Origin of the sequence: Stutzerimonas stutzeri RCH2, from assembly GCF_000327065.1 — a bacterium.
Taxonomy (GTDB): Bacteria; Pseudomonadota; Gammaproteobacteria; order Pseudomonadales; family Pseudomonadaceae; genus Stutzerimonas; species Stutzerimonas stutzeri_AE.
Genome location: NC_019936.1, coordinates 3326093 through 3554372 on the forward strand (window position 1 = coordinate 3326093; position 228280 = coordinate 3554372).

Below are 228280 nucleotides of genomic sequence, written 5' to 3' on the forward strand. Positions count from 1 at the left end.
TAAGGCAGCAGAAGCGCTTGGAGTCGGTATCAGCACTGTCCAGCGAGTGAAGGCCACAGCCTGACCACCTTCGATCCTCTCCCTTCAGCCCTGCCGTTCTGGTGGGGCTTGTTTGTTACTTGTACAAACACCCCTGAAACGTCGATCAAACATGCCCTAAGCGGCCTCTATAGCAGCTCTAAACGAGCGTTCTCTACCAAACCAGTACGCCTACATAGGCTGACGCTTAGCGCTGCTCTGAGTGCTGGATATTTGGGAAAAAGAGCTGTTTCTGGATTCTGAGCTTCGGCGGGCAGTTAAGCCAATCAGCCCCCGAGCGGGATATTTCCAAGAAGAGAACACCCCTCACCAGATGAATGAAGGGTGCCTGTGTCTGACAGGGGTTATTTGGACAAGAACGCATCGGCGGTGTAGGCCGTTTTCCCACTTGGTAGCTGGATAAGTGCGCCGCCGCCGGCCGCTGGATCGAGATAGCTAACGCGCATCGATTGATTGACCAAACGACATGCTCCACTTGAAATGAGCCGTTGCATTCCTGCTTCGTCTTGATCGATAGCAGCCGCCTTCATGTCCCTCCAGTCGCCACCACTGAAGCAAATGATAGAGTCGCTTTTCAGCGTCATCTGAGGGTAGCTAGCTCCAAACACAGGCGACGCTGACACAGCGAGCAGAGATAGCGCGAAAGCAAAACGTCTCATTTGAATATCCTTTTCTTAGGTAGATTTGCCACCTCCGGAGTGATGGCATATCGACATCCTAACGCCGATTCAGTGAGAAACACTACTGCCCTCCGACGTGTGTATATACGCAAAGAAAAGGGGCGGTCGCCCGCCCCTCTGAAGGTTAGAACAAGGTCAGTTGCCCTGGATGGCTTCTCCAGTGGGCGCATACGTCCTCCCACTGACCAAAGCGAAACCTCCGGTATGCCCTAACGTGAACACTACGGAACTGCCGCCCATACAGCCTACGTCTACGAGGAGGTCTCATTTTCGATCCCCCTTCTTGCGACGTACTGGCAAGCGCCACACCTTCAGCCCGTAGGCACGGGCGTCCAGCACTTTGTTCCCACACCGGCGATACCGGCAGTATGTGTATTCCTGTCCATCGTCATCGGATGGAGGTAACTCATTGTGGCTCATAGAAATTCCTCAGAAGGAACCGCCACGAACCGAACGGAACGCAAGAAATTGTCGACTCGCCCTTGACCGCTTTGTCATTTAGCGCGATAAAACGGTTGAGTGCGTAAGGGTGTATGCCTACAATGCGTGCCTCGCTCAATTCGTGATCGGGTTGGGTATTGCTTCCTCAGGGTCAGTTTTCCAGGCCGGTCCCTTTGGTAAGCGTTCAGTGTTGCTCTAGGCTCCAGTCGCTTCGCAGCTCCTGGGGCTTTCTTATGCCCACAACAATTGTGTGGCACGCTTAATGCTACTCGGGCCGACTGGATAGATCAACAGTCTTTTCAACCAAAACACAACATGTAGTGGCATGGCACCGGGAGCCAGCACAGGATATCGCCACGACATCCGATTGCAACTTGTGTGTTCTGGGATAAGCTGTGGATAAGTTGTGGGGCACCTGTGCTCAGGTTATGTACAGATTGCTGTAGCCGGCGTGGTGCTTGGCTTGCCGTAAAAGCCGATCAAATGTACGTCGCATGCTCGATTTGGACTCCCTCAGCCCTCCTTCGGCTTCATATCGTGGTGCCCATAGTGAAACGGGTACGCAGTACTGTTCTGAAGCTGCACAAGCTCAACGTAGCTTCGGTTGGCCTCTCGCTGTGCCGTCTTAGCCTTCTCGTTCGCAGCGCTTAGCTCCTGCTGGCATTTCGCATAGAGCTGCACCAGCTTCCGCCGCTCAGCCTTTAGCGCCCTCACCTCGTCCCGTAACTCATGGCACTCCTCTCCAAGCAGGCGAGCATGTTGTTGCCACATCTCAGCCGGAGTGGGCACACCTAAGAGAAATTCGAAATCATCTGGGCACGACATGACAGCCCCTCAATACTGTTTATCTATACAGTATATCGAGAGAGAGAAGTGTAAGGCAGGGATTTAGATGAGAAGCAGGAGCGTAGATTGTTTGGGTAGAAATGTTGGGTAGAAGTCGAGCACGAGCAGCGTCTTAACCAACTGAAATACAAGCATTTTTCGTATTACAGCTAGAAGCACAGCTTGTACATCGACCTCTCCGTGCAGATGAAACCGGCCTCGTTCGGCAGGCGAAGTGGCATTCTGCCATCGATGTTCGCGCCAAATGGTGCGGCGCGTCATAGCTCAGACGACACTTAACGCTGGCGGTTCATAGACCATCGTCACAAATGAAAAAGCCCGCCGATATGCTATCGGCGGGCTTCTGGAGTGGGCTCGGTTGACCAGATCGATCAGTCCACCCAGACCCGCGCATTGCGGAACATGCGCATCCAGCCGCCGTCTTCCTGCCACTCGTCAGGGCGCCAGGAGTTGGTCACGGCGCGGAACACCCGCTCCGGGTGCGGCATCATGATGGTCACACGGCCGTCGCGGCTGCTGAGACCGGTGATACCGCGTGGCGAGCCGTTCGGGTTGGCCGGGTAGCGTTCGGTGACCTTGCCGTGATTATCCACGAAGCGCAGCGCCACGGTGCCGGAGAGATCCGCCTGCAGCATGGCCTCTTCGCTCTCGAATTCCGCATGGCCTTCGCCGTGGGCGATGGCGATAGGCAGGCGGGAGCCGGCCATGCCCTGCAGGAAGATCGATGGCGAATCCTGCACCTGGACCATCGCCACCCGAGCTTCGAACTGCTCCGAGCGGTTGCGTACGAAGTGCGGCCAGTTCTCCGTGCCCGGGATCAGTTCGTGCAGGTTGCTCATCATCTGGCAGCCGTTGCACACGCCGAGGGCGAAGCTGTCCTTGCGCTCAAAGAAGGCCTGGAAGCCATCCCGTGCACGCGCATTGAACAGAACGGACTTGGCCCAGCCTTCACCGGCGCCGAGCACGTCGCCGTAGGAGAAGCCACCGCAGGCGACCAGGCCCTTGAACTCCTCGAGGCTGACGCGTCCGGAAAGGATGTCACTCATGTGCACGTCGACCGCAGCGAAACCGGCACGATCGAACGCCGCCGCCATTTCCACCTGGCCATTGACACCCTGCTCGCGCAGCACCGCAATCTGCGGACGAACGCCACGCTTGATGTAGGGCGCCGAAATGTCTTCGTTCACGTCGAAGCTGAGCTTGGCGCTCAGACCCGGGTTGTCCTCTTCGAGCAGCGCGTCGAACTCCTGATCGGCACACTCGGCGTTATCTCGCAGGCGCTGGATCTGGTAGCTGGTTTCTGCCCACTGACGCTGCAGCAGACGGCGCTCGCCGGCGAACACTTCGTTTTCGCCGTGCTTGATCGATACATGGCCGTTGTTGACCGGCTGACCGATGACAGCGACGCAGTCACCCAGCCCGGCAGCGCTGAACTGCGCCAGCACGATCTCGGTGTCGCCCTGACGCACCTGAATCACCGCGCCAAGCTCTTCGTTGAAGAGCATCGGGGCGACATCCACGGCGCTTTCCAGAAGACCATCGAGATTCAGACTCAGGCCGCAGTGACCGGCAAAAGCCATTTCCAGCACGGTGGTCAGCAGCCCCCCGTCGGAACGGTCGTGGTACGCCAGCAACAGACCATCGGCATTCAGCCCCTGGACCACGGCAAAGAATGCCTGCAGGTCTTCGGCATCATCGACGTCGGGTGCCTGGCGACCAAGCTGACCGTATACCTGCGCGAGAATCGAAGCGCCCATGCGGTTCTGCCCGCGCCCCAGATCGATCAGGATCAGGTCGGTGGCGCCCTTGTCCAGCCGCAGCTGCGGGGTCAGGGTCTGGCGAACATCAGTTACCGGAGCGAAGCCGGAAACGATCAGCGACATTGGCGAGGTCACGCTTTTCTCTGCGCCCTCCTCGCTCCAACGGGTTTTCATCGACATCGAGTCCTTGCCCACCGGAATGGTCAGGCCCAGCTGCGGGCACAGCTCCATGCCGACGGCGCGAACGGTCTCGTACAAGCGTGCGTCTTCACCCGGATGGCCGGCAGCGGCCATCCAGTTGGCGGACAATTTGATGTCGGAAATCTTCTCGATGCGCGCTGCTGCCAAGTTGGTCAGCGTTTCGCCAATGGCCATGCGGCCCGACGCCGGGGCATCCAGCAGTGCCAGCGGCGTGCGCTCGCCCATCGCCATGGCTTCGCCGGTGTAAACGTCGTAGCTGGTAGCCGTAACGGCGCAGTCGGCGACCGGCACCTGCCAAGGGCCGACCATCTGATCGCGAGCCACCTGGCCGGTAATGCTGCGGTCACCGATGGTGATCAGGAAGCTCTTGCTGGCGACAGCCGGGTGACGCAGCACGCGGGTGACGGCTTCGCTCAGATCGACCGCAGCCGCATCGAAGTCATCACCGAGCTCAGCTTCACGGCTGGCGCTGCGGTGCATGCGCGGCGGCTTGCCGAGCAGCACTTCCAGCGGCATGTCCACCGGAGTGTTGCCGAAATGGCTGTCGGTGACAGTCAGCTGTGGCTCTTCGGTCGCCTCGCCGACGACCGCGAACGGGCAGCGCTCACGTTCGCAGATGGCTTGGAAACGCTCGAAATCGACGGTGCTGACGGCCAGTACGTAACGCTCCTGGGACTCGTTGCTCCAGATCTCGTGCGGGGCCATGCCCGGCTCGTCGTTGGGCACGTTGCGCAGTTCGAAACGGCCACCGCGACCACCGTCGTTGACCAGTTCCGGGAAGGCGTTGGAGATGCCGCCAGCACCGACGTCATGGATGAAAGCAATGGGGTTCTGGTCGCCCAGCTGCCAGCAGCGATCGATGACCTCCTGGCAACGGCGCTCCATTTCCGGGTTCTCGCGCTGCACCGAGGCGAAATCCAGATCGGCAGAGCTGGCACCGGTCGCGACCGAGGATGCGGCGCCGCCGCCCAGACCGATCAGCATGGCCGGGCCGCCGAGCACGATCAGCTTGGCGCCAACGGTGATTTCGGCTTTCTGCACATGATCTTCACGGATATTGCCCAGGCCACCGGCGAGCATGATCGGCTTGTGATAACCACGCACCTCGTCGCCGCGCGGCGTGCTGATCGACTGCTCGAAGGTACGGAAGTAACCGGTCAGCGCCGGGCGACCGAATTCGTTGTTGAACGCGGCGCCACCCAGCGGGCCTTCAATCATGATGTCCAACGGCGTGACGATGCGTTCCGGCTTGCCATAGGCCTGTTCCCACGGCTGTTCGAAGCCGGGGATGTTCAGGTTGGAGACGGTGAAGCCGGTCAGGCCCGCTTTCGGCTTGGCACCACGACCGGTGGCGCCCTCGTCGCGAATCTCACCACCGGAACCGGTGGAAGCACCCGAGAACGGCGAAATTGCGGTCGGGTGGTTATGCGTTTCCACCTTCATCAGGATATGCACCGGCTCCTGCACCGCGCCGTACTGGCGGGTTTCAGGATTGGGGAAGAAACGTCCTGCGGTGTGGCCGACGATGACCGACGCGTTGTCCTTGTAAGCGGATAGCACGTTCTCACTGTGCATCTGGTAGGTGTTCTTGATCATGCCGAACAGCGACTTGTCCTGGCTTTCGCCGTCGATGTCCCAGCTGGCATTGAAGATCTTGTGGCGACAGTGCTCGGAGTTGGCCTGCGCGAACATCATCAGTTCGATGTCGTGCGGGTTGCGCTTGAGGCCCTGGAAGGCGCTGACCAGATAATCGATTTCATCTTCGGCCAGGGCCAGGCCGAGTTCGGTGTTGGCCTTTTCCAGTGCGGCGCGGCCGCCACCGAGGATGTCCACCGCAGTCAGCGGTTTGGGCTCGGCGTGGCTGAACAGGTTGGCGGCTTCTTCGAAGCGATTCAGCACCAGCTGCGTCATGCGATCGTGCAGCGCAGCGGCAATCAGCTGTGCATCACCATCGGAAAACTCGCCCTGCACGTAGTAGGCGATGCCCCGCTCCAGCCGCTGGATCTTCTCCAGACCACAGTTGTGGGCGATATCGCTGGCCTTGCTTGACCACGGCGAGATGGTGCCGAAGCGAGGCACCACCAGGAACAGCCGACCAGCAGGTTCCTGCACCGGCACACTGGGGCCGTACTTCAGCAGGCGGGTCAGTACGTTCTGCTCATCCGCGCCAAGCGTGCCGGAAACCTCGGCGAAATGGGCGAACTCGGCATACAGTCCGCTGACAGCGGGGACCTTATCGGTCAGTTGTGCCAGGAGCTTGCCATGACGGAAGGCGGAAAGAGCGGGAGCGCCGCGCAGGATCAACATCGTCGGAACAGCCTCGGAGGGGGGAGCAGTCGGGGCACGTATTCTAGCCCATGACGGCGGCCGAGGCTAAGGCTGAACACAGCCAGGCACCGCGTGCTCCGACGGCGCGCCTGACCTGGCCTGAATCAGTGCAGGATCTGGCTGAGGAACAGCTTGGTCCTGTCGTTGACCGGGTTGGTGAAGAACATCTCTGGCTCGGCCTGTTCGACGATCTCGCCTTTGTCCATGAAGATCACCCGATCTGCCACGGTGCGGGCGAAGCCCATCTCATGGGTCACACAGAGCATGGTCATGCCGCTTTCGGCGAGACTGACCATGGTATCCAGCACCTCCTTCACCATCTCCGGATCGAGCGCCGAGGTCGGCTCGTCGAACAGCATGATCTTCGGCTTCATGCACAGCGCGCGGGCGATCGCCACGCGCTGCTGCTGACCGCCGGAGAGCTGGCCGGGAAACTTGTTGGCCTGCTCCGGGATGCGCACGCGTTCCAGATAATGCATGGCGATTTCCTCGGCCTGGCGTCGCGGCAACTTGCGCACCCACATCGGCGCGAGGGTGCAGTTCTGCAGCACAGTCAGGTGCGGGAACAGGTTGAAGTGCTGGAAGACCATGCCGACTTCGCTGCGGATCGCCTCGATCTGCTTGAGGTCGCTGGTCAGCTCCACGCCGTTGATGACGATCCGCCCCTGCTGGTGTTCCTCCAGACGGTTGAGGCAGCGAATGGTCGTGGACTTGCCGGACCCGGAAGGCCCGCACAAGACGATGCGCTCGCCCTGTCGCACGCTGAGATTGATGTCCTTGAGCACATGGAACTGGCCGAACCACTTGTGCACGCCCTGCATCTGGATGACCGGGCCGCTCGCCTGTTCGACCTGCGCGTTTGAATCACTCATATGTCACTCCTAATGCTTGTGGCCGGTGTCCAGCTTGCGCTCCAGGCGCATGGAATAGCGGGACATGCCGAAACAGAACATCCAGTACACCAGCGCAGCGAACACGTAACCCTCGGTGGACATACCCAGCCAGGCCGGGTCCGCGGTGGCGCGCTTGATGCTGTTGAGGAAGTCGAACAGGCCGATGATGATCACCAGGCTGGTGTCCTTGAACAGGGCGATGAAGGTGTTGACGATGCCCGGAATCACCAGTTTCAGCGCCTGCGGCAGGATCACCAGTAGCGTGCTGCGCCAGTAACCCAGCCCCATTGCAGCCGCCGCCTCGTATTGCCCCTTGGGGATCGCCTGCAGGCCACCACGCACCACTTCAGCGATATAGGCAGCCTCGAAGAACACCACCATCAGCATCGCGCGCAGCAGTTTGTCCAGATTCATGCCTTCGGGCAGGAACAACGGCAGCATCACCGAAGACATGAACAACACGGTGATCAGCGGCACGCCACGCCAGAACTCGATGAAGGTTACGCAGAGCACGCGGATCGCTGGCATGTCGGAGCGTCGCCCCAGCGCCAGCAGGATGCCCAAGGGCAAGGCGCCGGCAATGCCCACCGCGGCGATCACCACCGTCAGCATCAAACCGCCCCACTGACTGGTCGGCACCGTCTGCAACCCGAGGAATCCGCCATGCAGCAGCCAGTAGGCCAGCAGCGGATAGACCAGCAGATAACCGATGCCGTAGCGCAGCTTGTGCGGCATCTGCCGCAGAAACAGTGGCGCCGCGCCGATGATCGCCAGCCAGGCTGCGGCATCGACGCGCCAGCGCAGCTCCGTGGGGTAGAAGCCGTACATGAACTGGCCGAACCGGGTCTGAATGAATACCCAGCAGGCGCCTTCGCGGCTGCAATCGGCGCGCGTCTCGCCGGTCCAGTCGGCCTTGAAGATGGCCCATTCGAGTACCGGCGGTACGATCAGCCAGAGCAGGTACAGCCCCACCAGGGTCAGCAGCGTGTTGATCCAGCTGGAAAACAGATTCGCCCGTAGCCAGCCAAGTGCACCGATGCTGATCGTCGGTGGCGGCAGGTCGGGCTTGAAGGTATGGATAGTCATGCGCTCACCGCTCGATCAGCGCAATGCGCTTGTTGTACCAGTTCATCAACAGCGAAATGCTGATGCTGATGGCCAGGTAGACGCTCATGGTGATGGCCATGGTTTCGATGGCCTGCCCGGTCTGATTGAGCACCGTACCGGCGAACAGCGACACCATGTCCGGATAGCCGATGGCAGCCGCAAGGGACGAGTTCTTCGCTAGGTTCAGATATTGGCTGGTCAACGGCGGCACGATCACCCGCAGTGCTTGCGGCACGATCACCAGTCGCAACACCTGGCCCGGACGCAACCCGAGTGAAGCGGCAGCCTCGGTCTGGCCGTGACTGACCGACTGGATGCCCGAGCGCACGGTCTCGCCGATAAACGCCGCGGTATAGACCGACAGCGCCACCACGATCGAAACAAGCTCCGGGATCACCACCCAACCACCGCGAATGTTGAAGCGCTGCAACTCCGGCACTTCCCAGGTGAAAGGTGCGCCTGCAATGAAAGTCATCAACCAGGGGATGGCGAGAAACAGCCCGGGGCTGGTCCAGAACACCGGAAACATCCGCCCGGTCGCATGTCGGCGGGCGCGAGCCCAGCGGTTGAGCACCACCACCGCAACCAGCGCGACGAGCAGCGCCAGCCAGAACGCCCAGAAACCATCGCCTGCGCTGGGTGCCGGCATCTGCACGCCGCGGTTGTTGACGAATACCACGTCCCACAGGCTCAGACTGTTGCGCGGCCCTGGCAGCGGGCTGATGACTGCGAAGTAGACGAAGAAGATCAGCAGCAACGGCGGGATGTTGCGGAAGATCTCGATATAGAGCGTCGCCAGCTGACGAATCAGCCAGTTGCTCGAGAGGCGCCCCACACCGAGGATGAAACCCATGACGGTCGCGAGAAATATCCCGATCACGCTGACCAGCAGTGTGTTGAGCAAGCCGACCCAGAAGACGCGACCGTAAGTGTCACTCTCGCTGTAGTCGATCAGATGCTGGGAAATGCCGAAGCCGGCGGCATTGTTAAGAAAGCCGAATCCGGACGTGATGCCGCGGTGGGCAAGATTGGTCTGTGTGTTATGGAACAGGTACCAGCCGAACGCCACCACTGCCAACACCGCAAGCACCTGAAACACCCAGGCGCGTATTCGTGGATCGGTGAAGGGCGAACGTCGGGGCACAGCGCCTCTGGCGATCGAACGCATCGAAAATCCTCATGCCGCATGGCTGGTCACCTGGACCGGCCATGCTCATCCGTGAAACGGGCCGGCACGAGGCCGGCCACGCGGGCTCAGCGCACCGGCGGTGCGTATTGCAGGCCACCGTTGTTCCACAAGGCATTCAGGCCGCGCTCGATCTTCAGCTCACTGCCGGCGCCTACGTTGCGATCGAAGATCTCACCGTAGTTACCCACCTGTTTGACGATCTGCACCGCCCAGTCCTTCGGCAGCTTGAGATCCTTGCCGTATTCGCCTTCGGCACCCAGCAGACGCGCCACGTCAGGATTTTTTGTGCTCTTGGCCATTTCTTCGACATTGGCCGAGGTCACGCCGAGCTCTTCGGCATTGAGCATGGCGAACAGCGTCCAGCGCACGATATCGAACCACTCCTCGTCACCCTGGCGAACGGCCGGGCCGAGCGGCTCCTTGGAAATCACTTCAGGCAAGACGACGTAATCGGCAGGCTTGGCCAGCTTGATGCGCTGTGCGTAGAGCTGGGACTGGTCGGATGTCAGCACGTCGCAACGCCCGGACTCCAGCGACTTTGCGCTTTCATCGGAGGTGTCGTAGGTGATCGGGGTGTACTTGTGGCCATTGGCGCGGAAATAGTCGGAGAGGTTCAGCTCGGTGGTAGTGCCGGCCTGGATACAAACCGTGGCACCGTCCAGTTCCTTGGCCGAGGAAACCCCAAGCTCCTTATTCACCAGAAAGCCCTGGCCATCGTAGTAGGTCACGCCGGTAAAGTTCAGCCCCATCGCGGCGTCCCGCGAACTGGTCCAGGTTGTATTTCGCGAGAGCACGTCGACTTCGCCCGACTGCAGCGCAGTGAAACGCTCCTTGGCGGTGAGCGGGCTGTACTTGACCTTGCTGGCGTCACCGAAGACCGCCGCAGCTACCGCGCGGCAGATGTCGACATCGATCCCCTGGTATTTCCCCTTGGCATCGGCAAAAGAAAAGCCCGGAAGGCCATCACTGATGCCGCACTGCACGAATCCTTTCTTCTGCACTGCATCGAGGGTCGCCCCCGCCTGCGCCAGCCCGCTGATGCCCAGCAGTGACGCGGCACCCAGCACAGCCAGTGTGGATTTCACCCTAATCATCGAAACCTCCAGTTTGCTTTCTTATTCTCGGGTTCGGGCGTTCGGCCCCTTCGACGCCTGTGGCAGCAGCGAAGCGGCGGCAGCCTGACCTGAGTCTAGTCGCCCATAGGTGATCGGCAATGTTGATCGCTCGCAATGCCGCGCCCCGTAGCAAGAGGCCGTTCCGGCCAGAGCCGGACAGCACAAAGCAAGCCGCATACCAGTTCGCTGGCACGCCCTGGACCGGACGCGATTGCGGGTTCTATCGTCGTGCCGGAGCAGGTAACCTCGCGCCACTGCCTCATGAGCAGCAATTTCGCTGCCCCAACACGAGGCGACCTGCCCCCAACTGGAGCCGATTCATGAGCGAACCGTTGATCCTGGAACCCTCTCGCGCCGCCGACGCCTGTGTCATCTGGCTGCACGGCCTGGGGGCCGATCGCTATGACTTCCAGCCCGTCGCCGACGCTCTGCAGCAGCGCCTGCAGAGCACGCGCTTCGTGCTGCCCCAGGCACCGACACGCCCGGTAACCATCAACGGTGGCTGGAGCATGCCCAGCTGGTACGACATCCTTGCCATGAGCCCGGCGCGCGCAATCAATCGCGAGCAGCTGGAAGCCTCTGCGCAGCAGCTCATCACGCTGATCGAGGCACAACGCGATTCCGGTATCGATCCGGCGCGGATATTCCTCGCTGGGTTTTCCCAGGGTGGCGCGGTGGTCCTGCACACCGCCTTCCTTCGCTGGCGCGGCCCGCTGGGAGGCGTCATTGCCCTGTCGACGTATGCGCCGACCTTCGGCGAGTCACCGACTTTCGCTCCGGAGGCGCTGCGTTATCCGGCGCTGTGCCTGCATGGCAGCCGCGACGACGTGGTACCACCGGCGATGGGCCGTGCGGCTTACCAATGCCTACACGATGCGGGGGTCAAGGTCACCTGGCGCGATTACCCCATGGGTCACGAGGTCTTGGGAGAGGAAATTCAGGACATCGGCGATTGGCTCTCCAGGCATCTGGACTGAGCGGCCAGCGTCCAGGCCAAAAGACTTAATCCTTATAGGGATATCAGGACTACGCTTGTGCGTGGAGGACCGGAGCGTTGCCCGTCCTGCCAACGATAAGCGGGAGGTCGTCATGAATGGCGCGAGGGAGGCAGACTCGTCCGGCCAGTCGCTGCCATGAAGCGCATAGCCGGTACGCCGACCGTGGAACAGCTGCGAAGCATCCGACTGTTTCGCGGCGTGGAGCGATCTGTGCTCACGGCGCTGGCGGAAAAACTGGAAACCTGCGAAGTCGATGCAGAGGAACTTCTTCTCTCTCCACATACGCTGAACCGCCATCTATACATGCTCGTGCGAGGCCAGCTAAGCGTCCAGTTGGCATCGCGAGATAATCCGCCCGTGCGTTACGTTGAGGTCAACGACTGCGTTGGCGAAGTCAGTTTCTGCGATCATCGCCCACCTTCCGCCTATGTCATCGCCAGCGAGCCGAGCCGGGTCGTCAGGCTGCACAGCCGGGAGCTGCCTTTGCTCACGCAATCGCCCCAGCTGATGCTGAACCTGATCGAACTGCTATGTGATCGGGTGCGCCTGACCGATCAACTGATCATCAACAGCGAGCACAACGCCAACATCGACATGCTCACCGGCGTGTTCAACCGACGCTGGCTGGAACATATCTTCGAACGCGAAAGTGCCCGCTGTGCCTTCAGCGGACAGCCACTGTGCATGCTGATGATCGATGTCGATGAGTTCAAGCCATACAACGACCGGCATGGGCATATCGCAGGCGATCATGCGCTCTGCCAGGTCGCGCGGCTGCTGGGGACGCAACTGCGACCGAAGGACAGCCTGGTGCGTTTCGGTGGCGAAGAATTCGTCACCCTGCTTCCCGAGCTGGACTTGCCCGCGGCACGCCTTATTGCCGAGCGCTTGCGTCAGCGTGTCGCACAGAACGACACCATCGCCACGCCGATCGGATCTTTGCCAGGCGTTACGATCTCGGTAGGCCTGGCCCGCATGCGCCCATCTGACACACTGGAGGATCTCATAGGCCGCGCGGACAAGGCGCTGTACCTGGCCAAGGCACAGGGACGAAACCGTGTCTGCGACTGAACGCCCGTGGCCCCGAAGCGCGAGGCTTCGCCACACCTGCGTCTTGCATTACACTGGCGCGCGACACTTTCCTAATTCGACGACGAGAAGACCGTGCTCAAAGCACTCAAGAAAATATTTGGCAAGGCCCCCGATGAGCGGGCCGGCACAACCGACAGCAGCCCCGCTGCAGTCAACGAGGGACCGCAGCAAAGCGCCCCCGCAGCGCAGCAAATTGCGACACCTGATGCTCCGTCCAAGCCGCCAGCTACCGAGCGTACAGCCGAGAAACCACGTCGCCAGCGCAGCAAACCAGCCAAGCCCGCAGCTCCGACCTGGAAGCTGGAAGACTTCACGGTAGAGCCGGCCGAAGGCAAAACCCGCTTCCACGACTTCAAGCTCGCCCCCGAGCTGATGCATGCGATTCACGACCTGGGCTTTCCCTACTGCACGCCGATTCAGGCGCAGGTGCTGGGTTACACCCTCGCTGGCCGAGATGCCATTGGCCGCGCCCAGACCGGCACCGGCAAGACTGCCGCCTTCCTTATTTCCACCATCACACAACTGCTCGACACGCCGCCGCCGAAGGACCGCTATATGGGCGAGCCGCGTGCGCTGATCATCGCGCCGACCCGGGAACTGGTGGTGCAGATCGCCAACGACGCACTGGATCTGACCAAGTACACCAACCTGAACGTGATGAGCTTTGTGGGCGGCATGGATTTCGACAAGCAGCTCAAGCAGCTGGAATCCCGCTACTGCGACATCCTGGTTGCTACCCCGGGGCGCCTGCTGGACTTCAACCAGCGCGGCGAAGTGCATCTGGACATGGTCGAGGTGATGGTGCTGGACGAAGCCGACCGCATGCTCGACATGGGCTTCATTCCGCAGGTGCGCCAGATCATTCGGCAGACGCCACCCAAGAGCGAGCGTCAGACGCTGCTGTTCTCCGCCACCTTCACCGACGATGTGATGAACCTGGCACAACAGTGGACAACCACCCCCGCCGTGGTCGAGATCGAGCCGGAAAACGTGGCCAGCGATACCGTCGAACAGCACGTCTTCGCGGTGGCCGGCAGCGACAAGTACAAGCTGCTGTACAACCTGATCACTCAGAACGACTGGACCCGGGTAATGGTCTTCGCCAATCGCAAGGATGAAGTGCGACGAATCGAGGAGCGCCTAACCCGCGACGGCATCAGCGCCGCGCAGATGTCCGGCGACGTGCCGCAACACAAGCGCATTCGCACGCTGGAAGGCTTTCGTGAAGGCAAGATCCGCGTGTTGGTGGCGACCGATGTCGCTGGCCGCGGCATTCATGTCGATGGCATCAGCCACGTGATCAACTTCACCCTGCCGGAAGACCCGGACGACTACGTGCACCGCATCGGTCGTACCGGACGTGCCGGCACCAGTGGCACTTCGATCAGTTTCGCCGGGGAGGATGATGCCTTCGCGCTGCCGCCCATCGAGGCGCTGATCGGCCGCAAGATCCAGTGCGAGATGCCGCCAGCTGAATTGCTGGCGCCAGTTCCGCACTCACGCTGAGCCTCTAGGACGCGGGATTCGCCGCGTCCTTTGCATGATCCGTCTGCCCCATCAATGACCTGAATCAGGCCGCAAACAAGGCAACGCGGCTAGAGTTGTGGTTAGATTCCGAACGCAAGGAAAAACTAATGGATAGCATGAACTGGCTACTGTCGCTGATCGTCATTGGCTTCGTTCTGCTCTGCGTAGGGTTCAACTACCGGGACAGTAACTGGGGTGTAGGACTGCTGGCCGTGGGTGTACTGACCATGTTCTCGACGCTGGCCTTCAAGATGTACATCACCTTCTATTGACGGCTCAGCGCTTCCCGTCCCAACGCTCGGCCGCAAGCTGATCGCTTGCGCGGCCCTCGACCCAGCGCGGGCCGGACGGGGTGGATTCCTTTTTCCAGAACGGCGCCCGCGTTTTCAGATAATCCATCACGAACCGACAGGCATCGAAGGCTGCATCACGGTGGGCACTGGCCGCACCGACAAAAACGATGGGCTCGCCCGGTTCCAGCGGCCCAACCCGGTGCAGCACATCGAGCCGTAGCAACGGCCAGCGCTGCTCGGCCTCAACGACGATCTTCTCCAGCGCCTTCTCGGTCATCCCCGGGGCATGCTCGAGGAGCATGCCGGCAACATCCTCGCCGTCATTGAAATCGCGCACATACCCGACGAAGCCGGCCACCGCACCGATACCAAGATTGGCTGCGTGCAGCGCATTGAGTTCGGCGCCCGGGTCGAACGCGGCCGTCTGTACACGTACAGTCATGCTCAACCTCCGGTCACGGTTGGAAAGAAGGCCACTTCGTCGCCGTCTGACACCGGCTCGTCGAGCCCACAAAGTTCCTGATTGCGCGCGCACATCAGATTCTGTTCAGCCAGCACCTCCCAGGCGCCCCCACGGGCCAGAAGATGCTGGCGCACGTCGTTCACGCTGGCGAGCGATGCATCCCACTGCAGTCGCTCGCCATCGCTGCCGAGCGTTTCTCGATAACGGGCAAAAAACTGGATGCTGATCATGCCTGCACCTGCCAGTGACCGCTCTTGCCACCCAGCTTTTCCAGCAGACGCACGCCTTCGATAACCATGCCGCGATCCACTGCCTTGCACATGTCGTAGATGGTCAGCGCCGCGACGCTGGCAGCGGTCAGCGCTTCCATCTCGACACCGGTCTGCCCGGCCAGCTTGCAGGTGGCGCGGATCAGCACGCAGTCTTCGCCATCCGCCTGGAGCTCGACCTTGATGCTGGTGAGCAGCAGCGGATGACACAGCGGGATCAGCTCGTAGGTCTTCTTCGCCGCCTGGATGCCGGCGATGCGTGCTACAGCGAAGACATCGCCCTTGGGATGGCCGCCTTGCTGAATCATCTGCAGGGTCTGCGGCAGCATGCGCACGCGCGCCTCGGCCACGGCTTCACGTGCGGTGACAGCTTTGTCGGTGACGTCGACCATGCTGGCCCGGCCTTGGGAATCGAGATGGGTGAGCATTCGGCGCTCCTGATCGGAAAATCAAGAGTCTACCGCAGCCACCGGCGATGAACCCGCCCTCGTAAGAGGTACTACCGGGCATCGCCGCGCGCGTCTCCGCTACATGTGCGCTTCGGCGTATTCGGCCAGCACTGAACGCGGTACGCCCTGCAAGGTGATATGCACGCCGTGGGAAAAGTCCTTGAAGCGCTCGGTAAGGTAGGTCAGACCCGAACTGGTTGCCGACAGATAGGGCGTATCGATCTGCGCCAGGTTACCCAGACAGACAACCTTCGAGCCGTTCCCCGCACGGGTGATGATGGTCTTCATCTGGTGCGGCGTGAGGTTCTGGCATTCGTCGATCAGGATCAGGCTCTGCTGGAAGCTGCGACCGCGGATGTAGTTCAGCGATTTGAACTGCAATGGCACCTTCTGCAGGATGTAATCGATGCTGCCGTGGGTATTTTCGTCCTCCATGTGCAGCGCTTCGAGGTTGTCGGTGATTGCGCCCAGCCAGGGTTCCATCTTTTCCGCCTCGGTGCCCGGCAGGAAACCGATGTCTTCGTCGAGCCCCTGGACGCTACGCGTGGCGATGATGCGCCGATAGCGCTTGCTTACCACGGTCTGCTCAATGGCAGCAGCCAGGGCAAGAATGGTCTTGCCCGATCCGGCGGCGCCGGACAGGTTGACCAGATGAATGTCCGGATCGAGCAAGGCGAACAGCGCCAACGCTTGGTGGATATCCCGCGGGCGCAGGCCCCAGGCTTCCTGATGCAGCAGCGGCTCCTGGTGCAGGTCGAGCAACAGCAACTCATCGGCCTTGATGCCCTTGATCCAACCAACGAAGCCCTGCTCATCAATGATGAACTCATTGATGTGCACGGCTGGCAGGTTGTCGGTCAGCTGCACACGATGCCAGGTGCGCCCATGACCCTGATGGGTCTCGACCTTGCTCACGCGATCCCAGAAAGAGCCGGTGACGCTGTGATAGCCAGGAGAAAGCTGGCCGACATCATCGATCAGCTGATCGGTATGGTAGTCCTCCGCCGCTACGCCACAGGCACGCGCCTTCAGACGCATGTTGATGTCCTTCGTGACCAGCACTACAGGCACACCGGGACGCTGTTTGCTCAGCTCAACCACCTGGTTGATGATCTTGTTGTCGTTCAGGTCCTCCGGCAACGCGTTGGGCTCGCCACGCTTGCTCATGAGGATCGACAGGCTGCCGGACGGCCCGCTCTTGCCTCGCTGGATCGGCACGCCGAGTTCGACCTCTTCCGGCGTTGCATCACCGAGCAGCTTGTCGATCAGTCGAATCGCCTGACGGCACTCGGCCGCCACGCTGTGCTTGCCGGTCTTGAGCTGGTCTAGCTCTTCGAGCACGGTCATGGGAATCGCGACCTGGTGTTCCTGAAAGTTCAGCAAGGCGTTGGGATCGTGGATCAGTACATTCGTGTCGAGAACGTAGAGTGTGGGCTGGGTCGCGCGGGGTCTGCCGTAGTCATCCATACCGATCACCTTCTTTTGAGGCCAGAAACGAAGGGGCTAAAAGCCCTTCGCTGCAGAGTGACCGCCATGCGATTCAGGTGAGCGGACGAGGGTAGCCAGGGGATTCGGGGCTGCCCAGGAGCCGCCACCTGTGTCGCAGGGTTCGGCGGTCTGAATTCGGTAATACCGTAAAAGTTATGACAGGCAAAAGTCTTTTCAGTTGAATGCGGCTTTTTTTCACGAATCGACCAAACGGCCTTGGCCCGCGCCTTTTGCGCGCGTTATTGTCGGAGATCAAGGTGTGCGCTTTCGTCGCAGCGGTTTACCTCCGCGGTTACATGCACCAGCTGGGGAAACGCCTGCAACGCAGCTTTGTACTGGTCCGCCGTATGCGCCTGGTGGGTCACAACGCTCAGGATGCAGCTGTATTGCGCACGCCCCACTCGCCATAGGTGCAGATCGGTCACCTCGGTATCGGGCACCTGCTGCAACGTCTCCCGAATCTTGTGCACCAGCGGGTCGTCCATCTCCCGATCAAGCAATGCCTTGCCCGTGTCGCGCAACAGGCCACGCGCCCAGACCAGAATGACCAGCGCACCGACGATCCCCATTGCCGGGTCCAGCCAGCCCCAGCCAAAGAACTTGCCACCCAGCAGCGCGATGATCGCGGCCACGGAAGTCAGCGCATCGGTCAGCACATGGATGAAGGCCGCGTGTCGATTCAGGTCCTTGCCACCGGAGGCATGGTCATGTGCGTGCTCACCGTGGTCGTGACCGTGACCGTGGTCATGCTCATCCCGGAGTAGCCAGGCGGACAGCAGATTCACCAGCAAGCCAATCACGGCGACCATCAACGCCGCATCGAAACCGATCTCTGCGGGCGACCAGAATCGAATCAGTGACTCGCCAATCATGAACAACGCCACCACGACCAGCAGCAGTGCGCTGGTAAAACCCGCCAGCACTTCGATCTTCCATGTTCCGAACGCGAATCGCTGGTCCGCCGCATAGCGCCGCGCCAGCAGATACGCCAGCGCCGCCAGGCCAATGGCGACCATATGCGACGCCATATGCCAGCCATCGGCTAGCAACGCCATGGAGTTGAACCAGTAGCCGGCGACAATCTCCGCGATCATGGTCAGCCCGGTCAGAGCAACCACAGCCCAGGTCCGGCGCTCCGAGCTGTGCTCCAGCGGCCGATAGTCATGCGGCGGTTGCCATTGCACGTGATTGCATTCAGCCATACGAACTCCTTGCTTCAACTCTCGTTAGCTTGTGCCTTGCCGTGTGGGGAAGGTCAACACCATTGCCTATGGCGCCCATAGCTGGAGCCATGCCAGCAGTACCCCTACAATCGCGCCACCAGACAGGAGACCTGTACATGCTGATGGTGATTTCCCCAGCCAAGACGCTCGACTACGAAACCCCCCCGATTACCGAACGCTTCACCCAGCCCCAATACCTGGAGCATTCGCAACTGCTGATTGAGCAGCTGCGCGACTATTCGCCTGCACAGATCAGCGAGCTCATGCACCTGTCCGACAAACTGGCAGCCCTCAACGTCGCACGCTATGGAAGCTGGAGCGACAAGTTCACCCCGGATAACGCCAGGCAGGCACTGCTTGCATTCAAAGGCGATGTGTACACCGGGCTGAGCGTCGAGGACTTTACCGACAGTGATCTGCTGTTCGCGCAGCAGCACCTGCGCATGCTCTCGGGGCTCTACGGCCTGCTGCGACCACTCGACCTGATGCAGCCGTATCGGCTGGAAATGGGTACCAAGCTGGCGAATCCACGCGGCAAGGATCTGTATGCGTTCTGGGGTGAGCGAATCAGCGAATGGCTCAACGAAGCACTCGCTGAACAAGGCGATGACGTTCTTCTCAATCTGGCCTCGAATGAGTACTTCACCGCCGTTAAGCGCAAGGCGCTGAATGCACGGGTCATCAACGTCGACTTCAAGGACATGAAGAACGGTCAGTACAAGATCATCTCCTTCTACGCAAAGAAGGCACGTGGCCTGATGGCGCGCTGGGTGATCAAAGAGCGCGTCAGTGATCCGGCCCAGCTGAGCGCATTCGACTACGAAGGCTATCGCTACAGCCCGGACGCCTCGTCCGCCGACCATCTGGTCTTTCTGCGCGACACGACTCACCAATAACCGTTCAGCCCCTCGGCGGCGGCGATCCGCTTCCGCCGCCTCCCCTTGATCCCGCCATTGCCGCCCGGCTTGACCGAAGCGGCACCTGCCCATCTTCGCTCAGCCCCTCCCGGATTTGCCGCCGAGTCGTGAAAACTCACCGATCAACGGTTGCTGACTTGGGAACTATCGACCATGGCTGACAATCATAAGCGCGTACCGACAATTCCAGGTGGAAAGGGACGTCGCACATGAACGTGCATTGGGTCATCAATCTTGTAAACCGCTCCGCCCCGAGTCGCAAAGCGGCTTCGGCGGTAGCGCAATCTCAGCCAGCGATACGGCTGAACATCCGGCCGATGGCCGAGACGTCGACCACTGCCAGCGCGGCATCCGGTACGACCAACGCCGAGCAAGGCACGAACAGAGGGTTACGGCCATGCAAACGCACCACCCCATTTCGACACAGCGCGAATGTCGCACTCCATGCGCGACGACGGCGCTCCTCATCGCATCACAGATCAGCCGCAGGCATTCGATGCCCCGCGCGCGGATCGGCGCCACGCAATAGGCACCTCCACCCCTTGCCATGACGCTGCGATAACGACTTCAAAACCGAATTTCAATCCCGAGGCAACGCTTCGGGCGGGACGTTTTCGTTCCAGCTGGCGGACTCGCTGGCGAACAGATTAACGCGAACACGCAGGCGCCACGACTGGCGCCACGGACAAGTAGAACGACCTTCGAAACGATTCAGGAGAAGCAATATGATCCCGGTTATTCTTTCAGGTGGTAGCGGCTCGCGACTGTGGCCCCTTTCCCGCAAGTCGTTCCCCAAGCAATTCCTTGCGCTGACCGGCGAACAGACACTGTTCCAGCAGACGGTCGAGCGGCTCGCCTTCGACGGCTTGCAGCAGCCACTGCTGGTGTGCAACCAGGAGCACCGTTTCATCGTCAAGGAGCAGCTGGCCGCTCGCAAACTCGGCGTCCAAGGTCTGCTGCTCGAGCCATTCGGCCGCAACACCGCACCGGCCATCGGTATCGCGGCGATGAAACTGATCGAAGAAGGCCGCGACGAGTTGCTGCTGGTGCTGCCGGCTGACCACGTGATCGAAGATCAGAAAGCGTTCCAGCGCTCTCTGGCGCTGGCGACCAATGCTGCCGAGAACGGCGAGATGGTTCTTTTCGGAGTTCCGCCAACCCGCCCCGAAACCGGTTTCGGCTATATCAAAGCCAGCCAGGATGCCAACGCCGGTTTGCCGGATGGCATCAAGCGGGTCGCACAATTCGTCGAGAAACCAGACGAGGCGCGCGCCCAGAGCTACGTCGAGTCAGGCGACTACTTCTGGAACAGCGGCATGTTCCTGTTCCGTGCCAGCGTGTTCCTGGATGAACTGAAGAAGCACGACCCGGACATCTACGACACCTGCTGGGTCGCGCTCGAGCGCAGCATCAAGAACGGCGATGAAGTGCTGATCGACCCGGCCACCTTCGCTTGCTGCCCGGACAATTCCATCGACTACGCGGTGATGGAAAAGACTCAGCTGGCCTGCGTGGTTCCGATGTCCGCCGGCTGGAACGACGTCGGCTCCTGGTCATCGATCTGGGACGTGCATCAGAAAGACGAGAACGGCAACGTTCTCAAGGGTGACGTGATCGCCGAGGATTCGCGCAACTGCCTGGTTCACGGCAACGGCAAGCTGGTAACCGTACTGGGGCTGGACGATATCGTTGTCGTTGAAACCAAAGACGCCATGATGGTCGCGCACAAGGACAAGGTGCAGGACGTCAAGAAGCTCGTCAGCAAGCTCGACGCCCTGGAGCGCAGCGAGACTAAGAACCACTGCGCCGTGTACCGTCCCTGGGGCTGGTACGACTCGGTGGATATGGGTGGTCGCTTCCAGGTCAAGCGCATCTGCGTAAATCCGGGCGCCAGCCTCTCGCTGCAGATGCACCATCACCGTGCCGAGCACTGGATTGTCGTTTCGGGAACCGCGCAGGTCACCTGCAACGAGAAGACATTCCTGCTCACCGAGAATCAGTCGACCTACATCCCGATTACCTCGGTGCACCGCCTGGCCAACCCGGGGAAGATCCCGCTGGAAATCATCGAGGTTCAGTCCGGCAGCTATCTGGGTGAAGACGACATCGAGCGCTTCGATGACGTTTATGGCCGCGCCGAACAGAGCAACGAAGCCAAAGTGGCTCGCTAACCGCTAAATAGCGAAATAGAAAAACCCGCCGCGGCGGGTTTTTCTCATTCTGAGCCTGGCCCAATACCGGCATGCAAAGGCATACTTCAGCACCGCGAGCCGCTGCGTCGAACTGGACACGCACTAGCACTCGGATTTTTTGAACTACCCCTCGCTTTTCAACCTTGCTCGTAATCGGAAAAAACCTTTTCAATTGCTTCTCGTCTAACAGACGTGAGCAAGTGCCACATCGCATTGGCAAATTTCCGGTTACAACTGCAGACGCATCTTTCTCAAGTCAGTTGCGTCTTATAAGAACTTCCCAAGAAGGGTTCCTTACGTGACGAAAGATCAACTGCGCGCCGAACTTGAGCGCCAGGCCCAGCGCTTCACCAATGTGTACGGTGGTGAAATCACGACTTATGCCGCTGAACGCGAACCCGAGCGCAAACCATGGCGAAAAAAACCCACTGTGCTCGACCAGGTTTTTAAGCAGGAACTGCAGAAGCTCGAGCAGGAAAAGCAATCCAATTGCGAAAGTGCAGTTACTGAACAGGCGTAACTCCTCGCCCGTTCAGATGGTTCTGTCGAGTTTTTTCAAGAGTCGCATTGGCGTGGGGCGGTCAGTCTCGCCAAAGATCAGCGCTTGCCGCCCAATAACGAGCCGAGCAAGCCTCTGGCCAGCTGACGACCCAACTGGCTGGCTGCCTGGCTCAAGGCACTTTTCACGACACGTCCGGCCAGATCGCCCAAGTCTCCACTTGCAGTGCTCTGCCCTCGCCGAGTTTTTTCGGCCACAGCTTTAGGCTGCTCGACAGTTTGCGCAGCACGCGCGGCCAGAATTTCATAGGCGGACTCCCGATCGACAGGCTTGTCATAGCGGCCACGTAGTCCAGACCGCGCGACGATCACCGCACGCTCGGCTTCGCTCAGTGGCCCTACACGAGACTGCGGCGGAGCGATCGCCACGCGCTGCACCATTGCCGGCGTACCCTTTTCCTCAAGACCACCGACCAGGGCCTCACCGATGCCCAACTGGGTCAGCACATCCAGCGTCGCAAACGCGGGATTGGAACGAAAACCGTCAGCCACGGACCGCAGCGCCTTCTGCTCCTTCACGGTATAGGCGCGCAAGCCATGCTGAATACGCAGGCCAAGCTGTGCCAACACTTGGTCCGGCAGGTCCGCGGGAGACTGGGTCACGAAATAGACGCCCACTCCCTTGGAGCGGATCAGTCTCACCACCTGGACCAACCGCTCCTGCAACGCTTTGGGCGTATCGCCAAACAGCAGATGCGCCTCATCGAAGAACAGGGCCAGCACGGGCTTGTCGGCGTCCCCACGCTCCGGAAGCTGTTCGAACAACTCAGCGAGCAGCCACAGCAAAAAGGTGGCATAGACCTTCGGTGCCTCATGCACCAAGACACTGGCGTCCAGCAAATGGATAGCCCCGCGGCCATCCGCCGCCGGGCGAAGCAGGTCTTCGAGCTGCAGCGAGGGCTCTCCGAACAGCGCTTCGATACCTTGCTGCTCGAGGGTCGCCAGCCGCCGCAGAAGCGCCTGAGACGATGCGCCGGTAAACAGCGCGCTGTCCTCGCCCAGCAGCTGCGGTTCGGCCTTGAGGTGCGCCAGCAGCGCCTTGAGATCTTTCAGATCAAGCAGCAACAGGCCTTCACGATCCGCCACTTTGAACGCGGCATACAGTGCGGCCTGCTGACTGTCGGTCAGCTGCAGCAGATTGCCGAGCAGCAGTGGCCCCATCTCGCTCAGAGTGGTACGTAACGGATGGCCGCTGCGGCCATGCACATCCCAGAGGGTCACCGGATAGGCCTGCGGCTGATGATTCAGCCAGGGCATGCTGGCGATCCGTTCGGCAATCTTGCCCTGTGGTAAACCGGCAGCACCCAGGCCGCAAAGGTCACCCTTGATGTCGGCGGCGAAGACCGCAACGCCCGCATCACTGAACTGCTCAGCCAAACGCTGCAGGGTCACGGTCTTGCCGGTGCCTGTAGCCCCGGCAATCAGCCCGTGTCGATTGGCCAGCCGTAGAGACTGGGTGCTAGGCTCGCCAGTGGAGTCCGCGCCGAGCATCAAACGATCCACCACTGCGGTCATCAGTCAGCCTCCTTGACGTGCCCGCTGAGCGCGTGCGCATGCTGCAGTTCAGCTTGATCCTGCTCGGCCTGCAGACGGGCCCAGAGCGCCGCGGCATCCGCGAACTCAGCGCCCTGATCCGGCGACAATGCCTGTGGATCGTATCGCTGAGTACAACCGCTACCGATGATCGGTGGCGCTTTGGCTACGGCACGCTCGAGAGGATCGGTCACGGCGACTCCGGATTGTCAGTTGAACACCATTGTCTTGTTGCTATGCACCAGCACACGGTCTTCCAAGTGATAGCGCAGGCCACGCGAAAGCACCATCTTCTCTACGTCCTTTCCGAGACGAACCATGTCTTCGATGCTGTCGCGATGACTGACGCGGACCACGTCCTGCTCGATGATCGGACCGGCATCGAGCTCCTCGGTAACGTAGTGACAGGTCGCCCCGATCAACTTCACGCCACGCAGCGAGGCCTGATGATAGGGCTTGGCACCGACGAAAGAAGGCAGGAAGCTGTGATGGATATTGATCACGCGCTGAGCAAACTCGTCGCACAACTCCGACGGCAGAATCTGCATGTAACGCGCCAGCACAATCACATCGGCGCGTTGTTCGCGAACCAGGCGGGTGACTTCAGCGAAGGCCTCCTGTTTATTCGCAGGATCGACCGGCACGTGAATGTACGGAATGCCATGCCATTCGACCATGCTGCGCAGGTCGTCATGGTTGGAAATCACGCACGGAATGTCGCAATCCAGCTCACCGCTATGCCAGCGATGCAGCAGATCGGCGAGACAATGCGATTCACGACTGGCCATCAGCACCACGCGCTTGCGCTGCTCGGAGTCGGTGATGCGCCACTCCATGGAAAACTCGCGCGCGATCGGCGCGAACGCCTGACGAAAACCTTCAAGATCAAAAGGAAGCGAGTCTGCGCGGATTTCATGGCGCATGAAGAACCAGCCACTCTGGTGATCGGAGTGGTGGTTGGCTTCAGTGATCCAGCCGTTGTAGGTGGCAAGAAAATTACTGACCTTGGCGACAATGCCAACGCCATCGGGACAGGCAATGACCAGCCTGAAAGTGCGCATTAAAGGTTACTCCGGCTCAAAGGAAACGCGGCATTCTAGCCCAGCAGTCAAATGCGCAGCCATCGTGTTTGACGGCAAACCAGCGAAGGGAAACTAATCGACACGGAGTATCGGGCCATGCCCCGGTCGCGCGCTTTAGGAAACTTCATAAACCCATCGAAAAAACTTGTCCAATAAAACAAGGATTGCGTTTGTTTTACGCCCTGCGCTCGCGCATTAGCAGCGCCTGCCGCGCATGAAATATCCCTTCAAAAAATGGTCCGTCTTTTAACAAACTCTATATTTACTTGCTCATTACGCAGGACTATGATTGCTGCCACTTGCGTTCAAAACCTATCCCAAGGAAGTCATATGTCACTTATCAACGAGTATCGCGCCACTGAAGAGGCCATCAAGGAACTTCAGGAGCGACTGAAGTCCCTTTCCGAAGATGACAAACTGAAGAAGGAACTGGAGTTCGAAGGCAAGCTGCGCGAACTCATGGGCGAGTATCAGAAGTCGCTGCGCGACATCATCGCACTGCTCGACCCAGAAGCTTCCCGCAACAGCAAGAGCCCGCGCACTGCCAAAGCACCGGCGACCAGCAAGCGTGCTCGCCGCGTAAAGCAGTACAAGAACCCGCACAGCGGCGAAGTGATTGAAACCAAAGGCGGCAATCACAAGACATTGAAAGAATGGAAAGCCCAGTGGGGCTCCGAAACCGTGGAAAGCTGGGCCACCCTGCTCGGCTAAGCGATAACGGTTTAAACCGAACGCCATTTCTCGACATTAATCAGCGATGTCGAGAAATGGCGTTTTTTATTTGCCCTGCCTTTGCCTAAGTTCAGCTCAGCGAACCGCCATCTCCCCCACGCACAGCCAAAGTCTTCCGGCGAACTAGTTCGCCAGCCCGTAGCGCTCGCGCAGCCCTAGGCCGTAGTCGCGCCATTGCTGTAACAGTTGTTGCTGCGCCGGCGTGGCAGTAACCATGGATTGCTCAATACCCGCCTCGAACTGTGCAAGCGTATTGGGTGCTCCGCAGGCATCATCGCTCAATCGTTGCTGGCAGAACCGACGCCACTGCGCTTGCTCCGCAGCGGATAACGCTTCGGGGAAATTTCGTGCGCGGTAGCGGAACAACAGTTCCTCGAGGCGGACATCGTCGAACCGGGACGGATGCCTGGCCAGTTCGGCAGGCGCAAGCCCACGAATCTCGTCACACAAGCGCCGGTCACGTTCACCAAGAAAGCCGTCATAGAGCTGCTGTTCTGGATCGTCGCTACCGGCAAAACCCTCCTCACGGTAAATCTCGTCCAGTTTGTGACTCCAGAGCTGGCGCTGCTCACGCAAGGCGGCGGCACGTGCCTGGCAGAGCGGCATATCCAGGCCCAACCGCTGTATATCCGCCTCGCGCAGCACCTTGAGCGGCGTCAGCACCGGGCATTTGTTGACATGTACCAATTTCAAAGGCACCGGCAGCTCGCCCTCTGCCAGTTGATCCCGACGGGTATATAGACGCTGCCGCAGTGTTTCGGCGCGCTCCTGCAAGAGTGGCTGAGGTTCCGCCTGCAGGTCGCAGACGATCAGCGCGTTGCGGTTGCGCGGGTGCCAGCCCAGCGGCAGTACCACCGACAGAAAATGCCGTGCCGCCGAAAAACGACCAGACACATGCACCAACGGCTCAAGCAGCGTGATCTGTTCGAGCACTGCCTGTTTACGCCGCAGGTTATAGAGGTAGTCATACAGCCGTGGCTGGCGATCACGGATGAGCCTGGCCAAGCCGATGGTGGCACGCACATCGGAAAGCGCGTCGTGAGCATTCAGGTGCTCCAGTCCGTTGGCCACGCTCAGGCGTTCGAGCTTGAGCGTCACCCGGCCATCCTCCTCTGGCCAGACGATCCCTTCTGGACGCAGCGCATACGCGGTTCGCACCAGATCGATCAGATCCCAACGACTGTTGCCCCCCTGCCATTCCCGCGCGTACGGATCGTAGAAATTGCGATACAGGCTGTAGCGAGTGACCTCATCGTCGAAACGCAGGCTGTTGTAGCCTGCGCCACAGGTCCCCGGAGCGGACAGCTGCTGATGCAAGCGCTGAATGAACTCTGCCTCGCACAGTCCTTTCTGTTGCAGGATCGCCGGCGTGATGCCCGTAACCAGGCATGCCGCGGGATGCGGAAGGATATCGTCGGAGGGGCGACAGTAGATGTTCAGCGGCTCGCCAATTTCCTCGAGCGCCTCGTTGGTGCGGATGCCCGCCACCTGCAGCGGACGATCGCGGCTGGGCGAAATACCAGTGGTTTCGAAGTCGTACCAAAAGATGCTTGGAGTCACGGGAGAGTCCTTCTCGATCAGCATGGCAGTCTATCAGCCGGGCCGGCACCTCGCCGAACCGGCCCGGTTCCAGCGTGCCGGTTGCAGCTGCGTTGTAGCGACGCGCCGCTCTGCGAACGGCATCCTGCAAACGAGCAGGCATTTCGCCATAATCGCGGTCCATCGGCGCGCCAGGCTCAAGTACCAGCCTCAGGCGCATTGCCGCAGCGGCGGTTGCCGCATAGCATCGCCCTTTGCCTGATGTCAGACGAACTTGCCTTTGTATTCCACACTCGACCGACAAGACCTGCTCGACACCAACCTGCGCGTCGAGACGCCGGAGGGCATTGATCTGCTCCTGCACCCGGCTGGACTGGTACCGCGCGCCCTCGCCTTCGCCATCGACCTGGTGATTCGCGCTGCCATCCTGCTGGCTCTGTTTCTCACTCTCGGCCTGCTGGGCAAATTCGGCATGGGACTGGGAACGCTACTGCTGTTCCTCGTGCAGTGGTGGTACATGGTGCTCTTCGAAGTGCTGAATCAAGGCCGCACGCCCGGAAAATACTGGCTGGGGCTGCGCGTCGTGCATGACGACGGCACACCGGTCGGCTGGTCTTCCTCGCTCACCCGTAACTTGCTGCGATTCGTCGACATGCTGCCGTTCGGCTATTTCCTTGGCGCCCTGAGCTGCCTGGGTCACCCGGCCTTCAAGCGTCTCGGCGACCTGGCGGCTGGCACACTGGTGATTTATCAGGAGAAGCCGCAGCCGCGTCCAACGCTACCCGACGCCGAACCGGTGGCCGCTCCGATCGCGCTGACTCTGGATGAACAGCGCGCGCTGATCGGCTTTGCCGAACGCCAAGGGGCCCTTTCTGCCGAACGCCGCCTGGAGCTGGCCTCGATTCTCGCCGAACCGCTGGGAACGACCGATGAAAATGCTGAGGCCACAATCCACGGCATTGCCCGCACGATGGTGGGCTCGTCATGAAGCAGGCAGTATTCGAACGGCAGCATCAGGCCGACTGGCAGGAATTCGCCACTCGGCTGGACGCGCTCGAGAGCGGCAAACCGCGCAGCGAGCAGACCGGAACATTTCCCGCCGCCTACCGCCGGCTCTGTCAGCAGCTGACCCTGGCGGAGTCGCGCGGTTACAGCAGTCAACTGATCGAGCAGTTGCGGCAGCTTGCCCTGCGGGGCCATCAACAACTCTATCGCCATCGCAGTCCGCTGCTCGGTCGATTGCTGGGTTTCATCAGCGGCGGTTTCGCCCGCACGGTGCGTGCACAATGGCGCTATGTTCTGGCCGCCAGTCTGCTGTTCTACGGCAGCCTAATCGGCATGGCCACGCTGGTTTATCTGTTTCCCGAACTGGTCTACAGCGTCCTGCCAGCCGATCAGGTCGCCCAGATGGAGCAGATGTACGACCCGGACGCCAGTCGATTGGGGCGATTCGCCGAGCGAGGCGCTGGCGACGACTGGCTGATGTTCGGCTACTACATCATGAACAATATCGGCATTGCGTTTCAGACGTTCGCCAGCGGCTTGCTGTTCGGCGTCGGCACATTGTTCTTCCTGCTGTTCAATGGCCTGACCATCGGCGCCGTTGCCGGCCACCTGAGCGGCATTGGCTATCACCAGCCGTTCTGGTCGTTCGTCATCGGTCACGGCGCCTTCGAGCTGACGGCCATCACCTTTGCCGGTGCTGCTGGGCTGCAGCTCGGCGTCGCGCTGCTGGCGCCAGGCCGACTGACACGGGGCAACGCGCTCCGTCAGGCGGCCAAACAGGGCATACAGCTGGTGGGCGGTGCCACGCTTTTCCTTCTGATAGCCGCGTTCGTCGAAGCCTACTGGTCTTCCATGACCCTCGCCACGCCCGCGATCAAATACATCGTAGGTGCACTGCTGTGGTTGATCGTGGCCGTTTATTTCTGCCTGGCCGGGCGAGGTCAGCATGCAGCTGAGTGATGCCAGCGTCTCGATCCGTCCACGCAGCCCATGGCAGGCGCTGGATCTTGGCACCCTGCTGGCCAGGCGTCACGGGGCGTTGCTGATGGCGACCTGGGCGGCCGTCACGCTGCCGGTTTTCGCCCTGATCAGCCTGCTGCTGTGGCAGCACCCAAGCGTGGCGCTACTGCTGTTCTGGTGGTTGAAGCCGCTTTATGAGCGGCTGCCGCTGCATATCCTGTCCAGAGCGTTGTTCGGCGAAACCCCAAATTTCAGAGAAAGCCTGAAAGCCTTCCCCGGCCTGTTGCGATCGCAGTGGTTCGCCAGCCTGACCTGGCGCCGCCTGAGCATGACACGCAGCTTCGATCTACCCGTGCAACAACTCGAAGGGCTCAACGGCAAAGCGCGAGCCCAGCGTCTGGTCACGCTCAACCTGCGCAATGGGCGTGCCGCAAGCTGGCTGACCGTGGTCGGCGTCCATCTGGAAGGTGCGCTCTGGCTCGGCCTGCTGGGGATGCTGTATTTTTTCCTGCCGGCACCGCTGGTGCAGCGCTGGAACTGGGAAGACCTGCTAGGGCTTAGCGGGGAATGGCTCTGGCTCGAGCATCTATCCAATCTGCTCTACGTTCTGGTGCTGATTGTCTGGGAGCCGATCTACGTTGCCTGCGGCTTCAGCCTCTATCTCAATCGGCGTACTCATCTGGAAGCCTGGGATATCGAACTGGCCTTCCGCCGGCTGCGCCAGCGCCTGCTCACTGTTCTGCCGGCGTTATTGCTCGCCTGCGGCCTGCTGCTCTGGCCCGCGCAACACCAGGCTTGGGCTGCGGCCGCTGCCCAGACCGAAGAAGTCCAGCCTGGCCCCAAGAGCAAGCGCCTGCTCAATCAGCCATTGACCAGCGAAGCAGCCCGCGAACGAATTGATGCCTTGCTTGACCAGCCCCCCTTCCAGCACCGCGAAACAGTGACGCGCTGGCGACTGGGCGACGGCGATGACCCACAGCAGCCCGGAGCGCTGGCACGCCTGATTGAACGCCTGCTTCAGGGCGGCTCGTTCTGGCATGGCCTGGAGCGTCTGGCACAGATCCTCGAGGTCCTGCTCTGGACAGCCCTGGCGCTGCTCGTTGCGCTTGTGTTGTGGCGCTACCGCGAATGGTTGCAGACCTTTGGCGGCCGTGTACGGCTGCCGAGCCGGCGCCGTATCGAGCCGCCGACGCAACTGTTCGGCCTGGATGTTGCCCCGCAAAGCCTGCCGGATGATATCGCCGCCGAGGCCGAACGACTCTGGCAGCTCGATCCACGCGCGGCGCTGGCACTGCTGTATCGCGGCTTGCTGTGCCGTCTGCTGCACGACTTCCAGTTGCCCTTGAAGGCGGCGCATACCGAAGGTGAGGTTCTGCAACAGGTCCGTGATCTGCAGCTGGAGCCCCTCGCCCGATTCGCTGAGCAGCTCACCGTTCACTGGCAGCGTCAGGCTTACGGGCACTACCCAGCCAACGAACAGGTGCGCGATGCGCTGTGTGCCGAGTGGCGTGTGCTGTTCGCCGCGGGGCAGTCGTCATGAATCGCCTGCGCATTCGTCTTCTCGTCGCTGCGGCGATCCTGCTGCTCAGCCTGCTGACCATCTGGTTGGGTAGCCAGCTGCAGCGCTATGAAGATGTCGTCGAACACGGTCCTGCTCCGCAGGCCCGCAGCAATGACTATCTGGCCGCCGAGCTATTCCTGCGCGATCTCGGCTTGCAGGTCGCCCGCCACGACGGCAGCGCCGGCCTGGAGGCGCTGCCCACCAGTGGCCAGACGCTGCTTTTGCTCGGTGACCGCCGCAACATGACGCCGCGGCAGACCGAACGCCTGCTCGACTGGGCTGCTGCCGGCGGGCATCTGGTGGTGGTCGCGGAGCGCCTGTGGGATGAGAAAACCGGCAAGAGCGGTGACCTGCTGCTCGATCGGCTCAACTTGCAGCAGTACTCGACCAGGGATCTGGATGAAGAGGCCCAGTCGCCTCAGTCATCCACTGCAGAACAGCATCCGCAATTGACCAAGCTGTATCTGGAGAATGAAAGCGCGCCGGCCTATCTCGCCTTCGATACGGATTTCCATCTCTACGACGCCGACAACCGCGCCCACGCTTGGGCCAACAGCGCGGGCGCGACGCACATGCTGCAACTGCAGCACGGTGACGGGTTGGTCACCGCGCTGACCGACAGCTGGATCTGGCAGAACCGCAATATCGACGAATACGACCATGCCTGGCTGCTCTGGTATCTGACTCAGGACAGCGAAGTCACCCTGGTGCACCGCAGCGAGCACGATGGCCTGCTGGCGCAGCTGCGCCAGTATTTTCCGGAAACGCTCACAGCTCTGGGCCTGCTCATACTGTTCGCGCTTTGGCATGTCGGGCAGCGCTTCGGCCCGCTACTGCCCCCCGCCAACCCGGCACGTCGCCAGCTCCAGGAGCATCTACGCGGTTCGGCCGAGTTCCTGCTTCGCCATGGGCGTGAGCAAAGTCTCTTGCAGCGACTCCAGCAGGACGTTCAGCGCAGGGCCAACGTTCGCCATCCCGGCTTCGAGCAACTTCCGCTCAGCGGACAGCTGACACTGCTCGCACAGCTCTCCAGCCTGCCGCCCACCAGCATCGAGCAGGCCATGCGCCCCACGCCGCAGCAACGCCTGTCGGCCATCGAATTCACCCGGCAGGTCGCCTACCTGCAAACCCTCAGGAATGCCTTATGAGCGAACAATCCTCCGATTCGAACAGCGCTGCTTCGAGCGCCAATCCAGTGAGCCAGCGCTTGCGCGCCAGCCAGTTGGCCCAGGCCCTGCGCGACGAACTGCACAAGGCAGTAATTGGCCAGGACGAGGTCATCGACGGTGTCCTCACCGCGCTCATCGCCGGCGGCCATGTGCTGATCGAGGGAGTGCCCGGACTGGGCAAGACGTTGCTGGTTCGGGCCCTGGCGCGCTGCTTCGGCGGCGAATTCTCGCGAATCCAGTTCACCCCGGATCTGATGCCCAGCGACGTCACCGGCCACGCGGTCTACGACATGCAGACCGAGCAGTTCAAGCTGCGCAAGGGCCCGGTCTTCACCAACCTGCTGCTGGCCGATGAAATCAATCGGGCCCCAGCCAAGACCCAAGCCGCGCTGCTCGAGGTAATGCAGGAGCGGCAGGTCACCCTCGAAGGCAAGGCCCTGGCCGTGCCACAACCGTTTCTGGTCATGGCGACGCAAAACCCCATCGAGCAGGAGGGCACCTATCCGCTGCCCGAAGCCGAGCTCGACCGCTTCATGCTGATGCTGCGCATGGATTACCCGCAAGCCGAAGAGGAACTGGAGCTGGTACGCCAGGTGACCCGTTCGGCACGGGCTGACATGCTCGATGTCAGCGCCTTGCGCCAACTGGTACAACCCCGCGATGTGCTGGCGCTGCAGAAGATCGCCAGCGAGCTGCCGCTGGACGAGCAGGTGCTGGACTATGCCGTGCGCCTGACCCGCAGCACACGCAGCTGGCCGGGCCTGGCACTGGGTGCCGGTCCGCGCGCATCGATCGCACTGGTTCGCGGCGGGCGCGCCCGGGCACTGTTGCGCGGCGCTGAGTTCGTCACGCCGGACGACATCAAGGGCTGCGCATTGGCCGTACTGCGCCACCGCGTGCGACTCTCGGCGGAGCTGGATATCGAGGGGCTGTCGGTGGACCAGGTCCTGCTGCAGGTGCTCGACCAGGTGGCGGCGCCGCGCGCATGACGCCATCCCGTCGCCTGCTCGTTGCGCTGGCAGCGCTGGTGTTGCTGGCCGTCCCGCTCGGCACGCTCGCTGCCCTGGGAATCGAAGCCGAAGGCTGGCGCTCGGCCTGGTGGGGGCTTTTGCTGGCGTTGGGGATGATCGCTGCGCTCGATGCCCGCAACCTGAAGCGGTTGCCTACGCCAGCATTGCAACGCAACCTGCCGGGCAATCTGCCGCTGGGGCACTGGAGCCAGGTACAGCTGCTGGCTCGCAACGACGATAGCCATCCGGTCGAACTGGAGCTGTTCGACCACGTGCCGGACGGCATGCTCTTCGAGCAGTTGCCGCAACGCATACGCCTGCAACCCGGAGAGCATTGCCAGCTCAGCTACCGCATGCGCCCGGTTCGCCGTGGACGCTTTTCCTTTCAGCGCTGCGACATACAGCTTTTCAGCCCCTTGGCGCTGTGGCGCAGCAAACGTCAGTTGCAACTGGCCGACGACACGCGGGTTTACCCCGACTTTGCCCAGCTGCACGGCGCTGGCCTGCAGGCGATCGACGTCTGGCTGAACCGTCTGGGCGTGCGCCAGCAGCCAAGACGCGGGCTGGGATTGGAGTTTCATCAGCTGCGCGAATTTCGCGAGGGCGATACGCTGCGCCAGATCGACTGGAAAGCCACAGCGCGCTCGCGAGCACCGATTGCCCGCGAGTACCAGGACGAGCAAGACCAGCAGATCGTGCTGATGTTCGATTGCGGGCGTCGTATGCGTAGCCAGGATGCGCAACTCACCCACTTCGATCACGCGCTCAACGCAGGTCTGCTGCTCGCCTACGCCGCGCTACGCCAGGGCGATGCGGTCGGCGCCTGCACCTTTGCCGGTGAACAGCCGCGGCACGTCACGCCAGCCAAGGGCCAACAGCAGCTGCGCGTGCTGCTGAACGGCCTGTACGACCTGCAGCCCACCCAGCAGCCAGCTGATTACGGCGCAGCGGTCGATCAGCTACTGGCGCGGCAGCAGCGGCGGGCACTGGTGATCGTAATGAGCAATCTGCGCGACGAGGACGATGCCGAACTGCATGCCGCGCTGCGCCGACTTTCGCGCCGGCACCGGGTGCTGCTGGTGAGCCTTCGCGAAGAGGTGCTGGACCAGCTGCGCTTGCGACCGGTGCAAAGCCTGGACGACGCGCTCGATTACTGCGGTACACAGGACTACCTGAGTGCACGCCAGCAACTGCATAAACGCCTTACCGCCAATGGCCTGCCGGTGCTTGACGTCCAACCCTGCGATCTCGGACCGGCGCTGGTCGGGCGCTACCTGGCGTGGAAGAAAACCGGAACGCTGTAGCTGCCTCAAAGGCCGTGGCAGCAATCCTTGTCGGTGAAGCGATCCGACGCCGCACTGGCATGATGCGCCAATGGAATGTGCAGCATCGGCTGAAAGCTGAAGTAGTGATGCAACGCGGTGATCATCTCGCGGATCTCGCCGGGCGGCTCGATCAGGGAGAAACCGGTGTCGTAACTGCCCGGTGTAACGTCCTCGCTGGACCACAGACTGAACGCGCTGAAGTCCACATGGCGCAGCTGGCCGGTCTGGCCAGGAATCTTCAGGCGCATCTCGAAGCGGACGCCGAGCATCATCGGATAGGGGCTGATCAGCATCAGTCCGCCTTCGGAGAGATTGCCGATAAAACCCAGCGGCTTTTCGGTAAACCGGTTGAATACATTGAGGTAGTACGGCAGCTGATGCCGCTGGATACGACGCTGGTTCGCCATGTTCATGTCGTCGGAGCCTTCAACCTTGCCCTGCAATTCGAATCCCTCGGCTCAGTTGCATTCCTGGCCAATACGAGCTGCCAGGCGCTGTCGAGCCGCCTCTACTTCACTGTCACTGTAGTAGACGCGCTCTCCTGCCGCATCGTTACGAAAAAAACGTCCGCCAAGCTGCAGCCGTGACAACTGCCTGCGCAACCCTTGGCATTCCTGCTCCCGAGCCACCTGCGCCTGGTTGGCTTGCTCGCGCGCGGCCTGCTGTTCCTGCCGACGCGCATCGAAGAATCGTTCACTGCGTGCCTCGCGTGCTCGTGTCTGCTCGTCTCGTTCGACCACTTGCGGCCGCACTTCGACCTGCTCGGCACCGGCCGGTGGGCGCTGACCGAAATGCACGCGACCGTCGGCGTCGGTCCAACGGTAGATCTGCGCGCATGCCAGTGTCGGCAGCAGCATGACGATCAGAAGCAACGCTCGCATGTTCCCTCACATGATTTTCACGACATCAGCGCTTGGCCGGCTGAGCCACCGCAGGCGGCTCGACATGATAGTGGCCAAGCTGCCTCAGCGTCTCCAGGCGCGCCCGTGCGCGATAAGCATATTCGCTGGCCGGGTAGCGCTCGACGATGAAGCGGTAGGTTTCGCCAGCGTCGACGAACAGCCCCTGCCGTTCCAGGCATTGCCCGCGCAACAGGGAAATCTCCGGCTGCACCTGGCTCCGCGGCTTGCTGCGGCGCTCCGCCTGCGACAGAGACTGCATCACTCGATCGCAGTTGTCGGCCTCGTAATGCTGGTAAGCCGCATCCAGGTGGCGATCGGAAGCATGACGGCTGCTGCAACCGACGGTCAGAAGACTCAGAAAAATGATGATCAGGGTGCGCATGGGTTCCTCCGTATGCCTCCTTGTATCGACCGTATCGAAAAAACCTGCAGACAGCCCGTCAGACGGGCCGAAAGAGTAGTGCCCGCCGGGCGATGACTACAACCGGCGAGCATAGTAGCCTCGGGGCCAGCCAGAAGAAGGAGCTATTGAATGATTCCGCGTCGCACCAAGATCGTCGCCACCCTCGGCCCAGCGAGCAGTTCGCCGGAGGTACTGGAAAAGATGATCGTCGCCGGGCTGGATGTCGCCCGCCTGAACTTCTCCCACGGCAGCCCCGACGAACACCGTGCCCGGGCCGAACTGGTGCGTGAAATAGCCGCCCGCCACGGCCGCTTCGTCGCGCTGCTCGGCGACCTGCAAGGCCCGAAGATCCGCATCGCCAAGTTCACCGACAAGCGCATCGAGCTGAAGGAAGGCGACCGCTTCCGCTTCTCCGTGACCCACCCGCGTGATGCCGGTAACCAGGAAGTGGTCGGCATCGACTACCCGGACCTGGTCAAGGATTGCGGCGTCGGCGATGAGCTCTTGCTCGACGACGGTCGTGTGGTGATGCGCGTCGACAACGCCACCGCGGACGAGCTGCATTGCACCGTGCTGATCGGCGGCCCGCTGTCGGACAACAAGGGCATCAACCGCCGCGGTGGCGGCCTGACCGCACCGGCGCTGACCAACAAGGACAAGGCCGACATCAAATTGGCCGCGGACCTGGAGCTGGACTACCTGGCCGTCTCCTTCCCGCGCGATGCGGCTGACATGGACCTGGCCCGCCGTCTGCGCGACGAAGCCGGTTCGGATGCCTGGCTGATCGCCAAGATCGAGCGGGCCGAGGCGGTTGCGGACGACGCGGCACTGGACGGCCTGATTCAGGCCAGCGACGGCGTGATGGTGGCGCGCGGTGACCTGGGCGTCGAAATCGGCGATGCCGAGCTGGTCGGTATCCAGAAGAAGATCATTCTGCACGCCCGCCGCCACAACAAGGTGGTGATCACCGCGACGCAGATGATGGAGTCGATGATCCACAGTCCGATGCCGACCCGCGCCGAGGTATCCGATGTAGCCAACGCGGTGCTCGACTACACCGACGCGGTGATGCTCTCGGCCGAGAGCGCCGCTGGCGAATATCCGATCGAAGCGATCAAGGCGATGGCGCGAGTCTGCTGCGGCGCGGAGAAGCATCCGACCAGCACCAAGTCCGGTCACCGCCTCGGCCAGCAGTTCGAGCGCTGCGACGAGAGCGCAGCGCTGGCCGCGATGTACACCGCCAACCACTTCCCGGGCGTCAAGGCGATCATCGCCCTGACCGAGAGTGGTTACACGCCGCTGATCATGTCGCGCATCCGTTCTGCGGTTCCAATCTTCGCCTTCTCGCCGCACCGCGAGACCCAGGCGCGCGTTGCGCTGTTCCGTGGAGTCCAGACCGTACCTTTCGATCCGGCCGCGATGCCGGCAGACAAGGTCAGCCAGATGGCGGTCGAGGAGCTGCTCAAGCGCAACATCGTGCAGCCGGGCGACTGGGTGATCCTGACCAAGGGCGACAGCTACCACGACAGCACGGGCGGCACCAACACCATGAAGATCCTGCGCGTCGGCGATCAGTAAGCTCGACGGGTTCGACACGAGGCCGGCTTATGCCGGCTTCGTGCTTTCCATGATCAGCAATTGATCCGCTGACGGCGGAGGACTTGCGCCAACGAAGACATCGCTGAAAATCTGCCCGCGCGGCAAGCCGGCCAGAAACAGCTGGCGCGCACACGCTTCGACAAACGCCGAACCACCGCACAGCAAGGCGATCTCCTGACGCGCTACGGGTCGCAACGCCCCTAACGCGCGGTCACGCTCACCGGCGTCAATCCACTCCAGTTGCAGGTTCGCATGCCTGCTCGCCAGCTCTTGCAGTGGCTCGCGCAGGTAGTGGCCATCATTACCGACATGCAACAGCCTGATAGGCCCGCTATGGCCGTGCCGCAGACTCTCGCGCAACAGCCCCCACAAAGGCGCCAACCCGGTTCCGGCCGCCAGTAGCAACAGAGGCCGCTCGGACCAGTCCGGCTCGTAGTGCAATGCTCCGCCATGCAGATCACCCAGCTGCAACGCATCGTCTGGACGCAGCTGCCGAGCGATATCGCAGAAAGCGCCCGGGCGGCTGCAATCGAGGTGGAACTCCAGCCATGGATCATCACCGGGCAGGCTGGCCAGTGAATAAGGTCGAGCGATACCGGTTGCCGTCCATAACAGCAGATGCTGCCCTGCGCGATAGCGCAGCGGGCGCTCCGGTACCAGCCGCAGGCGCAGCACGTTGCTACTCAACCATTGCACGCTCTCGACCCGCGCGGCCTGTCCATCGCGGCAAGGATCGAAGACTTGCACGCCAAGGTCGCCGGCGATGCGGCACTGGCAGGCCAGTCGCCAGCCTGCCGCGCGCTGTTCGGGCGACAGCAGGTCCGGCTGGAGATCGTTCGGCTCCCCGTCGACACAGCGCACCAGACAGGCATGGCAGCTCCCGGCACGGCAGCTGTACGGCACCGGCACACCCGCGTCGATCAGTGCATCGAGCAGAATCGTACCCGGCGCAACCGTCCAGCCTCGTCCGGCATGACGCAGCTCAGGCATCGCTGGTAATCCATGCCGGCTCGCAGCGATTGCGCCCGGCACGCTTGGCGCGATAGAGCGCTTCGTCGGCACGTTGCAACGCTGCATCCAGATCGTCCCCAGCATTCACCAGGGTAAGGCCGATGGACAGGCTGAGATGCCCGGCAGCAATATCGACCTCCTCCGGCTCGGCCTTGGAAAAGGCTTCACGCAGGCGCTCGCAACAGGCGCTGAACTGCTCGGCATCGGTGTCCGGCAACAGCAGCACGAACTCCTCGCCACCGTAACGGGCCAGCACGTCAGCATCACGCAGACAGGAACGCGCCACACTGGCGAAAGTCTGCAGCACTCGATCTCCAGCGGCGTGGCCATGAATGTCGTTGACGCGCTTGAAATGGTCCAGATCGATCAGCGCGAGCCCGAACTGGTGGCCCTTGCGCAGCCGGCTCAACTCCCCCTCTGCGATGCGCAGGAAGCGCCGACGGTTGTACAGGCCGGTCAGCTCGTCGGTAGAGGCCAGATCCTCGAGCTGGCGCATCATGCCGCGCAGGGTGTCCTGGTGCGCCTGCAGGGCAAAGCGCCGCTGACGCATGCGCTGGCGCAGACGATAGACGTGCCCGGCAAACAGGCACATCCAGATCAGTGTCACCAGCAGGACGCTGGCCTGAAGCAGGAACACCGTGGAGTCCACCGCGCGCTGCAGGTAGTAGTCCAGCGCGGCCAATCCGACGAAGCTGAGAAAGGCCAGGGCGGCGTAGCGGATAAACACCTTTGGCTGCAGGAAAACGGCAAACATCAACACGAGCAGATAGAGCACCAGCAGCGAACCACGCGCGCTGCCGAGGTTGAACAGGAAATAGGTCAGCCACAGCAACGCCACCAGCACCTGTGGCTCAGTCAGGCTGGGGTCCTTGAAACGCAGATTGATGCCGCGGTGAAAAAGCCAGAAAAACAGCAGCTGGCTCACCACGATCAACGCTGAATGAGTGATTGCACTGGCTGTGGACGCCTCGTAAAAGCCACTCGCCACCACTACCCAAGTCAGCATCAGAGCGAGGCCATAGGTCACCGAAGCCATTGCGAATCGCCGGGTGACTAGCTGCTGAATGGCCAGCTCCCCGGTCTCTTCCCGCATCGCGCTCATAGGGATCCGTCCCGCTGTGGCAATTTGCCGCACTTTACGCTTACCGAAAACAAAAACCTAGCTGGCATTCCCATCGCTCCTGGTCCATCCGTGTACCGCGCAGCTCGACGCGTTATACTGCCGCGCATTTTTTCGCGGCGCGTCGACTGCCACTCCCGATGCGCCTCCTACCGCCCCGCCATGAGGACGCGCTGCATGACCGTGATCAAGCAAGACGACCTGATTCAAAGCGTCGCTGACGCTTTGCAGTTCATTTCGTACTACCACCCCGTGGATTTCATTCAGGCGATGCACGAGGCCTACCTGCGTGAAGAATCCCCGGCCGCGCGCGACTCCATGGCGCAGATCCTGATCAACTCGCGCATGTGCGCCACCGGCCACCGCCCGATCTGCCAGGACACCGGCATCGTTACCGTCTTCGTTCGCGTCGGCATGGACGTGCGCTGGGACGGCGCGACCATGAGCCTGGACGACATGATCAACGAGGGCGTCCGCCGCGCCTACAACCTGCCGGAAAACGTCCTGCGTGCTTCGATCCTGGCCGACCCAGCAGGTTCCCGCAAGAACACCAAGGACAATACGCCAGCCGTCATCCATTACTCCATCGTCCCCGGCGACAAAGTGGAAGTGGACGTCGCAGCCAAAGGCGGCGGTTCCGAGAACAAGTCGAAGATGGCCATGCTCAACCCGTCCGACTCCATCGTCGACTGGGTGTTGAAGACCGTGCCGACCATGGGCGCTGGCTGGTGCCCGCCGGGCATGCTCGGTATCGGCATCGGTGGTACCGCCGAAAAGGCCGCGGTCATGGCGAAAGAAGTGTTGATGGATCCGATCGACATCCACGAGCTCAAGGCTCGCGGCCCGCAGAACCGCATCGAAGAAATGCGTCTGGAGCTGTTCGACAAGGTCAACCAGCTCGGCATCGGCGCTCAGGGCCTGGGCGGTCTGACCACCGTGCTCGACGTCAAGATCATGGACTACCCGACCCACGCGGCCTCGCTGCCGGTGTGCATGATCCCCAACTGCGCGGCCACCCGCCACGCGCACTTCGTGCTCGATGGTTCCGGCCCAGCCGAACTGACCCCGCCGCCGCTGGACGCCTATCCGGAAATCGTCTGGGAAGCCGGTCCGAGCGCCCGTCGCGTCAACCTCGATACCATCACGCCGGAAGAAGTGCAGAGCTGGAAGCCGGGCGAAACCATCCTGCTCAACGGCAAGATGCTCACCGGCCGCGACGCTGCGCACAAGCGCATGGTCGACATGCTGAACAAGGGCGAAGAGCTGCCGGTGGACCTCAAGGGTCGCTTCATCTATTACGTCGGCCCGGTCGATCCGGTTGGCGATGAAGTGGTTGGCCCGGCAGGCCCGACCACCGCAACGCGCATGGACAAGTTCACCCGCCAGATCCTGGAAAGCACAGGCCTGTTGGGCATGATCGGCAAGTCCGAGCGTGGCCCGATCGCCATCGAAGCAATCAAGGACAACAAGGCTGTGTACCTGATGGCTGTTGGCGGCGCCGCCTACCTGGTCGCCCAAGCGATCAAGAAGTCCAAGGTGCTGGCCTTCGCCGAACTGGGCATGGAAGCGATCTACGAGTTCGAAGTGCAGGACATGCCGGTCACTGTTGCCGTCGACACCAACGGCGAGTCGGTGCACATCACCGGCCCGGCGATCTGGCAGAAGAAGATCGCCGACAGCCTGGCGGTCGAAGTGCAGTAATCGCATCAGCGGAAAAACGGAAAGCCCGGCCTAGTGCCGGGCTTTTTGCTTTCACGGCGCGCTGACTGATCAGCCGCGGCGACGCAGCTGCACGAACAGCGCTTCCACTTTCTGCCGCGCCCAGGGTGTGCGGCGCAGGAAGGTCAGACTCGACTTGATGCTCGGCTCGCTCTTGAAGCAGCGGATATCGACGCGCTGGGCCAGACCGTCCCAGCCGTAGTGAGCCTGCAGCTCGGTGAGCATCGTTTCAAGGGTGACGCCGTGCAACGGATCGTGGGGAGTAGCGGACACAGACAGCGCTCTTGCTGGGGCGGCCAAAGCCGCAGATGTTGATTGGCGGGCCGCCCCGCGACTTGCGGGGCGACGCGACGCACATCCTACAGTTTAATTTCGGTGCCGAGCAGCTTGAGAAAGCCCGCCAGCCAGGCCGGATGCGCGGGCCACGCCGGCGCGCTGACCAGATTGCCTTCGGTGTGCGCCTGGTCCACGGGAATATCCACATAGTCGCCACCGGCCAACTTCACTTCCGGCGCGCAGGCGGGATAAGCACTGCAGGCGCGGCCCTTGAGTACGCCGGCAGCAGCGAGTAGCTGGGCGCCGTGACAAACGGCGGCGATTGGCTTATTGGCTTCGTCGAATGCACGCACCAGTGCAAGTACCTGCTCGTTCAGGCGCAAGTATTCCGGTGCGCGACCACCGGGGATCACCAGCGCGTCATAGTCCTCGGCGCGCACGGCGGCGAAATCGAAGTTCAGCGCAAAATTGTGGCCCGGCTTTTCGCTGTAGGTCTGGTCGCCCTCGAAATCGTGAATCGCCGTGCGCACGCTGTCGCCGGCCTTCTTGTCGGGGCACACGGCATGCACGCGGTGACCGACCATCTGCAGCGCCTGGAACGGCACCATGGTCTCGTAGTCTTCGGCGTAGTCGCCGACCAGCATCAGAATGTTCTTTGCCGCCATTGGATCGTCCTCCTTACGCGGTTTTGGAGCTTCGCTCCGATACGCGACAGCTTCAGCCGCCGCGATTGAAAATGTTCACCAGCAACCGGTCCAGCAAGCCCCACATCCGCTGATACAGCCGCAGATGCAACGGCCGGGCGTACCAGCTGGCCAAGTCGATTTCGATGCTGTCCTGAAAGTCGCGCTCGAAACACGCCTGCACCTGTGCGCTCAGCGAAGCGTCGATCGCCTCGAGATTGGCCTCCAGATTCCAGCGCAGGTTCCAGTGATCGAAATTGCACGACCCGACGCTGATCCAGTCATCGACCAGCACCATTTTCAGGTGCGAGAAGTGTGGCTGATATTCGTGGATTCGCACGCCGGCACGCAGCAGGCGCGGATAGAAGCGCTGCCCGGCGTAACGCACCGGTGGATGATCGGTATTACGGCTGGTCAGCAGCAGGCGCACATCAACTCCGCGACGTGCTGCGCGGATCAGCGCCCGCCGCACTTTGCCGGTAGGCAGGAAATATGGCGTCGCCAGCCAGATGCGTGTCTGCGCGCGGCGCAGGTTGCGCAGCAGGCTGAGGAGGATGTCACGGTGTTGACGGGCCGCTGCATAGGCGACGCGCCCCAGCCCCGAGCCATCAGGCAGCAGCGGTATGCGCGGCGCCCTGCTGGGCAGAGGCAACTGCCAGATTCGCCGCTTCAGGCAATGCACCCACTGGCTGTCGAACAGCTCCTGCCAGTCCTGCAGCAACGGACCGGTCATCTCGACCATCACCTCGTGCCAATGCACGGCCGGCTTGCGTGGATTCCAGAACTCGTCGGTGACGCCGGTCCCGCCGACATAACCAATGCAACCATCTACCAGCAACAACTTGCGGTGGTCACGATGCAGATTGCGCAGTTTCAGGCGCAGCGAAAGCGGGTTGTACAAACGCAGCTCCACGCCGGCCGCGGTAAGGCGATCGCGATTGGCCTGACTCATCTTCAGGCAACCGAAGCCGTCGAACAGGCAACGCACCCGCACGCCCCGCGCCGCCGCACGCAGCAGAGGCTCCAGCAATCGATCGAGGCAATGCCCGTCTTCCACCAGATAGAGTTCCAGGTCGATACGGCGCTCCGCGCGCTCGATCGCCTCGAACATGGCCGGGAAGAATTGTGGCCCATCGACCAACAGCCGGAAGCGATTGTCGCTGCGCCAAGGGAAAACCGATCCGGCCAACATCACAAGGATTTACCCAGTACGGAGCCGGTCGCAGACCAAAGAAGTGTCGAGCAAGACAAGCAGCGAAATGACATGAAGTCCCTTTTTCCAGTCGGCACGCAAGGCGCAACGGAGTGATGCCACGCTCACGCATGCAAACAAAGCAAACCGCGCGGTAGCTTACCCAGTCCCTTCAGCAAGACAAGGCCGTCGCCGCTGTTGGCCTTGCGCGGCGACTCGGCCGTGGCGAGCGCCCTTATAAGGCCAGGCGCGATGGCGCAGAGTTCCCGAGACCGTTGCCGCCGAATCAGCCCGCCTCGCTGAGCCCGAGCGCCACGACAGCTTGCTGCAAACGCCGCGCCTGGGCTTCACGCGCAAGGCCGAGCACCGCCCTATCGCGCTGCCACAGCACAGCGCAGGCTCCCTCGCTAGCCGACATCACAGCGTCCAGTTCCGGCTGCAACATCGCGAACTGCTCGAGCACAGCCGCCAGCAACAGGTGACTCGCCGGTTCGCTGGCCGGCTGTCGCGCCACCTCGGCAGCGCCGCCGAGAATGTTCAATAGACGCAGCATCAAGCTGCGCGGCCAGCATTCCTGCAGCGCCACGCCGTAGAGCCAGGCGCTAAGCGCGGCTAGCACGTGGATATCTTCGTACGTACGGAAGGGTTTGACGTAATCTCGCCAGCCATCGCCGGGCAAGCGTGTGCCAACGGCCCGTTCCAGATGCAAGCGCCCATGGGCGATGTCCGGCACGATAGGCAGTTGCGGACCGGATATCAGCGATACGCCCGCAGCGGCCGGTTCGACCGCGAACAGCCCGAGCCGCGGTGACTCCTCGGCACCCTCCTCCCTGGCCGATACCAACAACCATTGCACCGCATCGCCAGCGGTGACGAAATCCTTGCTGCCACTCAGATGACCGTCATCCCAGCGCGTTGCCATGTCGGCCGGTCGCAATTTGCGCCGTTCGGTCGTACAGAGCGCACCGAGCCCTGGCGGGGCGTCGGGCCAGAGCGCGCGCAGCGCAGCCTGATAGCCACCGAGAAAAGCCAATCCCGGCGTGGCCGCCAGCCGGCCACCATAGACCGCCAGGCTAAAGGGGTCGGTTGTGCCGGCGCCCTCGCATACACCCGCAAACCAGGTCGCCAGGCCAGCGTTCGCTGCAACCGGCTGCAACGGGCCGATCAGTCGTTTCCACGGCATGTTCATCTCCAAAGTCTCACGCACCCAGGCGGCTGGCCCACCGTCATCCAACCATCATCCGATCGTAACAGCGCCGACATGCCCCGCTCCTAGCCTGATCGAGCCAAACACTCGAGCCCAACGATAACAACCAGACGCTCGCGTTGCATCGCCAACCCGCCACAACCACGGCGGCCAAGGAGACACAGCATGAATGCCATCGTCGATCCCCGCAGCACGCGTCAACTTCGAGCCGAACGCCTGGAAGGCGGTGCGGCCCTGCGCGAAGCCCAGGCTTTGCGCTATCGGGTCTTCAGCAGCGAGTTCGATGCCCAGCTGCAGGGCGCGGAGCTCGGACTGGACATGGATGACTTCGACGTTCACTGCCGGCACATCGGTGTACGTGATCTGGCAAGCGGAGAGCTGGTCGCCACCACCCGCCTGCTCGACCACCTCACCGCCAAGCAACTCGGGCGCTTCTACAGCGAAGGAGAGTTTGCCCTGCACGGCCTGGCAGACATCAACGAACCCGTGCTGGAAATCGGCCGTACCTGCGTAGCCCCGGCCTATCGCAATGGCGCGACCATCGCCGTGCTCTGGAGCGAGCTGGCAGAAGTGCTCAACGAGGGCCGTTATCGTTACCTGATGGGCTGCGCCAGCATCCCAATGCGCGACGGTGGCATCCAGGCCCGCGCGATCATGCAGCGGTTGCGCGACAGTCACCTGTGTACCGAGCTGCTGCATGCGGAGCCGCGAACGCCACTTCCTGAGCTGGAGCTGCCGGACAACGTCACTGCCCAGCTGCCGCCGCTGCTCAAGGCCTATATGCGCCTCGGCGCGAAGATCTGTGGCGAACCCTGCTGGGACCCGGACTTCCAGGTCGCCGACGTCTTCATCCTGCTCAAACGCGAGGAGCTTTGCCCGCGCTACGCCCGCCACTTCAAGGCTGCGGTATAGATGACGCGGGCGCGCCTGTACTGGCGCCTGCTGCGGGTGAGCGCCGTGATCCTGCTGGGACTACTGTTGGCGGCCGTACTGGCGCTCGGCGAGCGCCTCGCGCTACGAGCCTCTGTGCAAGGCAGACAACGGCTGACCCGCTGGTTCATGGTTCACCTGGCCACCGCGCTACCGTTCCGTGTGCAGGTGATTGGCGAGCTGCCGTCCAAGCCGATGCTGTGGGTCGCCAACCATGTGTCCTGGTGTGATATCCCGCTGCTCGGAATGCTGCGGCCGCTGTCGTTCCTGGCCAAGGCCGAAGTCGCACGCTGGCCCGTGCTTGGCTGGCTGGCGCGCCAGGCTGGCACGCTGTTCATCCGCCGAGGCGCCGGCGATGCCGCGCAGATCAATCAGCAACTGGCCAACCATCTCCACCAGGGTCGTCATCTGCTGATCTTCCCCGAGGGCACCTCGACCGATGGCAGCAGCGTACGCACTTTCCACCCTCGGCTGTTTGCCTGCGCCATACAAGCCGGCTGCGCCGTTCAACCCGTTGCGATTCGCTATCTGCGCAATGGCAAGCCCGACACCGTGGCCCCCTTCATAGGCGATGACGAACTGCCTGCGCACTTGCGCAGACTGCTCGCCAGCGACGTGGCAGTAGTGGAAATCCATCTGCTGCTTCCCATTGCCGTCACCACACTCAGCCGCAGAGCAATTGCCGAGCGGGCGCAACTGGCGATCGAGCGGGCACTGGCTGGGCAGGCGCAGAAGGACGTGAGAGAGGCCGCATAGCGACCTCCTATCGAGGCTGCGCTAAGCTTGACCCATGAATTATCTTGCTCACCTTCATCTCGGCGGTCCTGGCCCAGAGGACATGCTCGGCAGCCTGTATGGCGACTTCGTCAAAGGCTCGCTGCAGGGTCGCTGGCCAGCGCGGATCGAGGCCGGCATTCGCCTGCATCGGCAGATCGATGCCTACACCGACAGCCATCCGCTGGTGCTGGAGGCGAAAGCGCGCTTTCCCAGTGAGCGCCGCCGCTACGCAGGAATCCTGCTGGATCTGTTCTTCGATCATTGCCTGGCGGCGAACTGGTCGGACTATTCCAGCGAACCGCTGGAGCTCTTTACCCAGCGGGCCTACCGGGCGCTGACCGAAGAGCCCCAGCTGCCGGGCAAGCTCGCCGTCATCGCACCGCACATGGCCGCGCACGACTGGCTGGGCAGTTATCGCGAGTTCGATGTACTGGAACGGGTGCTGGCCAACATGAGCCGCCGGCTCAGCCGGCCGGATGGCCTGGCCGGCGGGCTGGAAGAGCTGGAGCAGCTGTACGATCCGCTGCTTGAGGATTTTCGTCTTTTCTATCCGCAGCTGCAGCAGTTCGCCAAGGCGGCGATGTAGCGCAGCCGCGTCGTGTCACGCAGCATAGCCGGGACTCTGCGCATCCAGCTTGCGCAATAGACCCGGCCAGGCCAACGCGCCGCCCATGCCTGAGCGGGTACGGGTTACACCGGCAGCCATGGCCTTGGCACCCGCGAGGATCTGTTCGGGAATGGCGATCAGCTCGCTGCCGCCAGCCTGCGCCATGACCTGGATTTCGCAGGCGCGCTGGAAGATGAACATCATCAGAAAGGTATCGGCGATGCTGCCACCGCAGGTCAGCAGGCCATGGTTGTGCAGCAGCATATAGCCGGTATCACCCAGATCGGCCTGCAGGCGCGCCTTCTCATCATGATTCAGCGCCACGCCCTCATAGCCGTGGGTGGAAAGACTGGCCAGCACGAACAGCGACTGCTGGCTGATCGGCAACACGCCCTGGCGCTGCGCCGAGACGGCTACCCCTGCCGCGGTATGGGTGTGCATGACGCAGGCGACGTCGTGCCGCACTTCATGCACGGCACTGTGGATGGTGTACCCAGCGGGATTGATCTCGTACGGGCTATCCATCACCTTGCTTCCGGCCAGATCGACCTTGACCAGGCTGGACGCGGTGATTTCGTGAAACATCAGCCCGTACGGATTGATCAGGAAGTGATCGGTTTCGGGAATCTTGGCCGAGATGTGCGTGAAGATCAGGTCATCCCAGCCATGCAGCGCGACCAGCCGGTAACAGGCCGCCAGATCGACCCGCGCCTGCCATTCGGCAGGGCTCACTTGAGATTCCAGGGAAGGCAAAGCGTGCAGCGCGGTCATCGAGGGCACCTCTTCTTATTGTCGTGGCGTTGCCCTGGATTCTAGCCAGAGCCGCTCACGCCGACAGTTGCCCTTGCAGCCAGGCCGCTGGCCTGGCGAGCCACACTCAGGCGCGCAAGGCCGCCGCGAAGGCTTCCAGCCACGGTTCGGCGTCGCTTTCCGGGGTGACTGTCTCGCTGGCGTCGAGGCGTAGCATCTCCACCACTTCCCGCACGCCCAGCTCGGCATAGAGCTCGCGAATCAGCTCTCCGCCGCCGCAGAAGGTGTCGCCATAGCTGGCATCGCCAAGCGCGATGACGCCACCGGGCAGGCCGCTCCATGCGGGAAACTGATCGCGGATGGTCGAGTACAGCGGGATGAAGCTGTCCGGCAGCTCACCCATGCCGGTGGTCGAGGTCACGACCAGCAGCGCTTCGGGTGCGAACTCTAGAATCTGCGGCAGCTGCGCGCGGGGATCGTGCCAGGTTTCGAAACCGGCAGCTTTCAGCTGGTGTTCGGCGTGACGGGCGACATCTTCGGCGGTGCCGTAGACGCTCCCGGAGAGAATGGCGACTTTCATATGCGCTCCAGGGCAATCAAAGCCGCGCATTATGCCGCATCTGGCCGTGCCGGGTTCTGCGTGGCGGAGCAACCGTACCGTATATCCAGCAAAACCGCAGAGACGGAACCAAACTGCAACTAGACTGTCCTAGGGGCGATTGCCCCACCGCGCCCGACCGGCGCAGGCGCAACGTGGCCCACGCCACGACGCCAGAACCATGGAGGCAGCATCCTCCGAGGGTATCCGCATGGCGGAAGATACGATTCTCAGCAAAGACGAACTGACCTTCATCCGCAAGTTGATGCAGCGCAACGGCGGAACCACCGCGGAGCGCGCTACAGGTTTCCGGATCGATGGCGGCGCGCCATCCAACGAACTGCTGATGCAGCTGGCCGCAAGGGCCAACCTGTCATTACAGGCTGAGTTCGAAGACTTTCGCATGTCGTTCCCGATCCAGCTTCGTGAAGATGAGCTGCACAGCCTCGATCTGCAACTGGCGCCACCGGTGATCTACGAGCGCGGGGCGACCACACGCGCCTGGCGTCTGCACCTGGATGAGCCACTTGCGCTACTGAAGAACGACGGCGGCGAAAGCTCGCTCAGCGTCCATGAGCTGTCTCCGCACGGCCTCCTGGTAGATGCCGGCAAGGATCGCAAACCGCCCAAGCACTTCCACTTGCGTCTGGCGCTTCCGGATGACACTCCGCTGGAGATCGACGCCCATCGTGTTCGTGAACTCAAGGGCGGGATGGCAGCCTACGAAGTGGAGTTCCCCCAGGAAAAGGACGCCGAACGCATCCGCTCCTTCCTCTATCGTCAGCACCAACGTTTGCACCCCGATTTGCAGCCTGAGGTGCCCGCCGATCTGGTGTAAGCTGCCACGCCTGTTAGTGACCGCCTCGCAGCTAGGCGGCCCACCCATTTCCGGCAGTGGATATACATGCACCAGGCTCCGATTCTCATCACCGGTGCCAGCCAGCGGATCGGACTGCATTGCGCCGAACGGCTGCTGGAGGACGGCTTCACGGTTATCGTCACCTACCGCCGCGAACGCGACAGTATCGACCGACTGCGCACGCTCGGCGCTTCCACGCTGAAGGCGGATTTCAGCGATGAAGCAGGTATTACGGGCTTTATCGCCGCACTCCGAGAGCAGACCGCAAGCCTGAGAGCGATCGTCCACAACGCATCCGAATGGCGCCCCGATACTCCCGGCCAGGAAGCCGAGGCGTTTCGCCAGCTGTTCCAGGTGCATATGCTCGCGCCCTACCTGATCAATCTGCACTGCGCCGACCTGCTGCGCCACGGCGGGCCGGCGGACATCGTGCACATCGGCGACGACGTCACCCGCAAGGGCAGCAAGAAACATATCGCCTATGCGGCAAGCAAGGCGGGGCTGGACAACCTCACGCTGTCCTTTGCCGCCAGCCTGGCCCCGGCGATCAAGGTCAACGGCATTGCCCCGGCGCTGATCCAGTTCAATCCGGACGACGATGAGGAATACCGGCGCAAGGCACTGGCGAAATCTGCGCTGGGCATCGAACCCGGTGCCGAGGTGATCTACCAGAGCCTGCGCTACCTGCTCGACAATCCGTATGTCACCGGCACCACACTGACCGTGAACGGCGGCCGTCATCTGATCTGAAGACTGCAAGGAGATCCCATGCCCAGACTGGAACCTGCTATGGCACGCATCCGCGTCAAGGACCTGCGGCTGCGCACCTATATCGGCATCAAGGAAGAGGAAATCCTCAACCGCCAGGACGTGCTGATTAACCTGACCATGCTCTACCCTGCCGCCGAGGCGGTGCGCGAGAACGACATCGAACAGGCGCTGAACTACCGCACCATCACCAAGGCGATCATCCAGCACGTTGAAGACAACCGCTTCGCCCTGCTCGAACGCCTGACGCAGGAAATTCTCGACCTGGTCATGCGTTACCCACAGGTACGCTACGCCGAAGTGGAGGTCGACAAACCCCACGCGCTGCGCTTTGCCGAGTCGGTATCGATCACGCTGGCAGCCCACCGGGATTGACCCTGCGCAAGGCTGGCCGGCTCAACGACGCAAGGTTATGATCCGGCCGACCTCAGCCAACGCCGAGACCCACGAGATGAACGAGCAAGAACGCACCGAACTGGAAGCCGCTGCCTTCCGCCGCCTGGTCCAGCACCTGCGCACCCGCCCCGATGCCCAGAACATCGATCTGATGAACCTGGCTGGCTTCTGCCGCAACTGCCTGTCGAAATGGTACAAGGCGGCCGCAGACGATCTGGAAATCGAAGTCAGCATCGACCAGGCCCGCGAAGAGGTGTACGGCATGCCGTACAGCGAATGGAAGAAACGCTATCAGAAGGAAGCGACCGCCGAGCAGCAGGCAGCTTTCGACAAGGCACAGAAAGAATGAATGACCTGAAAGACTTCCGCGCAAGCCTGCGCAATCGCAACCACGCGTTCAGCGACACCCTCGCCTTTATCGCGAGCACCTATGACTATCAGCCGAGTCGCTTCGTCAACGGCACCCTGGAAAATGCCGCCGGCGAGAACGAAGGTTCCTGCAAGACGCTAGGCATGGCTCTGCTGGAGGGGTTCAGCACGGAAGAAGCGCTGCTCGCGTTTGGCGAACATTATCAGGCGGTACTGGCCAACCCGAACGGCAGTGATCACCGCAACATCCGCGCATTGATGGAAACCGGCCTGCCCGGCGTGCGGTTCGACGGCCAGCCGCTCAAGCGCAAGTAACGCGTACCATTCTGCGAGCCGGCATGTCCGGCTCAATGGGAATAAAAAGGGTCATCCCAAGCACTTGGGGAAGGCTGAGAAAGCGGATGACCCGAAAACCGTTGAGCGCACCTTAGCTATCCGCCGCCGCGGCGGACAATTCAGCGTCTGCATACGTCCCATAGTCATCGACTATCCCTCGCGCCACCTTCCCTCGAATCCGCTGCTTACAGGAGACGCCAATGCCCGTATCCGCCCTCTCCGGCCCGCAATACCTGCGCGAAGGCCTGCGACTGGTGCTCAGCCCGGGGCTGCGTCTGTTCGTGATCCTGCCGCTGACGGTCAACGTATTGCTGTTCTTCGGCCTGATCTGGTTTGCGGTCGGCCAGTTCAGCGGCTGGGTCGATACCTTCATGCCCAACCTGCCGACCTGGCTCGCGTTTCTCGAGTACATCCTCTGGCCGTTGTTCGTCGCGCTGGTGGTGTTGATGGTGTTCTTCAGCTTCACCATGTTGGCCAACATCATCGCGGCGCCATTCAACGGCTTTCTGGCAGAGAAGGTCGAAGTGGTGGTACGTGGCGAAGATGCCGCGCCACCATTCAGCTGGGCCGAGCTGCTCGCCATGCTGCCGCGCACCATTGGTCGCGAGCTGCGCAAGCTGGCCTATTTCGCGCCGCGCGCCCTGGCGCTGCTGGTGCTCTCGTTCATCCCGGTACTGAATCTGGCTGCCGCGCCCCTATGGCTGCTGTTCGGCGTGTGGATGATGGCGGTGCAGTACATCGACTACCCGGCGGACAACAACAAGCTGAGCTGGGCGGACATGATGGGCTGGTTGCGCCAGCGTCGCTGGCAGAGCCTGAGCTTTGGCGCGGTGACCTATGCGGCGCTGCTGGTGCCGGTGCTGAACCTGCTGATCATGCCGGCGGCGGTGGCGGGAGCGACGTTGTTCTGGGTAAGGGAAGGCGGGCCGAATCGGCAGTTGGACCGACCGGCATAGACGTTTGGCGTCGCGTTCGGCGGTCAAGGTTCTGGCGCTGCAAGGTGTGAGAGTTCGAGTCTCTCCGTCCGCACCATGTAACATGCTGACAGCTCTGCGCGAAGGCCTGGCGAGATTGGATGCTGCCGGGCGAGGGGAAATCGGCAGCCAGATCACCCTGGCTGCCGCCGTCACTCAAGCCAGCGTCTTCAACGCCTCACGACTGAACGGCAGAATATCTTCCATCCGCCCCTCACGTACCTTAACGGCCCAATCCGGATCGCAGATCAGCGCACGCCCCACCGCGACCAGGTCGAACTCCTGCTTGTTCAGACGCTCCAGCAATCCTTCGATATTCGCCGGCTGCGCCACCTTGTCGGTCTTGACCATGAACTGCAGGAACTCGCCATCGAGGCCAACGCTGCCGACAGTGATGGTTGGCTTGCCGATCAGCTGGCGGGTCCAGCCGGCAAGGTTGAGGTCCGAGCCTTCGAACTCCGGCTCCCAGAAGCGGCGCGTCGAGCAATGGAAGATATCCACCCCGGCTTGCGACAACGGCGCCAGGAACTCGCCAAGCTCTTCGGGCGACTGCACCAGCCGTGCGGTGTAGTCCTGCTGCTTCCACTGTGAGAAGCGGAAGATGATCGGAAAGTCGGGACCGACTGCCGCACGCACGGCCTGCACCAGCTCGATGGCGAAGCGCGAGCGGTTGGCCAGGCTGCCGCCATACTCGTCGGTACGCTGGTTGCTGCCCTCCCAGAAGAACTGATCGATCAGGTAACCGTGGGCACCGTGGATTTCCACGCCGTCCATGCCGATCGCCTGGGCATCGCGCGCAGCCTGGGCGAAAGCCTCGATCACATCCTGGATATCCTGCTTGGTCATGCCGTGGACGACGACCTGGCCGTCCTTCTGCTTTTCCATCGGGCCGTAGCCAACCACCTCCGGCTCGGGCTCGGTGCCTTTGCGGCGAACATTCCCGACGTGCCAGAGCTGCGGAACGATCTTGCCACCAGCGGCATGCACCGCGTCGACCACCGCCTGCCAGCCTGCCAGTGCATCCTCACCATAGAAACGCGGCACATGCGGATAGCCATTGGCAGCCGCATGGCCGACCGTGGTGCCTTCGGTGATGATCAGCCCGACCCCGGAAGCGGCACGGCGACGGTAGTACTCGACCACATCAGCGGTGGGCACGCCGTTGGGGGAGAACGAACGGGTCATCGGCGCCATGACCACGCGGGTCGGCAAACGGAGGGCACCCAGCTCGAAGGGCTGGAACAAGGCTTGTACGCTGGCAGTCATTGATCGACTCCTATGGCATTGGTCAAGGCAGCCGGACACTCACGGCCCGGCAGATTTGTTGCAGCCGGCGCCAACAGGCGTTCGAGCTGCTGGAGAAAAACCTGTAGCGGGGCGACGCTGCCGCAGACTTTCATGCGCAGCAGTGCGCCTTCCCAGGCATTGCTGATGAATTCGGCCAGCGCCGGGCAATTGCAGCCGGACTCGATCTCGCCAGCGCGCTGGGCCTGCTCCAGGCAGCGAGCAAGCTGCTCGACGGATTGCGCGAGTATTTCACTCAAGCGCTTTGCAATAGGCGGACACAGCTCGGCCATCTCGAAACTCAGACTGCCAATGAAGCAGTGGTATTCGGGCTTTTCCTTGCGCGCGAAGTGCGCAACGAGATCGGCGTAGTAGTCGAGGACGCGTTGCCGCGGCGCGATAGGGGCGTTGCACAATGCAGCCCGATAGCGCTCCAGCCGTGGCGCATAGATGTAGTCCAGCGCCTGCAGGGCGAAGTCTTCCTTGCTGGCGAAGTAATGATAGAAGGACCCCTTGGGGATACCCGCGGCCTGGACAATTTCCTGGACCCCGGTGCCGTGATAGCCACGACGGGTCATCACCCGGGCGCCCTTGGAGAGGATCAGATCGCGCTTGTCGTTGCGTGCTGTATGGCTCATGCGCCGAGAATATGACCGGTCGTCTCGCCGGCACAGCATCATCCACGGCGCTTATCCAGCGCCAACACGGCAACGGTGTTTCAGAGGGTCGCAACGGGAAAGAACGCGGCCGCAGAAATGCGGCCGCGAAATGCAGATCAGGCCAGTGCGCTTTCGATGGCGTGAATCAAGGCAGGATCGTCGGGTGCGGTGCGCGGCGAGAAACGCGCAAGTACACGCCCGTCCTTGCCGACCAGGAATTTCTCGAAATTCCAGGTGATGTCGCCTGGAAAGTCAGCGCCTTCGCCAGCCAGCAACCGATACAGCGGATGGCGCTGCGGACCGTTCACCTCGAGCTTGCCACTCAAGGGAAAGGTGACGCCGTAGTTGAGGCTGCAGAACGAGCGGATCTCCTCGTCGCTGCCCGGTTCCTGCGCAGCGAACTGGTTGCATGGCACGCCAAGCACGCTGAACCCACGGGACGCGTACTGCTGCTGCAGCCGTTCGAGGCCAGCGTATTGCGGCGTCAGCCCGCACTGCGAGGCGACATTGACCACCAGCGTGATCTGATCGCCGAACTGCGCCATAGGCAGTTCCTCACCGCCCAGGCCTGGCAACACCAATTGGTGGAATGCGCTCATGTCATCTCTCCTAACGAAAAAAACGCCCCGGCAAACGACCGGAGCGCTCTTCTTTCGATCGACACAGCAGCCGTTCCTGCCGCTGTGCGTGCGGACGCCTGAACGGCGGCCGGATCAGTGGTGGTGACCACCTTCGCCATGCACATGGCCGTGAGCCACTTCTTCTTCGCTGGCGTCGCGCACGTTGACGACCTTGACGTCGAAGTTCAGACGCTGGCCCGCCAGCGGATGATTGCCGTCGACGATCACGTCATCGCCTTCTACGTCGCGGATGGTAACGATCTGCATGCCGCCGTCAGGACCGGAAGCGTGGAACTGCATGCCCACTTCCAGTTCGTCGACGCCTTCGAACATGGCGCGATTGAGGGTAGCAACCAGCTCCGGGCTGTATTCGCCATAGGCGTCCTGAGGTTCGATGGCAACCTGGATCTGGTCACCGCCCTGCTTGCCCTCGAGGGCCTTCTCCAGACCCGGAATGATGTTGCCTGCGCCGTGCAGGTAGACCAGCGGCGCGCCGCCAGCCGAGCTGTCGATCACCTCACCGGCGTCGTTGGTGAGTGTGTAGTCGATGGAGACAGCCTTGTTAGCGGCAATCAGCATGGGGCAGAACCTTTGCTTTAGAGAATGGATGTCGAAGTTTAACCATCCACCGCGCCGAATGCGAACCGGACGTGGATGAACGGACCGTTGCCGTTTGTCGCCCGAAGCGGAATGTAGTGCCATGGAATATGTGACTACAACCTTTGGATGGCATCGCTTTCACGGCCGATGTGCAAGAATCGGCGAAAAGTATCTTTGGCACCCATTTCAATAACATTAGAGAACCAAGGAGCACCGATGTCGGCTCGTAACATCCTGGTGATTAACTGTGGCAGCTCGTCGATCAAGTTCGCCCTGGTCAACGAAGCGCAAGCGACCTTCCCACTACAAGGCCTGGCCGAATGCATCGGCAGCCCGGAAGCCGTGATCCACTTCGAGAGCGCCGCTGGCAAGGAAAGCGTCAAGGTGCCCAACGCCGATCATCAGGCTGCCCTCGCCCAGATCCTGCCGCGCGTGGAAGAAGCCGCTGGCGGCCACCTCGACGGCATCGGTCACCGCGTCGTGCACGGCGGTGAGAAATTCTTCGCTTCCTCGCTGCTCAACGACGAAACCCTGGCTGGCATCGAAGCCAACATCCAGCTGGCTCCGCTGCACAACCCGGCGAACCTCAGCGGCATCCATGCTGCCATCAACCTGTTCCCCGAGCTGCCGCAGGTAGGCGTGTTCGATACCGCCTTCCACCAGACCATGCCGGAACACGCTTACCGCTACGCCGTGCCGGATGTGCTCTACAAGGAGCATGGCGTACGCCGCTATGGCTTCCATGGCACCAGCCATCGCTTCGTCAGTAAGCGCGCCGCCGAGATGGCCGGTGTTCCGGTCGAAAATAGCAGCTGGCTGGTCGCTCACCTGGGCAACGGCTGCTCCACCTGTGCGGTGGTCAATGGTGAAAGCCGCGACACCAGCATGGGCCTGACCCCGCTCGAAGGCCTGGTCATGGGCACCCGCAGCGGTGACGTCGACCCGAGCCTGCACAATTTCCTGAACAAGACGCTGGGCTGGGATCTGGCCAAGATCGACAACATGCTCAACAAGGAAAGCGGCCTGAAAGGCCTCTCCGGACTGTCGAACGACATGCGCACCCTGGCCGATGCCCGCAACGCCGGTCATCCGGGCGCCGTGCTGGCCTTCGACGTATTCTGCTACCGCCTGGCCAAGTCGCTGGCCGCCATGTCCTGTGCGCTGCCGCAGCTGGACGGCCTGGTGTTCACCGGTGGTATCGGTGAAAACTCCTCGGCTGTGCGCGAGCGCACCCTGGAACACCTCAAGCTGTTCGGCTTCAAGCTCGACGCCGAAGCCAATGCCCGTTGCACCCGTGGTGTCGCTGGCGAAATCCAGGCCGCAGGCAGCCCGCGCATCATGGTGGTTCCGACCAACGAGGAGCGTCAGATCGCCCTCGATACGCTGGCCCTGCTGGACGCCTGAGAGCGAACGCAGGCAGCGATTCAGAGACCCGACAGCCCCCGGCCGTCGGGTCTTTGCACATGAGCGCCGCGGCAATCAGGCAGTTTCCGCCCCGGCACAAGTGCCCTAGCCTAGCCGGCGCCCAGCACCGTTATCCCGAGCACCCTGTCCTCAAGGAGATGCCATGCACACAATCTTCCTCGCCCCTACCGGTTTCGGCGGCGGCCTCAATTCCATCAGCCTCGGCCTGATCCGTGCGCTGGAAAACGCTGGGCTGAAGGTCGGCTTCTTCAAGCCGATCGCGCAACCCTTCCCCGTCGACCAGGGCCGTGAGCGCTCCTGCATTCTGGTCGAGCGCACGCTGAAACTGACCTCCCCCGAGCCACTGCCACTGGAACAGGTAGAGCGCCAGCTCGCCGATGGCGAGATCGATCTGCTGCTCGAGGACGTGGTCAGCCGCTACCAGCAGGTAGCCGCCGGCAAGGACGTGGTCATCGTCGAAGGCATGGTGCCGACTCGCGAGTCGAACTACACCCAGCGCATCAACACACAACTGGCGAAGAGTCTCGACGCCGAAGTGATCCTGATCGCCGCTCAGGGCAATGACAGCCTCAAGCGTCTGGCCGAACGCATCGAGATCCAGGCGCAGCTGTATGGCGGCGCCAAGGATCCCAAGGTGCTCGGCGTCATCCTCAACAAGGTGAAGACAGAGGAAGGCCTGCCGGCATTCATCGACAGCCTGAAGCAGCACCTGCCGCTGCTGGGCAGTGCCGACTTCCAGCTGCTTGGCGCAATTCCGTTCTCGGAAGAACTCAACGCACTGCGCACCCGTGACATCGCCGAACTGCTCGGCGCGCAGGTGCTCAACGCCGGCGAAGCCGACCAGCGCCGCGTCAACAAGATCGTGCTGTGCGCACGTGCCGTCCCCAACACCGTGCAGCTGCTGCAATCCGGCGTTCTGGTGGTCACGCCTGGCGATCGCGACGACATCATCCTCGCCGCCAGCCTGGCCTCTTTGAATGGTGAGAAGCTCGCAGGCCTGCTGCTGTGCAGCGACTTCGCACCGGACCCGCGCATCCTCGAGCTGTGCAAGGCCGCCTTGGACGGCGGCCTGCCGGTGATGACCGTGGAGACCAACTCCTACGACACGGCGAACAACCTGTTCGGCCTGAACAAGGAAACCCCGGCGGACGATATCGAGCGCGCCACGCGCGTGACCGACTTCATCGCCAAGCACCTGCACCCCGAGTTCCTGCATACCCGCTGCAGCGTGCCGCGCGGTGAGCTGCGCATGTCGCCGGCAGCATTCCGCTATCAGCTGGTCAAGCGCGCCCAGGACGCCAACAAGCGCATCGTGCTGCCGGAAGGCAACGAGCCGCGCACCATCCGTGCCGCCGCCATCTGCCAGGAGCGTGGCATCGCTCGCTGCGTGCTGCTGGCCAAGCCGGAAGAAGTCCAGCAGGTCGCCCGCGAGCAAGGCATCAGCCTGCCGGCCAGCCTGGAGATCCTCGACCCGGACAGCATTGCCAACCGCTACGTCGAGCCGATGTGCGAGATGCGCAAGGCCAAGGGCCTGACCCCGGAAGATGCCCGCGAGCAGCTGAAGGACACCGTCGTCCTCGGCACCATGATGCTGGCGCTGGACGAAGTGGACGGCCTGGTTTCCGGTGCGGTGCACACCACCGCCAACACCATCCGCCCCGCGCTGCAGCTGATCAAGACAGCACCGGGCTACAGCCTCGTGTCCTCGGTATTCTTCATGCTGCTGCCGGACCAGGTACTGGTCTATGGCGACTGCGCCGTGAACCCGAATCCGAGCGCTACCGAGCTGGCCGAAATCGCACTGCAAAGTGCCGAATCCGCTGTAGCCCTGGGCGTCAACCCGCGCGTGGCGATGATCAGCTACTCCACCGGCAGCTCCGGCAGCGGTGCGGAAGTCGAGAAGGTCGCCGAAGCCACCCGTATCGCCCAGGAGCGCGCTCCTGCCCTGCCGATCGATGGCCCGCTGCAGTACGACGCCGCCTCGGTGCTGAGTGTCGGCAAGCAGAAGGCGCCGAACAGCAAGGTGGCCGGCCAGGCCACGGTGTTCATCTTCCCCGACCTGAATACCGGCAATACCACCTACAAGGCGGTACAGCGCAACGCCAACTGCCTCAGCGTCGGCCCGATGCTGCAAGGTCTGGCCAAGCCGGTTAACGATCTGTCGCGTGGCGCACTGGTGGACGACATCGTTTTCACCATCGCTCTGACCGCTCTGCAGGCCGCCAACCAGAAGGGCTGATCGACCCTCGATAACTGAAGCCGTCGCGCCTTAGAACCGACGGCTTCAGCCTTCCACACTCTCTCGATAGTTGCAGTTCAGCGCATAATCGCTACTCTTGGCGCCTCGAATCAGCCGTATCGACGAGAAATCCATGCTGAGCTTCCTCCCCGCTTCACTGCGCGGCATCCTCGCTGCCTTGCTTCTGGCTCTCAATACCCTGTTCTGGTGTTGGCCGCTGTTTGCCCTCTCGCTGCTGAAACTGGTGTTTCCGCTGCCCGCCGTGCAGCGCAGCCTGCGCTTCGGCATGCACTGGATCGCCGAGTCCTGGATCGCGGTCAACAGCTTCTGGATGGATCTGGTTCGCCCGATCCGCTGGGACGTGCAGGGGCTGGATCAGGTCGATATGCATCACTCGTATCTGGTGACCAGCAACCACCAGAGCTGGGCGGATATCCTCGTGCTGCAGTACCAGCTCAACCGGCGCATGCCGTTTCTCAAGTTCTTCCTCAAGCAGGAGCTGATCTGGGTTCCGGTGATCGGCCTGTGCTGGTGGGCGCTGGAGTTTCCCTTCATGAAGCGCTTCAGCAAGGAATACCTGGCCAAGTACCCGGAGAAACGCGGTGAGGACCTGGCAACGACGCGCAAGGCCTGCGAGCGCTATCGGACCAATCCGGTGTCGGTGTTCAACTTCCTCGAAGGCACGCGGTTCACCGAGAACAAGCACAGCGAGCAGGCTTCGCCCTACCGCTATCTGCTAAAGCCCCGAGCCGGCGGTATCGCCTTCGTCATCGACGCCATGGGGGAACAGCTGACAGCGCTGATCAATATCACCATTCACTATCCCGACGGCCGCCCCAGCTTCTGGGATCTGCTTGCCGGCAACATTCATCAGGTGGTGGTGCGGGTCACGGCGCAGCAGTTACCGGCCGAGTTTCTCGGCAGGAACTACGATCAGGACGAAGCGTACCGGCTGGCGTTTCAACAGTGGGTGAACGAACTCTGGAGCGAAAAGGATCTGCAGCTGGCGCAGCTGCATGAGGAGTTTCCGGTCCGGCGCTGAGCGGCGTCATACCGCTCCGCAGGAACCTACCAGTTGAGCTGTGAGGGAAACGCGCGGGCCTGCTCGGCCGGTACCGCAGGCGATACCAGAAAGCCCTGCATGACATCGCAACCATTCGCTATCAGCCAGTCGCGTTGAGCGACGGTTTCGACGCCCTCGGCCACCACTTCCAGCTCAAGGTTGCGACCGAGGTCGATGATGGTACTGACGACGGCTGCATCGCGTGGGGAATCCATCATGTTGGCGATGAACAGACGATCAATCTTCAGCGTATCCAGCTCGAAATGTCGAAGATAAGCCAGCGATGAATATCCGGTGCCGAAGTCGTCGATAGCCACCCGCACGCCGAGCTTGCGCAACTGGCGGAGCTTGTCGCAACTCTGCTCGAGGTCCTGCATCAGCGTACCTTCGGTCACTTCCAGCTCCAGCTGCGCCGGGTCGAGCTGATATTCATCGAGCAATCGACGAAGCGAGTCGAACAGCCCGGCGCGACTGAACTGCACCGGGCTGACATTGAGGCTGAGGATCAGGTCGCTACCGAACGACGGCAGCCATTGGCCGTACTGGTTCATGCCTTCACGCAGCACCCAGTCGCCGACACGTTCGATGAGGCGCGTCTCCTCCAGCAATGGAATGAACACGCCGGGTTCGTTTTCGCCAACATCGCCCTGCGGCCAGCGCAGCAAACCCTCGAATCCCCGGAGCTTGCCACTGGCGAGCATGACCTGCGGCTGATAGAGCAGCTCGAAATCGTTGCGCTCGGTGGCGCTGCGCAGGTTCTCCTCCATCATCAGGCGGGCATGAGCGCGCTCGTTCATGTCGCTGGAGAAGAAACGGTACTGGCGGCGACCAGCGCGCTTGGCCTCGTACATGGCCATGTCAGCCGAGCGCAACAGCTGGTCGACGCTGACGCCGCAATCGGGGAAATGCGCGATACCGATACTGGCACCCAGCGTCACCTCGGTGCCGTCGACCTTGTGCCGCACCGAAATCAGCTCGATCAGTTTTTCCGCCACCCGCGCCGCATCTTCGGGGTGATCCAGCGAATCCAGCAGCGCGGTGAACTCATCCCCGCCCATGCGCGCGATGATGTCGTAGGGGCGCATGCAGGTTTCCAGCAGGCGCGCCACCTTGCAGAGGATCTCATCGCCAGCATCGTGGCCGAGAGAATCGTTGATGCGCTTGAAGCCATCCAGATCGATATAGAGGATGGCCATGCGCTTGCCATTGCGGTCCACCCGCGCCAGCGAGGACTCCAGCGCCTGGTGGAAGCCACGCCGGTTCAGCAGGCCGGTCAGCGAATCGGTGACCGCCTGGGTCTCGAGCTGTACATGCAGATTGCGCACCACCGACATATCCAGCGCGATCACCACCATGGAGCGTTGCTGGCGCGGCAGCGGCGAGCTCGACAGCGCCACCGGCAGCGGCGTGCCATTGGCGGTATGCAGCTGCGCCTCGTGCAGGCGATAGGTGGAGCCGCTGCGCCAGTAGCGATAGAAGTCCGACTCGTGCCAGCTAGCCGGCATATCCGGCGCCGCCAGATGGGACAGCAGCGGCGTGCCCTGCAGATCCTCGACGCGACGGTGCAGCATCCCGGCGATGGCTGGATTGGCAAAGCTGATGTAACCGTCCTCGCCGACCACGAGGATCCCCTCAGCTGCATTGCTCAGCACCGAGGCGTTGAAGGCGCGAGCGCTATCGAGCTGCTGGGTGAGCAGTTGCAGATCACGGCGATTGTGCTCATGGGCGAGCAAGGTATTGATCTTGTGCTTGAGCACCTGCGGATCGAATGGCTTGAGGATGAAGTCCACTGCCCCGGTGGCGTAGCCGCGCAGCACGGAATCACGGGTATGGGCAATCGCCGACACGAAGATGATCGGCGTATAGCGGGTATGCGGGCTGCCGCGCATCAACCGGGCAACCTCGAAACCGTCCATGCCCGGCATCTGCACATCCAGCAGCACCAGCTCGACGTCCAGATCCAGCAGCGCCTTGAGCGCCGCCTCGCCGGAATTGACGGTGTGCACCTGCCAGTCACCGTCGCCCAGCAGCGCTTCCATCGCGACCAGATTCGCTTCACGGTCGTCCACCACCAGCAGCGTACGGCTGCGTGACCTGGGCTTAAGCTGCGTTTGCATTATTCGCCGATCTCCAAGCCATCCAAGTCGAAATGCCGGCAACGCGCGCCGCTCGAAGCGAGCACGCCTCGAACGCTGGATAGACGGACCACCGCCTTGGCACTGTCATGTTCAGCCTGCACCAATCGCTACTCCTTTTCCGCTTCGTCCGTACCCGATTCCAGGTCCAGCCGGCGCCGTAACAGCTCACGCAGGGCCGTCGCTTCGACCGGCTTGATCAGCACCTCATCGGCACCGGAAGCGCTACACCGTTCACGCGCGCCTTCATCGTTCGCCCCCACCAGCGCAACGATCGGCGCCTGGCAGTCGTGATCCTGCTTAAGCCGCCGCGCCAACTCCGGACCTTCCGCGCCGGGCCGGCTCATGTCCAGCACTACCAGATCGAAGGCATCCTCGTCGAAACGCTCCAACGCCTCCGCAGCACTGGTGGCAGGCACCACCTGGATGCCCAGCTCGTCCAGTTGGGCAGTCAGCGAATAGATCAGCCGCACATCCTCGTCGACCAGCAGCACTCGCTGGCCGGGCGCGGCAAGATGCAGCGAAACAGCGGCACTTGGCGCTGGCGCGGCAGGCTCCGGTCGCACCAGTGCCCCCAGGCGCTCGACCGCTTCCTCCTTGGACAGCACCGTGGCCGCGTAGCGATGCAAACGTTGCAGATCCTTTTCCGAGAGCGGCTCGCGACTGTTCACCAGCACAGTGACGCCCTCTAGCGAGCGCAGCCGCTCGAAGGCATCCAGCAGGTCCAACCCGCTGCCGTCAGCCAGCTCGCTGTCCACCACCACGACCGAGAACGTCTGCTCGGCATAGGCCAGTCGGGCGCTATCGCTGCTGCCGGCGAGCGTGACGCTGTAACCGAGCCGCTCGAAGTAGTCACGGATCAATACGCGACGCCGCGGCTCGGCCTCTACCAGCAGCAAGCGCAGCGGGTTGTGTTCGTGCCGCGCCAGTTCGATGAAAATGCGCTCCAGCTCCGATTGCGCGACCGGCTTGACCAGATAGCGCGAACCATCGTCGTGCCAGTCATGCGGCTGCGGCACACAGGAGATGATGATCACCGGCATACCCTGGTGACGCTCATCGCCACGTAGCTCGCGGTGGATCTGCCAGCCGCTGATATCCGGCAACAGGATGTCGAGGATCACCGCAGCGAAGTGCTCGCGTCTCAGTGCCTCCAGCCCTTGCTCCCCGGTATTGCAGATCAGGCTGGTGAAACCATGGCTCTGTCCGACCTCGGCGACCACGGAGGCAAAGTCCGTATCGTCCTCGATGATCAGCAGGCCGGGACCCCGACCGCGCCGCTGCGGCTGGGGTGGTAGCAATGCCTGCGTCGATGCACCCGACACCGTTGCGATAGGCAACACGACGGTGAACGTGGCGCCCTGGCCCAGCTCGCTTTCGACAGTCACCTGGCCGCCCAGCACCTCAACCAGCTGCCGGGTGATCGCGAGCCCCAGCCCGGTACCACCGTAGTGCCGGCTGATCGAGCCATCGATCTGCTGAAAGGCCTGGAAGATCCGCTCGTGCTGGTCCTTGGCAATGCCGATGCCGCTATCGCGCACCTGCAACTGCAGCGTCTGGCCTGAACCATCTTCGGCGCTGCGGCAGCTCGCCAGCAGTTCCACCTCACCCTGCTCGGTAAACTTCAGCGCGTTGGTGAGCAGGTTGCGCAGGATCTGCTGCAGCCGTGCGCGATCGGAGTTCAGCGTGACCGGCACGTCGGCATCGACTTCAATCTTGAGCAGCAAGCCTTTCTGCTCGGCCATCGGCCCGAGCGAAGTCTGCTGTTCGGTAAGCATTTCCCGCAGGTTCAGCGGCTCCAGCTTGAGCTGCATGTGGCCGGACTCGATCTTGGCAAGATCCAGCACGTCGTTGATCAATTGCAGTAGTTCATGGCCGGCGCGGTGGATGATATCGGCATGCCGAACCTGCTTCTCGTTCAGATTGCCAGCCCCGTTCTGCCGCAACTGATCGCTGAGAATCAGGATGCTGTTGAGCGGCGTACGCAGCTCATGAGACATGTTGGCGAGGAATTCCGATTTGTAGCGGTTGGCAACGGCAAGTTGATCGGCCTGCTCGCGCAAGCGGCGCTCGGCGGCCTTGCGGTGGCTGATATCGATGATCACTGCCTGCACCAGTTGCTCGTCGCCACTGCGCAAGGGCGACAGACCGATCTCCACCGGCAGCGCGCTGCCATCGCGATGAAGGCCGAACAGCTCGCGATTGCTGCCCATGCGCCGTGGTTCGGGATGCTCGGTGTAGCCCTGGCGCAGGCCTCGATGGGCTTCACGCAGCGCTTCGGGCAACAGTTGCTCCACTGGCTGGCCGAGCAGTTCCTGGCGCGTGTAGCCGAACAGCACCTCGGTCTGACGGTTGACCATGACGATGTCGCCGTGAACATCCACCAGCACAAACGCGTTGGGGGAAGCCTCGACCACGTTGCGGAAGCGTTCCTCGTCGCGCTTGCGCGCCTGCAGATCGAGCAGGTTCAACACGTAGTACAACGCATCGTCATGGTTGAAGCTGGTCAGGCTGACCGCAACCGGTATGGGCCTGCCATCTTCGCGCTGGGCCTGCAGTTCGAGCTGACTGGTCTCACGCAGCTGTCGCAGTATCTGCTCGCCGAGTACGCCAGGCACGTAACGGCTCACCCGCTCGCCCGCAAGTAGCTCCGCCGTACTGCCAAACAGCTGTGCCGCACTCTGATTGGCCAGCTCGATACGACCGCCAGCGTTGCACAACAATGTCGCTACCGGCAGTTGCTCGATCAACTGGCGGAAACGTGCTTCGCGCTCCTGCAGTTGCAGGCTCAACGCCTGGCTGTTGCGCAGCGCGCGTTCGCGCAGATACAGGTAACCACCCACGAGCAGTGAAAACAGTGCCGCCGCGGTGAGCGCAGCCGCAAGACTGAAGGCCCGGTTGTTGTCCCGCAGCACCGCCTCGTACTCCGGCGTGCTCGCAACCTGCAGCTGCCAGCTACGGCCATACATGTAGATATTGCGGATCCGCTGGAATTTGGCATCGGCGCTGACCGGTGCACGCCCGGCCAGCAACGGAGAGTCTGGATTGGCAGCATCGAACAGCTGCAGCTGCAACATCCGGCTCCGCGAGCCGAGGATGCCCTCCATCAGGTCGGTGAGGCGAAACGCGCCGTGCAACGTGCCGACGAAGGCGCGCTGACGCTCTTCCTCGGTGGTTACCGGTGCAGTTGCGGCATAGAGGGGGAAGAACAGCAGAACGCCAACCTGGACGTTCTGCTCGGTTTCCTGCTTGAGGCGCAGCGGCCCGGTGAGCACCGGATTGCCGCTGTTACGGGTGTTGACGATCGCCTCACGACGGGTCGCCTCGCTGAACAGATCGAAGCCGAGCACCCTCCGGTTACGCCAATCGGTCGGGTGGATGTAATCGGTCACGACATACTCGTCGCGCACGCCCGACGGATACATGCGAAAGCGCTCGCGCCCCGAGCTGCGAATCTGCTCGATAATGCCGTCAAGGGTTTCTGGAGTCGCATGGCGTGCCAGTGCCACAGCCTGGATACCGGGGTAGAAGTCCTGCAGCTGCAACTGGTCTGCGGCGCGCGCCCAGTCGTCCACCTTCACTTCGTCGCTACCCGCCACCACACCAGCGAGGCCGCGCAACACCATCTCGTAGGCACGCATTCGCTCGCGAAGGGTGTGCTCGATATCATCGACGGCGAAGGTAAAGCGCTGCTCCTGCTCAACCTTGCTGCGCTGCTCCTGGACGTGCCATTGCCAGCCAATCCATCCACCCAGCCCCGCCATCAGGGCCAGTGCGACCAGTAATGGCAACCAGGACCTGCGGGAATGGAGAGCGGGACGATCATCCATTCGACCTCCTCTGTGCCACTACTGGCGTGCTATCGAATGTCAGATTCGAATAGTGCAGAGAGGTTCAATGGCGAGAACGATTAACGGATTAGTGGCGTCTGTTTTTCGTCGACAACGGGGCCGTTGCAGCCCCGTAGCCTATTAGCACTTACAGCGGACGCAGATTGATCTCGACGCGACGGTTCTGCGCGCGGCCGGCCGCAGTGTCGTTGCTGGCGATCGGCTGGCTAGGGCCGGCACCGTAGGACGAGATACGCGCGGGCGCCACACCATTGGAGACCAAGTACGACGCGACACTCTGGGCACGGCGGTTGGACAGGTCCTGGTTCAGCTGCAGCGAACCAGTACTGTCGGTATGACCGACGATATCGACGCCGTTCTTGTTGAACTCCTTGAAGACCTGCACCAGGGAATTGAGGGTCGGGTAGAAGCTGCTGGAAATGTCAGCCGAGTTGCTGGCAAAGGTAATGTTGCCGGGCATGATCAGCGTCAGGTTGTCGCCATTGCGCTGAACCTGAACACCGGTGCCTTGCAGGGTCTGGCGCAGCTTGGCTTCCTGGGTGTCGACATAGTAGCCGTAGCCACCGCCGGCAGCGCCGCCAACCGCAGCACCGATCAGTGCACCCTTGGTGCGATCCTTCTTGCTCGAAGTCGCAGCACCGATGACCGCCCCGCTGACGGCACCGATACCGCCATATACGCCCGCCTTACCAGCCTGCTGCTCGCCGGTGTAAGGGTTGGTGGTACAACCGACCAGCAGCGCAACGCCCGCTGCGAGAGCGGTCATGTTCAGCATTTTCATAGGTACTTCCTTCTCTCGTCAGTTACCAGGGCATCGCGCTTCGTAGCCACGAACCCTGAATGCAGCGCTAGATTACCACTGCCCACCAGCAGGCATAGGAACCGTGCAGCAGAACCGGTCCAACGGCCGATCAGGCGCCGGCGCGCACGAAGGGATTGTCACGCATCTCATCGCCCAGACGGGTGTCCGGGCCGTGGCCGGTGACCACCGTGGCCTCCTCGTCGAGCGTATAGAGGCGCTGCTTGATGGACCGCTCGATACTCGCATAATCGCCGCCCCACAGATCCGTGCGCCCGATACCGCGGCGAAACAGCGTATCGCCGGCAATCAGCAGCTTGGCATCGGCAAACCAGAAACTCATCGAGCCAGGTGTATGCCCCGGTGTGTGCAGCGCCACGCCGCAGCCACAGGCCAGTTCCTCATCATCGGCCAGCCACTGGTCCGGCGCAGGCACCGGCGTGTAAGGCACACCGAACATGCGGCATTGCATCTCCAGGTTATCCCAGAGGAACTGGTCAGCCTTGTGCAGATGCAGCGTGGCGCCGGTCTGCTCCTTCATCCGACCGGACGCCAGAAAATGGTCCAGATGCGCATGGGTATGGATGATGCTCACCACTTTCAGGCCGTGAACATCCAGCCGCGCCATGATCTTCTCCGGGTCGCCGCCCGGATCGACGACGATGGCCTTCTTGCTCACAGGATCGCCAATGATCGTGCAGTTGCACTGCAACGGGCCGACAGGGAAGGTTTCGCGAATCAACAGCGGTTGGGTGGCAGCCATGTGGCATCCTCAGGTTTGCAATATCCACTGCGCCGGAGCGCCGGCCAGCAGGATGCCGACTGCCCGCGCTGCAGGCAATGGCGCCATCGGCACCGAAGTCGCGGCTGCTCGCCTGAGCATGTCCCCAATCTGCTGATTACCGATATCAGTCTGCCGGGCGGCAGATACGGCCATCAAGTTGCCGAACAAGCGCGCCAGCTGCGGCCAGAGCTGAAGATCCTGCTCATCAGCGGCTATGCCGAGCAAGCATTGCAGGCCGGCAGCGGTGCCCAACCCGAGCACCTGCTGCGCGGCAAACCCTTCACTCTGGATGCTCTCCAGAGCCGAGTACAAACCCTACTCGATGCCGACTGAAGCCGTCGGCTCAGCTCGGCGAGGGCTGCGCCACCGCGGCGTCCTCCTGCCAACGCGCGATCTCGCTGCGGATGCGCTTCTTGTCCAGCTTGCCAACGCTGGTCTTGGGGATTTCCGAGACCACGGCGACCTGCTGCGGGATCGCCCACTTGTTGATATGCCCTTCGGCCACCGCCGGCTCGAGGAACGTCTGTAACTGGTCGGCGTTCAGCTCGCGGCCCTCGGCCAGCACCACCAGGGCGAACGGTCGCTCGCCCCAACGCTCATCCGGCACGCCGACAACCGCTACGTCGCGCACCGCCTCGTGACGGCTGATCAATCCTTCCAGGGTCAATGACGACAGCCACTCGCCGCCGGTCTTGATCACATCCTTGATGCGGTCGCGGATCTCGATATTGGCCATCTCGTCGATCACCGCCACGTCGCCAGTGTGCAGCCAGCCGTCAGCCCACAGCTCTTCGCTTTTCTCCGGTTCGTTGTAATAGCCCTGCGTAAGCCAGGGCGCACGCAGTACCAGTTCGCCCTGTGAGGTACCGTCTGCCGGCAGGAAACTGCCGTCGGCAGCCTGAATCGCCGCATCGACCAGCACCACCGGCACGCCGGCCTTGAGGTGGAAGGTGCTGCGGGTGTCCTCATCGGCTTCCAGCAACTCATCGTTGATATGTGCGCCGGAGATCAGCGGGCAGGTCTCAGACATGCCGTAGGCGGCGATCAGGTTCATGCCACGGGCCTTGGCCTGGTCATACAGGCCGCGGGTCAGCGCACTGCCGCCGATGGTGATCTTCCAGCCCTTGAAATCGGTGCCCTGCGCCGCCTTGGCGTTGAGCAGCATCTGCACGATGGTCGGCACGCAATGGGAGAAAGTCACCTGCTCACGGCGCCACAGGTCGATCAGGTACTCGGGATCGTAACGCCCGGGATAGACCTGCTTGAGGCCGAGCATGGTGGCGACGTAGGGCAAACCCCAGGCATGCACATGGAACATCGGCGTGATCGGCATGTAGACGTCGTCCGAGCCCATCAACCGCGGGTTTTCCCGACAGCCAACAGTGACTGCCGCAGCCAGGGTGTGCAGCACCAGCTGGCGATGGGTGAAGTACACGCCCTTGGGGTTGCCGGTGGTGCCGGTGGTGTAGAAGGTCGTGGCGACCGAGTCCTCGTCGAAATCCGGGAAATCGTAGCTAGGTGCAGCAGCGGCGAGCAGGCTCTCGTATTCGCCGACGCAATCCGGCAGACCGGCGTCGTGCACGTCGCCATCGGTGAGCAACAGCGTCTTCTGCACGGTGGTCAGCTGCCCGGCAATCGCCTGGTACAGCGGCACGAACTCGCTGTTGACCAGCACAAAGCGGTCATCGGCGTGGTTCATGGTGTAGAGGATCTGGTCCGGCGAGAGGCGCACGTTGATGGTATGCACCACGGCGCCGATCATCGGGATGGCGAACATGCATTCCAGATAGCGGTGGCTGTCCCAGTCCATCACCGCCACGGTGTCACCTGCCTTGACGCCTGCTGCAGTCAGCACGTTGGCCAACCGCGCGACACGTTGATTCAGGGTGCGGTAGTCGTAACGCAGCTGGTCACGGTAGACGATCTCGCGGGTGCGCTCGTAGCGGACGCCGGATAACAGCAGGCGCTTGATGAGCAGAGGGTACTGGTAAGCGTTCGCCGCGGGCTTGATGACACGGGTCTGCAGCATGAGGGGCATCCTGTTCTTGTTGGAGTTGTAAGCAGCACTCTAGAGCGTCCGCCCCCAGGCAAAATCAGTCCAAAGGATTATTTTCCGCGCACCTCGTTTCAGCGTGTTAACCGATCTCGCTTACCGCCAGACGCACGCCAAGGCCGATCAGCACCGCGCCGGTCAACCGATCAAACCAATGGCCCATCCGCGCAAAGCCAGCCCGCACGCGGCCTCGGCTGAACAACCAGGCCACCAGCAGGAACCACAGCGCGGTGGCCCCGGCGAGATAGACGCCGTAGCCGGCCTGCACCAGCAGCGGTGTATCGGGGCTGATCACGACGGTGAATAGCGAAAGGAAGAACAGCGTGGCCTTGGGATTCAGGCCGTTGGTGACGAAACCGACAACGAATGCCTGCCAGGCCGAACGACCCGCACGCGCATTCGTTTCATCGGTCACATCCAGGCTCATCGGTCGCGCGCGCAGCGCGCGCCAGCCCAGATAGAGCAGATACCCGGCCGCCAGCCACTTGAAGAGGTTGAACAGCACAATCGACTGCGAGACGATCAGGCCAATGCCGAGCAGGGAATAGGCGACATGGACGAATATCCCGCAGCCGACACCCAAGGCAGTCCAGCTTCCGACACGTCGGCCCTGGGTCACGCTTTCGCGCACCACCACCGCAAAATCCGGTCCGGGGCTCGCCACTGCGAGTAGATGCACCAGCGCCACGGTCATAAATTCCATCCAGTACACAGTCAATCTCCACGCCATGCCGGGCCACATTGTCGGCCAGCCCCGGTTTCTTCGAAAAGGTACAGTTGATGTCCAATCGCGCCGTTTTTCTCGATCTCTCTCCCCTCGAACAAGGCGATCTCGACCTCGACCCGTTGCGGAACGCTTTCAGCGAACTCGTCTGTCATGAGCAAAGCACAACCGACCAGATCGTCGAGCGCTTGCAGGGCGCCCAGGTCGCAATCGTCAACAAGGTCTCCCTCACGGCCGAAACCCTGGCCGCCTGCCCCGAGCTGAAGCTCATCCTGGTCTCGGCCACCGGCGTCAACAACATCGACCTGCAGGCCGCTCGCGAGCGCGGCATCGTGGTCAGCAACTGCCAGGCCTACGGCACACCCACCGTCGCCCAGCACACATTGATGCTGCTGCTGGCGCTGGCTACGCGGTTACCCGATTACCAGGCCGCCGTCGCCCGTGGGCGCTGGCAGGAAAGCGGACAGTTCTGCCTGCTGGACTTTCCCATCGTCGAACTGGAGGGCAAGACCCTCGGTCTGCTCGGCCACGGCGAACTCGGCAGCGCCGTAGCCAGGCTGGCGGAAGCATTCGGCATGCGCGTGCTGGTCGGCAATCTGCCGGGCCGGCCGAAGCGCCCGGAGCGTCTGGACCTGGACGAGCTGCTCCCGCAGGTGGACGCGCTCACGCTGCACTGTCCACTGACGGAGCAGACGCGCAACCTCATCGGTGCGCGCGAGCTGCAGCTGATGAAACCAACCGCCTTTCTGATCAACGCCGCGCGGGGCGGCCTGGTCGACGAGCAGGCACTGGCTGATGCCCTGCGCCGCGGTCATCTGGGGGGCGCGGCCACCGACGTACTGACCAGCGAGCCGCCACGGGACGATAACCCCCTGCTGGCGCCGGATCTGCCGCGACTGATCATCACCCCGCACAGCGCCTGGGGCAGCCGTGAAGCGCGTCAGCGCATCGTCGCCCAGCTGGCCGAGAACGCGACTGCCTTCTTTGCCGGCGCCCCGCTGCGCCAGGTCAACTGAGCGAAGCGACTCAGGGCGGCCATGCCGCTGCCCTGAGCTTGCGAGCAACGACCCATAGCACCTAAGCTCGCCGACTTTTTCAGGGAGACGCTCATGGACCCTCGAAGCGAAGTACTGCTGCGTCAGGCCGAGCTGTTTCAAGGACGGCTATTGCTGGCCGGACTGCCCGCCGACGATCTGCTGGGCCAGTTGCCCGGCGCCGTCGGCTGGAGTTGGCATGCCGGCGAACAGCACCTGCTGAACAAGCGCTTCAGTGGGCGCTGCAGCTTTGGCGTCACCCCCCCGCCCGGCGAATATGACGCCGCCGTGCTGTTCCTGCCAAAGTCACGCGAGTTGACTGACTACGTACTGCAGGCGCTGGCAGCACAGTTGGCAGGCCGCCCGCTTTATCTGGTCGGGGAAAAGCGCGCGGGCGTCGAACGTGCCGCAAAACAACTGGCCAATCTCGGCCGCGCCCGCAAACTCGACAGCGCGCGCCACTGCCAGCTCTGGCAGGGCGAGATCGAACAGGCACCGGCCGTTCCGGAACTCGATGCACTGGCTCACCACTTCACGCTGGAGCTGGAAGACGGACCGCTGCAGGTGATCAGCCTGCCCGGGGTATTCAGTCACGGACGACTCGACGTCGGCAGCGCCCTGCTACTTGAACACCTCGACAATCTACCCAGTGGGCGAGTGCTCGATTTCGGCTGCGGCGCCGGCATTCTCGGCGCCACGCTCAAACGCCGTTATCCGCAAAGCGAGCTGGTGCTGCTGGACGTCGACGCCTTTGCCGTCGAGAGCAGTCGCCGGACGCTCGCCGCCAACGGGCTCGAAGCTGAAGTGATCGCCGGCGATGGCATCGACACCGCACCTCGGCAACTGGCGGCCATCGTCAGCAACCCACCGTTCCACCAGGGCGTGCACACCAGCTATCAGGCCAGCGAAACGCTGATCGAACGGGCCGCCGAGCATCTGTCGAGCGGCGGCGAGCTACGCTTGGTAGCCAACGCATTTCTCCGCTATCCGCCACTGATCGAGCAGCATCTCGGTGCCTGCCAGACCATCGTCGAGCGCAACGGCTTTCGCATCTACCGCGCAAAACGCTCCTGACGCCGGCGACAGGCGGTTGCACCGGCCAGCCGGTTGCGGCAAACTCGCCGCCGTCCTTGGGGGAGTAGTCTCCGACGAGCGCCCTGCTCGTCCGGCATGCGTCAACATACTTGGTCCGCAGACCATGGCGCATGCGACCGGCCAGCGCGTAACGATACGCCAGGCCAGGTTTGACAAGACCCATGACATGTACACCTGACCCGGGCGGGCAGGCTGCGCATGTCATGGTGAATCTGTCGACCCGCCCTAAAGGAATGCCGCTTGGAATCGTTTTTCGTTCCCACTCTAATCGTTGCCCTGGCCGAAATCGGCGACAAGACCCAGTTGCTTGCGCTGCTGCTGGCGGCGCGCTATCGCCGTCCCTGGCCGATCATCTGGGGTATTGTCGTTGCCACCCTGGCCAACCATGCCGCCGCCGGCGCGGTCGGTAGCTGGGTATCGAGCTTGCTCTCGCCGGTTGCGCTGAGCTGGATACTCGCCGCCAGCTTCGCCGCCGTCGCGCTGTGGACGCTGGTACCGGACAAACTGGACGACGACGATGCCAGACTCGGTCGCCCCTACGGCCCGTTCGTCGCGACCACGATCGCCTTCTTCATCGCCGAGATGGGTGACAAAACCCAGGTCGCCACGGTGATGCTCGCCGCCCAGTACCCGGAGTTCGTGCTGGTCATTCTCGGCACCACGGTTGGCATGCTGCTGGCCAACGTCCCGGTGGTGCTGGTCAGTCATTTCGCGGCGGACCGACTACCGCTGACGCTGATCCGCCGAGTCGCAGCGGCCGGCTTCGCGGCTCTGGCGCTCTACGCCGGGTATCAGGCGCTCACCATGAGCACGATTGTCTCAGGCTGATACGCAGCGCAAATCTGCACATTCGGGGAGCTGATAGAGTGCGCTACCGCAGCGCACCATCAGCGCCCCGAGGAGATCAGGCTGCATGTCAGCGGATGGACGCAAGAAACGAGTCTGCAACCATATCGATCTGAGCTGGAACAAGGGCCGGCTGGCCCTCTCCGAACAGATGCAGAGCAAGTATTTCGCCTACAAGGGCTCACTCATCGGCCAGCCGCTGAACAGCGCGGGCTTCGCCGAGCTCGTGCGCAACGTGCGTAACGCCATGCCCGATCTGGAAGTGGTAGTGGACGAGTGCATTTGCGAGGGCCACAAGGTGGTTACTTCGTGCACCGTGATGGGCACGTTGGCCACCCCGCTGTTCGGCCCCTCGGTAACCGACAAGATTCTCGCCATTGCCGTCATGAGCGTCTGGACGCTCAATCCGGCCGGCGACATCGAAGAAATCAACACCCTCATCGACCTGGAGGGTGTGCACCAGCAACTGGGGATCGAAACGCCGCTGGCGGCGCTGCTGTCGCCGACCTGAAAGGCCGGCGACGGGCCAAGGGTCAACGACCGCCGCGGGCCTGCTCGTAAAGCGGCATGACTTTCGGAATGTTCGCTTTCAGCGCCGCGGTGCGGGTTGTCGACGACGGGTGCGTGCTCATGAACTCGGGCGGCGCCGACCCTCCGGCGGAGCCCATCTTCTCCCACAGCGTGATTGCAGCGTTCGGGTTGTAACCGGCGCGAGCGGCCAGTTCCAGACCAATCAGATCCGCCTCGTTTTCGTTGCCACGACTATTCGGCAGGGTCATCAGGTACTCGACACCCATGTTCGCCAGCTGCAGGCCACCGGTGCCGACGCCCATGGCCGAGCCCAGCTGAGTCGCCATCTGCACACCATAAGCCTTGGACATGGCTTCACGCCCATGCTCACGCAGTGCATGGGCAATCTCATGGCCCATCACCGCGGCGATTTCGTCGTCAGTGAGCTTCAGCTTCTCGATCAGGCCGGTGTAGAAGATGATCTTGCCACCAGGGCCGCAGTTCGCATTGAGCTCTGGGCTGTCGATGACATTGACTTCCCAGGCCCATTGCGCCGCATCCGGACGGAACACCGGCACCTTGGCGATCAGCCGCTGGGCGATGCCATTGACGCGCTTGGCAACCGCGGTGTCCTTCTTCAGCACGCCCTGGCTCGAAGCCTTGCTGAGCGTCTCCTGGTAGGACTGGGCATACATCTGGTTGACCTGGTCGGTCGACAGCATGCTGAACATGTACTGCTTGCGTTCGACACCCACGGCACCGCCGCTGGTGGTGTTGACGGCCTGACAGCCTGCCAGCACGGCGGCGGCGATCAGCATGGACAATCTGTGCGGCTTGAACATCGAATCTCTCCGGAGAACCTCGGCCGTATCCTAGAGCGGGCCCAACGGTCAGGCAACCGGCGGCCCCGCTGTAGTTGTCGCAAATGCTGCCGATAGCCTGATTATCCGCTGCGCAACTGGAGTACGCACATGTTCAGATCCATCCAGACCGCTTTCGCGGCATTGGCCGGCGCCTGCACGCTAGCCATCATTGCGGCGCTTCTGCTGTACGCGATGGTTTCCGGCATGCGCAGCCAGGCACTGGTCGAGGAGCGGACCCGCACGCTGATCGACGGCATGGTCGAACAGCGCGTCACCGCACTGGCACAATCCCAGGTCAGTCGCATCCAGGCACAGCTGCAGGCACCCTTGCAGATCGCCACCGGTCTCGCCCGCGTACACACCCTCACCGGTCTCAGCGACGACGAGGGTATGCCGATGGCCAACCTGACCCGCGAAGAGCTGATCAACCTGGCGCGTCAGACGCTGATCGAGAACCCTAGCCTGACCAGCACCTATATCGCCTGGGAACCCAACGGGGTGGACGCCAATGACGTGATGTACCGCGGCGATGTGCCGGGCATGCTCGAAGGCCGCTTCGCCAGCTGGATATACCGCGACGCCAGCGGCAAGCTGCTGACCGAGCGACTCACCGATATCGAGGACACAACCCTGCTGGAAACGGGCGTCCGTGCCGGCGAGTACTACCTGTGCCCGCGTGAACAGCTCAAACCCTGCGTCGGCGACCCCGCACCGTACGAGATGAACGGGCAGACGCAGCTGCTTTCCTCCTTCAATGCGCCGATCATCATCGATGGCAAGTTTCACGGCATCGTTGGTGCGGACATCGGTGTCGACTTCATGCAGCAATTGCTGAGCAGCGCCAATAGCCAGCTGTACGGCGGAGCCGGGCAGATCGCGCTGATCTCCAACAACGGCCGTCTTGCCGCCTACAGTCGCGACCGGAACCTGCTCGGCAAACCCGCAGCACAACTTCTGGACGCCGACGAGCAGGCCTTGGTCAAGCAGCTGCCTGCCGGCCAGACCCACTACCGGATCGATCATGCCCGCGGCCGCGTCGCACTGTTCCTGCCGTTTTCATTCCCCGGCACTGACGCACGCTGGGTGCTGATGCTGGAGCTGCCAACCGCAGAAGTGATGAAGGAGCTGGACCAGCTGATGGTCGCGCTCGGCGAGGAAAGCCGCAGCAACCTTGCCGCCATGCTCGTCATCGGCATGCTCATCGCCTTCGCCGGGCTGCTTGCGATATGGCTGATCAGCCGCCGTATCACCCGGCCGCTGCGCGACATGGTGGTCATGCTCGACAACATCAGCCAGGGCGAAGGCGACCTCACCCAGCGACTGAATATCGACAGCCGTAACGAGCTCGGCCAGATCGCAGCCGGGTTCAACGCATTCCTGGCGCGGCTGCAGGGCATGATCAGCGAAGTGGTCAGCTCGGTGCAGAAGGTCAGCGACGCATCCGAACACACCGCGGACATCGCCATTCGAACCGACAAGGGCGTGCAGACGCAGTTGGCGGAGATCGAACTGGTCGCCACCGCCGTGCACGAGATGACCGCGACTGCCCAGGACGTGGCACGCAATGCGACCCAGGCTGCCGAAGCCGCCAACAATGCCGATCGCGCCGCCAATCAGGGCCGGCACATCGTGCAGGACACCGGCGCGACCATCGCCGAGCTGGCCAGCGAGATCGGCCGCGCCGTGGATGTGGTGCAGACGCTAGCCCGCGACAGCGAAAACATCGACGCGATACTGGTCACCATCCGCAGCATCGCCGAGCAGACCAACCTGCTCGCCTTGAATGCCGCCATCGAGGCGGCCCGAGCCGGCGAGCAAGGCCGTGGTTTCGCCGTCGTGGCCGATGAGGTCCGCAATCTGGCGCAGAAGACACAACAGGCGACCGGCGAGATTCAGCAGATGATCCAGCAGCTGCAGGGCGGCACACGCGACGTCGTACAGGTGATGGAACAGAGCCAGAACCGCACGCGCCGCAGTGTCGAACAGGCCGATGCCGCCGCAGAAGCGCTACAGGCGATCACCCAGGCGGTCTCGCTGATCAATGACATGAACAATCAGATCGCCAGCGCCGCCGAGGAACAGAGCGCGGTGGCCGAAGATATCAACCGCAACGTCACCAATATCGGTCAGGTCGCCCAGCAGGTCGCAGCCGGTGCCGACGAGGCCAGCCAGGCCAGCGCCGGACTGACACGCCTGGCCGAGCAGCAGCGCCGCCTGATCAACCAGTTCAGGGTCTGAGACGACCGGCCCGCACGCCCTCGACGTGGCCGATCAGGCCGGAGTAAGGCACTCCGGCCCATCGAGGCGCGGGTCGTTCACCAAGGTCGCCAACGGTCGTTCACGCAACGCCGGCTGGGGCTGAGCCATCAGCGCCTGCAGCGTTTCCAGCGGCGTGTCAGGGTCGAGCCAGGCGGCCTGCCCGGCCTCATCGAGCATCAACGGCCGGCGCAACGTCGCTGCCGGCAGGGTTACCACCGCGGTGCTCAGGTAGGTATGCCCCTGCACCGGGTAGGCTTCCCAGAGCGCGGCCATGTACATCAGTGAGCCTTCACTGGTCATCCAGTACGGGCGCTTGCGCGCCGTACCGCGCCATTCGTAGAACCCGTTGGCTGGCAACAGGCCGCGACGCAGGCGAAAGGCTTCGCGAAACATGGGCTGCTCGGCAATGGTTTCCGCACGCGCCTGGGCAGGCGTTCGGGTCAGGTCGGTCATCCAGGCCGGGGTCAGCCCCCAGCGCACCCGACTGAGCTGCAACTGCTGATCGATCTGGCGCAGCAACAGCACCGAAGCGCCTGGGGCGACACTCCAATGCGGCTGCTGGTCGGACGGGAAACCGGGCAAGGCGGCGAAGTCCTGGCTCCAACGGAAAAGGGCGTAGCGACCGCACATAAAAAAGACTCGTCAGCAGATCAGTTCGCCGGGGTAACTCTCCGGTTCATCGCCCGGCAACGGCTCGGCGCCATTGTACGCAGCGATCAGCTGACGCGCCCGCTCGGCATCCTCGTCCGGCACCATGAGCCCGAGCAAGCCCGCCGCCGGCAGCTCACCCATGGCACCGATCAGGTGACTCCCCGCAAGGAAAGCCTCGATTCCCTCGGCAATCAGCATGCCGCTGAGCATCTCGGCTTCAAGCAGGTCGCGCGGCTCATAGACACGCCGCATCAGTCGTCCTCCCGCAACGTTTCCAGTTGCCACTGCTCGCCGTCCGTGCGCAGATCGAACACCACTGGCCGGCAGCACACAGAGCAATCCTCGATGTACTGTTGGTCCCCTGCGCTGAGATCGAGCACAGCCTCAACCGGCTCGCCGCAGTACGGGCAATTGAAGACCTGTGTTTCGAGCATCAAACCTCCACGTGACTTGTCGCTATAATCGCCGTCTTTAAAGGTCGTCGATTCGGACCTTTATCGAAAAGACCGACTCGGCGTGCCCCATTACGGGCACCCTGGGCCGCATGCAGGCTTCACTGGCGATCAGCCGAACCAGCCGTTTACTCGATGAGTATGAGCCAGCCGGCTCCGGTCCGTTCCGTGAATCGCCGTGCCTTCCGCACTGCAGGCCCGTTCCTCGTTTCCTTTACAGAGAGCATGATGGACGAATTCGAAGCCATCCGACCCTACGCCGACGCCGAAGTACCGACGGTCATGGCACGCCTGTTCGCCGATCGCGAGTTTCTCGACATTCTGGCGCACTTCCGCTTCCCCCGTCTGGCCGACAGCCTGGGCTGGCTGATCAAGCCGGTCATCTCGCGCCGGTTGCGCAAACAGTTCGCCAGTATCCACACCGTGGATGCCCTGCAGCATACGATCGAAGCCTATATCGACCGGACCATCGAGCGCGCCACCGACGGCGTGACCTTTTCCGGCCTGGAACGACTGCAGCAGGGTCGGGCCTATCTCTTTCTGGCCAATCACCGCGACATTGTCATGGACCCGGCATTCGTCAATTACGCCGTGTACCAGGCCGGCATCCGCACCCCACGCATCGCCATCGGCGACAACCTGTTGCAGCGGCCCTTCGTCAGCGACCTGATGCGCTTGAACAAGAGCTTCATCGTGCGACGGTCGATTACCGGCCGACGCGAGAAGCTGGCGGCCTACCAGGTGCTGTCGGCCTACATCAACCACTCGATTCGCAATGACGGCGAATCGGTGTGGATTGCGCAGGCCGAGGGTCGGGCCAAGGACGGCGATGACCGCACCGATTCGGCGATCCTCAAGATGCTGCACATGAGCCGCAAGGACGAAGCCTTCGCCGAGACGCTCGAGGCGCTGCGGCCAGTGCCGGTGGCAATCAGCTACGAATACGACCCCTGCGATCAGGCCAAGGCCCGCGAGCTGTATATCCGCGCCACCACGGGTAGCTACAGCAAGGCCCCCGGTGAGGATGACGCCAGCATCGCTCTGGGTATCACCGGCTACAAAGGGCGCGTGCACATTGCCTTTGGCACGCCGATGGACAGCGTTCCCGAGGACGCGAAGCAGATGGCGGTGGTGGTGGATCGGCAGATTCTTGGCAGCTACCAGTTGTTTCCGGTGCACTACCTTGCCTATCGCTTGTGGGATGACCAGGACCCGGAAATCCAGGTGCCCAGCGCAGCCGAGCTGTTCAGTCGTGAAGAAGTGGAGCGTGCCGAAGCGGAGTGGAGCAAGCGTCTGGCTGCCTGCCCGAGCGTACAGCAGCCCTATCTGATTCAGCAGTACGCAACCCCGGTGCGTAACCAGTACCGTCTGAACGCAGGTCTCGAGCCCTGAAATGCAGAAGGCCCGCAGTGCATCGTGCAGCGGGCCCTGCCTTCGAACCAGCGGCGCTGGCTCAGAGCAACCTTGAAGCCGCCGACAGGCCCAGACCGAGCAGAAGGCCCGCCCAGCCGAATCGATAGAACACCTGATTGACTCGCTGTGTCGCGGCAGTGCCTGCGGTGCTACGCGATGTAGCCGGAACCTGGGCGATGACAGCCCGACGCGAAGCGCATACCTGACGCCATTGGGTAGCCACCAGCAGCCAGCTACCGCAAAGCGCACAAATCAGCGCCAATCCGTTGAGAACCAATGCAGGGTCAGGACGATCCCCAACTGCGCATGTAACACCATTCCACCTTCCACTTCTCGAGCCGCTGGGCAGCCGCGCAGTTTACCCGTAAGCACGCAGCGCGTGAGATCTGCCCGATCAAACGCCGCTGACCCTGCACCATCATCAGCTCAACTTATGACGTAGTGTTCACCACTCGGCCTTGACTAATGACCGGGCTCACCCGCACCCTCGACATACCTCGAAACGGCGTACTAGAGCGTGTGCGGGGACGGCAGCGAACTACGTGTGGCCTCGCTCGCGCCAAGCCTGCTTGGCCGGCGGACAGATGTCTTCATGACCAACATCGCTGCTGGCACAGATCGCTATGCCGTATCACTTGGCGCCGGTTGCCATCGGCGCCACGGGGAATCAGCTATTCAGAACGACAGGACGAGATAATGAAAATAACAATGTTCACCACCGGAGCGCTCACGCTTTCACTGCTTGCCAGCAATGTCATGGCGGCGGTTTCAGAATCGGAAGCAGCGCGCCTGGGCAATGAGCTGACGCCCATCGGTGCGGAGAAAGCCGGCAACGCAGCAGGCACCATTCCGGCATGGACCGGCGGGCTGGCGCAGGACGCCGCAGCGGTATCGGCCGACGGTTTCGTTGGCGATCCCTATCCGAACGACAAGCCAAAGTTCACCATCACGGCGAAGAACTTCGAGCAGTACAAGGACAACCTGACGCCTGGCCAGATCGCCATGTTCAAGCGTTACCCGGAGAGCTATCGCCTGCCGGTCTACGAGACCCGGCGCAGCGCAGCCATGCCGCAGCACGTGTATGACGCGGCAGCACGCAACGCCACGCAGACCAACATGGTCCGCGGTGGCAACGGCCTGGAAAACTTCGACAAGGCCATCGCGTTCCCGATCCCGAAAGACGGCATGGAAGTCATCTGGAACCACATCACCCGCTACCGCGGCGGCTCCGCGCGCCGCGTGATCGCCCAGGCTACGCCTCAGGTGAACGGTAATTTCAGCCTGGTCAAGTTCGTCGACGAAGTGGTCTACACCGACACCCTGACGGACTACAAAGCCGAGAAGCATGGCAACGTGCTGTTCTACTTCAAGCAGCAGGTCACCGAGCCGTCGCGCCTGGCCGGCAACGTGCTGCTGGTACACGAGACGCTGGATCAGGTGAAGGAGCCGCGCATGGCGTGGATCTACAACGCCGGCCAGCGCCGTGTGCGCCGCGCTCCGCAGGTCGCCTATGACGGCCCGGGCACAGCAGCCGACGGCCTGCGCACCTCCGACAACCTGGACATGTTCAACGGTGCGCCGGACCGCTACGACTGGAAACTAATCGGCAAGAAAGAGCTGTACATCCCCTACAACGCCTATCGCCTGGATTCGCCGCAGCTCAAGTACAGCGACATCATCAAGGCCGGTCACATCAATCAGGATCTGACCCGCTACGAACTGCACCGCGTATGGGAAGTGGAGGCGACCCTGAAAACAGGCGAGCGCCATATCTATGCCAAGCGCCACTTCTTCATCGACGAGGACACCTGGCAGGCCGCAATCGTCGATCATTACGACGGTCGCAATCAGCTGTGGCGCGTAGCCGAAGCCCACGGTCTGCATTTCTATAACGTGCAGGTTCCGCTGTATTCGATGGAAACCCTCTACGACCTCATCTCCGGCCGCTATCTGGTCATGGGGATGAAGAACGAAGAGAAGAACCCCTACACCTACAACTACAAGGCCAACTCCAACCAGTACACCCCGGCCGCCCTGCGCAACTCCGGCGTCCGCTGACAATCGACTGGCTGCACCGACGCCCCGCTAATCGCGGGGCGTCTTCATTTCTGCGCCATGAAAAATGAAAAACCCTGCCAGGCTGAGCCATGGCAGGGTTTTCGGAACGGCAGTCTCGGTGCGGCTTGCGTTACTGCGCCAGCAAGCGACCGATGTTGTCGTCGCGGAATACGCGGGTCAGTGCATCACTCAGCACATCGGTGACCAGCTTGGTGTTGGTCTGCTCGTTCGGCGCCATACCGAACCGCTGGTTCAGCGAAGCACCATAGCGGCCGTTGTAGCGCTTGCCAGCGTTCTGGACTTCGATTTTCAACGTTGCGCCGATATTGGCTTCAGTCACGTAGAGCCCTTCTTTCGGCGACTGATACTTCAGCTCTGCCAGGGTCAAGGTCAGTTGCGGGGCGTTGTACGCATTGGGCGACGGCGTGAAGCCAAGCAGGCGTACGGCGGCTTCAGCCTGAGCCTGCAGCTTGGGTATGACCTTGGCACTCGGCACGATCACCGCGCTGGTTTCCGGGTAAAGCCCGCCACGCGTGCCCAGAGTCGGCGAGGGGCGCGCGTCGACCACGCGCACGACCACGGGCTGGCCCTGGCCGACAGGATTGATGGTGCCATTGAGTTTGGGGTTCGGATCGAGCTGCTGCGGGCTATGGGCACAGCCTACGAGGCTCATTCCAAGAACGGTGACAAGACCGAACAACAGGCGTTGCAGCATGCTGCTTTCTCCAGGTTAGGGACGACGAATGCCGCGCAGTATACCCAGCGGCACGAAGCGCCGACAGTGATGAGCTTCTGACCGACGGCGATGCCGCCCCGTTCAGTTCATCGGGCTGTCACAGGCATCTGCGATAAAGGATCCAGCCCGTCACCACGAGTGAACACCCATGCGCCAGATCCTTTCACTGCTGCGCCGCCGCAAGCCCCGTCACTTCGCCCTGCTCGACGAGTACGGCCGCTGCCGCATGCTGCTCAGCAGCACCCACAGGCCCGCCGGTGCAGAATGGATCGAAGTCGAGGAGGCTCGCCTGAGCTGGATTGGCCACGAGCTCCCCGCAAACTCCCGGCACGCCGCCTGAGCGCAGCCTGGCGGTAACCATCCGCGCACAAAAAAGCCCCGCTCATTCGAGCGGGGCTTTCTCGTTCAGCGCGGAACTGGCCGTGTGGCTCAGTACTCCAGGCCCAGGCGCTTGTCGGCCATCTGGCTGATCTCACGATAGGCTGCGGCGTCGTTCTGCAGCGTGGTTTCGCGCGCTGGGAATATCTCCTGCAGCTTGCTCGACCACGCCTGGGAACGGTACTGCTCGGGGAAGCAGCGCTCGAGCAGGTCAAGCATGATCGAGACGGTGACCGACGCACCCGGCGAGGCACCGAGCAGCGCGGCGATGGTGCCGTCATTTGCTGCGACCAGCTCGGTACCGAACTGCAGGATGCCGCCTTTCTTCGGATCCTTCTTGATGATCTGCACGCGCTGGCCTGCGATCTCCAGGCGCCAGTCCTCGGCCTTGGCCTCAGGGTAGAAGCCACGCAGCGTCTCCAGGCGATCCCCCATGGACTGCATCACTTCCTTGATCAGATAGCGAGTCAGGTCCATGTTGTCGCGCGCGACCGCCATCATCGGGCCGATGTTGCTCGGGCGGATCGACAGCGGCAGGTCCATGAACGAACCGCGCTTGAGGAACTTGGTGGTGAAGCCTGCATAAGGTCCGAACAGCAGGGACTTCTTGCCGTCGACAACGCGAGTATCCAGGTGCGGCACCGACATCGGCGGCGCGCCGACCGCAGCCAGGCTGTAGACCTTGGCCTGATGCTGTTTGACGATCTCCGGGTTGTCGCAGCGCAGCCACTGGCCGCTGACCGGGAAGCCGCCGAAGCCCTTGCCCTCTTCGATACCGGACATCTGCAGCAGCGGCAATGCCGCGCCACCAGCGCCAAGGAAAACGAAGCCGGCCTGCACCTGGCGCGAATCGCCGGTGCGAGTGTTCTTGATATCGACCTTCCAGCCACTGGCCGTCCGATCGAGACCGGTGACCTTCTGGTTGTAGGAGACCTTGACGCCACCGCTACGCGCCAGATAGCCGAGCAGCTGGCTGGTCACCGCACCGAAGTTGACGTCGGTGCCGTTCATGGCGCGGGTCGCGGCGATCGGCTCGTCGGCGGCGCGGCCCGGCATCATCAGCGGCATCCACTCGCCCAGCGTCGCACGATCCTCGCTGTACTCCATGTCAGCGAAGGCGTGGTGGGTCTTCAGCGCATCGAAGCGGCGCTTGAGGTAGTCGATGTTCTTGCTGCCACGCACGAAGCTCAGATGCGGCACAGCATTGATGAAATCGCGGGGAGAGCCGAAGCCTTCGCGGTCGGCGAGATAGGCCCAGAACTGCTTGGAAACCTCGAACTGGGTGTTGATCAGCACGGCCTTCTTGATGTCGATCGCGCCGTCTTTGCTGTCGGGGGTGTAGTTCAGCTCGCAAAGACCCGCGTGACCAGTACCGGCATTGTTCCACGGGTTGGAGCTTTCGATGGCTCCGGATTCCTGCAGCTCGACGATTTCCAGCTTGATATTGGGATCGAGTTCCTTGAGCAGTACCGCCAGGGTCGCACTCATGATGCCGGCTCCCACCAGCACCATATCCACTGCTTCGCTATCGTGTTGCGTCATCAACGCGTTCTCCAGAATCACAGCATTAAACTGTCGAGACCGCAGTACGCGGCCCCGTAAAACCCACCAGCCAGACGATCAGGAACGGAGCATGTGCCTGGACCGCTGCTCGGGAACATGTGCCCGAGAACAGGCCACCAGAGGCAGCCTGCCAGCTGTCGGAAGGGCGGCTTTTGGCCTCCTTCCTCTCGCTACGATCCATCCGGAGCGGGCCTGGCCCAAAGCTCGACGGTGGACGCTGCGAGGAAAACGATTGCGAATCATGTTGCCGGCCCTGACCTCCGTGGCGCCGACTCGTAGCACCGAGCCGCAACGATACCCGCTGCGTTCGATACGAAACGGCGCCGCTCGGTTCAGCCGCGCATGGCCTCGATCAGTTCGATATAGGGTCTGGCATGACGCTGGTCGGCAACCAGATCAATAAAGTCCTGCCCCATGCTGTTCCTGGCTTCGAGGTCGTAGCCAGCAGCCACGAAAAAACCGAGAAACCGCTCGAAATCATCGATGCGAAGGCCTCGATAGGCCTTGATCAGCTTGTGCAGCGAAGGGGGAGTATCGTCAGCCGGTTCAGGCTGCAGAAACAGCTTGATCGACTCGTCTGCGATCTCGTCGCCAATCACCTGCTTCTTGTCTTTACGCATGCCGCCTCCGGTCCACGGGGTCTCACGGGGGCGGCAGTTTACTCCTCGCAGGCGGCTCACTCAACGCGCCAGGGCGGCTTGCGACCAAGGTCGTACATCGCTATTCGGCCATACCGGGCGATTGTTCGGCACAAATAACAAAAGTGCTCGCGCCTGTAATGGCGCCTTCGTGTACAAGGAGCGTCCCGGCATGCAGCTTCCCCCTTTGTTTTCCGCATGGCGTCAGGCCTTGCGTCTGGGGTACGGAACCCGTGCATTGCGCGGTGACATCAGTGCCGGGCTGACGGTCGGCATCATCGCCATCCCGCTGGCGATGGCGCTGGCCATTGCCGTCGGCGTGGCGCCGCAACACGGCCTCTACACCGTACTGGTGGCTGCACCGCTGATCGCGCTGACCGGAGGTTCGCGCTTCAACGTTTCCGGACCGACTGCGGCCTTCGTGGTGATCTTGCTGCCAATTACCCAGCAGTTCGGCCTTGGCGGCCTGCTGCTGTGCACCATGCTCGCCGGCCTGATCCTGATCACACTCGGGTTGCTACGCGCCGGCCGCCTGATCGCCTTCATTCCCTACCCTGTCACCCTCGGCTTCACTGCGGGCATCGGCATCGTCATCGCCACCCTGCAGATCAAGGACCTGTTCGGCCTGACCCTGACCGAGCAACCGCAGCACTACGTCGAGCAGGTCAGCCTCTTGCTGCGCTCGTTGCCGGGCGCGCAGCTTGGTGACGCCGTGGTGGCTGCGATCTGCCTGGCGGTGTTGATCATCTGGCCGCGCTGGGTACCGAAAGTACCTGGCCACCTCGTGGCGCTGACCGTCGGCGCCCTGGCAGGCTTGCTGCTGGAATCGGTGGGACTGTCCGTCGCCACCCTGGGTGAACGCTTCAGCTACACGCTGGACGGCGTGACGCACCCGGGTATTCCACCGTTTCTGCCGGACTTCGCCTGGCCTTGGCTGTTGCCCGGTCCGGACGGCCAGCCGCTACAGCTGAGCTACGAGCTGTTCCGCCAGCTGCTCGCTCCGGCGTTTGCCATCGCCATGCTCGGCGCCATCGAATCGCTGCTCTGCGCCGTGGTCGCCGACGGCATGACCGGCAGCAACCATGAACCCAATGGCGAGCTGATCGGCCAGGGCCTGGGCAACCTGGTCGCGCCACTGTTCGGCGGCATCACCGCGACCGCGGCCATCGCCCGCAGCGCCACCAACGTCCGCGCCGGTGCCTTTTCGCCGCTGGCCTCGATGATCCATGCCGGCGTGGTGCTGGTCGCGATTCTCTGGCTGGCACCGCTGTTCAGCTATCTGCCGATGGCAGCCCTTGCAGCCTTGCTGGTGATGGTGGCGTGGAACATGAGCGAAGCGCCGCATGTCGTGCACGTCCTGCGCATTGCGCCGCGCAGCGACGTACTGGTGCTGCTGACCTGCCTGATTCTCACCGTGCTGTTCGACATGGTGCTGGCGGTGGGCGTCGGGCTGCTACTGGCGGCGGGGCTGTTCATCAAACGCATGAGCGAGCTGACCGACACCACAGCGCTATCGCGCGATCAACGACGGCTGCTGCAGGACATGCCCGAGCATGTCGCAACCTACGCGATCCGCGGACCACTGTTCTTCGGTGCGGCGGAAAAGGCACTGGGTGCACTGCGGCGCTTCAATCCAGAGGTCAAGGTGGTGATCGTCGACATCAGCGCGGTGCCGATGCTGGACATGACGGCACTGGCGGCGCTGGAGAACGTCCTGGTGGATTACCGGCGACTGGGCGTGACGCTGATCCTGAGCGGCAGTAATGCCCGCGTGCGCTTGAAGCTGCGCCGCGCGGGCATCCATCGACTGCAAGGGCATCTGCTCTATGTGCGCGACCTGAGCCAGGCCCGCGAAAAGGCGCTGCGCCTGCTACGCCCGGAGCCTGGGGCGGCTACCGGCTGAGCGACGCAGGATCAAGCGGCAGCGCAAATCGAGCCAGAGACGGTCAACCAGCATGCTTCTGCAGGTTGGCCATCATTTCCTTCAAGGCTTCCATGTTGTCGGCCGGGTGCGCCGCGTTCTCGAAATTACAGATCTGCTGCCACTGCGCGGCGACGTCCTCGGCATCGAAACCGGCCTTCGGGTCGAAACCGGCACCGAGACTGCGCTCCCAGCGCACCTTGCCCATCCAGCCGCCGCCCACTTCGAACAGGCCTGAGGTCTCCTGGCACTGCTCGCTGGCCAGATAGACCACCAGCGGGCTGACCAACTCCGGCTTGAGCTGCTCGAATACCTGCGGCGGAATCAGCCCCTCGGTCATCCGCGTGCCGCCGGTGGGCGCAATGGCGTTGACCAGCACATTGTTCTTGCGCCCTTCCAGCGCCAGCGTGCGAGTCAGTCCGTACAGCCCGAGCTTGGCCATGCCGTAATTGGACTGGCCGAAGTTGCCGTAGATACCGGAGGTCGACGCGGTGAAGATTACCCGTCCGTAGTTCTGCTCGCGCATATGCGGCCAGGCGGCACGGGTAACCTTGTAGGCACCTTCGACATGCACGCGATAAACCAGATCCCAGTCGGCGTCTTCCATCTTGTGGAAGGTCTTGTCGCGCAGGATGCCGGCGTTGTTGACCACCACATCGATGCGGCCGTAGGTGTCCAGAGCCTGCTGCACGATTCGGTCGCCATCGGTGACCGAATCATGATTGGCGATGGCCGTGCCGCCTGCCTGACGAATCTCTTCGACCACCCGATCGGCTGCCGAACTGTTGGCGCCCTCACCCTGGGTGCTGCCGCCCAGATCGTTGACCACAACCTTCGCACCGTGACGAGCGAACAACAGGGCATGCGCCCGGCCGAGCCCACCGCCGGCCCCGGTAACGATCACTACCTTGTCTTCGAAGCGGATGGCATCAGTCATGCGGAATTCCCTCGTTCTTGTTGGAATGAAAAAGTGCAGCGAGTTTCGATCAGGTGCCAGCGCGTCACAACCAACCGACCAGAAATGAATGCCTGGGCATAAGGGGCGGGGATGCGCCCCGGCGGAGGTACGCCCCCGCTGATCGAATTTCGATCATCTGAAGCGCGGCCGCGCCATCACGAGCCTGCAATGGCATGTACCCAAACAACTCACAGAGTTTTCCACAGCACCGGTGGATAAAGGAGCACGTGAAGCAACTGGCTGTGCCGCCCTACCTCAGCGACAAAAGTTTTGCAAAGCCTTCTACCATGCGGCCTGGAGTCGCATCCAAGATATTGAGTAAAAAATGAGCACTCTGCGCAAAGGCACGTGCCGCTTCGCTTGCAGACGTTGCTCCCAAGGTTATCCACAAAGGCGCACACAGCTCCCGGGGATAACAAAGCCCCCTTGCACATAGCCGAGTGCTATTGCGGCAATGCCAAGAATCTAAGGGAACTGAATCTATGCTCCCTTTAGCATTGAGCCATCGCTTCTCACGGAGAGTGCCCATGTCCAGCCTTAACCTGATCGAACGCCTGTTCGCCAATTACGCCTGTGCCGCCAGTGGCGCATTGGCCGAGCGCTAGCCGCACGGAACCCGCTTGGCCACTGGCGCGGCCCGGCGTACCCTTCCGCGAGCCCAACGAGCGGAGTAAACGATGACCTTGCGTTCCATTTGCGTTTTTTGCGGCGCCAGCCGCGGCACCAATCCGATCTATGAACAAGCTGCCCAGGACCTCGGCCGCACGCTGGCCGCCAATGGCATCCGTCTAATCTACGGCGGCGGAGCTGTCGGGCTGATGGGCGTGGTGGCAGACGCCACCATGGCTGCAGGCGGTGAGGTGATTGGAATAATCCCACAGAGCCTGAAAGATGCCGAGGTCGGCCATACCGGCCTCACTCGCCTTGAGGTGGTAGATGGGATGCACGCGCGCAAGGCGCGTATGGCAGAACTGGCGGATGCCTTTATCGCCCTGCCCGGCGGGCTGGGTACGCTGGAGGAGCTGTTCGAGGTCTGGACATGGGGTCAGCTCGGCTACCACCCCAAGCCGCTCGGGTTGCTGGATATCAATCATTTCTATAGCAAGCTCAGCCACTTCCTCGACCACCTCGTCGATGAGGGCTTCGTGCGGCCTCAACATAGGCAGATGCTGCAGCGTAGCGACCAGCCGCAGGCGCTCATCAAGTTGCTCGATGCCTGGCAGCCGCCGGCGCATAGTCGTTGGGATAAAACGGCGCCGCAGTAAATCCTGAAGACACCGATCAAAAAGCATCCAACTCGCCGCAGGCCGTACGTGATCAGGCCTGCAGCGTTGCGCCCCCATGTTATCCACATAGGAATGCACAGCTGGCGTGGATAAAGCTCTAGAGCGCTGGCAAAGCCGTCGCGAAAGTCGATTTTTTAGCCCTTTCGTGTCGCAGGAGAGCAAAAGCACAAATTTTGATCAACTGCTCGAAACTCTAGTGCCGCGGCGCCTATAGAAACTGTTACAGCCGTTATCCACAGGACGACACACAACTATCGTGGATAAGCACTCAAACGAACGAATCAATCGGCTCACACTCACAACCTTTAGGTTCGATGATGCGGGAGGCTTATACATGCACCAGTTGAGATGTCTTCGCCATGTGCCGTTACGCCAGGGAACTGACTCATGAGCTGGCTCGCCCTGACGCTGGTGGCATTCGTCTGCTTCGTGCTGGTTTTCTTCATCAAGAATCGCCAGCTGAACCATCCCGCCCTGCAGTACCCCTACAGCCTGAAGGTCCCGTTGTTCTCTCCAGCAGAGCGCGAGCTGCTGGACATGCTGGAACGGACATTCGCTGAGCGCTACCTCATCCTGGCGAAGGTAAGCGTCGCCGATGTCGTCGAGATCACGGCGGTGCCTCGGCGCGCCTACTGGTACCAAGCCCACAACCGCATCGCTGCGACGCGCTTTGACTTCCTGCTATGCGAGAAGAACGATCTGACACCGGTTTGCGTGATCAATCTGGACGATCCGGAAGCCGAGCAGGATTTCGTCGATCGCCTCTGTGAAACCGTCCGCTTGCCTCAGGTGCGCCTGACGGCACAGGCAGCCCGATCCTATACGGATGTCCGCGAGGCCATCGAGTCCGCCCTTCGCCATTGATCGACCACTGGTGGGAATGACCGCGGTAGCGGGTGGTCACAAGGCTGCATGACGTATCCACGATATGCAGTACCGCTGCGGTATCAGACCGCAAATCGACCACCGGCTACGAGTGACAGCATGAAATACGCCCTCCCCCTACTTCTCTCCCTCACCCCGCTCGCCGCACTGGCGGATGACCAAGTCTGCCAGAAGACCGACGAAGCCCAGATCAGCGCCTTGTTCGACCGCTGGAATGCCGATGTGCAATCGGGCGAACCGCAACGGGTCGTGGAAAACTATGCGCCTGATTCAATGCTGTTGCCGACGGTGTCCAACACCCCAAGGCAGACGCCGGAAGCCAAGCTGGATTACTTCGAGCATTTCCTGGCGCTGAAACCGAAAGGTGAGATTGTCGAACGGATGATCATGATCGATTGCAACAGCGCGCTCGACACCGGGCTCTACAGCTTCAAGCTGGGCGATGGCAACACAGTCCCAGCGCGCTATACCTTCACCTACAAGTGGTTCGATGACGCCGGCCAGTGGCTTATCACCAGCCATCACTCATCGGCGATGCCGCAACCGGCGCCGTCGCAAAAGCTGCCTTGAGTGGAAGTCTGAACGCTCTCCACCACGGCGCTGCCGGCAGCCGCAGCGGCCGTCCAAACCTGACAGCGAATGCACCGACGCCGGCCCTGCGAGCAAATCTTCATCACAACAAGCTTGCGCCCGGTCTGGCGTGCTCGATACTGCAAACTGGCACGCCGTACTCGGACTGGACCCATATGTCTCTCAAACCGCTGCTGTCGCGCCTGTTCGAGCTGGTAAGCCGGCTGATTCGCCGTTACCCGGGCACTGTGGCGCTGTTCGGGTTCGCATCCGGCGTCGCCAGCTTCGTTCTGGTGGAACGCCATGCCGGTCTGGCCAAGGTCGTTGCCCTGGTGATGCTCGTCAGTTGGCTCTGGCTGGTCCTCGAATCCAGCCTGCGCCGCGCCCTGCAGCGCTGGTTCGGCTGGCAGATACCGCCACCGCTGCTGCGCTACGCGACGCAGATGGTGCATCAGGAAAGCCTGTTCTTCATCATTCCGTTCTTCGCCATCACCACCACCTGGAACAGCGGCCAGGCCCTTTTCACCGGGCTGCTTGGCGTGGCGGCACTCGTTTCGCTGATTGATCCGCTGTATTACCGATGGCTGGCGCCGCGACGCTGGGTCTATCTCGGTTTTCATGCGCTGACGCTGTTCGCCGTGCTGCTGACCGCGCTGCCGATCATCTTTCATCTGTCTACCCCGCAGAGTTATCAGCTGGCGCTGGTAATCGCCGTGGTTCTGGCGCTGCCAAGCCTCAGTGGCTTGTTCCCGCGCGGGAACTGGCGCACGGTGCCCGGCATCGCGCTCCTGGCTATCGCGCTTGCCGGTGCAGGCTGGCTTGGCCGAACCTGGGTGCCGCCGGCCACGCTTTGGCTTACCGACGTCGCGGTGACCATGAGTCTCGACGATCGCCAGCGCAAACCCGGCAAGGGCCTGCGCGAACTCAGTAGTGCGGAGCTGCAGGCCAATGGCCTTTACGCCTACACCGCGATCAATGCACCCCGCGGCCTGAAAGAGCGGATCTACCATGAGTGGACGCATAACGGTCGACGCGTCGATCGAATCGCGCTGGACATCAGCGGCGGCCGCGAAGCCGGCTATCGTGCCTGGACCCACAAGCGTAACTTTCCGGCAGAGCCCTCCGGCCGCTGGCGTGTGCGCGTCGTCACCGAGGCAGGCCAGATGATCGGGATGCTGCGCTTCCGCGTCACCGACTAGCGAACCTCGGCTGCCCACAATCACTCCATATCAGAACAAATGCAGCGTGGAGAACGACATGGAGTGGTGGGCGATCATTTCCAGCACCGTCGCCTCGGAGTTTTCCGACATCACCGACCTGGAAGATGCGACACGGGTCAGCAGCCGCCTGCTGATCGCATCGGTTCTGGGTGGCTTGCTCGGTTACGAGCGCGAACGCCGGCGCAAGGCAGCGGGCCTGCGCACCCACATGCTGGTGGCGCTCGGGGCCGCTCTGTTCGTGCTGGTGCCGGTGCAGGCCGGAATGACCCCGGAAGACATTTCGCGCGTGATTCAAGGGCTGGTAACCGGCATCGGTTTTCTCGGCGCTGGGACTATCCTCAAAGGCAACACCGCGGAGGACGTCAAAGGGCTGACCACCGCCGCCGGCATCTGGCTCACTGCTGCGATCGGTGTGGCCGTCGGCCTTGGACACGAAGCCACCGCCGTACTGAGCACGTTGCTGGCCCTGGCCATCTTCGTACTGATGCCACGCCTGGAGCGTCACACGGCACTGCGCGCCGCACGCAAGCACCGTCAGGCTGGTCGCTCGCCATAGCAGACTGCGGATCGATGATCCTGGGGGAAAACATGCGCAGCGTTCTGGCTCTCTGCTTAGGTTTCGGTCTGCTTGCACTGACCGGTTGCAGCGAAACCGCAAAGCTCCCGGTGGAGTCCGGCTATGGTCCTGCGCCGACACTGCCGGAGCCGAACCGGACCCTGTTGCCGACAGTGCATATCGCCCCGGCCAAAGGCTGGCCGCAGGGTGGAAAGCCACAAGCAGCGCCAGGTTTGCGCGTAGACGCTTTTGCCAGCGGCCTGGACCACCCTCGCTGGCTTCATGTCCTGCCCAATGGCGATGTGCTGGTAGCCGAGAGTGATGCGCCACCCAAGGAGCAGAGTCAGGGCCTGCGCGGCTGGGTCGCCAGGAAAGTCATGGCGCGCGCCGGCTCAGGTGGCCCCAGCGCCAACCGCATCACCCTGTTGCGCGACGGCGATGGCGACGGCGTACCGGAGCAGCGATCCGTTTTTCTGGACAACCTCAACTCCCCTTTCGGCATGGCGTTGGTCGGTAACGATTTCTACGTAGCCAACACCGATGCGCTCCTTCGTTTCCCGTATGAGCAAGGCGCAATCCGCATCACCGCTAGCGGCGAGAAGGTGATCGATCTACCTGCCGGGCCGATCAATCACCACTGGACCAAGAATGTCGTCGCCAGACCGGACGGATCGCGCTTGTACGTCACCAGCGGCTCGAACAGCAACGTAGCCGAGAACGGCATGCAGGCCGAAGAGAACCGCGCGGCGATTCTGGAAGTCGACCCGCAGCGCAAGACCATGCGCCTGTTCGCATCAGGCCTGCGCAATCCCAACGGGCTGGCCTGGCAGCCTGAGAGCGGCTCGCTGTGGACGACCGTCAACGAACGCGACGAGATCGGCAGCGATCTGGTACCCGACTACATGACGTCGGTCCGGGACGGCGGATTCTATGGCTGGCCGTACAGCTACTTCGGCCAGCACGTCGACACGCGCGTGAAACCTCAGCGCCCGGATCTGGTCGAGCGCGCCCTGGTACCGGACTACGCCCTCGGTGCACACACCGCTTCGCTCGGCCTGGCGTTCTATGAAGGGAGCTTGCTACCGCAGCGCTACAGAAATGGTGCCTTCGTCGGTCAGCATGGCTCTTGGAACCGCAGGCCGCGCAGCGGTTACAAGGTGGTCTTCGTCCCCTTCCGCGACGGCATGCCCGACGGCCAGGCAGAAGATGTGCTGACCGGCTTCGTCAACGAGGCGGGCGAAGCTCTGGGCAGACCGGTTGGGGTTGCAGTTGACCGGACAGGCGCACTGCTGGTTGCAGATGACGTGGGCAACGTCATCTGGCGCGTACGCCCGACTGAACAGTGACTGACGACCCTATGCGCCAGGCTGGCCGATCTGAGGGCTAACCCCGTACGGATTGAACCTTGCCGGCCGCCATGTGGCCATAAAAGGTACGTCTATCCGTTCCGAGGGCTTCCAAATGTTCAATCGCACCATTTACGCCATCGTCCCGACATTGTTGCTCGTCGGCTGTTCCGGCAACGTACAGAACCCGCTGGACCGGATCACGTTCCGTGATGAACCTCTGGTTCGCGATGTGGAAAACGGTATGTCCCAGGCACGGGTGCTGACGATCGGCGGCGAGCCCTCCAGGACCAGTGCTCGAACCGCAATGCCCGGCCTCTGCCACGACTACATTCTCAATCATGACGGCAAGCAGCAGCCCTACTACGTCAGCTTCGATGGAACAGGGCGGGTGGACGGCCAGGGTTTCCTGACCTGCAAGCAGCTCGAAGAAAACCAGGTCAATAATCGCGGTTGACCAGAAAGCAGCGTCGCGAGCGCGTCAGAGCTCCGCGCCCGCTAGAAAGGAGACCGCCATGCCACGTGGGGACAAAACCAAGTACACCGACACACAACAGCGTAAGGCCGAGCACATCGAGCAAAGCTACGAAGAACGTGGCGTACCCGAGAAGGAGGCCGAAGCACGCGCCTGGGCCACGGTCAACAAACAATCCGGTGGCGGCGAACGCAAGGGCGGTTCTGGCAAAAGCAAGAGCGAGACGGCCAAACGCGCCGACCGCAAGGATTCGGCCCATCGCGCCGCCGATGCGCGCAAGAGCAAGTCGCCCAACAAGGGCTCAGCGCGCAGCTCGAAGTCATCCAGTACAAGTCTTACCGATATGACCCGCGACCAGCTAATGGACAAGGCCCGCGAGCGTGACATTCGCGGCCGCTCGAAGATGCGTAAGGATGAGCTACTGAAGGCTCTCAGCTGAGATACAACCATGACCAATCAGCAGCCGCCGTCACCCAGCAATCCCAAACGTGAAGACCCGGACAAGCCGGTGCCGATCGACGATCATGCCCCCGGCCAATCGCAGCCAGAATCTCCGCCGCCGGAAAACGTCGCCGGCTAAACTTTTCGCCGGCATCCCGATCTCAAATGGCGAACCGTGAAGAACCGCGACAGCGGCCAAACCAGACCAGGAGATGGCGATGAGTTATGTACAACTGAGCGACAAACAGAGCCTGCGTGAACGGGCCCGCCAACATGTCGAGAATGGCGCCGTCACCGAGAGCTATTCCGCCGACCGCGAAGTCGTGATCAATCTGCTCAACGAAGCACTGGCGACCGAGCTGGTCTGCTACCTGCGCTACAAGCGCCACTACTACATGGCCACCGGCCTCAAATCCAGCGTAGCCGCCGCCGAATTCCTCGAGCACGCCAACGAGGAACAGGAACACGCCGACCGGCTCGCCGAGCGTATCGTGCAACTCGGTGGCGCACCCGATTTCAATCCGGACAACCTCACCGAGCGCGCTCACGCGCAATATGCCGAAGGCAACGGCCTGCGTGACATGGTCTTCGAGAACCTGGTCGCCGAGCGCATTGCGATCGATAGCTACCGCGAGATCGTCCAGTACATCGGTGACAAGGACCCAACGACTCGCCGCATCTTCGAGGACATCCTTGCTCAGGAAGAAGAGCACGCCGACGATCTGGCGGGCCTGCTTGACGGCATGAACTGACCGGCTGCACAGCGGAGCGCTTAACGCTCCAGTACCGGCGTATAAACGGTTGAAACAGAGATAAAAAAAGGCCACCCGAGGGTGGCCTTAAATTTAGGAAGAGAGGTACAGCTTAGCCGGCTGCCACCGGACGCATGTAGGAGATCGGTGCGGTCTGCGGGTCATCGAAGGTCACCAGTTCCCACGCATCCTTTTGTTCCATCAGGGTACGTAGTAAGCGGTTGTTCAACGCGTGTCCGGATTTATAGCCGCGGAATTCGCCGATCAGACTGGTGCCCAGCAAGTACAGATCACCGATGGCATCGAGAATCTTGTGCTTCACGAATTCGTCTTCATAACGCAGACCGTCTTCGTTGAGCACACTGGTTTCGTCCACCACGATGGCGTTCTCAACACTGCCGCCGAGCGCCAGATTGTGCGAGCGGAGGAACTCGATGTCGCGCATGAACCCGAAGGTACGTGCACGGCTGACTTCCTTGACGAAGGAAGTGCTCGAGAAATCCACACTGGCAGTCTGGGTGCGACCCTTGAAAACCGGGTGATCGAAATCGATCTCGAAGCTCACCTTGAAGCCGTCGAAGGGCAGGAAGGTAGCGCGCTTGTCACCCTCCTCGACCGTCACTTCACGCTTGATACGGATGAACTTCTTGTGGGCGTCCTGCTCCTGCAGGCCGGCGGATTGAATCAGGAATACGAATGGCCCGGCGCTGCCGTCCATGATCGGCACTTCCGACGCGGAGAGTTCGACGTAGGCATTGTCGATCCCCAGGCCGGCCATTGCCGACAGCAGATGCTCCACTGTGTCGACCTTGACGTCACCATTGACCAGCGTCGTGGACATGGTGGTTTCGCCAACGTTCTCGGCCCGCGCGGGAATCTCCACGGGCGGGTTGAGGTCGGTGCGACAGAACACGATTCCGGTGTCCACCGGTGCCGGTTTCAGGGTGAGATAAACCTTCTCTCCCGAATGCAAGCCGACGCCGGTGGCGCGAATGATGTTCTTCAGGGTGCGTTGTCTGATCATGGCCTTTTGCTTCGCTATAGCACTAGTTGCGAATAGTTTTCAACAATTGGGGGCGATAATAGCAGAAGCCCACTTTGCTGAACACCAATCACAACAATACTCCTGATAACTTCAATCAATCGGCCTGACGACGCAGAAACGCAGGAATATCCAGATAATCCAGATCTTCCTGAGGGTTCAGCTTGGCTGCAGTAGCAGCTGCATGCGCCTGATTACGCATCACGGTCGGGCGCTCCAGGTCCCGATAGTTCACTGCGGCCTGCTCATGCTGACGCGGGGCCGGAGCGGCGGAAGTGGCAACGGTGGTCTGCACGGTATTGTCGACGACCTTGACCGGCTTTTCGTTGCGCGGGCCGAGACCGGTGGCGACAACGGTGACATGCAGCTCATCGGCCATGTCCGGATCGATGACAGCACCGACCTTGACGGTGGCTTCATCGGACGCGAAGGCTTCGATGATTTCACCCACTGCGGCGTATTCGCCCAGCGACAGGTCCAGACCAGCCGTGATATTGACCAGAATGCCACGTGCGCCCTGCAGGTTGACGTCTTCCAGCAGCGGGTTGCGGATAGCGGCTTCGGTCGCTTCGCGAGCACGGTTGGGGCCGGTCGAGCAACCGGTGCCCATCATCGCCATGCCCATTTCGCCCATGACAGTTTTCACGTCAGCGAAGTCGACGTTCATCAGGCCTGGACGCTGCATGATGTCGGAGATGCCACGGACCGCACCAGCCAGCACGTCGTCCGCCTTGGCGAAGGCTGCCAGCAGGCTGGCGTCCTTGCCGAGAATGGTCAGCAGCTTCTCGTTGGGAATGGTGATCAGCGAGTCAACACACTCGGACAGCGCACGGATGCCCTCATCGGCAACCTGCATGCGGCGACGGCCTTCGAAGGGGAACGGACGGGTGACCACGGCCACGGTCAGGATGCCCATTTCCTTGGCGACCGAAGCGATGATCGGGGCAGCACCGGTACCGGTACCGCCGCCCATGCCGGTGGTGATGAACACCATGTCCGCACCTTCCAGCACTTCGGCGATGCGCTCACGGTCTTCCATCGCGGCCTGGCGGCCGATGTCAGGATTGGTACCAGCGCCGAGGCCCTTGGTGATGGCGGAGCCGAGCTGCAGCACGGTGCGCGCTTCGACCTTCTTCAGCGCCTGGGCGTCGGTGTTGGCGCAGATGAATTCGACGCCTTCGACGTTGTTGCGAACCATATGGTTCACGGCATTGCCGCCACCGCCACCGACACCGATGACCTTGATGACTGCACTTTGCGGGGTATGATCTACGAGTTCGAACATTTCCCTCTCTCCTTCCAGCTTTCTAGTTTTGGTTTTACAGCGCACTGCTTAAAAATTGCCCTGAATCCAGCCTTTGAGCCGATCCAGAACAGATGTCTTTGATTCTTCGGCGAAACTGCCGATACCGGGTACGGGAATGCCGTCGGCCTGCTTGTGCAGTCCGTACAACAGCAGGCCCACGCCGGTCGAATAGATTGGGTTACGTACTACGTCGCTCAGTCCCTTGACGCTGTGCGGCACGCCAAGGCGCACCGGCATGTGAAAGATTTCCTCGGCCAGGTCGACGGCTCCTTCCATCTTCGCTGTACCGCCGGTGAGAACGATCCCGGCCGGGACCAGATCCTCATAACCGCTGCGCCGCAGTTCGGCCTGGATCAGGGTGAAGAGCTCGTCATAACGTGGCTCAACGACCTCTGCCAGAGCCTGCCGCGAGAGTTCGCGCGGCGGGCGATCGCCTACGCTGGGGACCTTGATGGTCTCGCCCGCGCCGGCCAGCTTGGCAAGCGCGCAAGCATAGCGAATCTTGATCTCCTCGGCATACTGGGTCGGGGTACGCAGAGCCATGGCGATGTCATTGGTGACCTGGTCGCCAGCAATCGGGATGACCGCCGTGTGGCGGATCGCGCCTTCGGTGAAGATGCAGATATCGGTGGTGCCACCGCCGATATCCACCAGGCAGACGCCCAGCTCTTTCTCGTCATCGGTCAGCACGGCATGCGCCGAAGCCAACTGTTCGAGAATGATGTCGTCGACCTCGAGGCCGCAGCGACGCACGCACTTCTCGACATTCTGCGCGGCGTTCACCGCACAGGTGACCACGTGGACTTTGGCTTCCAGACGCACGCCGGACATGCCCAGGGGCTCACGTACGCCTTCCTGATTGTCGATCACATAATCCTGCGGCAGGGTGTGCAGCACACGCTGGTCGGCGGGGATTGCCACGGCCTGGGCGGCATCGAGGACGCGTTCCAGGTCGGCGCTGCTGACCTCGCGATCACGGATCGCCACGATGCCGTGGGAGTTCAGACTGCGGATATGGTTACCGGCCAGACCGACAAAGGCCGAATGGATACGGCAGCCAGCCATCAGCTGGGCTTCTTCGATAGCGCGCTGGATCGACTGAACGGTGGACTCGATATTGACCACTACGCCCTTCTTCAAACCGCGTGAAGGATGGGTACCGATACCCACGATCTCCAGCTCGCCGTCCGCGGTCACTTCACCCACCAGTGCCACTACCTTGGAGGTGCCAATGTCCAGGCCGACGATCATCTTGCCGCTTTGCACGCTCGACATGTGTTTCATTCCTCAATTCCTCGCAGCGACGGTCGTATCCGTCGCAGTCGGGACCGGCTCATGCCAGGCGACGGCCAGGCCGTTCGCGTAGCGCAGATCGATCCGTGCGATTTTCTCGCTTTCCTGCTCCAGTGCCTTTTGATAGATGGCAGTGAAACGACGCATTTTTTCTACAACCTGGTCCCTGCCCAACAGCAACTCGATGCCCTGGTTGGTGGTCAGAAACCAGCTCCCGCGCTCACGCAACTCGAGACGGGAGATGGAGAACCCCAGCGGACGCAGCATCTGGCTGAGCATCTGGTACTGCTGCATGACCCGCTGCTGGGCCCGCTTCGGACCATATAAATGTGGCAAGTGTTCATATCGGCTCAGGTCATCCGGCGAGAAAGCCTGTCCTTTATTGTTAAGCAATGCTTCACCGCCCCAACGGGCGATCGGCAATTGCTCATCCAGACGCACCATCACCTGGTCCGGCCAGACGCGGCGAACTTCGACATGAGCGATCCATGGCATCTGTTCGAGTTGGTGACGCATGCCGTTCAGATCAACCTTGAAGAAGCTCTGCTCGACGAAAGGCGCGATGCGCTGCTGGACCGCCTCACGACTGACATAGCCCAGCTCGCCCTGCACGCTGACCTTGGCGATCGGCCGATCGGCGTAGGGCAGCAGGCGCTCACCCAGCTCGTACAAACCGACCGCCAGCCCGACCAGCAGCACCGGCCAGACGAAACGCTTAAGCCCGGCGAAGTTCAGCTTTGGCAGGCGCTGCGACAGCGGCTGCGGTTGCACCAGGCGGCTCGCACCCCGTTGCGCGGGCTTGCGTGAAGCGCGGCCGCTAGCGGGTTGCGAATGGCGCAGCGTGGCGATCATGGCTAGCTCCCCGCCTCGAGGCTGTCATCGAGAATGCTCAGAACCAGCTGCTGGAAATCCAGCCCAGCAGCGCGTGCCGCCATCGGCACCAGGCTGTGATCGGTCATGCCGGGCACGGTATTCACTTCCAGCAGCCAGAAATTTCCGGCGGCGTCCTGCATGACATCGACCCGCGCCCAACCGCGGATACCGACCGCCTCACAGGCGCGGGCCGAGAGAGCCTTGAGCTCGTCTTCACGCGCGGCGTCCAGGCCGCAGGGAATCCGGTATTGGGTATCGGACGCGAGGTACTTGGCGTCGTAGTCGTAGAAGCTGTGCGGTGTGCCCAGGCCAATCGGCGGCAGCACCTGGCCATGCAACACGGCCACGGTGAACTCCGGGCCCTGGATCCACTGCTCGACCAGCACTTGCGAGTCGTAGCTACTGGCAGCACGCCACGCGTCAATCAGTTCGGCGAGTGCACCAACCTTGGCCATGCCAATGCTCGAGCCTTCATGCGCCGGCTTGACGATCAGTGGAAAGCCGAGCGTTTCGGCCGCAGCCCGGCAATCGCCCTCGCTAGCCAGCACGGCATGTTGCGGCGTTGGCAGGCCAAGGCTCTGCCAGACCTGTTTGGTGCGCAGCTTGTCCATGGCCAGCGCCGAGGCCAGGATGCCGCTGCCGGTGTAGGGAATGCCCGCGCACTCCAGCAGTCCCTGCATGCTGCCGTCCTCACCGCCACGGCCGTGCAGGACGATGAAGGCACGATCGATCGGTTCGTTGCTCAGGCGCTGCAGCAGATCGTCACCCGCATCGATGCCAAAGGCGTCCACACCTGCTTCCTGCAAGGCGGCAAGCACTGCGGCGCCGGATTTCAGGGAGACTTCGCGTTCGGCGCTCTTGCCGCCGAAGAGTACGGCGACGCGGCCGAACGTTTTCGGATCACGAATCGAATGCAGGGCGCTCATTGGGGTTTCCTCGTGGAGCCATCGCCACCGAACAGCGGGCTTCTCAGCAGTTGCGGCGCCAGTCCGCCGATATCGCCGGCGCCCTGGCAGAGCAGGATGTCGCCAGCGCGCAGCAGCGGCTTGACCAGCGGCGCCAGGTCGACGCCACGCTCGACATAGATCGGATCGAGCTGCCCGCGCTGGCGGATGCTGTGGCACAGCTGGCGGCTGTCGGCGCCGGGAATCGGGTCTTCACCGGCCGGGTAGACCTCCATCAGCAGCAGCACGTTGGATTCGCCCAGTACCTGCACGAAATCGTCGTAGAGGTCACGAGTACGGCTGTAACGATGAGGCTGGTAGACCATCACCAGGCGCCGCTCCGGCCAGCCGCCACGTACGGCCTTGATCACCGCAGCCACCTCACGCGGATGGTGGCCGTAGTCGTCGACCAGCATCACGCTGCCATTCTCGACCGGCAGGTCACCATAGACCTGAAAGCGACGGCCGACGCCAGCGAACTCGGCCAGGCCCTGGATGATGGCCTCGTCGTCGATGCCTTCGTCGGTGGCAATGGCGATCGTCGCCAGGGCGTTGAGCACGTTGTGATTGCCAGGCATGTGCACCGACACGTCCAGCGGCTCGCAGCCGTCGCGCAGCACGGTGAAGTAGGTACGCATGCCTTCCTGGCGAACGTTGATGGCGCGCACGTCCGCATCTTCGCTGAAACCGTAGGTAGTGGTGGGCCGGCCGATCTGCGGAATGATCTCGCGCACCACCGGATCGTCGACACAAAGCACGGCCAGCCCGTAGAACGGCAGGTTGTGCAGGAACTCGACGAAGGTCTTCTTCAGCTTGCCGAAGTCGCCGCCATAGGTGCTCATATGGTCGGCGTCGATGTTGGTCACCACCGCCACCATCGGCTGCAGGTGGAGGAAGCTGGCATCGCTCTCGTCCGCCTCGGCGATAAGGTAACGGCTGCTACCCAGCTGGGCGTTGGTCCCGGCCGCGGTCAGGCGACCGCCGATGACGAAGGTTGGATCAAGCCCGCCGGCAGCAAATACCGAAGCCAGCAGGCTGGTAGTGGTGGTCTTGCCATGAGTGCCGGCAACGGCAATGCCGTGGCGATAGCGCATCAGCTCGGCCAGCATCTCCGCGCGCGGTACGACCGGGATGCGCTGCTCGAGCGCCAGGGCGACTTCCGGGTTGGCCGAGTTGACGGCGCTGGACACTACCAGCACGTCAGCGCCAGCGACATTACCGGCCTGATGGCCGATGAAGATCTGCGCCCCGAAACTCTGCAGGCGGTCGGTACTGGCAGATTCCTTGAGATCGGAACCGGAAACCTCGTAGCCGAGATTGAGCAACACCTCGGCGATGCCGCACATGCCAACCCCGCCGATACCGACGAAGTGGATGCGGCGAATGCGGCGCATGCGGCGTACTTCCGCTTTCACCGCGGCGGGAGACTTAGCCATGGGCCACCTCCAGGCAGATTTCGACCACGCTGCGGGTGGCGTCGGGCCGGGCCAGGCGGCGCGCAGTGGCCCCCATGGCCTTGAGTTTTTCCGGCTGCATCATTACCTCGGTCAGCTGAGCGGCGAGCGCGGCCGCATCAGTCTTGGCTTGTGGCAGAAGAACGGCAGCGCCCTCCTTCGCCAGATATTCGGCATTGCGTGTCTGGTGATCGTCGATCGCGTGGGGCAACGGCACCAGGAACGACGGCAGGCCAGCGGCGGCCAGCTCGCAGACGGTGAGCGCACCGGCACGGCAGATCACCAGATCGGCCCAGGCATAGGCGCGCGCCATATCCTTGATGAAAGGTGCGACCTCGGCCTCGACCGCAGCTTCTGCGTAGCGCTGCGTAGTCAGCTCGGCGTGCTGCTTCCCGGCCTGATGGAACACTTCCGGACGCAGCTCCACCGGCAGTTGGGCCAACGCGGCAGGCAACAGCTTGTTCAACGGTTCGGCACCCAGGCTGCCGCCCAGCACCAACAGACGGGGCCGGCGACCAATAAGGGTGTCGCGAGGGGTTTCCAGAAAAAGCTCTTCACGTACAGGATTGCCGGTGGTGCGGCGCTTGGCGCTGGCCTTGAAGGTATCCGGAAAGGCTTCGCAGACACGACTCGCCAGCGGCACCAGGCTGCGGTTGGCGGTGCCGGCCACCGCGTTCTGCTCGTGAATCACCAGTGGCACACCGGCCAGCTTGGCCGCCAGACCACCCGGACCGGTGACGTAGCCGCCCAGCCCCAGCACGCACACCGGACGCAGCTCGCGAATAATGCGGCGAGCCTGGAACAGCGAGCGGACCAGCTGCAGCGGTGCCTTGATCAGCGAGGCGAGGTTCTTGCCGCGCAAGCCGCTGATCTGAATCAGATGCAGTGGCAGCCCCGCGGCCGGGACCAGCTCGTTTTCGATGCCGCGTGGGGTGCCGAGCCAATGCACGGAATAGCCACGCGCCTGGAACTCGCGCGCGCAGGCCAGTGCCGGGAAGACGTGACCACCGGTGCCGCCCGCCATGATCAGCACATTAGCGGCCATGAGCGACCTCCTTGCTCGGCGGCTCGGCAAAATCCGCTTCATCGAACTCGGTGTCCTCGCTGCCGAGCACGGTGCGACTCTCCCACTCGATACGCAGCAGCAGCGCCATGCTGGCGCAGGTCACCACCAGCGAACTACCGCCGTAGCTGAGGAATGGCAGCGTCAGGCCCTTGGTCGGTAGCAGGCCGACATTCACCCCGACATTGATGAGGAACTGACCGAGCCAGAGGAACGCCAGGCCCCAGGCGACATAGGCGGCGAAGAACTGTCGGGCCTTCTCTGCCCAGAGGCCGATGTAGAGGGCTCGCACGCCGACGAAGGCAAACAGGGCGATGGTCGCCAGCGCACCGACCATGCCCAGCTCCTCGGCCAGCACCGAGAAGACGAAGTCGGTATGCGCTTCCGGCAGGTAGAACTGCTTCTGCACGCTGTTACCGAGGCCGACGCCGAACCACTCGCCACGCCCGAAGGCGATCAGCGCCTGGGTCAGCTGGTAGCCGGCACCGTACTGATCGGCCCAGGGGTCAGTGAAGGTGATCAGACGCTGCAGGCGATACTCCTGGGTCTGCACCAGCACTACCACCGCTCCGACCGCGGCGATCACCAGCAGGCTGAAGCGGATCATGCCTACGCCACCAAGAAACAGCATGGCCACTGCAGCGCCCATCATCACCACCGTGGCGCCGAAGTCCGGCTCCATCAGTAGCAGGAACGCCATCGGCAGCAGCACCAGGAACGGCTTGGCGAAGCCCCACAGGCTCTCGCGAACTTCCTCCTGGCGACGCACCAGATATCCGGCCAGGTAGATCACCACGAAAACCTTGGCCAGTTCTGACGGTTGCACGTTGAATGCACCGAAACCGATCCAGCGCATGGAGCCGTTCACCTCGCGGCCGATCCCTGGCAGCAGCACCAGGATCAACAGCCCGAATGCCGCCAGCAACAGCATCCAGTCCAGCCGCTGCCAGACCGAAAGCGGCACGAGCAACATCGCGGCAGCGGCACCGAGGCCGAGCAGCACATAGATCAGGTGACGAATCATGTGGTACAGCGGACTGCCGGAATTGACCGCGGCGACCTCGGAGGAAGCCGAGGTGATCATCACCAGCCCCAGACCGAGCAACGCCAGGCAACCGGCAAGCATGGGGAAGTCCAGATCCACGCCACGGCGGCCAAACAAGGGTGAAGGTGCGTTGCGCAGGAAGGCGAGCATCAGCTGAGCGCCTCCACCGCAGCGGCAAACAAACGGCCGCGCTCTTCGAAATTCTTGAACATGTCCAGGCTGGCACAAGCCGGCGAGAGCAGTACCGCATCGCCCGCCTCGGCGCAGTCGGCGGCACGCCGCACCGCTTCTTCCAGACTGGCCACATGCAGTAGCGTCGTCGCATCGTCCAGCGTGTCGGCCAGACGCTGCGCGTCGCGGCCGAGCAACACCACGGCACGGCAGTAACGTGCGACCGGTGCGCGCAATCCTGAGAAATCCGCACCCTTGCCGTCGCCACCGGCAATCAGCACCAGCTTGCCGTCGATATCGGCGCCCAGGCCTTCGATCGCGGCCAGCGCCGCGCCGACATTGGTCGCCTTGGAATCGTCGTAGTAGCTGACGTCGCCACGCTGTCCCACCCATTGGCAGCGGTGCGGCAACCCGGTGAACCGACGCAGGGTTTCGAGCATTGGCGCGAACGGCAGACCAACCGCATGCCCCAGCGCCAGCGCGGCCAGCGCGTTGGATTGATTGTGCGCGCCACGCATCTTCAGTTCGCGAACCGGCATCAGCGCTTCGAACTGGAATGCCAGGTACTTTTCGCCCTTCTCTTCGAACAGTCCGAAGCCCTTGAAATCAGGCTTGCCAAGGCCGAACGTCCAGGTAGGCACTTCGTCGCCTATCAGTGGACGGCTAAGGCGATCGTCGCGATTGACCACCACCTGCCGAGCGCCGCGGAAGATCCGATGCTTGGCCTGATGGTAAGCCGGCAGCCCGCTGTAGCGATCCATGTGGTCTTCGCTGATATTCAGGCAGGTCGCCACCTCAGCGTTGAGCTGCCCGGTGGTTTCCAACTGGAAGCTGGACAGTTCCAGGACATAGAGTTCGACATCATCAGCAAGCAGGTCGAGTGCCGGTGTACCGAGGTTACCGCCGACCGCCACCTTGCGGCCGGCCGCTGCGGCCATCTCGCCGACCAGCGTGGTCACAGTGCTCTTGGCATTGGAACCGGTGATCGCAATGATCGGGGCTTTGGCTTCGCGGGCGAACAGTTCGATATCGCCTGACAGCTTGACGCCGCGGGCGGCCGCTTCCTGCAGTGCCGGAGTGCTGACCGCGAGCCCCGGGCTCACCAGCAACTCGCTGGCAGCGCAGAGGAACTCTACATCCAGCTCGCCACAGCGCACCTGCACGTCCGGGTATTCGGCCTTGAGCGTCGCCAGTTCCGGTGGGTTCGCACGAGTATCGGCAACGGCAAACGGCAGGCCGCGGCGCGCCAGATGGCGTACCAGGGACATGCCGCTCTTGCCGAGGCCGACAACGATGCGGAACTGGTCGGAAGCGATGAGCACTCTTGATTACCTCAACTTCAGGGTGGCGAGGCCAACGAGCACCAGAATCACGGTAATGATCCAGAAGCGCACGATTACCCGAGGTTCGGGCCAGCCTTTGAGTTCGAAATGGTGATGGATCGGCGCCATGCGGAACACACGCTTGCCGGTCAGCTTGAAGCTGGCGACCTGGATCATCACCGACAGGGTTTCCATCACGAACACACCGCCCATGATGAACAGCACCACTTCCTGGCGAACGATCACCGCAATGGTGCCCAACGCGGCGCCCAGCGCCAGTGCGCCGACATCGCCCATGAAAACCTGTGCCGGATAGGTGTTGAACCAGAGGAAGCCAAGGCCGGCACCGATCAGCGCGCCGCAGAACACGATCAGTTCGCCAGCGCCCGGGATATACGGGATCAACAGGTACTCGGCGAAATTCACGTTGCCGGACAGATAGCAGAAGATGCCCAGGCCGCCGCCGACCATCACCGTCGGCATGATCGCCAGACCATCCAGTCCGTCGGTGAGATTGACCGCATTGCTCGAACCGACGATGACGAAATAGGTCAGCACCACGAAGCCGATTCCCAGCGGGATCTCGATATTCTTCAGCAGCGGCAGGATCAGCGTGGTTTCGACCGGGGTCTGCGCGGTCATATAAAGGAAGACGGCGGCGCCAAGACCGAACACCGACTGCCAGAAGTACTTCCAGCGACTAGGCAGCCCGCGGGAATTCTTCTCGATCACCTTGCGGTAGTCATCGACCCAGCCGATGGCACCGAACAGCAAGGTCACCGCCAGCACGACCCACACGTAGCGGTTGGACAGGTCGGCCCATAGCAACGTACTGATGCCGATGGCGCTGAGGATCAGCGCGCCGCCCATGGTTGGCGTGCCGGATTTCGACAGGTGAGACTGTGGCCCATCGGTACGCACCGACTGCCCGATCTGGCGCAGCTGCAGCGTGCGGATCAGCCAGGGGCCCATCCACAGCGACAGCACGAGCGCAGTGAGTACGCCGAGAATTCCACGCAGCGACAGGTACTGGAAGACCGCGAAGCCCTTGTGGAACTGTTGCAGATACTCGGCGAGCAGCAGCAGCATCAGTGTTTCTCCATGGATGGCCCGGCGAGCGCATCGACGACTTTGTCCATCGCCGCGCTACGCGAGCCCTTGATCAGAATGGTGGTGCCGCTGCCCTGTTCGGCACGCAGGCTGTCGATGAGGCTGGCCTGGTCGGCAAAATGCCGCGCCCCGGGACCGAACGCCTGAACCGCATGAGCCATCAGCGGCCCTACCGCATAGAGGGTGTCGACCTTGCCTACCGCGTACGCGCCTACTTCGCGATGGCCCTGTTCAGCCCACTCGCCCAGCTCGCCCATGTCACCCAATACCAGGATGGTGCGCCCGGCGAAGCTGGCCAGCACGTCGATCGCGGCGCAGATTGATGCCGGATTGGCGTTGTAGCTGTCGTCGATCAGACGCACGCCATTGGCCAGCATCTGCGCCACAGCGCGGCCCTTTACCGGCTGCAGCTGCTGCAACCCGGCAACCACGGCATCGGCGTCGACACCCAGCGCATAAGCCGCCGCGGCTGCCGCCAAGGCGTTGGCGACGTTGTGCCGGCCGAGCAGATTGAGCTGGATGCGAAGATTGCCCAGCGGGCCAGTCAGCACGAAGCTCGGGCAACCGCGCTGATCGTAGGCGATCGAACCGGCGGAGAAATCGGCAAGCGGGTTGTCCAGACCAAACGAAACGATGCGCTTGCCGGCGACACGCTCGGCCCAGATCGGGTAGGCCTTGTCATCACGATTCAGCACGGCAATGCCGCTTTCACTCAAACCGTCGAGAATCTCGCCTTTGGCTTCGACGATCTTGTGCGGGCCACCGAACTCACCGACATGGGCGCTCCCGGCGTTGGTGATCAGACTGACATCCGGACGCACCAGCTTCACGGTGTAGGCGATGTCACCTGGCCGCGACGCGCCGAGTTCGATAACCGCAGCACGGTGCTCGTCGCACAGCTCGAGCAGCGTCAGTGGCGCGCCCAGATCGTTATTGAGATTGCCGCGAGTCGCCAGCACGGCGTTCTGTCCGTACGCGCTACGCAGAATGCTGGCGAGCATTTCCTTGACGCTGGTCTTGCCGCTGGAGCCGGTGATCGCGGCAACCGGCCCGTTGAAGGCGTTGCGATTGCTGGCACCCAGCAGTCCGAGCGCCAGACGGGTATCGGCGACGACCAACTGAGGCAGCGTTGAGGTCTCGATTTCACGCTCGACGAGCGCAGCGACGGCACCTTTTGCAGCGACATCTGCCAGATAGGCGTGTCCATCGAAACGGGGCCCGGTCAATGCGATGAACAGCTGGCCCGGCTCGATCGCCCGGCTATCGGTACTGACCGCTGCGAAGCTGACATCCGCCCCAACCAGGCGGCCAGACAACGGCTGCTGCAGCTCGCTCAGGCGCATCGCGTCAAGCATTGGGTTTCTCCCAGATGGAAAGTGCCTTGCAGGCTTCTTCTATGTCGGAGAACGGCAGGCGCTCGCCGCGGATCTCCTGATAGTCCTCATGGCCTTTGCCAGCGAGAACCACGACATCCTCGGCGTGGGCTGTCGCTATCAGGCCGGCAATCGCCTGAGCGCGGCCATGAGCGAACGTCGCCGCCGCAGGATTGACGAAACCTGACCGGATATCCTCGACAATGCGTTCCGGCGCCTCGTTGCGCGGATTGTCATCGGTAACCACGATGCCATCGGCCAGCCGCTCGGCCACCTCGGCCATCAGTGGCCGCTTGCCGGTGTCACGGTCGCCACCACAACCGAACAGGCAGAGCAGCCGGCCACGCGCATGCGGACGCAGCGCAGTCAGGACTTTTTCAAGGGCATCGGGCGTATGCGCATAGTCGACGACGATCAGCGGATGGTCGCCGCCGCCGAGGCGCTGCATGCGTCCAGCAGGGCCCTCCAGCTCTGGCAGCACCGCGAGGATTTCATCCAGCGCATAGTCCATCCCGAGCAGAGCCCCAACGGCAGCCAGCACATTGCTCACATTGAAGCGCCCCAGCAACGGGCTGCGCATGGAGCGCTCGCCCTGCGGCGTGATCAGACGCGCATGGATGCCGTCGTCATCGAGCCGGGCCTCGGCGCAGTAGAGGTACGCCGAGGGGTCCTCCAGGCTGTAGGTAATCAGCCGCGACTCGCGATCTTCGCCGGCCAGCGCACGACCGAAGCCATCGTCGAGATTGATGACCCGGCAGCGCAGGCCGGGCACGTTGAACAGGCGCGCCTTGGCGGCCCCGTAGGCCTCCATGGTGCCGTGGTAATCGAGGTGATCACGCGACAGGTTGGTGAACACGGCGACATCGAAATCCAGTGCAGCGACGCGCCCCTGATCCAAACCATGGGACGACACCTCCATCGCCACCGCACGCGCGCCTTCCTGCTTCAGGTTGGCCAATGTCGCCTGCACGCCGATCGCGTCCGGAGTGGTATGTCGTCCCAACTCCAGCTGACCATGGAAGCCGGTGCCCAGCGTACCGATGATGCCGCAGGGCTCACCGAGACGGTCGAGCGCCTGGGCGATCAGCTGACTGACGCTGGTCTTGCCGTTGGTCCCGGTGACGCCGACCAGGCGCATGTTGCGGCTCGGCTCGCCGTAAAAGCGTCCGGCAATTGCCGACAGCTGGCTGGCCAGATGCTGCACGGGCACCATCACAGCCTCGCCGACCAAGGGCTGAACGAGGCCTTCCGCCTCATATGCAACCGCAGCAGCACCGCGAGCGATGGCATCCTGCGCGTGATCTCGGCCGTCGAACTGCAAGCCCGGTACCGCCAGGAACAGATCGCCGCCGCGGACCTTGCGACTGTCGAGCGTGAGTTCGCGGATCAGCACATCGCTGCCAGCCTGAGGCAGCAGGTGATTCAATGGCATCGGCATCAGATGCGCCCTCCCTTGCCTTTTGCCGCTTCGGCAGTCTGCAGCTCGGCAGGCGGCGGCAGATTGTCCGGTGCAACGTTCATCAGCCGCAGGGCACGGGCCATGACCTTGCCGAATACCGGCGCCGCAACCAGACCGCCGTAGTACTGACCCTTGCTTGGCTCATCCACGACGACCACCGCGGCGATCCGCGGATTGGAAAGCGGCGCAACCCCAGCAAAGAACGAGCGATAGGCGTCCTTGGTATAGCCGCCGGTGCCGGAGATCTTCTTCGCGGTACCGCTCTTGCCGCCTACCTGATAGCCAGGCACCTTGGCACGCGCGCCACCGCCACCTTCCTCTTCGACGACGGCGCGCAGCATCTGCAGAACAATGCCGGAAATGTGCTTGTCGATGACCTGCACACCATCCTGAGCCCGATCCAGGCGCAATAGAGAAAGCGGCACATTGGAGCCCTGGTTACCCAGCACCGCATAGGCATGGGCGAGCTGAACAGCCGTCACCGACAAGCCATAGCCATAGGCCAACGATGCGGTCTCGGCGTCTCGCCATTTGCGGTGATTGGGCAGGTTGCCCACCCGCTCGCCTGGGAAGCCGAGCCCGGTATCCTGGCCGAAACCAGCCTGCTGCATCACGGCATATACAGGCTCGGCGCCGATATCCAGGGCGATCTTGCTGATACCCACGTTGCTCGACTTCATCAGGATGCCGGTCAACGAAAGCATGCCGCCGCGGGAAACGTCGCGGATGGTGTAACGGCCAATGCGCATCCAGCCGGGTAGCGTGTTGACGACTGAATCCGGCTGATATTTGCCAGTGCCCAGCGCGGCGGCAATGCTGAACGGCTTGACCGTCGAGCCCGGCTCGAAGACGTCGATCATGGCGCGATTGCGCATGGCAGCCGGCTGCAAGTTGCGACGATTGTTCGGGTTGTAGGTGGGCTGGTTGGCCATGGCGAGGATTTCGCCGGTCTTGACGTCGACCATCACCAGGCTGGCGGCCTTGGCTCCGTACTCATGTACGACATTGCGCAGCTCGCTATGCGCGAGGTACTGCAGTCGAAGGTCGATCGACAACGCCATGGCCTTGCCCGCCTTGGCGTTCTTCGTTACCTGGACATCCTTGATCAGGCGTCCGCGGCGGTCCTTGAGCACCTGACGCTTGCCCGGCACGCCAGCAAGCCACTCGTCATAGGCGAGCTCCATGCCTTCGCGCCCACGATCATCGATGTCGGTGAAGCCCACTACATGCGCGGCCACTTCGCCAGCCGGATAGAAACGACGGAACTCTTCCTGGGCATAAACCCCCGGGATCTTCAGGTCGAGTATGTCCTGCCCCTGCTCAGGGGTCAGGCCGCGTACCAGATAGATGAACTCACGGGACGCCTGCGCCTGCAGACGCTCGCTAAGAGTCGCGGCATCCTGCCCCAGCGCCTTGGCCAGCTCGGGCCAGCGCGCGCGTGCCGCCTGCAGCTCTTTCGGATTACCCCAGAGCGTTGTCACCGGCGTGCTCACCGCAAGAGGCTCGCCGTTACGGTCGGTGATCAGGCCACGGTGCGCCGGAATCGGGATATGCCGAACGCTGCGCGCATCCCCCTGCCCCTTGAGGAAGCCTTGGTCCATCACCTGAAGGTCCACGATACGCCAGGAGATCGCCCCCACGAGCAGCGCCAGCAGCGTCAGTACGATGCGAAAACGCCATGGATAGAGCGCGCCCTGAAGATTCATCATGGCTTCACCAGCCTGACGTCTGCAGCCGCGGGGATATGCATGCGCAGCTGCTCGGTCGCCAGCGTTTCGATGCGGCTGTGAGCCGTCCAGGTGCTCTGCTCGAGGATCAAGCGCCCCCACTCTGCCTGCGCCTTGTCTCGCACGCTGAGCTCACCGTAAAGCTCGTTGAGCAGCTGGCGATTCCAATGCGCACAGTAAGCGACAGCAATCGCCGACAGCAAAACGCCAACGAACAGCACCAGCATCAGCAGGCTGCCGTTGGGCATGGATCGCAACATACGGCTCACCGTAGCTTCTCCGCCACGCGCATCACGGCGCTGCGGGAACGCGGGTTGGCCTTGACCTCGGCGTCCGAAGCATACTGGGGCTTGCCGAGCAGCTTCAGCCGTGGCTCGAACGCCTTCGGGATGATCGGCAGATCGCGCGGCAACTTGTCCGCCTCACCCTTTGCGTGACGGCGCATGAACTGCTTGACGATACGATCTTCCAGCGAATGGAAGCTGATGACGACCAGCCGACCGCCCACCTCCAGCGCTTCCAGCGCAGCATCGAGGCCGCGCTCCAGATCGCCCAGCTCGTTGTTGATGTAGATGCGCAACCCCTGAAAGGCCCGCGTTGCCGGATTCTTGCCCTTCTCCCAGGCGGGATTGGCCTCGGTCAGCACCTTGGCAAGATCAGCTGTACGTTCGAACGGCGCTTCTGCGCGGCGCTGTACCACAGCACGCGCCATGCGCTTGGCAAAACGCTCTTCGCCGTATTCTTTGAATACCCGCGCGATTTCTTCCTCGTCCGCCTGGGCGATCCATTCCGCGGCGCTGAGACCACGACTGGGGTCCATACGCATGTCCAGCGGACCATCATTGAGGAAACTGAACCCACGCTCCGCATCATCCAGCTGCGGCGACGAGACACCAAGATCCAGCAAAACGCCGCTGACAGTCCCGGCCCAGCCGCGTTGCGAGACTTCCTCGCCCAGCTCGGCAAAACTTCTCTGCACAACGACAAAGCGGCCGTCCTCGGCCGCCAGTGCTTGCCCCGTAGCGATGGCTAACGGGTCCTTGTCGAAGCCCAGCAATTGGCCATCAGGGCCGAGCTGCTGCAGTAGCAAGCGGCTGTGGCCGCCGCGACCGAATGTTCCATCCAGATAGCGCCCATCCGGACGCACGCTCAGCGCCGCGACGGCTTCGTCGAGCAACACGGTGATATGTCGCAGGCTGCTGATCTGGTTCACAGGATAAGGTCACGTAGTTCTTCCGGCAGACCGCCGGGTTGCTTGATAGCCGCCAGGTCCGCGTCAGAAATCGCGCTCCAGTCGTCCTCGTTCCACAGTTGAAACTTGTTCAGTTGCCCGACGAGCATCGCGCGCTTGTCCAGCCGGGCGTATTCACGAAGACGCGGCGGCACCACTACGCGACCGCTGCCGTCCATCTCCAGATCGACCGCATTGCCGATCAGCAGCCGCTGCAGACGACGCGCCTCCTCACGAAGAGACGGCAATTCGCGAAGCTTCGCTTCGATGAGCTCCCACTCGGGCAGGGGATAGATACAAAGGCAGCGGTCTACGGCATCGATCGTGATAATCAGCTGGCCATCACCACGGGAATTCAGCTCGTCGCGATACCGGCTGGGCATGGCTAGCCGGCCTTTGGCGTCGAGACTGATGGCGTTAGCTCCGCGAAACACGGCTGCGCTTCCCCTAAATTAGCTATCCATGCCCATATTTACCCACTTTCTGCCACTTCCTACCACTTGTGCGCACTATAGAAACGCAGCCGCCCCACCGTCAAGGCGAGCCGGAAGGGAAAAAGCCTTACGGAGCGGCAATTTAGCGACGCTAATGGGAGATGCGGACAGAACTACGGGAAGTCAGAAAGATGCTTGTCATGATGCGCAAGCGCTTACCGAACAAAGTTAAAGTGCTTTGTTAAGAGCAAGAATCTTTCGGAATTAAAAACGGGTCTTACGGAGGGGAAGTAAAGAAGGAGAGTCGATCTGTAAGCCGGGTTCTGTCGAGGACAGCCATTCCTCTACGACAGCCATCGCTGACTGCCTCTAGCAACCTACCCGGATCCAGCGCGGGCCACGCCAATGGATCCCTATTTGGTCTTGCTCCAAGTGGGGTTTACCTAGCCACGGACTGTTGCCAGCCGTGCGGTGCGCTCTTACCACACCTTTTCACCCTTACCGGCGCCGAAACGCTTAGGCGGTTATTTTCTGTGGCACTTTCCGTAGGCTCACGCCTCCCAGGCGTTACCTGGCACTTCGCCCTATGGAGCCCGGACTTTCCTCCCTCCCTTCTTGCCGGAACAAAAAGAGACAGCGACTGTCCGATCGACTCTCCAGGCGCCAGAGTATCGTCGCAAGCCGCCACCTGCAAGCTCACTGCCCGAAAGTACAAGGCCAGCCGCGATCTATTTTCGCTCCAGCGCTGCCTGGTAGAGCAGGTTCTTGCGCACACCGGTGATCTCCGCCGCTATGGCTGCCGCCCGCTTGAGCGGCATTTCAGCCAAGAGCAGATCAAGCACTCGAAGTGATTCTGCGCTCACCGCACTTTCATCCTGCGGTGCATGCCAACCCTCGACCAGCACGACACACTCGCCACGCTGCTGGTTACTGTCAGCCTCGACCCAAGCTCGCAGTTGGCCCAACGGCAGGCCTTTCAGCGTTTCGAACGTTTTGGTCAACTCACGCCCCAGCACAGCGACTCGGCCACCGCCAAACACATCCTCGAAATCGCGGAGCGATTCGAGTATCCGGTGCGGCGCCTCATAGAAAATCAGTGTGCGCGGCTCTTCCTTCAGCGTCTCCAGACGAGCGCGGCGAGCAGCGGCCTTGGCAGGCAGGAAGCCTTCGAAAATGAACCGATCCGACGGCAAGCCAGCCGCCGATAACGCGGCGATCAGCGCGCAAGCGCCCGGTACGGGAACCACGGCAACACCCGCAGCACGCGCCTGACGCACTAGGTGATAGCCCGGATCAGATATCAAGGGCGTACCTGCATCGGAAATCAGCGCAATATTCTCCCCGGCCTGTAGCCGACCGAGGAATCGCCCGCCCTCTTCACGCTCGTTGTGCTCGTGACAGGCGGCCAAAGGCGTTTGGATGCCAAAATGCGCAAGCAAACGGGACGAGTGCCGGGTGTCTTCCGCAGCAATCAATGACACCTCTTTCAGTACGCGCAGCGCCCGGGCGCTGATGTCTTCAAGATTGCCAATTGGCGTAGCGACGACATAAAGCGTGCCTACCCCGGAATTCGCACCATCACTGGCAGTCACAAGGGCTTACCTCCGTCACGGAAATGCGCATTGTAGCCCGATTCACCGCCGCAGCATCGCGGCCACTCCAGTGCTTGGGTACAATCCACCGCCAGTGCTTTCAGGAACGAACAACCAATGGCCTGCTTACGCCCACTCCTCCTTCTCTGCCTCGCTGCCATGCTCGCGGCCTGCGCCGGTTCACCCTCGTCGTCGCTTGGTGAACTGCCTCGCACTCCGCAGGCCTCGACCCAGCAACTGCTACAGAAGGCCGACCAGAGCGACCCCGAACAAGCCGCTCAACTGCGCCTGGCCGCAGCAGACCAGAGCGTGCAGCAGGGCAAACACGCTCAGGCCCGCAGCATTCTTGAACAGGTGCAGGTGGAGGCGCTGAAGCCAGCGCAGCAGATTTTTGCACTGACACTGCAGGCCGAAATTGCACTTGCGAATGCAGAGCCCGAGCAAGCCGTGCAGGCACTCCGACACCCATCGTTCGAGCGCCTGGGCGAACTCCCCGTGGAACAGCAGATTCGCAGCCAACTGGTACGCGCCGAAGCACTGGAGGCAACCAACAAGCCTCTCGCCGCTGCGCGCGAACGAGTCTTCACGGCACCCTTGCTGAGTGGCGAGCAAGCCCGAGCAAACCACGAAAGCATCTGGAAACTCGTCTCCGCCCTGCCTGAAAAACAACTGCAGAGCGCAGCGGAGGCAGACCTCGCAGGCTGGCAAGCACTCGCACTTTCACTGAAGCGGGCCGGTACGGTTGCTCAGCAGCAGCGAGCAATGGACGACTGGATCGCGCAGAATCCCCAGCACCCTGCAGCACAGCAGCTGCCAGAGCCACTGCAGAAACTACGCGAACTGGCCGATCAGCCCTTGAATCACGTCGCCCTTCTACTCCCCATGGAAGGGCAGTTGGCGAGCGTAGCCCGCGCGCTACGCGACGGGTTTCTGGCGGCCCATCTGCACGCACAACAAGCTGGGCAGGCACTGAATATCGAGCTTTACGACAGTAGCCGTATGGTTTCCATCGACGACTTCTATCGCCAAGCCCAGGCCGCCGGTGTGCAATTAGTAATCGGCCCACTGGAAAAGGATCTGGTTCGTCAGCTCGCCGAGCGAGATCAGCTACCGATCACCACATTGGCACTGAACTACAGCGACGCCGGGCAGCACACACCACCGCAGCTCTTCCAATTCGGGCTCGCCGCCGAAGACGAAGCCCGCGAGGTCGCCCGCCGCGCCTGGGCGGACGGCCATCGCCGCGCGATTGCGCTGGCGCCACGGGGCGACTGGGGCGGCCGAATTCTCGATGCATTCCGCCAGAGCTGGCAGGAAGCCGGCGGAACACTGGTAGCCGCCGAGCCGTTGGCCGAACCCGTGCAGCTTGCCAATCAGATCGCTGACCTGCTGCAACTTCGCAACAGCGAGAGCCGTGCCGGCCGAGTCAGTAGCATTACCGACGCCTCCACTGCCAGCCAACCGACCCGCCGCCAGGACGTCGATTTCATTTTTCTTGCCGCAACTCCGCAGCAGGCCCAGCAGGTCAGACCCACACTGATCTTCCAGTATGCAGGCGACCTTCCGGTGTACGGCACCTCGCACCTGCACTCAGCCAGCCACGACCGCACCCAGTACCTGGACCTCGAAGGCATACGCTTCGCAGAGACACCCTGGCTGCTGGACGACCAGCTACCGCTGCGCCAGGAAGTCGAACAGAAATGGCCCCAGGCGGGCGGGAGTCTTGGCCGCCTGTACGCGATGGGCGCAGATGCCTATCTTCTGGCGCCACGCCTGAATCAACTGCTCGCACTGCCAGACACGCAGCTGGACGGACTTTCCGGGACCCTCAGCCTGAATCCCCAGCAACGCATCGAACGCCACCTCCCGTGGGCTCAATTTCGTGATGGCGCGGTCGAGCGCCTGGAAGATGCTCAGTAATGAGTGATAGCCAGAGCAGCGGACGCTCTGCCGAAAGCCTTGCGTTGCACCACCTCAGCAGCAAAGGGCTTCGCCTGCTCGAGCGCAACTGGTCCTGTCGCAGCGGCGAGCTTGATCTGGTCATGCTCGACGGCGATACAGTAGTATTCGTCGAGGTCCGCTACAGGCGCCACACCGCCTGGGGTGGAGCTCTCGAAAGCGTCGATATGCGCAAGCAGCACAAGCTGATCAAGACCGCCCAACTGTTTCTGCAGAAGGAAAGCCGCTGGGCGCGGAGCCCTTGTCGCTTTGACGTCGTCGCGATCGCCGCAACCGGAAAAACCGAGGACCTGAACTGGATCCGCAACGCATTTGACAGCTGAACGGTCATGACGCAGCGACAGCTGCTGGATCCGCCCAGCCCTAGCGAACCGCAAGCGTAACGTCCGATTGGCATCGGACGCGCCTGCCACTTGAAGGTCAATCACCGATGGACATGCAAACCCGAATCCGCCAGCTATTCCAGGCCAGCATTGAAACCAAGCAACATGCCATGGAAGTGCTAGCGCCAAGTATCGAGCAGGCCGGTCAGGTGATGGTCAACGCGCTACTGAGTGAAGGCAAGATCCTCACCTGCGGTAACGGCGGCTCCGCCGGCGATGCGCAGCATTTTTCCTCCGAGCTGCTCAATCGCTTCGAGCGCGAGCGCCCGAGCCTGCCCGCCATTGCCCTGACCACTGATAGCTCAACGATCACCTCGATCGCCAACGACTACAGCTACAACGAAGTATTTTCCAAACAGATTCGCGCCCTCGGCCAACCCGGTGACGTGCTGCTGGCCATCTCTACCAGTGGCAACTCGGCCAACGTGATCCAGGCCATTCAGGCAGCTCATGATCGCGAGATGGTGGTGGTCGCGCTTACCGGCCGAGACGGCGGCGGAATGGCCTCCCTGCTACTGCCAGAAGACGTGGAGATCCGCGTACCTGCCAAAGTCACCGCCCGCATCCAGGAAGTACACCTGCTGACCATTCACTGCCTGTGCGACCTGATCGACAACCAACTATTCGGGAGTGAGGAATGAACGCGTTCCGCTTGGCTTTCACCCTAGGGCTGTGCATCGCTGTCAGTGGCTGCAGCTCGGTGCTGACGGCAACCCGCGATGACCCAATAGCCGATAATCGGGGCACGCGCACTATTGGCAGCAAGATTGATGACTCTCTGATCGAGACCAAAGCCGCCGTCAATATTGCCAAGGCCCATCCCGATCTCGATCAGGGCTCGCATGTGGTGGTCGCCAGTTATAACGGTGTGGTACTCCTTGCCGGACAAACACCACGAGCAGAACTAAAGGAGACGGCTGAACGGGCTGCGAGCGGCGTGCAACGGGTCAAGCGCGTTCATAACGAACTGCAGATCCTGCCACCCTCCTCGGCATTGGCACGCAGTAACGATTCCTGGCTAACCACCAAGATCAAGACCCAGATGCTCGCTGATAACAGCGTGCCGGGCTCGAGAATCAAAGTGATCACGGAAAACGGGATTGTCTACCTGCTGGGATTGGTTACTCGCCAGGAAGGCAACCGCGCGACCAATCTCGTTCAGGGCGTTGCTGGCGTGCAGCGAATCGTCAAGCTGTTCGAATACATCGACTGAATCCGCCCCCACGCCCGGACAGCAGGATAGCGTCCGGGCGTCGACCGCTTACTTAACGACCTTCAGACTCGGACGGCCGCCCGGTCGCGGCCCCTCATCATCCGAACCACCGTTATTGGTCGGCGAATCGTCCTCCGGCGGGGTCGGCTCGATCTCGAACACCATACCCTGGCCATTCTCTCTGGCATAAATAGCCATCACTGCCGCAGACGGCACGTTCAGTGAATGCGAAATACCGCCGAAGCGGCCCTCGAAGCTAATAGCCTCATTATCCATGTGCAGGTGGCGAACCGCACTTGGCGCAACGTTCAACACTATCTGCCCGTCACTCGCAAAACCGGCGGGTACCTGCACCCCGGGATAGTCGACATTGACCAGCAAGTGCGGCGTGCAATCATTGTCGACGATCCACTCGTAGAGCGCTCTGACCAGATACGGGCGACTTGAATTCATGAACACATCCTCTCTCAACGCATGCTGCGCTCGACCGTGGAAAGACTGGCCTGGAAGGCCTCGCGGGCGAAATTGCGCTCCATGTAATCCAGCAGCGGCTTGGCAGCTCGCGGCAACTCGATACCGAGTCTGGGCAAACGCCAGAGGATAGGCAACAGGCAGCAGTCTACGAGACTCATCTCGTCACTCATGAAGTACGCTTTCTCCGCGAATATCGGCGACACGCCGGTAAGGCTTTCGCGAAGCTCCTTGCGCGCCTGCACACGCCCTGTTTCCGCTGTACGCTGATCAAGAATTCGATCGGCCAGCGAACACCAATCACGCTGAATGCGATGCATCAACAAACGAGTATTCGCCCGTGCAACTGGATACACCGGCAGCAATGGAGGATGCGGATAACGCTCCTCCAGATACTCCAGGATCACTCCCGGCTCGTAGAGCGCCAGATCGCGATCCACCAGCGTCGGAACAGTGGCATATGGATTCACTTCCGCCAGCTTGACTGGACACTGCCCCGCCTCGACATCGAGGATGTCGACGCTGACGCCCTTCTCGGCGAGCACGAGACGAACACGGTGGGAGTAGTGGTCGGCAGGATCGGAATAGCAGCCCAACCGATTGGTTGTAGCCATAGGTCCTTCCTCACTCTTTTATCTGAGGCAGAAAAAACACGCGCGCCCATGGGGCGCGCGCAAGGTACAGCGAATTGAAACGAAGCGCTTAGTGAACGTCTTTCCAGTACTCGCGCTTGAGCATGTAAGCGAACACGAAGAACACCGCCAGGAACAACAGCACATAGGTGCCGATACGCTGGCTTTGCAGCTTGACCGGATTAGCCGAATAAGCGAGGAAGGTCACTAGATTCTTGATCTTCTCGTCGTACTCCGCCTCGGACAATGAGCCAGTGCCAGGCTCGACCACCATCTGATCGCACGCCTCCTGGGTAATTGGCGTGCCGGTCAGCGGATCGAACTGCTTGCGACCGTTCTCGACGACCTGAACCTGCTTACAGCCAACCACGCGACGACCCTGGAGAGGAGCCAGTACGTGAGGCATACCCACATTCGGGAAGACCGTATTGTTCACGCCATAGGGACGAGCCGGGTCTTCGTAGAAGCTACGCATATACGAGTACAGCCAGTCATTGCCACGAACGCGCGCAACCAGCGTCAGGTCAGGGGGCGCAGCGCCGAACCAGACCTTGGCATCCTCGGCCTTCATGCCGATGCTCATGTGGTCACCAAACTTGGCATCGGCGAAGACGATGTTATCCATCATCACTTCTTCCGAAATCCCCAGATCGGTCGCGACCCGCTCGTAGCGCTGGAACTTGGCACTATGGCAGCCCATGCAGTAGTTGGCGAAAGTCTTCAGGCCATCCTGCATGGCTGCCTTGTCGGTCAGGTCGATATCGACCTTATCCAGCGGAACTTCCGGACCGGCCGCGAAGGTAAAGACCGGCAAAATTGCAAGAATCAATGCAGCAAATTGCTTTTTCATCAGCCATCCACCCTTTGCGGAACCACTTTGGTCTTCTCGAGCTTGGTGTAGAACGGCATCAGGATGAAGTATCCGAAGTAGATTGCCGTACAGATCTGCGACAGCAGGGTGCGACCCGGAGTCGGAGACAGCACGCCCAGCACGCCCAGGATGACGAACGAGATGCAGAACAACAGCAACGCGACCTTGCTCATCCAGCCCTTGTACTTCATGGACTTGACCGGGCTACGGTCCAGCCAGGGCAGAACGAACAGCACGGCGATGGCAGCACCCATGGCGATCACGCCGAGCAGCTTGTCGGGTACTGCGCGCAGAATCGCGTAGAACGGCGTGAAATACCAAACAGGAGCGATGTGTGCAGGGGTTTTCAGCGCATTCGCTTCTTCGAAGTTCGGCTTTTCAAGGAAATAGCCACCCATCTCAGGGAAGAAGAACACCACGGCGCAGAAGACGAACAGGAACACTACGACACCGACAATGTCCTTCACGGTGTAGTACGGGTGGAACGGGATGCCGTCCAGCGGTACGCCGTTTTCATCCTTGGACTTCTTGATGTCCACCCCCAGCGGGTTGTTCGAGCCAACCTCGTGCAGTGCCAGGATGTGCAGCACGACCAGGCCGAGGATGACGATCGGCAGTGCAACGACATGCAAGGCGAAGAAGCGGTTCAGGGTGATGCCCGAGATCAGGTAGTCACCACGGATCCACTGGGTCAGGTCCCCACCGATAACCGGGATGGCACCGAACAGCGAGATGATCACCTGGGCGCCCCAGTAGGACATCTGGCCCCACGGCAGCAGGTAGCCCATGAAGGCTTCGGCCATCAGCGCCAGGTAGATCATCATGCCGAAGATCCACACCAGCTCACGCGGCTTCTGGTAGGAGCCGTAGAGGATGCCGCGGAACATGTGCAGGTAGACCACCACGAAGAATGCCGAGGCACCGGTGGAGTGCAGGTAGCGCAGAATCCAGCCGTACTCGACGTCGCGCATGATGTATTCGACGGAGGCGAAAGCACCTTCAGCGGACGGCTCATAGCTCATGGTCAGCCAGATACCGGTCAGGATCTGATTGACCAGAACCAGCAGCGCCAGCGAACCGAAGAAGTACAGCACATTGAAGTTCTTGGGCGCGTAATACTTGGAAAGATGGTCTTCCCACATTTTTGTAGCCGGGAAGCGGGCGTCAACCCATTCCATGAACTTGCTCATCAGGCGTTCTCCTGGTCCACACCGATGATGATTACACTATCGGTCTCGTACGAGTGCGGGGGCACCGGCAGGTTCAAGGGAGCTGGCTGTGCCTTGTAGACACGACCGGCCATATCGTATTTGGAGCCGTGGCAGGGGCAGAAGTAACCACCGAGCCAGTCAGCGCCGAGATCGGCCGCAGCCACCTCAGGACGGAAGGACGGCGCGCAGCCAAGGTGAGTACACAGACCAACCACCACCAGAAGCTCCGGCTTGATAGCCCGAGTCTTCGGGTCGACATAAGCAGGCTGCTCAGATGCCTTGGATTCCGGATCAGCTACCTGGCCGGCGACCTTTTCCAGATTTCCGAGAATCTCTTCAGTCCGACGCACGATAAATACCGGCTGACCGCGCCATTCGGCGACCATCTGCTGCCCCGGCTCGATCTTGCTGATATTTACCCTTACCGGCGCACCGGCAGCCTTGGCCTTGGCACTCGGGAACCACGATCCCACGAACGGGACCGCGGCACCCACCGCTCCTGCTGCGCCCACCACCGAAGTGGCGGCCACAAGGAAGCGACGCCGGCCTGCATTCACGCCGTCATTGCTCATTCAGTCGTCTCCCATCAGCTTCTTATGGCCTGCCCTAAAGCAGGCATGTACTACGTAAAATTGGGCCGCGAAAAATTCGCCAAATGGTAAAGAAAAGACCCTCTTCTGACAAGGTAATAGGCAGCCACAAAGCCTCTAACACCTAGACAGACCAGGCCTTCCAATGCGCGACACACTGTCGCACCACCATAAATCACAGCAAAAAAAAACGCCCAGCTCCGAACGAAACTGGGCGTTTCTTTTTAAAGCGCGAATTAGCGCTTGGAGTACTGCGGACGCTTGCGCGCTTTGCGCAGACCGACCTTCTTACGTTCAACTTCACGAGCATCGCGAGTGACGAATCCAGCCTTGCGCAGCGGGCTACGCAGAGTCTCGTCATACGAGATCAGAGCGCGAGTGATACCGTGACGGATCGCACCAGCCTGACCACTGACACCACCACCCAGAACGGTGACGTAGATATCGAACTTCTCGACAGTCTCGGTCAGCTCCAGCGGCTGGCGAACGACCATGCGGGCAGTTTCGCGACCGAAGAAGTTATCCAGCTCACGGTTGTTGATGGAGATCTTGCCAGTGCCCGGACGCAGGAAAACGCGCGCGGTTGCAGTCTTGCGACGGCCAGTGCCGTAATTTTGAGTCGCCGACATAATGAACTATTCCGTTAAATCTTCAGTTCTTGGGGCTGCTGAGCGGTATGCGGGTGATTGGCACCCTTGTACACCTTCAGCTTACGATACATGTCGCGACCCAGCGGGTTCTTCGGCAGCATGCCTTTGACCGCAGTCTCGATCACACGCTCGGGCGCCTTGGCGATCAACTTCTCGAAGTTGATCGACTTGATGCCACCCGGGAAACCGGAGTGAGAGTAGTACATCTTGTCGGTGGTCTTGGCACCGGTAACACGCACTTGCTCAGCATTGATCACAACGATGTAATCGCCGGTATCTACGTGAGGGGTGTATTCGGGCTTGTGCTTGCCACGCAGGCGGCTAGCGATTTCGGTTGCCAGACGACCCAGGGTCTGGCCGGCAGCGTCGACGACGAACCAGTCGCGCTTGACGGTTTCCGGTTTAGCAGTAAATGTCTTCATTCGTTATAGCCTCAGGGGCCGCCCTGAAAATAAGACGGCGAATCTTACTGAATGGTGCTCGCCCTGGCAAGACCAGGGCAGCCGGAAACAGACGCTATCGGGGGCTCGGGTCAGCGCGTCCGCTACGGCAATGATCGGTAGGCTAGGCATCCCCTACCTTTGACTTGCGTCGACAGGCTAGGCATCCCCGGCGACAGGCTGCGGAATTATCCTGATTGGCAGAAAAATAGCAACCAACATTTGCGGTTCGTCGAGCAGGCATTACGGACTTCGCGAGTAAGCTGCTACGGGCTCACTCGCAACGGGCCAACCCGAGCAAACACTTCACAGCCCCTGGCACTTCGATGCGCCCCGCTAATCTCATGACCAGAACCAGCTTGTCTTCGTTAAGCTTTGCGCACTCGCATTCTTCTGCACGAGGTATCCGATGGAATTTCGTCCACTAGGCCGCACGGACCTGAAAGTCAGCTCGCTTTGCCTGGGCACAATGACATGGGGCGAGCAGAACGCCCAAAGCGATGCATTCGCCCAGATCGACCAAGCAAAAGCCGCTGGCATAAACTTCATAGATACGGCCGAGATGTACCCGGTGCCACCTCGCCGTGAAACCTATGCCACCACCGAGCACTATATTGGCAACTATTTCAAGACACACGGCGGCCGATCCGACTGGGTCCTCGCCACGAAGATAGCCGGCCCTGGTAACGGTATAAGCCACATTCGCTACGGACGCCTCAAGTTCAATCGCGCACATATACGCGCCGCACTGGACGAGAGCCTCCGCCGACTACAGACCGACTGGATCGATCTTTACCAACTGCACTGGCCTGAACGCAGCACCAATTTCTTCGGACAGCTGGGCTATCGCCACCAGGAAGACGACTTCACCCCGATCGAAGAAACACTGGAAGCGCTGGATGACGAAGTTAGAGCCGGCAGGATTCGCCACATCGGCTTGTCCAATGAAACCCCCTGGGGTCTGACAAAGTATCTGCAACTAGCCGAAGCTCGCGGCTGGCCGCGTGCAGTCTCGATACAGAACCCTTACAACCTGCTAAATCGCAGCTTCGAGGTTGGCCTGGCAGAAATCAGCATTCGTGAGCAGTGCGGCCTGCTCGCGTACTCACCGCTGGCGTTCGGCATGCTCAGCGGCAAATACGAGGACGGCGCACGCCCCGCCAATGCGCGCCTCACGCTTTTTCAGCGCTTTGCTCGCTATAACAACGCTCAAGCGCGCGCAGCCTGTTCCCGCTATATAGCAGTCGCCCGAAAACACGGGCTGGATCCAGCACAAATGGCACTCGCCTACGTGACAGCGCAGCCCTTCGTGACCAGCAACATCATTGGCGCAACGACAATGGAGCAGCTTGAGTCGAACATCATTAGCTCCAAACTAAAGCTTTCGAGCGAAGTGCTGTCCGAAATAGAGAGCATTCACATGGAGCATCCAAATCCAGCGCCCTGACCCGCTCACCTAATCAGAATCACCACCAAAACACCCGACACACGAACATCAGCGCAAAGGACCGTAAGGATGATTGCCGCTCACCTGCTTGCCCCCGCCACGCTCTCAATAGGCTGGACAATCTACGCAGCTGCGCTGATATGGGCCGTATGGCGAGCACCATGGGTGGAATTATTCAGCGATACGCGCCGGCAGCATCTTCTGTGCGGCGCAATGCTGTCCATTTTTTTGCTCTGGCTCGTCCGACGGGATTTCGACTCAGGCCTATCCTTTCACTTTATAGGTCTGACAGCAGTTACGCTGTTGCTGGACTGGCCGCTAGCCATTCTGGCCGCCCTCGCCGCACAGCTCGGATTGACACTAACCGGCCATCAACACCTCACTGCACTCGGCATAAACGGCATTCTGCTGGTGCTGATCCCGGTCATGGTTACGGTCATTTGCGCGCGCATGGTGGAGCGCGCCCAGCCACGCAACCTATTCGTGTTCATATTCTTTGCAGGTTTTTTTCCGGCGGCACTCGCTGCGCTGGCGTGCATTCTCGCATCGCTTGGCGTACTGCTATTCGATGGCCGCTTTCCGATGCCGCCATGGCTGGAAGACTTCGCGGGGTATATCTGGCTGGTAATGTTCCCCGAGGCCTTTATCAACGGCACGGCGATCACAGCACTGGTGGTCTTCTACCCAGACTGGATGGAGAGCTTCAACCAGAGCCGCTACTTGCAGGCGCCCTGGAAGGAGGAGTAACGAAGGGCCGCAGGCAAACCCTGCAAAGGAAACCTAGTGCTCGCGCGGAGGCATGTCACCCGAAAACAGATCATCCTCCAGTTCGTTTCCCGGAATGGCATGTGCTTCGGAAGCCCATGCGCCGAGATCGATGAGCTTGCAGCGTTCAGAGCAAAATGGCCGATTCGGGCTCTGCGGCCCCCACTCTACTGGCGCCCTGCAAGTGGGGCACTCAACTGTTGCGGTCATTTCTGACCTCCTTGCAATGTCAGATAAAAACGGTGCAAACGCTCGACCTCAGCTCCGAGCCAAGATAGATCGCGATCATTCACAAGCACATCATCGGCACGCTTCAGGCGCTCTTCACGCTGAACCTGAGCCTTGAGAATGGCACGCACCTGCTCCTCGCTGGCCTGATCACGAGCCGTCGTGCGTGCAATCTGGAGCACCTCTGGCACATCCACGACCAGTACTCGACCGACCTGACGATACTGCCCAGACTCGACAAGCAACGGCGAGACCATGATGGCGTAAGGCGATTCGGCCAGTGCGAGATGCCGGGCGACCTCGGTGCGAATCAATGGATGTAGGAGCTTTTCGAGCCACTGCCGCTCGGCCGGATCAACGAATACTTTCTGACGCAACCCGGCGCGGTCCAGCTCACCGCTCCGCAGTAAGACCTCTCCACCAAAGCGCTCAACGATCTGCTGCAGGGCCGGCCGCCCAGGCTCAACCACCCAGCGTGCAGCCTGGTCGGCATCGACCACATGCACACCCAAGCTGGCGAACCGATCTGCAACGGCAGTCTTTCCGCTACCGATACCGCCAGTCAATCCAAGAATCCAGGGTTTCATCCGTCAACCGCACCCTAGCCAAAAAAACAGGACGAGCAGTAGTAACCACTCAGAGCACGAAGCGCAAGCTTATGGGTAGGCGATAAAGACGGTAGCCTGACTCATACAAACCGGCCGCCATGAGCCACCCAACATGATTGGCTCAGAAGCGCACAAACTGCAGGTAGCTTTCCGTAATCCAATCGCCCCAAAGCAATGCAATCCAGCCTGCGATAGCCAGGTATGGGCCGAAAGGAATCGGCGTATTGCTTTCCGCACGCTGCATCCGCAAGAGGATGCTACCAAGCACAGCGCCGACCACCGAAGACAACAGGATCGTCAGCGGCAGCACCTGCCACCCGCCCCAGGCGCCAAGCATGGCCAGCAGCTTGAAGTCACCGTAGCCCATACCCTCTTTACCGGTGACCACCTTGAACAGCCAGTACACCGACCAAAGACTCAGGTACCCCGCTACTGCTCCCCATAGCGCACTTTCCAACGATACGAACAAACCGAAGTTATTGAGGATAAGGCCGAGCCACAATAGCGGCAGCACCAAAACGTCAGGCAACAACTGGTGATCGACATCGATCATGCTCATCGCCAACAGGCCCCAGGTCAGCAACAGCATTGCGCCGGCCTGCCAGGAGAAGCCGAAATGCCAGGCGACATAGCCGGACAACAGCCCGCAAGCCAACTCCACCAACGGATAACGACAACTGATCGGCGCACGGCAGGATGAGCACTTGCCACGCAGGGCCAACCAGCTGACTAGGGGGATATTTTCCCAAGAGCGGATTTGGTGATTGCAATGCGGACAACGGGAGTTTGGCAGCAGCAGATTGAAGCGCTCGCCGACTGGCTCCGCCGGGCTCTCGAGATATTCAAGCGCCTGCATACGCCAATCGCGCTGCATCATAATCGGGAGGCGGTAAATTACGACATTTAGAAAGCTGCCGACCAATAAGCCGAGCACGGCAGCAGATAAAACAAAGGCCAGCACGTGGCTGGCCAAATAATCGAGCAGAATCATGCTTAAACAACAGAACCAAGCTGAAAAATCGGAAGGTACATAGCGATAATCAAGCCGCCAACCAAAACACCCAGCACAGCCATAATCATTGGCTCCATGAGACTTGTCAGGCCATCGACCATATTGTCAACTTCGTCCTCGTAAAACGTCGCGACTTTCCCCAGCATCTCATCGAGCGCGCCGGACTCTTCGCCAATGGCGGTCATCTGAACCGCCATGGTAGGGAAGGTGCCAGTTGTACGCATGGAGAAGTTGAGCTGCATACCACTCGAAACGTCACTCTTCACTTTCATCGTTGCATTGCGGAACACCACATTGCCAGTGGCGCCGGCGACTGAATCCAACGCATCAACCAACGGCACACCAGCAGCAAAGGTAGTAGCCAGCGTGCGCGCAAAGCGTGCCACTGCAGACTTGTAGAGAATATCGCCGACGACGGGAATTCTGAGCAAAAAGCGGTCAAACCCGTTGCGAAAACGTTCCGATTTGCCGTGGGCTGTTTTGAAGGCATAAGCCACCCCAAACATAACGAACAGCACCACATGCCACCAGGCCTGCAGTGCTTCGGACAAGCCAATCACCATCAATGTGAACGCCGGAAGCTCCGCGCCGAAGTTTGCGAAAACATCCTGAAACTGCGGAACCACCTTGATCAACAGGATCGCGGACACAATGATCGCAACCAGCACTACCGCGATTGGGTAGTTCATCGCCTTCTTGATCTTGGCCTTCAGGGCCTCGGTCTTTTCCTTGTAGGTCGCCACCCTATCAAGGAGCGTTTCCAGCGAGCCGGATTGCTCACCAGAATCCACTAGATTGCAATAAAGATCATCGAAGTACTGAGGCTTCTTTCGCAGTGCGGTTGCGAAGCTATTGCCCGCAGCGACTTCCTGCTTCAAATCATCCACCAGTTTGCGCATATTCGGATTATCAAAGCCCTCACCAATGATGTCGAAGGACTGCAAGAGCGGAACGCCCGCCTTCATCATGGTCGCCATCTGCCGAGTGAACAGGGCAATATCCATCGGTTTGATCTTCTTGCCAGCACCAAACAATGAAACCGACTTCTTGCGCACCTTCTGCGGGTTGACACCCTGCTTGCGCAGCTGCGCCTTGACCAGCGCGGGGCTAACGCCGCTAAGCTCACCCTTTATCTTTGCGCCTTGCCTGTTTGTGCCTTCCCAGGTGAACACACTGGTCTTTATCGCTTTCTGCGCCATGTTAGTCCTTGGTCACCCGGTTGACTTCTTCCAGGCTGGTCACGCCCTGCATGGCTTTAACTAGAGCCGAAGTACGCAGATCGTTAAAGCCGTCTTTACGCATCTGGGTGGAAATGTCGATGGAATTGCCGTCCTCCATGATAATCCTCGCGAGAGCCGGCGTGTTTTTAACCACTTCATAAATACCGACACGACCTTTGTAACCGCCTTTGCAATTATCGCAGCCGACCGGGCCATAAATTTTGAATGCCCCAATCTTGTCGGCAGGAAAACCTTCGCCCAGCAGCGCCTCGCGCGGCAGCTCAACCTCTTTCTTGCAGCTGTTGCAAAGCTTGCGTGCCAGTCGCTGCGCGATGATCAGGTTGACCGATGTCGCGATATTGAACGCGGCCACCCCCATGTTACGAAGTCGCGTGAGGGTTTCTGCTGCGCTGTTGGTATGGAGAGTAGACATGACCATGTGACCGGTCTGCGCCGCCTTGATGGCAATCTCAGCGGTCTCCAGATCACGGATCTCACCCACCATAATGATGTCCGGATCCTGACGCAGAAACGCGCGTAGCGCCTGCGAAAAATCCATCCCCTGGCGGGGATTGACGTTGACTTGATTGATGCCTTCCAGATTGATCTCCACAGGATCTTCTGCGGTAGAGATATTCACATCGACCGTATTAAGGATGTTCAACCCCGTATAGAGGGACACAGTCTTACCAGAGCCAGTCGGGCCGGTGACCAAAATCATGCCCTGTGGTTGCTTCAGGGCATTCATATAAAGCTCTTTCTGATCCTCTTCATAACCCAATGCATCAATACCCATCTGTGCGCTGGACGGATCGAGGATTCGCATCACGATCTTCTCGCCCCACAGCGTAGGCAGCGTATTGACGCGAAAATCAATCGCCTTGTTCTTGGACAGCTTCATCTTGATGCGGCCATCCTGAGGTCTACGACGCTCGGAAATATCCAAGCCCGCCATCACTTTGAGGCGCGCGGAAATCCTAGGCGCCAGCTGTATCGGCGGACGTGCCACCTCATGCAGGATGCCATCGGTACGCAGCCGCACGCGAAACGCCTTCTCATAAGGCTCGAAATGCAGGTCGGAAGAGCCCCCACGAATGGCGTCGAGCAGCATTTTGTTGACGAAACGAACCACTGGCGCATCGTCTGCAGTCTCTCCGGCCTCGTCACCCTTGCCATCATCACTAACCGATTCGACATCTACGCCATCCAGGTCAACGTCACCTAGATCCTCCAGTCCGGTAGAACCGTTGTCGTATAGTTTGTCGATTGCCTCGCCGAGCTTATCGTCTTCCACCAATATCGGCTCAATCGAAAGCCCGGTACTGAACTGGATATCGGCAATCGACTGATGATTCGCAGGGTCGGAAATAGCGATGAACAGCTTGGTTCCACGTTTGGAAAGGGGGAGCACACGATGCTGCTTGGCAAGTTTCTCACTAATCAGATCCTTGGGCAGCAGCTCCTTATCCAGCGCTCCCAGATCCAGCAATGCGACGCCAAACTGCTCGGACGCAAGCTCGGCTATGACTCGCCCATTGACCAGCCGGTTCTGAACGGCATAGGTAACGAAGGGCGTTTTGCTGCGAAGCGCCTGGGCTTGGGCCTGCTGTGCCGTTCTCTCGTCTAGCACCCCGGCACCGACCACCTGCCGAGCCAGCCCGGATAGAGAAATATTTTCGCTCATAAGGGTCTCGCCTAGTTCCAAGCCCGCCTTATAGCCTAGTTGCCAAGCCGTGCAAATACACACCATCTTAAGTGACGAAACACGTCACTTAATGCCATCGCAACGAGCTCCTAGCGAACACAACAACGAAAGGAATACCGTCCCCAAAATAGCCTTGCTGCCGCTTTTGCTTCGCCAACTGCCTCGCGAGGGACACTAGGCGGCAGGAAACTTGCGCCACATCACAAACCAACCGTCTTCAGAACTCTTTCGGGAAAGCTGGCACACAAACTGCTCTATCGCTGGCAGGCGGTTGCCTAACACTCAAGGAGAAAAAACAGATGAAAACTCAAATGCAAAAGGGCTTTACGTTGATCGAACTGATGATCGTGGTTGCGATCATTGGTATTCTGGCCGCCATTGCGCTGCCGGCGTATCAGGACTACACCGTTCGCTCCAACGCTGCCGCCGCGCTGGCCGAAATCACCCCTGGCAAGATCGGTTTTGAGCAAGCGGTTAACGAAGGTAAAACCCCGTCGACCACTGCGGCCGATCCGGGCTACATCGGCGTCGGCGCCACGACATCTTATTGTGGCGTAACCGTCACCTTCACACAGGCAACCGGTGTTGGTTCCATCGCTTGTGCAACTACTGGCGGTAACGCTGGCAAGTTCAACAGCAAAACAATCACGCTTAACCGTACAGCCGAGGGCGCATGGTCTTGTGCAAGCACCTTGGACGCCAAGTACAAGCCAGGCAAGTGTTCCTAATCTAGCCTGTTCAGGAAAGAGCGGCTTAGACCGCTCTTTTTTTTCGCCTAAATTGGAGGACGAAGCCCGTGAAAAAGTCGTACCGCGGCTTTTCTCTGATTGAATTGATGACCGCGCTATCAATCATCGGCATTCTTGCGGCCATTGCATTTCCCGCCTATCAGAACTACACCGTGCGCTCGACAGCTGCAGCCGCCTTGGCCGAAATCACTCCGGCAAAAGCCGCGTTCGAGCACGCCATTAGCGAAAATCGCACGCCTTCACTGGTGTCCAGCTTGCCGGGATTTATCGGTATCGGCGCGAGCACAAACTACTGCACGGTAACGCTAATAGCAGCGGCGACGGGATCGATCACCTGCACCGCTCGGAACGGAATGCCAGGGCGGTTCAATGGCAAAATCATTACCCTTAACCGCACGGCGGAGGGCTTGTGGAGCTGTACCAGTGATCTGGACAGCCAATATAAGCCGGGAAAATGCCTTTAAAGCAGCAATCAACGAACTACGCCAGATGCCCTTCTTAAAAAATAAAGAAGTATTTATTGCGGCTTTTTTTCTGCTTGTTTTTTCGAGCACTAGCCTCAGTTATTGGCTACTTGATTACAGCTGGCTGGAACAACAAAGAATTACCCAACTAATGCTTTTAGTTGCTGCCTCAGCGGCGCTTCAGCTGGGCTATTGGCGCCGCCCTGGCGCCTTTGTCCCGCCCAACAATACAGTGTTATTGGCGTTTATCTTGGGTTTGGCTTCGGCGCTGCTATCTCAACACCCGCAATGGGCGTTGAAAGAATGGGCAAAATATGCATCCAGCTTCGCATTGATTGTGTATCTCGGACATCTTCTTCGCCAAGCAGCCGCTCAGCAAGTGGTGCTGTTCATCCTCTTTGTCACATCAGCATTGCTGGCAGTACAATTTCTCGCCTTTTACATAGCTTCGTTCTTTACCGGGACACGTGACGTCAACCCCTACTTGATGTATCCAGGGTTCGATAACCCTCGCTTCTATGGTCAGTTTCAAATAATACTTATCCCTATTTTGCATGGCCTTTCACTCCAGCAGGGCTGGCACAAGAAGTTGTTTAACCAGAACGCCATCCAATTAACTCTTTTATTGCAGTGGTGCATCGTCTGGGCGCTAGCTGGGCGTGGTGTTTTGCTGGGCCTCTGCATAGCAAGCGTGGCCACGCTGCTTGCCACCGGCGTTCGCTACAAGGCATTGCTCTTACAGGCTGTAGCATTCGCCTTGGCCGGTTTGGCACTCTATTTTCTACTTTTCTTTTGCTTTCCGGAGTGGGCAGGGCTAGCCAGAGATACACCCTCGGGCCTGAGGTTTGACCTATCTAAACGAGATGTTCTTTGGCAAGGCGCATGGAAAATGATCAAGGCCAACCCGTTTCTTGGCGTAGGCCCCCTGCACTACTCGGCTGTATGGAACCATATCGGCGCACATCCGCATCAGGCCACATTGCAGTTCCTTGCTGAATGGGGCATACCGGCTACGTTGCTCTTTCTGTTCAGTATAATTACCGGCATGTTGCGAGGAGCGAGTATAATTCGCAACAATACAGATGTACTTGACGCAGCATTATGGATGGCTCTGCTGGCTTCGTTGACGCTGGCTCAGGTCGATGGCGTATTCGCTATGCCTTATACCGAAGGCTGGCTGGCGGTTATTGCCGGGCTGGCTCTGGCGCGCTGGAGAAGCCCTTCAGGCGCTGCCGCGATGAACAGCCCGATACGACAGGGAATGTTTTTCGTACTTTTGCTGCTAGCAATAACCATCATTGGGCGCATTTTGATTTTGGATGTTCCCGTGCTGCATGAAACATCCATGAAGTTCTATAAGGAACACGGTATAGGCAGCCCTCCCAGGTTCTGGGATCAGGGCTGGATTCCGATGTGAGGCTATATATGTTTAATCCACGCATCAGAGCTTTTTATATTCACTTGCTGATCTCTGCTGGCCTGGCGCTTGCGGTTTTGTACTTGGTCTTCTTTATTTGGCATCCCAGTCCGCTACACACTGCCGTAGGCGTGACCAAGATATTCCTCATGCTAATAGCGATTGATGTAGTTCTTGGCCCCTGTCTTACTCTGATGGTTTACAAGCAAGGAAAAAAGACCTTGGCCATGGACCTCTCCATAATTTGTGCTCTACAACTTGGCGCGTTGTTGTATGGATTGCACGCTGTGGCCGATGGCCGACCTGCATGGCTGGTTTTCGCTGATGAGCGTTTCCAGTTGGTGCGCGCTAATGAGATCGATGGGCGCAGGGTGGGTCAAGCGGAAATGGAATATCGAACCCCCCCATGGATGGGGCCAAGGTGGGTTTCTGTACTGGAGCCTGAAAGCGCCGACGAAAAAAGCAACTTGCTTTTTGAGTCTGTTTTCGCCGGTGTCGACATTTCACAACATCCCGAGCTTTATCAATCGCTGAGCATTGCCGAATCTGCCATACAAAAAGCAGGAAAACCCTTAGCATTGCTTGAGAAATACAACACCCCCGAGGCGGTCGCGGCCATCCTTGAAATCTACCCTAACGCAGGCGCTTGGCTGCCCTTAAAAGCCAATCGGAAAGACATGGTGGTGTTGCTGAAAGAAAACAGTGGCGAGGTTATAGCTATCGTCGATGCTCATCCATGGAACTAAAAACCGAGACACTGGGGCAGGCCAGGATCTCTCGAAGTCTCGTTGGGTGGACCAGATCGAAGCGACACAGCACCAACCGCCCTGATGCCAGAAAGAAACGCCCTGCATTTGCAGGGCGTTTTCTTGTCACCTCAGCCTAGATCGCGTCCCGCTGACGTATCAGGTCGATCACCTGCTTCACCCCCTCTGCGATATCAACAGATTCGGTATCGACAACCAGATCCGCATTAAGCGGCACATCGTAAGGGAAGGACTCACCTGGAATGTTATCGCCACCGGCCGCATACAACCCCTGCGGATCACGCTGGCGGCAAGCCTGCGGGGATGCCTGGACATAGACAGTGATCAGGCGCTCAGTACCGATCAATGCCTTGGCCTGTTCGCGCCCTTCTGCGTCAGGTGCGACGAACGCGGCCAGGGTGATCAGGCCTGCTTCATTGAATTGCCGAGCGACGTGGGCGGCGCGGCGCCAGTTTTCAGTGCGGCCGGCGCGGTCCTGCGGTAGGTCTTTGTTCAGGTCGTGGCGTAGGTTCTGGCCGTCAAGCACGTAAACCGCGCGGCCCATGTCGAACAGCTTGCGCTCCACGGCATAGGCAAGCGTGCTCTTGCCGGCACCGGACAGGCCGGTGAACAGCACGGTAGCCGGCTGCTGGCCGAAGCGAGTTGCGCGTTCTTCGGTAGACACATGCGCCAGCGCACCGTGATGACCGCCCGAGCCATGGGCAACCGGCTCGGCGATGATCATGCCGGCGCCGACGGTGCCATTGGTGAGACGATCAATGACGATGAAAGCGCCGGTCGTGCGGTTCTGCGCGTAGCCATCGAGCGCGATCGGCGCATCTAGGCTGACCTTGACCTTGCCGATCTCGTTGAGCTGCAGGCTGCTCGCAGCGCCCTGCTCCAAGGTATTCACGTCAATCTTGTGGGCGATGCTGGCAATGGAGCCCGGCACGTAGCTGGTGGCCCGCTTGATGTCGTATTTCTTGCCCGGCAGCATCGGCTCTTCGCCCATCCAGACGAGCATCGCATCGAAGCTGTCGGCGATACGCGGGCGGCTGTCGGCATGCACCAGCATGTCGCCGCGCGAGACGTCGATCTCGTCTTCCAGCGTCAGGGTGACGGCTTCACCTGGGGTCGCCTGCTCCAGCTCACCGTCGAATGTGACGATGGATTTCACGCGGCTGATTTTGCCGGACGGCAGCACGGCGATCTCGTCGCCCTTGCGCACGATGCCGCTGGCCAAGGTACCGGCGAAACCGCGGAAGTTCAGGTTCGGACGGTTGACGTACTGCACGGGGAAACGCAGGTCATCGAAGTTGCGATCACCAGCGATCTCGACGCTCTCGAGAATCTCCATCAGCGACTGCCCTTCATACCAGGGTGCGCGCTCGCTGCGATTGACCACGTTGTCGCCCTTCAGCGCCGACATCGGCACGAAGTGCAGGGACGACGGCTTGAGTTCGATGCGATCGGCGAATGCGAGGTAGTCGGCCTTGATCCGCTCAAAGACCTCCTGATCGAAGTTCATCAGGTCCATCTTGTTGATGGCGACGACGATGTGCTTGATGCCGAGCAGCGAGGTGATGAAGCTGTGGCGCTTGGTCTGGGTCTGCACGCCGTAACGGGCATCGACCAGAATGATCGCCAGGTCACAGGTGGATGCGCCAGTCGCCATGTTGCGCGTGTACTGCTCATGGCCAGGGGTGTCGGCAATGATGAACTTGCGCTTGGCCGTCGAGAAATAGCGGTACGCGACGTCGATGGTGATGCCCTGCTCGCGCTCGGCCTGCAGGCCGTCGACCAGCAGTGCCAAGTCGACGTCTTCACCCGTGGTGCCGACCTTCTTCGAATCGCGGGTGATGGCCTCGAGGTGGTCCTCGTAGATCATCTTCGAGTCGTGCAGCAGACGGCCGATCAGCGTGCTCTTGCCGTCATCGACGTTGCCGCAGGTAAGGAAACGCAGGAGTTCCTTGCGCTCGTGTTGCGCCAGGTAGGCGAGGATGTCCTCGCTGATCAGTTCGGATTGGTGACTCATGATGCGTTTCCTTAGAAGTAACCCTGGCGTTTCTTTTCTTCCATCGAGCCGGTGGCGTCATGGTCGATGACGCGCCCCTGACGCTCGGAAGTACGGGTCAGGAGCATCTCCTGAATAATCTCCGGCAAGCTGGTTGCGGTTGATTCGACGGCACCGGTCAATGGGTAGCAGCCCAGGGTGCGGAAGCGCACCATCTTCTTGTGGATGCTGGCCTTCTGCTCTGGCGTCAGGTGTTGCAGGATGCGCTCGTCATCGATCATCACCAGCGTGCCGTTGAGCTCGACAACTTCCCGCTCGGCCGCGAAGTACAGCGGTACGATCGGGATCTGCTCAAGGTAGATGTACTGCCAGATGTCCAGCTCGGTCCAGTTCGAGAGCGGGAAGACGCGGATCGACTCGCCCTTCTTGACCTTGCCGTTGTAGAGATTCCACAGCTCGGGGCGCTGGTTCTTCGGGTCCCAGCGATGCTTGCTGTCGCGGAAGGAGTAGACACGTTCCTTGGCGCGGGATTTTTCCTCATCGCGCCGAGCACCGCCAAAAGCGGCGTCGAAGCCGTACTTGTCCAGCGCCTGCTTGAGGCCTTCGGTCTTCATCACGTCGGTGTGCTTGGCACTGCCGTAGGTGAAGGGATTCATATCCTGCGCGACGCCATCGGGATTGATGTGGGTGATTAGCTCAAGCCCCATCTCCTCGACCATTTTTGCGCGGAAGCTGTACATCTCCTGAAACTTCCAGCGTGTATCGACATGCAGAACCGGGAACGGCAGCTTGCCTGGGAAGAAGGCCTTGCGCGCCAGGTGCAGCATCACGGCCGAATCCTTGCCAATGGAATAAAGCATCACCGGGTTGCCGAATTCGGCTGCAACCTCACGGATAATGTGGATGCTTTCCGCCTCCAGCTGTTTCAGATGCGTCAGTTTGTCGACCATGGCTACTCACGATTTAGCAGGTGGACGGCCGGCGGGCCGTTGATTGGGCGCAACTCTAACACGGCCTTAGATTCTAATCAGGCCGCCATTTAGACCTAAAAGCTATAGATTTATATCGACTCGCAGGCGCGCCAAATAGCGATCTACCTGTCCATTCAAATACGCCGAGCCGCGCAAGCTGGGGCTCACGCAGGGTTAGGGCAGTCGACGAACTGGTGCTCGACGCCGAACCGGCCGGCAAGGTATTCACCGAGCGCTTGGACACCATAGCGCTCGGTGGCGTGATGCCCTGCGGCAAAGAAGCTCAGGCCATTCTCACGCGCGACATGTGCCGTCGGCTCGGATATTTCCCCGGTGAGATAGGCGTCCACGCCAGCCGCTACAGCCTGTTCGATGTACCCCTGAGCACCACCGGTGCACCAGGCTACGCGCTTGATCGGGCCATTGCCCTCGACCATCAGTGGCGCGCGGCCTAGCACATCCTGTATCCGCTGCCGGAACTCGCTTGCAGTCAGGGATTTCTCCAGGGAACCAACCAGGCCCACCGAACGGGGATTGCTCGGATCCAGCGGCCCCTCGACTTGCAGACCGAGCAGCGCGCCCAATCGCACGTTGTTACCGACTTCGGGATGCACATCGAGCGGAAGGTGATAGGCCAGCAGACTGATCCCGTTGACCAGCAGCGTCTTCAGGCGGCGCTGTTTCATGCCGATGATGCGCACGTCCTCGTTCTTCCAGAAATAACCGTGATGCACCAGTACCACATCGGCTTTCGCCTCGACTGCCGCATCCAGCAGTGCCTGGCTGGCCGTCACGCCGCTGACGATCCGCGCTACCTGTGAACGCCCCTCGACTTGCAAACCATTAGGGCAATAGTCGGCAATCCTCGCGGCATCCAGATAGCGGTCTGCCTCCTGAACCAGAGTGGTAAGCGCAACTGACATGGGGATACCTCTTGATGGCGCGGCGGGCGCGACTGGTACTCGTCGAACCGCCACGGCAAATCATGCACGCATGAAGCTGCATTTCAGTTGCAGCTTCGTATAATGCCGCCACCTTAAGGGCCGCTTTGCGCGCCCGCAACTCTGCCCGGACCCCTGCGCGATGTTCAATGCCCTACGTTTCCTCGGCTGGCCGTTGCTGGTCGGCCTGCTCGTAGCTCTGCTGATCATCCAGCGATACCCGCAACTGGTCGGCATCAAAGAGCGCGACATCGGTTTGCGGCAGGCGCCGTTGGTTGCCACCACGCCGCAACAGGGTCCGTATTCCTATGCCAACGCGGTCGCAGGCGCCGCTCCGGCAGTTGCCAACCTCTATACCACCAAGGTCATCGAGAAGACCGAGCAGCAGGCGCCGCTGTCGAAAGACCCGCTGTTTCAACGCTTCTTCAACGACAACCTGCCGAGGCAGCGGCGGATGGAGTCGAGTCTCGGCTCAGCGGTGATCATGAGCCCGGAAGGCTATCTGCTGACCAACAACCATGTAACGGCGAACGCCGAGCAGATCGTAGTGGCGCTCAAGGATGGGCGGGAAACGCTGGCTCGGGTAATCGGCAGCGACCCGGAAACCGACCTCGCGGTATTGAAGATCGACCTGGCGGACCTGCCGGCCATCACCGTCGGCCATTCTGACCGCATACGCGTCGGCGACGTCACGCTGGCGATCGGCAACCCGTTCGGAGTCGGCCAGACGGTCACCATGGGCATCATCAGCGCCACCGGCCGCAACCAGCTGGGCCTGAACACCTATGAAGACTTCATCCAGACCGACGCAGCGATCAACCGCGGCAACTCCGGTGGCGCATTGGTGGATGCCGAGGGCAACCTGATCGGCATCAACACCGCGATCATCTCCGAGTCGGGCGGCTCGCAGGGCATTGGTTTCGCGATTCCGGTGAAACTCGCACTGGAGGTGATGAAGTCGATCATCGACCACGGCCAGGTCATCCGTGGCTGGCTGGGCGTGGAGGTGCAATCGCTTACCCAGGAGCTGGCGGAATCCTTTGGTCAGGAAGGCCGCCCCGGGATTGTCGTGGCTGGCGTCTACCGCGACGGCCCAGCCGCCCGCGCGGGGCTGCAGCCTGGAGATTTGATTTTGAGCATCGACGGGGTGCAGTCAGCCGACGGCCGCAGCTCGATGAACCAAGTCGCCCGCGCCCGCCCAGGCGACAAGATCGACATCGATATCTTGCGCAACGGCAAGCCGCTAACGCTGACCGCAGAAGTGGGCATGCGCGCCCCTGTGAGTACGGCTCCGAAATAGCGCGGCCGCAGCCCTGCGCCAGAGCCACCCAAGCGCGACGCGCTGTAGCGGCCGCGGCAGGTCTCAGGCCGGCCGCTGCCCGTCTCGCCCAGCGTTAGCCGAGCGCCTCCAACAGCGCCTGATTCTGCTCCGGCGTACCAATGGTGATACGCAGGAACTGCTCGATACGGCGCTGTTTGAAGTGTCGAACGATGACGCCTTGCTCACGCAGGCTGGCGGCGATGGTGGCCGCATCCCGCTGCGGGTGACGGGCGAAGATGAAGTTGGCCGCCGACGGCAGCACCTCGAAACCCAACCCCTGCATTGCCGCCACCACCGCTTCGCGGCTGTCGATGACCTGCTGGCAGGTCTGCTGGAAATACGCGCGATCCTCGAAAGCTGCAGCGGCCCCGGCAATGGCGATGCGATCCAGCGGATAGGAGTTGAAGCTATTCTTGATCCGCTCCAAGGCCTCGATCAGATCGGGATGACCAACCGCCAACCCTACGCGTAGCCCGGCCAGCGAGCGCGACTTGGACAGCGTCTGCGTCACCAGTAGATTCGGGTAACGATCGACCAGCGCGATGGCGGACTCACCGCCAAAATCCACATAGGCTTCATCGACCAGCACCACCGTTTCCGTGTTTGCCTGAAGCAGCCGCTCGATTGCCTCTAGCGCAAGCAGACAGCCAGTCGGAGCATTGGGATTAGGGAAGATGATGCCGCCATTCGGGCGGTTGTAGTCGGCCACATCGATCTGGAACTGCTCATCGAGCGCAACGGTTTCGTAGGCGATGCCGTACAGCCCGCAGTAGACCGGATAGAAGCTGTAGCTGATATCCGGGAACAGCAATGGGCCGGCATGCTGGAACAACCCATGAAAAGCATGCGCAAGCACCTCATCCGAGCCATTGCCGACAAATACCTGAGCCGGCTGCACACCGTAATAATCGGCTACCGCCTGCTTCAACCGTTCGCCATTGGGATCGGGGTACAGCCGCAGACTGTCGTTAAGCTCCGCCTGCATCGCGGCGATTGCACGCGGCGACGGCCCGTAGGGGTTTTCGTTGGTGTTGAGCTTGACCAGCTTGCTCAGCTTCGGCTGCTCACCCGGCACGTAGGGCACCAGGTCTTTGACGAAGGGGCTCCAGAATTTGCTCATCTGCCCTTCTCTCCTTGAATGTGATCGGTTTGCCGTGGGGGCGATAAATGGCGAAGTCTTGGCGTTTGCAAGGCGGACAAGCGGCACGCTGTTCGCCCTGCGCCAACGTTATCAGCCCTTGATGCGGTACTCGGCGCTGCGGGCGTGAGCAGTGAGCGATTCACCACGGGCCAGCACCGACGCCACCTTGCCCAGCGTCGAGGCTCCCTCGGCCGAGCAATTGATGATCGACGAACGCTTCTGGAAGTCGTACACCCCCAGTGGCGAGGAGAAGCGCGCGGTGCCCGAGGTTGGCAGTACGTGGTTTGGTCCGGCGCAGTAGTCGCCCAGCGCCTCTGCGGTGTAGCGACCCATGAAGATCGCCCCGGCATGACGAATCTGCGGCAGCCACTGCTCAGGCTCAGCGACCGACAGCTCCAGATGCTCCGGCGCGATGCGATTGGCAACTTCGATCGCCTGCTGCATATCGGCGACGAGGATCAGCGCGCCACGCCCCTCGATAGAAGTACGGGCGATATCGGCACGCTCCAGGGTGGGCAGCAAGCGAGCAATGCTTTCGGCGACTCGATCGAGAAATTCGGCATCCGGGCTGACCAGGATGGACTGGGCGTCCTCGTCATGCTCGGCCTGGGAAAACAGGTCCATCGCAATCCAGTCGGGGTCGGTCTGTCCGTCGCAGACCACCAGGATTTCCGATGGACCGGCAATCATGTCGATACCAACCTTGCCGAACACGTGACGCTTGGCGGTCGCCACGTAGATGTTCCCCGGGCCCACAATCTTGTCCACCGGCGGCACGCTCTCGGTGCCGTATGCCAGAGCAGCAACGGCCTGCGCTCCGCCAATGGTGAACACCCGATCGACGCCGGCGATGCAGGCTGCAGCAAGCACCAGCTCGTTGAGTTCGCCACGTGGAGTCGGCACGACCATGACGACTTCAGGCACACCGGCGACCTTGGCCGGAATGGCGTTCATCAATACCGACGACGGATAGGACGCCTTGCCGCCGGGCACGTAGAGCCCGGCGCGATCCAGCGGGGTGACTTTCTGCCCAAGTACCGTGCCGTCGGCTTCGGTATAGGTCCAGGAGTCCTGCTTCTGCCGCTCGTGATAGCTGCTCACGCGCTCGGCGGCGATCTCCAGGGCCTCGCGCTGCGCTGGCGTGATGCGCTCCAGAGCCTGCTCCAGGCGCGCGCGCGGCAGGATCAGATCGGCCATGGAGGCAACCTGCAGCCCATCGAAGCGCTGGGTCAGTTCGACCAGCGCCGCATCGCCGCGCTCGCGTACAGCCTTGATGATCTCCAACACCCTCTCGTTCACGCCTTCGTCGGAAACGCTTTCCCAGCTCAGCAGATGATCCAGATGACGAGCGAAATCGGCATCGGCAGCGTTGAGTCGGCGAATGGCGGAGGGAGCGGTCATAGCGGGCCTCATGGTTGGCTAGGCATCGGAAGCGGCCGGCTTCATTGCAACGGCACGAAGCGCAGGCCGGGCTCTCAGGCGCCGCTAGAATATCAAGCCCACCGTGCGGGCACCTGAGAATTTCAGCTATGACACGGATAGGCAGGCGCGGTGGTCACCGCGAGATTCATCAATGCTGATGCTGCTGGACTGCCGCGTGCAGGATGTCGATCAGCGCCTGGATACGCGCGTGCTGCATTTTCATGGAGGCCTTGTTCACTACCAGGCGGGAACTGATGTGAGCGATCAGCTCCTGGGGTTCCAGCCCGTTGGCGCGCAACGTATTGCCAGTGTCGACCACGTCGATGATCTTGTCCGCCAGCCCCACCAGCGGCGCGAGTTCCATGGAGCCGTACAGCTTGATGATGTCGACCTGACGGCCCTGCTCGGCGTAGTAGCGCTTGGCGACGTTGACGAACTTGGTTGCAACCCGCAGACGGCCCTTGGGCTCTGGCGCACCGACCTTGCCGGCAGTCATCAGTTTGCAGTTGGCGATACGCAGATCCAGCGGCTCGTATAGCCCCTGTCCACCGTACTCCATCAACACGTCCTTGCCGGCGACGCCAAGATCGGCTGCGCCATGCTCGACATAGGTAGGCACATCGGTAGCACGAACGATCAGCAGACGAACGTCATCCTGGGTAGTCGGAATGATCAGCTTGCGGCTCTTGTCCGGATTCTCGGTGGGTACGATACCGGCCGCGGCGAGCAACGGCAGGGTGTCGTCGAGGATGCGGCCTTTGGACAGGGCGATGGTGAGCATGGAGCGTTTTCCTTGAACGGCAACGGCCAACCTTGGGGGCGACCACATGACCAACTGCGATTTCGCGAGCTAGAGTCATGCAAGGCAAAAACAGGCGAGGAAGCGGAGTTTACTAGCTGTAAATGAGCATTCCGAGCCTGTTTTTAACGCAGCAGGACCGACGCGCAGCAGATCGCTATCAGCCGGGAACGCGGCGAATCTTCGCCCCCAGCAACTGCAGCTTCTCTTCGATGCACTCGTAACCACGGTCGATGTGGTAGATGCGATCGATCAGCGTATCGCCTTCGGCGACCAGGCCAGCGATCACCAGACTTGCCGAAGCGCGCAGGTCGGTTGCCATGACTGGTGCGCCCTTGAGGCGCTCGACACCGGTGACGATGGCCGTGTTGCCCTCCACCAGAATCTGCGCACCCATGCGATTCATCTCATAGACGTGCATGAAGCGGTTCTCGAAGACGGTCTCGATCACGGTACCAGTGCCTTCGGCAATGGCGTTCAGGGCAATGAACTGCGCCTGCATGTCGGTCGGGAACGCCGGGTACGGTGCCGTGCGAACGTTGACTGCCTTGGGCCGCTTGCCTTTCATGTCCAGCTCGATCCAGTCGCTGCCGGTATCGATATGTGCACCCGCTTCGACCAACTTGTGCAATACGGCTTCGAGCAGCGTCGCGTCGGTGTCCTTCAGACGAACCCGACCGCCAGTAGCGGCGGCTGCAACGAGGTAAGTGCCGGTCTCGATACGGTCAGGCATGACGCTATAGCGCCCGCCGCCGAGGCGTTTGACGCCATCGATGGTGATGGTGTCAGTGCCGGCACCGGAAACCTTGGCGCCCATGGCATTGAGGAAATTGGCGAGATCGACCACTTCAGGCTCGCGTGCGGCGTTTTCCAGCACGCTGCGGCCGTTGGCCAGCGCGGCGGCCATCATGATGTTCTCGGTACCGGTCACGCTGACCGTGTCGAAGAAGAAGTGCGCACCACGCAGACCACCAGCAGGCGCCTTGGCCTTGATGTAGCCGCCTTCGACGTCGATCTGTGCGCCCATGGCTTCCAGGCCACGGATGTGCAGGTCAACCGGTCGCGAACCGATCGCGCAGCCGCCGGGCAGAGCCACTTCGGCTTCACCGAAACGCGCCACCATCGGGCCGAGCACCAGAATCGAGGCACGCATGGTTTTAACCAGCTCATAAGGAGCAACCAGCGTCTTGATGCTGCTGGCATCAACCTCGACGCTGAGCTTCTCGTCAATGACCGGCTGCACGCCCATACGGCCGAACAGCTCGATCATCGTGGTGATGTCGTGCAGGTGCGGCAGATTGCACACCGTGACCGGAGTGTCGGCCAGCAACGTGGCGGCCAGGATCGGCAGGGCGGAGTTCTTCGCACCGGAAATGCGGATTTCGCCATCGAGGCGAATGCCGCCGGTAATGATCAATTTGTCCATGGATAATCCCATAAGCCGCAGGCTGGAAGCACTGCCAAAGGAGGCGGCGCAGTCAACGAGACGCGCTCTGCCTGGAATGATTGGTGGCGTTAGCCGGCGGCGATCAGGCGCGCCCGGCCCAGTCGGCGCGACTGAAGAACTTCATGGTGACGGCATGAATGCTGCCATCAGCGATCCAGGGATTGAGGTGTGCGTAGATCTGCTGCTGACGCTTCACCGGGCTCAGACCGGCCAGCTCGTCACTGATCACGTTGAGCTGGAAATTGCAGCCTTCACCTTCCACTTCTACCTGGGCACCTGGAATCTTCTCTTCCAGGAAACTCTTCACTTCTTGGGCCTGCATGTTCAACCTCGATCGGCGCAGCACGCGCACGGGCCGGTCATCATACAAAAAAGCCTGGAAGCTGCGAACCCCGAACCTTGCCGAACCGACGGAGATATCTCAATCAAGCGTCTCGGCACCCTGATCGCGACTGGAGCGATGCCGCGAACGACCGCTATCGCTCTGCACGGCGGGGAAACGCGAGGATGCAAAGCGCACGACCAGGATTGCCAACGCCAGCAGCAGGATCGCGCCGGAAACGTAGACCACGCCCATATCGGGCCGGTGATGATGCGAGATGTCGGAAATCAGCAAACGGGTCAGCGCGGTGATGGCCACATAGATCAGGAAACGCACCGGCATATGATTGGTCTTGAAATAGATCCCAACCATCGCGCCAAGCTCGAGGTAGATGAACAGCAGCAGGATGTCATCAACGGTGATGTGGCCCTTCTCGACCATGCCGAGAAACGCCATGACTGCCGCCCAGGCTGTGACGGCGCCAATCGCGAACAACGCCAGATAGTGAAAGCTCTCGACCAGCAGGTTGCCCAGCGACTCGGCCAGCTCATGCAAGCTGTCACGCAAGGTTTCGGCCCAACGCAGCTTCATACGACGATTCCTTTCAAGCCTGGGATGTTTCCAGCGGGAGAATATCCAACAATCCGGACACCTTGGCGATCTTCAGCATATCGGCCGGCAACGCCGCGACACGCAACCCGACCCCGGCGGCCTTGGCGTCACGCATGAAAGCCAGCAACAAGGAAAGCCCGACGCTGCTGGAGCGCTCGACCGCCGAGCAATCCAAGGTAAGCGGAACACGGCTGCCACTGATCAGCGCCCGCCCGGCCTCGCGAAGAGCCGGACCTGTACGGTAGTCCAGCACGCCGGCCAGGCATAACTCACCTTCGGCACCCGGCTCGATCCGCGCCTCACTCATCGCCAACCGCCTGCTGACCAGCCTCGGTATCCTTGGCGCGCGCTACCACCTCGGCCCAACCATTAATGGTCTTGTCCAGATCGTTGCCGTTACGCTGCATGGAGTCGGCGAACTGATCGCGGAACAGCTTGCCGATATTGATGCCATTGATGATGACGTTGCGCACGCGCCATTCGCCATCGTTGACCATGGTGTAGGACACCGGATAGATCTCGCCCTGACGCCCCACCACTTCCATACCAACACTGGTGCGCTTGGGGTCCTGCTTGCCGCTGGGCGGCAATACGCGGATCTGCTGATTGTTGTACTCCAGCAGAGCGTTGCCATAGAACTGCATCAGGCTGCGCTTGAAGTTTTCCTGGAAACGCTGCATCTGCTCGGGAGAAGCGTTGCGCGAGTATTTGACGGTCATGATGCTGCGCGAGATGCCATCAGCATCGACCACCGGACCCAGGATCTCATTGAGCGAATCGTAGAAGGCCGCTGGATCGCTGCGGTACTGCTCCTTGTTGGCCTTGAGATCAGCCAGCAACTCATCGGTGGTCTTCTGAATCACCTGATGCGCAGTCAGCGCGGCCTGGGAATACATGGGCAATATGGCCAGCAGAATCAGCAGGCCGCGACGCAAGGCAGTCATCATGTTCATATCCTTCAGTCTCTATTTACCGAATTGAGCAGGAATTTGCCGATCAGATCCTCTAGTACCAGCGAGGACTGGGTGTCCTGAATGGTGTCACCATCCTTCAGCAACTCGTCATCGCCACCCACGCTGATGCCGACGTACTTCTCGCCGAGCAGGCCGGCAGTCAGGATCGAAGCGGTAGAGTCCGCCGGCAGGATGTTCACGTCCTGCTGGATTTCCAGGGTCACCCGACCGGTGTAGCTATCACGATCCAGGTCGATCGCCGTGACCTTGCCGATCGTCACACCGGCCATGGTCACCTTGGATCGGACCGTCAAACCGGCAATGTTGTCGAAATAGGCGTACAACTTGTACGTGTCGGCGCTGCCCACACTCAACCCGCTGACGCGCAGCGACAGCAGCAACAAGGCCAGCAGGCCGGCAAGCAGGAACAGCCCGACACCCATTTCCAGTGTGCGGATACGCATCAGAAATCTCCAAACATCAACGCGGTCAAAATGAAATCGAGGCCGAGCACTGCCAGCGAGGCATACACCACGGTCCGGGTGGTGGCACGACTGATACCTTCAGAAGTGGGCTCGCAGTCGTAGCCCTGAAACACGGCAATCCAGGTGACCACCAGCGCAAACACCACGCTCTTGATCACGCCGTTGAGCACATCCGAGTGGAAGTTGACACTGTTCTGCATGTTGGCCCAGAACGAACCTTCATAGACACCCAGCCAGTCCACCGCGACCATCGCCCCGCCCCAGATGCCGACTACATTGAAGATCAATGTCAGCAGCGGCAGCGAAATGAAGCCCGCCCACAGGCGCGGCGCGATGATGTACTTGAGCGGATCGACACCAATCATTTCCAGACTCGAGAGCTGCTCGGTGGATTTCATGTTGCCGATCTCAGCCGCCAGGGCCGAGCCGGCACGTCCGGCGAACAGCAGCGCGGTCACTACCGGCCCGAGCTCCCGCAACAGGGTCAAGGCGACCATCTGCCCGACCGCCTGCTCGGACCCGTAGCTGCTGAGGATGTTGTAGCCCTGCAGCGCCAGCACCATGCCAATGAAAATGCCGGACACCACGACGATCGCCAGCGACAGCACACCGACCGAATAAAGTTGCTTGACCAGCAGCGAGAAGCCATTGCGCAGGCCGCTGCGGCCAAACAGGGCATGCACCAGAAAAATGGTCGAGCGCCCGAGGGCCGCCAGCACATCCAGACCGGCGCGCCCCAGCAACGCGACTCGATCCAACAAGGAACGCTTACGCATCGGTGCCTCCCAGCAAATCGTCGGCGTAAGCCGGCGCGGGAAAATGGAACGGCACCGGCCCATCAGCCGAACCCTTCATGAATTGTCGAATACGCGGATTATCCGACTCCATCAATTCGGCCGGCGTGCCCTGCCCGAGCACCTGGGAATCACCCACCACATAGATGTAATCAGCGATGGAAGCGGTTTCGGCCAGGTCGTGGGACACCACGATACTGGTGATACCCAACGCATCGTTGAGCAACCGGATCAGGCGCACCAGCACGCCCATCGCGATCGGGTCCTGCCCGGCGAAAGGCTCGTCGTACATAAGAATTTGCGGGTCAAGCGCAATCGCCCGTGCGAGCGCGACTCGCCGTTTCATACCACCGGAGAGTTCGTCGGGCATCAGCTCGATGGCGCCGCGCAGGCCGACTGCTTCCAACTTCATCAGCACGATGTCGCGGATCATCTCGTCCGGCAGCTTGGTGTGCACGCGCAGGGGGAAGGCGACGTTTTCGAACACGTCCAGATCGGTAAAAAGTGCGCCGCTCTGAAAGAGCACGCCCATCTGCTTGCGCATGTCGAACAGCTCGCTACGCGAAAGGCTCGGCAGGTTATTACCGGCTACCCACACCTCACCTCGCGACGGCATCAGCTGAGCGGCGATCAGCCGCAGCAGAGTCGTCTTGCCGCACCCGGACGGCCCCATGATGGCCGTGACCTTCCCTCGCGGGATCGCGATGTCGACATTATTGAAGATACTGCGCTCGCCTCGCATGAAGGTCACTCCCTTCAGCTCGACCGCGTAGTCGTTGCTGGCGCTCATCTGGTCTCCTTGCATGCAGTCTGCGAAACAGACGGTTCCCGTTGGCGCCGGGATACTTTCTGCCTGACCGTTTTCGGGCGCGCACTATAGCACCGCCCCTATGGCCGCCCAACCAATGAGCGTTTCAGCAGATGACTAGCGACACGCCCGTTCAGCCTGGGTTCAGCTGGCAGTGATCAAATCCATCAGTCGCACCCAGCCTGACCCGCCGACATTTTCCATCAGCGGCAGCCCGTTTCTCGCTATAATCCGCGCCTTTTAATCGGACGACCTCGCCAGCCATGAGCCAGAGCAGCCAGTTGATCGAAACCGCGCAACGCACCATCCGCCTGGAAATCGAGGCAGTTGAACAGCTGAACGCCAGAATCGACGCAAGCTTCGTCAGCGCATGCGAACTGATCCTGGCGTGCAAGGGCCGTGTAGTCGTGGTCGGCATGGGCAAATCCGGGCACATCGGCCGCAAGATCGCCGCGACCCTTGCCAGCACCGGCACCGCCGCCTTTTTCGTGCACCCGGCCGAAGCCAGCCATGGCGACATGGGCATGATCACGCAGGATGACGTGGTACTGGCCCTGTCCAATTCCGGCACTACCAGCGAGATCGTCACCCTGCTGCCGCTGATCAAGCGCCTCGGCATCACGCTGATCAGCATGACCGGCAATCCAAACTCGGTACTGGCCAAGGCCGCCGCGGTAAATCTGGATGCCAGCGTCAGCATCGAAGCCTGCCCCCTGAATCTGGCACCGACCTCATCCACTACCGCGAGCCTGGTGCTGGGCGATGCACTGGCCATCGCGCTGCTGGAAGCCCGCGGTTTCACCGCCGAAGATTTTGCCTTTTCTCACCCAGGCGGCGCACTGGGCCGCCGGCTGCTGCTCAAGGTCGAGCATGTGATGCACACAGGCGAGCGCCTGCCCAGAGTGCCGCGCGGGACCTCGCTGCGCGACGCCCTGCTGGAGATGACGCAAAAAGGTCTGGGCATGACCGTTATCGTCGAAACGGACGGACGGCTGGCTGGAATCTTCACCGACGGCGATCTACGCCGCGCGCTGGACAAGGGAGTGGATGTACGCCAGACCAGCATCGACGAGGTCATGACCGTTCACGGCAAGACTGCCAACGCGGAAATGCTTGCTGCCGAGGCGCTGAAGATTATGGAAGACCACAAGATCAGTTCACTGGTGGTGATCGACGATAGCGAGCTGCCGGTCGGCGCGCTGAACATGCACGACCTGCTGCGCGCGGGGGTGATGTAATGCACGAGCACCTGCTGCAACGCGCCCGCGACATCCGCCTGGCGATCTTCGATGTGGATGGCGTTCTGACCGACGGTCGCCTGTATTTTCTTACCGACGGTAGCGAGTTCAAAACCTTCAACACGCTGGATGGCCATGGCATCAAGATGCTGATCAATTCCGGCGTGCGCACCGCAATCATCAGCGGCCGCAAGACGCCGGTAGTGGAACGTCGCGCGCAGAATCTGGGCATCCAACATCTTTACCAGGGCCGCGAAGACAAGCTGGTCGTGCTCGACGAGCTGCTCGCCGAACTTGGCCTGAGCTACTCTGAGGTGGCCTATCTCGGCGACGATTTGCCGGACCTGCCCGTGATACGCCGTGTCGGCCTCGGCATGGCAGTCGCCAGCGCCGACTCGTTTGTCCGTGAGCATTCGCACGGCGTGACGCAAGCACGCGGCGGTGAAGGTGCGGCGCGCGAGTTCTGCGAACTGATTATGCGCGCCCAGGGCACCCTGGCCGCCGCGCAAAACGCTTATCTGTAGAGGTCTGGATGCTTCGCAAACTGCGCTTCGCCGCCCTGCTGACCTTGATCGCTGCGCTGTTGGTAGCGATCGGCTACTGGAATATCCGTCCGGAAAGCTTCATGCAACAGCCTCCGGCCGCCACTGCCGAGACGCCTGATGTCGATTTCTACGTGATCAACTCGCGCACGGTTCAGTACCAGCCCGACGGCAAGCGCAACTACGAACTGACGGCAGACAAGCTCGAGCACATCAAGGCCAGCGATGTCAGCCTGCTGACCAAACCCGACCTGATGTCCTATCGCGGTACCGAGCTGCCCTGGCACGTGCGCAGCGAGCGCGGCGAAGTATCGGCCGAGGGCGACGAGGTCCTGCTGATCGACAAGGTTCGGGTCGAGCGCACTGATGCCAAAGGCCGCCCGACGATCCTTACCACCAGCCGCCTGACGGTGTGGCCGGACAAGGATTATGCCGAGACCAACCAAGCCGTTAGAATCGAGGCCGCCAATGGCGTGACCACCGCAACCGGCATGAAAGCGTACATGGATGACGGCAGGATGCTCCTGCTGTCCAACGTAAGAGGCCAGCATGAGCTGCGTTAAGACTCTCCCCCTCCTGCTCGGTTTGAGCGCCTTCTGGCTCGGCGCCAGCGCCTGGGCGCTTCCCGAGGATCGTGAACAGCCAATCCGCGTACAGGCCGATTCCGCCGAACTCGACGACCGACAGGGCGTAGCGGTATATCGCGGCGACGTGGTCATCACCCAGGGCACGATGAAGATCACCGGTGACACGGTGACCATCACCCAGGATGGCAATGGCGATGTCGAGGTCTTCACTTCCATCGGCAAGCCGGCCTATTACGAGCAGAAACCGGCGGTGGACAAGGAGATCGTCAAGGCCTACGGCCTGACCATCCAGTACTTCGCCGCCAATGAGCGCATCGTCCTCATCGACCAGGCCAAGGTCGTTCAGGAAGGCAACACATTCGAAGGCGAAAAGATTGTCTATGACACCCGTCGCCAGATCGTCAATGCCGGTCGCGCCACCAATGCCGATGTGACCACGCCGCGCCCGCGCGTCGACATGGTGATCCAGCCGCGCAAACGCGACCAAGCCACGGAGCAGCCGGAGTAATGGCCGTTCTCAAAGCCCAGCATCTGGCCAAGAGCTACAAGAGTCGTCAGGTCGTGCGCGACGTCAGCCTGTCCATCGAGAGCGGGCAGATCGTTGGCCTGCTCGGCCCGAATGGCGCTGGCAAGACCACCTGCTTCTACATGATCGTCGGCCTGGTGAATGCCGATCAGGGCCGCGTGCTGATCGATCAGAACGACGTCACCCACCTGCCGATGCACGGCCGCGCGCGCGCTGGCATTGGCTACCTGCCGCAGGAAGCGTCGATCTTTCGCAAACTCTCGGTGGCCGACAACATCATGGCCATTCTCGAGACGCGCAAAGATCTGGACCGCAGCGGCCGCCAGCAGGCGCTGGAAGGTCTGCTGCAGGAGTTCCACATCAACCATATCCGTGACAGCCTCGGCATGAGCCTGTCCGGCGGCGAGCGCCGCCGGGTGGAAATCGCCCGCGCCCTGGCTACCGCGCCGAAGTTCATCCTGCTTGATGAGCCCTTCGCTGGCGTGGACCCGATCTCGGTGGGCGATATCAAACAGATCATCCATCACCTCAAGGCCAAGGGCATCGGCGTGCTGATCACCGATCACAATGTCCGTGAAACGCTGGATATCTGCGAAACCGCCTACATCGTCAATGACGGGCAACTGATCGCCGAAGGCGATGCACAGACCATCCTCAGCAACCAGCTGGTCAAGGAAGTCTACCTGGGCCACGAATTCCGGCTGTAACGCGGATTTTTTGCTCGGCTCGGCAAATCGGCTCTAGGCAAAGGCTTCGTCGGCAGGCATATAATTTGCTTTCGCTGGCGCCCTGGGCGCGGCATGTCGGAATGGGCGCGGTTGCGCCGGCATACAAGGTTCGAAGTCCTCTGCCATGAAACCATCGCTAGTCCTGAAGATGGGCCAGCAGCTGACGATGACACCGCAGCTGCAACAGGCCATACGGCTCCTCCAGCTATCCACCCTCGATCTACAACAGGAGATCCAAGAGGCGCTGGATTCCAATCCCATGCTCGAGCGCGAAGAAGACGGCGACGACTTCGACAGCTCCGACCCCATGGCCGAAGCTGCCGATCGGCCGGGTGACACCGGCACCGAGAAAAGCAGCAGCCAGGAAAGCACTTACGAGGAGCCCTCGCACAGCGGCGAAAGTGCGGACGATGGCGATTGGGGCGAGCGAATCCCCAGCGAGCTTCCGGTCGACACGGCCTGGGAAGACATCTACCAGACCAGCGCCAGCAGCCTGCCCAGCAACGATGACGACGAGTGGGACTTCACCAGCCGCACATCCAACGGCATCAGCCTGCAGAGCCATTTGCTGTGGCAGCTCAACCTGGCACCGATGAGCGACACCGACCGCCTGATCGCGACCACACTGATCGACTGCATCAACGATCAGGGCTATCTCGAAGAGACACTGCAGGAAATCGTCGACTCCTTCGACCCGGAGCTGGAAATCGAACTCGATGAGGTCGAGGTCGTCCTGCGTCGCATCCAGCAGTTCGAACCGGCCGGCATCGGCGCGCGTGATTTGCGCGAATGCCTGCTACTGCAACTGCGTCAGCTATCCGAAAGAACGCCTTGGCTGAGCGAGGCCCAGCGTCTGGTCAGCGACTACCTGGATATCCTGGGCAGCCGCGACTACAGCCTGCTGATGCGCCGGATGAAGCTCAAGGAAGACGAACTGCGCCAGGTCATCGAGCTGATCCAGAGCTTGAACCCCCGCCCCGGCTCGCAGATCGAGGCGAGCGAACCGGAATACGTGGTGCCTGACGTAATCGTGCGCAAGCACAACGACCGCTGGCTGGTCGAGCTGAATCAGGAAGCCATGCCGCGTCTGCGGGTCAACGCGCAATACGCAGGCTTCGTCAAACGCGCCGACTCCAGCGCCGACAACACCTTTATGCGCAATCAGCTGCAGGAGGCGCGCTGGTTCATCAAGAGCCTGCTCAGCCGCAACGAAACGCTGATGAAGGTCGCCACCCAGATCGTCGAGCATCAGCGCGCCTTTCTCGAGCACGGTGACGAGGCAATGAAGCCGCTGGTGCTGCATGATATTGCCGAAGCGGTAGGCATGCATGAGTCGACCATTTCCCGTGTGACGACGCAGAAATACATGCACACGCCGCGCGGCATCTACGAACTCAAATACTTCTTCTCCAGCCACGTCAGCACTGCCGAAGGCGGCGAATGTTCGTCCACTGCGATCCGCGCGATCATCAAAAAGCTAGTCGCCGCGGAAAACCAGAAAAAGCCGTTGAGTGACAGCAAGATCGCTGGTTTACTGGAGGCGCAGGGCATCCAGGTGGCCCGCCGTACAGTTGCGAAATACCGTGAGTCACTCGGTATCGCACCGTCCAGCGAGCGCAAGCGTTTGCTGTGATCGGCCCCTGGTCGAACTGTATCGGCGGCAGGCCTACCACCCTGCTCTTCGCTCAAGGCAAAGGAGATAGCAGTATGCAAGTCAACATCAGCGGTGTTCATCTGGAAGTAACCGACGCCCTGCGTGACTACATCGAGGAGAAATTCGACCGGCTTGCTCGCCACTTCGACCGCATCATCAGTGTTCAGGTGATCCTGCAGGTCGAGAAGCTCAAGCAGAAAGCCGAAGCGACCCTGCACGTCGCCGGCCGCGAAGTCGTGGCCATTGCCGATCACGAAGACATGTACGCTGCAGTCGACCTGCTGGTCGACAAGCTCGATCGCCAACTGATCAAGCACAAGGAGAAGCAGCTAGACCACACTCAGGGCGCTGTCACCCGCTGACTTCAATATGATCCGACTCGAAAACATCCTCACCCCCGGACGTTCCCTGGTGAACGTCCCGGGCGGTAGCAAGAAACGCGTCCTGGAGCAGATCGCCAAGGTGATCGCCCAGGACCTTATCGATCTCGATTCCCAGACCATTTTCGAAAGCCTGATCGCCCGGGAAAAACTCGGCTCGACCGGGTTTGGTAATGGCATCGCCATTCCGCATTGCCGCATGGTCGGCTGCAGCGCGCCGCTCAGCGCCGTGCTGCGCCTGGAAACCCCCGTGGATTTCGATGCCATCGACGGTGCACCGGTAGACTTGCTGTTCGTTCTACTGGTACCTCAAGCGGCGACCGACGAGCACCTGGAGCTGCTGCGCCAGATCGCCAGCATGCTCGACCGCGAGGACGTACGCCAAAGGCTGCGCGAGGCGCCAACCAACCAAAGCCTCTATCAGGTCGTAGTCGACGTGCAGAACGGGGCCTGACGAAATGGGCAATCGATGCGGCTGATCATCGTAAGTGGGCGCTCGGGCTCGGGTAAAAGCACCGCGCTGAACGTACTCGAAGACAATGGCTTCTACTGCATCGACAACCTGCCTGCCGGGCTGCTGCCGGAGCTTGCCGAGCGCGCCCTGTTGCATACCGAGCTACTGCACCCGCAGGTCGCCGTATCGATCGATGCGCGCAACCTGCCCAGCCAGCTCAAGCGCTTCCCGGAGCTGCTCGAAGAAGTCCGCGCCCGGCATATCCTCTGCGATGTGCTCTATCTGGACGCCGATGACGAGACCCTGCTCAAGCGCTTCTCGGAAACCCGTCGCCGTCACCCACTGACCAACGAAAACCGCTCGCTGGCCGAGGCGATCCACGATGAGGAACTGCTGCTGGCTGCGATCATCGATCACGCCGATCTGAAGATCGATACCACGCATCTAAACCTCTACCAGCTGCGTGACGTGCTCAAGCTGCGCCTGCTCAACAAGCCAGAGCCGGGCACGGCTTTTCTGATCGAGTCATTTGGATTCAAGCGGGGCATGCCCGTCGACGCCGACCTGGTATTCGACGTGCGCTGCCTGCCCAATCCGTACTGGAAGGCAGAACTGCGCGACTTCTCAGGCCTCGACCAACCGGTGATCGACTATCTCGCCGCTCAGGCCGATGTGGAGGAAATGTTCCAGGACATCCACGCCTATCTGAGCAAATGGTTGCCGCGGTTTGCCGCCAGCAACCGAGCCTACGTCACCATCGCCATTGGCTGCACCGGCGGGCATCACCGCTCGGTCTACCTCGCCGAACGGCTGGGTCAGGCCCTCAGAGAGCCGCTGAAGAACCTGCAGGTCCGTCATCGGGACCTCGCCTAGGAATACCTGTATCCATGCCCGCCCGCGAAGTAACCATCATCAACAAACTCGGCCTGCATGCTCGTGCTGCAGCCAAGTTCGTCGCCGTAGCCAACCGCTTCCCCTGCAAGATTCGCGTGGGTCGGTGCCCCGACACCCTGGTCGACGGAAAAAGCATCATGGCCGTCATGATGCTTGCGGCGAGCAAGGGTACATCCGTGCACCTGCACACCGAGGGCGAGCAGGAAGATGACGCGTTGAACGCCCTGATTGCGCTGATCGACGACTACTTCGAAGAAGGCGAGTAAAGCGCCGGGCCAAACGGCGCGGACCGTTTCCAGCCGCGCCACTGCGTTTGCCTCACTTACCGGCGACCATCATCCTCTCGATCAGCACCGAGCCGGTTCGCACATTGCTGCGTGTTTCCACGTCACAGCCCACCGCAACGATCTGACGGAACATGTCACGCAGGTTGCCGGCGATGGTTACCTCCTGCACCGGGAACTGGATCTCGCCGTTTTCGACCCAGTAGCCACCGGCACCGCGCGAGTAGTCGCCGGTAACTAGATTCAGCCCCTGACCCATCAGCTCGGTTACCAGCAGACCGCGACCCATCCGACGGATGAGCGCCGCCTGATCTTCGTCGCCGTGACTGACGAACAGGTTATGCACGCCCCCCGCGTTGGCTGTGCTCGGCATGCCCAGCTTCCGCCCGGAGTAGGTCGATAGCACATAGGACAGCAGACGGCCGTTCTCCACGAACGGCTTGGCGTACGTCGCCAGGCCATCACCATCGTAGCTGGCACTGCCAAGCGCACGTGGGATGTGCGGGCGCTCATCCAGGCTTAGCCATTCGGGAAACAAAGTCTGTCCAAGGGCATCCTCGAGATAAGACGCCTTGCGATACAGGTTGCCGCCGGATATCGCCGCGATGAAGTGGCCGAACAGCCCGGTCGCCAACTCAGGAGCAAACAGCACCGGCACCTCGCAAGTTGGCACCGGCCGCGCCCCGAGACGCCTTACCGCTCGCTCGGCGGCGCGCCTGCCGATCGTTTGCGGGTCCAGCAGCGCTTCACCGATGCGATTGACGTCGTAGAAGTAGTCGCGCTGCATCTGGCCTTCGCTTTCAGCGATCATCACGCAACTCAGGCTATGCCGGCTGCTGCAATAACCACCGATGAAACCGTTGCTGTTGCCATAGGCTCGGCAGCCCTGATGGGTATTGAGACTGGTGCCGTCCGCATTGCGAATACGCTGATCGACCGCAAACGCTGCGCCTTCACAGCTCAAGGCCTGTTCGATGGCCTGTTCTGGCGTGATGTTCCACGGATGATAGAGATCCAGGTCGGGCAGCTCGCGTGCCATCAGCGCCGCATCAGCCAGCCCGGCGAACTCATCCTCGGACGCATGCCTGGCGATGGCCAGTGCGGCCGCCACGGTTTCCCGTATGGCCTCATCGCCACTACCGGTAGTGCTGGCAGAACCCTTGCTCTGACCAACATAGAGCGTAATGCCGAAGCCCTGGTCACGGTTGAACTCGACAGTCTCGACCTCCCCCTGGCGCACCGTGGTGGACAGTCCCTGCTCCATCGAGACCGAAACCTCGCTGGCGCTGGCACCTTGCCGACGCGCTTCCTCGATGATGCGCTCGACCTTCTCGCGCAACCCGGGCAGCGCGTGCGGGCCGATGCCTTCTACTTCACTCATAAGCACTCCCAAACGACCGCAATCGAATCAAGTTGCAACCTGGCGCCGCTCCTCTGAAGCCTGCCGCCAGGGCTGCTGTTATCATGGCGGCATTTCCTAATGGACCATCCCCATGTCTGAACACTCCGACGCCGAAGATTTCGACGAAAAAAGCAAATCCCAGGTCAAGCGCGAGCTGCTTGCCCTTCAGGAACTCGGCGAGCGCCTGACCACTCTCAAGCCGGACCTCATTGCCCGCCTGCCGCTGAGCGATGCCCTGCAGAAGGCCTTGGCCGACGCCCCCAAACACAAGGCACACATCGCCCGTAAAAGGCACATTCAGTACATCGGCAAGCTGATGCGCGATCAGGATGTCGACGCCATCCTGGCACTGGTCGATCAGCTCGACGCCTCGACTCGCCAGTACAACGAACGCTTCCATGCACTGGAGCGCTGGCGCGACCGTCTGATCGGCGGAGATGACGCGACGCTGGAAGCCTTCGTTGTCGAATACCCCGAAACCGATCGCCAGCATTTGCGTGGGTTGATCCGTCATGCCCAGCACGAAGCGGCACGCAACAAACCGCCAGCCGCCAGTCGCAAGATCTTCAAGTACATCCGCGACCTCGACGAAACCAAGCGCGGGCTGCGCTAATCGCAGAACCGAACCGGAAGCTGCAAGCCGAGGCCGTTACGGCCCTGCGTTTGCAGCTCGGGATCCGCAGCGCCCTCAAGCGCCTGTTCCGCCTACCGTGATCTCATCGATTTTCAATGTCGGCTGACCGACGCCCACCGGCACCGACTGCCCATCCTTTCCGCAAGTACCTACACCGCTGTCCAGCGCCAGATCGTTGCCGACCATCGACACCCGGTTCATCACCTCCGGACCGTTGCCGATCAGGGTTGCGCCCTTCACCGGCGCGGTGATCTTGCCATCCTCGATCAGGTACGCCTCGCTGGTAGAGAAGACGAACTTGCCGCTGGTGATATCGACCTGCCCACCACCAAGGCTGGCGCAGTAGATGCCCTTCTTCACCGAGCGGATGATCTCCTGCGGATCGCTCTCGCCGGCGAGCATGTAGGTATTGGTCATGCGCGGCATCGGCAGGTGCGCATAGGACTCGCGGCGGCCATTACCGGTCGGCGCAACGCCCATCAGCCGTGCGTTGAGCTTGTCCTGGATATAACCCTTGAGAATGCCGTTCTCGATCAGCGTGGTGCACTGCGTCGGTGTGCCTTCATCATCGACGCTGAGCGAACCACGACGGTCGGCCAGGGTACCGTCGTCGACGATGGTGCAAAGACTGGACGCGACCTGCTCGCCAATCCGGCCGCTATAGGCCGAACTGCCCTTGCGGTTGAAATCACCCTCCAGGCCATGCCCCACGGCTTCGTGCAGCAGCACGCCGGACCAGCCAGGGCCGAGCACCACCGGCAACGAACCGGCCGGTGCCGGCACCGCCTCGAGGTTGACCAGCGCCTGGCGCAGGGCTTCGCGGGCGTAGCCCATGGCGCGGTCCTCGGTCAGGAAGTACTGATAGCCGGTGCGACCGCCGCCGCCCTGCCCACCACGCTCACGCCGACCGTTCTGCTCGACGATCACGCTGACGTTGAAGCGCACCAGCGGCCGGATGTCGGTCGCCATGCCGCCATCCATGCCAGCCACCAGGATGTGCTCCCAGACACCCGCCAGGCTCACAGTGACCTGCTTGATGCGCGGGTCCAGCGCACGGGTCGCGACATCGATGCGCTTGAGCAGCTCGACCTTCTCGGCGCGGCTCAGCCCATCGAGCGGATTGTCCCGGCTGTACAGCGGAGCGAATGCCGCCTTGGACAGAACCTTGACCTGGCCCTGCTGCCCGCTTCGCGCAATCGAGCGCGCAGCCTGAGCGGCCTGGCGCAGCGCATCGGCGGTGATGGCATTGCTATAGGCGAAGCCGGTCTTCTCGCCAGACAGCGCACGCACGCCGACGCCCTGCTCCAGGTGGAAGCCGCCCTCCTTGACGATGCCGTCCTCGAGTACCCACGACTCGGACACCTGGTCCTGAAAATACAGGTCCGCAGCATCCACGCCGGGGCCGGCAAGCTCGCCGAGCAGGCCGGGCAGATCGTCGATACCCAGGCCGCCAGGGGTCAGCAGGCGCTCGGTGACGGGTAACAGCAGTTCACTCATATTCACTCCAAACGGTCCGTGACCAGGCACGGTACGGAAAATCGGCGGTGGCGTTGCACCGGCATGCGCTGGCGAATGGCGGCCTGTTCCGCCACATCTCGCTCGGCGACGAGAGCAGCCGGAGCGGTTGCCTGTTCGCATAGCAGGCGGCCCCATGGGTCAACGATAGACGAATGACCATGGGTGAAGCGACCGCCTGGGTGCTCGCCACCCTGTGCCGCAGCCAGGATATAGCATTGGGTCTCGATGGCGCGGGCGCGAATCAGGCTCGTCCAGTGCGCCTCGCCAGTCACTGTGGTGAAGGCCGACGGCACGCTGATCAACTCCGCACCCGCTGCGCGCAACGCCGTATACAGCTCGGCGAAGCGCAGGTCGTAGCACACGCTCATGCCCAATCGCCCAACCGGCGTATCGACCACGACCAATCGCTCACCGGCCGCATAGTCATCGGACTCACGATACTGGCCGCGGCTGTCGGCCACCGCCGCGTCGAACAGATGCAGCTTGTCGTAGCGCGCCACGCGCTGCCCTTGATCATCGAACAACAACGAGCAGGCGTTGGGCTTGCCCTGCGGGCACTCATCCGCGGGCAACGGCAGCGTTCCGGCGACTATCCATAACCTGAGGTCACGCGCCGCCTGTTTCAACCAGGGCAGGATCGGCCCCTCCCCCATCGCTTCAGCACGCCCGAGCGCCGCCGAAGCCTTATGCCCCATGGCAGCGAAATTCTCCGGCAGCACCGCCAGACGAGCGCCGGCCTGTGCCGCCCGCTCCAGCAACTGTCGAGCGCAGGTCAGATTGAGCGCAACGTCAGCCTGGCTGGCCATCTGTATCACGGCTAAGGACATGACTTCCCCGCTGCTGAAAGACGAAGCCCGCGACTGCGGATCAGTTGGGCTTCTCGAATGGTTTGTCGAAACTGATCTTCGGCGACTGCCACGGCCCCTTGACGTCGTACTGCACGCTGGCGAAACGCGCAACGCGGTCACCCAAGAGCTTGTCCGCCACGAATAGCGCACCGCCGATTGCCGGCGCACCGACGATCAGTGCCGCCAGCGGCAGGTTGTTGCTGATCGGCAAGGTTACCAGCAGCTTGGCGTCGATCTCATCACGGGCCATATCCAGCTTGCCGTCCAGTTCGAGGTTGCTCGACGGACCGCTGACCGTGATCGGCTCGCGGGTCGTGAACACTCCGGAGCTGGCCTGCAGGTTGCCGTCCAGACGGTCGTAGCTGAGGCCTTTGCTGAACAGATCGGAGAAATCCAGGCGCAGGCGGCGTCCTATCGAGTTGAAGTTCAGCACGCCGAACACGCGCAGTGCCTGAGCGCTGCCATCGATCTCGACGAACTGCCCCTTGCGTAGCCGCGGTTGCATGCTGCCGGAATAGCGCGCCATGGCGAACCAGGCCGGCGACCCCGGCCACTGGCCGTCCGCATCCAGTCGAAAGGTTTCACTGGTCACCGACGGGGCAAAGCCCCAGGCCAGCAACACGTCAGCCAGATTGCGGCCTTCGAGGCGACCTTTGTACCAAGTCTGGGTACCGTTCCAGCCGCCGACACCGGCGATCCTCAGGCCCTTCAGGTCAAGGGCGATATCACGGAATTCGACTCCGCCGCTGACCGGGCGCAACTTCAGCGCCCAGGCACCGAGTGTGTCGTCCCCCATGGCGACCTGGTCGATGGAGACATCCATCGCCGGCAGGCTTTGCGGATCCACGTCAGCCAACGGATCGGGACGAGCACCAGCCGCCTCGCCGGTCGCCGTCGCGGCGGGCAAGCGGAGGTGTTGCAGATTGGCCACGATGACGCCGCTCTCGGCATCTGGAAGGCGGACCGCGCCGCTGATGAGCGAGCTGCGCAAGTTCAGCGCCCAGGCATTGCTCAACCGCTGCAGGTCAACGCCGAGGTTGTCGATTCGGGTGCCGAAGCCATCGAACCGGCCGACATCGACCTGCACCTGGCGCAGCAGGGAACCGGTCGCCTGCTGTGGATCACCCTTGCCGTGCTGGTCGAGCACTGCCTGCCAGGCCTTCCAATCGAGTTCAGCCAGGCGGCCTCGTACATACAGCCCGGTGCGGGCCGGCAGATTGGCCGCGCCAGCCCCCAGACGCAGCTCGCCGCGCCCTTGCGCCCAGGCACCTGGCGGTGCAGCGAAGGCCAATGCAGCGAGTGTCCCGTACTGCACACCGTAGCGCCGCTCAGCGCCCTGCAGGGACATGCGCAGCGAGGTGGCACGGCGTACGCCAGCCGTCTTGCCGAACGGCGCCGGCAGTTCGATGCGCAGCCCCTGCAGCGAAGAGTCGATCTGCAACTGGCTGTTCTCACCCGCCAGATCCAGCCGCAGCTGGTAAGGCAACTCACCACTGGCCGGCAATGGCTGCTCTACTTCAAGCCACTTGAGCAGCTGCTTGAGCCCCACGTCGCCACGCGCTTCGACGCGCGAGGCAGGCTTGCCGGGCGAGCCCGTCGCCACGGCCTTGCCCCTGACCGGGCGGCCGAACAGCCGAGCCTGGATGTCATCTGCGCTGAGCCCTTGCGCAGTGTCGTACCGGAAGTCGCCGCGAAGCTGCTCGAAGCCAAGCGCAGGCTCGGCGATCCGCAATGTTGCATCGCGGCTGGAGAAATCCACGATGACCCGCGGCGTGCCTTTACCCAACGGAATCTGCAGATCCAGAGCGCCATCGAGCTGCCCCTGTCCCTGCCACCCCGCGAAGATCTCGCCGGTGCCGATTGGCGCTTCCTGCAGCAGCTTCAACGCATCCGGCAGACTGCTGCTCACCTTTCCCTTGACGGACAACTGCGGCACTTTCCCACTGCCGGCATGGGGAATATCGGCTGTCGCGTCATACACGCGGCTGTCGAGAATCCTGCCTTCGGCAAGCCGCACCCGCACCCCGCTATCCTCGATCAATACCTCACCGCGCCCCTGCCGCAGCACGGGCCAGCCAGGCTGAAAGGCCAGCTCGGCGTCACGCACCTTGAAATACAGGCTCAGGCTGCGCGCACTGTCGGAAGCGTTCTTGCTCAGCGCGCCCTGGTACTGGAAATACCCCTGCTCGACGGTACCACCACGTATGGCCGCCTTGAGCCAGTCGACCAGCGCTGGGCTCAGCGCCGGCGACTTGGTGGGTAGGTACTTCTCGGTATAGCCGGCGTCGCCGTCGCTGAGGCCGACGCGCAGGTCCATGTAGTCTTCCGCCTCTGGATCCCGCATCAGGCGGATGAGGAAATCCCCGGCGATCTTGCCTTCTTCGCCATCGACGCGCAGATAGGGTGCGGCCAAGGTGAACGCCCGATCATCCAGCGTCCAGGTCAGGCGACCGGCACCATGCCGATAGTGCCAGGGCTCGGGATACAGCGGTGCGAGGTGCAGGCTGAAGTCGTCGCTGTCCAGGCGCAGCTCGCCGCCGGCAAGATCGCCCTGAATGCTGCCGCTTGCGTTGCCAACCGCCGGAATCCAATTCTGCGCCGCGAAGTTGATCCGATCCAGATTGGCGGCGAACCGCAGCCGCTGCGGCGAATCCATGGCAGGGTGGTAATCGAGGCGAAGATTGCGCACCGTTCCGCTGGGCTGCAGCGTCGAGAGCGTCTCGGTGGCGGCCGGCGGTAGCGGCGCCAGCCCGCCAACGAGCGTGGCGATCGGCGCGATACCCAGCCGATCGGCTTGCAGCCGCCAGTGCTGCTCGCCCTGGTTCTGCTGCAGAAGGATTCGCGCATCGCCCCAACGCTCGCCTTGCAGATCGAAGGCCAGTCGGTCGAGCAGCAACCGATAGCCCTTTTCGGTGTGATCGACGTAAGCCTCGACGGCCAGGTCCTCAAGCTGCACGGGCGCACGATCGGCAAACGACGCGTTCAGCTGCGGCGCATTCAAACGCAGCACGGCACGCTCCAGCTGTTGCTTGCTCCAGCGCGCCCACAGCTCGCCGCCTGCCTGCACCGAATGCAGATTCCAGTCGGCAGTCAGGCGTCGTGGCAGCCACGCGGCCCAATCGCTTTGCGGCAGGCTCAGGTAAAGCTGCGCTTCGGCCTGTTGCCAGCGCTGCGCCTGCACGCGCCCCTGAACGCGCAAGGCCAGGGGCTGGCCGTCCGGCAGAATGCTGCGGGCATCGAGCCTAAGCCGCTCGTTGTCGACGCGCAGGCCCAGATCGGTATAGCTCAGGGTCAGCGGCGATTCGCCGAAGGGCTCGAGGGTGATCTGACTGTCCAGGACGGCGAGCCGTCGCACCTGCTGCAACGCCTCGATAAGCTTCTGCGGGTCGGGCGGAGGCTGCTCGGTTCGCTCCGGCAGCCCCTCCACTCGCCATTTGCCCCCGGCATCTTCGGCCACGGAGAGATGCACACCGGCCAATTCCAGCGTTGCGAGGCGCAGCCCACGTACCCAAAGGCTGGCAGCCAGATCAGGGACGATAGCGACACGGTCCAGGCGCATGGCTCCGTCGCCCTCACCAAGCAGCACATCATGTGCAAGCAGCTTGGGCGCGAAGCCCTCCCAGCGACCTTCCAGCCGGCCCAAGGTCACCGGCATGTTCAGCGCCGCCTGCGCCTTTTCCTGAACCTCGTTTCGATACTCGGCCACCAGGGGCACCAGTTGCCGGCCGAGGCTGACGTACAGCGCGGCCAGAATGAGCCCGAACGCTGCCAGCCAGAACAGCTGGCGCGACAGGATCACGAGAAAAGCGGCGAGGCGGCTCATACGGGTGCACTCCGGTCATCCTGGCCCGGACGGCCTGATCTACCTCTGTTCAGAGCAACACCACGTCGTACTGTTCCTGCGAGTACATGCTTTCCACCTGGAACTTGATCGAGCGACCAATGAACGCCTCGAGATCAGCCACGTTGCCCGACTCCTCGTCCAGCAGGCGATCGATCACCTTCTGGTTGGCGAGCACCCGATAGCCCTCCGCCTGGTAGGCCCGTGCCTCACGCAGGATTTCGCGGAAAATCTCGTAGCAGACGGTCTCTGGCGTCTTCAGCTTGCCGCGCCCCTGGCAGCACATGCATGGTTCGCAGAGCACCTGTTCCAGGCTCTCGCGGGTGCGCTTGCGGGTCATCTGCACCAGGCCGAGCTCGGTGATGCCGATGATGTTGGTCTTGGCATGGTCGCGCTCGAGTTGCTTCTCCAGCGTGCGCAGGACCTGGCGTCGGTGTTCCTCGTCTTCCATGTCGATGAAGTCGATGATGATGATGCCGCCCAGATTGCGTAGCCGGAGCTGGCGGGCAATCGCCGTGGCCGATTCGAGGTTGGTCTTGAAGATCGTCTCTTCCAACGTGCGATGGCCGACGAAGGCACCCGTGTTGACGTCGATGGTCGTCATCGCCTCGGCCGGATCGATGATCAGGTAGCCGCCGGACTTGAGCATGACCTTGCGCTCCAGCGCCTTCTGGATCTCGTCCTCGACACCGTAGAGATCGAAGATCGGTCGCTCGCCCGGGTAGTGTTCGAGACGGTCGCCCAGTTCCGGCATCAACTCGCCGACGAACTGGGTCACCTTCTGGAAATTCTCCCGCGAATCGATACGGATCTTCTCGATCCGCGGATTGACCAGATCGCGCAGGGTGCGCATGGCCAACGAAAGATCTTCGTAGATCACCATGGGCGCTTCGACGGTCTTGATCTGACTGGCAATCTGCTCCCACAGACGACGCAGATAACGGATATCCATGAGGATTTCGTCACTGCCGGCGCCCTCGGCCGCGGTGCGCAGGATAAAGCCGCCCGCCTCCTGAATGCCCTCGGCTGCCACGCATTCTGCAACGATCTGCTTGAGTCGTTCGCGCTCGGCCTCGTCTTCAATGCGCAGGGAAATCCCGACATGACTCGTACGCGGCATGTACACCAGATAGCGCGAGGGAATCGACAACTGCGTGGTCAGGCGTGCGCCCTTGGTGCCGATGGGGTCCTTGGTGACCTGCACCACCAGGCTCTGCCCTTCATGCACCAGCGCGTTGATCGGCTCGACGGCGTTGCCTTCACGGGCGGAGATCTCCGACGCATGGATAAAGGCGGCCCGGTCCAGGCCGATGTCGACGAAAGCCGCCTGCATGCCGGGCAGCACGCGCACCACCTTGCCCTTGTAGATATTGCCGACAATGCCGCGGCGCTGAGTGCGCTCGACGTGCACTTCCTGCAGAACACCGTTTTCAACCACCGCCACCCGCGACTCCATGGGGGTGATGTTCATCAGGATTTCTTCGCTCATTCTTATTCTCGGCGGTGGCTTGATGTGCAGCGCTAGCTGGTCGTTGGGATCGATTCTAACCGGCAAGCATGCCGAAGCCACAGGCTCTAGCTTGAGCCTTTGGTCCAACGTGGAAGGCCGAACGCATCAACAAGCTGGGCCGTTTCACACAGCGGCAGGCCAACCACCGCGGAATAGCTGCCGTGCAGCTGACTGACGAAGACCGCTCCCCAACCCTGGATCGCGTAACCACCCGCCTTGTCTGCGGGCTCGCCGCTGGCCCAGTAACGCTCGGCCTCGGCCTGCGCGATGGCACGGAAGGTGACTTCGCTGATGACTACACGAACTTCGCATGCCGTGCGGCTGGCCAATGCCAACGCCGTCATGACGCGGTGCGTACGCCCGGAAAGCGCCGCCAGCATGGCGAGCCCATCAGCGCGGTCGACAGGCTTGCCGAGAATGTGTTGATCGAGCACCACGCTGGTATCAGCGCCAAGTACGCAACCGTCCTGATCACTCAGACTGGCCAGCCCGGCAAGCGCTTTCTCGCGCGCAACACGCTCGACATACGCCTCGGGGGATTCGGTCGGTGACGGTGTTTCATCGACCGACACGTCGATCAGCGAAAACGGAACACCTATCTGTGCGAGCAGTTCGCGGCGGCGGGGTGATGCCGAGGCAAGATACAAAGCGCCCATGACAGATCCTCAACGATAAATAAGCGACAGCGTCGCATATCCGCCGGGCTCGAGAAAGACGAAAGGGACGGCCGTAAAAGGCGCAGTTGATGCCTCAGGCCTGGCGCCAAAGCGGATCGCCAAAAGACGCGCGAGGCCTCAGTAGACGGAGAAGCGCTGACGCATGCCTTGCAAGGCCACGAAGACCCAGGGCCACAACAGTGCGCTGATGGGCACTGGCACGAGGAACAGTAACGTCGGTGGTCGGTTGCCGGTCAATGTGTTGAGCCACAGCTGAACCAGCTGGGCCAGGCCGAGCACCACCAACAACACCATGCTTTGCTGCCACAGCGGAAACATGCGCAGGCGCTGCTGCAGACTCAGCACCAGAAAGGCAATCAGAATCAGCGGCAAGGCGCTCTGGCCGAACAGGGTGCCGGCGAGCACGTCCTGGGCCAGACCGAAACAAAACGCAGCGCCCAAGCCACCCCGATGGGGCAGGGTCAGCGACCAGAAGGCAATGACCAAGCCCAGCCACAACGGCCGAGCAAGCTCTGCGCTGCCAGGCATAGGTGCGACGCTGAGCAGCAGCGCAAGCGTCAGGCTGAACCAGATGACCCAGCTATTGTTCGGACGTCCACTGATCATTGCCCCACCTCCGCTGCAGGCACCGCCGGTGTCTCGGCAGCTGGCGGGGCGGCGCCGGTCTCAGCTGTGCCCGGAGCCGCTGACGCCTCGCCACCTTCGGCAGCCGCCTTCTGGTCGGCGTCGGCCTGGGCTTCAGCCGCTGCAGCCGCGCGCTCTTCCGGCGTGCGCGAGTCGCTGAAGACCAGCATCAGGTAGCGACTACGATTGAGCATGGCGGTCGGGACCGCGCGCACAATGGCGAACGGCTGGCCGGACCCATGCACCACTTCGGTCACTTGAGCTACCGGATAGCCGCTGGGGAAGCGCTGGCCTAGCCCGGAACTGACCAGCAGATCCCCGGCCTTGACGTCAGCCGTTTCGGCCACATGGCGCAGCTCGAGATAGTCCGGATTGCCGGTACCCACGGCGATCGCGCGCAAACCATTGCGATTGAGCTGCACCGGAATGCTGTGAGTGACGTCGGTGAGCAACAATACGCGCGCAGCGTAGGGCAGTACTTCGACCACCTGCCCCATCAGGCCACTGGCATCCAGCACCGGCTGCCCCATGAAGACACCATCCTTCTCGCCCTTGTCGATCAGGATGCGATGGGTGAACGGGTTCGGGTCGAGACCGATCAGCTCGGCGACGATGACCTTGTCGTCGACCAGTGCCGCCGAATTGAGCAGTTCACGCAGGCGCACGTTCTGCTCGGTGAGCATTGCCAGCTTCTGCAAGCGTCGCTGCATCAGCAACGCCTCGGCTTTGAGCTTCTCGTTCTCGGCCATCAGGCTGTTGCTGCTGGCGATCTGCTCGGTCGCGCCTCTCCAGATCCGCACCGGCATATCGGCGACCCAGTAGAACGGCGTCAGTACCAGGCCCATCTGACTGCGTACCGTCTTCAGCGCGTCGAAGCGGGCATCCACCACCATCAGCACGACACAAAGCACGACGAACACCAGCAGGCGCACACCGAGCAGAGGTCCTTTGGCAAATAGCGGCTTGATTGCAACTACCTCACGAACAAAAGCTTGAGACTAAACGTGACAAGCCGAAAGCCGGCGCAACCGGATCTTTCGGCTTGTCATGAGCACAGCTGCGCAGGCTCACTCGGTGGACAGCAAGTCCATGGCGTGACGATCCATCATTTCCAGCGCACGACCACCACCACGGGCCACACAGGTCAGTGGTTCTTCGGCGACGATCACCGGCAGACCGGTTTCCTGAGCGAGCAGCTTGTCCAGGTCACGCAACAGCGCGCCACCACCCGTCAGCACCAGACCGCGCTCGGCGATGTCCGAAGCCAGTTCCGGCGGGGACTGTTCCAGGGCGCTCTTGACCGCCTGAACGATGGTCGCCAGCGACTCCTGCAGGGCTTCGAGCACCTCGTTGGAGTTCAGCGTGAAGCTGCGCGGCACACCCTCGGCCAGGTTGCGGCCACGCACGTCGACTTCACGCAGCTCGCCGCCCGGGAAGGCAGTTCCGATTTCCTGCTTGATGCGTTCAGCGGTGGATTCGCCGATCAGGCTGCCATAGTTGCGCCGCACATAGGTCACGATGGATTCATCGAAACGATCGCCACCGACCCGCACGGATTCGGCGTAAACGACGCCATTGAGGGAGATCAGCGCGATCTCGGTGGTGCCACCACCGATGTCCACAACCATCGAACCACGCGCTTCGTCCACCGGCAGACCGGCGCCGATCGCGGCCGCCATCGGCTCCTCAATCAGGAACACTTCGCGGGCACCGGCACCCAGTGCCGACTCGCGAATGGCACGGCGCTCGACCTGGGTCGACTTGCAAGGCACGCAGATCAGTACGCGCGGGCTGGGCTGCAGAAAGCTGTTCTCGTGCACCTTGTTGATGAAGTACTGCAGCATCTTTTCGCAGACGCTGAAGTCGGCAATCACACCATCCTTCATCGGACGGATCGCGTTGATGTTGCCCGGGGTACGGCCCAGCATGCGCTTGGCCTCGGTGCCTACGGCGACAACGCTCTTCTGGTTGCCGTGGCTACGAATGGCGACTACAGAGGGTTCGTCGAGAACGATGCCGCGATCGCGCACATAAATAAGGGTATTGGCAGTGCCCAGGTCGATCGACAGATCACTGGAAAACATGCCACGCAGTTTCTTGAACATGGGAAAAGGGCCCTGGGGCAAACGCGTGGGGAAAAAAGTGCCGCAAACTCTAACAATGGTGCGAAGTTAGGGCAAGGCGAGAGTCCGCCCGCGTGGCGCCAGAAATGAGGCATTGCGCGCCAGGTCGCATGACGGTGGTCGCCACTCATCCTAAGGCCGCGCACCGCGTCCACGCTACCGATAACCGCCTCGGGCATGTAAGATTGACGGCTTTTCCGGGCCAGAAAGCCCATTGCCGCGGCTCGTCCCGTGCTGCCATGCACCCCGTCCAGTCGACGGAAGGTGCAGTCCCGATTCGCTTTCCGCTGGAGATACCCGATGGCGCTTGAACGCACCGAGGTGGAAAAGATCGCTCACCTGGCCCGCCTGGGCCTGTCTGAAGCCGACCTGCCCCGCACCACCGAGACCCTCAACAACATTCTGGGCCTGATCGATCGCATGCAGGCGGTCGACACCACCGGCATCGAGCCCTTGGCCCACCCGCTGGAGACGACCCAGCGACTGCGCGCCGATGCGGTCACGGAAACCAACCAGCGTGATGCCTATCAGGCCATCGCGCCTGCCGTGGAAGACGGTCTCTATCTGGTTCCGCGAGTGATCGAGTGATGAAGGACACCGACATGCACAACCTGACACTTGCCGAAATCGCCCGCAACCTTGCCGAGAAGCGCTTCTCCGCCGAAGAGCTGACGCGCACCCTGCTGGCACGCATCGAACAGCTCGATCCGCAGCTGAACAGCTTCATCAGCGTCACCGATGAACTCGCCATCGCCCAGGCCAAGGCCGCCGACGCGCGTCGCGCCGCCGGTGAAAGCGGCGCGCTGCTCGGTGCGCCGATCGGCCATAAGGACCTGTTCTGCACTCAGGGCATCCGTACCAGCTGCGGCTCGAAGATTCTCGACAACTTCAAAGCCCCGTACAACGCCACCGTAGTGGAACGCCTCGCCGCTGCCGGCACGGTCACCCTCGGCAAGCTGAACATGGACGAATTCGCCATGGGCTCGGCCAACGAGTCGAGCTATTACGGCCCGGTGAAGAACCCCTGGGACCCGTCCCGCGTACCGGGCGGCTCCTCCGGCGGCTCCGCAGCGGCCATCGCGGCGCGTCTGCTGCCTGCTGCTACCGGCACCGACACCGGCGGTTCGATCCGCCAGCCAGCCGCGCTGACCAACCTCACCGGCCTCAAGCCGACTTACGGCCGGGTTTCGCGCTGGGGCATGGTGGCCTATGCCTCGAGCCTCGATCAGGGCGGCCCGATGGCGCGCACGGCCGAAGATTGCGCGCTGCTGCTGTCGGCCATGGCCGGCTTCGATGCTAAGGACTCCACCAGCGTCGACCAGCCGCTGGACGACTACCTCGCCGCACTGAGCCAGCCACTCGCCGGCCTGCGCATCGGCCTGCCGAAGGAGTACTTCGGCGCGGGTCTGGACCCGAAGATCGCTGACGCCGTGATGGCTTCCGTCGAGGAGCTGAAAAAGCTCGGCGCCACGGTAAAGGACATCAGCCTGCCGAACATGCAGCATGCGATTCCTTCCTATTATGTGATCGCGCCGGCCGAGGCCTCCTCCAATCTCTCGCGTTTCGATGGCGTGCGTTTCGGCTATCGCTGCGAAAACCCGGTCGACCTCACCGATCTCTACAAGCGCTCGCGCGCTGAAGGCTTCGGCGACGAGGTCAAGCGACGCATCATGGTTGGCACCTACGCGCTGTCGGCCGGTTACTACGATGCCTACTACCTCAAAGCGCAGAAGATCCGCCGTCTGATCAAGCAGGATTTCGTCACTGCTTTCGAGCAGGTCGACCTGATCCTCGGGCCGACCACGCCGAACCTGGCCTGGAAGCTGGGCGAGAAGAACGCCGATCCGGTGTCCGCCTACCTCGAGGACATCTACACCATCACCGCCAACCTGGCGGGCATTCCGGGCCTGTCGATGCCGGCCGGCTTCATCGATGGCCTGCCGGTAGGCGTACAGCTGCTCGCCCCGTACTTCCAGGAAGCGCGCCTGCTGAACGTGGCGCACCAGTATCAACAAGTCACCGATTGGCACGCGCGCGCCCCGGCCGGATTCTGAGGAGATTGAAGATGCAGTGGGAAACCGTGATCGGGCTGGAGATTCACGCACAGCTCGCGACCCAGTCGAAGATCTTTTCCGGCAGCGCCACCACTTTCGGCGCCGAGCCCAACACCCAGGCCAGCCTGGTCGACCTCGGCATGCCCGGCACCCTGCCGGTGCTCAATGCCGAAGCCGTGCGCATGGCCTGCAAGTTCGGCCTGGCGATCGAAGCCGAGATCGCGCCGAAGAACGTCTTCGCGCGCAAGAACTACTTCTACCCTGACCTGCCCAAGGGCTACCAGACCAGCCAGATGGACCATCCCATCGTCGGCAAGGGCTATCTGGACATCACCCTGGAAGACGGCAGCAGCCGGCGCATCGGCATCACTCGTGCGCACCTGGAAGAGGACGCCGGCAAGAGCCTGCACGAAGACTTCCACGGCATGAGCGGCATCGACCTCAACCGCGCCGGCACTCCGCTGCTGGAAATCGTCTCCGAGCCGGACATCCGCTCGGCCAAGGAAGCGGTCGCCTATGTGAAGGCGATCCATGCGCTCGTCCGTTACCTCGGAATTTGCGACGGCAACATGGCCGAAGGGTCGCTGCGCTGCGACTGCAACGTCTCGGTGCGACCCAAGGGCCAGGCCGAGTTCGGCACCCGCGCCGAGATCAAGAACGTCAACTCGTTCCGTTTCATCGAAAAGGCGATCAACCACGAGGTGCAACGGCAGATCGAGCTGATCGAGGACGGCGGCAAGGTGGTACAGGAAACCCGCCTGTACGACCCGAACAAGGACGAGACGCGCTCCATGCGCAGCAAGGAAGAAGCCAACGACTACCGCTACTTCCCCTGCCCCGACCTGCTGCCGGTAGTGATCGAGCAGAGTTTCCTCGACGAAGTGCGCGCCAGTCTGCCGGAGCTGCCGGTGCAGAAGCGCGAACGCTTCGAGAGCGAGTTCGGCCTGTCCGCCTACGACGCCACGGTGCTGGCCGCCAGTCGCGAGCTGGCCGACTATTTCGAACAGGTCAACGCTACCTGCGGCGATGCCAAGCTGGCGGCCAACTGGGTGATGGGCGAGTTGTCCAGCCTGCTCAACAAGGACGGCCTGGACATCGAACAGTCGCCAGTCACCGCCGAGCAGCTGGGCGGCATGATCCTGCGTATCAAGGACGACACCATCAGCGGCAAGATCGCCAAGATGGTCTTCGAGGCGATGGCCGCTGGCGAAGGCTCGGCTGACGAGATCATCGAGAAGAAAGGCCTCAAGCAGGTCACTGACTCCGGCGCCATCGAGAAGATGCTGGACGAAGTGCTCGCGGCCAACGCCGAGCAGGTCGAACAGTACCGCGCCAGCGACGAAACCAAACGCGGCAAGATGTTCGGCTTCTTCGTCGGCCAGGCGATGAAGGCGTCCAAGGGCAAGGCCAACCCCGGCCAGGTGAACCAACTGCTGAAGAAAAAGCTCGAAGGCTAAGCTGAGCGATGGCTGTCCGCGATTGCAATCTCTGCAGTCGCGGACATCACCAGCATGCTCCCGGCACCGCAATCACGTCGCCATACCTGCCGCGGGCCATCGCCGACTCAGCGATCGACCCAACGGAAGGATTGTTCATGCGCCTGACACGCCTCACTGCCCTGCTTTTGCTCGCCATATTGGCCAGCGGATGCGCAGATCGCCAATCGACGCAACCGACCAAAGCGCCGCCCACAGCCCAGGATCGCTTCAGCCAGAGCGGCAAAGCCTCCTATTACGCACGAATGCATCATGGCCAACGCACCGCCAATGGCGAGCTGCACGATCAGAACGCCCTGGTAGCGGCGCATCGCAGCCTTCCCTTCGGCACCAGAGTGCGTGTGACCAACGAGCAGAACGGCAAGCAAGTGGTGGTGCGCATCAATGACCGCGGGCCATTCCGCCGCGGCCGAATCATCGACCTTTCACGCGCCGCCGCGATGCAACTGGACATGCTGAAAAGCGGCGTGGCCCGCGTACGTATTGAAACCCTCCCATGACCGACAAAATTCCGAATTCGACACCCGCCGTTAGCGCTGAATCTGCTTTTAAAGGAGCGCTTGTATGTCGCTGGTGACTTTCGCCTATCTGCTCGGCGGGCTGGTGCTGCTGGTGGTGGGTGCCGAATCCCTGGTACGCGGCGCAGCAAAGCTGGCCAGTCGCTTCGGCATTCCACCGCTGATCATCGGCCTGACGGTGGTCGCCTTTGGCACCAGCGCCCCCGAAACCGCCGTCAGCGTGCAGGCCTCGCTAAATGGCAGCGGTGACATCGCGGTAGGCAACGTGATTGGCAGCAACATCGCCAATATCCTGCTGATTCTCGGCATTTCCGCACTGATAGCCCCGCTGGTGGTGTCTCGGCAACTGATCCGCCTGGACGTCCCGGTGATGATCGGTGCCGGCCTGCTCTGCTACGGCTTGGCCTGGAACGGCAGCATCAGCCGCCTGGATGGCACGCTGCTGCTCATCACCCTGATCGGCTACACCGCGTTCCTGGTCGTCGCCAGCAAGCGAGAGAAGCCGGCCATCGACGCCGACGAGTTCGCTGCGGAATTCGGCCCCGCCGAAGCCGAAAAGCCATACGCCTGGGTGCTCCAGTTGTTTTTGATCCTGCTGGGCCTGGGCCTGCTGGTCGGCGGCTCTAATCTGCTGATCGAAGGGGCCGTCGGGCTGGCTCGCGCGCTGGGTCTGTCGGAGCTGGTCATCGGACTGACAGTCGTAGCGGTCGGCACCTCGATGCCCGAGCTCGCAACCTCCGTGCTGGCGGTTATCAAGGGTGAACGCGACATTGCCGTCGGCAATGTCGTGGGCAGCTGCATCTTCAACCTGTTGCTGGTGCTCGGCGCCGGCGCCGCGGTAGCCGCGGACGGCCTGTCCATATCACCCAATGCGCAGTCGTTCGACTTTCCGGTGATGCTGGCGGTATTCGTTGCCTGCCTGCCGATCTTCTTTTCCGGTTACTGCATTCAACGCTGGGAAGGCCTGTTGTTCTTCGCCTATTACGTCGCGTACACCCTCTACTTGGTGATGTTCGCCACGGGGCTCGGTGCCATCGAATTGCTGCGCGATGCGATGCTCTGGTTCGCCTTCCCCTTGACGGCCGTCACGCTTTTGGTGATCTTCCTGCGCGCCTGGCAACACCAGCGCTGAAACACCCACTTTCTGGATTTTTTGCGGAGCGCCCCATCGTGACCCTGATGACCTTTGTCTACCTCATAGCCGGCCTGGTGCTGCTCGTTGCCGGCGCGGAGGTCCTGGTGCGAGGTGCAGCCAAACTCGCCGCCCAGTTCGGCATCTCCCCACTGGTCATTGGCCTCACCGTGGTCGCCTTCGGCACCAGCGCGCCGGAGACGGCCGTCAGCGTGCAGGCCGCACTCAATGGCAGCGGTGACATCGCGATTGGTAACGTCGTGGGCAGCAACATCGCCAACGTACTGCTGATTCTCGGCATGACCGCACTGGTCGCACCACTGGTGGTATCGCGTCAACTGATCCGCCTGGATGTGCCGATCATGATCGGCGCCAGCCTGGTGACCTTCGGCCTGGCCTGGGACGGCGAACTCAGCCGTATCGACGGTGCACTGCTGTTCACCGCGGTAGTGGTCTACACGCTGTTCCTGATCATAAGCAGTCGCCGCGAAAAAGCTGCGGAAGTCGACGACGAGTTTGCCAAGGAGTTCGGCCTGGATGAGCCGGCCAAGCCGCATGCTGGGCTGATCAACGCTGGCCTGGTGATCGCAGGCCTGGTGTTGCTGGTGGTGGGCTCCAATTTCCTCGTCGAGGGCGCCGTGGCCCTGGCCCGGGCGCTCGGCCTATCGGAGTTGGTCATTGGCCTGACCGTGATCGCCATCGGCACCTCACTGCCAGAACTGGCCACCTCGATCATGGCGGCCTTTCGCGGCGAGCGCGATATCGCCGTCGGCAACATCGTTGGCAGCAACATCTTCAACCTGCTCTGCGTACTCGGCCTGGCCTCGCTGGTGTCGCCGCAGGCGATCGGTGTGTCTTCGAACGCGCTAGCCTTTGATTTCCCGGTGATGATCGCGGTAGCGGTAGCCTGCCTGCCGATCTTCTTCGCCGGCTACTGCATCAAGCGCTGGGAAGGCGCCCTGTTCGTCGCCTATTACGTGGCTTACACCCTGTACCTGGTGCTGACCAGTACCGGCCGCCCGTTCGCGGAAACCTTTGGCGACGCCATGCTGGGCTATGCACTGCCGCTGACTGCGATCACGCTGCTGGTCATCGCCGGCCGCGCCTGGAAAGCCCAGCGCGGATAACAAGCCGAGCCACCGGGCGGGCCTGTCGGGCCCGCCCTATTCAGCCTTCGCGCGCCTGCGGGCGCGGCAGCTCGAGCACCTGCGCGCTCTCCTCCGCGTCCCCCATACGGCTGAGGGTGCCATCGACCACCGCGCCGTTTTCCATGCTCAATTGGCGATAACGGATGTTGCCGCGGACCCGCGCATTGGAGTGCAGTTCGAGCAGATGCTCGACCACCAGATCGCCGACGATGGTCCCGTCGATCAGCGCATCGTAGCTACTGACGTTTCCCTCGATCCGGCCCTCGGCACTTAGCGCCAGCAGGCTGTGAGTGCCAGCCTTGTGACTGACATTGCCGCGCACCTCGCCACTGACCTTCAGCCCCTCTTCGAACGTCACATCCCCGACCAATGCAAGATTGCCGGAGATCAGGCTGGAAAACTGGTCAATGGTGACGCGGGATTCGGACTTCTTCTTGAACATCATCTACTCCAGAAAATTAACGGGCTTTCTTCTGCTGACGGAAGAAAGCCACATCGGTCTGCAGGCGCTCGACCTGCGCCGATAGCGTGGCGATACGCCTGAGCAGTTGCTCTTCGGTGGCCTGAGTTTCCTGGCGCTGCAGGCGAACCTGCTCCAGCTCGGCCTTCATTGCCTGAGTCTCCCGACCGAGTGCCTCGACCCGCTGCGCATGCTGCGTTTGTTCCTGGTCGCGCAGATAGAGCAACGCGCCGATCACGCACAGCAACCCGAAAATGATCCAGCGGCCGGTTCGCACGCTACGGGCCGCATGTGGTCGGTGTTCGGCGCGCAGCAGTTCGCGGGTGGTCGGGCGCTTAGTCCTCAGCCATGGCATCGCTGATGCGCTCCAGATCGCCGAGGGCCAGGAAGCGTTGCGGGTCGACGAAGCGGCCCTTGTGCAGCACTTCGAAATGCAGGTGCGGGCCGGTCGAACGTCCGGTAGAGCCTACGGCGCCGATGCGCTGCGCCGGGGTAACCAGGTCACCCTGGCGTACATCCAGTCGCGACAGATGCGCGTAGCGGGTAACCAGACGATTGCCATGGTCGATCTCCACCAGCTTGCCGTAGGCACCGCGGTAACCGGCGAAACGCACCCGACCGCCAGCCGCGGCAATGACGTCGGAGCCGGATTTCAAGGCGAAATCGACGCCCGAATGGAATGCCAGGGTCTTGCGGAAGGGATCGATACGATTGCCGAATGAAGAGCCCAGACGAGCCTCTCCCACCGGTCGTTTCGAAGGGATGGCCATCAGCGCTGCGTTACGTTCGGCGACTCGCTGCATCAGACTATCGAGCATTACGCGCATGCAGCGCGCAGAGGTTTCGCTGCGCTGCAGATCGGCGAGGGTGGCGCGTTCGCTTTCGGCCGAAAGCTCGCCGGAACAACCGCGCGCAGGCAACAGCGCGCCACCCTGCCCCACGCTCCCGGCACGCGCGGGACGATCCGGCACCAGAACCGGCAACAGCGTCGGGTCCAGAGCAGACAACTGGCCGTGCAGCGTCTGCTGTTGATCCATCATCTGCTGCAGCGCGATCAGGTCGGACTCAAGGGACTTCAACCGTCCTACCACCTCGCCCACGCGGGCAATTGCGAAGCGGCCTTCGCCCTCCGACACATCGTCCAGATGCGTGATTTCGATCTGCGCGTGCCGATCAGCGCCTACCCATACCCCACCGGCGAAGCTTGCCAGACTTACGCTCAGCACGATCGCCAAAGCTGGCAGTGTCAGCCGGCGCAGGTTCACCACACGGATATCATCCCGCGTCAGTGATCGGTTCGTAGGTGTGAAAAAAGCCATGAATGATTCCCTAGAACATAGAGCGGCCACCTCGCTAGGCAAGCCGTTGAACGTCCAGGGCAATTTGACGGAAACGCGCTTTTTTTTCTGAGGCCTGATGACCGATTACGACCATCGCACTGCGATTCTTAAACCGAAACACCGCATTGGCGACGAACGGCGCAGAAGTGCGTCGACAGGCAGCCTAGATCCAGCCCAGCCAGCCCAACAGGAACAGCCCCGCGTTGATGCTCAGCGCCGCCATCAGCGTCGTGATGACGATGATCGTCGCAGCAAGCTGGTGATTGGAATTCACGGCACGTGCCATGACGAAGCTCGCCGCCGCGGTCGGGCTGGCGAAATAGAGAAACAGAATGCCCAGCTCCGCGCCCCGGAAGCCACAGGCCCAGGCACCCAGCGTTGCGAGCGCCGGCAACCAGACCATCTTCATCAGGCTCGAACTCAGTGCGCTGCCGCTGCTTTTGCGCAATGCATCCAGAGAAAGCGTCGCGCCGATGCAGATTAGCGCCAGCGGCAAGGTCATCTGCGCAAAGTACTGCCCCGACGTCATCAGCCAACCAGGCAAAGCGACTTGCCAATAAGCAAACGGTACGGCCGCCACTACGCCGATAATCAAAGGGTTGCGCAGAATGCTGAGCAGAATGTCCTTCGGACCGACGCGTCCGTCCGGGCTATAGATGGCCAGCACCACGGCCGAGAGGCTGTTGTAGACGAGGATCACCACACCAGCGAGCACGCCGCCGAGCGAAAGGCCGTAATCACCATAAAGACTGCTGGCCAGCGCCAGACCGACAATCCCGTTGTTGCCACGAAACGCACCCTGAACGTAAACCCCACGATCCGGAGCCGGGCAGCGCCAAAGGGCCCAGAGCCAGGCCAAGGCAAAGGTGGCCACGGTCGCGAGCACGAAATAAAGGAGCAGTGCAGGCTGCAGCGCCGCACTCAGATCGGCCTTGATGATCGAGATAAACAGCAGAGTCGGCATGGTGCCCTTGAACACCAGCGACGAGGCAGTATGGACGAACGCCGAGTCGATCCAGCGCAGGCGCATGAGCGCGACGCCAAGAAACAGCATGGCAAACACCGGAGCAGTGACGCTCAGGGTCTGCAGAACGAGGGAAAACATGGGAAAAGCCTGCAACTACTAGAGGTGCAAGCATAAAGCATGAGCTACGCGAGGGCTCGACGGCCGTGTCGCTGACGACGTCCGGCCCCCGCGCAATTGCCGCTTCGAATCAGCGTCGAACCGGACGCTTCTGCAATTTGCGCTGCAATGTCCGCCGGTGCATGCCCAGCGCGCGGGCCGTAGCGGAAATGTTGCCATCATGCTCGCTGAGCACCCGCTGGATATGCTCCCACTGCAGGCGGTCGACCGACATGGGATTTTCCGGTACCAGGCTGTCGAGGTCGGCATGCTGAGACAGCAGTGCGGCCAGCACATCGTCGGCGTCGGCAGGCTTGCACAGGTAATTGCAGGCGCCACGCTTGATCGCTTCCACCGCCGTGGCGATGCTCGAATAGCCGGTCAGGATCAGCACCCGCATCTCCGGGTCCAGCTCGAGCAGCTTGGGTAGCAGTACCAGCCCCGAATCGCCCTCCATCTTCAGGTCAAGCACTGCATAGTCGGGAATATCCTGCTTGGCCAGGGCCAGGCCCTCTTCGGCCGAACCGGCGATGCTGACCTGCAGCCCACGGCGGCTCATGGCGCGAGCCATCACCCGGGTGAACGTCGGATCGTCATCCACCAACAGCAGGTGAGGTTGTTCTTCGCCCTCTTGCTGCAACTCGTCGGTCATCTGTGCATTTCCTCGCATTGGTCACGATCAGGGTCAGGCGCGTACCGAGCCATGCGGCAAGCGCAGTTCGGTCAGTGTGCCACCTTCTTCGTGATTGTAGAGCTTCACTGTGCCGCCAGCGCGCGTAACGCTGGCCTGGCTGAGAAACAGACCAAGGCCGAAACCCTTGCCCTTGGTCGTGATGAATGGCCGCCCAATCTGCTCGGCGATGGCCAGCGGCACGCCAGCACCATGATCGCGGATGGTCAGCCGAATCCACTGTGCATCCCAGTCCAGGCGAATCTCGAGATCTTCCGGACTGGCGTCGGTGGCGTTGTTCAGCAGATTGAGCAGCGACTGGCTGAGGTCCGCCGGTGGCATCAGCTTCGGCGCGCTGCCGAGGCCCACACAGTGGAAGCGGTAGGTGGCCTCGGGACGCATGAGGTGCCAGCGCTGTAGCACCGATTCGACCCATTCGCGCGCCGTCTGCTCGACCACGGCCTGCCGCCGATCAGCCTCGGCAGCACGAACCAGCTGGCGCAGGCTTTCCTTGCAAAGCTGGACCTGCGATTGCAGCAGACCGAGATCCTCGTTCAGCTGCTCGTCGTTATATTCCTGCCGCAGTTCCTTGAGCAGGACGCTCATGGTCGCCAACGGCGTGCCCAGTTCATGGGCGGCACCAGCGGCCTGGGTCGCCACGGCCAGCAGCTGCTGGTCACGCATGCTCTCCTCACGGCGCTGGGCTTGTTGCTGTTCCTGGCGGCGCAGCTGCTCGGCCATGCGCGCGACGAAGAAGGTGATCAGCGCCGCCGCCAGGGCGAAGCTCAGCCACATGCCATAGACCTGCAGCGTCGCGCGCTCGAATGGAGGCAGGGTGAGCGGGTCGTACCACACCAGCATGAGCGTATAGCCCAGCAGCGCCAGCCCGGAAAGCACGATGGAATACAGCCAGGGCAATGTCGCCGCGGCGATCGTCAGCGGAACCAGATAATAGGAAACGAAGGGATTGGTCGAGCCGCCCGAGTAATACAGCAGGGCGCTGTGGACCAGCAGATCGCAGCCCAGATGCACTGCATATTCGAGCTCGGTTACCGGCCAGGGCCCGCGCAAGCGCAGCGCGGTCCCCAGGCAAAGCACAGCGGACACCGCCAAGGTGATGCCCAGCGCCAGCCAGGGCAGCGTCAGCAGCTGGGTTGCGTAAGCCACACCGACCGCGCCGGACTGTGCGGCCAGCACCACGATGCGAATAAGGGTCAGAAGCCGAAGGTTCTGCCGACTGGCGGACAGCAGCGGGACGGATGCGTACATGGAGTCTCCAACAATTCGGCGGAGTATAACCAAGCCGTTCGCAAGCCAGCCCGAAATGCGGCAACTCGACGCACGGACTGCTGCACGCATTCGCTGGCGGAGTTAGAGTCTTGAGCTACCGCACCGTCCCGGTGCCCATGCCAAGGACCCGTTATGCACCCATCCCTCCTCCGCCGCGCAGCCTTCGTCGCCGTGGTCGCGAGCATCACCAGCCTGCCCGCCATGGCCGAAGAGGCCCGCTACAACCAGGTTGCCCTGCGCGCCGAAGTCAGCAGCGAAGTGGCCCATGACCGCATGCACGTCACGCTCTACAGCGAAGCCCAGCACAGCGACCCCGCCGAACTCGCGGCGCAGACCACTCGCACGTTGAACCAGGCGCTGCAGACCGCTCGCCAGAACAAGGACGTGATCGTCAGCCAGGGCAGCCGCAACAGCTACCCGGTCTACGACGACAAGGGTCAACAGATCACCGGCTGGCGAGAGCGTGCGGAGCTGCGTCTGGAAAGCGGCGATTTCGCCAGCCTGTCGAAACTGACCGCCGAACTGATGAAAAGCCTGAAGATGGGCGGTATGTATTTCAGTGTCTCCGATCCGATCCGCAAGCAGAACGAGGATGCTTTGCTCAAGGATGCCGTAGCCGCGTTCCAGGCCCGGGCGCAGCTGGCGACCGAAGCGCTCGGTGGCAGCGGTTACAAGCTGGTGAGCCTAAACCTCAACGGCGGTGGCTTTCAGCCGGTCATGCGTAGCAGCGCCATGAAGATGGACATGATGGAATCGGCCCCGGTACCGGAGATCGAGGCAGGCACTCGTCAGGTCACGATCAACGCCGACGGCGTCATCGAAATCCAGATGCCGTGAGAAAAGTTGACCATTTGGTCCGCTTGTTACATATCTGCTTACAAATTCCGAACCCACGCTATGCAAGGGCTAGAGAGCGATTCAACAATTCAATTGAGAACGAAACGCAGTAAACCGTAAATTCTCGTTTACGAATGATTATCATGCGTGCGCCAACGAGACGGCTACAAGGAGCCCGCATGTCTATCCCCTTCTCACGTACCGCCCTGTCCTGCGCCATGATCGGCTGCAGCTGGACGGCCCTCGCCCAGAACGCGCCTGTCACGCTCAACGACACGGTCGTCAGCGCCTCCGGCTTCGAACAGAAGATCACCGAAGCGCCGGCGAGCATCAGCGTCATCAGCCGTGAAGACCTGCAGCAGAAGCGCTATAGCAATCTGGCGCAGGCGTTGGACGACGTGGAAGGCATCGATATCCGCCAGGGCACAGGCAAGACCGGCGGGCTGAATATCAGCATCCGCGGCATGCCCAGCGACTACACATTGATCTTGATTGATGGGCGCCGGCAGAACACTGCCGGTAACGTCACCCCTAACGGGTTCAACGAAACGTCCACCAGCTTTATGCCCCCGATGTCGGCCATCGAGCGCATCGAAGTGATCCGCGGCCCAATGTCGACCCTATACGGTTCGGATGCGATGGGCGGTGTGGTCAATATCATTACCAAGAAAGTGGCGAACGAATGGGGCGGGTCGGTCAGCCTCGACCACACTTTCCAAGAGAATCGCGATTACGGTGACACCAGCAATACCAGCCTATATGCCAGTGGCCCTCTCATCGATAACTTGCTCGGGCTTGCTGTTCGGGGCAGCCTGTATGACCGCGCCGAATCTGATTTATCTTTTGACAATGACAGCCCTGTTAGCAAACGTGGGGCCTCACCTGTCGAGGGACGCAACCATGTGCTCGGCGCCCGTCTAACGCTTACCCCTGACGAAGCACATGACATCTCCCTGGATTTCGAGCGTGGCCGTCAGGTCTACAACAACGACGACTGCCAGCTAGGAAACCTCGACGGTAAGAACGGCGGCAGCGCCAACGATGGCTGCACCGCAGACGCACCGACCAAAGCCAACGGATATGCTGACGAACTGCGCTTCGAACGCGACCAGTTTGCTCTTAGCCATACCGGGCGCTTCAGTTTCGGCACGCTGGATAGCAGCCTAACGCACAACACCACCGAAACCATCGGGCGTACGATTCCTGGAACGCCCATCGGCAACTCCTACACCGGCTACCCTTCGATCGTCATCGGCGATGACCGCGAGCTGAAATCCACCGATCTGATCCTCGACACCAAACTGGTCAGCCCGGTTGGCGAATCGCACATCCTTACCGTTGGGGGCCAGTACTGGGACGCCAAGGTCACGGACGGCATTGCCGACGACGACTTTCAGCAGAAATCATGGGCGATGTTCGTCGAAGACGAGTGGCGTCTACGCCACGACCTGGCTTTGACGCTGGGTGCTCGCTATGAAGACCATGAAGCATTCGGTGGCCACATCAGCCCACGCGCTTATCTGGTCTGGAATACAAATGACAATTGGACGATGAAAGGTGGCGTGAGCCGCGGATACAAAACGCCCACGCTTAACCAGCTTCACGACGGCATCAGTGGTGTCACCAGTCAAGGCGCGGTCATCACGGTTGGCAGCCCGGACCTAGATCCGGAAGTCACTACCAATACCGAATTCGGCGTCTACTTCGATAACCTCAGCGGCTTCAGCGCGAACGCGACCGTGTTCCATAACAAGTTCGACGACAAGATCGATGATGGAACGCCGATCGCGAACTGTTTCTCTGCAACAAATCCGAACCAGCCTGGCTGCGTCAGCTTCGGTAGCGGTTTCACGCAAGACTCCTTCGCCCAAAGTGTGAACATCGACGAAGCCGTTACCCAAGGTCTTGAACTGGCGGGGCGCTGGGAGTTCGCCCCGGCTTGGGCACTGGCTATGAATTACACCTACACCGATAGCGAACAAAAGAGTGGCGCAAACAAAGGCGCCCCTCTGACCAACACTCCAGAACACATGCTTCATGCACGCATCAGCTGGCAGACCACAGACCGGCTGAACCTGTGGTTCAAGGGTGAGTACCGAGGCGAGCGAACGCGCTTCACCGATCGCTATGAAAACCTGACCGCAGCAAATCAGGCACTTTATGACGCTGCGGGCGATTTGAAAGCGTACGAAGTCTTCCACCTCGGCGGTTCATTTAAAGCCTCGGAAAGCGTCACCCTCAACGCAACCATCTACAACCTCTTCGACAAGGACTTTACCGAGGGCACTTACTACACCACCAACACTGGAACGTCGGGTTGGGCCTCCGATTACATCCAGTCGGCAGCTGCGACTAGCGGTACGCTGGAAGAAGGCCGCCGCCTGTGGCTATCCGCCAACTTCACCTTCTAACCGCCTAGAAATACAACGAGCCGGGTTCAACCCGGCTTCGTTGTTTCTCATCCGGGCCGAATACAATCAAGACGCGAATGTATGCTGTTTGTAAATCTTTAGCATCTTCTCGTCGAGGCCCCCTAGAATTCGCACCACTTTTCTACAAGGCAAGGATCACCATGCGTCTGTGGCTCGGCACGTTGCGCCAATGGCACTGGATCAGCTCGGCGCTGTGCCTGGTTGGCATGCTGTTGTTCTCGGTCACCGGCATCACGCTCAACCACGCCGGCCAGATCGAAAGCAGACCCCAGGTGCAAAGCCGCGCCGCGCAGCTTCCCGATCCGCTGCTCGCCCAACTACAAGCCAAAGCGCCCGAGTCGGGCCTGCCCGTCGAACTGCGCGCTTGGCTGGAGCAGACGCTGGACATTCGCCTGGCCGGACGTGAGGCCGAGTGGAGCGATGGCGAACTCTACGTCGCCCTGCCTCGCCCCGGCGGCGACGCCTGGCTGAGCCTGAGTAGCGAAACCGGTGAACTGGAATACGAGTCGACCGACCGCGGCTGGATCGCCTACTTCAACGACCTGCACAAGGGCCGCCATACCGGCGAGGCCTGGAGCTGGTTCATCGACTTCTTCGCCGTTGCCTGTGTGGTGTTCAGCCTCACCGGCCTGCTGCTCCTGCAACGTCACGCCGGCAGCCGTCCCAGTACCTGGCCGCTGGTGGGTTTGGGGCTGGTAATTCCGCTGCTGCTGGCGCTGCTCTTCATTCATTAAGGACTGCTCATGCGTAAACGCCTGTTGTTGCCCCTCGCCCTGCTCAGCGCCCCGCTATACGCGGCGGACCTGCAGCTGGACGTGGAAATCCCGCGTCTGGATGTCGCCGAGTACCACCGCCCCTATGTCGCCATCTGGCTCGAGCGCCCGGACCAGAGCCACGTTGCCAACCTGGCGGTGTGGTACGACACCAAGCTCAAGGACAAGGAAGGCGAGAAGTGGCTCAAGGACCTGCGCCAGTGGTGGCGCCGCAGCGGCCGCAGTCTGGAGATGCCGGTCGATGGTGTCAGCGGTGCTACCCGCGCCGTGGGCAGCCACTCGCTGAAGTTCTCGGATCAGCATCCGGCCCTGAAGGCGCTGGAAGCTGGCGAATACCGCGTGGTGGTCGAAGCCGCCCGTGAAGTCGGCGGCCGCGAACTGCTGCGTGTTCCCTTCAGCTGGCCGCCTCAGCAGAGCGCCGAGCACCAAGCCCAGGGCCAGAGCGAACTGGGCGCAATCACCCTCAAGCTGACCCCATGAACAGGAAGCACGCCATGAAACCCGTCATCAAATGGACCACCCTGGCGCTCGCCGTCTGTCTGCCGCTGTCGGCCCAGGCCCACCGCGCCTGGATGCTGCCCTCGGCCACCGTGCTCTCCGGCGAAGAGCCGTGGATCACCGTCGACGCTGCCGTTTCCAACGATCTGTTCTACTTCGAACACGTACCGATGCGCCTCAAGGGCATCGGCGAGACAGCCCAGGCCCCGGCAGGCGGTCCGCCGGGCATGCGCGCACGGCCGGTTCCCGAGCTGCAGATCATCGCGCCAGATGGCTCGAAGGTTTCCGCGCAGAACGGCGCTGTCGGCCGCTACCGCAGTACCTTCGATGTACAGCTGAGCCAGAAGGGAACGTACAAACTGGCCGTGGCCAACAATGGCCTGTTCGCCAGCTGGAAGGAAAACGGTCAGCAGCGCCGCTGGATGGGCACCGCAGAAAGCTTCGCCAAGGACGTCCCGGCGAAGGCCGAAGGGCTCAAGGTCAGCCAGACCAGCAACCGCATGGAAGTGTTCGTCACCTCCGGCGCGCCGTCCAGCGAAGTACTTGCACCGACCGGCCAGGGCCTGGAGCTCAAGCCCGTCACCCACCCCAACGACCTGTTTGCCGGCGAAGCGGCAGACTTCGTCTTCCTGCTCGACGGCAAGCCGGCCGCCGATGTCGAGATCAGCGTGATTCCGGGTGGCAACCGCTACCGCGACGAGCTCGGTGAGATCAAGGCGAAAACCGACAAGGACGGCAAGGTCAGCATCACCTGGCCGGAAGCCGGCATGTACTGGATGGAAGCCGAGCTGACCACCACCAAGGGCGTCAGCAAGCCGGCCACCGAGCGCCGCGCCAGCTACAGCGCAACCCTGGAAGTGCTGTCGCCCTGACGCTAGCCCGCTGCCTGAGCACTGACGCTCAGGCAGCGACCGCTACCGCATTCCCCGTAACGAGTCCGCTTCTTGCCCAGACCTTGCCAATCCGTCCGGCGTCTGTCGCCACTGCTCGGCTGCCTCGCCGTCGCTGCGCTGCTGCTATGGTGGCAGCCGCCACGAGCGATCAGCGCTGCCGTAGTCGTCCTCGTCTATCTGGCCATGTCGCTGTATTGCTGGCGCGGACAGCTACGCCGCAAAGCAGCATCTACCGACGCGACCTCGGCGCTTGTGGTGACCTATGCCAGCCAGGGCGGGCAAGCCCGGCTCTATGCCGAGCGCAGTGCCGAGCAGCTTCGCGAAGCGGGCATGAACGTGCAGCTGCTGCCGCTGAATGCGCTGGAGCCGAGCCGGCTGCCAGCGCGGCGCATCCTGTTCGTCGTCAGCACCTATGGCGAAGGCGAAGCGCCGGACAACGGCGCCCGCTTCGAACAGCGCCTGAACGCGGCAAATCTGCAGCTGCAGGACCTCGAGTACAGCGTGCTGGCCTTCGGTGATCGCCAGTACCGGGATTTCTGCGCTTTCGGCCGCCGCCTCGACGAGCGTCTGCGCCAGCTGGGGGGCGTGCCGCTGTTCGACCGGCTGGAAGCCGATCGCGGCGATCCTGGCGTGCTGCGTCACTGGCAACACCAGCTCGCCCACCTGAGCGGCAACAGCAATTTCAGCGACTGGCTGCCGGCACCCTATCAACCCTGGCGCCTGACAGGCCGCCGTTGCCTCAACGCCGGCAGTTCCGGTGCGCCGGTACATCTGCTGACCCTTGCCCCGCCGAGTGAAAAGACATCATGGCGCGCCGGCGATATCGTCGAGATCGGCCCGCGCCACGCGCTCGCGCGCATCGAAGCCTTGTTGCACGATGTGGGCCTCGATCCATCTGCGCTGGTCGACGGCCAGAGCCTGGCCGCACAGCTGTCCAGAAGGCATCTGCCCGCGACTGGCGACCTGCATGGCGTCGACGCCGAGGCGCTGCTGGCCTTGCCGCCGTTGCCGCACCGCGAATATTCCATCGCCTCGATACCCGCGGACGGCGCCGTGCAGCTGGTGGTGCGCGAAGCCTTCCACAGCGACGGCACTCCCGGGCTCGGTTCCGGCTGGTTATGCCGCTACGCCGCCATTGGCGAAGAGATCGATCTGCGCATCCGCAGCAACCCCTCATTCCACGGCCGGGACGCCGCCACGCCACTCATCCTGATCGGCAACGGTACGGGCATCGCCGGGCTGCGCGCGCACTTGCGCGAACGCGCGGCGCAGCCCGGCTCGCGCAACTGGCTGCTGTTCGGCGAGCGCAACGCGGCGCACGACTTTCTCTTCCACGAAGAATTGGCACAGTGGCGTGAAAGCGGCCATCTGCAGCGGCTGGACGTGGCGTTCTCTCGCGACCAGCCCCAAAAGCGCTATGTGCAAGATGCACTGCGGGATGCGGCTGACGAACTACGCTGCTGGGTCGATCAGGGCGCGGCGATCTACGTCTGCGGCAGCCTGGAAGGTATGGGGCAGGAGGTGCAGCAAATACTGCTTGGCCTGCTCGGTGAGGCGCAGCTGGAGCAACTGAGCGAACAGGGACGCTATCGGCGGGATTTGTATTGATAACCTGAGCCCCCGGATGAGCCACCAGTAGACAAAAAAAAGCAGCATCCACCGGGTGGACGCTGCTTGAAGATCCCAACGAGGAACCAGGCCCGGGGAGCTGACGAAGCACGTCTAGTGCCGCGCCAGCAGACGGGACGACTCAGAAAGATAGATTCGCACCAACTCCAAATGCGCGAGGTGCGCCAGGCAGAATGTTGTTGTTGCTGTGGGCGGAAGCGTAGTAGTCCTCGTTCAGCAGGTTCTCGACATTCAGCTGCAGACGCAGGTCGGGGCTGACGGCGTAATAGACCGCAGCGTCGACGCGCACGAAGCTGGGCAGCTCGACCTTGTTGTCGGCACTGGCATACACCGCGTTCTGATAGACGGCACCAAGCCCGACGCCCCACTGGGAGTTGAAGTTGTAGCGGTTCCAGAGCGAGACGGAGTTGCGCGGTACCTGACTGAGCTTGTTGCCATCGCTCGCGCCGGGCGTTTTGATTTCGCTTTCCTGGTAGGCATAGCCACCAATGATTTGCCAGGCATCAGTCAGATTGCCAGTCAGACCAAGCTCAACGCCATCCACGCGCTGTCCGTCAACCAGAATCGAGCGGGCGTTGTTGTCGGGATCAGTAATCGCGACGTTGGTGCGATCGAGGCGGTAGACCGCAGCGGTGGCGGCCAGACGCGGGTTGATGTCCCATTTCACGCCGACTTCACGGTTGGTGAACTCTTCCGGATCGAGCGCCTGGGTGGCGGCGGTAAGTCCGGCAAGCTGCTCGCCCGCGCGCGGCACATAGGCCTTGCTGTAGCTGGCGTAGAAGGACAGGTCATCCAGCGGCTTGTAGATCAGGCCGGCACGCGGCGACACCAGGTCGTCTGAGCTCGAAAGTCGCTGACCGTTGCGGTAGTTGCTGTGATCGATCTTTACCTTGTCGTAGCGCGCACCAAGGATCAATTCCCACTGCGAGTTGAGCTCGATCTGGTCCTGCAGATAGAGCGCTGCGGTCTTGGTCGTACTGCGGTTGTCTGCATCGGTGGCGCTCTGGCGGAAATATACCGGCCCGCCGTAACGGGGACTCTGTGGCGTCACCTTGACAGACGTTTTCGTATTGTCTGTTGGGTGAAAGAAACCCGTTTCACGGAAATTCTCGGTCACTTGGCGGCTTAGCTCGCCACCGACCAGGATGGTGTGATCCATGCCCATGGCACTGGTGGCGATGGTCACATCGGTCTGGTTGATCAGGTTGGTGCGGTCGGTGGCGTTGTTGTAGGCGCCAATGCTGATTGACGAGCTGGTCGCTGCGGCGGAACCCGGAAAGACGTTCTGGTAGAACTTCTCGTAATCGGCGAAACGGGTCTGGTTGACCAGGGTGACGTTGTCGGAAAACTCATGCGTTACCCGCGCATTCAGGGCATCGACCTTCGCGGTGGCATAGCTGAGATCCGCGTTACCGACGAAGGTCGACTCGTCCAGCTTCATCGGTTTGCCATTGAGCGACGGCACGCCACGGTCGACGGTGCGATCGTCATCGAAGTGCTCGTAACCTACCTCGACGGTGGTTGCATCGCTGACGCGGAATGTGGCGGTCGGGTTGATGGCCCAACGCTCCAGATCCACATCGTCGCGGAAGCTCTCGGAGTCTTCGAACATCGCGGTCAACCGCACTGCGACGTTCTCATTGACCGCCTCATTGAAATCGCCGGTCATCCGGCGGTTCTTCCAAGAACCATAATTCAGGCCCAGTTCGTGACCATCGGTCCAGTTGGCCTGCTTGGTCACACGGTTGATCAGGCCACCGCTGGCGCCGCGGCCGAAGACCATGCCACTGGCCCCCTTGAGTACCTCGACTCGCTCGACGTTATATAGGTCGCGTAGGTACTGCACATCGTCACGCATCCCATCGACAAAAAAGTCGGCTGTCGAGGTATTGCCCCGTAGGATCGGAGCATCACGATGTCCCTCGCCCTGCGCCATCTGCACGCCAGGCACGTAGCGGACGACGTCCGCCATGCTCTGCATGTTCTGGTCCTTGATCTGCTTGTCGGTCACGACGGTGATGGACTGCGGAATGTTGCGCAGCTGCGTGTCGGTCTTGGTGGCCACCTTGGTGCGCTCGACGCGGTAACTGTCGCGCTTCTCCACGACCTCCATCGAATCCAGCGTGACCGTATCGGTAGGCGCAGCAAAGGCGCACTGCGCCGATGCGAGCAAAGGCAACCCGTACACCGCCATTCGTACGGCAGTTGCCATTTTCGTTGTGTTGAAGCGTGACCGCTGAGACATCTCTACCCCCAATAAAAAACACTCGTTATGAATGCGAATTGTTTGTGTTTATTTTTGTAATCTTAATGTCGTAAAAGGATTAAGTCTACTGGGGCGGACTTTCGCTCCCCTGGAAGCATCAGCGGGGGGGGTGGAGAGCAAGCGGAACGGTGCGCATGGGCCGTTCCTACAGAGGGACGGACAAAAAAACCCCGGCTAGGCCGGGGTGTGGGTAGGACTGACGCGCGGGCGGGTGATCAGAAATGAAAGTTCGTGCTCAGCAGCGCGGTGCGCCCAGCGGCCACGTGTGCCATGTGGGAGCCGTAGACCTGATCGAAATAGCGCTTGTCCGTCAGATTCTGCACGTTCAGCTGCAGGTCAAGGTTCTTGCTCACGCGATAGGCCGCCATGGCGTCGTAGCGCCAGTACTCAGGTACCTCGATGTTGTTCGCCGCATCGCCGAAGCGGGAGTCGACATAGGTCGCGCCGCCACCGATGGTCAGGTCCTGGGTGAGGTTGTAGGTGTTCCAGAAGCTGAAGCTGTGCTTCGGCGTGCTGGGCACCTCGTTGCCGTCATACAGACCCTCGACGTAGATCGGATTGGCCCGCGTGCCGATATTGGCGGCGCCGGACTTGACCAGCTCGGCGTCCAGGTAGGTGTAGCTGGCGAAGACCTGCCAGTTGCGGGTGAACTGGCCGGTCGCGCTCAGTTCCAGACCGTCGACTTGGGTTTCACCGATGCTTTCCTGGAAACCGCTGGCGTTGGTCACCCGCGCGTTGGTCTTCTCGGTGCGGAACAGTGCGGCGGTCAGGCCCAGGCGCTCGTCGAAGAAGTCCCACTTGGTTCCGATCTCGTAGTTACGGTTGCGCTCCGGATCGAGGATCTCATTGCCCACGCTGAGCGCATCGGCACCCTCGCCACCCGTCTCGCCGGACGGATTGCTGGAAGTCGACCAGGCCGCGTAGATGCTGCCGTTGGGCAGCGGATTGAAGACCAGGCCCAGCTGGTAGTTCCAGAAGTGGTTCTTGTTCTCCGGACGGGTTATCACACCGGCGGTAGAGACGGCTTTCTGCTCCGTTTCGTAGTCGTCGTAGCGCAGGCCCATGTTCAGCGACCATTGCTCATTGAACTTCAGCGTATCGAAGACATAGGCCGCCAGCGTTTCGGTGTCGGTATCGGTCGTCGCCGTGCTGCGCGCGATGCTGCCGGTCCAGGCATCCTTGGGGCTCGGGTTGGACAGGCTGGTGCAGTCGCCGGATGCCAGGTGCGCCGGCGTACAGCTGTTGCCGCCGGCGCCCGGGGTCACCACGTAAGGCCGGTTGTGCACGCCGACATCGCTAATTTCCACGCCCGTTACCAGGGTGTGCTCGATGCTGCCGGTATCGAAGCGTGCGGTCAGATCGGTCTGGTTCACCCAGCTCTGTGTGTTGGAGTTGCGGCTCTTGGCAGAGCGTGAAACCAGGCCATTGGGCACGTTGCCACGCGAATCGTCCGGATTGGTGACGATGTAATCCAGCGTGGTGCGGGCGATACGTGCGGTGTTGGAGATGGTCAGGTTTTCGTTCAGGTCATGCTCGAGCCGAATGGTGCCGGCATCCGTGGTGCTTTCACGGAAATCGCGGCTCTTCAGACCGTAGAAGTTGTCGCGATCAACCTTGACCGGCTCGCGACGTGGATTGGCCGGCGTAGCCACCGTCAGCGGAATGCCGTAATCGGGCATGTCGTCCGTTTCCAGGTGGTAGTAGGACAGCGTCGCCCGGGTCGGCGTATCAAAGCCGAAGGTGATCGTCGGCGCCACGCCCCAGCGGCTGACGTCCACGCCATCGCGGCCGGCAACGTTGGCCTCGTGTTTCATCAGGTTCAGGCGGCCGGCGACGTTGTCACCCAGCATGCGGTTGACGTCCAGGGTGTAGCGACGGGTCTGATCCGAGCCAAGGGTGACGCTGGCATCGCCGAAATCGCGTTGCTTGGCGGTCTTGCTGATCAGGTTGAGGCTGCCGCCCGTGGAGCCGGCACCGGTGTAGGCGGAGCCCGGCCCCTTGCTCACTTCGATGCTCTCCACGTTGAAGATCTCGCGGGTCTGCGAGCCCAGGTCACGCAGGCCGTCGATAAAGGTGTCGCTCTCAGCGTTGAAGCCACGGATGATCGGCCGGTCGCCCGCCGGGTTGCCGCCCTCGCCCGCGCCGAAGGTAATGCCGGAGGTGGTGCGCAAGGCATCGACCAGCGTCAGCGAACCGGTGTCGCGAATTACCTGGTCGGTGATCACGGTGACCGACTTCGGTGTTTCACGCAGCGGTGCCGTGTATTTCTTCGAGGCGGATGTAGCGGCCTTGTAGGCCTGTTCCTGCTCGCCGATCACCGTCACCTCATCGAGTGCAACCGGCGCTTCGCTGGGCGATGACGCCGCGGGGACGGTCTGGGCCATTGAGGGAACGGAAAAAGCGGTAAGGGCGACACCGATAGCCGAAGCCAACACGCGAGGTGGCTGGGCCAGTTCTAGAGACTGACGCGACATGTAATGCGGATCCTTGGAAGTTGATGCAACTGCGAATTGCTATTATTAGCACGTCGCATTCTGATAAATTCTGTCGCATTCTGAAACACCTAAATGCAAACTAATATCATTCGCCAATTCCACATCCTGTCGGTGATCCATGCTCCTACGCATTGCCAATGTGTTCTCCCGTGAAGAAACCGGTCGTATCCGCACGGCACTGGAACAGGCTGATTGGCAGGACGGCCGCGTCACAGCCGGTTATCAGTCGGCCAAGGCCAAACACAACCTGCAGCTGGCCGAGGATGACGCTCTGGCTCGCGAAATAGCCGAAGCCATGCTGCAACGCCTCTGGCAGCACCCGCAATTCATGTCGGCGGCGCTGCCGAGCAAGGTCTTTCCACCACTGTTCAACTGCTATACGGCAGGCGGCGAGTTTGGTTATCACATCGACAATGCCGTGCGGCAGGTACGCAACAGCGCCGAGCGAGTGCGCACCGACCTGTCCGCCACGCTGTTCTTCAGCGATCCCGACGAATACGACGGCGGCGAGCTGGTGATCCACGACACCTATGGCACGCAGCAGGTGAAGTTCGCTGCCGGCGACATGGTGCTCTACCCCAGCACCAGCCTGCACAAGGTCGAGCCGGTCACCCGTGGCGCGCGGCTGGCGTCGTTCTTCTGGATTCAAAGCCTGGTGCGCGAAGACGCCCAACGCACGCTGCTTTACGAGATGGATCAGGCCATCCAGCAGCTGACCGCCGACGTGCCGGAGCACCCATCCCTGGTGCAACTGACTGGCACCTATCACAACCTGCTGCGCCGCTGGGTCGAGGTCTGATGCCCCATCTTCTGCGCCGCGAGGAGACGCTCGACACCGAACAGCTCGGGCACCTCGCTGAACAACCCCAGCGTGCGGCACGGCTGGTGCTGGCTGCTGCCGCAGCCGGAGAGCTGGAAGCGCAAGCCCTGCTCGGCCAGATCCTCCTGGATGGCCGTGGCATTGAGGCAGATCCTGCGCTAGCACTGACCTGGTTCAGCATCGCTGCCGATCACGGACATGCCATGGCCTGCAACATGGCCGGGCGCTGCCACGAACACGGCTGGGGCATGCCTGCCAATCCTGTACGTGCCGCCGATTTCTACCGCCGCGCAGCAGAAATGGGCCTGGACTGGGGCATGTACAACCTGGCCAATCTGCTCGCCACCGGCCGCGGCATTCCACAGGATGAAGCCGCGGCCTATCGCCTATACCGCCAGGCGGCCGAACTCGGCCATGCCAAATCGATGAACCTCACCGGCCGCTGCCTCGAAGACGGCTGCGGCGTGACTCGGGATGTATCGGCAGCGCACGCCTGGTATCAATGTTCCGCCGAGGCCGGTGACTTTCGGGGTCAGTTCAGTCATGCCGCCGTGCTACTCGCCCAGCAGCAATGGGACGCCGCGCGGCATTGGCTGAGTCGCGCGCTGGAGCTCGGCCACCTCAAGTTCATCGAAACTGCACTGGCCAGCCTGCAAGCCGCTGCGCTGCCGCAGATTGCCGATATCGTCGTGGCCTACGCGCGGCGACGCGACGAGTTGCGGTGAACCAAGCGCAGAAACGAAAACGCCCCGCAATGCGGGGCGTTTGTTCGGCGTCTACGGCTTAGATGTAGTAAGCCTTCAGCGGCGGGAAGCCGTTGAATTCGACGGCGCTGTAGCTGGTGGTGTAGGCACCGGTGGAGAGCCAGTACAGGCGGTCGCCGATGGCCAGGTTCAGCGGCAGGCCGTACTTGTAGTTCTCGTACATGATGTCGGCGCTGTCGCAGGTCGGACCGGCGATCACCACCTCCTCGACCTCACCCTTCTTCTCGGCGTAGATCGGGAACTTGATGGACTCGTCCATGGTTTCGATCAGGCCGCTGAACTTGCCCACGTCGACATACACCCAGCGCTCTACGGCGGTACGCGACTTGCGCGCGACCAGCACCACTTCGCTGACCAGGATGCCGGCGTTGGCGATCAGCGAGCGGCCCGGCTCGAGGATGATTTCCGGCAGGTCGTCGCCGAAGTCTTCCTTGAGGAAGCGGATGATTTCCTCGGCGTAGGTTTCCAGGCTGTTGGTGCGGGTGATGTAGTTGGCCGGGAAGCCGCCACCCATGTTGATCATCTTCAGCTCGATGCCGTCTTCTTCCTTCAGACGCTCGAAGATCACCTTGACCTTGGCGATGGCGGCATCCCAAACGGAGATGTCGCGCTGCTGCGAGCCGACGTGGAAGGAGATGCCGTACGGCTCCAGTTTCAGCTGACGGGCGAGGATCAGCAGATCCATGGCCATGTCGGTCTGGCAGCCGAACTTGCGCGACAGCGGCCAATCAGCCGTGGTCGAGCCTTCGGTGAGGATACGCACATAGACTTTTGCACCCGGAGCGGCCTTGGCGATGTTGCGCAGGTCGGCTTCGGAGTCGGTGGCGAACATCCGCACGCCCTTCTCGTAGAAGTAGCGGATGTCCTTGGATTTCTTGATGGTGTTGCCGTAGCTGATGCGCTCCGGACCGACGCCGCGGGACATGACCTTGTCCAGCTCGTAGATCGAGGCGATGTCGAAGCTCGACCCCTTGTCGCGCAGCAGGTCGATGATTTCCACCGCCGGGTTGGCCTTGACGGCGTAGTACACGCTGGCGAATTCGAAACCGGCGCGCAGGTCATCGTAGGCCTTGCTGATGGTTTCGGTATCGATCACCACGAATGGGGTTTCGTGCTGGTCGGCGAACGCCTTCATCTTCTGGAAGGTGGCGCGAGGGTAATAGTCTTCGATCTTGACCGTCATGCGTGGGACTCCAAAAAACGGGAAACAAAAGTCGGATGAGGGATGGAGGGCATCAGCCCTGACAAGAACGCCTGATCAGTTTCCCCACTTTGGTTCGCCTACTTCCCAAGGCATGTCGCCGAGTATCACGGTGGATCTCTCGTCGTCAGTACTTGAGCCGGATGGATCGTTGCCAGCATGGACGTTCGGGCGCGAACTTTAGGACCAAGGGGGGCATAGATCAATCAAAAAAACGTCCCGAAGGTGCATCCGTTTCGAGTTGTTGTCGATTCAAAACAAAGCGTCATGGAAACTGCACAAATCGGCGATTTCCGCAGCCGTGCGGGCCGCAGCGAAATCCATTTGCCGCTATAATCGCCGCCTTTTTTGACAGACCGACTACTCGTCGACGGGTTCCTTAATTCCGATGACCACTCAGGCCGCCGAAGTCGCGAAGCGCCGTACCTTCGCCATCATCTCGCACCCCGATGCGGGCAAGACCACCATCACCGAAAAGCTGCTGCTGATGGGCAAGGCGATTGCCGTTGCCGGTACGGTGAAGTCGCGCAAATCCGACCGCCATGCCACCTCCGACTGGATGGAGATGGAGAAGCAGCGCGGCATCTCCATCACCACCTCGGTGATGCAGTTCCCCTACCGCGAGCACATGATCAACCTGCTCGACACCCCCGGTCACGAGGACTTCTCGGAAGACACCTACCGCACCCTGACCGCGGTTGACTCGGCATTGATGGTCCTCGACGGCGGTAAAGGCGTCGAGCCGCGCACCATCGCGCTGATGGACGTCTGCCGCCTGCGCGACACTCCCATCGTCAGCTTTATCAACAAGCTCGACCGCGATATCCGCGACCCGATCGAACTGCTCGACGAGATCGAGGCGGTACTGAAGATCAAGGCCGCGCCGATCACCTGGCCGATCGGCTGCTACCGCGACTTCAAGGGTGTGTACCACCTCAAGGACGACTACATCATCGTCTACACGCCGGGGCACGGGCACGAGCGCACCGAGGTCAAGATCATCGAGAAGCTCGATTCCGACGAGGCGCGCAAGCACATCGGCGACGAGTACGAGCGCTTTCTCGAACAGCTGGAACTGGTTCAGGGCGCCTGCCATGAATTCGATCAGGACGAGTTCCTCAGCGGTCAGCTGACTCCGGTGTTCTTCGGTACTGCGCTGGGCAACTTCGGTGTGGATCACGTGCTCGACGCCGTCGTCGACTGGGCGCCCATGCCGCTCGCCCGTGCAGCCAACGAGCGCGTGGTCGAGCCGGTCGAGGAGAAATTCACCGGCTTCGTGTTCAAGATCCAGGCGAACATGGATCCCAAGCACCGCGACCGCATCGCCTTCATGCGTATCTGCTCGGGCAAGTACGAAAAAGGCATGAAGCTGCGCCACGCGCGCATCGGCAAGGATGTCCGCATCGCCGACGCCCTGACCTTCTTCTCCAGCGAGCGCGAGATGCTCGAGGAAGCCTACGCCGGCGACATCATCGGCCTGCACAACCACGGCACCATCCAGATCGGTGACACCTTCACCGAGGGCGAGAACCTTGGCTTTACCGGCATCCCGCACTTCGCACCGGAACTGTTCCGCCGCGTGCGCCTGAAGGACCCGCTGAAATCCAAGCAGCTGCGTCAGGGCCTGCAGGAACTGGCCGAGGAAGGCGCGACCCAGGTGTTCTTCCCCGAGCGCAACAACGACATCATCCTCGGCGCGGTCGGCGTGCTGCAGTTCGACGTCGTCGCCAGCCGCCTGAAAGAGGAATACAAGGTCGAGTGCGCCTACGAGGCGATCAACGTCTGGTCGGCGCGCTGGATCGAGTGTGATGACAAGAAGAAGCTCGAAGACTTCAAGAACAAGGCGTACGAGAACCTCGCCATCGACGGCGGCGGCCACCTCACCTACCTGGCACCGACGCGGGTGAACCTGAGCCTGATGGAAGAGCGCTGGCCGGATGTGAAATTCCGCGCTACTCGCGAACACCACTGAAGCAATAGCGTTGAAACAGAGCCGGCATGCCGGCTCTGCGGATCACCCCACCCGCCCGCTCAGGCTTCCTGCTGGGCGGCACAGCTCAGGCAGAACGCCGCTGCGGGCATCGCCCGCAGGCGCGATTCCGCGATCGTCTCCCCGCACCGCTGACACTGACCATAGGTTCCCTGAGCCACACGCTGGCGGGCCAGCCCGACCAGGCGCAACTCATCTTCAGCCTCGATCAACAGGCCGCGGAGTATGTCGTCGTTCTGCCGCTCCTGCGCCTGTTCCGCCGAATCGTGATCGTGCTCGCGCGCCAGATCACGGCGCAGCGCAGCGGCTCGCTGCAGGTATTCGCTGGATAGGCGCTCAAGCGCCTCGCTGGGGTCGAACTGGCTCATCACGAATTCTCCATGGGTGATGCGTCCAGTGTGGACCGCCGCGCAACCGCTGTACTGATGATGGTCAAGCTTCAGCTATTCAGGTTTGCGCTTGCACCATCAGCCCCTGCGGCTCCGACTGTTTGATCACCGCATAGATCACCCCAGTCACCAGGCTGCCGGCGAGGATCGCCACGAGATACAGCAGCGCGTGATTGATCGCGTTGGGAATGAGCAGCACGAACAGCCCACCGTGGGGCGCCAGCAGCTTTGCGCCGAAGGCCATGGACAGCGCACCAGTCAGCGCACCACCGGCGATGCTCGCCGGGATCACCCGCAGCGGGTCTTTCGCGGCGAAAGGAATCGCCCCTTCGGAAATGAAGCAGCAGCCCAGCACCAGCGCGGCCTTGCCGGCTTCCCGTTCGGTCTGCGCGAATTTGCGCCGGGCGATCAGCGTGGCGATGCCCATGCCGATTGGCGGCACCATGCCGGCAGCCATGGTCGCAGCCATCGGGGCGTAGCTCTGCGAGGCGAGCAGCCCGACGGAAAAGGCATACGCCGCCTTGTTCACCGGCCCGCCGAGGTCGACGCACATCATGGTGCCGAGCAGTAGCCCGAGCAGGATGGCGTTGGACGTGCCCATGGTGTCGAGGAATTCGGTAAGCCCGGCGAGCAGCTTCGCCACCGGCGTGCCGACGATGTAGATCATCACCAGACCGGTGACCAGGCTCGCCAGCAACGGAATGATCAGGATCGGCTTGAGCGATTCGATACTCGCCGGCAAGGGAATCCAGCGACTGACCGCCTTGGCCGCGTAGCCCGCTACGAAGCCGGCGATTATCCCGCCGATAAAGCCTGCGCCCAGGGTGCCCGCCAGCAGCCCGCCGATCATGCCCGGCGCCAGGCCAGGACGGTCCGCGATGGAATAGGCGATGTAACCGGCCAGCAGCGGCACCATCAGCTGGAAGGCCGTCTCGCCACCGATCTTCATCAGCGCGGCGGCCAGCGTGCCCTCCTCCTTGAATGCCTCGATGCCGAAGACGAACGACAGCGCGATCAGCAAACCGCCGGCCACCACCATTGGCAGCATGTAGGACACACCCGTCAGCATGTGCTTGTAGACGCCGGTCTTCTCGCCCTTCTTCTCACCACTCGCGCTGGTTGCCACCGCATTACCGCTGAGCACCGCACCCTCTTCCAGCGCGCGGTCCAGGGTCGCCTCGGGTTGCTTGAGCGCGACACCGGTGCCGCAGCGAAACACCCGCTTGCCGGCGAAGCGGGCCACGTCCACCTCGATATCGGCAGCCAGCAACACCACGTCGGCCGCGGCGATGACATCCGCTTCCAGCACGTTACGCGCGCCCACCGAACCGCGGGTTTCGACCTGCAGGTCGTAACCCTTGCGGATCGCGGCCTGCTGCAGGGCTTCGGCCGCCATGAAGGTGTGTGCCACGCCGGTCGGGCAGGCGGTAACGGCGACCAGCTTGGGCTTGCCGCTGGTATGCGCCGCCTCGGCTTCGTCGGCCTGCTGCAGCTCGCTGGCAGTGTCAGCGGCGCTGCGCAGGAAGGCTTCGGGGTCGAGCAACGCCTCGGATGGCGTGGATTGAGCGACGCGCTTGCCGACGAAGCGTTGCAGCGAGAGCGGCCCGGTTTTCACCACGACCACCAGATCGGCATTCGCAATCTGTGCCGGGGTCAGCGGCGAACCGATGGCCTTGGGATCGTGGACTTCCACGGCGGTCGACCAGCCCAGACGATGGGCGGCCGCTTCAAGCAGGCGTGACGTCAGCACGCTGGTGACCATTCCATTGGGACAGGCCGTGACGATGAGAAGATTCATTCCTTCACCTCTTGTTCGATTTATTGGCTCAGCGGCTGGAGACGCACTGCGGCCTGGAGTTCGGCCAGTTGCGCCGTGTCGGTGATACCAAAGCCGACCTGCCCGACCGCCTGCGCGGCGATGGCGGTGGCGTGGGTGAGCGTCCGCTCGGCCGGCCAGCCTTCCAGCAAACCGTGAAGCATCCCGGCGAGCAGCGAGTCGCCGGCACCCACGGTGCTGACGACCCGAACCTTGGGCGGACTGGCGTGCAGCGCCGCGCCCGGCGAGAACCAGCTGACGCCGTCGGCGCCCTGCGAAACCACCACGTGCTCGATGCCTTCCTCTTGCAGTCGCTGCGCTTCGGCCGCCAGCGCCGACGACCCGCTGAGCTCGATGCCACGGGCCTCGGCCAGCTCTTCCTCGTTGGGCTTGATCAGCCACGGTCTGGTCGCCAGCCCGTCACGCAATGCGGCGCCACTGGTATCCAGCGCCACCCGCACGCCGAGCGCTTTGAGCGAGTTCAATAGCTGGACGAACCACTGACTGTCGATGCCGCGTGGCAAGCTGCCGGCGACCACCACCAGCTCATGAGCCGGGACCAGACGCTTCAGCCGCGCCAGCAGCTCGGCGCGCTGCGCCTCGCTCACGGCGAGCCCCGGGCCATTGATATCGGTGACCCGCCCATCCGCTTCGGCCAGCTTGAGGTTGCTGCGGGTTTCACCGGCAACACGGACGAACTCATCAGTGAAGCCTCGCGCGGAGAACAGCTGCTCGAAGGCCTGCGGATTGCCCTCGCCGAGAAAGCCGGTGACGGTCAGCTGATGGCCGAGATCGGCCAGCACCTGCGCCACGTTGAGGCCCTTGCCGGCAGCATGTACCTGCAGGCTGTCGCTGCGATTGACCTCCCCAAGGCGCAGCGCGGGCAGCTGCACGGTCAGGTCGAGGGCCGGGTTGAGGGTAACGGTCAGCACGCGAGCCATCAGCAGTGCTCCCCGACGAAGGCGCGCACTTCATGGGCACCGGGCAGCATCAAGGCCTGCTGAGCCAGTCGTTGGCAGGCGGCGAAATCCAGCTCGCGCACCCGCGCCTTGACCAGCGCAATGCTGCGCGCCGACACGCTCAGTTCATCGACGCCCAGCCCCACCAGCAGCGGCACCGCCAGCGCATCGGCGGCCAGCTCACCACAAACGCCAACCCACTTGCCATGGGCGTGGGCGGCCTCGACGGTCATGCCGATCAAACGCAACACGGCCGGGTGCAAGCCATCGGCCTGGCCGGAAAGCGTCGGGTGCCCGCGGTCGATGGCCAGGGTGTACTGGGTGAGGTCATTGGTGCCAATGCTGAAGAAATCGACCTCCTGCGCCAGCACCGGTGCGATCAGTGCGGCGGACGGAATCTCGATCATGATGCCGACCTGCAGATCGGCCACCGGCAGCTCTACGCGCAGGCGGTCGACCATGGCCTTGGCGGTGCGCCACTCGTCGATATTGCCGACCATGGGGAACATGATCCGCAGCGGGCGGCCATCGGCCGAGGCGAGCAAGGCGCGCAGCTGAGTTTCGAGAATGTCCGGGCGTTGCAGGCTCAGGCGAATGCCGCGCACCCCCAGAAACGGGTTTTCCTCGGCGGGCATCGGCCAGTACGGCAGCGGCTTGTCCCCGCCGACATCCAGCGTACGCACCACCAATGGACGCCCTTCGAGGGCTTCCAGCACACGACGGTACTCGGCTTCCTGAGTAGCCTGATTCGGCGCCTGGGAATGGTTCATGAACACCAGCTCGGTACGCAGCAGGCCGATGCCTTCGGCGCCCATCGCCACCGCTTCCGGGGTTTCGCCGGCAGCGCCGATGTTGGCAGCGATCTCTACCGGATGGCCGTCACGGGTGACGGCCGCGTCCATGCGGCGCTCGTTCGCCAGATGCTTGCGCTCTTCCCGCGCAGCGCGTTCGCTACGCGCCTGTTCCAGCTGCGCACCGCTCGGCGCGACCAGCAGCTCGCCGCGCTCGCCATCGAGCAGCAATAGCGTGTTGCGCGCCAAGCCGAGCACACCCGGTCCGGCACCGACGATGGCTGGAATGCCCAGTGCACGGGCAATGATGGCGCTGTGCGAGGTAGCACCGCCGCCAGCGGTGAGGATGCCGGCGACGCGCTGGGCGTTAAGCGTGGCGACATCCGAAGGTGCCACTTCATCCATCACCAGGATGTAGGGCTCGTCCGGAGCCTGTTCGGCTTCGACGCCGGTCAGACAGGCCAGCACGCGGCGGCCCACATCCCGCAGATCCGCGGCGCGCTCGGCCAGCAACTTGTCGTGCAGCGCTTCCTGCTGCTGCGCCGCACTCTCGATTTCCTCCATCCAGGCCGCTTCGGCGCTCAGCCCCTTCTGCAGCCGCACCTGAACCTCCTCGCGCAGCGCCGGGTCCTTGAGCATCGCCTGGTGCGTAGTGAAGATGTCGCGAATGCTGGCGACCTGGCTTTCATCGATCAGCGTGCCGATATCCGCATGAACCTTGTCCAGCGCTGCATCCAGACGCTGCAACTCGATCACCGGCGATTCACCGCGCTTGGGGTAGTCGATCACCTGCGGCTTGCGCACCAGTACCGGGCCGATGGCGATGCCCGGTGACGCGGCGATGCCATTCACCTGATCACCAGCGCGCAGCGCAGCCTGGTCGATGGCCGATTCAGCAGGTCCTTGCGCCGTGACGGGCGGCTCGCTCGCCTCACCGGGCGCCGGCAGCGGCTCGACTTCTTCGCCCAAGCCCTCTTCGACCGCGCGCACCAGCGCCGGCAGCGCATCGCTGGCAATGGCAGGCTCGGCCATGAACTCCAGCAGCTGGCCGCGATGCGCACCCATCGCCAGCAGCTTGCTCAGGCTCTTGACCGATACTCCAGCACTCTCAGTGCCGGCCAGGCGCACGCGGATTTCGCCTTCGAACGCCTGGGCGATCTCGGTCAGCACCTTGGCCGGACGCGCATGCAGACCATGGGCGTTGGCCAACGGCACCTGGGCACTCGGCCAGTCGGCAGGCACGTCACCGCCCAGCGCTTCGAGCACCGTGCGGCTGGAGGTCGCCTGGCTCAACTCCTGACCACGGCCCTCGATCAGCAGGTTGCACAGCCGCTCGAGCATGGCCTGATGCGCTTCACCCATGCTGGCCAGCACGAAAAGCCCATTGAGCGGCTGGCCCTGATGCTCGAGATTCGAGACTGGCGTGACAAAGGCCAGGCCCGGACGCTGCACCGACTGCTCGCTGCTCAGCCACCAGAGGCCATCCCCCAGCGGCAGCGACTGGCCAAGCGGCAGACTGGCGTTGAAGCCGGGCTCCACGCACTGCGCGCGCTTGAGCAGCTTGACGCCCTGCCAGGCCAGTTCGTCGAAATCATCCGCAGCGACACCCAACGACACCAGCTCGCCGTCCAGCGCCAGCGCCTGCGGTGCGCCCTGCAGCAGGCCGATGATGGCTTCCGGAGACTCCGCTTGCTGCAGCCCCTCGCTCAGATCGCCCTCGCCCAAGGCCCGGGTCAGCAGCTGCAGCAGGCGCAGATGCTCGTCGGAACGCGCAGCGATACCGATGGCCAGATACACCAGCTGACCGTTGCCCCAGTCGACGCCCGCCGGAAAATGCAGCAGCCGCACACCGGTGGTGAACACCTGATCACGGGTTTCCGGCGTGCCATGGGGGATCGCGATGCCCTGCCCGAGAAAGGTCGAGCCCTGCGCTTCGCGCGCACGCAGCCCTTCCAGATAACCGGCCGCAACCAGCCCGTCGGCGACCAGAACCTCGCCCAGCAGGGCCAGCGCGGCAGGCTTGTCCGCCGCCGCCTGATGCATATGGATGTGCTGTGCATTCAACTCAAGCATGGAGAACTCCTGCGGGGCTCGCGATTGTTGTGGCCGACGGTTGCGTCGGCTTTGCCCGAATCCTGGGCTGGCGCTTCAGACCGGAACACTGCTGAAACGTTTCACCTTAAGGCTGGCACATTACGCAATATTGGGTAATTCTAGAAGCCCGAGTTCATACCACCCGTCTCAGGACCCTCTGTTGAAACTGACCGACATCGCCCGCCTCGCCAACGTTTCGGTAACCACTGCCAGCTACGTGCTCAACGGCAAGGCCGCACAGCGCCGTATCAGCCCGGCCACGGTCGAGCGAGTGATGGCCGTGGCCGAACAGCAGGGCTTTCAGCTCGACCAGCAGGCCGCGGGCCTGCGCCGCGGGCAGTCGCGCACCCTTGGCTTCATCGTTCCGGATCTGGAAAACCCCAGCTACGCACGCCTGGCCAAGTTGCTCGAACAGCGCGCACGGCAGCGCGGCTACCAGTTGCTGATCGCCGGCACCGACGACGAGCCGGACACCGAGCGCCAGCTCATCCAGCTGCTGCGCTCGCGCCGTTGCGATGCGCTGATCGTCGCCAGCTGCCTACCAGGCGACGACCAGAGCTACCGCAAGGTGCAGGCGGCAGGCACGCCGGTGATCGCCCTCGACCGTGCGCTGGACGCCGAGCAGTTCTGTTCGGTGGTCAGCGATGACCTCGAAGCGGCCGCCCTGCTCACCCGCTCGCTGGCAGTTCCGGCCCGGGCGCATATCGCCCTGATCAGCGCACGCCCGGCATTGCCCATCAGTCAGCAGCGTGAGGAAGGGTTTCGCCAGGCACTGTCGCAGCACACGGGGCAGGTCAGCATCCTGCGTGCCGAACAGTTCAGCCGCACCTGCGGACGCGAACAAATGCTCGCCCTGCTGGACCGCGGCCCGCTACCCGATGCGCTGATCACCACCGCCTACGTCTTGCTGGAAGGCGTTTTCGATGCGCTGCGCGAGCGCGATCTGCTCTGGCCGGAGCATCTGCGGTTGGCGACCTTTGGTGACGCGCAGTTGTTGGACTTCCTGCCGATCCGGGTCAACGCGATTTCCCAGCAGCACGAGCAGATCGCCGAGCGAACCCTGGAACAGGCGATCCGCGCCATCGAGCAGAGCGACTACCGCCCCGGCGTGATCGCCATCGAGCGCGAGCTGAAAGTGCGGCGTCCCTGATCCGCCCCTTGCGGGCGCTGCCGCGCTGACGGAAGCTTGTCGCCCCAACGAGCCCACCCCGCCCCAGATGAACATCGAACAGATCACCCAACGCCTGCATGCCATCCGCGATCAGAACGACTGGCAGCGCTTTCACAGCCCGAAAAACCTCGCGATGGCCGCGAGCGTGGAAATGGCCGAGCTGGTGGAAATCTTCCAGTGGCAGAGCGAGGACGAGTCGCGCCGGCTATCAGCCGACAAGCTCGAGCACGCCGGTCAGGAAGTCGGCGACATCCTCATGTACCTGCTGCTGATGTGCAGCGAGCTGGGCATCGACATGGAACAGGCGCTGCTGGCCAAGCTGGCCGACAACGAGAGGCGCTTTGCCCGATGAGCGACCGCCACTTCGACGAACTCGCCACGCGCTTCGCCGAAAAAATCTACGGCGGTGCCAAAGGCGCGATCCGCCTCGCCGTGCTGCAGGCCGACCTGACGGAAATTCTGCCGCCGCGCCCGCTGCGTGTACTGGATATTGGTGCCGGCCTCGGCCATATGAGCCTCTGGCTCGCACAGCAGGGCCATGATGTGACCCTGGCCGAGCCAGCCGAGCCGATGCTGGACGGCGCTCGCAAGCAGTTTGCCGCAGCCGGCCAGCAGGCCACCTTCATTCAGGCACCCTGGCAGGACGTGGAAAACCACGTCGAGGGCCGTTTCGATCTGGTCATCTGCCATGCGGTGCTGGAATGGCTGGCCGAGCCCCAGGCGATCCTGCCAGTGCTGCATCGCCTGGTTGCCGAAGATGGCTGGCTGTCGCTGGCCTTCTACAACCGCGACGCGCTGATCTATCGCAACCTGCTCAAGGGTCACTTCAAGAAACTGCGCAGCCAGAGCTACGCCGGCGAGCGACAGAGCCTGACGCCGCAGCAGCCGCTCGACCCACGCGAACTGGCGGCGCAACTCGCACCGTACTGGCGGGTCGAATCAAGCAGTGGCGTGCGCGTATTCCATGACTACATGCCCGCCGATTTCCAGGCCCGCACCGAGCCGGCCGAGCTGATCGAGATGGAGCTGGCCTACCGCCGCCATCCGACCTTCAGCGGCCTGGGGCGCTACCTGCACTGGCTGTGTCGGCCGCGCTGAGCCGACCGGGAGGTCTTCATGTCGATCCGCGTATTTCTGCCGCTGCTCTGCCTGGGTCTGATGGCCTGCCAGAGCAAGAATCCCTACACCGAAGAGTCGGCGCCGATCCCACCGGCACCGCCAATCGAGAAAATCCAGTCGCCCATCTACCCGGCCGCCCCACGCGACTTTTCCAGCTACCAGAGCTGGGGCTGGCGCACACCGCCCGCCGGCACCACGTCGATCAGCGGCGAAGAGCTGCAGGAGATGGTGGCCGGCGCGCTCGATCACCGCGGCTTGCGACCCGCATCCGGAGGCACCGGCAACGGCTCCGCAGACGTGCTGGTTTCAGCCGGCGCCAGCAAGGAGACGCGGGTGCGCCAGACCTACGATCACTATGGCCCGCAGGTCGGCGTCGGTCGCTATGGCGGCGGCTACGGCTCCGGTTATGGGGTTGGCACCAGCGTACCCATCGTGCGCAATTACGAGGAAGAGGTGGTTTCGGTGCGTATCGAGATGTTCGACGCAGCCTCGGGCCAGGCCGTCTGGAGCAACCGCGCCGAAGCGCGGATCAGTGGCAGTCGGGCCAAACAGCAGGATGCGCTGCGCCAGGCTGTGGAGCGCGCCCTCGAAGACTATCCGCCACGCTGAATGCGGCAAGCAGGCGCAGAGCAAACACCGTCGCCAGGCCTAGACTGAGCAGACGCCACCCAGGAGAACGATCATGTTGCGTCGCCTTTTGCTGATACCTCTCCTCTTCGCGCTCGCCGCCTGCCAGGGCCCGCAGGTGCAGCGCGATTTCGACCCGACGCGCGACTTCTCCGCCTATCGAGCCTGGACCTGGCAGGAACCGGCGCTGCAGTATCGGCCTGACGACCCGCGGATCAAAAGCGACCTGACCGAGCAGCGCATCCGCGGCGCGATCGCCGAACAGCTCGATCAGCAAGGCTTGCGGCCTGCCACGGCCGGCAAAGTGGCGGACATCAAGGTGCAGGCCTGGTACATCGTCGACCAGCGCACCCAGCAATACACCACCACCTCCGGCGCCTGGGGCAATCCCTGGTACGGCTACTGGGGCGGGCCGATGTTTACCGATACCCGCACCATCGACTACCAGGTCGGCACGCTGCAGATCGATCTGTATGACGCTGGCGACGGCAAGCTGGTCTGGCGCGGCAGCGCCGAGCAGGTGTTGCGCAGCCGTCCCGGGACACCCGACGAACGCGCCGGCAACATCCGCGAGCTGGTGATGCGGGTACTGTCGCAGTATCCGCCGCGCTGAGGTTTTCCTGACGAGTCCTTCATGGTGCTGGCGAGCCGCAGCCGTGCTCGCCATACTGTCGCGCCCCTGATTCTGGAGACCCGACATGCCTACCGTTGCCTGGTGGTTACTCACCCTGCCGTTCATTGCCGGCGCCCTGCTGCCGCTGCAGGCGGGCATCAACGGACAGGTGGCGCGCCAACTAGGCAATGTGATGGGTGCGGCGTTGCTCTCCTTCGCCGTGGGCACCCTGGCGCTGTTCGTCATCGTACTGGTCCAGCGTGACGTACCCGCCCTGCAGACGCTGAAGAGCCTGAACTGGTGGCACTGGTCTGGCGGTTTGCTCGGTGCATTCTTCATTGCCACGGCAGCATTCGCCGCGCCGCGCACCGGAGCGCTGCTGTTCATGGCGCTGCTACTGGCCGGTCAGCTGTTCGTCGCCCTGCTACTGGACCATTTCGGCTGGGCCGGCTTTCGCCAATCGAGCATCAGCCTGGGCAAGGTAGCCGGCCTGCTGCTGATCTTCGCCGGGGTCTGGCTGATCCAGCGCGGCTAGCAGGCAGGCGCAGGCGCTCACTCGTGCTCGAAGGCGTAGAACAGGTTGGGCTCGCTGACCAGATAGAGATTGCCCTGCCCATCGAAGGTCATCCCTTCGGCCTGCGGCACGCTGCGTTCGAGCCCGGCAAAACCGCTCCAAAGCGAGCGGAAGCTGACCAGCTCGCCTTCTGCATCGAGCTCCAGCATCATCTTCGCCTCGTCGCTGAGCAGCACCAGGTGACCGGTCTGCTCATCGAAATGCACCGACGACAGATCAGTGGCCATGTCCAGCTTCTCGATCCAGGCCTCGCGGTCGATGATCTTGATATCCATGTCACCTGCCAAGCTGCGCTTGATGCCCTGGATTTCGTAGAGCTTGCGCGGTGAATGCTCCTTGACCACAAACAGACGATCGCCCGCTCGGTCGTAACCGACGCCTTCGAAACCGGAGTTCTCCGCATCGCCAAGGGCCAGGGTGATGGAGCGCCCGTCCGCACGCAGCAACGGCCCGGCAACCCTGGGGACTGCCAGGACAACCAATGACTGCTGACGCTCTTCGGTTACCACCAACAGGTCGTCGCCGAGATAGGTAATTCCCTCGACATCCTCGAACCCCTGCAACGGATAGCGCGCGATAAAGCTGCCATCACGCCCCAGAGCGAGCAGCTCCTCAGGATTGTTGACCACCGCCCACAGATGATCGCGGCGCTCGTCATAGGTCAGCCCGGAAAGGTTGTTGTCCACCGTCGCCACCGGCAGCGCATCGATCTTTACCTGATATTCCGGTAGCCAGAGGCTGCGCCGTTCCCAGCTGGCTTCATGCCAGGTGGTTTTCAATGTGTAGAACAAGCGCTCATCGAGGTGAACGGTGGTGGCGGCGTAGAGCAGCGCGAAAAGCGCGCAGCCGTACCACCAGGTCGGGCGCTGCGCCGCAACTCGTCCCAGCTGCGCTCTGGCAAGGGCTCGCATCATGGTGTTCTCGTTCAGGGGATCGTGGGCAGGTTGCCTGGGTCGTGTTGCAGCCGCATGAAGGCGGGTGCAACAAGCCCAGCGCCGATCCATACAGCGACACTACGACCGCGATTCTTCCCCACCGGTTCCAGCACGGCAGCGGCGATCCGGAACTCTCGGGCGTGCCAGACAGCCCAATACGCAGGGCTGTGCTTGCGCACGGCAATCGAACGTTTCAGGAGAGCGATACATGCGGGTAGAAGGATTCTTCGAATGGTTGGGACAGGCGCTTGGCTCGGTCATACGCTTCATCGTCGAGGCGCTGGGCGATTTCTTTGGTCTGTTTGCCCGAGCCGGACACAACTTCCTCGAGGGGCTCGCGCGCACGCTGGGCATGGACCGTTCGCTGATCAGCCTGGTGGCATTGGCGATCGGCCTGTTGTTGCTGGTCGCCGCGGTACGCGCGTTCTTTCGCGGCTCGATCATCGGCGGGCTGGTCTGGCTGTTTCTCGGCCTGTGGTTGCTGAGCTGGCTGATCCATTGAGTCCCGGCCGCAGTCGTTGAGTGCTACCGCCCCGGTTTGCCAGCAGGCCCGGCTTTTCCTCTTTTTTCGATGCGACGTATAGTGCCGGGCCGTCCCGGAAGGCCCGAAATGTCCAGCATGCTTGCCGCCTGGCGCGATGCGCCCACCCACAGCAAGGTGTGGGCGCTGGCAGCGCCGATGATCCTCTCGAATCTATCCGTTCCGCTGGTAGCGCTGGTGGACAGCAGCGTGATCGGCCATCTGCCGCACGCCCATCAGCTGGGCGCGGTAGCAGTCGGCGGCAGTCTCTACACGCTGCTGGTATGGGTGATGGGCTTCCTGCGCATGGGCACAACGGGCTTCGCCGCCCAGGCTGCAGGCCGCAATGATGGCGGCGCGCTGCGCCAGATTCTGCTGCAGGGGCTGTTGCTGGCGCTGGGTTTCGCGCTGTTGCTGGGCGCAATCGGCGTACCACTGAAAGGCGCGGCCTTGCAGCTCATGCAGCCGTCTGCCGAACTGGACGAACTCACCCGCGACTATTTCCACACACGCCTGTTCGGCCTGCCCGCGGCACTGGCCAGCTATGCGCTGATCGGCTGGTTCCTCGGCACCCAGAATGCTCGCGCACCACTGGCCATTCTGCTGACCACGAACCTCATCAACGTGGTGCTGGATCTGTGGTTCGTGCTCGGCCTCGACTGGGGAGTGGCCGGCGCCGCCCGCGCCTCGGTAATCGCCGAGTGGAGCGGCGCGCTGCTGGGCCTGGCCCTCACCCGCAAGGCCCTGGCCCGCTACCCCGGCCGACTCGATACTCGCGCGCTGCGCCGCTGGCTGAGCTGGCGGCCGCTGATGGCGGTCAACCGCGACATCTTCCTGCGCTCCCTGGCGCTGCAACTGGTGTTTCTCCTGGTGACGGTACAGGGCACGCGCCTAGGCGATGCGACGGTCGCCGCCAACGCGCTGCTGCTCAACGGCCTACTGCTGACCGCGCACGCCCTCGATGGATTGGCGCATGCCGTGGAAGCCTTGGCCGGGCATGCCATCGGTGCCCGCAACCGCGACGCGCTGCAGCGAGTGATGGTGGTCGCCGGGGGCTGGTCATTGCTGGCCAGTGTCGCCTTCGGCCTGTTCTTCCTGCTTGGCGGCCAGCTGTTCATCCAGCTGCAGACCGACATTCCCGAGGTACGCCAGACCGCGCTGACCTACCTGCCCTATCTGGCGGCATTGCCGCTGATCGCGGTCTGGAGCTATCTGCTTGACGGGCTGTTCATCGGCGCCACCCGCGCGCGGGAAATGCGCAACAGCATGCTCCTGGCGGTAGGTCTGACGCTGCCGCTGGGCTGGCTACTGCAGGGGCTTGGCAATCACGGCTTGTGGCTGGCATTTCTGAGCTTCATGCTGATGCGCGGCGTCTGCCTGGGTGTGCTCGCTCAGCGCCTGCAGCGCCGCGGAGCCTGGTTTACCATGGGCGCGCCAAGCACCACACACTCCGAGGGACACTGAACATGGCGTACGCCATCGCCGCCTATCTGCATTTTCTGGCGATATTCCTGCTCTTTGCCCTGTTGCTGCTGGAGCACCAGCTGTTCCGTCAGCCGCTGACGCTGGAGCGCGCGCGCAGCCTGTTTCGCATCGACATCGCCTTCGGCATCACCGCGGCGGCGGTACTGGCCAGCGGAGCCACCCGGGCAATCCTCTATGGCAAAGGCCTGGACCATTACCTGAAGAACAGCCTGTTCCACGCCAAGGTCGGCCTGTTCGTGGTAGTCGCGGTACTGTCCATCTATCCCACCCTGACCTTCCTGCGCTGGCGCCCGGCCTTGTCCGCAGGCCAGACACCGATCATGTCGAACAGCAGCGCCAGGTGGGTCAAGCTGACCATTCGCCTGGAGCTGCTACTGCTCTTACTGATCCCGTTGCTGGCCGCGCTGATGGCGCGCGGCTTTGGCGTCATGCCCGGCTGACGCCGGGCTGGTCGATTAGGGCGTCAGATAGGAAGAGCGCGTCAGCCCCAAACGCAAAGCATCGATGTACTGGGTGCGCTCCTTGGCGCTCAGCTTGGCGCTGGCAACCTTGTCGCGGTAGTAGGTCATCAGCTCCTCGGGCGACAGGTGCACATAGCGCAGCATGTCCTCGATGGTGTCGTGGGTCTCGATGCCGGCGTGGTAGTAGCTGCCGTCCTCACGCTGATAGACGTTCACCGAGTCGGTATCGCCGAACAGGTTGTGCATGTCGCCAAGAATTTCCTGGTAAGCGCCCACCAGGAACACGCCGAGGAAGTACTCTTCGCCAGGCGCGACCTCATGCACCGGCATGCTGCTTTCGATGCTCTGCTCGTCGACGTAGTGCTTGATCTTGCCGTCCGAATCGCAGGTCAGGTCCTGCAGCACCGCGCGCCGCACCGGCTCCTCGCTCAGCCGCTGCAGCGGTACGATCGGCAGGATCTGGTCGATCGCCCAGGTGTCCGGCAGACTCTGGAACACCGAGAAATTGCAGATGTACTTGTCCGCCAGCTTGTCGTTGAGCTCGTCGAGCACTGCCCGATGGGAACGCTGACGAGCCTTGAGCTGGTTATACAGGCGACGGCAGATGGCGAAGTAGCTCTGCTCGGCCAGCGCCTTCTGCGCCAGGGTCAGCTTGCCGGACGCGTACTGCGCGCTGGACTCGCTCATGTAGTGGGTGGCGCGCCAGTAGGTTTCGGTGACCATTTCCGGGTCGGTCGGTCCGAGCAGATCGGCCAGCGACTGCACGATCTCCGGCAGTTCGTCGTAGTTTTCGATCACCGGCAGCTCGTCGTTGTGCCGCTCGACATCAGTGACCTGCATGACCAGCACCGCATGATGCGCGGTCATCGCCCGTCCGCTTTCGGAGAAGATGTTCGGGTGCGGCAGGCCCTGTGCCTCGCAGAACTCCTTGAGCATGCCGACCACGGTACCGGCGTATTCGTCGATGTCGTAGTTGATCGAGCTAGCATTGCGCGAGTGGGTACCGTCGTAATCGACGCCCAGACCGCCGCCAACATCAATGTAATCCACCGGCAGGTTCAGCGCGCGCAGCTCTGCGTAGTAACGGATCGCCTCACGGAAGCCCTGACGGTAGTCGGCCAGATTGGCGATCTGCGAACCCATGTGGAAGTGCAGCAAGCGGATGCCCTGATCCATTTCCGCCGCACGAAAGCGTTCGATCACCGAGAGCAGCTGCGCCGCAGACAAGCCGAACTTCGACCGCTCGCCACCGGTGTCGGCCCACTTGGACGATGCCAGCGACGACAGGCGCACACGCAGACCGACCTGCGGCGTCAGCTTGAGCTCGTTGGCCTCCTCGATCACCAGTCCGACCTCCGACTCCTTCTCGATGACGATGAATACCTTGTGTCCGAGCTTCTGGCCCATCAGTGCCAGGCGGATGAACTCGCGGTCCTTGTAGCCGTTACAGACGATGGTGCCGCCCTTGGGGGCGAGCGCCAGCACGGCCATCAGCTCGGGCTTGGAGCCCGCCTCCAGGCCGATGGAAACGTTCTGCGTGGCGATGATGTTTTCCACCACCGCTTCCTGCTGGTTGACCTTGATCGGGTAAAGCGCGGTGTACTTACCTGCGTATTCCATGCGCTCGATGTTGGCATCGAAGGCACCGGTCAGACGCCGCACGCGGTCCTGCAGAATGCCGGGGAAACGCACCAGCAACGGCAGCGACAGCCCCGCTTCTCGCAGCTGCTCGATCAGGCCGTTGAACTCGATCGGCTCGCCGCTCGGTCCTTGCGGGCGTACCTCGACATTGCCCTCGTCGCTGATCGCGAAATACCCTGCGCCCCAGTGGCGAATGCCGTAGATACTGCGGCTGTCGGCAGCGGTCCACTGGCTACCGTCGTCTTTACGTGTACGTCGTACAGGCATCGAGGCCTCCCGGAAGAAATTGACTATTTCGCAGCGAGCAGAGGCTCCCGGCGAAGGCTATGCGGCTTCGACAGCCGATATGCAGAAAATGGTGAAAATTGGCGGAGGTGTCACATGGGCGCTCAGCCACCGGACTTCTTGGCCTTGAAGCCACGTTTGCTCAGCTCGTCGATCAGCAGCTGAACGTGATCGCCCTGGATCTCGATGACGTCGTCCTTCAGCGCGCCGCCCGTGCCGCAGCGGCGTTTCAGCGCGCTGGCGAGCTCCTTGAGCTCGGTCTCGGGCAAGGGAACGCCACTGATGGTTGTCACCGTCTTGCCGCCCCGCCCCTTGCTCTCGCGGCGCACCCGCGCAATGCCATCGCCTTCGGGCAAAACGCTCTGTTTGCAGATGCAACTACCCAACGGTTGACTGCACTCAGGACAATGCCGACCGGCATCGGTGGAATAGACCAGACCGCTCAGGCCGGCCAGGGAAGTGGTTTTCTTCGCCACACAAACCTCACTCGCCAATCTGGCTCTGCCTGGCAGAGCCGAAGTGCCGGCTAATTTACCAGCAATGCGAGTTGGTAGCAGAACAGAGTCCGGGCGACGCATATGAAACCCGGACTGCTCGTGAAACCGGAGTACCGCGAAGGGCCGATCAGCTCTTCTGATCGGCGATACGCCCGGCCGGTGCATAGGGCGATGGATCCACGATTGGCGCCTGCCCAAGCATCAGGTCGACCAGCAGCTGACACGACGCTGGCGCCAGCACCAACCCGTTGCGGAAGTGCCCGCAGTTCAGCCACAGCCCGTCGAAGCCGCTCACCGGTCCTATATAAGGCACGCCATCCGGCGAACCCGGCCGCAGCCCTGCCCAGTGTTTGACCACTTGCGCGTCGGCCAGCGCCGGTAGCAGCTCGATCGCTGTTGCCCTCAGGCTTTCCAGCGCGTCTTCGGTCGGCGTCTTGTCGAAGCCGACATCTTCCAGGGTGCTACCAACCAGGATGTGGCCATCGCGCCGCGGAATCGCATAGCGCCGCTTGGCCAGCACCATGCTCGGCAAGAAGTCCTCGGCGCACTTGAAGAGAATCATCTGCCCTTTCATCGGCTTGACCGGAATCTCCAGCCCCAGCGTCGCCAGCAGCTGTGCACTCCAGGCGCCGGCCGCCACTACAACCTGATCCGCCCGCATCTCGCCCTGCGCCGTCTGCACGCCCACGATGCGCGTACCGTCGCGCAGGAAACCTTTCACCGGGCACTGCTCAATCACATTCACATTCGGCAGCTGCCGCAGCGCTTCGCGCAGCGCACGGAGCAGGCGGGGATTACGGACATTAGCGACACCCTCCATGTAAACGGCGCGCTTGTAACTCTCACCCAGCGATGGCACAGCCTGGCGCACGGTCTCCATCGATACCGAGGTGAGTGGCCGACCATAACGCTCAGCCCAACTCAGCGCCTCCGCCTCGTCATGCAGGTCCAGCCAATAGAGGCCCGTCACATGCACCTCGGGGTCCACCCCCGTCTCGCTCAGCAGCCGTTCACCCAGCTGCGGATAGAAATCCTGCGACCAGTGCGCCAGCGCAGTGACCGCCGGGCTGTAGCGCCACGGATACAACGGCGAAACAATCCCGCCACCGGCCCACGAGGCTTCGCTGCCAACAGCACCGGACTCCAGCAATGACACTGCCTTGCCTGCCTCTGCCAGTCGATAGGCAGACAGCAGCCCGATGACACCGCCGCCGACAACGATCACTTCTTGATTCACACGTTTCTCCAACCATCTGGTTCACATTTCCGCCAGCCCTCGCTTGGACTGACGGGCAGGCTGCTTTAAAAGAGCCTCTGTGCATCTCGCGTACGCGAGTGAACAAACAGCAGCCAGGACGGCTGAGCATCATACGTGCAAAGGAACCGCACTATGGCGAACCGAAATCAAGGCTTCACGTTTATCGAGCTGATTGTCACGCTTACTGTACTTGCCATATCAATTGCCGTGGCAGTACCAGCGTTCACCGCAACCCTCGACTCGGTTCGAGAACGGACACTACTGGATCAGCTCCTCGCAGACATCCATTTCGCAAGAAGCACAGCGATCAACAGACGGCGACCGGTAAGTATCTGCACGGGATATGGAACCTGTAGCGGTGAAACAAACTGGAGCGGCCCAGTTTTTATATTTGATGATCTCAATGGAAACGGGGCACTTGACGATGGCGATTCTCCGCTTCGGGCTTCAATGATCGGTAGTAACTATCAATGGAGTTGGAGCAACTTTCGTAAGCAACCCCACCTAACTTTCAAGCCCGACGGCACGACTCATAGCCTCAATGGCTCCTTCGTTCTCTGTCGTCGAGGCATGGCCCTAAAGAAGGTTGTGATCAACATCACAGGCAGAGTGAAACTTGAATCACCCAACGCCACTGACCGCTGCGGCTGACATGCCGCACAACCGTCGAAACCGACCGAACGTCCGGGGGGAATGGGAAGCGTAGCGGCAAATCCGGATGATTCGATAACCCCAAAATCGAGAAAGACCATGCGGCATTTCCGAGGCTTCACCCTTATCGAGCTGATTGTGACGCTAGCGGTTCTAGCCATCCTGCTGGCTATCGCAGCGCCTTCATTCCAGAGCACGATACAAAGCAATCGCACACAGACGATTACCAATGACCTTACCAGCGCGTTGCAGTTAGCTCGCTCCGAAGCCGTCAAACGCGGAGCAAAGGTGGATATCTGCCGACGCAACGGCGAAGTCTGCGCAAATGCCGCCGACTGGGGCAATGGTTGGCTGGTGCAAGTAAAAGGCGGTGCCGTGCTCCGCGTCTGGGACGCAGTTGGCGGCCAGGACACCGTTACCGGCCCCAACGAGACACTTACCTACCGGCCAAACGGTTTGCTGACCAAAGTGAACGATGCTGCCCACACGACTTTCACTGTGGCATTTGCCAACTGCTCCGGCAAAACGCAGTACACGGTAACCCTCACGGCGACCGGACGAGTCACGAGCACAAAAGGGACGTGCCCATGAAACAAGGCTTAAAGATGACCGATCACCAGCGAGGCGCGACCCTCATTGAGGTACTTGTCGCCATGCTGATCTTGTCTGTGGGGCTGCTAGGGCTGGCGAGCATGCAAATGACCGCTTTGCAGAGCAACCAGAGCGCCTATTACCGCTCGCAAGCTACGGTACTGGCTTACGACATCATCGACCGCATGCGGGCAAATCGCGCCGATGCACTCAATGGCGTTTATGACATCGCCATACAGAATCAAGCCTGCAAACCGGACCTGGCAGCGAGCGGAACACTCGCGAAGCGAGATGTTGCCGAATGGCTGAACTCCATTTCCTGCCTGCTTTCTGCAGATGCCCGCGGCAGCGTCGTACGAGACGGCCGCTTGTTCACCATTTCCATCGAGTGGAATGACAACCGTGGCCGTATCGAAGATGCCGCCGATGACGACCGAGAAACCTTTGTTTACCGGACCCAGCTATGAAGACAGCCCCTCTCAACCGACAGATGGGCCTCTCGCTCATCGAGCTAATGGTCGCCATGCTGATCAGCCTGATTCTGCTGGGCGGTGTATTGCAAGTGTTCTTATCCAGCAAAGACATGTACCGCACCAATACGGCCGTTGCCCGAGTGCAGGAAGCAGGCCGATTTGCAACAGACTTCATCGCTTTCGACATTCGGCAGGCGGGATACAAAGGCGAATGTCTGAGCGACCCCGCCACGCACCTGAAGCTCACCAATGCTAGCGTTGACATCAAGAATGCCTACAGCACAAACCCTGCGATCCAAGGATGGGACAATAGCAAGCCAATCTTTTTTGACCCTGCGGATACCACCCGGGCCAATACTGACTCGTTCATCGTCAAATATGCCGGCGATGGACTGGAGTTCGAAGCAAGCGGTACAAACAACACAACTGCCCAAAGCTTAACCGTCAACGACAGCACTACGGCCTATGCGGGCCAAGTTGTCTTATTGGCAAATTCCACCGGTTGCGACCTGTTTCAGAACACCAACAATCAGAACGCGAGTGCTTTTCAAAAAGCCGGCGGCAACGCCGAGCCTGGCAACATTAATCAAGACTGGAGCCAGTCGTACAATGGCCGTATGACGGCACATGTTCTTCGCAGCCACACATATTTCATACGCGACAATGCTGGACGCCTTCCGTCTCTCTGGCGTCGTGTGCTCAGCCCTAAGCCGGTTATGGAGGAGTTGGTTGAGGGCGTTATCGATATGCAAATTACGTACGGCATCGACAAGGATGGCGATCGTTTAGCAGATCAATATGTAAAGGCGGGAACCAATAATCTAGTTGCTAGCGGGGTGGGTGACTGGAATAAAGTTGTGTCAGCGCGGATATCCGTACTCGCGATCAGCCCCGAGATTAATGTTCTGGACGAACCCCAGAAGTTCATTTTCCCCGCCATCATCGGCATCAATCGGGACGACGAATATGCGCACTATGGAAGCGACGGCACGGTGACAATCAAGAATAAACGCGTCGCTCAGGTATACACCGCCACTGTCGCCATTCGGAACCGCCTGCCATGAAGAAAGGATTCGTTGACCATTCACGACAGCGCGGCGCTGTCCTCTTGGTATCTCTGATTATGTTGCTACTGCTGACCATCATTGGCGCGGCGGCGATGCGCGATACCAATCTGCAGGAGCGCATGGCTGGAAATATGCGCGACCACAGTCTGGCCTTTCAGGCAGCCGAAGCGGCATTGCGTTTTGCTGAGCAGGAAGTCAAGACGGACTACGCCAATCTTATCAGCGACACGAAGTATCCCATTAATAACCGAATTGGAAACACATTCGTCCCGCCTACGGTGGTGACGTTCACCGGCTTTACTGGTGGGGTTGCCAGCAAGCCCACCTACACCATTACCCGGCTTCCGCACCCTGGACCACTCGATATGCAGAACATGGTCAATCCGACGACCGCCGGAGGCGACTCGCTCGCCGCAGGAGAGTCACTGATTCTGGACTTCGTTCTAGTACGCATCGAAGCGAATGGCACCGGTGCTAGCCCGGATTCGAAGGTCACCCTTCGTTCTTTGTACTTTGTAGAGGAGTGACATGATGCCGCTCAAGCCCCCCCATATGCCAAAAAACGGATTTAGCACCACGCTGCGGCCGCTGATAGTTGCAAGTCTGACATTAATCTGGACGCTCAGCGCCAGCCATGCTGTAGCAGATGTATCACAAACGCCGTTATTACTCGGCGGCGGCAACGTACCGGGCAATCTTGCCTTGGTACCATCAGTCGAACACCCGACTGTAATCAGCGTGGCTAATCTCGGCACTTACAACAACAACTCTATCTACACTGGTTATTTTGACTCTGGAAAGTGTTATAACTTTATTGAAGAGGATTTTAACCACGTTTTTTTTGGCACCATTTCTAAAGCCAACGGCGGTGGTTACTTTACGCCCGTAACAGAAATGAACAGCGCGCGCGACTGCTCTGGCAACAGCAGCGCAAAATGGAGTGGCAACTATCTGAACTGGGCGACCACCCAGACAATCGATCCATTTCGTAAAGCGCTGACAGGCGGCTACCGTGTGGTTGACACAACCTCAATAACTATTCTTGAGAAGGCCACCCGAGGAAATAGCAGCAATTACTTCGGAAACCGCACGATCGATGCAACAAACTCTAACAAAACAACGCCCTTTGGCAGTGTTTCGCTTACCAGCTCCGTTACCAGCGGCAGTACTGACTTCCAGAAAAACAAAACAGTACGCTTCACATACAGCGGAAGCGACAACAAGACGATAACCAAGCATTTTACCGTAAGGGTAGAGGTTTGCAAAAAAGGTCTCCTAGAAAGCAACTGTACTAAATATGGCGAAAATCTCTGGAAACCGGAAGGCCTGATTCAGCAATATTCAAAGGATATCCGCTACAGTGTATTCAGTTATCTCAATGAAAACGGCAACACACGTAATGGCGGCGTAATGCGAGCCCCACAGGGGTACGTGGGCCAAACAAAGCGCCAGCCGGGCACACCGAACGCGTTACCGAACGAACTCAAAGAGTGGTCGGATGAAACCGGGATTTTCTATGCAAACCCCCAAAACGACAGCATAGGAAATAGCGGAGTCATTAACTACATAAACAAATTTGGCGAACTCACCAACCGCCACAAGTCAAACGATCCTGTAAGCGAACTCTACTATGCTGCGCTTCGTTATTTCCGCTTCGGCAAGGACGGTAACGTTGCGGCATATTCAAATATTACTGACGAATCACAACGAGATAAATTCCCGGTAATCACCGACTGGACAGACCCGATCCAGTACTCTTGCCAAAAGAACGTAATCCTTGGAATTGGCGACGTTAATACCCACGAAGACCGGGATTTACCAGTGACAGGTGATCCACTAAACGTACAAGAGTTCACTCAAAAGGTGTTTGATCTAGAAGGAATCGACAAGAGCGCATCGAGCGAATTTACCGGCCGAGGCAACTCAGCATATATCGCTGGCATGGCCTATTACGCCAACACCACCGACTTGCGTGAAGATCGCGCAGGAAAGCAGACGATATCCACCCACTGGGTCGACGTAAGGGAAGGCGAGACACTTTTGGAGAAAGCGAGAAACCAATACTGGCTCGCGGCAAAGTATGGCGGATTTCAGGTCCCCAATGATTACAAGTTCGGCGGCACCATTGACCAAGCCTGGTGGTGGACCAATGGTGAGACACTCAGCCCCACAAACGACAAGCGTCCGGACAACTTCTATGTTGCGAGTGACGCAACCCGCATGGTGGAAAGCTTGAAAACAGCTTTTGCCAAAATCGCTAACAACGTGCGCAGCACCACCGCAGCCCTTTCCACGAACTCTACCAAGCTCGAAACCGGCACAGTGGTTTTCCAATCGATGCTCGACAGCGCCGACTGGAGCGGCAATCTGCTAGCCAAGGCGGTAGACAGCGACGGAAAAGTTAGCGCAACCCCTAGCTGGCGGGCTGCTGAAAAGCTTGACGGACTAACCAACGATCAGATGTCGGATCGCAAGATATTCACCTCTCTACCGCCAACTGCCGACGCAACATCGGGCGCGCTGCGGTCCACTACAGGCCGACCATTTCTCTGGGCGCAGTTGAACTCAGCCCAGCAAGAGGCACTTAGGAGAACTGCCGGGGAATCATTGACTACTGAGACCGTCGGCCAGAATCGTCTTGCCTTCATCCGCGGTGATCGCCGCATGGAGCGCACCGACGCGGCACCCAACAACCCGTTCCGGCAGCGTGGTAGTCGTCTTGGCGATATCGCGAACTCGGACCCGCAGTTCATTCACAAGCAGAACTTCGGTTATTCGCAACTGCCAGAAAGCGCAGGTTTCACCGCGGCTGCAAAGAGCGCCTACACCACCTTCCGCGCCTCCCCCAGCTACCAAAGCCGCCCGCCACTGGTCGTGGTAGGCGCGAACGACGGAATGCTGCATGGATTCGACGCTAGTTTGGGCACCAATGGGGGCAAGGAGCTGTTTGCCTACATACCGAACGATCTGATCGATGAACTCCATGAGCTTACCGACCCTACTTATTCGCACCGCTACTATGTCGATGGCACCCCGCGCATCGGCGATGCGTGGGTTGGCAACGCCTGGAAAACCTTGGTCATAGGCTCATCTGGAGCAGGGGGTCGCAGCATCTTTGCTCTTGACATTTCTAATCCTAGTGATACGTCCGCAAGCAGCGTTCTCTGGGAGTTCACCCACCCCGAAATGGGCTACACGCTCGGACGGCCCAGCCTGGTTCCGCTCTATAACGGCAAGTTTGGCGTGGTGGTTACTAGCGGCTACGCTCGCCCCACCAGCACGACGAGTGGCTATGTATGGATTCTTGACGCCGCTGACGGCAGCGTCTTGAAGCGCTTCGAACTACCCAACAGCGGCGATCTGGGCTCGCCCTTGGTCGTTGACCTCGACAATGACCGCGTCGCCGATCGAATTTACGTTGCTGATACCAACGGCAATGTCTGGCGGCTGGACACGAATAACACGAGCATCGGCAATTGGGACGCCCCTGCCAGCTTGAAATCAGGAGGCAGCATCGCCCCGCTGTTCATTGCAAAAGACAGCACTGGTGTTCGCCAGCCAATCACGGCTCCGCTGGATGCGGCCTATACCAAGGATCGTAAGATCATGCTGGTATTTGGAACGGGCAGCTTCTACAAGACAACCGATAACGAAATACCCGAATCCCCTCAGGTCCAATCGTTCTACGGCATCATCGATGGCGGAACGCCAATCGATGGGCGCAGCAAGCTGCTCGAGCAGGAAATCCTCAAGGAGGTTTCAGGTAGCAAGCTTAATGCCCGCGCTATCAGCCAGAACACTCTCGAGACTGGACATCTGGGTTGGTATCTGGACCTGCAATGGAAGAAGTCGAATAACGGGCCAGGGCCTCAGGGTGAACGCGTTATTTCGCAAGCCCAGCTAGGCGGCAACCGAGTAACGTTCAGCACCCTGATCCCGTCTGCCGATCCCTGCGATGCTGGTGGCACAAGCTGGATCATGAGCCTGGACCTGGCTACCGGTAGCCGGCTGGTCTACTCCTATTTCGATTACAACGGGGATGGGAAAATCGATGAAAACGATTACATCGCACTTGATGACGGCACAAAGGTTCCGGTAAGCGGAGTAGCAGACCCAAATGAGGGTGCAGTGAAGGGCAACATCAGCCTTAACGACCAGAAGAAGGGAAAACGTTATCTGTGTTATGCCAGCTCGGCGTCCAGTACGGGCTCTGATGGCGTAACCCCGGTTTGCATCGAGGTCATGGGAGACAACAGCGATTCGAACCGCCTGTCGTGGCATGAAGTGAGGAACAATCTTTGAAAACTTTTCGAGCTGACCGGATATTGAACCGAGGCTTCACTCTGATTGAGCTAATGATCGTAGTAGCGATCATCGGCATCATCGCGGCCATTGCCTACCCCAATTATCAGGAGTATGTCCGTAGCGCTAAGCGAGCCGATGCTGAAACGGCACTCATGGAGCTGGGGCACTTCATGGAGCGCTACTACACGGCCAACGGCAAGTATTTAAAAGCCGACGGCAGTGCACCGGCTCTGCCATTTACCGAAGCTCCCAAAGATGGCTCAACCAAGGTTTACACGCTCGGATTTGCCGCCGGCAATCCCACTGCATCTAAATATGTTCTGCAGGCGGTGCCGAAAGGGAGCATGGCAAACGACAAGTGTGGAACCTTGACGCTATCCAACACTGGCGCGAAGGGGCAGAAGGCGGGAATGACCGTAGCTGAATGCTGGAAACGCTAAACGGCTGGAACGAAAACGCCCGGCGATGCCGGGCGTTTTCATTTGCGAGGCTATCAGACAGCCTTTAACCGCAACTCTTTCGGCATCGAGAACGTCACGTTCTCCGGCCGCCCTTCCAGCTCATCCATGCCAGTGGCGCCCCACTCCTTCAGCTGCTCGATCACTCCACGCACGAGCACCTCAGGTGCTGATGCGCCGGCAGTGATGCCGATGCGCTCGATGTTCTCGAACCATTCGCGCTTGAGGTCTTCGGCGCCGTCGATGAGATAAGCCGGCGTGTTCATGCGCTCTGCCAGTTCACGCAGACGGTTTGAATTGGAACTGTTGGGGCTGCCGACCACCAGCACCACATCGCATTCATCGGCCAGTTGCTTCACCGCATCCTGGCGATTCTGCGTGGCGTAGCAGATGTCGTCCTTACGCGGACCACCAATGCTTGGAAATTTGCTGCGCAGCGCGTCGATGACGCGACTGGTGTCATCCATGGACAACGTGGTCTGGGTGACGAATGCCAGGGCCTCGGGGTTGCGCACCTGCAGCTGGGCGACATCCTCTTCATCCTCGACCAGGTAGATCGCGCCGCCATTGCGCGCGTTGTACTGCCCCATGGTGCCTTCGACTTCCGGGTGGCCCTGGTGGCCGATGAGGATGCACTCGCGCCCTTCACGACTGTACTTGGCCACTTCCAGATGCACCTTCGTCACCAGCGGACAGGTGGCGTCGAACACCTTCAGGCCGCGCTTCTCCGCTTCCTGCCGCACGGCCTGTGAAACGCCATGGGCGCTGAAGATGACGATGACGTTGTCCGGCACCTGATCCAGCTCCTCGACGAAGATCGCACCACGGGCACGCAGGTCTTCCACGACGAACTTGTTATGCACAACCTCATGCCGCACATAGATCGGAGGACCGAAGACTTCCAGAGCCCGGTTGACGATTTCAATGGCGCGATCTACACCCGCGCAGAAGCCGCGAGGGTTGGCGAGTTTGATTTGCATGATGGGTCTCGACACGCGAAGGCTTGATGACGGGAGAGTGTAACGCGATACGTGCGGGCATTTCTCGGATGCCCTTTCGCCAGCCGGCGGAAGCGAATGCTCCACCGGCTGCGAGCCGGTTACACCGGTTTGACGTCGATGATCTCGACTTCGAACGTCAGGGTCTTGCCGGCCAGAGGATGATTGAAGTCGACGGTGACCTGATTGTCATCGAAGGCTTTCACTACGCCTGGCAGCTCAGTGCGGGCAGCATCCTGGAAGCTCACCATCAACCCCTCCGACAGCTCCATTCCTTCGAACTGGCTGCGCGGCATGACCTGCACGTTCTGCGGGTTGACCTGGCCGAAGCCCTGCTCCGGCGCAATCTGCAGGGTGCGCTTGTCACCTGTCTTGAGTCCGTAGAGTTGCTGCTCGAAGCCTGGCAGCAGGTTGCCGTCACCCACCTTGAAGGTGGCTGGCTTCTTGTCGAACGTGCTGTCGACCAGCTCGCCCGTTTCCAGGCCAAGCGCGAAATGCAGGGTGACTTCCTTGTCCGGCCCAATGCGCTGTTCAGTCATGTGCAGCTTCTCCGGTCTTGTTGCTCTTGAACATGTCCAGCGCCAGCATGACGGCACCGACGGTGATGGCGCTATCGGCGATATTGAACGCGGGGAAATACCAGCGGTTCTGCCAATGCACCAGAATGAAATCGACCACGTGACCAAGCACCACGCGGTCGTAGAGATTACCAATGGCGCCGCCCAGCACCAGCGCCAGCGCGACGGCCAACCAGGTTTCGCTCGGTTTCAGACGCTTGAGCCACACAACCAGCACAGCACTCACACCAATCGCAATCACTGCAAACAGCCAGCGCTGCCAACCGCTGTGATCGGCCAGGAAGCTGAATGCCGCGCCGGTGTTGTAGGCCAGTGTCCAGGCGAAATAGCCCGGAATCACGTCGACCTTCTGGTACAGGCTGAAATTGGCTTCGAAGTAATGCTTGGTAGCTTGATCAAGGGCGATCACCAGCACACTGAGCCACAGCCAGGCGAGCCTGCCGAAACGCGCACTCATTGTGCAGCCTCCGGCTTGCTGATCGTCCGGCGGGTATCACGCATAGTGGCGGACCTCACCTGCGCCTTCGATATTCTCCACGCAGCGACCGCAGATCTCCGGATGCTCGGCATGCGAACCGACATCCGGGAGATGATGCCAGCAGCGACCACACTTGCTGTGCCCGGTCTTCTTGACCACCAGCTTGAGGCCGACCAATTCGCTCTCCACGGCCTCGGCTGGCGCCTGAGTCAGCGGAGCGATATCGACGGCAGAGGTGATCAGCACGAAGCGCAGCTCGTTGCCCAGCTTGGCCAACTCAGCAGCCAGCGCGTCTTCTGCATATAGCGTGACTTCCGCCTGCAGGTTGCCGCCAATGGTCTTGGCCGCACGCTGGTTTTCCAGTTCCTTGTTCACCGCGGTCTTGACCGCCATGACCTTGTCCCAGAAGGCGCGATCCAGCTCGGCGTCCTGTGGCAGCTCGGTCAGGCCGGTGTACCAGGTGTTGAGCATCACCGACTCATTACGCTCGCCCGGCAGGTACTGCCAGATTTCCTCGGCAGTAAACGCCAGGATCGGCGCGATCCAGCGCACCAGCGCTTCGGCGATGTGATACAGCGCGGTCTGGCAGGAGCGACGTGGCAGGCTGTCGGCACCAGTGGTGTACTGGCGGTCCTTGATGATGTCGAGGTAGAAGCCGCCCAGCTCCTGCACGCAGAAGTTGTGCACCTTCTGGTAGACGTTCCAGAAGCGATAGGTCGTATAGGCCTCTTCGATTTCCTGCTGCAGCAGCAGTGCGCGGTCGATGGCCCAGCGGTCCAGGGCGATCAGCTGATCGTTCGGCAGCATGTGCTGCGCGGGATCGAAGCCGTCGAGATTGGAAAGCAGGAAGCGTGCGGTGTTGCGGATACGCCGGTAGGCATCGGCGCTGCGCTGCAGGATCTGCTTGGAAACCGCCATCTCGCCGGAATAGTCGGTGGCCGAGACCCATAGACGCAGGATATCGGCGCCCATGCTGTCGGTGATTTCCTGCGGCGCGATCACGTTGCCGAGCGACTTGGACATCTTGCGACCATTCTCGTCCACGGTGAAACCATGGGTGAGCAGCCCCTTGTACGGTGCATGACCGTCGATGGCGGCGCCGGTCAGCAGCGAGGAATGGAACCAGCCGCGATGCTGGTCGGACCCTTCCAGATAGAGATCGGCACGCGGGCCGCTTTCGTGGCCCATGGGGTGCGAGCCGCGCATCACATGCCAATGGGTGGTGCCGGAATCGAACCAGACATCGAGGGTGTCGGTGATCTTTTCGTACTGTGCAGCTTCCTCGCCGAGCAACTCGGCTGCGTCGAGCTTCGACCAGGCCTCGATGCCGCCTTGCTCGACACGCTGCGCCACTTGCTCCATCAGCTCGACGGTACGTGGGTGCAGCTCACCGCTTTCCTTGTGCAGGAAGAACGGGATCGGCACGCCCCAGGTCCGCTGGCGCGAGATGCACCAGTCCGGGCGCCCGGCGATCATGCCGTGCAGGCGCGCCTGGCCCCAGGCAGGGACGAACTCGGTCTGCTCGATGGCGTCCAGCGCGCGGCGGCGCAGCGAGCTGCCGTCGTGAGCGACCTTGTCCATACCGACGAACCACTGCGCCGTGGCGCGGTAGATCAACGGCGTCTTGTGCCGCCAGCAGTGCATGTAGCTGTGCTGGATCGACTCGTGCTTGAGCAGCGCGCCGACTTCGGCGAGCTTTTCGACGATCGCCGGGTTGGCCTTCCAGATGAACTGGCCGCCAAAGAACGGCAGGTCCGAGACGTAGACACCGTTGCTCTGCACCGGGCCGAGAATGTCGTCATTCTCCATGCCGTAGTGCTTGCAGGAGCGGAAGTCGTCCTCGCCGTAGGCCGGCGCAGAATGGACGATACCGGTACCGGCACCGGTTTCCACGTAGTCGGCCAGGTAGACCGGGGCGAAGCGCTCGTAGAACGGATGGCGGAAGCGGATCAGCTCCAACGCCTTGCCTTCGCAACGGGCGATGATTTCACCGGCCAGGCCGTAGCGCTGCAGGCAGGACTCGACCAGTTCCTCGGCCAGCAGCAGCAGGCGCTCGCCGGTGTCGACCAGCGCATAGACGAACTCGGGATGGACGTTGAGCGCCTGGTTGGCCGGAATGGTCCAGGGCGTGGTGGTCCAGATCACGATGCTGGCAGGCTTGGCCAGATTGGGCAGACCGAACGCAGCAGCCAGCTTGTCGGCATCTTCGACCTCGAAGGCGACGTCGATGGCATCGGATTTCTTGTCCTGATACTCGACCTCGGCCTCCGCCAGCGCCGAACCGCAGTCGAAGCACCAGTTCACCGGCTTCAGGCCCTTGAAGACGAAGCCGCCTTCGACCAGTTTGGCCAGGGCGCGGATTTCCCCCGCTTCGTTGGCAAAGTCCATGGTCTTGTACGGGTTGTCCCAGTCACCCAGGACGCCGAGGCGGATGAAATCGGCCTTCTGCCCTTCGATCTGCTCGGCGGCATAGGCACGGCAGCGCTCGCGGGTCAGATCGGCCGGCTGGTTCTTGCCGAAGGTGGTCTCGACCTTGTGCTCGATCGGCAGACCGTGGCAGTCCCAGCCCGGCACATAGGGCGCATCGAAACCAGACAGGGTGCGTGAGCGGACGATCATGTCCTTGATCACCTTGTTCACCGCGTGGCCAATGTGAATATTGCCGTTAGCATACGGCGGGCCATCGTGCAGGACGAACTTCGGGCGACCTTCGCCGATCTGCCGCAGCTTCCGGTACAGGTCAATGCTGTTCCAGCGCTGCAGAATCTCCGGCTCGCGCTGTGGCAGACCGGCCTTCATCGGAAATGCCGTGGACGGCAGATTGAGGGTCGCTTTGTAATCGGTCATTTCAGTCCTGACTCGTCATGAGGGGTGAAGCCCGCCAGTATTCGCGGGCAGCGGCGATGTCGGCTTCGATCGCCGTCTTGAGCGCCTCCAACGAGGCGAAACGCTGCTCGTCGCGCAGCTTGCGATGAAAGGTGACCTGCACCAGACGCCCATACAGGTCGCCCTGATAATCGAGCAGGTGCACTTCCAGATGTGGTTTACCGTCACTCTCGACCGTCGGGCGCATGCCGATGTTGGCAACACCGGCAAGCGACTTGCCGTCCAGTTCGAAACTGACCAAGAACACGCCACTCAGCGGCGTGTTGCGACGCTTGAGCTGGACATTGGCGGTCGGCGCGCCGAGCTGCCGGCCCAGTTTTTGTCCATGCATGACTCGGCCGGTGATACCGAACGGCCTGCCGAGCAGCGCTTCGGCGCAGGCCAGGTCACCCTCGGCCAGCACCTGACGCAGCCGCGTGCTACTGACCCGCTCGCCGTCCACCTCGATGGTGGTAGCGGCCTCGACCGAGAAGCCTTCGGCCGCGCCAGCCTTGAGCAGGAAGTCGAAATCGCCGGCGCGGTCACAGCCAAAACGGAAATCATCACCCACTTCCAGGTGCTGTACACCCAGGCCTTCCACCAGCGTGGCGTGGACGAATTCAGCGGCACTCAGCTCGCGCAGGCGGCGATTGAAGGCCAGGCACAACACCAGATCGACGCCCTGCTCGCTCAACAGCTGCAGTTTTTCACGCAAGCGGGTGAGCCGTGCCGGCGCCTTGTCCGGAGAAAAGAACTCTCGCGGTTGCGGCTCGAAGATCACTACGCAGCTGGGCAGCCCCATTTCAGCCGCACGCTCGCGCAGCCGCGCCAGGATGGCCTGATGCCCCCGGTGCACGCCGTCGAAATTGCCGATGGTGGCGACGCAGCCCCGATGCCGGGGTCGCAGATTGTGAAGGCCTCGAACCAGCTGCATACCGCACTTCTTGCTTGAAAAGTGGCCGATTATACGCACGTGCCGAGCATCCCGGACAGGTTTGCTCCGCCCGCAAATCATCGATCAGTGCCGTAAATGCCGCGGCCGCAGCCCGGTCAACAGCAGTCCACCGGCAAACGCCGCCAGCCCTGCGCAAACGAGAATCCCCAACCGCAGCGCCCGCTCCTGCCAACCCCAGGAAAACCACTCTTGCGCCGGCACGTTAAGCCACCAGACCACCGCCACCATTGCGGCGCACGCAGCCGCCAGGCGCAGCCCGAACGACCACCAGCCCGGCGCAGGACGATAGACACCGACCTTGTACAAGCCCCAGAACAGCAGCACTGCGTTGAGCATCGAGGATAGCGATGTAGCCAGTGCCAACCCCACGTGCTGCAAGGGCCAGATCAGAATCAGATTCATCACCATGTTGGCGACCATGCAGATGACCGCGACACGCACCGGCGTCTTGAGGTCCTGACGAGCAAAGAACCCCGGCGCCAGTACCTTGATCAGCATGAACGCCAGCACACCCAGCGAATAGGCCTGCAGCGCCCTGGCCGATTGCACCACCGCCTCCTCGCTCATGGCGCCGTAATAGAACAGGCTGGCGATCATTGGCTCGGCAAGAATACCCAGCGCCAGCGCTGCCGGAACGCCCACCAGCAACACCATGCGCAAGGCCCAATCGAGCGTCGCGGAGAACGCCTTCGGGTCCTCTCCGGCATGCTGGCGCGACAGGCTCGGCAGGATCACCGTGCCGATGGCAATACCGAATGCCCCCAACGGCAACTCGGACAGGCGGTCGGCGTAATACAACCAGGAGACACTGCCGGTCTGCAGAAATGACGCCAACACCGTATCGAGCAGCAGATTGATCTGACTGACCGAGACACCGAACAGCGCCGGCACCATCAGCAGCATGATGCGCCGCACCCCTTCATCGCCCCGCTTGACCCTTGGCCGCGGCAGCAGGCCAAGCTTGGCAACGTACGGCAGCTGGAAGGCCAGCTGGGCGAAACCAGCAATGAACACGCCCCAGGCAAGCGCCATGATCGGCTGATCGAAATAGGGCGTGAGAAACACCGCCGACGCAATCATGCAGACATTGAGCAACACTGGCGTGAAGCCAGGCACCGCGAAATGCCCATAGCTGTTGAGCACGCCGGAGGTGAATGCCGTCAGCGAAATCAGCATCAGATAGGGAAAGGTAATCCGCAGCAGCTCGCCAGCCAGCTGCATCTTCGCCGGATCGTCATGGAAGCCCGGCGCGAAGACCATCACAACATAGGGCGCAAACAGCACGCCGAGCGCGGTCAGCCCGGCAAGAATGAGGCCGAGCATGCCGGCAGTGCGATCGACCAATTGCTTGACGTCAGCCAACGTACGCTTGGTGCGATATTCCGAAAGCACCGGCACGAAGGCTTGGGCAAAGGCACCCTCGGCAAACAGCCGACGCAGGAAGTTAGGAATCTTGAACGCAATGAAGAAGGCGTCGGCGGCAGCGCCTGAACCGAAGTAGCTGGCGACAACCATATCGCGTACCATGCCCAGCACGCGTGACAGCAGGGTCATGACACTGACCACCGCGCTGGAACGCAACAATCCGCCCTTGCCGGTTTTTTCGGACATTTGTCTTCCTAGAATTGCAGCGAGATTGATCGACCGAGCGCTCAGCGCCGGCCGGATCGATGGCCAGTTACGACATGAAAAGAGGCGGCGAGTTTAGCCGCAGCCCTTCTGTCCGACCAGCTTCTCAAGCCATTCGACCGGGCTTGACAAGCGCCCTTCGCGTCGGCATGATTCGCGGCCTTATTTGCTTGCAATCCCCCCAGTTTTCGAGGAGTTCGACGGTGGCCAACAGCCCTTCCGCCAAAAAACGCGCAATTCAGGCTGAGAAGCGTCGCAGCCACAATGCCAGCTTGCGCTCCATGGTTCGTACCTACATCAAGAATGTGGTCAAGGCCATCGACGCCAAAGACCTGGACAAGGCTCGCACAGCCTACACCGCTGCTGTGCCGGTCATTGACCGCATGGCCGACAAAGGCATCATCCACAAGAACAAAGCTGCTCGTCACAAGAGCCGCCTGAACGGTCACATCAAGGCCCTCGGCGAAGCTGCTGCAGCCTAACTGCAGGTTCTTGAAAAAAACCGGCCTAGCGCCGGTTTTTTTATGCCCTTTTTTTGCCCCAACGGACGAGACAGATGCCGATTATGGCGCGACCGGCCAGGGCAGAATCGGAATAGCCGTCACCGCGTTCTGCGGACTCCCCTCGATGATGCGATCGCTGTAGACCAGATAAACCAGCGTATTGCGCGACTCATCGAAGAAGCGCACCACCTGCATGGTCTTGAATACCAGCGATGTGCGCTCCCTGAAGACCACATCTCCATCCTTGAGCTTGCCATTGATGCGAATCGGGCCGACCTGGCGGCAGGCGATGGAGGCTTCCGCCCGATCCTCGGCAAGCCCCAACCCACCCTTGATACCACCTGTCTTG

At 61.7% G+C, this 228280-nt stretch carries 223 protein-coding genes, 1 other RNA gene and 1 riboswitch (2 of these 225 cut by a window edge); of the genes, 102 read left to right on the plus strand and 122 right to left on the minus strand.

Annotated features, from left to right (window positions below):
• Window positions 1-64, plus strand: partial view of a recombinase family protein gene (locus PSEST_RS15340; RefSeq protein ID WP_015277886.1) — the 3' portion only. 479 nt of this gene lie to the left of the window's left edge; only the last 64 of its 543 coding nucleotides appear in the window; the start codon falls outside the window, past its left edge; its stop codon occupies window positions 62-64.
• A 319-nt stretch (window positions 65-383) separates the two neighbouring features.
• On the opposite strand, the gene PSEST_RS15345 is transcribed toward PSEST_RS15340, so the two are convergent.
• From PSEST_RS15345 to PSEST_RS15375, 6 genes are all read right to left on the minus strand, one after another.
• Window positions 384-698: a hypothetical protein gene (locus PSEST_RS15345; RefSeq protein ID WP_041756729.1), complete on the minus strand. Its 315-nt coding sequence runs from the start codon at window positions 696-698 to the stop codon at window positions 384-386.
• A 1679-nt stretch (window positions 699-2377) separates the two neighbouring features.
• Complete coding sequence (gene purL, locus PSEST_RS15355; protein WP_015277889.1) at window positions 2378-6274, minus strand: phosphoribosylformylglycinamidine synthase; 3897 nt, start codon at window positions 6272-6274, stop codon at window positions 2378-2380.
• A 125-nt stretch (window positions 6275-6399) separates the two neighbouring features.
• Complete coding sequence (locus tag PSEST_RS15360) at window positions 6400-7167, minus strand: amino acid ABC transporter ATP-binding protein (protein WP_015277890.1); 768 nt, start codon at window positions 7165-7167, stop codon at window positions 6400-6402.
• Window positions 7168-7176: 9 nt separating this feature from the next.
• Window positions 7177-8274, minus strand: coding sequence for an amino acid ABC transporter permease (locus PSEST_RS15365; protein ID WP_015277891.1), 1098 nt, complete (start codon window positions 8272-8274; stop codon window positions 7177-7179).
• A 4-nt stretch (window positions 8275-8278) separates the two neighbouring features.
• Window positions 8279-9463, minus strand: a complete 1185-nt coding sequence (locus PSEST_RS15370) for an amino acid ABC transporter permease (RefSeq protein WP_015277892.1) — start codon at window positions 9461-9463, stop codon at window positions 8279-8281.
• Between the two features lie 86 nt (window positions 9464-9549).
• On the minus strand, window positions 9550-10578 hold the full coding sequence (locus tag PSEST_RS15375; RefSeq protein ID WP_015277893.1) for an amino acid ABC transporter substrate-binding protein: 1029 nt from the start codon (window positions 10576-10578) through the stop codon (window positions 9550-9552).
• Between the two features lie 341 nt (window positions 10579-10919).
• Here PSEST_RS15375 and PSEST_RS15380 point away from each other — a divergent pair, with 341 nt between their 5' ends.
• From PSEST_RS15380 to PSEST_RS22330, 4 genes are all read left to right on the plus strand, one after another.
• On the plus strand, window positions 10920-11576 hold the full coding sequence (locus PSEST_RS15380) for an alpha/beta hydrolase (RefSeq protein ID WP_015277894.1): 657 nt from the start codon (window positions 10920-10922) through the stop codon (window positions 11574-11576).
• Window positions 11577-11732: 156 nt separating this feature from the next.
• Entirely contained in the window at window positions 11733-12668 is a 936-nt protein-coding gene (locus PSEST_RS15385) for a GGDEF domain-containing protein (RefSeq protein ID WP_041756731.1), read from the plus strand.
• A 93-nt stretch (window positions 12669-12761) separates the two neighbouring features.
• Window positions 12762-14195: an ATP-dependent RNA helicase RhlB gene (gene rhlB / locus PSEST_RS15390; RefSeq protein WP_015277896.1), complete on the plus strand. Its 1434-nt coding sequence runs from the start codon at window positions 12762-12764 to the stop codon at window positions 14193-14195.
• A gap of 128 nt (window positions 14196-14323) precedes the next feature.
• Entirely contained in the window at window positions 14324-14488 is a 165-nt protein-coding gene (locus tag PSEST_RS22330) for a hypothetical protein (protein ID WP_015277897.1), read from the plus strand.
• Between the two features lie 4 nt (window positions 14489-14492).
• Here PSEST_RS22330 and moaE read toward each other — a convergent pair whose 3' ends face one another.
• The 5 genes from moaE to dmeF all read right to left on the minus strand — a co-directional run bounded on the left by moaE (window position 14493) and on the right by dmeF (window position 18380).
• Window positions 14493-14951 carry a molybdopterin synthase catalytic subunit MoaE gene (gene moaE / locus PSEST_RS15395; RefSeq protein WP_015277898.1) on the minus strand — a complete coding sequence of 153 codons (459 nt, stop codon included), beginning with the start codon at window positions 14949-14951 and terminating at the stop codon, window positions 14493-14495.
• A 2-nt stretch (window positions 14952-14953) separates the two neighbouring features.
• Complete coding sequence (locus tag PSEST_RS15400) at window positions 14954-15202, minus strand: MoaD/ThiS family protein (protein WP_015277899.1); 249 nt, start codon at window positions 15200-15202, stop codon at window positions 14954-14956.
• The gene (moaC, locus tag PSEST_RS15405) at window positions 15199-15669 is read right to left on the minus strand and encodes a cyclic pyranopterin monophosphate synthase MoaC (protein WP_015277900.1); all 471 of its coding nucleotides are present in this window, start codon (window positions 15667-15669) and stop codon (window positions 15199-15201) included. The genes PSEST_RS15400 and moaC overlap by 4 nt, the downstream gene beginning before the upstream one ends.
• A gap of 99 nt (window positions 15670-15768) precedes the next feature.
• Window positions 15769-17157: a PhoH family protein gene (locus PSEST_RS15410; RefSeq protein ID WP_015277901.1), complete on the minus strand. Its 1389-nt coding sequence runs from the start codon at window positions 17155-17157 to the stop codon at window positions 15769-15771.
• Between the two features lie 260 nt (window positions 17158-17417).
• On the minus strand, window positions 17418-18380 hold the full coding sequence (gene dmeF / locus PSEST_RS15415; protein WP_015277902.1) for a CDF family Co(II)/Ni(II) efflux transporter DmeF: 963 nt from the start codon (window positions 18378-18380) through the stop codon (window positions 17418-17420).
• Window positions 18381-18517: 137 nt separating this feature from the next.
• On the opposite strand from dmeF, the gene yaaA reads away from it, so the two are divergent.
• The 3 genes from yaaA (at window position 18518) to PSEST_RS15430 (ending at window position 22030) form a co-directional block, all read left to right on the plus strand.
• Complete coding sequence (yaaA, locus tag PSEST_RS15420; protein ID WP_015277903.1) at window positions 18518-19297, plus strand: peroxide stress protein YaaA; 780 nt, start codon at window positions 18518-18520, stop codon at window positions 19295-19297.
• A 746-nt stretch (window positions 19298-20043) separates the two neighbouring features.
• Window positions 20044-21489, plus strand: a complete 1446-nt coding sequence (locus tag PSEST_RS15425) for a mannose-1-phosphate guanylyltransferase/mannose-6-phosphate isomerase (protein WP_015277904.1) — start codon at window positions 20044-20046, stop codon at window positions 21487-21489.
• 319 nt (window positions 21490-21808) lie between these two features.
• On the plus strand, window positions 21809-22030 hold the full coding sequence (locus tag PSEST_RS15430) for a hypothetical protein (protein ID WP_015277905.1): 222 nt from the start codon (window positions 21809-21811) through the stop codon (window positions 22028-22030).
• Between the two features lie 77 nt (window positions 22031-22107).
• Here the strand turns inward: PSEST_RS15430 and PSEST_RS15435 are convergent, their stop codons facing one another.
• The 3 genes from PSEST_RS15435 to purU are packed head-to-tail and all read right to left on the minus strand — an operon-like array spanning window position 22108 to window position 24662.
• Window positions 22108-23583: a helicase HerA-like domain-containing protein gene (locus PSEST_RS15435; protein WP_015277906.1), complete on the minus strand. Its 1476-nt coding sequence runs from the start codon at window positions 23581-23583 to the stop codon at window positions 22108-22110.
• Complete coding sequence (locus tag PSEST_RS15440; protein WP_015277907.1) at window positions 23583-23795, minus strand: hypothetical protein; 213 nt, start codon at window positions 23793-23795, stop codon at window positions 23583-23585. Before PSEST_RS15440 ends, PSEST_RS15435 begins: the two co-directional genes overlap by 1 nt.
• 15 nt (window positions 23796-23810) lie before the next feature.
• Window positions 23811-24662: a formyltetrahydrofolate deformylase gene (gene purU, locus PSEST_RS15445; RefSeq protein ID WP_015277908.1), complete on the minus strand. Its 852-nt coding sequence runs from the start codon at window positions 24660-24662 to the stop codon at window positions 23811-23813.
• Between the two features lie 351 nt (window positions 24663-25013).
• Here purU and mvaT point away from each other — a divergent pair, with 351 nt between their 5' ends.
• Window positions 25014-25394 carry a histone-like nucleoid-structuring protein MvaT gene (mvaT, locus tag PSEST_RS15450; RefSeq protein ID WP_015277909.1) on the plus strand — a complete coding sequence of 127 codons (381 nt, stop codon included), beginning with the start codon at window positions 25014-25016 and terminating at the stop codon, window positions 25392-25394.
• Between the two features lie 144 nt (window positions 25395-25538).
• On the opposite strand, the gene sbcB is transcribed toward mvaT, so the two are convergent.
• Entirely contained in the window at window positions 25539-26975 is a 1437-nt protein-coding gene (gene sbcB / locus PSEST_RS15455) for an exodeoxyribonuclease I (protein WP_041757046.1), read from the minus strand.
• Between the two features lie 259 nt (window positions 26976-27234).
• On the opposite strand from sbcB, the gene PSEST_RS15460 reads away from it, so the two are divergent.
• Genes PSEST_RS15460 through PSEST_RS15485 form a run of 6 tightly spaced genes read left to right on the plus strand, consistent with a single transcriptional unit; the run spans window position 27235 to window position 33963 of the window.
• Window positions 27235-27942 carry an RDD family protein gene (locus tag PSEST_RS15460; protein WP_041756733.1) on the plus strand — a complete coding sequence of 236 codons (708 nt, stop codon included), beginning with the start codon at window positions 27235-27237 and terminating at the stop codon, window positions 27940-27942.
• The gene (locus PSEST_RS15465; RefSeq protein ID WP_015277912.1) at window positions 27939-28919 is read left to right on the plus strand and encodes a stage II sporulation protein M; all 981 of its coding nucleotides are present in this window, start codon (window positions 27939-27941) and stop codon (window positions 28917-28919) included. The genes PSEST_RS15460 and PSEST_RS15465 overlap by 4 nt, the downstream gene beginning before the upstream one ends.
• Window positions 28906-30459 (plus strand): DUF4129 domain-containing protein, encoded by a 1554-nt coding sequence (locus PSEST_RS15470; protein ID WP_015277913.1) that lies wholly within the window; start codon window positions 28906-28908, stop codon window positions 30457-30459. Before PSEST_RS15465 ends, PSEST_RS15470 begins: the two co-directional genes overlap by 14 nt.
• Entirely contained in the window at window positions 30456-31628 is a 1173-nt protein-coding gene (locus PSEST_RS15475; RefSeq protein ID WP_015277914.1) for a DUF4350 domain-containing protein, read from the plus strand. Before PSEST_RS15470 ends, PSEST_RS15475 begins: the two co-directional genes overlap by 4 nt.
• The gene (locus PSEST_RS15480) at window positions 31625-32638 is read left to right on the plus strand and encodes an AAA family ATPase (RefSeq protein ID WP_015277915.1); all 1014 of its coding nucleotides are present in this window, start codon (window positions 31625-31627) and stop codon (window positions 32636-32638) included. Before PSEST_RS15475 ends, PSEST_RS15480 begins: the two co-directional genes overlap by 4 nt.
• On the plus strand, window positions 32635-33963 hold the full coding sequence (locus PSEST_RS15485) for a DUF58 domain-containing protein (RefSeq protein WP_015277916.1): 1329 nt from the start codon (window positions 32635-32637) through the stop codon (window positions 33961-33963). The genes PSEST_RS15480 and PSEST_RS15485 overlap by 4 nt, the downstream gene beginning before the upstream one ends.
• A 5-nt stretch (window positions 33964-33968) precedes the next feature.
• Here PSEST_RS15485 and PSEST_RS15490 read toward each other — a convergent pair whose 3' ends face one another.
• Genes PSEST_RS15490 through PSEST_RS15500 form a run of 3 tightly spaced genes read right to left on the minus strand, consistent with a single transcriptional unit; the run spans window position 33969 to window position 35268 of the window.
• Entirely contained in the window at window positions 33969-34397 is a 429-nt protein-coding gene (locus PSEST_RS15490; RefSeq protein ID WP_041757048.1) for a PilZ domain-containing protein, read from the minus strand.
• Window positions 34398-34442: 45 nt separating this feature from the next.
• Window positions 34443-34865, minus strand: a complete 423-nt coding sequence (locus PSEST_RS15495) for a DUF4124 domain-containing protein (protein WP_015277918.1) — start codon at window positions 34863-34865, stop codon at window positions 34443-34445.
• A 25-nt stretch (window positions 34866-34890) separates the two neighbouring features.
• Window positions 34891-35268, minus strand: coding sequence for a tetratricopeptide repeat protein (locus PSEST_RS15500; protein ID WP_015277919.1), 378 nt, complete (start codon window positions 35266-35268; stop codon window positions 34891-34893).
• Window positions 35269-35418: 150 nt separating this feature from the next.
• On the opposite strand from PSEST_RS15500, the gene pyk reads away from it, so the two are divergent.
• A complete protein-coding gene (gene pyk, locus PSEST_RS15505; protein ID WP_015277920.1) occupies window positions 35419-36867 on the plus strand; it encodes a pyruvate kinase in 1449 nt (482 codons plus the stop codon).
• Between the two features lie 27 nt (window positions 36868-36894).
• On the opposite strand, the gene PSEST_RS15510 is transcribed toward pyk, so the two are convergent.
• Window positions 36895-37878 carry an iron-sulfur-binding ferredoxin reductase gene (locus PSEST_RS15510; protein ID WP_015277921.1) on the minus strand — a complete coding sequence of 328 codons (984 nt, stop codon included), beginning with the start codon at window positions 37876-37878 and terminating at the stop codon, window positions 36895-36897.
• Complete coding sequence (locus tag PSEST_RS15515; protein WP_015277922.1) at window positions 37871-39001, minus strand: sensor domain-containing diguanylate cyclase; 1131 nt, start codon at window positions 38999-39001, stop codon at window positions 37871-37873. The genes PSEST_RS15510 and PSEST_RS15515 overlap by 8 nt, the downstream gene beginning before the upstream one ends.
• Window positions 39002-39196: 195 nt before the next feature.
• On the opposite strand from PSEST_RS15515, the gene PSEST_RS15520 reads away from it, so the two are divergent.
• Complete coding sequence (locus tag PSEST_RS15520) at window positions 39197-40720, plus strand: fumarate hydratase (RefSeq protein ID WP_015277923.1); 1524 nt, start codon at window positions 39197-39199, stop codon at window positions 40718-40720.
• Window positions 40721-40789: 69 nt separating this feature from the next.
• Here PSEST_RS15520 and PSEST_RS15525 read toward each other — a convergent pair whose 3' ends face one another.
• The 4 genes from PSEST_RS15525 to PSEST_RS15540 all read right to left on the minus strand — a co-directional run bounded on the left by PSEST_RS15525 (window position 40790) and on the right by PSEST_RS15540 (window position 44078).
• Window positions 40790-41011 carry a VF530 family DNA-binding protein gene (locus tag PSEST_RS15525; protein ID WP_015277924.1) on the minus strand — a complete coding sequence of 74 codons (222 nt, stop codon included), beginning with the start codon at window positions 41009-41011 and terminating at the stop codon, window positions 40790-40792.
• Between the two features lie 86 nt (window positions 41012-41097).
• Window positions 41098-41679 (minus strand): DJ-1/PfpI family protein, encoded by a 582-nt coding sequence (locus PSEST_RS15530; RefSeq protein WP_015277925.1) that lies wholly within the window; start codon window positions 41677-41679, stop codon window positions 41098-41100.
• 52 nt (window positions 41680-41731) lie between these two features.
• Window positions 41732-42889 carry a phospholipase D-like domain-containing protein gene (locus PSEST_RS15535; RefSeq protein ID WP_015277926.1) on the minus strand — a complete coding sequence of 386 codons (1158 nt, stop codon included), beginning with the start codon at window positions 42887-42889 and terminating at the stop codon, window positions 41732-41734.
• Between the two features lie 286 nt (window positions 42890-43175).
• Complete coding sequence (locus PSEST_RS15540) at window positions 43176-44078, minus strand: acyl-CoA dehydrogenase (RefSeq protein ID WP_041756735.1); 903 nt, start codon at window positions 44076-44078, stop codon at window positions 43176-43178.
• A 183-nt stretch (window positions 44079-44261) separates the two neighbouring features.
• Between PSEST_RS15540 and olsB the strand changes: the two genes are divergently transcribed.
• Genes olsB through PSEST_RS15555 form a run of 3 tightly spaced genes read left to right on the plus strand, consistent with a single transcriptional unit; the run spans window position 44262 to window position 46389 of the window.
• Window positions 44262-45008, plus strand: coding sequence for an L-ornithine N(alpha)-acyltransferase (gene olsB, locus PSEST_RS15545; protein WP_015277928.1), 747 nt, complete (start codon window positions 44262-44264; stop codon window positions 45006-45008).
• Entirely contained in the window at window positions 45009-45782 is a 774-nt protein-coding gene (locus PSEST_RS15550; protein ID WP_015277929.1) for a lysophospholipid acyltransferase family protein, read from the plus strand. It begins immediately after the preceding gene.
• A 34-nt stretch (window positions 45783-45816) separates the two neighbouring features.
• Window positions 45817-46389 (plus strand): ACP phosphodiesterase, encoded by a 573-nt coding sequence (locus tag PSEST_RS15555; RefSeq protein WP_015277930.1) that lies wholly within the window; start codon window positions 45817-45819, stop codon window positions 46387-46389.
• 15 nt (window positions 46390-46404) lie between these two features.
• Here PSEST_RS15555 and PSEST_RS15560 read toward each other — a convergent pair whose 3' ends face one another.
• Both PSEST_RS15560 and PSEST_RS15565 read right to left on the minus strand, forming a co-directional pair.
• Window positions 46405-47181 (minus strand): class II aldolase/adducin family protein, encoded by a 777-nt coding sequence (locus PSEST_RS15560; RefSeq protein ID WP_015277931.1) that lies wholly within the window; start codon window positions 47179-47181, stop codon window positions 46405-46407.
• A 106-nt stretch (window positions 47182-47287) separates the two neighbouring features.
• Window positions 47288-47740: a flavodoxin gene (locus tag PSEST_RS15565; protein ID WP_015277932.1), complete on the minus strand. Its 453-nt coding sequence runs from the start codon at window positions 47738-47740 to the stop codon at window positions 47288-47290.
• Between the two features lie 229 nt (window positions 47741-47969).
• Between PSEST_RS15565 and PSEST_RS15570 the strand changes: the two genes are divergently transcribed.
• The 6 genes from PSEST_RS15570 (at window position 47970) to cysZ (ending at window position 51442) form a co-directional block, all read left to right on the plus strand.
• Window positions 47970-48596, plus strand: coding sequence for a PilZ domain-containing protein (locus PSEST_RS15570; RefSeq protein ID WP_015277933.1), 627 nt, complete (start codon window positions 47970-47972; stop codon window positions 48594-48596).
• 66 nt (window positions 48597-48662) lie between these two features.
• The gene (gene folM, locus PSEST_RS15575; protein WP_015277934.1) at window positions 48663-49367 is read left to right on the plus strand and encodes a dihydromonapterin reductase; all 705 of its coding nucleotides are present in this window, start codon (window positions 48663-48665) and stop codon (window positions 49365-49367) included.
• 18 nt (window positions 49368-49385) lie between these two features.
• Window positions 49386-49760, plus strand: a complete 375-nt coding sequence (gene folX / locus PSEST_RS15580) for a dihydroneopterin triphosphate 2'-epimerase (protein WP_003285881.1) — start codon at window positions 49386-49388, stop codon at window positions 49758-49760.
• 76 nt (window positions 49761-49836) lie between these two features.
• Window positions 49837-50130, plus strand: coding sequence for a DUF1244 domain-containing protein (locus PSEST_RS15585; RefSeq protein WP_015277935.1), 294 nt, complete (start codon window positions 49837-49839; stop codon window positions 50128-50130).
• The gene (locus PSEST_RS15590) at window positions 50127-50465 is read left to right on the plus strand and encodes a HopJ type III effector protein (RefSeq protein WP_015277936.1); all 339 of its coding nucleotides are present in this window, start codon (window positions 50127-50129) and stop codon (window positions 50463-50465) included. Before PSEST_RS15585 ends, PSEST_RS15590 begins: the two co-directional genes overlap by 4 nt.
• A gap of 221 nt (window positions 50466-50686) precedes the next feature.
• The gene (gene cysZ / locus PSEST_RS15595; protein ID WP_015277937.1) at window positions 50687-51442 is read left to right on the plus strand and encodes a sulfate transporter CysZ; all 756 of its coding nucleotides are present in this window, start codon (window positions 50687-50689) and stop codon (window positions 51440-51442) included.
• Between the two features lie 174 nt (window positions 51443-51616).
• Here the strand turns inward: cysZ and PSEST_RS15600 are convergent, their stop codons facing one another.
• From PSEST_RS15600 to PSEST_RS15615, 4 genes are all read right to left on the minus strand, one after another.
• Window positions 51617-52726 carry an NADH:flavin oxidoreductase gene (locus PSEST_RS15600; protein ID WP_015277938.1) on the minus strand — a complete coding sequence of 370 codons (1110 nt, stop codon included), beginning with the start codon at window positions 52724-52726 and terminating at the stop codon, window positions 51617-51619.
• Entirely contained in the window at window positions 52723-53382 is a 660-nt protein-coding gene (locus PSEST_RS15605) for a TetR/AcrR family transcriptional regulator (protein WP_015277939.1), read from the minus strand. Before PSEST_RS15605 ends, PSEST_RS15600 begins: the two co-directional genes overlap by 4 nt.
• 137 nt (window positions 53383-53519) lie before the next feature.
• Window positions 53520-54002, minus strand: coding sequence for a glutathione peroxidase (locus tag PSEST_RS15610; protein ID WP_015277940.1), 483 nt, complete (start codon window positions 54000-54002; stop codon window positions 53520-53522).
• A gap of 114 nt (window positions 54003-54116) precedes the next feature.
• Window positions 54117-54602, minus strand: coding sequence for an FKBP-type peptidyl-prolyl cis-trans isomerase (locus tag PSEST_RS15615; protein WP_003302716.1), 486 nt, complete (start codon window positions 54600-54602; stop codon window positions 54117-54119).
• Between the two features lie 237 nt (window positions 54603-54839).
• Between PSEST_RS15615 and PSEST_RS15620 the strand changes: the two genes are divergently transcribed.
• From PSEST_RS15620 to PSEST_RS15630, 3 genes are all read left to right on the plus strand, one after another.
• On the plus strand, window positions 54840-56027 hold the full coding sequence (locus PSEST_RS15620) for an acetate kinase (RefSeq protein WP_015277941.1): 1188 nt from the start codon (window positions 54840-54842) through the stop codon (window positions 56025-56027).
• Window positions 56028-56190: 163 nt separating this feature from the next.
• Window positions 56191-58287, plus strand: coding sequence for a phosphate acetyltransferase (gene pta / locus PSEST_RS15625; protein ID WP_015277942.1), 2097 nt, complete (start codon window positions 56191-56193; stop codon window positions 58285-58287).
• Window positions 58288-58420: 133 nt separating this feature from the next.
• A complete protein-coding gene (locus PSEST_RS15630; protein ID WP_015277943.1) occupies window positions 58421-59329 on the plus strand; it encodes an acyltransferase in 909 nt (302 codons plus the stop codon).
• Between the two features lie 26 nt (window positions 59330-59355).
• Here the strand turns inward: PSEST_RS15630 and PSEST_RS15635 are convergent, their stop codons facing one another.
• From PSEST_RS15635 to PSEST_RS15665, 7 genes are all read right to left on the minus strand, one after another.
• Complete coding sequence (locus PSEST_RS15635; RefSeq protein WP_041757054.1) at window positions 59356-61470, minus strand: EAL domain-containing protein; 2115 nt, start codon at window positions 61468-61470, stop codon at window positions 59356-59358.
• A 125-nt stretch (window positions 61471-61595) separates the two neighbouring features.
• The gene (locus tag PSEST_RS15640) at window positions 61596-65315 is read right to left on the minus strand and encodes a CHASE domain-containing protein (RefSeq protein WP_015277945.1); all 3720 of its coding nucleotides are present in this window, start codon (window positions 65313-65315) and stop codon (window positions 61596-61598) included.
• A 148-nt stretch (window positions 65316-65463) separates the two neighbouring features.
• The gene (locus PSEST_RS15645; protein WP_015277946.1) at window positions 65464-66117 is read right to left on the minus strand and encodes an OmpA family protein; all 654 of its coding nucleotides are present in this window, start codon (window positions 66115-66117) and stop codon (window positions 65464-65466) included.
• 130 nt (window positions 66118-66247) lie between these two features.
• Window positions 66248-66898 (minus strand): MBL fold metallo-hydrolase, encoded by a 651-nt coding sequence (locus PSEST_RS15650; RefSeq protein WP_015277947.1) that lies wholly within the window; start codon window positions 66896-66898, stop codon window positions 66248-66250.
• A 9-nt stretch (window positions 66899-66907) separates the two neighbouring features.
• Window positions 66908-67231: a hypothetical protein gene (locus PSEST_RS22335; protein WP_041756738.1), complete on the minus strand. Its 324-nt coding sequence runs from the start codon at window positions 67229-67231 to the stop codon at window positions 66908-66910.
• A gap of 31 nt (window positions 67232-67262) precedes the next feature.
• A complete protein-coding gene (locus tag PSEST_RS15660) occupies window positions 67263-68948 on the minus strand; it encodes a fatty acid--CoA ligase (RefSeq protein WP_015277948.1) in 1686 nt (561 codons plus the stop codon).
• A gap of 106 nt (window positions 68949-69054) precedes the next feature.
• Window positions 69055-69684 (minus strand): LysE family translocator, encoded by a 630-nt coding sequence (locus PSEST_RS15665; RefSeq protein ID WP_015277949.1) that lies wholly within the window; start codon window positions 69682-69684, stop codon window positions 69055-69057.
• Between the two features lie 68 nt (window positions 69685-69752).
• On the opposite strand from PSEST_RS15665, the gene PSEST_RS15670 reads away from it, so the two are divergent.
• The 4 genes from PSEST_RS15670 to PSEST_RS15685 all read left to right on the plus strand — a co-directional run bounded on the left by PSEST_RS15670 (window position 69753) and on the right by PSEST_RS15685 (window position 73182).
• Entirely contained in the window at window positions 69753-70712 is a 960-nt protein-coding gene (locus tag PSEST_RS15670; protein WP_015277950.1) for a 2-hydroxyacid dehydrogenase, read from the plus strand.
• 93 nt (window positions 70713-70805) lie between these two features.
• Window positions 70806-71804, plus strand: coding sequence for a class I SAM-dependent methyltransferase (locus tag PSEST_RS15675; protein WP_015277951.1), 999 nt, complete (start codon window positions 70806-70808; stop codon window positions 71802-71804).
• 47 nt (window positions 71805-71851) lie between these two features.
• Window positions 71852-71975: riboswitch (yybP-ykoY riboswitch) on the plus strand.
• 90 nt (window positions 71976-72065) lie between these two features.
• Window positions 72066-72653 carry a TMEM165/GDT1 family protein gene (locus PSEST_RS15680; RefSeq protein ID WP_015277952.1) on the plus strand — a complete coding sequence of 196 codons (588 nt, stop codon included), beginning with the start codon at window positions 72066-72068 and terminating at the stop codon, window positions 72651-72653.
• 85 nt (window positions 72654-72738) lie between these two features.
• Window positions 72739-73182 carry an ester cyclase gene (locus tag PSEST_RS15685; protein ID WP_015277953.1) on the plus strand — a complete coding sequence of 148 codons (444 nt, stop codon included), beginning with the start codon at window positions 72739-72741 and terminating at the stop codon, window positions 73180-73182.
• Between the two features lie 22 nt (window positions 73183-73204).
• On the opposite strand, the gene PSEST_RS15690 is transcribed toward PSEST_RS15685, so the two are convergent.
• The gene (locus PSEST_RS15690) at window positions 73205-74023 is read right to left on the minus strand and encodes a M48 family metallopeptidase (RefSeq protein ID WP_015277954.1); all 819 of its coding nucleotides are present in this window, start codon (window positions 74021-74023) and stop codon (window positions 73205-73207) included.
• Window positions 74024-74152: 129 nt separating this feature from the next.
• Here PSEST_RS15690 and PSEST_RS15695 point away from each other — a divergent pair, with 129 nt between their 5' ends.
• Window positions 74153-76282, plus strand: a complete 2130-nt coding sequence (locus PSEST_RS15695) for a methyl-accepting chemotaxis protein (protein WP_015277955.1) — start codon at window positions 74153-74155, stop codon at window positions 76280-76282.
• Between the two features lie 33 nt (window positions 76283-76315).
• Here the strand turns inward: PSEST_RS15695 and PSEST_RS15700 are convergent, their stop codons facing one another.
• From PSEST_RS15700 to PSEST_RS15710, 3 genes are read right to left on the minus strand one after another with little or no spacing between them, the layout of a single operon-like run.
• On the minus strand, window positions 76316-76933 hold the full coding sequence (locus PSEST_RS15700; protein ID WP_015277956.1) for an SOS response-associated peptidase: 618 nt from the start codon (window positions 76931-76933) through the stop codon (window positions 76316-76318).
• 12 nt (window positions 76934-76945) lie between these two features.
• Window positions 76946-77206 carry a DUF2007 domain-containing protein gene (locus PSEST_RS15705; protein WP_015277957.1) on the minus strand — a complete coding sequence of 87 codons (261 nt, stop codon included), beginning with the start codon at window positions 77204-77206 and terminating at the stop codon, window positions 76946-76948.
• Complete coding sequence (locus PSEST_RS15710; RefSeq protein WP_015277958.1) at window positions 77206-77388, minus strand: CPXCG motif-containing cysteine-rich protein; 183 nt, start codon at window positions 77386-77388, stop codon at window positions 77206-77208. The genes PSEST_RS15705 and PSEST_RS15710 overlap by 1 nt, the downstream gene beginning before the upstream one ends.
• A gap of 243 nt (window positions 77389-77631) precedes the next feature.
• Between PSEST_RS15710 and PSEST_RS15715 the strand changes: the two genes are divergently transcribed.
• Together PSEST_RS15715 and PSEST_RS15720 are read left to right on the plus strand one after the other, a co-directional pair.
• The gene (locus PSEST_RS15715; protein WP_041757055.1) at window positions 77632-78798 is read left to right on the plus strand and encodes a 1-acyl-sn-glycerol-3-phosphate acyltransferase; all 1167 of its coding nucleotides are present in this window, start codon (window positions 77632-77634) and stop codon (window positions 78796-78798) included.
• Window positions 78799-79527: 729 nt separating this feature from the next.
• Complete coding sequence (locus PSEST_RS15720; protein WP_041756740.1) at window positions 79528-80877, plus strand: DUF1329 domain-containing protein; 1350 nt, start codon at window positions 79528-79530, stop codon at window positions 80875-80877.
• A 130-nt stretch (window positions 80878-81007) separates the two neighbouring features.
• On the opposite strand, the gene PSEST_RS15725 is transcribed toward PSEST_RS15720, so the two are convergent.
• On the minus strand, window positions 81008-81592 hold the full coding sequence (locus tag PSEST_RS15725) for a YajG family lipoprotein (RefSeq protein ID WP_015277961.1): 585 nt from the start codon (window positions 81590-81592) through the stop codon (window positions 81008-81010).
• A 169-nt stretch (window positions 81593-81761) separates the two neighbouring features.
• Between PSEST_RS15725 and PSEST_RS15730 the strand changes: the two genes are divergently transcribed.
• Window positions 81762-81953, plus strand: coding sequence for a hypothetical protein (locus PSEST_RS15730; protein ID WP_015277962.1), 192 nt, complete (start codon window positions 81762-81764; stop codon window positions 81951-81953).
• A gap of 89 nt (window positions 81954-82042) precedes the next feature.
• Here PSEST_RS15730 and mqo read toward each other — a convergent pair whose 3' ends face one another.
• Together mqo and PSEST_RS15745 are read right to left on the minus strand one after the other, a co-directional pair.
• A complete protein-coding gene (gene mqo, locus PSEST_RS15735) occupies window positions 82043-83554 on the minus strand; it encodes a malate dehydrogenase (quinone) (protein WP_080602183.1) in 1512 nt (503 codons plus the stop codon).
• 332 nt (window positions 83555-83886) lie between these two features.
• On the minus strand, window positions 83887-84174 hold the full coding sequence (locus tag PSEST_RS15745) for a PA4642 family protein (protein ID WP_015277964.1): 288 nt from the start codon (window positions 84172-84174) through the stop codon (window positions 83887-83889).
• 190 nt (window positions 84175-84364) lie between these two features.
• Between PSEST_RS15745 and dauA the strand changes: the two genes are divergently transcribed.
• Window positions 84365-86095 (plus strand): C4-dicarboxylic acid transporter DauA, encoded by a 1731-nt coding sequence (dauA, locus tag PSEST_RS15750; protein WP_015277965.1) that lies wholly within the window; start codon window positions 84365-84367, stop codon window positions 86093-86095.
• 43 nt (window positions 86096-86138) lie between these two features.
• Here dauA and PSEST_RS15755 read toward each other — a convergent pair whose 3' ends face one another.
• Window positions 86139-87050, minus strand: a complete 912-nt coding sequence (locus PSEST_RS15755) for an SDR family oxidoreductase (protein ID WP_015277966.1) — start codon at window positions 87048-87050, stop codon at window positions 86139-86141.
• 698 nt (window positions 87051-87748) lie between these two features.
• Between PSEST_RS15755 and PSEST_RS15760 the strand changes: the two genes are divergently transcribed.
• From PSEST_RS15760 to PSEST_RS15800, 10 genes are all read left to right on the plus strand, one after another.
• Complete coding sequence (locus PSEST_RS15760) at window positions 87749-88336, plus strand: TIGR00730 family Rossman fold protein (RefSeq protein WP_015277968.1); 588 nt, start codon at window positions 87749-87751, stop codon at window positions 88334-88336.
• 408 nt (window positions 88337-88744) lie between these two features.
• The gene (locus PSEST_RS15765; protein WP_015277969.1) at window positions 88745-89221 is read left to right on the plus strand and encodes a DUF2726 domain-containing protein; all 477 of its coding nucleotides are present in this window, start codon (window positions 88745-88747) and stop codon (window positions 89219-89221) included.
• A gap of 120 nt (window positions 89222-89341) precedes the next feature.
• A complete protein-coding gene (locus PSEST_RS15770; RefSeq protein ID WP_015277970.1) occupies window positions 89342-89812 on the plus strand; it encodes an SgcJ/EcaC family oxidoreductase in 471 nt (156 codons plus the stop codon).
• Between the two features lie 176 nt (window positions 89813-89988).
• Window positions 89989-91011, plus strand: coding sequence for a DUF5924 family protein (locus tag PSEST_RS15775; protein WP_015277971.1), 1023 nt, complete (start codon window positions 89989-89991; stop codon window positions 91009-91011).
• A gap of 58 nt (window positions 91012-91069) precedes the next feature.
• Entirely contained in the window at window positions 91070-91588 is a 519-nt protein-coding gene (locus PSEST_RS15780; RefSeq protein ID WP_015277972.1) for an MgtC/SapB family protein, read from the plus strand.
• Between the two features lie 32 nt (window positions 91589-91620).
• Entirely contained in the window at window positions 91621-92934 is a 1314-nt protein-coding gene (locus PSEST_RS15785; RefSeq protein WP_041757057.1) for a PQQ-dependent sugar dehydrogenase, read from the plus strand.
• A gap of 115 nt (window positions 92935-93049) precedes the next feature.
• Window positions 93050-93391, plus strand: coding sequence for an osmotically-inducible lipoprotein OsmE (osmE, locus tag PSEST_RS15790; protein WP_015277974.1), 342 nt, complete (start codon window positions 93050-93052; stop codon window positions 93389-93391).
• Window positions 93392-93449: 58 nt separating this feature from the next.
• Entirely contained in the window at window positions 93450-93848 is a 399-nt protein-coding gene (locus tag PSEST_RS15795) for a Rho termination factor N-terminal domain-containing protein (RefSeq protein WP_015277975.1), read from the plus strand.
• Between the two features lie 9 nt (window positions 93849-93857).
• Window positions 93858-93989 carry a hypothetical protein gene (locus tag PSEST_RS22500; protein ID WP_015277976.1) on the plus strand — a complete coding sequence of 44 codons (132 nt, stop codon included), beginning with the start codon at window positions 93858-93860 and terminating at the stop codon, window positions 93987-93989.
• A 79-nt stretch (window positions 93990-94068) separates the two neighbouring features.
• Entirely contained in the window at window positions 94069-94602 is a 534-nt protein-coding gene (locus PSEST_RS15800) for a ferritin-like domain-containing protein (protein WP_015277977.1), read from the plus strand.
• A 112-nt stretch (window positions 94603-94714) separates the two neighbouring features.
• Here the strand turns inward: PSEST_RS15800 and lpxC are convergent, their stop codons facing one another.
• The 18 genes from lpxC to rsmI all read right to left on the minus strand — a co-directional run bounded on the left by lpxC (window position 94715) and on the right by rsmI (window position 114041).
• Window positions 94715-95626: a UDP-3-O-acyl-N-acetylglucosamine deacetylase gene (lpxC, locus tag PSEST_RS15805; protein ID WP_003302766.1), complete on the minus strand. Its 912-nt coding sequence runs from the start codon at window positions 95624-95626 to the stop codon at window positions 94715-94717.
• A 115-nt stretch (window positions 95627-95741) separates the two neighbouring features.
• Entirely contained in the window at window positions 95742-96929 is a 1188-nt protein-coding gene (ftsZ, locus tag PSEST_RS15810) for a cell division protein FtsZ (RefSeq protein ID WP_015277978.1), read from the minus strand.
• 48 nt (window positions 96930-96977) lie between these two features.
• Entirely contained in the window at window positions 96978-98225 is a 1248-nt protein-coding gene (gene ftsA, locus PSEST_RS15815) for a cell division protein FtsA (protein ID WP_041756745.1), read from the minus strand.
• A 12-nt stretch (window positions 98226-98237) separates the two neighbouring features.
• Window positions 98238-99095, minus strand: coding sequence for a cell division protein FtsQ/DivIB (locus PSEST_RS15820; protein ID WP_015277980.1), 858 nt, complete (start codon window positions 99093-99095; stop codon window positions 98238-98240).
• A gap of 2 nt (window positions 99096-99097) precedes the next feature.
• Window positions 99098-100042, minus strand: coding sequence for a D-alanine--D-alanine ligase (locus PSEST_RS15825; RefSeq protein ID WP_015277981.1), 945 nt, complete (start codon window positions 100040-100042; stop codon window positions 99098-99100).
• A complete protein-coding gene (gene murC / locus PSEST_RS15830) occupies window positions 100039-101496 on the minus strand; it encodes a UDP-N-acetylmuramate--L-alanine ligase (RefSeq protein ID WP_015277982.1) in 1458 nt (485 codons plus the stop codon). The genes PSEST_RS15825 and murC overlap by 4 nt, the downstream gene beginning before the upstream one ends.
• Window positions 101489-102559, minus strand: a complete 1071-nt coding sequence (gene murG, locus PSEST_RS15835; protein WP_015277983.1) for an undecaprenyldiphospho-muramoylpentapeptide beta-N-acetylglucosaminyltransferase — start codon at window positions 102557-102559, stop codon at window positions 101489-101491. Before murG ends, murC begins: the two co-directional genes overlap by 8 nt.
• Window positions 102549-103772: a putative lipid II flippase FtsW gene (gene ftsW, locus PSEST_RS15840; protein ID WP_015277984.1), complete on the minus strand. Its 1224-nt coding sequence runs from the start codon at window positions 103770-103772 to the stop codon at window positions 102549-102551. The genes murG and ftsW overlap by 11 nt, the downstream gene beginning before the upstream one ends.
• Window positions 103772-105115 carry a UDP-N-acetylmuramoyl-L-alanine--D-glutamate ligase gene (murD, locus tag PSEST_RS15845; RefSeq protein WP_015277985.1) on the minus strand — a complete coding sequence of 448 codons (1344 nt, stop codon included), beginning with the start codon at window positions 105113-105115 and terminating at the stop codon, window positions 103772-103774. The genes ftsW and murD overlap by 1 nt, the downstream gene beginning before the upstream one ends.
• Window positions 105116-105121: 6 nt before the next feature.
• On the minus strand, window positions 105122-106204 hold the full coding sequence (gene mraY / locus PSEST_RS15850; protein ID WP_015277986.1) for a phospho-N-acetylmuramoyl-pentapeptide-transferase: 1083 nt from the start codon (window positions 106202-106204) through the stop codon (window positions 105122-105124).
• On the minus strand, window positions 106204-107580 hold the full coding sequence (locus PSEST_RS15855) for a UDP-N-acetylmuramoyl-tripeptide--D-alanyl-D-alanine ligase (RefSeq protein ID WP_015277987.1): 1377 nt from the start codon (window positions 107578-107580) through the stop codon (window positions 106204-106206). The genes mraY and PSEST_RS15855 overlap by 1 nt, the downstream gene beginning before the upstream one ends.
• Window positions 107573-109036, minus strand: a complete 1464-nt coding sequence (locus tag PSEST_RS15860) for a UDP-N-acetylmuramoyl-L-alanyl-D-glutamate--2,6-diaminopimelate ligase (RefSeq protein WP_015277988.1) — start codon at window positions 109034-109036, stop codon at window positions 107573-107575. The genes PSEST_RS15855 and PSEST_RS15860 overlap by 8 nt, the downstream gene beginning before the upstream one ends.
• Window positions 109036-110763 (minus strand): peptidoglycan D,D-transpeptidase FtsI family protein, encoded by a 1728-nt coding sequence (locus PSEST_RS15865; protein ID WP_041756747.1) that lies wholly within the window; start codon window positions 110761-110763, stop codon window positions 109036-109038. Before PSEST_RS15865 ends, PSEST_RS15860 begins: the two co-directional genes overlap by 1 nt.
• A complete protein-coding gene (gene ftsL / locus PSEST_RS15870) occupies window positions 110763-111044 on the minus strand; it encodes a cell division protein FtsL (protein WP_375708257.1) in 282 nt (93 codons plus the stop codon). Before ftsL ends, PSEST_RS15865 begins: the two co-directional genes overlap by 1 nt.
• A 5-nt stretch (window positions 111045-111049) precedes the next feature.
• Entirely contained in the window at window positions 111050-111997 is a 948-nt protein-coding gene (gene rsmH / locus PSEST_RS15875; RefSeq protein WP_015277991.1) for a 16S rRNA (cytosine(1402)-N(4))-methyltransferase RsmH, read from the minus strand.
• Entirely contained in the window at window positions 111994-112449 is a 456-nt protein-coding gene (gene mraZ, locus PSEST_RS15880; RefSeq protein WP_015277992.1) for a division/cell wall cluster transcriptional repressor MraZ, read from the minus strand. Before mraZ ends, rsmH begins: the two co-directional genes overlap by 4 nt.
• A 296-nt stretch (window positions 112450-112745) precedes the next feature.
• Window positions 112746-113105, minus strand: an RNA gene (gene rnpB / locus PSEST_RS21580) — RNase P RNA component class A.
• A 72-nt stretch (window positions 113106-113177) separates the two neighbouring features.
• Window positions 113178-114041, minus strand: coding sequence for a 16S rRNA (cytidine(1402)-2'-O)-methyltransferase (gene rsmI, locus PSEST_RS15885; protein WP_015277993.1), 864 nt, complete (start codon window positions 114039-114041; stop codon window positions 113178-113180).
• Window positions 114042-114158: 117 nt separating this feature from the next.
• Between rsmI and PSEST_RS15890 the strand changes: the two genes are divergently transcribed.
• The 4 genes from PSEST_RS15890 (at window position 114159) to PSEST_RS15905 (ending at window position 117596) form a co-directional block, all read left to right on the plus strand.
• Complete coding sequence (locus PSEST_RS15890; RefSeq protein ID WP_015277994.1) at window positions 114159-115961, plus strand: penicillin-binding protein activator; 1803 nt, start codon at window positions 114159-114161, stop codon at window positions 115959-115961.
• Entirely contained in the window at window positions 115961-116323 is a 363-nt protein-coding gene (locus tag PSEST_RS15895; RefSeq protein ID WP_015277995.1) for a YraN family protein, read from the plus strand. The genes PSEST_RS15890 and PSEST_RS15895 overlap by 1 nt, the downstream gene beginning before the upstream one ends.
• Window positions 116324-116430: 107 nt before the next feature.
• Window positions 116431-117024, plus strand: coding sequence for a phosphoheptose isomerase (locus PSEST_RS15900; RefSeq protein WP_015277996.1), 594 nt, complete (start codon window positions 116431-116433; stop codon window positions 117022-117024).
• Window positions 117021-117596, plus strand: a complete 576-nt coding sequence (locus PSEST_RS15905; protein ID WP_015277997.1) for a BON domain-containing protein — start codon at window positions 117021-117023, stop codon at window positions 117594-117596. The genes PSEST_RS15900 and PSEST_RS15905 overlap by 4 nt, the downstream gene beginning before the upstream one ends.
• Window positions 117597-117644: 48 nt before the next feature.
• Here the strand turns inward: PSEST_RS15905 and PSEST_RS15910 are convergent, their stop codons facing one another.
• From PSEST_RS15910 to rplM, 7 genes are all read right to left on the minus strand, one after another.
• On the minus strand, window positions 117645-118049 hold the full coding sequence (locus tag PSEST_RS15910; RefSeq protein WP_015277998.1) for a ClpXP protease specificity-enhancing factor: 405 nt from the start codon (window positions 118047-118049) through the stop codon (window positions 117645-117647).
• Between the two features lie 14 nt (window positions 118050-118063).
• Window positions 118064-118681, minus strand: a complete 618-nt coding sequence (locus PSEST_RS15915) for a glutathione S-transferase N-terminal domain-containing protein (RefSeq protein WP_015277999.1) — start codon at window positions 118679-118681, stop codon at window positions 118064-118066.
• An 88-nt stretch (window positions 118682-118769) separates the two neighbouring features.
• Window positions 118770-119549, minus strand: a complete 780-nt coding sequence (locus PSEST_RS15920) for a cytochrome c1 (RefSeq protein ID WP_015278000.1) — start codon at window positions 119547-119549, stop codon at window positions 118770-118772.
• Window positions 119549-120760 carry a cytochrome b gene (locus tag PSEST_RS15925; protein WP_015278001.1) on the minus strand — a complete coding sequence of 404 codons (1212 nt, stop codon included), beginning with the start codon at window positions 120758-120760 and terminating at the stop codon, window positions 119549-119551. Before PSEST_RS15925 ends, PSEST_RS15920 begins: the two co-directional genes overlap by 1 nt.
• Entirely contained in the window at window positions 120760-121353 is a 594-nt protein-coding gene (gene petA / locus PSEST_RS15930; RefSeq protein ID WP_015278002.1) for a ubiquinol-cytochrome c reductase iron-sulfur subunit, read from the minus strand. The genes PSEST_RS15925 and petA overlap by 1 nt, the downstream gene beginning before the upstream one ends.
• A 254-nt stretch (window positions 121354-121607) precedes the next feature.
• A complete protein-coding gene (gene rpsI / locus PSEST_RS15935; RefSeq protein WP_003302797.1) occupies window positions 121608-122000 on the minus strand; it encodes a 30S ribosomal protein S9 in 393 nt (130 codons plus the stop codon).
• Between the two features lie 14 nt (window positions 122001-122014).
• A complete protein-coding gene (gene rplM, locus PSEST_RS15940) occupies window positions 122015-122443 on the minus strand; it encodes a 50S ribosomal protein L13 (protein ID WP_015278003.1) in 429 nt (142 codons plus the stop codon).
• Between the two features lie 427 nt (window positions 122444-122870).
• On the opposite strand from rplM, the gene PSEST_RS15945 reads away from it, so the two are divergent.
• Window positions 122871-123908, plus strand: coding sequence for an NADP(H)-dependent aldo-keto reductase (locus PSEST_RS15945; RefSeq protein ID WP_015278004.1), 1038 nt, complete (start codon window positions 122871-122873; stop codon window positions 123906-123908).
• A gap of 69 nt (window positions 123909-123977) precedes the next feature.
• Window positions 123978-124655 (plus strand): energy-coupling factor ABC transporter permease, encoded by a 678-nt coding sequence (locus tag PSEST_RS15950; protein WP_015278005.1) that lies wholly within the window; start codon window positions 123978-123980, stop codon window positions 124653-124655.
• Window positions 124656-124688: 33 nt separating this feature from the next.
• Here PSEST_RS15950 and yacG read toward each other — a convergent pair whose 3' ends face one another.
• The 5 genes from yacG to pilB form a co-directional block, all read right to left on the minus strand.
• Window positions 124689-124883, minus strand: coding sequence for a DNA gyrase inhibitor YacG (gene yacG / locus PSEST_RS21875; RefSeq protein ID WP_015278006.1), 195 nt, complete (start codon window positions 124881-124883; stop codon window positions 124689-124691).
• Window positions 124880-125488, minus strand: coding sequence for a dephospho-CoA kinase (coaE, locus tag PSEST_RS15955; protein WP_015278007.1), 609 nt, complete (start codon window positions 125486-125488; stop codon window positions 124880-124882). Before coaE ends, yacG begins: the two co-directional genes overlap by 4 nt.
• Before the next feature lie 142 nt (window positions 125489-125630).
• Window positions 125631-126500, minus strand: a complete 870-nt coding sequence (locus tag PSEST_RS15960; protein WP_015278008.1) for a prepilin peptidase — start codon at window positions 126498-126500, stop codon at window positions 125631-125633.
• 2 nt (window positions 126501-126502) lie between these two features.
• Window positions 126503-127720, minus strand: a complete 1218-nt coding sequence (locus PSEST_RS15965; RefSeq protein WP_015278009.1) for a type II secretion system F family protein — start codon at window positions 127718-127720, stop codon at window positions 126503-126505.
• A gap of 1 nt (window position 127721) precedes the next feature.
• Window positions 127722-129425 carry a type IV-A pilus assembly ATPase PilB gene (pilB, locus tag PSEST_RS15970; protein ID WP_015278010.1) on the minus strand — a complete coding sequence of 568 codons (1704 nt, stop codon included), beginning with the start codon at window positions 129423-129425 and terminating at the stop codon, window positions 127722-127724.
• Window positions 129426-129757: 332 nt separating this feature from the next.
• Here pilB and PSEST_RS15975 point away from each other — a divergent pair, with 332 nt between their 5' ends.
• The 4 genes from PSEST_RS15975 (at window position 129758) to tfpZ (ending at window position 132822) form a co-directional block, all read left to right on the plus strand.
• Window positions 129758-130174, plus strand: a complete 417-nt coding sequence (locus tag PSEST_RS15975; protein ID WP_419184897.1) for a pilin — start codon at window positions 129758-129760, stop codon at window positions 130172-130174.
• Window positions 130175-130242: 68 nt separating this feature from the next.
• The gene (locus PSEST_RS15980) at window positions 130243-130659 is read left to right on the plus strand and encodes a pilin (protein WP_015278012.1); all 417 of its coding nucleotides are present in this window, start codon (window positions 130243-130245) and stop codon (window positions 130657-130659) included.
• Window positions 130619-132076, plus strand: a complete 1458-nt coding sequence (locus PSEST_RS15985; protein WP_015278013.1) for an O-antigen ligase family protein — start codon at window positions 130619-130621, stop codon at window positions 132074-132076. The genes PSEST_RS15980 and PSEST_RS15985 overlap by 41 nt, the downstream gene beginning before the upstream one ends.
• A gap of 8 nt (window positions 132077-132084) precedes the next feature.
• The gene (gene tfpZ / locus PSEST_RS15990; protein ID WP_015278014.1) at window positions 132085-132822 is read left to right on the plus strand and encodes a TfpX/TfpZ family type IV pilin accessory protein; all 738 of its coding nucleotides are present in this window, start codon (window positions 132085-132087) and stop codon (window positions 132820-132822) included.
• 136 nt (window positions 132823-132958) lie between these two features.
• Here the strand turns inward: tfpZ and cysN are convergent, their stop codons facing one another.
• The 3 genes from cysN to PSEST_RS16005 all read right to left on the minus strand — a co-directional run bounded on the left by cysN (window position 132959) and on the right by PSEST_RS16005 (window position 136730).
• Complete coding sequence (gene cysN / locus PSEST_RS15995; RefSeq protein ID WP_015278015.1) at window positions 132959-134857, minus strand: sulfate adenylyltransferase subunit CysN; 1899 nt, start codon at window positions 134855-134857, stop codon at window positions 132959-132961.
• An 11-nt stretch (window positions 134858-134868) separates the two neighbouring features.
• Window positions 134869-135786, minus strand: a complete 918-nt coding sequence (gene cysD, locus PSEST_RS16000) for a sulfate adenylyltransferase subunit CysD (RefSeq protein ID WP_015278016.1) — start codon at window positions 135784-135786, stop codon at window positions 134869-134871.
• 185 nt (window positions 135787-135971) lie between these two features.
• Window positions 135972-136730: a Nif3-like dinuclear metal center hexameric protein gene (locus PSEST_RS16005; RefSeq protein WP_015278017.1), complete on the minus strand. Its 759-nt coding sequence runs from the start codon at window positions 136728-136730 to the stop codon at window positions 135972-135974.
• Window positions 136731-136890: 160 nt separating this feature from the next.
• On the opposite strand from PSEST_RS16005, the gene algW reads away from it, so the two are divergent.
• Complete coding sequence (gene algW / locus PSEST_RS16010; protein ID WP_015278018.1) at window positions 136891-138048, plus strand: Do family serine endopeptidase AlgW; 1158 nt, start codon at window positions 136891-136893, stop codon at window positions 138046-138048.
• Window positions 138049-138142: 94 nt separating this feature from the next.
• Here algW and hisC read toward each other — a convergent pair whose 3' ends face one another.
• From hisC to PSEST_RS16065, 11 genes are all read right to left on the minus strand, one after another.
• Window positions 138143-139189 (minus strand): histidinol-phosphate transaminase, encoded by a 1047-nt coding sequence (gene hisC / locus PSEST_RS16015; RefSeq protein WP_015278019.1) that lies wholly within the window; start codon window positions 139187-139189, stop codon window positions 138143-138145.
• Window positions 139190-139300: 111 nt separating this feature from the next.
• Window positions 139301-140611, minus strand: a complete 1311-nt coding sequence (gene hisD, locus PSEST_RS16020) for a histidinol dehydrogenase (RefSeq protein ID WP_015278020.1) — start codon at window positions 140609-140611, stop codon at window positions 139301-139303.
• Window positions 140612-140780: 169 nt separating this feature from the next.
• Window positions 140781-141413 (minus strand): ATP phosphoribosyltransferase, encoded by a 633-nt coding sequence (hisG, locus tag PSEST_RS16025; RefSeq protein WP_015278021.1) that lies wholly within the window; start codon window positions 141411-141413, stop codon window positions 140781-140783.
• A gap of 178 nt (window positions 141414-141591) precedes the next feature.
• A complete protein-coding gene (murA, locus tag PSEST_RS16030) occupies window positions 141592-142857 on the minus strand; it encodes a UDP-N-acetylglucosamine 1-carboxyvinyltransferase (RefSeq protein ID WP_015278022.1) in 1266 nt (421 codons plus the stop codon).
• A 103-nt stretch (window positions 142858-142960) separates the two neighbouring features.
• Window positions 142961-143200 carry a BolA family protein gene (locus PSEST_RS16035; RefSeq protein ID WP_015278023.1) on the minus strand — a complete coding sequence of 80 codons (240 nt, stop codon included), beginning with the start codon at window positions 143198-143200 and terminating at the stop codon, window positions 142961-142963.
• 99 nt (window positions 143201-143299) lie between these two features.
• Window positions 143300-143791: a phosphate-starvation-inducible protein PsiE gene (locus PSEST_RS16040; RefSeq protein ID WP_015278024.1), complete on the minus strand. Its 492-nt coding sequence runs from the start codon at window positions 143789-143791 to the stop codon at window positions 143300-143302.
• A 13-nt stretch (window positions 143792-143804) separates the two neighbouring features.
• A complete protein-coding gene (locus PSEST_RS16045; RefSeq protein ID WP_015278025.1) occupies window positions 143805-144119 on the minus strand; it encodes an STAS domain-containing protein in 315 nt (104 codons plus the stop codon).
• Window positions 144112-144759, minus strand: a complete 648-nt coding sequence (locus tag PSEST_RS16050) for an MlaC/ttg2D family ABC transporter substrate-binding protein (protein ID WP_015278026.1) — start codon at window positions 144757-144759, stop codon at window positions 144112-144114. Before PSEST_RS16050 ends, PSEST_RS16045 begins: the two co-directional genes overlap by 8 nt.
• A gap of 11 nt (window positions 144760-144770) precedes the next feature.
• Window positions 144771-145229 carry an outer membrane lipid asymmetry maintenance protein MlaD gene (gene mlaD, locus PSEST_RS16055; protein WP_015278027.1) on the minus strand — a complete coding sequence of 153 codons (459 nt, stop codon included), beginning with the start codon at window positions 145227-145229 and terminating at the stop codon, window positions 144771-144773.
• Window positions 145229-146026 carry a lipid asymmetry maintenance ABC transporter permease subunit MlaE gene (mlaE, locus tag PSEST_RS16060; RefSeq protein ID WP_015278028.1) on the minus strand — a complete coding sequence of 266 codons (798 nt, stop codon included), beginning with the start codon at window positions 146024-146026 and terminating at the stop codon, window positions 145229-145231. The genes mlaD and mlaE overlap by 1 nt, the downstream gene beginning before the upstream one ends.
• Window positions 146019-146834 (minus strand): ATP-binding cassette domain-containing protein, encoded by an 816-nt coding sequence (locus PSEST_RS16065; protein ID WP_015278029.1) that lies wholly within the window; start codon window positions 146832-146834, stop codon window positions 146019-146021. The genes mlaE and PSEST_RS16065 overlap by 8 nt, the downstream gene beginning before the upstream one ends.
• Before the next feature lie 281 nt (window positions 146835-147115).
• Between PSEST_RS16065 and PSEST_RS16070 the strand changes: the two genes are divergently transcribed.
• The 10 genes from PSEST_RS16070 (at window position 147116) to PSEST_RS16115 (ending at window position 154121) form a co-directional block, all read left to right on the plus strand.
• Window positions 147116-148090: a KpsF/GutQ family sugar-phosphate isomerase gene (locus PSEST_RS16070; protein WP_015278030.1), complete on the plus strand. Its 975-nt coding sequence runs from the start codon at window positions 147116-147118 to the stop codon at window positions 148088-148090.
• A complete protein-coding gene (locus tag PSEST_RS16075; RefSeq protein WP_015278031.1) occupies window positions 148090-148614 on the plus strand; it encodes a KdsC family phosphatase in 525 nt (174 codons plus the stop codon). The genes PSEST_RS16070 and PSEST_RS16075 overlap by 1 nt, the downstream gene beginning before the upstream one ends.
• An 8-nt stretch (window positions 148615-148622) precedes the next feature.
• Window positions 148623-149195 carry an LPS export ABC transporter periplasmic protein LptC gene (gene lptC / locus PSEST_RS16080; protein WP_015278032.1) on the plus strand — a complete coding sequence of 191 codons (573 nt, stop codon included), beginning with the start codon at window positions 148623-148625 and terminating at the stop codon, window positions 149193-149195.
• Window positions 149182-149727, plus strand: a complete 546-nt coding sequence (gene lptA, locus PSEST_RS16085; protein WP_015278033.1) for a lipopolysaccharide transport periplasmic protein LptA — start codon at window positions 149182-149184, stop codon at window positions 149725-149727. Before lptC ends, lptA begins: the two co-directional genes overlap by 14 nt.
• Entirely contained in the window at window positions 149727-150452 is a 726-nt protein-coding gene (lptB, locus tag PSEST_RS16090; RefSeq protein ID WP_015278034.1) for an LPS export ABC transporter ATP-binding protein, read from the plus strand. Before lptA ends, lptB begins: the two co-directional genes overlap by 1 nt.
• Before the next feature lie 145 nt (window positions 150453-150597).
• A complete protein-coding gene (locus PSEST_RS16095) occupies window positions 150598-152106 on the plus strand; it encodes an RNA polymerase factor sigma-54 (RefSeq protein WP_015278035.1) in 1509 nt (502 codons plus the stop codon).
• A 74-nt stretch (window positions 152107-152180) separates the two neighbouring features.
• Window positions 152181-152489, plus strand: coding sequence for a ribosome hibernation-promoting factor, HPF/YfiA family (gene hpf / locus PSEST_RS16100; protein WP_003302844.1), 309 nt, complete (start codon window positions 152181-152183; stop codon window positions 152487-152489).
• A gap of 7 nt (window positions 152490-152496) precedes the next feature.
• Window positions 152497-152961 (plus strand): PTS IIA-like nitrogen regulatory protein PtsN, encoded by a 465-nt coding sequence (gene ptsN, locus PSEST_RS16105; RefSeq protein ID WP_015278036.1) that lies wholly within the window; start codon window positions 152497-152499, stop codon window positions 152959-152961.
• A gap of 15 nt (window positions 152962-152976) precedes the next feature.
• A complete protein-coding gene (gene rapZ / locus PSEST_RS16110; protein WP_015278037.1) occupies window positions 152977-153834 on the plus strand; it encodes an RNase adapter RapZ in 858 nt (285 codons plus the stop codon).
• Window positions 153835-153848: 14 nt separating this feature from the next.
• The gene (locus PSEST_RS16115; protein ID WP_015278038.1) at window positions 153849-154121 is read left to right on the plus strand and encodes an HPr family phosphocarrier protein; all 273 of its coding nucleotides are present in this window, start codon (window positions 153849-153851) and stop codon (window positions 154119-154121) included.
• Window positions 154122-154173: 52 nt separating this feature from the next.
• Here the strand turns inward: PSEST_RS16115 and pmbA are convergent, their stop codons facing one another.
• Window positions 154174-155520, minus strand: coding sequence for a metalloprotease PmbA (gene pmbA / locus PSEST_RS16120; RefSeq protein WP_015278039.1), 1347 nt, complete (start codon window positions 155518-155520; stop codon window positions 154174-154176).
• A 112-nt stretch (window positions 155521-155632) separates the two neighbouring features.
• Here pmbA and yjgA point away from each other — a divergent pair, with 112 nt between their 5' ends.
• A complete protein-coding gene (gene yjgA / locus PSEST_RS16125) occupies window positions 155633-156154 on the plus strand; it encodes a ribosome biogenesis factor YjgA (RefSeq protein ID WP_015278040.1) in 522 nt (173 codons plus the stop codon).
• 75 nt (window positions 156155-156229) lie between these two features.
• Here the strand turns inward: yjgA and tldD are convergent, their stop codons facing one another.
• The 8 genes from tldD to mreB form a co-directional block, all read right to left on the minus strand.
• On the minus strand, window positions 156230-157672 hold the full coding sequence (gene tldD / locus PSEST_RS16130) for a metalloprotease TldD (RefSeq protein ID WP_015278041.1): 1443 nt from the start codon (window positions 157670-157672) through the stop codon (window positions 156230-156232).
• A 2-nt stretch (window positions 157673-157674) separates the two neighbouring features.
• Window positions 157675-158520 (minus strand): carbon-nitrogen hydrolase family protein, encoded by an 846-nt coding sequence (locus PSEST_RS16135; RefSeq protein ID WP_015278042.1) that lies wholly within the window; start codon window positions 158518-158520, stop codon window positions 157675-157677.
• Between the two features lie 40 nt (window positions 158521-158560).
• Window positions 158561-162364, minus strand: a complete 3804-nt coding sequence (locus tag PSEST_RS16140) for a YhdP family protein (protein ID WP_015278043.1) — start codon at window positions 162362-162364, stop codon at window positions 158561-158563.
• A 49-nt stretch (window positions 162365-162413) separates the two neighbouring features.
• The gene (gene rng / locus PSEST_RS16145; RefSeq protein ID WP_015278044.1) at window positions 162414-163871 is read right to left on the minus strand and encodes a ribonuclease G; all 1458 of its coding nucleotides are present in this window, start codon (window positions 163869-163871) and stop codon (window positions 162414-162416) included.
• Window positions 163872-163957: 86 nt separating this feature from the next.
• Complete coding sequence (locus PSEST_RS16150; RefSeq protein WP_015278045.1) at window positions 163958-164548, minus strand: Maf family protein; 591 nt, start codon at window positions 164546-164548, stop codon at window positions 163958-163960.
• Between the two features lie 138 nt (window positions 164549-164686).
• Window positions 164687-165175: a rod shape-determining protein MreD gene (gene mreD, locus PSEST_RS16155; RefSeq protein ID WP_015278046.1), complete on the minus strand. Its 489-nt coding sequence runs from the start codon at window positions 165173-165175 to the stop codon at window positions 164687-164689.
• A complete protein-coding gene (gene mreC, locus PSEST_RS16160) occupies window positions 165172-166161 on the minus strand; it encodes a rod shape-determining protein MreC (RefSeq protein ID WP_080602184.1) in 990 nt (329 codons plus the stop codon). The genes mreD and mreC overlap by 4 nt, the downstream gene beginning before the upstream one ends.
• Window positions 166162-166260: 99 nt before the next feature.
• The gene (mreB, locus tag PSEST_RS16165) at window positions 166261-167298 is read right to left on the minus strand and encodes a rod shape-determining protein MreB (protein WP_003292433.1); all 1038 of its coding nucleotides are present in this window, start codon (window positions 167296-167298) and stop codon (window positions 166261-166263) included.
• Between the two features lie 318 nt (window positions 167299-167616).
• On the opposite strand from mreB, the gene gatC reads away from it, so the two are divergent.
• The 6 genes from gatC (at window position 167617) to PSEST_RS16195 (ending at window position 173643) form a co-directional block, all read left to right on the plus strand.
• The gene (gene gatC, locus PSEST_RS16170; RefSeq protein WP_015278048.1) at window positions 167617-167904 is read left to right on the plus strand and encodes an Asp-tRNA(Asn)/Glu-tRNA(Gln) amidotransferase subunit GatC; all 288 of its coding nucleotides are present in this window, start codon (window positions 167617-167619) and stop codon (window positions 167902-167904) included.
• A 14-nt stretch (window positions 167905-167918) separates the two neighbouring features.
• Window positions 167919-169370 (plus strand): Asp-tRNA(Asn)/Glu-tRNA(Gln) amidotransferase subunit GatA, encoded by a 1452-nt coding sequence (gene gatA, locus PSEST_RS16175; RefSeq protein ID WP_015278049.1) that lies wholly within the window; start codon window positions 167919-167921, stop codon window positions 169368-169370.
• Between the two features lie 11 nt (window positions 169371-169381).
• Window positions 169382-170827: an Asp-tRNA(Asn)/Glu-tRNA(Gln) amidotransferase subunit GatB gene (gene gatB / locus PSEST_RS16180; RefSeq protein WP_015278050.1), complete on the plus strand. Its 1446-nt coding sequence runs from the start codon at window positions 169382-169384 to the stop codon at window positions 170825-170827.
• Window positions 170828-170964: 137 nt separating this feature from the next.
• Window positions 170965-171366, plus strand: coding sequence for a septal ring lytic transglycosylase RlpA family protein (locus PSEST_RS16185; RefSeq protein WP_015278051.1), 402 nt, complete (start codon window positions 170965-170967; stop codon window positions 171364-171366).
• Between the two features lie 64 nt (window positions 171367-171430).
• Window positions 171431-172516: a calcium/sodium antiporter gene (locus tag PSEST_RS16190; RefSeq protein ID WP_015278052.1), complete on the plus strand. Its 1086-nt coding sequence runs from the start codon at window positions 171431-171433 to the stop codon at window positions 172514-172516.
• A 38-nt stretch (window positions 172517-172554) separates the two neighbouring features.
• Window positions 172555-173643 carry a calcium/sodium antiporter gene (locus tag PSEST_RS16195; protein ID WP_015278053.1) on the plus strand — a complete coding sequence of 363 codons (1089 nt, stop codon included), beginning with the start codon at window positions 172555-172557 and terminating at the stop codon, window positions 173641-173643.
• Window positions 173644-173683: 40 nt separating this feature from the next.
• Here PSEST_RS16195 and PSEST_RS16200 read toward each other — a convergent pair whose 3' ends face one another.
• The 6 genes from PSEST_RS16200 to PSEST_RS16225 form a co-directional block, all read right to left on the minus strand.
• Window positions 173684-174109: a bactofilin family protein gene (locus tag PSEST_RS16200; RefSeq protein WP_041756753.1), complete on the minus strand. Its 426-nt coding sequence runs from the start codon at window positions 174107-174109 to the stop codon at window positions 173684-173686.
• Between the two features lie 13 nt (window positions 174110-174122).
• A complete protein-coding gene (locus tag PSEST_RS16205; protein ID WP_041756754.1) occupies window positions 174123-174479 on the minus strand; it encodes a hypothetical protein in 357 nt (118 codons plus the stop codon).
• Entirely contained in the window at window positions 174460-175443 is a 984-nt protein-coding gene (locus PSEST_RS16210; RefSeq protein ID WP_015278055.1) for a M23 family metallopeptidase, read from the minus strand. Before PSEST_RS16210 ends, PSEST_RS16205 begins: the two co-directional genes overlap by 20 nt.
• Before the next feature lie 184 nt (window positions 175444-175627).
• Window positions 175628-176569 carry an AEC family transporter gene (locus PSEST_RS16215; protein WP_015278056.1) on the minus strand — a complete coding sequence of 314 codons (942 nt, stop codon included), beginning with the start codon at window positions 176567-176569 and terminating at the stop codon, window positions 175628-175630.
• Between the two features lie 109 nt (window positions 176570-176678).
• Window positions 176679-177239: a response regulator transcription factor gene (locus PSEST_RS16220; protein WP_014821408.1), complete on the minus strand. Its 561-nt coding sequence runs from the start codon at window positions 177237-177239 to the stop codon at window positions 176679-176681.
• Between the two features lie 33 nt (window positions 177240-177272).
• The gene (locus PSEST_RS16225; protein ID WP_015278057.1) at window positions 177273-178526 is read right to left on the minus strand and encodes an ATP-binding protein; all 1254 of its coding nucleotides are present in this window, start codon (window positions 178524-178526) and stop codon (window positions 177273-177275) included.
• Window positions 178527-178679: 153 nt separating this feature from the next.
• On the opposite strand from PSEST_RS16225, the gene PSEST_RS16230 reads away from it, so the two are divergent.
• The 6 genes from PSEST_RS16230 to PSEST_RS16255 all read left to right on the plus strand — a co-directional run bounded on the left by PSEST_RS16230 (window position 178680) and on the right by PSEST_RS16255 (window position 185588).
• The gene (locus PSEST_RS16230) at window positions 178680-179384 is read left to right on the plus strand and encodes an SIMPL domain-containing protein (protein WP_015278058.1); all 705 of its coding nucleotides are present in this window, start codon (window positions 178680-178682) and stop codon (window positions 179382-179384) included.
• A gap of 179 nt (window positions 179385-179563) precedes the next feature.
• The gene (locus PSEST_RS16235) at window positions 179564-181795 is read left to right on the plus strand and encodes a TonB-dependent receptor domain-containing protein (protein ID WP_015278059.1); all 2232 of its coding nucleotides are present in this window, start codon (window positions 179564-179566) and stop codon (window positions 181793-181795) included.
• 161 nt (window positions 181796-181956) lie between these two features.
• Entirely contained in the window at window positions 181957-182550 is a 594-nt protein-coding gene (locus PSEST_RS16240) for a PepSY-associated TM helix domain-containing protein (RefSeq protein ID WP_015278060.1), read from the plus strand.
• A gap of 9 nt (window positions 182551-182559) precedes the next feature.
• A complete protein-coding gene (locus PSEST_RS16245; RefSeq protein ID WP_015278061.1) occupies window positions 182560-183069 on the plus strand; it encodes a DUF2271 domain-containing protein in 510 nt (169 codons plus the stop codon).
• 14 nt (window positions 183070-183083) lie between these two features.
• Window positions 183084-183959 carry a DUF4198 domain-containing protein gene (locus PSEST_RS16250; protein ID WP_015278062.1) on the plus strand — a complete coding sequence of 292 codons (876 nt, stop codon included), beginning with the start codon at window positions 183084-183086 and terminating at the stop codon, window positions 183957-183959.
• 72 nt (window positions 183960-184031) lie between these two features.
• Window positions 184032-185588 carry a sulfite reductase subunit alpha gene (locus PSEST_RS16255; protein WP_080602185.1) on the plus strand — a complete coding sequence of 519 codons (1557 nt, stop codon included), beginning with the start codon at window positions 184032-184034 and terminating at the stop codon, window positions 185586-185588.
• Window positions 185589-185730: 142 nt separating this feature from the next.
• Here PSEST_RS16255 and PSEST_RS16260 read toward each other — a convergent pair whose 3' ends face one another.
• Both PSEST_RS16260 and PSEST_RS16265 read right to left on the minus strand, forming a co-directional pair.
• On the minus strand, window positions 185731-187797 hold the full coding sequence (locus PSEST_RS16260) for a TonB-dependent receptor (RefSeq protein WP_232422585.1): 2067 nt from the start codon (window positions 187795-187797) through the stop codon (window positions 185731-185733).
• Between the two features lie 293 nt (window positions 187798-188090).
• On the minus strand, window positions 188091-190349 hold the full coding sequence (locus tag PSEST_RS16265; protein WP_015278065.1) for a TonB-dependent receptor: 2259 nt from the start codon (window positions 190347-190349) through the stop codon (window positions 188091-188093).
• A 139-nt stretch (window positions 190350-190488) separates the two neighbouring features.
• Here PSEST_RS16265 and PSEST_RS16270 point away from each other — a divergent pair, with 139 nt between their 5' ends.
• Together PSEST_RS16270 and PSEST_RS16275 are read left to right on the plus strand one after the other, a co-directional pair.
• Complete coding sequence (locus PSEST_RS16270; protein ID WP_015278066.1) at window positions 190489-191169, plus strand: Fe2+-dependent dioxygenase; 681 nt, start codon at window positions 190489-190491, stop codon at window positions 191167-191169.
• Entirely contained in the window at window positions 191169-191915 is a 747-nt protein-coding gene (locus tag PSEST_RS16275) for a tetratricopeptide repeat protein (RefSeq protein ID WP_015278067.1), read from the plus strand. Before PSEST_RS16270 ends, PSEST_RS16275 begins: the two co-directional genes overlap by 1 nt.
• A gap of 58 nt (window positions 191916-191973) precedes the next feature.
• On the opposite strand, the gene PSEST_RS16280 is transcribed toward PSEST_RS16275, so the two are convergent.
• The gene (locus tag PSEST_RS16280; RefSeq protein ID WP_015278068.1) at window positions 191974-193137 is read right to left on the minus strand and encodes a type III PLP-dependent enzyme; all 1164 of its coding nucleotides are present in this window, start codon (window positions 193135-193137) and stop codon (window positions 191974-191976) included.
• A 406-nt stretch (window positions 193138-193543) separates the two neighbouring features.
• Here PSEST_RS16280 and PSEST_RS16285 point away from each other — a divergent pair, with 406 nt between their 5' ends.
• Window positions 193544-195127: a peptide chain release factor 3 gene (locus PSEST_RS16285; RefSeq protein ID WP_015278069.1), complete on the plus strand. Its 1584-nt coding sequence runs from the start codon at window positions 193544-193546 to the stop codon at window positions 195125-195127.
• A 59-nt stretch (window positions 195128-195186) separates the two neighbouring features.
• Here PSEST_RS16285 and PSEST_RS16290 read toward each other — a convergent pair whose 3' ends face one another.
• The 4 genes from PSEST_RS16290 to ptsP form a co-directional block, all read right to left on the minus strand.
• A complete protein-coding gene (locus PSEST_RS16290; RefSeq protein WP_015278070.1) occupies window positions 195187-195513 on the minus strand; it encodes a TraR/DksA family transcriptional regulator in 327 nt (108 codons plus the stop codon).
• Between the two features lie 79 nt (window positions 195514-195592).
• A complete protein-coding gene (locus PSEST_RS16295) occupies window positions 195593-197332 on the minus strand; it encodes a PTS fructose-like transporter subunit IIB (RefSeq protein WP_015278071.1) in 1740 nt (579 codons plus the stop codon).
• A gap of 20 nt (window positions 197333-197352) precedes the next feature.
• Window positions 197353-198291 (minus strand): 1-phosphofructokinase, encoded by a 939-nt coding sequence (gene pfkB, locus PSEST_RS16300; RefSeq protein WP_015278072.1) that lies wholly within the window; start codon window positions 198289-198291, stop codon window positions 197353-197355.
• Window positions 198291-201173 carry a phosphoenolpyruvate--protein phosphotransferase gene (ptsP, locus tag PSEST_RS16305; RefSeq protein WP_015278073.1) on the minus strand — a complete coding sequence of 961 codons (2883 nt, stop codon included), beginning with the start codon at window positions 201171-201173 and terminating at the stop codon, window positions 198291-198293. Before ptsP ends, pfkB begins: the two co-directional genes overlap by 1 nt.
• A 181-nt stretch (window positions 201174-201354) precedes the next feature.
• On the opposite strand from ptsP, the gene cra reads away from it, so the two are divergent.
• The 6 genes from cra to PSEST_RS16335 all read left to right on the plus strand — a co-directional run bounded on the left by cra (window position 201355) and on the right by PSEST_RS16335 (window position 205259).
• A complete protein-coding gene (cra, locus tag PSEST_RS16310) occupies window positions 201355-202344 on the plus strand; it encodes a catabolite repressor/activator (RefSeq protein ID WP_015278074.1) in 990 nt (329 codons plus the stop codon).
• Between the two features lie 67 nt (window positions 202345-202411).
• A complete protein-coding gene (locus tag PSEST_RS16315; RefSeq protein ID WP_015278075.1) occupies window positions 202412-202717 on the plus strand; it encodes a nucleotide pyrophosphohydrolase in 306 nt (101 codons plus the stop codon).
• Window positions 202714-203463, plus strand: a complete 750-nt coding sequence (locus PSEST_RS16320; protein ID WP_015278076.1) for a methyltransferase domain-containing protein — start codon at window positions 202714-202716, stop codon at window positions 203461-203463. Before PSEST_RS16315 ends, PSEST_RS16320 begins: the two co-directional genes overlap by 4 nt.
• Window positions 203464-203481: 18 nt before the next feature.
• Window positions 203482-204093 (plus strand): DUF4136 domain-containing protein, encoded by a 612-nt coding sequence (locus PSEST_RS16325; protein ID WP_015278077.1) that lies wholly within the window; start codon window positions 203482-203484, stop codon window positions 204091-204093.
• Between the two features lie 73 nt (window positions 204094-204166).
• Window positions 204167-204724 (plus strand): DUF4136 domain-containing protein, encoded by a 558-nt coding sequence (locus tag PSEST_RS16330; protein WP_015278078.1) that lies wholly within the window; start codon window positions 204167-204169, stop codon window positions 204722-204724.
• An 85-nt stretch (window positions 204725-204809) separates the two neighbouring features.
• A complete protein-coding gene (locus tag PSEST_RS16335; RefSeq protein ID WP_015278079.1) occupies window positions 204810-205259 on the plus strand; it encodes a DMT family transporter in 450 nt (149 codons plus the stop codon).
• Window positions 205260-205276: 17 nt separating this feature from the next.
• Here the strand turns inward: PSEST_RS16335 and PSEST_RS16340 are convergent, their stop codons facing one another.
• Window positions 205277-206209 (minus strand): SdiA-regulated domain-containing protein, encoded by a 933-nt coding sequence (locus tag PSEST_RS16340; protein WP_041757061.1) that lies wholly within the window; start codon window positions 206207-206209, stop codon window positions 205277-205279.
• Window positions 206210-206441: 232 nt separating this feature from the next.
• Here PSEST_RS16340 and PSEST_RS16345 point away from each other — a divergent pair, with 232 nt between their 5' ends.
• The 3 genes from PSEST_RS16345 (at window position 206442) to PSEST_RS16355 (ending at window position 208678) form a co-directional block, all read left to right on the plus strand.
• On the plus strand, window positions 206442-206735 hold the full coding sequence (locus tag PSEST_RS16345; protein WP_015278081.1) for a hypothetical protein: 294 nt from the start codon (window positions 206442-206444) through the stop codon (window positions 206733-206735).
• 108 nt (window positions 206736-206843) lie between these two features.
• The gene (locus PSEST_RS16350; RefSeq protein ID WP_015278082.1) at window positions 206844-208217 is read left to right on the plus strand and encodes an MATE family efflux transporter; all 1374 of its coding nucleotides are present in this window, start codon (window positions 206844-206846) and stop codon (window positions 208215-208217) included.
• A 2-nt stretch (window positions 208218-208219) separates the two neighbouring features.
• A complete protein-coding gene (locus PSEST_RS16355; protein WP_015278083.1) occupies window positions 208220-208678 on the plus strand; it encodes a DUF2214 family protein in 459 nt (152 codons plus the stop codon).
• A 15-nt stretch (window positions 208679-208693) separates the two neighbouring features.
• On the opposite strand, the gene speA is transcribed toward PSEST_RS16355, so the two are convergent.
• The 3 genes from speA to thiO form a co-directional block, all read right to left on the minus strand.
• Window positions 208694-210607: an arginine decarboxylase gene (gene speA, locus PSEST_RS16360; protein WP_015278084.1), complete on the minus strand. Its 1914-nt coding sequence runs from the start codon at window positions 210605-210607 to the stop codon at window positions 208694-208696.
• Between the two features lie 122 nt (window positions 210608-210729).
• On the minus strand, window positions 210730-211101 hold the full coding sequence (locus PSEST_RS16365) for a translation initiation factor Sui1 (RefSeq protein ID WP_015278085.1): 372 nt from the start codon (window positions 211099-211101) through the stop codon (window positions 210730-210732).
• Between the two features lie 148 nt (window positions 211102-211249).
• Window positions 211250-212359: a glycine oxidase ThiO gene (gene thiO, locus PSEST_RS16370; protein WP_015278086.1), complete on the minus strand. Its 1110-nt coding sequence runs from the start codon at window positions 212357-212359 to the stop codon at window positions 211250-211252.
• A 153-nt stretch (window positions 212360-212512) separates the two neighbouring features.
• Here thiO and PSEST_RS21880 point away from each other — a divergent pair, with 153 nt between their 5' ends.
• From PSEST_RS21880 to PSEST_RS16400, 7 genes are all read left to right on the plus strand, one after another.
• Window positions 212513-213031 carry a GspH/FimT family pseudopilin gene (locus PSEST_RS21880; protein WP_157372405.1) on the plus strand — a complete coding sequence of 173 codons (519 nt, stop codon included), beginning with the start codon at window positions 212513-212515 and terminating at the stop codon, window positions 213029-213031.
• A 99-nt stretch (window positions 213032-213130) separates the two neighbouring features.
• Complete coding sequence (locus PSEST_RS16375) at window positions 213131-213622, plus strand: GspH/FimT family pseudopilin (protein WP_015278088.1); 492 nt, start codon at window positions 213131-213133, stop codon at window positions 213620-213622.
• Window positions 213619-214089, plus strand: coding sequence for a type IV pilus modification protein PilV (pilV, locus tag PSEST_RS16380; RefSeq protein WP_015278089.1), 471 nt, complete (start codon window positions 213619-213621; stop codon window positions 214087-214089). The genes PSEST_RS16375 and pilV overlap by 4 nt, the downstream gene beginning before the upstream one ends.
• On the plus strand, window positions 214086-215159 hold the full coding sequence (locus tag PSEST_RS16385; protein ID WP_015278090.1) for a PilW family protein: 1074 nt from the start codon (window positions 214086-214088) through the stop codon (window positions 215157-215159). Before pilV ends, PSEST_RS16385 begins: the two co-directional genes overlap by 4 nt.
• Window positions 215156-215689, plus strand: a complete 534-nt coding sequence (locus PSEST_RS16390; protein ID WP_015278091.1) for a pilus assembly PilX family protein — start codon at window positions 215156-215158, stop codon at window positions 215687-215689. The genes PSEST_RS16385 and PSEST_RS16390 overlap by 4 nt, the downstream gene beginning before the upstream one ends.
• Before the next feature lies 1 nt (window position 215690).
• On the plus strand, window positions 215691-219464 hold the full coding sequence (locus PSEST_RS22420; RefSeq protein WP_232422557.1) for a pilus assembly protein: 3774 nt from the start codon (window positions 215691-215693) through the stop codon (window positions 219462-219464).
• Window positions 219461-219907 carry a type IV pilin protein gene (locus PSEST_RS16400; protein ID WP_015278093.1) on the plus strand — a complete coding sequence of 149 codons (447 nt, stop codon included), beginning with the start codon at window positions 219461-219463 and terminating at the stop codon, window positions 219905-219907. The genes PSEST_RS22420 and PSEST_RS16400 overlap by 4 nt, the downstream gene beginning before the upstream one ends.
• 53 nt (window positions 219908-219960) lie before the next feature.
• Here PSEST_RS16400 and ispH read toward each other — a convergent pair whose 3' ends face one another.
• From ispH to murJ, 6 genes are all read right to left on the minus strand, one after another.
• Window positions 219961-220905 carry a 4-hydroxy-3-methylbut-2-enyl diphosphate reductase gene (gene ispH, locus PSEST_RS16405; protein ID WP_015278094.1) on the minus strand — a complete coding sequence of 315 codons (945 nt, stop codon included), beginning with the start codon at window positions 220903-220905 and terminating at the stop codon, window positions 219961-219963.
• A gap of 119 nt (window positions 220906-221024) precedes the next feature.
• Entirely contained in the window at window positions 221025-221462 is a 438-nt protein-coding gene (locus PSEST_RS16410) for an FKBP-type peptidyl-prolyl cis-trans isomerase (RefSeq protein ID WP_015278095.1), read from the minus strand.
• Window positions 221455-221958 carry a signal peptidase II gene (gene lspA, locus PSEST_RS16415; protein WP_015278096.1) on the minus strand — a complete coding sequence of 168 codons (504 nt, stop codon included), beginning with the start codon at window positions 221956-221958 and terminating at the stop codon, window positions 221455-221457. The genes PSEST_RS16410 and lspA overlap by 8 nt, the downstream gene beginning before the upstream one ends.
• A 36-nt stretch (window positions 221959-221994) precedes the next feature.
• A complete protein-coding gene (gene ileS / locus PSEST_RS16420) occupies window positions 221995-224826 on the minus strand; it encodes an isoleucine--tRNA ligase (protein WP_015278097.1) in 2832 nt (943 codons plus the stop codon).
• 1 nt (window position 224827) lies between these two features.
• The gene (gene ribF, locus PSEST_RS16425) at window positions 224828-225778 is read right to left on the minus strand and encodes a bifunctional riboflavin kinase/FAD synthetase (RefSeq protein WP_015278098.1); all 951 of its coding nucleotides are present in this window, start codon (window positions 225776-225778) and stop codon (window positions 224828-224830) included.
• An 84-nt stretch (window positions 225779-225862) separates the two neighbouring features.
• Window positions 225863-227410 carry a murein biosynthesis integral membrane protein MurJ gene (gene murJ / locus PSEST_RS16430; RefSeq protein ID WP_015278099.1) on the minus strand — a complete coding sequence of 516 codons (1548 nt, stop codon included), beginning with the start codon at window positions 227408-227410 and terminating at the stop codon, window positions 225863-225865.
• A 221-nt stretch (window positions 227411-227631) separates the two neighbouring features.
• Here murJ and rpsT point away from each other — a divergent pair, with 221 nt between their 5' ends.
• Entirely contained in the window at window positions 227632-227910 is a 279-nt protein-coding gene (rpsT, locus tag PSEST_RS16435; protein WP_003281567.1) for a 30S ribosomal protein S20, read from the plus strand.
• An 81-nt stretch (window positions 227911-227991) separates the two neighbouring features.
• On the opposite strand, the gene PSEST_RS16440 is transcribed toward rpsT, so the two are convergent.
• On the minus strand, window positions 227992-228280 hold the 3' portion of the coding sequence (locus PSEST_RS16440; RefSeq protein ID WP_015278100.1) for a CreA family protein. Its footprint extends 176 nt past the window's final position; the window shows 289 of its 465 coding nt (coding positions 177-465); its start codon lies beyond the right edge, outside the window; the stop codon is at window positions 227992-227994.

Bases quoted from the DNA above. Each gene is read 5' to 3' on its own strand.
- olsB (WP_015277928.1), top strand. From the start codon at position 44,262: ATGAATGCCATCGTCGATCCCCGCAGCACGCGTCAACTTCGAGCCGAA.
- hisC (WP_015278019.1), bottom strand. From the start codon at position 139,189: ATGAGCAAATTCTGGAGCCCCTTCGTCAAAGACCTGGTGCCCTACGTG.
- PSEST_RS16345 (WP_015278081.1), top strand. From the start codon at position 206,442: ATGCGGGTAGAAGGATTCTTCGAATGGTTGGGACAGGCGCTTGGCTCG.
- PSEST_RS16115 (WP_015278038.1), top strand. From the start codon at position 153,849: ATGCCCGCCCGCGAAGTAACCATCATCAACAAACTCGGCCTGCATGCT.
- PSEST_RS15480 (WP_015277915.1), top strand. From the start codon at position 31,625: ATGAGCGAACAATCCTCCGATTCGAACAGCGCTGCTTCGAGCGCCAAT.
- PSEST_RS15685 (WP_015277953.1), top strand. From the start codon at position 72,739: ATGTCAGCGGATGGACGCAAGAAACGAGTCTGCAACCATATCGATCTG.
- PSEST_RS15920 (WP_015278000.1), bottom strand. From the start codon at position 119,549: ATGAAAAAGCAATTTGCTGCATTGATTCTTGCAATTTTGCCGGTCTTT.
- PSEST_RS16005 (WP_015278017.1), bottom strand. From the start codon at position 136,730: ATGTCAGTTGCGCTTACCACTCTGGTTCAGGAGGCAGACCGCTATCTG.
- hpf (WP_003302844.1), top strand. From the start codon at position 152,181: ATGCAAGTCAACATCAGCGGTGTTCATCTGGAAGTAACCGACGCCCTG.
- PSEST_RS16045 (WP_015278025.1), bottom strand. From the start codon at position 144,119: ATGAGTGAGGCGCGGATCGAGCCGGGTGCCGAAGGTGAGTTATGCCTG.
- PSEST_RS15645 (WP_015277946.1), bottom strand. From the start codon at position 66,117: ATGAAAATGCTGAACATGACCGCTCTCGCAGCGGGCGTTGCGCTGCTG.
- lpxC (WP_003302766.1), bottom strand. From the start codon at position 95,626: ATGATCAGACAACGCACCCTGAAGAACATCATTCGCGCCACCGGCGTC.
- PSEST_RS16035 (WP_015278023.1), bottom strand. From the start codon at position 143,200: ATGCAGGCCCAAGAAGTGAAGAGTTTCCTGGAAGAGAAGATTCCAGGT.
- PSEST_RS15385 (WP_041756731.1), top strand. From the start codon at position 11,733: ATGAAGCGCATAGCCGGTACGCCGACCGTGGAACAGCTGCGAAGCATC.
- PSEST_RS15570 (WP_015277933.1), top strand. From the start codon at position 47,970: ATGGCGGAAGATACGATTCTCAGCAAAGACGAACTGACCTTCATCCGC.
- PSEST_RS16200 (WP_041756753.1), bottom strand. From the start codon at position 174,109: ATGATGTTCAAGAAGAAGTCCGAATCCCGCGTCACCATTGACCAGTTT.
- PSEST_RS16135 (WP_015278042.1), bottom strand. From the start codon at position 158,520: ATGTCCTTAGCCGTGATACAGATGGCCAGCCAGGCTGACGTTGCGCTC.
- mlaD (WP_015278027.1), bottom strand. From the start codon at position 145,229: ATGCGTATCCGCACACTGGAAATGGGTGTCGGGCTGTTCCTGCTTGCC.
- PSEST_RS15960 (WP_015278008.1), bottom strand. From the start codon at position 126,500: ATGATTCTGCTCGATTATTTGGCCAGCCACGTGCTGGCCTTTGTTTTA.
- PSEST_RS15855 (WP_015277987.1), bottom strand. From the start codon at position 107,580: ATGCTTGACGCGATGCGCCTGAGCGAGCTGCAGCAGCCGTTGTCTGGC.
- PSEST_RS15760 (WP_015277968.1), top strand. From the start codon at position 87,749: ATGACCTTGCGTTCCATTTGCGTTTTTTGCGGCGCCAGCCGCGGCACC.
- PSEST_RS15715 (WP_041757055.1), top strand. From the start codon at position 77,632: ATGATGGACGAATTCGAAGCCATCCGACCCTACGCCGACGCCGAAGTA.
- PSEST_RS16140 (WP_015278043.1), bottom strand. From the start codon at position 162,364: ATGAGCCGCCTCGCCGCTTTTCTCGTGATCCTGTCGCGCCAGCTGTTC.
- PSEST_RS15705 (WP_015277957.1), bottom strand. From the start codon at position 77,206: ATGCGGCGTGTCTATGAGCCGCGCGACCTGCTTGAAGCCGAGATGCTC.
- PSEST_RS15520 (WP_015277923.1), top strand. From the start codon at position 39,197: ATGACCGTGATCAAGCAAGACGACCTGATTCAAAGCGTCGCTGACGCT.
- PSEST_RS15370 (WP_015277892.1), bottom strand. From the start codon at position 9,463: ATGCGTTCGATCGCCAGAGGCGCTGTGCCCCGACGTTCGCCCTTCACC.
- PSEST_RS16245 (WP_015278061.1), top strand. From the start codon at position 182,560: ATGCGTAAACGCCTGTTGTTGCCCCTCGCCCTGCTCAGCGCCCCGCTA.
- mreD (WP_015278046.1), bottom strand. From the start codon at position 165,175: ATGATCAGTGGACGTCCGAACAATAGCTGGGTCATCTGGTTCAGCCTG.
- rpsI (WP_003302797.1), bottom strand. From the start codon at position 122,000: ATGTCGGCGACTCAAAATTACGGCACTGGCCGTCGCAAGACTGCAACC.
- PSEST_RS15925 (WP_015278001.1), bottom strand. From the start codon at position 120,760: ATGAGCAAGTTCATGGAATGGGTTGACGCCCGCTTCCCGGCTACAAAA.
- mvaT (WP_015277909.1), top strand. From the start codon at position 25,014: ATGTCACTTATCAACGAGTATCGCGCCACTGAAGAGGCCATCAAGGAA.
- PSEST_RS15550 (WP_015277929.1), top strand. From the start codon at position 45,009: ATGACGCGGGCGCGCCTGTACTGGCGCCTGCTGCGGGTGAGCGCCGTG.
- cysZ (WP_015277937.1), top strand. From the start codon at position 50,687: ATGCCCGTATCCGCCCTCTCCGGCCCGCAATACCTGCGCGAAGGCCTG.
- PSEST_RS16320 (WP_015278076.1), top strand. From the start codon at position 202,714: ATGAGCGACCGCCACTTCGACGAACTCGCCACGCGCTTCGCCGAAAAA.
- murJ (WP_015278099.1), bottom strand. From the start codon at position 227,410: ATGTCCGAAAAAACCGGCAAGGGCGGATTGTTGCGTTCCAGCGCGGTG.
- pfkB (WP_015278072.1), bottom strand. From the start codon at position 198,291: ATGGCTCGCGTGCTGACCGTTACCCTCAACCCGGCCCTCGACCTGACC.
- PSEST_RS16215 (WP_015278056.1), bottom strand. From the start codon at position 176,569: ATGTTTTCCCTCGTTCTGCAGACCCTGAGCGTCACTGCTCCGGTGTTT.
- PSEST_RS15890 (WP_015277994.1), top strand. From the start codon at position 114,159: ATGGCCTGCTTACGCCCACTCCTCCTTCTCTGCCTCGCTGCCATGCTC.
- PSEST_RS22420 (WP_232422557.1), top strand. From the start codon at position 215,691: ATGATGCCGCTCAAGCCCCCCCATATGCCAAAAAACGGATTTAGCACC.
- PSEST_RS15530 (WP_015277925.1), bottom strand. From the start codon at position 41,679: ATGGCGGCAAAGAACATTCTGATGCTGGTCGGCGACTACGCCGAAGAC.
- PSEST_RS16340 (WP_041757061.1), bottom strand. From the start codon at position 206,209: ATGCGAGCCCTTGCCAGAGCGCAGCTGGGACGAGTTGCGGCGCAGCGC.
- ftsW (WP_015277984.1), bottom strand. From the start codon at position 103,772: ATGCTCGCCTTCCTGCGCAACGCACCTTCACCCTTGTTTGGCCGCCGT.
- PSEST_RS15515 (WP_015277922.1), bottom strand. From the start codon at position 39,001: ATGAGCGCGATGCGGGAAGAGACCGGGGAGCTGGCCATTCAGCAGCTA.
- PSEST_RS15425 (WP_015277904.1), top strand. From the start codon at position 20,044: ATGATCCCGGTTATTCTTTCAGGTGGTAGCGGCTCGCGACTGTGGCCC.
- PSEST_RS15820 (WP_015277980.1), bottom strand. From the start codon at position 99,095: ATGATCGCCACGCTGCGCCATTCGCAACCCGCTAGCGGCCGCGCTTCA.
- PSEST_RS15965 (WP_015278009.1), bottom strand. From the start codon at position 127,720: ATGGCGCAGAAAGCGATAAAGACCAGTGTGTTCACCTGGGAAGGCACA.
- PSEST_RS16295 (WP_015278071.1), bottom strand. From the start codon at position 197,332: ATGAATCTTCTCATCGTCACGGCCTGTCCCAATGGAATGGTCACCAGC.
- PSEST_RS15600 (WP_015277938.1), bottom strand. From the start codon at position 52,726: ATGACTGCCAGCGTACAAGCCTTGTTCCAGCCCTTCGAGCTGGGTGCC.
- PSEST_RS16095 (WP_015278035.1), top strand. From the start codon at position 150,598: ATGAAACCATCGCTAGTCCTGAAGATGGGCCAGCAGCTGACGATGACA.
- PSEST_RS15865 (WP_041756747.1), bottom strand. From the start codon at position 110,763: ATGAATCTTCAGGGCGCGCTCTATCCATGGCGTTTTCGCATCGTACTG.
- pyk (WP_015277920.1), top strand. From the start codon at position 35,419: ATGATTCCGCGTCGCACCAAGATCGTCGCCACCCTCGGCCCAGCGAGC.
- PSEST_RS16410 (WP_015278095.1), bottom strand. From the start codon at position 221,462: ATGACTGAACAGCGCATTGGGCCGGACAAGGAAGTCACCCTGCATTTC.
- PSEST_RS15660 (WP_015277948.1), bottom strand. From the start codon at position 68,948: ATGCTGCAGACCCGTGTCATCAAGCCCGCGGCGAACGCTTACCAGTAC.
- dmeF (WP_015277902.1), bottom strand. From the start codon at position 18,380: ATGGCTGAATGCAATCACGTGCAATGGCAACCGCCGCATGACTATCGG.
- pilV (WP_015278089.1), top strand. From the start codon at position 213,619: ATGAAACAAGGCTTAAAGATGACCGATCACCAGCGAGGCGCGACCCTC.
- PSEST_RS15470 (WP_015277913.1), top strand. From the start codon at position 28,906: ATGCAGCTGAGTGATGCCAGCGTCTCGATCCGTCCACGCAGCCCATGG.
- PSEST_RS15365 (WP_015277891.1), bottom strand. From the start codon at position 8,274: ATGACTATCCATACCTTCAAGCCCGACCTGCCGCCACCGACGATCAGC.
- yjgA (WP_015278040.1), top strand. From the start codon at position 155,633: ATGTCTGAACACTCCGACGCCGAAGATTTCGACGAAAAAAGCAAATCC.
- PSEST_RS15670 (WP_015277950.1), top strand. From the start codon at position 69,753: ATGTCCAATCGCGCCGTTTTTCTCGATCTCTCTCCCCTCGAACAAGGC.
- PSEST_RS22330 (WP_015277897.1), top strand. From the start codon at position 14,324: ATGGATAGCATGAACTGGCTACTGTCGCTGATCGTCATTGGCTTCGTT.
- PSEST_RS16205 (WP_041756754.1), bottom strand. From the start codon at position 174,479: ATGCCATGGCTGAGGACTAAGCGCCCGACCACCCGCGAACTGCTGCGC.
- mreB (WP_003292433.1), bottom strand. From the start codon at position 167,298: ATGTTCAAGAAACTGCGTGGCATGTTTTCCAGTGATCTGTCGATCGAC.
- PSEST_RS16040 (WP_015278024.1), bottom strand. From the start codon at position 143,791: ATGAAGCTGCGTTGGGCCGAAACCTTGCGTGACAGCTTGCATGAGCTG.
- PSEST_RS16375 (WP_015278088.1), top strand. From the start codon at position 213,131: ATGCGGCATTTCCGAGGCTTCACCCTTATCGAGCTGATTGTGACGCTA.
- PSEST_RS16315 (WP_015278075.1), top strand. From the start codon at position 202,412: ATGAACATCGAACAGATCACCCAACGCCTGCATGCCATCCGCGATCAG.
- osmE (WP_015277974.1), top strand. From the start codon at position 93,050: ATGTTCAATCGCACCATTTACGCCATCGTCCCGACATTGTTGCTCGTC.
- lptB (WP_015278034.1), top strand. From the start codon at position 149,727: ATGGCCGTTCTCAAAGCCCAGCATCTGGCCAAGAGCTACAAGAGTCGT.
- rng (WP_015278044.1), bottom strand. From the start codon at position 163,871: ATGAGCGAAGAAATCCTGATGAACATCACCCCCATGGAGTCGCGGGTG.
- purL (WP_015277889.1), bottom strand. From the start codon at position 6,274: ATGTTGATCCTGCGCGGCGCTCCCGCTCTTTCCGCCTTCCGTCATGGC.
- PSEST_RS16250 (WP_015278062.1), top strand. From the start codon at position 183,084: ATGAAACCCGTCATCAAATGGACCACCCTGGCGCTCGCCGTCTGTCTG.
- PSEST_RS15535 (WP_015277926.1), bottom strand. From the start codon at position 42,889: ATGTTGGCCGGATCGGTTTTCCCTTGGCGCAGCGACAATCGCTTCCGG.
- PSEST_RS15485 (WP_015277916.1), top strand. From the start codon at position 32,635: ATGACGCCATCCCGTCGCCTGCTCGTTGCGCTGGCAGCGCTGGTGTTG.
- PSEST_RS16285 (WP_015278069.1), top strand. From the start codon at position 193,544: ATGACCACTCAGGCCGCCGAAGTCGCGAAGCGCCGTACCTTCGCCATC.
- lptA (WP_015278033.1), top strand. From the start codon at position 149,182: ATGAGCTGCGTTAAGACTCTCCCCCTCCTGCTCGGTTTGAGCGCCTTC.
- lptC (WP_015278032.1), top strand. From the start codon at position 148,623: ATGCTTCGCAAACTGCGCTTCGCCGCCCTGCTGACCTTGATCGCTGCG.
- pta (WP_015277942.1), top strand. From the start codon at position 56,191: ATGCACACAATCTTCCTCGCCCCTACCGGTTTCGGCGGCGGCCTCAAT.
- mlaE (WP_015278028.1), bottom strand. From the start codon at position 146,026: ATGCGTAAGCGTTCCTTGTTGGATCGAGTCGCGTTGCTGGGGCGCGCC.
- PSEST_RS16185 (WP_015278051.1), top strand. From the start codon at position 170,965: ATGCGCCTGACACGCCTCACTGCCCTGCTTTTGCTCGCCATATTGGCC.
- PSEST_RS16330 (WP_015278078.1), top strand. From the start codon at position 204,167: ATGTTGCGTCGCCTTTTGCTGATACCTCTCCTCTTCGCGCTCGCCGCC.
- gatB (WP_015278050.1), top strand. From the start codon at position 169,382: ATGCAGTGGGAAACCGTGATCGGGCTGGAGATTCACGCACAGCTCGCG.
- PSEST_RS15745 (WP_015277964.1), bottom strand. From the start codon at position 84,174: ATGCGTAAAGACAAGAAGCAGGTGATTGGCGACGAGATCGCAGACGAG.
- algW (WP_015278018.1), top strand. From the start codon at position 136,891: ATGTTCAATGCCCTACGTTTCCTCGGCTGGCCGTTGCTGGTCGGCCTG.
- PSEST_RS15910 (WP_015277998.1), bottom strand. From the start codon at position 118,049: ATGAATTCAAGTCGCCCGTATCTGGTCAGAGCGCTCTACGAGTGGATC.
- PSEST_RS15410 (WP_015277901.1), bottom strand. From the start codon at position 17,157: ATGGATGACTACGGCAGACCCCGCGCGACCCAGCCCACACTCTACGTT.
- PSEST_RS15510 (WP_015277921.1), bottom strand. From the start codon at position 37,878: ATGCCTGAGCTGCGTCATGCCGGACGAGGCTGGACGGTTGCGCCGGGT.
- petA (WP_015278002.1), bottom strand. From the start codon at position 121,353: ATGAGCAATGACGGCGTGAATGCAGGCCGGCGTCGCTTCCTTGTGGCC.
- moaC (WP_015277900.1), bottom strand. From the start codon at position 15,669: ATGCTCACCCATCTCGATTCCCAAGGCCGGGCCAGCATGGTCGACGTC.
- folX (WP_003285881.1), top strand. From the start codon at position 49,386: ATGCCCAGACTGGAACCTGCTATGGCACGCATCCGCGTCAAGGACCTG.
- PSEST_RS16280 (WP_015278068.1), bottom strand. From the start codon at position 193,137: ATGACGGTCAAGATCGAAGACTATTACCCTCGCGCCACCTTCCAGAAG.
- yacG (WP_015278006.1), bottom strand. From the start codon at position 124,883: ATGACCGCAACAGTTGAGTGCCCCACTTGCAGGGCGCCAGTAGAGTGG.
- PSEST_RS16275 (WP_015278067.1), top strand. From the start codon at position 191,169: ATGCCCCATCTTCTGCGCCGCGAGGAGACGCTCGACACCGAACAGCTC.
- PSEST_RS22500 (WP_015277976.1), top strand. From the start codon at position 93,858: ATGACCAATCAGCAGCCGCCGTCACCCAGCAATCCCAAACGTGAAGAC.
- tldD (WP_015278041.1), bottom strand. From the start codon at position 157,672: ATGAGTGAACTGCTGTTACCCGTCACCGAGCGCCTGCTGACCCCTGGC.
- PSEST_RS15675 (WP_015277951.1), top strand. From the start codon at position 70,806: ATGGACCCTCGAAGCGAAGTACTGCTGCGTCAGGCCGAGCTGTTTCAA.
- PSEST_RS15500 (WP_015277919.1), bottom strand. From the start codon at position 35,268: ATGCGCACCCTGATCATCATTTTTCTGAGTCTTCTGACCGTCGGTTGC.
- ftsA (WP_041756745.1), bottom strand. From the start codon at position 98,225: ATGTCGAGCGTGCAAAGCGGCAAGATGATCGTCGGCCTGGACATTGGC.
- PSEST_RS15555 (WP_015277930.1), top strand. From the start codon at position 45,817: ATGAATTATCTTGCTCACCTTCATCTCGGCGGTCCTGGCCCAGAGGAC.
- PSEST_RS15690 (WP_015277954.1), bottom strand. From the start codon at position 74,023: ATGTTCAAGCCGCACAGATTGTCCATGCTGATCGCCGCCGCCGTGCTG.
- ptsP (WP_015278073.1), bottom strand. From the start codon at position 201,173: ATGCTTGAGTTGAATGCACAGCACATCCATATGCATCAGGCGGCGGCG.
- PSEST_RS15610 (WP_015277940.1), bottom strand. From the start codon at position 54,002: ATGAGCGCATTCCACCAATTGGTGTTGCCAGGCCTGGGCGGTGAGGAA.
- PSEST_RS15435 (WP_015277906.1), bottom strand. From the start codon at position 23,583: ATGACCGCAGTGGTGGATCGTTTGATGCTCGGCGCGGACTCCACTGGC.
- PSEST_RS15755 (WP_015277966.1), bottom strand. From the start codon at position 87,050: ATGACTGATGCCATCCGCTTCGAAGACAAGGTAGTGATCGTTACCGGG.
- PSEST_RS15710 (WP_015277958.1), bottom strand. From the start codon at position 77,388: ATGCTCGAAACACAGGTCTTCAATTGCCCGTACTGCGGCGAGCCGGTT.
- gatA (WP_015278049.1), top strand. From the start codon at position 167,919: ATGCACAACCTGACACTTGCCGAAATCGCCCGCAACCTTGCCGAGAAG.
- PSEST_RS16075 (WP_015278031.1), top strand. From the start codon at position 148,090: ATGCACGAGCACCTGCTGCAACGCGCCCGCGACATCCGCCTGGCGATC.
- PSEST_RS15585 (WP_015277935.1), top strand. From the start codon at position 49,837: ATGAACGAGCAAGAACGCACCGAACTGGAAGCCGCTGCCTTCCGCCGC.
- PSEST_RS15800 (WP_015277977.1), top strand. From the start codon at position 94,069: ATGAGTTATGTACAACTGAGCGACAAACAGAGCCTGCGTGAACGGGCC.
- PSEST_RS15615 (WP_003302716.1), bottom strand. From the start codon at position 54,602: ATGCTGATTGCCGCTAACAAGGCTGTCTCCATCGACTACACACTCACC.
- PSEST_RS15720 (WP_041756740.1), top strand. From the start codon at position 79,528: ATGTTCACCACCGGAGCGCTCACGCTTTCACTGCTTGCCAGCAATGTC.
- murA (WP_015278022.1), bottom strand. From the start codon at position 142,857: ATGGACAAATTGATCATTACCGGCGGCATTCGCCTCGATGGCGAAATC.
- PSEST_RS16350 (WP_015278082.1), top strand. From the start codon at position 206,844: ATGTCCAGCATGCTTGCCGCCTGGCGCGATGCGCCCACCCACAGCAAG.
- PSEST_RS15640 (WP_015277945.1), bottom strand. From the start codon at position 65,315: ATGGATGATCGTCCCGCTCTCCATTCCCGCAGGTCCTGGTTGCCATTA.
- PSEST_RS15345 (WP_041756729.1), bottom strand. From the start codon at position 698: ATGAGACGTTTTGCTTTCGCGCTATCTCTGCTCGCTGTGTCAGCGTCG.
- PSEST_RS16385 (WP_015278090.1), top strand. From the start codon at position 214,086: ATGAAGACAGCCCCTCTCAACCGACAGATGGGCCTCTCGCTCATCGAG.
- PSEST_RS15895 (WP_015277995.1), top strand. From the start codon at position 115,961: ATGAGTGATAGCCAGAGCAGCGGACGCTCTGCCGAAAGCCTTGCGTTG.
- PSEST_RS15630 (WP_015277943.1), top strand. From the start codon at position 58,421: ATGCTGAGCTTCCTCCCCGCTTCACTGCGCGGCATCCTCGCTGCCTTG.
- PSEST_RS16390 (WP_015278091.1), top strand. From the start codon at position 215,156: ATGAAGAAAGGATTCGTTGACCATTCACGACAGCGCGGCGCTGTCCTC.
- PSEST_RS15650 (WP_015277947.1), bottom strand. From the start codon at position 66,898: ATGGCTGCCACCCAACCGCTGTTGATTCGCGAAACCTTCCCTGTCGGC.
- PSEST_RS16225 (WP_015278057.1), bottom strand. From the start codon at position 178,526: ATGTACGCATCCGTCCCGCTGCTGTCCGCCAGTCGGCAGAACCTTCGG.
- PSEST_RS15465 (WP_015277912.1), top strand. From the start codon at position 27,939: ATGAAGCAGGCAGTATTCGAACGGCAGCATCAGGCCGACTGGCAGGAA.
- PSEST_RS15400 (WP_015277899.1), bottom strand. From the start codon at position 15,202: ATGATCAGCATCCAGTTTTTTGCCCGTTATCGAGAAACGCTCGGCAGC.
- PSEST_RS15900 (WP_015277996.1), top strand. From the start codon at position 116,431: ATGGACATGCAAACCCGAATCCGCCAGCTATTCCAGGCCAGCATTGAA.
- rapZ (WP_015278037.1), top strand. From the start codon at position 152,977: ATGCGGCTGATCATCGTAAGTGGGCGCTCGGGCTCGGGTAAAAGCACC.
- PSEST_RS15360 (WP_015277890.1), bottom strand. From the start codon at position 7,167: ATGAGTGATTCAAACGCGCAGGTCGAACAGGCGAGCGGCCCGGTCATC.
- purU (WP_015277908.1), bottom strand. From the start codon at position 24,662: ATGCGCACTTTCAGGCTGGTCATTGCCTGTCCCGATGGCGTTGGCATT.
- pilB (WP_015278010.1), bottom strand. From the start codon at position 129,425: ATGAGCGAAAATATTTCTCTATCCGGGCTGGCTCGGCAGGTGGTCGGT.
- ribF (WP_015278098.1), bottom strand. From the start codon at position 225,778: ATGCAGCTGGTTCGAGGCCTTCACAATCTGCGACCCCGGCATCGGGGC.
- PSEST_RS15860 (WP_015277988.1), bottom strand. From the start codon at position 109,036: ATGCCGATGCCATTGAATCACCTGCTGCCTCAGGCTGGCAGCGATGTG.
- cysD (WP_015278016.1), bottom strand. From the start codon at position 135,786: ATGGTCGACAAACTGACGCATCTGAAACAGCTGGAGGCGGAAAGCATC.
- lspA (WP_015278096.1), bottom strand. From the start codon at position 221,958: ATGAGTGCGCGTTTCGGCAGGCTCGCCTGGCTGTGGCTCAGTGTGCTG.
- PSEST_RS15780 (WP_015277972.1), top strand. From the start codon at position 91,070: ATGGAGTGGTGGGCGATCATTTCCAGCACCGTCGCCTCGGAGTTTTCC.
- ptsN (WP_015278036.1), top strand. From the start codon at position 152,497: ATGATCCGACTCGAAAACATCCTCACCCCCGGACGTTCCCTGGTGAAC.
- pmbA (WP_015278039.1), bottom strand. From the start codon at position 155,520: ATGAGTGAAGTAGAAGGCATCGGCCCGCACGCGCTGCCCGGGTTGCGC.
- ftsL (WP_375708257.1), bottom strand. From the start codon at position 111,044: ATGTTGCGATCCATGCCCAACGGCAGCCTGCTGATGCTGGTGCTGTTC.
- speA (WP_015278084.1), bottom strand. From the start codon at position 210,607: ATGCCTGTACGACGTACACGTAAAGACGACGGTAGCCAGTGGACCGCT.
- PSEST_RS16220 (WP_014821408.1), bottom strand. From the start codon at position 177,239: ATGACCGACGAGTTGCAGCAAGAGGGCGAAGAACAACCTCACCTGCTG.
- PSEST_RS15795 (WP_015277975.1), top strand. From the start codon at position 93,450: ATGCCACGTGGGGACAAAACCAAGTACACCGACACACAACAGCGTAAG.
- cysN (WP_015278015.1), bottom strand. From the start codon at position 134,857: ATGAGTCACCAATCCGAACTGATCAGCGAGGACATCCTCGCCTACCTG.
- PSEST_RS15620 (WP_015277941.1), top strand. From the start codon at position 54,840: ATGTCGGCTCGTAACATCCTGGTGATTAACTGTGGCAGCTCGTCGATC.
- PSEST_RS16290 (WP_015278070.1), bottom strand. From the start codon at position 195,513: ATGAGCCAGTTCGACCCCAGCGAGGCGCTTGAGCGCCTATCCAGCGAA.
- PSEST_RS15475 (WP_015277914.1), top strand. From the start codon at position 30,456: ATGAATCGCCTGCGCATTCGTCTTCTCGTCGCTGCGGCGATCCTGCTG.
- PSEST_RS15695 (WP_015277955.1), top strand. From the start codon at position 74,153: ATGTTCAGATCCATCCAGACCGCTTTCGCGGCATTGGCCGGCGCCTGC.
- PSEST_RS15765 (WP_015277969.1), top strand. From the start codon at position 88,745: ATGAGCTGGCTCGCCCTGACGCTGGTGGCATTCGTCTGCTTCGTGCTG.
- PSEST_RS15560 (WP_015277931.1), bottom strand. From the start codon at position 47,181: ATGACCGCGCTGCACGCTTTGCCTTCCCTGGAATCTCAAGTGAGCCCT.
- PSEST_RS15775 (WP_015277971.1), top strand. From the start codon at position 89,989: ATGTCTCTCAAACCGCTGCTGTCGCGCCTGTTCGAGCTGGTAAGCCGG.
- PSEST_RS15605 (WP_015277939.1), bottom strand. From the start codon at position 53,382: ATGAGCCATACAGCACGCAACGACAAGCGCGATCTGATCCTCTCCAAG.
- PSEST_RS15700 (WP_015277956.1), bottom strand. From the start codon at position 76,933: ATGTGCGGTCGCTACGCCCTTTTCCGTTGGAGCCAGGACTTCGCCGCC.
- coaE (WP_015278007.1), bottom strand. From the start codon at position 125,488: ATGAAACCCTGGATTCTTGGATTGACTGGCGGTATCGGTAGCGGAAAG.
- PSEST_RS16210 (WP_015278055.1), bottom strand. From the start codon at position 175,443: ATGGCTTTTTTCACACCTACGAACCGATCACTGACGCGGGATGATATC.
- PSEST_RS16265 (WP_015278065.1), bottom strand. From the start codon at position 190,349: ATGTCGCGTCAGTCTCTAGAACTGGCCCAGCCACCTCGCGTGTTGGCT.
- hisD (WP_015278020.1), bottom strand. From the start codon at position 140,611: ATGACCGCTCCCTCCGCCATTCGCCGACTCAACGCTGCCGATGCCGAT.
- PSEST_RS15945 (WP_015278004.1), top strand. From the start codon at position 122,871: ATGGAATTTCGTCCACTAGGCCGCACGGACCTGAAAGTCAGCTCGCTT.
- PSEST_RS15490 (WP_041757048.1), bottom strand. From the start codon at position 34,397: ATGAACATGGCGAACCAGCGTCGTATCCAGCGGCATCAGCTGCCGTAC.
- PSEST_RS16270 (WP_015278066.1), top strand. From the start codon at position 190,489: ATGCTCCTACGCATTGCCAATGTGTTCTCCCGTGAAGAAACCGGTCGT.
- PSEST_RS15825 (WP_015277981.1), bottom strand. From the start codon at position 100,042: ATGAGCGCCCTGCATTCGATTCGTGATCCGAAAACGTTCGGCCGCGTC.
- murG (WP_015277983.1), bottom strand. From the start codon at position 102,559: ATGGCCGCTAATGTGCTGATCATGGCGGGCGGCACCGGTGGTCACGTC.
- hisG (WP_015278021.1), bottom strand. From the start codon at position 141,413: ATGCTCACCATCGCCCTGTCCAAAGGCCGCATCCTCGACGACACCCTG.
- PSEST_RS16070 (WP_015278030.1), top strand. From the start codon at position 147,116: ATGAGCCAGAGCAGCCAGTTGATCGAAACCGCGCAACGCACCATCCGC.
- PSEST_RS15590 (WP_015277936.1), top strand. From the start codon at position 50,127: ATGAATGACCTGAAAGACTTCCGCGCAAGCCTGCGCAATCGCAACCAC.
- folM (WP_015277934.1), top strand. From the start codon at position 48,663: ATGCACCAGGCTCCGATTCTCATCACCGGTGCCAGCCAGCGGATCGGA.
- PSEST_RS16235 (WP_015278059.1), top strand. From the start codon at position 179,564: ATGTCTATCCCCTTCTCACGTACCGCCCTGTCCTGCGCCATGATCGGC.
- dauA (WP_015277965.1), top strand. From the start codon at position 84,365: ATGCAGCTTCCCCCTTTGTTTTCCGCATGGCGTCAGGCCTTGCGTCTG.
- PSEST_RS15495 (WP_015277918.1), bottom strand. From the start codon at position 34,865: ATGCGAGCGTTGCTTCTGATCGTCATGCTGCTGCCGACACTGGCATGC.
- PSEST_RS16355 (WP_015278083.1), top strand. From the start codon at position 208,220: ATGGCGTACGCCATCGCCGCCTATCTGCATTTTCTGGCGATATTCCTG.
- PSEST_RS15725 (WP_015277961.1), bottom strand. From the start codon at position 81,592: ATGCTGCAACGCCTGTTGTTCGGTCTTGTCACCGTTCTTGGAATGAGC.
- PSEST_RS16230 (WP_015278058.1), top strand. From the start codon at position 178,680: ATGCACCCATCCCTCCTCCGCCGCGCAGCCTTCGTCGCCGTGGTCGCG.
- PSEST_RS16325 (WP_015278077.1), top strand. From the start codon at position 203,482: ATGTCGATCCGCGTATTTCTGCCGCTGCTCTGCCTGGGTCTGATGGCC.
- PSEST_RS16065 (WP_015278029.1), bottom strand. From the start codon at position 146,834: ATGAGCGCCAGCAACGACTACGCGGTCGAGCTGAAGGGAGTGACCTTC.
- PSEST_RS16050 (WP_015278026.1), bottom strand. From the start codon at position 144,759: ATGATGACTGCCTTGCGTCGCGGCCTGCTGATTCTGCTGGCCATATTG.
- PSEST_RS15375 (WP_015277893.1), bottom strand. From the start codon at position 10,578: ATGATTAGGGTGAAATCCACACTGGCTGTGCTGGGTGCCGCGTCACTG.
- PSEST_RS15785 (WP_041757057.1), top strand. From the start codon at position 91,621: ATGCGCAGCGTTCTGGCTCTCTGCTTAGGTTTCGGTCTGCTTGCACTG.
- PSEST_RS16335 (WP_015278079.1), top strand. From the start codon at position 204,810: ATGCCTACCGTTGCCTGGTGGTTACTCACCCTGCCGTTCATTGCCGGC.
- PSEST_RS16240 (WP_015278060.1), top strand. From the start codon at position 181,957: ATGCGTCTGTGGCTCGGCACGTTGCGCCAATGGCACTGGATCAGCTCG.
- PSEST_RS15905 (WP_015277997.1), top strand. From the start codon at position 117,021: ATGAACGCGTTCCGCTTGGCTTTCACCCTAGGGCTGTGCATCGCTGTC.
- PSEST_RS15915 (WP_015277999.1), bottom strand. From the start codon at position 118,681: ATGGCTACAACCAATCGGTTGGGCTGCTATTCCGATCCTGCCGACCAC.
- tfpZ (WP_015278014.1), top strand. From the start codon at position 132,085: ATGTTTAATCCACGCATCAGAGCTTTTTATATTCACTTGCTGATCTCT.
- PSEST_RS15540 (WP_041756735.1), bottom strand. From the start codon at position 44,078: ATGAACATGCCGTGGAAACGACTGATCGGCCCGTTGCAGCCGGTTGCA.
- rplM (WP_015278003.1), bottom strand. From the start codon at position 122,443: ATGAAGACATTTACTGCTAAACCGGAAACCGTCAAGCGCGACTGGTTC.
- gatC (WP_015278048.1), top strand. From the start codon at position 167,617: ATGGCGCTTGAACGCACCGAGGTGGAAAAGATCGCTCACCTGGCCCGC.
- PSEST_RS16150 (WP_015278045.1), bottom strand. From the start codon at position 164,548: ATGGGCGCTTTGTATCTTGCCTCGGCATCACCCCGCCGCCGCGAACTG.
- PSEST_RS15565 (WP_015277932.1), bottom strand. From the start codon at position 47,740: ATGAAAGTCGCCATTCTCTCCGGGAGCGTCTACGGCACCGCCGAAGAT.
- PSEST_RS15950 (WP_015278005.1), top strand. From the start codon at position 123,978: ATGATTGCCGCTCACCTGCTTGCCCCCGCCACGCTCTCAATAGGCTGG.
- PSEST_RS15380 (WP_015277894.1), top strand. From the start codon at position 10,920: ATGAGCGAACCGTTGATCCTGGAACCCTCTCGCGCCGCCGACGCCTGT.
- PSEST_RS15730 (WP_015277962.1), top strand. From the start codon at position 81,762: ATGCGCCAGATCCTTTCACTGCTGCGCCGCCGCAAGCCCCGTCACTTC.
- murC (WP_015277982.1), bottom strand. From the start codon at position 101,496: ATGGCTAAGTCTCCCGCCGCGGTGAAAGCGGAAGTACGCCGCATGCGC.
- PSEST_RS16190 (WP_015278052.1), top strand. From the start codon at position 171,431: ATGTCGCTGGTGACTTTCGCCTATCTGCTCGGCGGGCTGGTGCTGCTG.
- ileS (WP_015278097.1), bottom strand. From the start codon at position 224,826: ATGACCGATTACAAAGCGACCCTCAATCTGCCGTCCACGGCATTTCCG.
- moaE (WP_015277898.1), bottom strand. From the start codon at position 14,951: ATGACTGTACGTGTACAGACGGCCGCGTTCGACCCGGGCGCCGAACTC.
- ftsZ (WP_015277978.1), bottom strand. From the start codon at position 96,929: ATGTTCGAACTCGTAGATCATACCCCGCAAAGTGCAGTCATCAAGGTC.
- yaaA (WP_015277903.1), top strand. From the start codon at position 18,518: ATGCTGATGGTGATTTCCCCAGCCAAGACGCTCGACTACGAAACCCCC.
- mraY (WP_015277986.1), bottom strand. From the start codon at position 106,204: ATGCTGCTGCTGCTCGCCGAGTATCTGCAACAGTTCCACAAGGGCTTC.
- PSEST_RS21880 (WP_157372405.1), top strand. From the start codon at position 212,513: ATGGCGAACCGAAATCAAGGCTTCACGTTTATCGAGCTGATTGTCACG.
- PSEST_RS15975 (WP_419184897.1), top strand. From the start codon at position 129,758: ATGCAAAAGGGCTTTACGTTGATCGAACTGATGATCGTGGTTGCGATC.
- ispH (WP_015278094.1), bottom strand. From the start codon at position 220,905: ATGCAAATCAAACTCGCCAACCCTCGCGGCTTCTGCGCGGGTGTAGAT.
- PSEST_RS15770 (WP_015277970.1), top strand. From the start codon at position 89,342: ATGAAATACGCCCTCCCCCTACTTCTCTCCCTCACCCCGCTCGCCGCA.